This is a genomic window from Mucilaginibacter puniceus (assembly GCF_054783175.1).
In genome coordinates, this window is the sequence record NZ_BAAGRB010000001.1 from 1208246 (window position 1) to 1427550 (window position 219305).

Here is a 219305-nt window from a genome sequence, read left to right on the forward strand (position 1 = left end):
TTAACCCAACAGGCCGCCAGGGAGTTTATGGCGGTTATCAGGGTTGGGTTGATCGTGCCGGACGTTTCCGTTCATTAGGTGACGGACAGGTTGATTTTAGGTCGATATTCAGCAAAATGGCGCAGTATGACTTTAAAGGATGGGCAGTGATGGAATGGGAATGTGCCCTTAAACATCCGGAAGATGGTGCAAGAGAAGGCGCTACCTTTATTAAAGATCATATCATCCGCGTTACCGAAAAAACTTTTGATGATTTTGCCGGCACAGGTGCCGATGAACAATTGAACCGAAGTGTGCTAGGTATATAAAAATAAGATCCCCTCCACCTGAGGGGATTTTTTTGTGGGATACTTTTAAAATGTTGAAAATATTTATTAGCCAATTATATATTAAAAATTATATATTAAAAATTATATATTTAAAAACCAATTATAAACTTAAAACCTATTTTCATGCAATCAATTAATCGTTCACAATTATTTATCGCCAGCTGTTTGGCGTTATTAGTAACCGGGCTTTCGTTCGGTATCAGGGCAGGTATCCTCGATAAACTTGGAGTTGATTTCGCCCTTGACAAAACTCAACTGTCATCAATAACTGCTGCTGCTTTTTGGGGTTTCCCTTTGGCCATAGTTATTGGAGGGTTGGTAGTTGATCTTATTGGTATGAAAAGGTTACTGGTATTGGCTTTCCTTTTCCATTTGATAGGTATTGTACTTACCGTTTTTGCAAACGGTTACTGGACACTGTTTCTATCAACATTATTAGTAGGTATAGCCAACGGTACGGTAGAAGCTGCATGTAATCCGCTGGTTGCAGGTTTGTATACCGATAACAAAACAACTAAATTGAATCACTTCCACCTATGGTTCCCAAGCGGAATTTTTATAGGTACATTGGTAGTGTTTTTATTTGTAAAACTTAATTTAAGCTGGCAGGTTCAGGTTGGTACTATGTTAATACCAACTGTAATATACGGATTCCTGTTCTCTAAATTGGATTTCCCGGTTACCGAGCGTGTAGCAGCAGGAGTTAGTTATAGTGGTATGTTAAAAGCTGTACTTGCCCCACTTTTCTTGTTTATGTTCATCTGTATGTTCGGCACAGCCATTACCGAATTATTTACCGGACAATGGATAAATGTATTATTGAAAAACGTATCAGACAATGCTATATTATTATTAACGCTTGAGACTGGAGTAATGATACTGGGTCGCGCGTTTGCCAAACCTGTACTTAAAATGATCACACCACAGGCGTTGTTAGTATTATCTGCGGCGTTGGCAGCATTGGGTATATTTATGTTTACTGTAACAACAGGTCCTATGTTATATCTTGCCGCCATAATATTTGGTATGGGTGTATGTTTCTTTTGGCCAACAATGCTGGGTTTTGTAAATACGTATTTGCCAGAAACAGGCGCATTAGGTTTAAACCTGATGGGTGGTGCAGGTATGTTTGCCGTATCTATCTTTACTTTGTTTATGGGTGATTATTATGACAAGATAGTTGCAGAAGCGGGTAATGAACTTACTGCAGGTAAGCTGGTTTTACAGGCTACACTGGTTATTCCTATTGTATTGGTAGTTGCGTTTATTGGCTTAACCATTTACATGCGTGGCCGTGGCAAATCAGCTGCTGCTGTACAAGTATAATAGCTAAATATTTCATTAATAAAAAAAGCAACATAGTCTCTATGTTGCTTTTTTGCTATATTCACTTACCAATTTTATAAATCATGGCAGCAAAACAAAACCGCAGATCAGCTATAAAAAATATTATTGCAGGCAGTGCCTCGGTAATGTCGGCAGGGGTACTATCTTCATTTACACCATCAGCAACCACTAAAATGAGTTCAAAATTAAAGGGAAATATCAATCACTCTGTTTGTGCATGGTGCTATAAAATTCCACTCGAAGAGCTGTGTGTTGCTGCAAAAGCCATAGGCATTACAGCTATCGACCTGGTAGGTCCCGATGGTTGGCCAACATTAAAAAAACATGGCTTGCATTCTTCTATGTGTAACGGTGCCGAGATAAACCTTACTGATGGCTTTAATGATAAAAAAAATCACGCCAAGTTATTTGAAAATTATTCAAAAATGATACCGATGGTTGCGGCCGAAGGTTATAAAAATTTGATTTGTTTTAGCGGCAGCAGGCGCGGCATGGATGATGAAACAGGGTGGAACAACTGTGTGGAAGGCTTAAAGCCGTTGGTAGCCCTCGCCGAAAAAAATAATGTTATAATAGCCATGGAACTGTTGAACAGCAGATTTGACCATAAAGATTACCAGTGCGACCGCACTTCATGGGGAGTTGAATTGGTAAAACGTATTAATTCGCCAAACTTTAGGTTGCTGTATGATATTTACCATATGCAAATTGATGAGGGGGATGTGATACGAACTATTCAAAAAAATCACCAGTATTTTTCGCATTACCACACCGGCGGTGTGCCGGGACGTGCAGAGATTGATGAAACCCAGGAACTATATTATCCTGCTATAATGCGCGCTATTAAGGCTACTGGCTACACAGGTTACGTTGGCCAGGAGTTTGTACCTAAACGTGATGATAAAATAGCATCATTAAAGCAAGGTGTAGAAATTTGCGATATTTAATGGATGATTGAATTAGCAGACGTACATCAGGTTTACAATAAAGGAAGGGCCAACCAGGTTGATGCGGTTAATGGTGTCGACCTGCAAATTGCGGATGGCGAGTTTGTGGTTATTGTGGGTTCAAACGGGTCAGGTAAATCAACCTTATTGAACTTAATTGCGGGCAGCGTGTTGCCAACATCAGGTACGGTTAGTATTGACGGACAGGATGTAACCAAATTGGCCGATTATGAACGCAGCCAATGGATAGCACGCGTTTTTCAAAATCCGCTAAGTGGAACGGCATCTGAGTTAAGTATATTGGATAATTTCCGTTTAGCAGCTTTACGTACCCAAACCAAAGGATTAACCATTGGCGTTACCGATATATTTAAGCAAAAAGTCAGCGATAGGGTTGCTACACTGGGTATGGGGCTTGAAGATAAACTGGATCAGCCAATGGGCACGCTTTCAGGCGGCCAGAGGCAAGCTTTAACTTTGTTGATGAGTGTTATGGATAGTTGTAAAATTTTGTTGTTAGACGAGCCCACAGCGGCCTTAGATCCACGATCGGCTGAGATAGTGATGCGTACGGCAGATAAACTGACTAATGATTTTAAACTGACCACAATTTTGATCACCCATAATTTAAAAGATGCTTTTGGCTATGGCAACCGCATTATACAAATGGCGGAGGGTGTTATAACAAAGGACATTAGTTCGACAGAAAAATCTCAATTGAAGCAAAACGATCTGTTTGATTGGTTTGCATAGATGTTGCGGTGGGTTGCACCTACGGAGCAAAGCCGTCTTTTTTGTTTTTTCTACAAAGGGGTAGCTCCTAAGGAGCAATAAATGCATTAGTTTATAATGTTTGTAGAGTTAATTTTTAGTAATAAATAATTATGGAGCTTATATGCTCCGTAGGAGCTACCTATTTGTAGCATAATCCCAACCCCCAATTTTAGCTCCGTAGGTGCTACCCATTAACACACATCGTAATTATCCAAGCCGTTTCTTTTGGCACGCTGATTGTATTTAACTAAGCGCTATGAAGAACAACGATTTTCAACACATAACCGACGCGTACCAACTGGTGAGTGGTGCCCGCATAAAAGGTAAAAATCAAGAAGAAATATTTGAATTAGGTGACTATGATGCCAGCAAACGCGGTTATACCGTATATCCATATGAAGAAGGCTTAAAGTTTACCGATTTTAGCGTAGTGATATCTGAAAATGAATTAAGGAATAACTACCTGATAGAAGACCTGAAAACCGTATCCTTACGCAAGGAAACCATCAGCCCCGAAGTGATGCTGGCCACCAGGTATTTAAAAAGTGCTTAATTACTCAGTATAATTGTCATGCCGTAATTGTTTAGGCACACATAAGAAGTGAGATGCTGGAAAAAGTTCAGCATGCCATCCCAACAACATCATTTTGTAATGTTTGTGTTGCACTGTATTTATGTGGCTTTACAGGTTAAACTATTGCCTCACCACCATAGTCATACCTATAAAATTATAACAAAATGAGAAAGCTAATTTTATTATCAGCAATAGCAGCAGGTAGTTTACTAAGTACAACCGCCAATGCACAAATAGGAGTAAGTATAGGTGTCAATTTTGGTGGTCCTGCCGTAGTTCGCGTACCCATCGCTACACCACCCATCGCTTACGATGCCTATTATAACGATTACTATTACCTACCCGATGTAGGCGCATATTACAGCGTAGGCGAACGGGCTTATTACTATAATAATGGTGGCCGTTGGGTGTCAGCCGCATATTTGCCCGGCTACCGTAATTACGACTGGCGTACCGCGCGCAGATATGAAGTGCACGCTAACCGCCCGTACCTAAACCATAATTACTATAGTTCAAGATACGATGCAAGGCGTAATGACTATAATAATAACCGCAACGATTACCGGGGCAATGACCGTTTTGATGATCGTAACGATAACCGGGGCAGAGGACAACAAGGTTTTGATAGAGGTAACGGCTCTCAACGCTCACAAGGTAACTTCAGCCAACCACAACAAGGCAGGGGTGATGATCGTGGAAAAGGAAATAACAACAGTAAACGTTTTGCAGAAAACAATCAGCAAGGCAGGTCAGGCCGCTTTGGACGAGGATAAAATAATCTTTCCTGGATTATATATTGCAAAAGGGCCCCAAATTTTGGGGCTCATTTGCTTTTAATAATTGCTGGCTTTATTTAGAATATTAATTGCTTCATCATCTAAATTAATATCAAGCGCCTTTATAATCTCATCCAATTGTGTAATACTTGTTGTACTGGCAATAGGGGCAGTGATGCCCGGCCTTGCCAATAACCACGCTAAAGCAACACAGGCAGGTGTAGCGTTGTATTGTGTTGCCACCTCATCTAAGGTATTCAAAATTTTAAAACCACGATGGTTTAAATATTTTTTAACACCACTGCCGCGGGCGCTTTTTGAAAGGTCAGCTTCCGACCGGTATTTACCGGTTAAAAATCCGCTTGCTAAAGCATAATAGTTTATTACACCAATATTGTTTTCCAGGCAAACTGGTTCAAGCCCGGTTTCGTAATGCTCGCGCTCATATAAATTATATTCAGGTTGCAGGCATTCGTATCGTGCCAGTCCGTTCCCCTTGCTTATCTGCAAAGCTTCTTTCAGTCTATTGCTGCTATAATTTGATGCACCAATGGCGCGTACCTTTCCCTGTTTGATTAAATCAGTAAAGGTTTCTAACGTTTCAAGCAAAGGCGTATCTCTATCATCTTCATGCGACTGATAGAGGTCTATATAATCAGTTTGTAAACGCTTTAGCGAAGCGTCTACCGCTTTAGTAATATAAGCACGGGACAAACCTTTCTTATCCTCACCCATAGGCTTGCCTACTTTGGTAGCCAGGATAATTTTATCGCGTTTACCGCTTTTTTTGATCCAATTTCCAATTATAGTTTCAGATTCGCCACCTTTATTGCCGGGAGCCCATTTGGAGTAAACATCAGCTGTGTCAATAAAATCTAATCCACGGTCAACAAATGCATCCAGTATATTAAATGAGGTTGGCTCATCAATGGTCCAGCCAAATACATTACCGCCAAAAGCAAAAGGCACTACTTTTATACCTGATCTTCCTATTTCGCGTTTTTCCATTACATCAAATATACAATTTATGTGATCTGCTCGGCTAATTCATCCGTCCAGCCAGTAAGATAAGGCTCCGTTCCTGCTATACGATGCCATTGCCCTTTTTCATCCTGTACTATAATTAAATGCAAAGTGTCGTCGTATGAAATAAATTGATAAGCCGCAGGGAAGCCACTTACATCCAATTTGTCTACAATGCCATCAATACGGCTGTCTGTACCGCAAAGCGCGGCCCTAAATTGTTGTTCCATAAATTCCAGAAATATATAGGGGAATAGTAATAACACTAACCAGGGTACAGGGTTTTAAGAAATTTAAAATTACTATCAACCATTAACTATCCCTACATTTATGGCAGATGGAGCCGGTTAAACCAGATTCGAAAATATTGATTGATATTGTTACTACCCGGATGCCTTATGGTAAATATAAAGGTGTTTTAATAAGTGATCTCCCGTCGCATTACCTGGAATGGTATGCCGGCAAAGGTTTTCCACCCGGTAAAATGGGTATGATGCTATCAACTGTTTTTGAAATAAAAACCAACGGACTAAATAAAATATTGCAATTAGTTAAATCGGCTCATGGCAAGTAATCATAATTACTTTTTAATGACCATCCGTTAAACCGGACGCTTCGTATATTTGATTAAACAATTATAAATTATGAAAAAATTAATTTTATATATAGCCTGTGCACTTCTATTTTTTAGCTGCGCTAACGGACAATCCAAAGATGATGATGCCTTTGCAACTGTACCTGCGCCTAAAGCCGGGCAACAGCTGGCTACTTTTGGCGGTGGGTGCTTTTGGGCCTCGGCCGAAGCCATGTCCGAATTAAAAGGCGTGGATAAGGTAATTGCAGGTTATGCTGGGGGCACCACTAAAAACCCTACTTACGAGGAAGTTTGTACCGAAACCACCGGGCATGCCGAGGTAGTACAGGTTTATTACGATCCTAAAGTTATCAGTTACGAGAACCTGGCTAAAGCATTCTTTTACGCACATGACCCTACACAATTAAACAGGCAGGGTCCTGATGAAGGTACCAGTTATCGTTCAATAGCTTTTTACCGCACACCTCAAGAAAAAGCTACGCTTAATAATTTGATCAAAGAGATAAATGCATCTAAACACTACAATGGTAAAATTGTAACCCAGGTAGTACCGTTTAAAGCTTTTTATGCTGCCGAAAATTATCACCAGGGGTATTACAAACTTCATATGGATAGAGGGTATATACGGTCCGTATCTGTACCCAAAGTCGAAAAAATGCGTAAAGCGGTAAAAGAGTTATTGAAGCCCGAGTTTCAAAAGATGTAATAACTTTTGTCATTTCGAACGTAGAGAGAAATCCATACACGTGCAAATCGCAGCATATGTATGGATTTCTCGTTTCACTCGAAATGACATTTGGATGAGTTCAGACTTACAACTTACTAAACCAACCTTTCCTCCAAAAAATAATTATCTGCACTATGGCTATTAAAAACATAATAGCCAAAACGTAGTAATAACCATGTATGGAGTAAAGTTCGGGCATGTTTTCGGGCATAATTTTATTGGTCACCGGGTCAACTTTGGCAAAGTTCATTCCGTAAATACCGGCCACAAACGTAAGCGGTATAAAAACAGCCGATATAATAGTTAACACCTTCATGATCTCATTCATACGGTTACTTACCATTGATAGGTAAATATCCATAATGCTCGAGCTTATCTCCTTATAATTTTCTACCATATCCATTATCTGCACCACGTGGTCATAGGCATCGCGCAGGTAAACTTTTACGCCGGGATTGATCAATGGGTTATCGCTGCGCAACATCTCATTAAACTTGTCTCGTTCTGGCCAGCTTGCGCGGCGCAGTATGATCATGGTGCGTTTTAACTGCTGTGTTTCGTACATTACGGTTTTATCGGCCGATTGGTATAACCTGTCCTCTACCTCATCTAAACTTTCGCCAATTTGTGCCAATAGTTCAAAGTAACGGTCCAATATAGTATCGGTAAGCGCATAAAACATATAGCTTGGGCCAAGTGTGCGCATGGCTCCTTTGCCGGCTGTTAGGCGGGTTTTAACTGCTTCAAAATACTCTTCATGAGTTTCTTCAAAGGTGATCAGGAGGTTGTCTTTTATCAGCGCCGAAAATTGGTCATTAACCAATTCACTGTCTTTGCCATAATGTATCAGGCGGCTTACCCCGAATAAATAACCATCATATTCATCAAACTTGGGCCGTTGGTGTACGTTGGCAATATCTTCCAACACCAGGGGGTTTATATTTAAATGTTGGCCAATATCTTCTAACAGGCTTACATCGCCTAGACCTTTTATCTGTATCCAATGGTCATGATCGTTGCATTTTTTAAGCTGATCAAGTATAACCTTTATACTTTTACCCTTATCAGTAACCAGTTCCTGTTCATTATACGAATAAATGTTAATACGTGGCTTAACAGCGTCGGGAGCAATTTTTATCAGGCCAGGCTGATCGCCAACTTTACCTCTCCTTTTGGGATGCTTGTATTTTACTCGTTTAATGCGTTTGTCCATTACAAATAATTAATGGTTTGCGGTCCCTGGTTAAACAGCAGGTCAACAATGCTTAAATTTTTCATAAAACCTTTCCGTTCTTCAAAAACCTGGAAGTAAGGCTTTTGTTCCAAATAAGATTCTTTTTTTGCCGACATACTGTTGCGCAGATCTTCTAATTGAGGATATTCCTTTTCATAGGTTTCGGTATAGCTAATATTCAGCGGAAGTTTTATCAGCTTCAGTAGCAATTGTAAAAGCTCCTCATTATAATCAAACAGGTAAGTGTATTGGTTTTGATAAAACTTTATAAAATCATCTTCATAATACTCAAAGTAAGCCGACCGGCGGTAACAGGTTTCCAGGCTCATCCAATGCTGGCGCTGCCATCTAAAGTCGTAGCTTATCTTCACATCCTTGGTAATGGTATGCACCTTTGACCCTTTAACAACCGGTACTACCAACGCTAACATACCATCAGGCGAATAAATATTGGCCCGGTTACGATAGGTTTGCTTAGGGAAAAACTCGTGCTTTTCTATCAGTATATTGGGTTTATAAGCCTTTAGTTTGGTAAAGTACTCAACGGGAGGCAGATAAAACATAGGGAACACAGCGCCGTTTTCAATCATTTATTTATGTTTGCAATTAAAATTCATCGAAAATAATGATAAAAAAAGGGCTTTTCAGATCAGGCATATTCTTTTTATACCTCATCTCATTATTACCCTTTTGGATTTTATATTTAAAAGCTGATTTATTGTTTATTATACTGTATTATGTTGTAGGCTATCGCCGCAACGTTGTGCAGGAAAATTTACGTAATTCTTTCCCTGAGAAAACAGAGAAGGAGCGTAAAGATATTGAGCGGAAATACTATGTTTACCTGGCCGACCTGATAATGGAAACCATAAAGTCCATTAGTATATCGGAAAAGGAAATTAAACGCCGGGTAGTACCAACCAATCCTGACCTGGTTAAAAACTATTTTGCACAAGGCAAAAGTGTTATGGCTGTTGGGGGGCATCATGGTAACTGGGAGTGGGCGGCATTAAACTTTTGTTTTTATAATGAAGAGAAATTCATGATCATATACAAACCCTTGTCAAACCCTTTGTTTGATGAGTTTTTTTATAAAACACGCTCGCGCTTTGGGGGGATACCTGTACCTATGAAACAAACCATGCGTAAAATGGTACAATATAAAAATGAATTAACGGTTAGTGTTTTTTTGGGCGACCAAACACCGGTTAGGGAAGAGGCTAATTATTTTACTAATTTTTTAAACCAGCCTACGCCGATATTTTTAGGGATTGAAAAACTAGCCAAATCTCTGGATCATGTAGTGGTGTTTTATGAAATGAAACGAGTGAAGAGGGGATTTTATAACTACACGATAATACCTTTAATTGAAAATGCCAAAGACACAGCCCAGTACGAAATTACTGAGGCACACGTAAAGCAATTGGAGAAGACAATAAGGAAAGAACCTGAATATTGGCTATGGTCGCACCGCCGATGGAAATTTAAGCCGGAGGACATACATTAATGGAGCATACACCTAAAGTTGCGGTAGTTATTTTAAACTGGAACGGCCTTGATCATTTGCAGCAGTTTTTGCCTTCGGTGATGACCAGCGAGTGGGGTAACCTGGATATTGTGGTAGGCGATAATGGCTCTACGGATGATTCGGTTGAATTTATAAAGCAAAATTATCCTTCTATAACAATCATTTTAAATAATGAGAATTATGGTTTTACCGGTGGTTATAACAGGGTATTAAGCCGGGTGGATGCAGATTATTATATTCTGCTTAACTCGGATGTTGAAGTGCATCCCGGGTGGATAAAGCCGGTGATTGATTTAATGGAAAGCGACCCATTAATTGCGGTTGCCGCACCTAAAATAAAATCGTACCTGCAAAAAGATCATTTTGAACACGCCGGGGCGGCAGGTGGTTTTATTGATATGTTTGGCTACCCCTTTTGCCGTGGCCGTATTTTTTACGAGATAGAAGAGGACAGGGGCCAGTACGAACAATCAGATGAAGTGTTCTGGGCATCGGGCGCGGCCATGTTTATTAAAAAGAAATGCTGGGACGAAGCCGGTGGTTTTGACGACCGTTTTTTTGCCCACATGGAAGAAATAGATCTTTGCTGGCGATTAAAAAATAAAGGCTACAAGGTGATGTACTGTGCACAATCAGAAGTTTATCACTTAGGCGGCGGCACGCTAAATACCGAGAATCCTTTTAAAACCTATTTAAACTTTAGAAACAACCTGTTGCTGCTGCAAAAGAATTTACCTTTTTGGCGGGCATTTTTAGTAATAACAGCGCGATATTTTATGGACCTGCTGGCGCTATTCAGATTTTTAAGTGAGGGTAAGCGTAAAGATGCCTGGGCCGTAAGCCTGGCCCATCAAAACTTTTTGCGCCATATATTTAAAACCGGCCACCGCGATATTGACCCTAAACATAACCTGAATGGCATGTACAAAGGCTCGTTGGTGTTAGATTTCTTCCTCCGCAAAAAGCACAAATTTAGCCAGTTGCATAGGGTTAAATTTTATAAGTAAAGCCCCCTCTAAAAGGCATAGCCTTCATGAATACCTTAAAAAAATAAAACACCTCATGAATAATCTCCCCCGGTAGGGGAGACTTTATGTAATGGCGGCGAGTTCCCCCTGCATAATTATGGTTTACACAACTTAACACATTTTTGCTAATTTATTTTATATAATATTTATAATCAATTAGTTATATAAAAAACACTCAAAAAAGTGTAAACCATAAATTGCCTATATTTTTTACCTGGTACAACTCACTGATTTTGAGGTGCTTTGTCAATTTATCTGCTAATCCACAAGTGGGACGCTTGCGGTAGCAAGGTTTTTTATTAAACTGTCATTTCGAACGAGGTACGAGGAGAACTATTCTCTTGAGCGTAGCGAAAAAATCTATACACTCGTTCATATAGCGCGTGTATAGATTTCTCGCTATGCTCGAAATGACAGGGGATTACTTTGCCAGCAAACTCTCCACCGCTAACCGGTAAGAATCTAACCCAAAACCTGCTATAACGCCTTTGCAGTTACGGGCCAGCATGGATACATGGCGGAATTCTTCGCGTTTATAAACGTTGGATATATGTACTTCAATTACGGGGGTATTAATGCCGGCAATGGCATCGGCAATGGCTACAGAGGTATGTGTGTATGCACCTGCATTCATGATAATGCCATCAAAGCTAAAGCCCACTTCATGCAGTTTGTTGATGATCTCGCCCTCTACATTGCTTTGGTAGTAGCTAATAGTAATATCCGGGTAACGGGCTTGCAACTCGGTTAAATAAGCCTCAAAACTGCTATCGCCGTAAATTGATTTTTCGCGTACGCCTAATAAGTTTAAATTAGGGCCGTTTATAATTTGTATATTCATTAGTTCAAACTTAACTATAAATCATTAAAACTAAAACCAATTGAATTGGCAGTCGGCAATAAAAGGTTTCCAGGCCTATTTAAAACTGGAAAAATCTCTTTCGGCAAATTCAATTGAGGCTTATAGCCGCGATATAGGCCGGTTATATGAATATACCGAAACGTTGCCCAATAAACTATCCCCGCAACAAATTACTTTAGACGACCTGCGCAAATTTATTAACTGGATAAACGAGTTGGGGATGATACCATCCTCACAGGCGCGTACCCTATCAGGCATTAAAGCATTTTACAAATATATGCTGATGGAAGATATGATCGCTTCAGACCCGTCAGAACTGTTAGAATCGCCCAAAATACAGCGCAAACTGCCCGATACTTTAAGTTACCAGGATATCAATAAAATGATAGAAGCCATCGACCTATCCAAACCCGAAGGTGGGCGCAATAAAGCCATATTGGAGGTTTTATATGGTTGTGGGTTGCGGGTATCTGAATTAACACAATTGAAACTATCCAACCTGCACCTGGATATTGAGTTTATAAAAGTAACCGGTAAGGGCAGTAAGGAGCGTTTGGTACCCATAGGCGGCTCGGCGGTAAAAGCTTTAAAAATTTGGATTGAACAGCTGCGGGTACACGTCCCCATAAAAAAAGGGGAGGAGGATATGGTGTTTTTAAACCGCAGGGGTAGCCGATTAAGCCGTATGTATATTTTTATGATAATCAAAGAGTTGGCTGAAATAGTGGGGTTGAAAAAGACCATTAGTCCGCATACCTTTCGCCATTCTTTCGCTACCCATTTGGTTGAGGGTGGCGCCGACCTGCGTGCCGTGCAGGAAATGCTGGGCCACGAAAGTATTACCACTACCGAAATTTACACCCATTTAGACAGGGAGTATTTAAAGGGGACTATCATCCAGTTTCATCCGCGAAATTAATTGATATAAATAATGCCCCTGCTTAAGCAGGGGCATTAAATTGGGGTTAATATTAATAGCAACCCACCCCGGTATAATAAGTTTCGTACCACATCCTGTCGGTTGTTGAATCGTAAAGGCCAACAGTTACATAAAATGCAGTTCCGCCATTTCCGGCCCAATTGTTATATATATATCCATCAAATGATGCAGGTCCGGAATAGTACCAACTATTTGGACTGTTTAAACTGCCGGTAGCATTAGTTACTGTTCCGAAATATTGAGGGGCATACGGGTAAGATGATTCTATCCATGCATCAACAACGTATGCAGTGGCCGATTCGCCATAAAATTGTAAAGTAAAAGCGTTTGTTGGGCCTGTATTGGCAACGCTTGTACCATACTGGATGCTCACCTGTGCCGATGCTAATTTAACTGTAAATAAAAAAGCTAAAGCCGCGATAAAAATTTTTAGTTTCATAACATTTTGATTTTTTAGGTTAATAAATTGGTTAATTAGTTTGAGTACTCATTGGTTAATTAATTTTGATATGCCAGGTTAACCTATTTTTTTTGACAAATAAAATTAATTATTGATTAAAAGTACATAAAAAATTAATCAATAAAACATTTTATTATTGTTTTTTTAAACAATTGTTAATTATTTGCTTTTTTGATAACATTATCATTTCAATAAATATGTTTTTAAAGATGTAGAGATTAGTAGATAAATATTTAATTTAGGCGTTAATAAACCAAGTAAATACCATTCTTAAAATGAAATTTAAAATATTCCGTGTAGCTGCAACTGCATCGTTAGCGCTATTAATAACTTCCATAAGCTTTGCGCAAACCAAAGTTTTGGTTTATACCAAAACTGCCGCGTTTCATCATAACTCCATAGCAGCTGGTGAAGTTGCTATAAAAAAATTAGGTGCTGCCAATGGCTTTGCTGTTGATGTAACAGCAGACTCTGCCAAAATTGTAGAAAGCAACCTTAAAAAATATGCCGCGGTTATATTTTTAAGTACAACCGGCAATATGCTAACCCCATACCAACAGGTTGATTTGGAAAGATATATACAAGCCGGTGGTGGTTTTGTAGGCATACATGCAGCCGCTGATGCCGGGTACGACTGGAAATGGTATGGCCGTTTAGTAGGCGCTTATTTTGATAATCATCCACGCCCGCAGCAGGCTACTATTAATGTGGTTGATAAAAATCACCCGTCAACCACCATGCTGCCCGAAAAATGGACACGCCAGGACGAATGGTACAATTATAAAAGCATTAACCCGGACATTAAAGTATTACTAAACCTCGACGAAAAAAGCTATACCGGCGGCCGAAATGGCGACAACCACCCCATTGCCTGGTATCATGATTATGATGGCGGCAGGGCATTTTATACAGGCCTGGGCCATGCAGACGCAGCATTTGCCGAGGACCTGTTTTTACAACATTTGTTAGGAGGCATTAAATATGCCATAGGTAATAATGTGAAGTTAGATTATACCAAAGTAAAATCGCAACACGCTCCGGAAGCTAACCGCTTTACCAAAACGCAGTTGTTTACGGGATCATTATTCGAGCCTACCGAAATGACCATATTACCTAACCTGGACGTGTTGATAGCCGAGCGCCATGGCAAAATTTCGTTGTATAAAAACACCACCAAAAAAGTATCAATTGCCGCTACCTTAAAAGTATATGACAAAGCCAGTGTAAAAGGAGTAAATGCCGAAGAGGGCTTACTGGGTATACAGAAGGACCCAAATTTTGCTACCAACCATTATATCTATATCTACTATAGCCCTGTTAATATATCGGTTAACCGCTTATCGCGTTTTGTATTTGCTAATGATAAAATTGACCTGGCATCAGAAAAAGTAATTTTGGATGTAGCCACGCAGCGCGAAATTTGCTGCCATACAGGTGGTTCAATAGCTTTTGGTAAAGACCATACTTTGTTCTTGTCAACAGGTGATAATTCAACACCGTTTGATGAGCCTAATGCAAAAGGTAAACCTAATATTAATTCGTTTGCGCCATTGGATGACAGGGAAGGTTATAAGCAATGGGATGCCAGGCGTTCGGCAGGTAATACCAATGACTTGCGCGGAAAAATCCTGCGTATAAATATACAGCCCGATGGAAGTTATACTATACCGGAAGGAAACTTATTTAAACCGGGAACAGCCAATACACGCCCGGAGATATATGTAATGGGTAACCGTAACCCGTATCGCATATCGGTTGATAAGAAAAAAGACTTTTTATACTGGGGCGAAATTGGCCCTGATGCGGCTAAAGATAGTATGGCTACCCGCGGCCCAAAAGGTTATGACGAGTTGAACCAGGCCCGTAAGGCAGGTTACTTTGGCTGGCCTTTGTTTGTAGGCCCTAACTTGCCGTATCGTGCTTATGATTTTAATACCGGCAAATCAGGCGCACCTTTTGACCCTGCTAAACCAATCAATGATTCAAAAAATAATACAGGTTTAAAAGAGTTGCCACCGGCACAGCCTGCTTTTGTATGGTATCCGTATGACGCTTCTCCTAATTTCCCGCAGTTAGGTGCTTCGGGCAGATCAGCTATGGCGGGGCCGGTTTATTATGCAGACGAGTATAAAAATCCTAATATGCCTGCTTACTACAACGGCAAAATGTTTTTTTATGAGTGGATGCGTGGTTTTATAAAACCCATAACCTTACAGCCTAACGGTGATTTCGAAAGAATGGAGCCATTTATGGAAGACACCAAATTTAATGCGCCTATTGACATGGAATTTGGCCCCGATGGTAAACTATATGTATTGGAGTATGGTACAGGATGGTTTACCGCAAATAAGGATGCAGGCCTTGCCCGTATTGATTACAACCCCGGTAACCGTGGGCCCGAGATAACCAAACTAACCGCCAGCAAAGATGCAGGTACTTTACCATTTACGGTTACTATATCAACCGTTGCTAAAGACCCTGAAAAGGATGCTATTACCTCTTACACCTGGAATTTAGGTAACGGTGTTAAAAAGGTAACTACAGTGCCCAGGGTAACTTACACCTATACCAAAAAAGGCAATTATACGGTTTCGGTAGTGGCAAAGGATAAAAAAGGTGCTGCCAGCAAAAGTGATAAAACCGTTAGTGTTTATGGCGGAAATGATGCCAATAAAATTGCAGCCAACCTTGCAGCATTGCGAAGTGCGGCACAGCCGGGTAAAGTATTGGTACAGCAACTGGATTGCAAAACCTGCCATAAAGAAAACGAAAAATCAATTGGCCCATCGTTTACGGATATCGCTAAAAAATATCCTCATGACGCCACTGTTCAGGAACGCTTAATAAGAAAGGTACAGGGCGGCGGTGCAGGTAACTGGGGCGATGTAGCTATGCCTGCTCACCCTGATCTGAAAGCTGATGATTTGAAGAAAATAGTTGATTGGATATATACCTTAGCACCTGGAGCTAAGTAATTATTACACACAAAAAACCCGTAGAAATGCGGGTTTTTTGCTTTTGTAGTTTACTCAGCCAGTCTTATCATACATTTTACATCCTTTTCACTTAAATACCATTCTACACAATAACCCTGCGGATCAAGGTTGGGGTGGGTAAGTAGTTGGTTAAATGCTTGGCCAATGCTTTGTAAATCCTTCATGTAATCATTTACGATCATACTGGTATAGTTGCCTTTTTTAATAATGAGCGAATCGCAATGCAAACTTTCGGCTTCGCCGGGGCTGATCTCGTCTGCTGCAGCTTTATACTGTATTATTCCATTTTCCGGGCGCGATATCCCAAAATACCTTCTTTGTGCCGAGTAGGGAATAAGTGCATGTAACTTACGGTGGGCTTCCATTATTCCTTCGGGGAAAGAAGAAGCTTCTACATAAAGCACTTTAATGTCATTATCAATAATTTCGGTTTCCATAATATAAATATAGGCATTGCCATCAATGGTATATAGGGTTAGTCATGACAATTTGAAGGTGTATATGCGACAAATTATATAGCAGCAAAAAGCCCATCCTGTAAACAAGATGGGCTTAAATAGTATTTAAGATTTTGTTATTTATTGTACGTGCCATAAGCGGCAACCGAAGTTTTTGCTTTTGCCGGATTGGCTTTATTGGCCGCATTAGATTGTTGGTTGCATTGGCCCAATAGCATATATATGATTATAAAAATCACTATAGTTGATAGGCAGCCACCGCCCAATTTTTTAGCGCCCCAGCCTGCAATAAGGAATCTGAAAAACCTGTTCATATAATTTAAGACTTATAAGCCGGGTCCTGCATAACTTCGTCAATTTTTTGGGTGGCAAATTGTTTGGCTTTGTCCATCCACTCAGGTGCTTTTTCGGTAAGGTCATCTAAAATGCTGGTCCCGTCTTCTCTTCTTTTAGTTATTTGTGTGATGCCATAGGCAACTGCCGCGCCTAATAGGGCAAATTTTAATATGCTCATAGTGTATCTTTTTTATTAAGATAATAACAATCATTATGCCACGGGTGCTAAATAATAATATAGGTTAACATCCGTTCATTTTTGTATATATGTATGAATAGTTTTTGTAACTTTTTACCAGAAAAGTAGACATTTACTGTAAAACATACGATATTGTAATCGATTTCAATTATAACCATGAATTATAAACCAAGTACTTTGAAAAGTGCGCTTTTTACAGCATGCACATTTATCCTGTTTGTATTATCAAACCCTGTTTTTGCAAATGATCCGCCTGCTGAAAAGAAATGGGTAGGCACGTGGGGTACGGCCCGTCAATTGGTTGAGCCAAACAATATGCCCCCTGCGCCGGGTTTAACTAATAACACGCTACGCCAGGTAGTAGCTGTTTCTATCGGTGGCAAAAATCTGCGTTTTAAATTCAGCAACGAGTTTAGCAAAGAAGCGGTTAATATGAAATGGGTACAAATAGCCGTTTCAAAAGGCGGCGCTGATATTGATCCATCAACCATAAAAACCTTAAAATTTAATGGTAAAAATGAGGTTACTATGGAGCCCGGTAAAGAGATCACTTCTGATGAAGTTTCATTTAAACTGGAGCCAAGAACATTAGTGGCTATCACCATAGCCTACGGCGAAACTTCGCCAACGGTAACCGGGCATCCCGGCTCACGAACAACCTCGTATATTTTACCCGGCAACCAGGCAGCGCCAAATACCGATTATACCAACGCCGTAAAAACCGACCACTGGTATAATATTGTGGCGATAGATGTAGAGAATAACAATAAAAATGCAGGTGCTGTGGCCACTTTTGGCGATTCCATTACTGATGGACGCGGATCTGGTACCAACAAGCAAGACCGCTGGCCGGATATATTAGCCATGAGTTTATTGAAAGACAAGGCTACCCAAAATGTAGGGGTGCTGAACATGGGTATAGGCGGTAACGCGGTGTTACGTGGTGGCCTTGGCCCTTATGCCCTTAGCCGTTTTGAGCATGATGTATTGAACCAAAGCGGCATTAAATGGGTAATTATATTTGAAGGCGTGAACGACCTGGGCGGAGCTGCAAGAAGGGACAGCGCAACAGTGCATAAAATTTCGACAGACTTAATTGCCGCGTTTGAAAAAATGATAACTGATGCACATGCCAAAGGCATTAAGGTTTACGGCGCAACTATTACTCCGTTTAAAAAGAACGGGTATTATAGCGTACACACCGAAGCAGCCCGTCAACGGGTTAACCAATGGATACGCACCAGCGGTAAATACGACGCGGTTATTGACTTTGATAAAACTGTCCGCAATCCTGCTGATCCTGAAGTGATGATGGAAGAGGTTGTACCGGGACCTAACGCCAATGACTATCTTCATCTTAATGAAAAGGGATACGTAATGATGGGCGAAAGTATAGATACTAAATTGTTTAAATAAAGGTTTGCCGCAATAAATAACACTGGAGCGAATTTCTTTTTTTAAACCATAATTTGTAATATTGATATAACCAATTGATCTAGTTATGAATTCTCGCAGAAATTTTTTACAAAAGATGGGCCTGTCGGCGGTGGCATTAAGTTTAGCGCCAATCATCAGTAAGGCAAATACTAATCCCGAAGCAACAATTACACCTTATGACGGTCCCATTTTACGTGTGGCTATAATGGGTATTGGTACTTATGGTAACATTGTGGCAAGGGCGTTGCAAGCCAGTACAAAAGCCAAATTGGTGGGCGTGATAAGTGGATCGCCGGCAAAGGTTAAAGACTGGCAAACCAAATATGGTATTCCGGATAAAAACGTTTATAACTACGATAATTTTGAGGATATCAAAAACAACCCTGATATTGATGCCATATATGTAATTGTTCCTAACTTTTTACATAAACCCTACGTGCTAAGAGCAGCAAAAACAGGCAAACATGTAATAAGTGAAAAGCCACTTGGATTAAACGGTAAGGAGGCCCAGGAAATAGTTGATGGCTGTAAAAAAGCAGGTGTTAAACTATTGGTAGGTTACCGTATGCACTTTGAACCCAAAAACCTGGAAATTATTGCGATGCGAAAAGCTGGCGATTTTGGGAAAATACAATACTTTACCGGCAACGGCGGTTTTAGGATAGGCGGCCCTCAATGGCGTTTAGAAAAAGACAAAGCCGGCGGTGGCTCCATGATGGATATTGGTATTTATGCTATAAATGGCGCACGTTATATGATTGGCGAAGACCCGATATGGGTAACTGCACAGGAAGCTCCAAAATCTGACCCGGTAAAATTTAAGGAAGGGGTGGATGAAACCATAACTTTCCAGATGGGTTTCCCAAGTGGGGCTGTTGCCCAGTGTTTATCAACTTATGCCATGAATAATGTGGACAGATTTTTATTGATAGGTACAAGGGGCTATGCAGAATTAAACCCTGCAAATGGCTACGGACCTTTAAAAGGCAGAACTCACAGGGGAGATTTAAAAGCAGTATCGCCGCCCATGCAGCAAACCATACAAATGGACGAAATGGCCGGAATATTCCTGGAAGGTAAAACAGCCGTTGTACCTGTTGACGGTGAAGAAGCGGTAAAGGATGCTAAAATAATTGATGCGGTTTACGCAGCGGTTAAATCAGGGCAAAAGGTTTCTTTAAAACTATAATCACTTACTAAGCAATAGCAAAGCCGCCTGGTTACAGGCGGCTTTTGTTTTTTGTATATGCTTTAATAAAGTTTTGGAGCTGCATTTAATTGCGGAAAACCGCGCTGATGCCAGTAAGGATATATGGGGTCTATTTCGCTGGCCGTATCCAGTTTTTTAACCTGCTCGGTGGTTAAGTTCCAACCCACGGCTCCTAAGTTATGTTTTAATTGATCTTCGTTACGGGCACCTATTATCAGGTTAGCTACCGTTGGTCGCTGTAATAGCCAGTTTAATGATACCTGGGTTAATGATTTGCCGGTTTCTTCCGCCACTTCGTCCAACGCATCTACAATTTTGTACAACCTTTCATAATTTACCGGTGGGCCCTGTTCGCCGCCCTGTGCCAGGCGGGTATCTTTTGGCGCTTGTCCACGGCGGTATTTACCTGTCAATAACCCTGCTGATAGCGGGCTCCATACAATAGTACTCACATTATGCTTTACACCTAATGACATCAGTTCCCATTCAAACTCCCTGTCCAATAAAGTATAATAAGCCTGGTGTGCAATATACCGCGACCAGCCATAACGCTCAGAGATAGATAATGACTCCATCAAATGCCAGCCCGAAAAATTGGAACAGGCGATGTAACGTATTTTTCCGCTTGTTACCAAATCATCTAACGCACGTAAAGTTTCTTCCATAGGTGTATTGGCATCAAAACCATGCATATGGTAAATATCGATATGGTCTACACCTAATCGCTTTAAACTGGCATCACATTCCTTAACTAAATGTGCGCGAGATGAGCCATAATCGTTTGGCCCGTCGCCCATAGGGAAGGTAGCTTTGGTAGAAATAAGCAACTTATTTTGTAAACCTTTTATGGCTTGCCCCAAAATCTCTTCGGCCATACCGTTTGAGTAAACATTGGCGGTATCAAACAGGTTTACTCCGGCATCAAGGCATATATTAACCAGCTTTTTTGCTTCCGCAACATCAGTGCTGCCCCAGGCTTTAAAAAAATCATTACCGCCTCCAAACGTGGCTGTGCCAAAACTTAGTGCCGGCACACGCAGGCCTGATGCGCCTAATTGTCTGTATTCCATAGTTGTGGTATAGATTAATTATTATAAAGGTAAAGGCTATAAAAAAGCCTTATACACATCTGGTTATTTAATATTTGCAGGCGGTGTACTCATCATGTAACTCAAATCGCGCACGGGGCGTTCAACTTCATACGGAATAGGCATACCGCTAAATGTTTGAAAATACAATATGCTGGCATCTTTCCAAACCTGCGCGTCGCGCACATGTATGCGTAGCCTGCTTTGTACATTGGTAAAACGTTCCTTGTCAACAAACGGCTCGGCCATATCCCAAACAACCTGAAACTGCCTTACCTGTTTTACACCGGTATCGTACTTTATACATAATTCATCCCATAGCGTTCTACCGCTTTTCATTTTATATGTCCACGGTACATGGTGGAACCACAGCAGATATATTTCCGGGCAGTTTTCTAAAGAGCCGAAGGTACTGGCAAGCGGCTCGTGGTATTGGCTAACCGCATCGGTACCGGTTTTAGTTCTGTTAAAGCCGATTCCTTGTTTGTCTGCCTTATGGTAATATGGTGGCGTCCAGTCGGCACGTGTACGTGCCGGAGCATACCATGGTCCCGGGCCATAATGATCATACGAAGAGAACTGATGATGCAAACCCAACGGCATCATATAGTTTACGGCAGCTTCACGACTGTCAAGCATCATTTTCTTTACGGGTGCTAAAAACGCGCTATCCCAGTTTTTGGCTGCCATGGCTGTCTTGCCTTCATCGGTAACCGGCGCAAATGTTAGTTTAAGCCATTCGTCTGCTATTTGCTCGCTGGTTAAGGTATTATCCCAGGCTAAACGGCCAAAGGCATACCAGTTTGCGGCAGCAAATGGGTGGGCGGTCCAGTTGCTATCTAAACCTATGTTTGATACGCCTGCAATAGCGGTATATTTTTGAGGATAGATGCTTCCATCTGTAACCTTACCAACGGTGCTGCCCGTGCCGGCTTGATAAGTATCGCTTTTAAGGCATTCTTCCCACATGGTTGAAAGAAAAACCAGTTGCTTAGCTTGACCCAGGTACTCCTGCATGATCTGGAACTCAGGCATCACTGATGTTTTCTTCATAGCACCAAATAACGGACTAAATGGCTCGCGCGGTTGGAAATCAACCGGGCCGTTTTTAACCTGGATGATCACATTGTCTCTAAATTGTCCATCAAACGGCATAAACTCCTGAACGGCTTGTTTTGCCCTGTCGGGGTCATTAGCTGCATACACAAACGCACGCCACATCACAATCCCTCCAAAAGGTTTAACGGCATCTGCCAGTAGGTTTGCACCGTCAACATGGGTGCGCTTATAGTCCTGTGGACCGGGTTGGCCCTCGCTATTAGCTTTAACCAAAAAGCCGCCAAAATCAGGTATCAAAGCATATATTTCTTTGGCTTTTGCTTGCCAGTATTTAATTACTTCCGGATCAAGCGGGTCGGCAGTTTTTAAGCCGCCCTGGCGTATCGGCGAGGCGAAATTTGGAGCAATATATATCTTCATGCCATATGGGCGCATTGCGTTTGCAATAGCTGCGGCTTTTTTCAGGTACGGAGCAGAAAGCATCATCGGTGATGCATTAACATTATTTATAACGGCACCATTGATGCCCACAGATGCGTTAATACGTGCATAGTCTTTCCATCGGCTGATATCGCCATCATTAACGGTTACTGAGTCCTTCTCGTTACGCCAAAAAATTGATTTACCGGCAAAGCCATGTTCAATACTACCCGTAGGGTTATCCCAATGATTAAGTAAACGGCGTTGGTAAGATGGGTTGCTTAACACGTTGTTGGTTGATTGCCCGGTTGCGGTTCTGCGCAGTAAGTCATATACCCCATATAAAACACCTGCATCAGTACTGGCGGTAACTACAGTGCCATTAATTTTAAAGCCGTCGGGTTTTATGGTTTTATCGTTTTTTATTACCAGTTGAACTGTTGTGTTAGGAGTGCCTTGCCAAAATTGAATAAGCTCATCTTTTGCCGCATCAAGCGTAGCTGATTTTTTGCCTGTTACTACCACCTTTACTGGTTTTGCCGGGCCTTTTCTAAGCCACAAATCATAACCGTCTTCTCCTTTTACAATAAAACTGCATAATACAGCTACTGAAAACAAAACTGTAAACTTTATAATTGCTCTATTCATTTTTTGTGGTTTATAATTTTACTATCATAGCAAATGTGCTATCACTTCTCTTAATTCTGCTCAGGCCAATATCGTCAAATCATAACAATAAAAACGCTGTTATCCATACAAATTACAGAAAGTCTCAATAATAATTTAAAAAAAGTTTAGTGGGTCAGTACGATAGGATGCCCTAAAGCAGAAAAACCTGCAACGTTTGATTTGCAGGTTTTTTGTTTTAATAGCGTTGTGTGCGGAGAGCTAGGGATTCGAACCCCAGGACCTGTTACAGTCAACAGTTTTCAAGACTGCCGCAATCGACCACTCTGCCAGCTCTCCGGGGTCAAAAGTACAAAACCGTGCCGAATTGCCAAATTGGATATTCATTTTTTTTGAAATTAATATTTAGCTGTATAAGTAATTGACAGGGAGTTATTTAAAGCTACATTTCGGATATTTTTGTTTCGCGAAAAGTATTGTAACGTTTCTTAACCTCTTTAATTGACCGCTTAGAAAGGTCGATGCTGGCATTTAATTCAAAGCCAATTAGCAGGATAAGCGAGTTGATGTATAACCATAACATCACCACTATCAGCGTACCAATTGAGCCATATATTTTATTGTAAGATGAAAAGTTGTTGATATAATAAGTAAAGCCCAGTGAAGTTAAAACAGCCAGCGTAGTAGCTAAAACCGATCCCGGGCTCATAAAGTTCCATTTTAATTTATGCGAAGGGCCGTAGCGGTATAGTAAAGATATAGTAGTAAAAAATATAGCAATGATAATTATCCAGCGTGTTAGCGCGATCACATACACCCAAAAATAGCTTTTACTGGCCAAATGACTTTGTATAAGCTTGATCAGGTCTTGTCCGGCTATCATTATTCCTATGGCCAATATTAATGATATACTGATAACCACGGTAAGTGTAAGGGCTATCATTCGCCTTTTTAGCCAGGTGCGTTTTTCAAGAATTAATGATGAATTATTAAATGCTTTCATTAAAGTACTTACCCCGTTGGTAGCAAAATACAAGGCTGAAAGAAAACCGATGGATAATAATGAGCCGTTTTGATTGTTAATAATATCCACAATGGTGTTTTCTAATGCCATATAGGCATTATGAGGTAAAATAGATGCTAAGAGCCTTAACAAAGTACCCCGAAAATCATCTATAGGTATGTAGGGTATCAGTGTAAATAAAAATATAATAGCCGGAAACAGTGCCAGCATAAAGTTAAAAGCCAGGGAAGATGCCTTATTTAACAGGTAATCCTCCGTTACTTCATACATTAAGGCTTCAATAACTTCGTATATAGACAAAGTACCAAATCCAGGTAAAACAACAGATTTGGTCCATTTAACAATTTTGCTGTAAAAGTTAAAATTAAGCAGTATGCGGTGCAGCCATTTCATTTGGCAGCAAATTTACTTAAAATATGGCTTTAACTTATCCAAAAACTCCTGCGATGGGAGACAGGGGCGATTTGTCAGCATATTGACAAAAACCAATAGCGTTTCGGCAGTATGTATCAACTCTGATTTTTCGTTATGAAATTCATACCTGAAATGAATTTTAACACCAGGCATTTTATCCATAATTACCTTAACGCTAATTTCTTCATCGTATCGGGCAGGTTTTAAAAATTTGCATTTCATTTCCAGTACCGGCATCATAATGCCCGATGCTTCCATGCCGCTATAGGTAAGCCCCAAACTGCGCAGCATTTCCACACGGCCAACTTCGTAAAACTCGGCATAGTTGCCATAGTACATATAGCCCATTTGGTCGGTTTCGCCGTAGCGCACCCTTATTTTAGTGGAGTGCTCAAACATTATCTTTTAATGTTTCTTTGGTTTAAATACTGCTGAAATTTGCGCGCATTAGCTTTATGCTCGGTTTCATTGTTGGCAAAAGCATGATATCCTGAACCATCAGCTTTGGCACACATGTAAATATAATCGCTCTTTTTATAATCCAATACAGCTTTAATGGCATTTATTGATGGCATCATTATAGGTCCCGGAGGTAAACCTTTATACATGTAGGTATTATAAGGGGAATTTTTAACCAGATCCCGGTTCAGCACGCGTTTAATGGTAAAGTCGCCTATAGCAAATATTACAGTAGGGTCTGATTGTAATTTTTGGCCTTTTTTAAGACGATTTAAATACAAGCCGGCAATAGTTGGCATTTCATCATCATGCAGGGCCTCAGCATCAACAATAGAGGCTAATACGGATACTTGTACCGGAGTAAGGTTAATAGCCTCTGCTTTTTGTTTGCGTTCTGGGGTCCAAAAATTTTCATAATGATCATACATCCGTTTAAAAAACTTTTCGGGTGTGGTGTTCCAGTATATTTCGTAACTGTCCGGTAAAAATACAGCGTACACATTATCGGTTGTAAAATCGTACTGCTTAACAAATTCTGCAGAATCCAATAAGCGCATAATTGCATTAGAGTCGGGCTCCAATTTTTTACCTACAAAGGCTGCAAATTGTTCTTTTAGCCTAAAATTATGAAAGGATAATTTTACAGCCTCCTGGTTGCCGGCTATCAGCATATTTATAAACTTACGGTTGCCCATACCCGGTGTTAATCGGTATCTGCCCGGTTTTACCCTGCCAATATATTTCATGTTATGGGCGGCCCAGTTAAAAGTGGCGGTATCTTTAACTATCTTTTCATCACGTATATTTTTGTAAACCTCGTCATAACCTGCTCCTGTATGTATGTATAAGTATTCCTTATTGTCGGTAACGTTTGGTCCAAAATACCTTAGGTAATAAAAAAATATGGTACCGCCTAAACCTATAAGAATTATAACCCCCAATGCGATTATAAACTTCCTGGTTAGTCCGGTTGACTGTTTTTTTGCTGTCATGGTAATTGTATTTTTTGTAACGCAATTAATCCGCCGGTCAGATTTTTTACGTTTTCATATCCGTTTTGTAATAAAATATGTTGTGCGGTTTCGCTTCGTAAGCCAACCTTGCAAATAACAATTATCTCATCAGTTTTGTTATAACTCAACTGATGAATATTTTGTTGAAAAGCTGATAGCGGGAAATTTTTACCGCCGATGTTAAAGGTATGATACTCTATTGTTTCCCTAACATCCAGCAAATTTAAAATTTCACCTTTATTTAATCGTACAAGTAGGGTATTGGCATCAATTTGATCCATTAATTAATGTCCTTGTGTTACTTTTAAACTAAAAGGCGTACCAATACTTACTTTGGTCGAATCTGCATATGGAGGAAATTGTTCAACTACAGTAACATTATTTGAATCAGTAATTGCACCCTGGTATTCAATTGCACCAATAGTAAATCCGGCTCCTATGATAGCCATTTTAGCGGCATCCAGGTCCATATTCATTAAGTCAGGTATTGGGAATTCGGCAGCTCCCTTACCATCGCCCAGAATCAATTCAAGTTTTGATCCTTTGGGTATTTTTTCACCCGGTTTAATGATCCGTCCTTCATATCTTACCTCCAGTACCCTGTCGGGAGCAATGTCTGAACGGTAAGTGGTATCAAATTTTAATCCATAATTTTTTAGCACGCCCGAGGCTTCTATAAATAAATTCCCCTCAACATCAGGTAATGAAATAATAGGTGCCTCGGTTTTTACCATGGTTAAATAGATGATGCGATTCTCTTTTACAAAAGTACCGGGGTCAGGATCTTGCTCAATAATGGTTCCGGGTGCCACGTCAACTTTGTAAACAGAATCTACCCGATAATCAAATCCCTGGTCTTCCAGCATTTTTATAGCATTGTCGGCACTTAAACCCTTTAATTTTGGTACAGGTATGCCAGTGCCATGGTTAGTATAAAAGCTTAAGCTGAAAAAGGCTATCAAAACAACTGCAATAACCGACCCTATGGCTAATAGAATGGTTTTTCGGAAATCTTTAGTCTTTATATAGGCTATAAATTTGTTCATCAGCAGTTAGGATAGATCAATGTTTTATTGAGTATCAAACATAAGGTAAAAAAATTAATTAATGGATTTGGTTATGTTAAAAATGTAAAAACATCACTAAAATAAATTAGGATAAAAATTTTTCTGTGAAGCCAAAAAACTATATTTGAAGCTATGATAAATGTTGCCCTTTTAGCCGGTGGTTACACCGGAGAGTATGAAGTATCGCTTAACAGTGCTAAAAATATAGCCGCTAATTTAAATCCGGAAAGATTTAAGGTATATACTATCCTGATCAACCGCGACAGGTGGTTCCATGAAATTGAAAGTGATAGGTTTGATATTGATAAAAATGATTTTAGCCTTACCATAAACGGCGAAAAAATAAAGTTTGATTTTGCATTTATAACTGTGCATGGCACGCCCGGCGAGGATGGTAAGCTACAGGGATATTTGGATATGCTGGGGATACCTTATAATACCTGCGATTCAACCACATCAGCAATTACCATGAATAAAGCTTATACCAAATCGATAGTAAATGGTATTCATGGTTTACGTTGTGCCCGGTCAATGCAATTGCATAAAAGGGATTTTCATGATGTTGGCGCTATAGCTGCAAGTTTAAAGTTTCCGCTTTTTGTTAAACCCAATAATGGCGGTAGTAGCGTAGGCATGAGCAAGGTTTATAAAATTAACGGGTTAAATGATGCCTTAAACAAAGCGTTTAAAGAAGACGACCAGGTATTGGTGGAGCAATTTATACAGGGCCGCGAGTTTAGTGTTGGCGTTGTACGCCTAAACGGGCATATAAAAGTTTTACCACCTACCGAGATCATTAGTTCGAAAGATTTTTTTGATTATGAAGCCAAGTATACTCCCGGCGCATCACAAGAGATTACCCCCGCTGATTTGCCATTTGAAAAAGTTTCGGAGATAAATGATATAGTTACCCAGGTTTATTTGCGTTTAAATTGCCGTGGTATGGTTAGGATAGATTTTATTTTGCTGGAAGCAACCAATGATTTTTATTTTATTGAGGTTAATACAACACCCGGCCAGTCGTCAGCCAGTTTAATACCACAGCAGGTGCGGGCGGCAGGTATGGACCTGGGCGAATTTTATGGTTCGTTAATTACAAATAAATAAATGTTTTTCAAGTATTTAAAGTTTTGAATTTTAACTTTTTAATTTTGAATTATAACACTATCTTTGCAGCCACAAATAATTAATTTATACACGCTTTAATATTATTTACGTAATGTATTTAAGTACAGAAGAAAAACAAGCGATTTTCGCTAAACACGGTAAGGGCCCTAATGATACAGGTTCAACCGAAGGTCAGGTAGCTTTATTTACCTACCGCATTGCACACTTAACCGGTCACCTGAAAAAAAACAAACATGATTTTTCAACCCAGTTATCACTGCAAAAATTAGTAGGTAAACGCCGCGGATTGTTGGCTTACCTTTACAAAAAAGATATTGAAAGGTATCGTGCTATCATCAAAGCTTTACAGCTTAGGGATATCATTAAATAACTTAAACTTATTTTTTACAAAAAGCCGTCCCGAATTTGTGGATGGCTTTTTTACTTTACTGAAACCATTATAATCTACAAAAAATAAACAACGATTATAATAGCTTCGATGCCTTAAAGAGGCAAATAATACTATCGAAAAACAATACACACACTATAAAAAACCGGTGCACTCTAAAAGATGAAAAGTGCATCACAACGACAACACGATGAGTTTAAATGTAATTAAAAAGGTTATTGATTTAGGTGACGGCCGCACCATTGAGATCGAAACCGGAAAACTGGCCAAACAAGCCGATGGCGCTGTAGTAATAAAAATGGGTGATACCATGTTATTGGCTACCGTAGTATCATCACCCGAAGCAAAAGAAGGCGTTGACTTTTTACCGCTATCAGTTGACTATCAGGAGAAATATGCAGCTACGGGCCGCATTCCCGGTGGGTTTTTACGCCGCGAGGCACGTTTATCAGACTATGAGGTATTGATCTCTCGTTTGGTTGACCGCGCTTTACGCCCTATGTTCCCGTCAGATTATCATGCAGACACTCAAGTAATGATATCATTGATATCTGCAGATAAAGACATCATGCCTGATGCATTAGCCGGTTTAGCCGCATCAGCAGCATTAGCAGTTTCAGATATTCCGTTTAACGGCCCTATATCTGAAGTACGTGTAGCTAAAATTGATGGTAAATTAGTTATTAACCCAACTTTAAGCCAATTAGCTAATGCTACTTTAGAGTTTATTGTAGCCGGTAACGAGCATGATATCAATATGGTTGAAGGTGAAGGCGCCGAAATTCAGGAAGCTGAATTGGTAGAGGCCATCAAATTTGCCCATGCTGCTATTAAAGTTCAATGCTTAGCTCAAAAAGAACTAACTATTGAGGTTGGCAAAACCGAAAAACGTGTTTACAGCCATGAGCATAGCAATGATGAGTTAGAGAAAGCAATTTACGCTGCTACTTATGATAAAGTATACGCCATCGCTGGCGAAGCTTCTGGTAAAGACGAGCGTGGTGCTAAATTTAAAGCCGTACGTGACGAATACATAGCTACTTTAGGCGAAATTGATGATGTTACCAAGTTTTTAGCCAAAAAATATTACCATGATGTAGAGTATGATGCTATACGTAATTTGGTATTAGATGAAGGTAAACGTTTAGATGGCCGTAGCACTACCCAAATACGCCCTATATGGAGCGAAGTGGGTTACTTGCCTGCTGCTCACGGTTCTGCCGTATTTACACGTGGCGAAACACAATCATTAACCTCAGTAACTTTAGGTGCTAAAGATGATGAGCAAATGATTGATGGCGCTTTCATCAACGGTTATCAAAAATTTTTACTACACTATAATTTCCCAGGGTTTTCAACAGGCGAGGTTCGTCCTAACAGGGGAGCCGGCCGTCGTGAAATCGGCCATGGTAACTTAGCTATGCGTTCATTAAAACGTGTATTGCCTGCTGATGATGAAAATCCTTATACAATTCGTGTAGTATCTGATATTTTAGAATCAAACGGTTCATCATCAATGGCTACGGTTTGTGCCGGTACATTGGCATTGATGGATGCCGGTATTAAAATTAAAGAACCGGTATCAGGTATCGCAATGGGATTGATCACTAATGAAATGGGTACCAAATATGCTATCCTTTCTGACATATTAGGTGATGAAGATCATTTAGGTGATATGGACTTTAAAGTAACCGGTACCAAAAATGGTATTGTTGCTGTGCAGATGGATTTGAAGATCAACGGCCTTTCATGGGAAGTGTTGACCAATGCTTTAAACCAGGCTAAAGATGGCCGTTTACACATTTTAGGCGAAATGGCAAAAACTATTGCTGCCCCTCGCGAAGATTACAAACCACATGCTCCACGTATCGTTACTATCCGTATTGATAAAGAATTTATCGGTGCGGTTATCGGTCCCGGCGGAAAAATTATACAAGAAATGCAACGCGAAACCGGTGCTACTATCTCAATTGAGGAAGTTGGTAACCAGGGCGTAGTTCAAATATTTGCCGATAATAAAGATGCTATTGACAAAGCGGTATCACGTATAAAAGCTATAGCTTCAAAACCTGAAGTTGGCGAGATATATGAAGGTAAAGTAAAATCAATTATGCCTTTTGGTGCATTTGTTGAGATTATGCCGGGTAAAGACGGTTTATTACACATATCAGAAATTGACCATAAACGTATTGAAACTATGGACGGTATTTTTGAAATAGGCGACGAAGTACGCGTTAAGTTATTAGATGTGGATAAGCAAGGTAAATTGAAACTTTCTCGTAAAGTTTTATTGCCTCGCCCGGAAAGCAACCAATAATAAAAGCCTGATTTTATATGAACAAAAGCCTTTTTTAAGGCTTTTGTTGTTTAAACGCTTTTTTTCATTTTTTTAAAACAAAACCTATATTTTGCAACTTATGGTAGTTAGTAGTTACTGAAAAGCTAAAGCGAGACCCCTTTTATTATGCCATCCGTACCAGACGATCCTTTAGATTTTCTAAAAAACAATAATACATCAGGCTCACCTTCGGGACCAGAAGCCGATTTGATACAATTATTGTTATATGAGATTATAAGGGTTAAAGAATTAATAGCTTACTATGAATCCATCCCTAATGGTGGAGGCAAGCTTGGTGCGTCAATTTTAAATGAGTTGGTAGCAGAGGCATACAACTCATTGGTTAACTATGATGTAGTGTTGATGAAAAAGTATTACGATCTGTTGCAGCATTGTGATTAATGGTCATTAGTCATTATGTCATTGGTCATTAGTTTTTCTACAGTTATCCTTAGTATATAGACACATTAGTATGATGCTTATTTAATATATTTGCATAACTAATGACTACTCACCAATGACCACTCATCTTATAGCACCATCAATTTTAGCGGCTGATTTTGGCAACTTGCAGCGCGATATAGAAATGCTTAATGCAAGCCAGGCAGACTGGATACATGTAGATGTGATGGATGGAGCGTTTGTACCCAATATCTCTTTTGGCTTCCCTATACTAAACGCTGTTAATAAAATTGCCACAAAACCTTTAGATGTGCATTTGATGATAAAGGATCCTGATCGTTACATTAAAGCTTTTGCAGCAGCAGGCGCACATAATATTACGGTGCATTATGAGGCTTGCCCCAACCTGCATCGTACGGTACAATTTATAAAAGAGCTGGGTTGCACTGCTGGGGTTGCTTTAAACCCACATACCCGGGTTGATCTATTGAAGGATATTGTGACCGATCTTGACCTGGTGTTGATCATGTCTGTTAACCCCGGCTTCGGTGGGCAAAAGTTTATTCAAAACACATATAATAAATTGCATGATATACGCGCATTAAGTAACATGAGCAACCCTAATTTATTAATTGAGGTGGATGGCGGTGTGGATATCAATAATGCGAATAAATTGATAAATGCCGGAGCTAATTTACTGGTAGCAGGTAATTCGGTGTTCTCATCGGCTAATCCTATGGACGCTATAGCCCAATTAAAAGCTGTTCGTTAAATGCCTGCAAATACAAGGCTGTTAATAAAAACCCTATATTTTTTTAATATTTAAAATGGAAAGGCGTAATTGTCTTGTTTTTGTATTATTTTATAAAAAGCGTAAATAAAAGTATAATATTTTGTCAAATTGACTAACTTCGCCCCGTCTAAAGACAAAGTTGTCAATTTAGCAAAACCCAATAACAAATTATATGAAACATAATTTTGGTGCCGGACCCGGCATTTTACCACACGAAGTTTTAAAGCAGGCTGCACAAGCGGTAGTTGATTTTAACGGAACAGGACTTTCCCTGCTTGAAATTTCACACCGTTCGGCTGAATTTGAAGCTGTTTTAGACGAGGCGGTAAAACTAGTTAAAGAATTGCTTAACGTACCCGAAGGCTATTCTGTTTTATTTTTACAAGGTGGTGCCAGTACGCAATTTGCAATGGTGCCTTATAACCTGTTACCTGATGGTGGCAAAGCTGCTTATTTAGAATCAGGTGTATGGGCAAACAAAGCATTAAAAGAGGCAAAGTACTTTGGCGAAGTTCAAGTAGTGGCTACATCAAAAGAGAGTAACTTTACTTACATCCCTAAAGATTTTGAAATACCTGCTGATGCAGCTTATTTCCACATTACATCAAACAATACTATTTACGGTACACAGTTACATAAATTTTTAAAATCGCCTATACCTGTTATTTGCGATATGTCATCAGATATTTTTAGCCGCGAAATTAACGTAGCTGATTTTGGAATTATTTATGCCGGTGCTCAAAAAAATATGGGCCCTGCTGGTACTACGCTGGTAGTTATTAAAGATGATATTTTAGGTAAAGTTGATCGTAAAATACCGGCAATGTTTAATTACCAAACACAAATTGAAGGTGGTTCAATGTATAACACCCCGCCTGTGTTTGCTATATATGTATCAATGCTAACCCTTAAATGGTTAAAAGCCAAAGGTGGTGTAGCCGGTATACAAAAAGAGAACGAAGCTAAAGCGAAAGTTTTATATGAAGAGATCGATCGCAACCCGCTGTTTAAAGCAGTAGCTGCCAAGGAAGACCGCTCACATATGAATGTTTGTTTTGTTGCCGAAAATCCGGAATTGGAAAAACCATTCCTGAAACTTTGCGACGAAAAAGGTATAGTGGGTATTAAAGGTCACCGTAGTGTTGGTGGTTTCCGTGCCTCTATATACAATGCGTTACCTATCACCAGCATACACGTGCTGATTGATGCCATGCGCGAATTTGCTGAGAAAAATAAATAATTTATCACGTCATTAAAGTCATTAAGTCATTGGGTCATTCAAAATGGTCAATGACTTAATGACCCAATGACTCAATGACCCAAATAATGATCAAAATATTAGCTAATGACGGTATAGACCCAATAGGAAAAAAACTATTAGAAGATGCCGGTTTTATTATTGATACCAACAACATACCTCAGGACGAATTGCCTGAGAAATTACAAGCTTATGATGGTATAACTGTACGCAGTGCTACCAAAGTACGCAAAGCATTAATTGATGCCTGCCCTAATTTGAAGCTTATTGGCCGTGGTGGTGTAGGTGTGGATAATATTGATGTAGAGTACGCTAAAGAAAAAGGGATAGGTGTTTATAATACGCCCGCTTCTTCATCATTATCAGTTGCCGAATTGGTTTTTGGTCACCTGTTTACAGGTGTACGCTTTTTAGCAGATAGCAACCGCAAAATGCCGGTTGAGGGAACTACTAAGTTTAATGACCTTAAAAAAGCTTATGCTAAAGGTGTTGAACTACGTGGTAAAACATTAGGTATCGTAGGTTTTGGCCGTATCGGTCGTGAAGTAGCTAAAATTGCTATCGGCGTAGGTATGGATGTTATTGCTTATGATCTTTTCCCTTTTAAACCTGAGGTTGAAATTGTTTTAGGTACAGGCGGTACTAAAGTTAATGTAACTGTAAAAACAGCTACTTTGGATGAAGTTATCGCGCAAGCTGATTTTATAACTTTACATACTCCGTTTGTTGACAAAGCTTTATTTGGCGCTGCCGAGTTAGCCCGTTTGAAAAAAGGCGTAGGCTTGGTTAACTGCTCACGAGGTGGATTGATTGACGAATTAGCTTTAATTGACGCATTAAACAGCGGCCAGGTTTCATTTGCTGCGTTGGATGTTTATGATAACGAACCAACCCCACGCGAAGAAATAACTAAACACCCTAAAATTTCATTAACCCCACACATTGGTGCTGCTACTAACGAAGCACAGGAGCGTATTGGTGTTGAACTTGCCAATTTGATCATTGATCATTTTAAAAAGTAAGATTATTAGACCGTAAAAAGGAGGCTTAAGCCTCCTTTTTTTGTTTGTTCATTTTTTTGTCTTATTGAAACGGATATTCTATTGTTTTTACTTGTTGATTGACACCTACGGTATCTAAAAACCACGAATAACCAACATTCTTAATATAGTAATTAAAACCGGCTATAAGAATAGTACCATCATTGGGGATGGTTTTTGTAAAGGTCCATTTGTTTGTCGGGTTGGGAATATCTTTAACCCTCATTGCGGTTAGGGCCGAATCAAAAGCAAAGGTTTGTTCTTGATTCCTTATCGTTAATGAAAATTTGATAGTGTCCTTATCGTTTGAAAAGTCTTTGTTAGTGTAAAGAATAAATTTTATTGTGCGGTTTCCGTAATGTACAGTTTGTATACCTTGTTTTTGACACGATGAAATAATTAGCGGCAGAATAAATGCCAGTAGAATAGAAGTTCTTTTATACATATTTTATTATTTTTATAGGGAATACGGCAATGGGGTTATTAGGTTGCCCCGAGAGAAAAAATAATTGTAAATGTAGCCCTTACCGTTTTTTACAAAAGTTTCCCTCAATCAAAAACTCAATTATAAAATATAACTCACACCCTTTTCCGGTATAGTAACCGGGTAGCCATCTTTCTCCAAAGCATCAGCCAATAATTGCATACTACTGGTTTCACCGTGCACTAAGTACACTTGTTTTAGTTTAGCTTTATCCTGTTGTTTAATGTTGTTTACCAGGTCGTCATGATCGCCGTGGGCACTCAATACATCGGTTTGTTTAATAGTAGCATATACCGCCAGGTCGCGGTCTTTAATATGAACTATAGAATCGCCTCGCAATAAACGATGCCCCAATGTACCTTTGGCACAATAACCAATGAAAAGGATGGTGCAATAGTAGTTTTGTATATTATAAAAAAGATGATCCTGTATACGGCCGCCCTCCAGCATACCTGCTGATGAGATAATAATACATGGCTCAAAGTAATTAGATACCTGCCGGCTGTCCTTCATGCTCTCTACATAAGTCAGGTTATCAAACTCAAACTCATCGCCCTGCATTTTATAAAAATCCTGCGCCTCTTTATTGACCAACTCGTGGTACTTCCTGAAGATGCCTGTAGCCATTGAAGCCATAGGGCTATCTACAAAAACCTTAACAGGAGGTAGCAAGCCACTGCTGAATATCTTATTTAAAGAATAAACTAATGATTGTGTGCGCCCGATACTAAACGCCGGGATAATAATGCGCCCTTGTTCTTTAACGCAAGCCTTATCAATTACTTCCACCAGGGTTTGCTCAACGGTTTTGTCTTTAGTGTGATTTCGGCCACCGTAGGTAGACTCCGATACCAGGTAATCAACAGGGGGGATAGTTTGCGGGTCTTCCAGTACCGGGTAATTTTTACGACCTATGTCACCGGTAAAAGCAATACTTTTTTCTGTGCTCTCGTCGTTTATTTTTAAAACTACAGCCGCTGCGCCCAGTAGGTGTCCAACCGGGATAAACGTCAACTCAATATCCCCATTAATACGAAACGGGCGGTTAAAAGCAATGGTTACCATCCGCTCCATGGTATCCATTACGTGTTTTTGCAGATATAGCGGTTGAATATTATTGCCGTACTTATTTCTTCCGCGGTTATGCTTACGGCCTTTATTGGCTTTATGCATGAATATATTTACCGAGTCGAGTAATAACAGTTCTGTCAGGTCGGCAGTAGGAGGGGTACATAATATTTGCCCGTTAAAACCCATACGAACCAATGTAGGCAAATTGCCAGAGTGGTCAATATGCGCATGGGTTAATATCACCACATCAATGTCGCCGGGGTTAAAAGGGAAGTTCTCATTGTCGTTTAATGGGCGGTCTTTTTCGTAATCCAGCCCGCAATCCACTAAAATTTTATATTGCCCAACTTGCAGTAAATGCATACTGCCCGTAACTTGTTGGGCAGCCCCATGTATAGTTAATTTCATTTAGTAATCAATAGTAACAGGCCCGCAGACCATGCCCTCAATATAGAAAAATTTTAGCTGACGCCAACAGTTTTTCTATTGTATTTACGCCATAATAGCCAACCAATAGCTACTCCCATAAATATGATGATTATGATATAATTTCTTGATGAGTTTTCTTGCTGTAACAGCATTTCATTAGCCTCTTTTGTCAGTTTTTCGTTTTGGCTGCGTAATGTATTTATGGTATTCATGTAGTGCAGGTTTGTCGATTCGATCTCTTTTGATTTATCCACCACCTGGTTTTGTTGAAACGTACGGTAATCCAGTAAAATTTTTAGTTGTTTATAAATGGCGTTGTCGGTTTTTACAATATCCATCAAAATTTCGTTTGACCGGCGGATGTCTTTCTTGGTTTGCAAGCCAAATATCCCGGTATGTCGGCTCAGGCTTTGATCATACTTGCCAAACTTTTGAGAGCGCATAGCAAGCATGTTATTTATTTTTGCTCGCTGTAATTCGTAGGCTAATGAATCGGTATTGGTTTGAGCGAAGGCACTTGCAAATAAAAGACAGGCAGTGACAACTAATATTATATTTTTCATAGCTAAAAGATTATGTCATTTCGAACATAGAGAGAAATCTATACCTATTCAGGTTAACATGTGTATAGATTTCTCCTCGTGCCTTATCGAAATGACAGTGAGGGTGAAATTACGCCTGGAAGTCAATGATCACGCTATCACCCAGGTTCAATCCTAATAACCCGCTGGCGTTGCCTTTGTTTATAGCAATTTCTAAATGGTCACTAATTCCAAATAAGCAAAGCTTTTCTCCTTCGGGTACTTCGCTGTAATGCCAGCTTAAATGATTGATAGATTCGTTACGTTTAAAAGTTAATACAAACTGGCGGCCCTGTTGTATTTGATTAAACAGGTCTTTGGTGATATTGGTAATTACGTTCTGGAACGAATCGATATAAATCACCATACCTTTGATCAGGTTTTTCTCAATTACAGGCTGCAGGTTCATTTTTTTCTCTATCCCGCTAACCGGCAAACCTATCAGGTTAATATCCTTACCGCTTGCTAAGTGGCAGGCGGTTTTTACAAAAATATCAGCAAGCGGGAAGTGTAAAAACTTCAAATCCTGCATAATATTTATTTCAACCACTTCATCAGGTTCATCATTAAACATTAAGGAGAATATACCATTATCGGCCCCAACAAAATAGTGGTTTTTATACCGTATGGCCAGGTATTTGGTTTGGCCGCTGTACACGGTATCAATACCAATTAGGTGTACCGTATCATCCGGAAAATAATGAAAACTATTTTTTAAAATGAAAGCCGCTTGTTGTATATTGAAGGCGGCAACGCTATTGGTAATATCAACAATATTTACCTTTGGCAGTAGCTTATAAATACTCCCTTTAAGGGCAGCCAGATAAATGTCTTTATCGCCCAGGTCAGTAGTTAAAGTTATTATTGCCATTAATTTTTAAAATATTTATTGCTAATCTTGTAAGAAGCTTTTGCTGCTGCAAATATTCAATTTTAATTCATAAAAATCCGGAACAAATTAATCATTTACTATTGAACGAAATTAAGCTATCAATTGAAAACATTAACCCCGCCGTTTTATGGGGACCGAATAATGACCATTTCGAGATCATTAAAAAACAATACCCTAAGCTTAAAATAGTTGCGCGTGGCAGCGAGGTTAAAGTTTTAGGCGACGAGCATGAGCTAACCATCTTTGAAGAAAAGTTCAATCATCTGCTGGAGCATATTGAAAAGTTCGAAAATTTAAATATTACCGACCTGGAAAGGGTGCTGGGTTCAAAACCATTAGACCCATCAGGCACATCAACAGATCAAACTGCCGATAAGTTTGCAAGTGGCGAAGTTATTGTATTTGGCCCTAACGGTGTAATGGTTAAGGCGCGTACCGCCAACCAGCGCAAAATGGTGGATAGCATTAACAAAAGTGACATTCTGTTTGCTATTGGCCCTGCAGGTACCGGTAAAACCTATACTGCCGTAGCTTTAGCAGTAAGGGCTTTAAAAAATAAGGAGATCAAGCGTATTATATTAACACGTCCGGCAGTTGAGGCAGGGGAGAACCTGGGTTTTTTACCGGGCGATTTGAAAGAGAAGATAGACCCTTATTTGCGCCCGCTTTATGATGCTTTGGATGATATGATACCAGCTGAAAAATTAAAATTTTACCTGGAGAACCGTACCATTGAGATTGCACCGTTGGCATTTATGCGTGGCCGTACCTTAGATAATTGCTTTGTTATTTTAGATGAGGCACAAAATGCTACCGATATGCAGTTGAAAATGTTTTTAACACGTATGGGCCCATCAGCAAAATTTATTGTTACGGGTGATGTTACGCAGATAGATCTGCCTAAAAAACAGCAATCGGGTTTACATACCGCGTTGCGCATATTAACAGATATTAAAGGAATTGAAATTGTTTACTTAAGCGGCGAAGACGTGGTAAGGCACAAACTGGTACGTAAAATATTAGCAGCTTACGGGGATATACAGTAATAGTTATTAGAGATTAAAGATTAGTGATTAGTTGATAGGGCTAATCTTTAATCTTTAATCTCCAATCTTTAACAAATGAATGCAATAAAAGAAACCAACTTTAACTTTCCGGGCCAAACCGCTTTTTATAAAGGTAAGGTGAGGGATGTATATACTATAAATAATAAATACCTGGCTATGGTGGTTACCGATCGTATATCCGCATTTGATGTGGTACTGCCGGAACCCATACCCTATAAAGGACAGGTTTTGAACCTGATAGCAGCACGATTTTTGCAAGCAACTGCCGATATTGTGCCTAACTGGGTAGTAACTGTGCCAGACCCAAGCGTAACCATAGGCTTAATTTGCGAGCCTTTTAAAGTAGAAATGGTAATACGCGGATATTTAGCAGGCCATGCATGGCGCGAATACAGCGCGGGTAAAAGGCAGGTTTGCGGTGTAAGCCTTCCTGAAGGTTTAAAGGAAAACGATAAATTGCCTGAGCCTATTATTACCCCAACCACCAAAGCCGCGGTAGGGCATGATGAGGATATATCGCGCGAGGATATATTAAAACAGGGTATAGTATCGGAAGCGGACTATTTGCAGTTAGAAAATTATACGCGCCAATTATTTAAACGTGGTACCGAAATTGCCGCCAAACAAGGTTTAATTTTAGTTGATACTAAATACGAGTTTGGTAGAGCCAATGGCCAGATATATTTGATTGATGAAATTCATACGCCCGATTCGTCACGATACTTTTACAGCGATGGTTACGAGGCCCGTCAAAAGGCAAATGAGCCGCAAAAGCAGCTGTCTAAAGAGTTTGTTCGCAGGTGGTTAATCGAGAATGGTTTTCAGGGCAAAGATGGCCAGCAGGTGCCTGTAATGACCCCCGAGAAGGTTCAATCCATATCAGAAAGATATATTGAGCTTTATGAACAAATAACCGGCGAGACTTTTATTAAGCCTGCAAACCAGGAAATATTGAGCCGGGTAGAAACGGCAATTAAAAATGCCTTAGCTATATTGTAGTTTTATTTATAAAATAAAACATATATTAGCGTATAATTTATATAACAGAGAAGAATGAAGTTTGCTGTAGATAAACACGAAAAATATATTTTAATAAAGCTTAACGAATCAAAATTAAATTCATTAGTTACGCCACAATTAAAATCTGAGTTGATCCTCATTAATACCGAGGGTCAAAGAAATATTATTCTTGATCTTTCGCAGGTTAAATTTGCTGATTCATCAGGCTTAAGCAGTTTGTTGGTTGGCCATCGTTTATGTAAAAATGCAGAAGGCTCATTTATACTTACCGGTTTAAATGATGCAGTTTCTCGCCTTATAACTATTTCGCAATTAGAGAATGTACTTTCAATAGTGCCTACAACCGAAGAAGCTATTGATTTAATTTTTATGGAAGAGATAGAAAAAGAGCTGAAGAAAGAAATCAAATAATAGCAAATATTGTTTACCCGGTATGAAGTTTGAAGTTACCATACTAGGAAGCAGTTCTGCAACCCCCATTTATAATAGAAATCCGACATCGCAGGCATTAAATGTTAATGACCGCCTGTATTTGATTGATTGTGGCGAAGGCACACAACAACAAATGTTGCGTTTTGATATTAAAGCCAGCCGTATTGATCATATTTTCATTAGCCACCTGCATGGCGACCATTACCTGGGTTTAGTGGGCCTACTATCATCAATGCATTTAAATGGCCGAAAAAAGGAGCTGAAACTTTTTGGACCCGAGCATTTGTTAGAGATAATTAACCTGCAGCTTAAATACTCTGAAACTACATTACAGTACCCAATTGAATTTACTGTTACCAATGCCAATAGGGTAGAAGTGATTGTAGATAATGAAGATGTAACTGTTGAGACCATACCACTCGATCATCGTATTGCTTGTACCGGGTTTTTATTCAGGGAAAAGAAGCGCCAGCGAAAATTACTGAAAGACAAACTGGAAGAATTGCAAGTGCCGGTACAGTATTATACTTCTTTAAAAAAAGGTAATGATTATATAGCTGATGACGGTACAGTATATAAAAATGATACACTTACCATAGATTCGGAACAACCTAAAGCTTATGCTTACTGTTCAGATACTATTTTTAACCCTCAATATTTTCAACAAATAAATAACGTAAATCTGCTTTACCACGAAGCCACATTTTTGCACAATATGTTAGACAGGGCCGGCGAAACTTTTCATACTACAGCTTTGCAGGCTGCCCAGATAGCCACGCAAACTCAAGCTAAAAAGCTGCTGATAGGCCACTTTTCGGCGCGTTACAAAAATTTAGACGAGTTGTTGGATGAAGCTAAAAGTGTTTTTCCTGCTACTGAATTAGCTATTGAAGGCAGAACTTTTTCAGTAGTTTAGTTTTACTTGTTATTCTTCCTTCCAAACACCGAGAAGTGAACATATCTTTTTGGATTTGCCTTAATATCAATAAATAATGCATCCAGGTTTTCTGACGCATATTGCAGGTTGCGATATAACGAATCATCGCGCAGCAATAAACCCAGCGTACCGTTGTTGCTGTTAATTTTATTCATAACCTGTTGAAGATCGGCTACCGCTTTATTAGCGTTGTCTAACGTTTGTTTAATATTTGAGTTAGCCAAATCGCCGCTAAAGCGTTGAAAATTTGCAGTAACCCCTGTTAAACCGTTAGTAGTATTTTTTAGGTTTAATGATACAGCTTCAGCATTAGTTAAAATGCCATTAATATGCCCGGTTTGTCCTGCCACCAGTGCATCTATCTTTTTGGTTGTGCTCTCTAATGTTTGTAAGGAGTTGGCAATACTTTCAAAGCTGCGGTCAACATTACGCTCAAAATTGGGGTTCATAATGCGGTTTATAGATGCCAGTGACGAATCTAACTTGGTCATCAAATTCTCGGCTTTGGTTTGAATAGGCTGCAGGCTTTCGGCCAGGCTGCCTGCTACATCGGCGCGTAAGGTATCTTTATCCTGGGCCAGTTCTTGGCCGGTACCAAGTTCAAAAACAATAGCCTTTCCGCCTAATAGATCTGTACTAACCAATTTGGCCAATGTATTGGTCGGTACTTTATATTGGTTGTCTATTTTAAATTCAACAACGGTATGGCCATTATCGCGCAGTTCCATTTTAGATACACGGCCTATTTGAAAACCATTTACCAATACAGGTTTTGATACGGCAAGGCCATCTACACTTTGATAAATTGCATAAAATCTATTTGATCCTGAAAACACATCGTTTCCCCGCAGGTAACTATAACCCAATATAAGTATAGTTATAGCTATAGCGGTAAGTGCGCCTATTTTTGTTTCGTTAGATAATTTCATATGTTAGATATGCCAGTTTGCGTATAATACTTCTAAAATAGCCCTTTTGTTTTATTCTGTTCTTTTTTCGGCATCTCTTTTATAGTTTTCTATACCTCTTAGTATGGCGTTTGCTACTTCTTCCTGGCCCTCTTCGGAGTTTAAGTAATCTTCTTCCTCTTTATTGTTTATATAACCGGTTTCTACCAGTACTGATGGCATGGCGGTATGGTCAAGCACAAAAAGTACTTGTTCTCTTAATCCCTCGCTTCGTCGCCCGTCCATTATAAATTCTTTATTTAATAAATCAGCAAGGTGAATACTTTGTTTCCGATATTTATTTTTTAACAAATTTATTAAAATAACAGATTGCGGGTCATTAGCCTGGGCTGTTTTACTGTCATTTGGACTGCCGCCAATTTCGGCGTTTTCAAGCAAGGCTTCTATTTGTGGTGCAGTACGGTCTGTACTATATAATAACATTAACACGCCTTTGCCAGAACGATCAGGTACCGATACGTTTTTGTATACAGGCTTTCCTTTTTTGCGGCTCACTACCTGGCGCACAGTTTTGTTAGGCAAGGCATTACAATGTATAGAAATAAACAGGTCACCTTTATTTTGATTGGCTATATCAGCGCGTTGTTGAAAAGGTACATCCTCAGGCGTGGTACGTGTCATTACTACTCTTACATCAGGTATGTTTTTTTCTATTGCTTTTTGCAATTTTTGTGCTATAGCAAGCGTTACAGTTCTTTCTAAAGAATAGGTGCCCTCAGCGCCGGGCGAATAACGCCCTCCGCCAGATGGACGCTCGCCATGCCCTGCATCTACAATAATGGTTTTAATTTTAAAGCCATTATTTACCAGGGTATCGTTTTTAACAGAAGCTTGGGATGGAGAGATAAATACCGTAAAACAAAATACAAATGCTGATAAAGCGTAAATCAATGTTTTCAATGCTTTAATTTTCATTATTTTTGAACGCTGTAATATTATATTATTATATCTGCAACAACACTATTTTATAATTAATTTGAAATTCACCAGGCTTTTTTTTCTGATCGTTGTTTCTTTACTGGTAAATTGGTTGACGGCTGCAGGTCAGGGCAACGAGGGTGGTAATAAACCTGTTGCTGATACCCTTAGACGCGGAGTTATAACACCTTCAAATTCCTCTAAAGGTAAAGATTCTTTAACTATTTTACCTATTAATTCTGTTACAGGGCTTGTTGATACGACAAAAAAAAGTAAAAGCCAACTGGATGCTGAATTAAAAACAAACTCTTCAGATTCAACAAATTATTCTAACGATAAAGAGACGATATATTTTTATGGAAATGCCCGGGTAAGTTATGGCGATTTTGAATTAGATGCCGATTATATAGAGGTAAACAAAAAAACACGCATCATATTTGCCAGGGGAAGTATTGACCCTAAAACCGGGAGATATGTTGGGCGACCTATATCAAAGCAGGGTGAAGAGAGTCCCATTACAACAGATTCAATTGCTTTTAATTATGAAACTAAGAAAGCTTATGTTTGGAACCCTTTTTCTGAACAGGAAGGTAATTATTTATCGGGTGGGCGTGCAAAAAAAATAAATGACACAGAAACAGCTCTTAAAGATCAAATTTTTACCACTTGCGATAAACCTGATCATCCTCACTTTGGTATAGTAATTACCTGGGGTATAGTTGAAGAAAAGCGAATTATATCTGGCCCGGCTTATTTGCAAATTGCGGGAGTACCTTTGCCTATTGCTATCCCATTTGGTTTTTTTCCTAAATTGAATACCCGCACTTCGGGTGTCATATTGCCTACTTTTGGTGAAGACCAACGGTTAGGTTTCTATCTGCGTAATTTTGGGTATTATTTAGGGTTAAGTGATTATGCCGATCTAACCACAATGGGTACATATTATTCAAATGGTTCATTTGAAGTTAATAGTACTTTAAATTACAGGGATAGGTATAAATATTCAGGTAATTTATCATTAAGCTACGGTGCGCATAATTACGGTTTGCAAGGCGATCCGGCACAAAAGGATTTTAATATTACCTGGTCGCACAGTAAAAACTCAAACTCACACCCAGGTACCACGTTTAGCGCATCTGTAAACGCAGGTACATCAACCTTTTATCAAAACAATGCAGCTACTTCCAATTTTAATTTACAGGCGTTAACTCAAAATAACTTTCGCTCAAGTATTGCTTATGGCAAAAATTGGGCAGGTACTCCGTTTAATTTAACTGTAAGCCTTTCGCATAGCCAGGATCTTACCAAAAAAACGGTAACTATGGATTTACCTACTTTGAACTTTAGTATGGCAACCATTAGTCCGTTTGATTCAAAAACACGGGTGAACGCACAAAAATGGTATCAGCGTATCACTGTTGGTTACACCTTATCTGCTACCAATAAAATCGCCGGTGTTAAGGAATCTGAACTATTTACTGAAAAAACATTGACTAAGAGAATGCAAAATGGTATGCTCCACCAAATACCGGTAGGTATGAATTTAAACTTGTTAAAATATTTTCAGTTTAACACGAGTTTAAATTACCGGGAGATGTGGTATTTTCAAACTGTAAGAAAGCGATATGCGCGGGCCGATTCGTTAGTGACCGATACGGTGCCGGGCTTTCAGCGGGTTGGAGAGTATAGCTTAGGCGCAGGTTTTTCTACCAAAGTTTATGGTATGTTAAATTTTAAAAAGGGAAGTATCAAAGCCATAAGGCACGTAATGACACCTAATATATCATTTGCTTACAGGCCTGATTATAGTTCTCTTGATCGTAGTTATAACAGGGCCATTGTAAGTAGTGCTACTATACCTTATCCGGTAATTTCACAACGATATTCAATTTTTGAACAAGGTATTTTTGGTTACCCGGCTGGTGGAAGGCAAGCGGGGCTTAATTTAACCTTAGAGAATAACCTTGAGGCCAAGGTAAGAGCCAAAGGTACTGACACAACTGATAGAAAAATACAATTATTGCAGGGGTTAACTTTTTCAACCTTTTATAATTTTGCTGCAGATTCATTTAAGCTTAGCCCAATCAGTTTTTCAGGGCACACATCGTTATTTAAAGGTAAACTCGCCATTAATTTTGGTGGGTCGTTAAACCCTTATTCTGTTCAGGTGCGTGATACTATTGCAAATGGCCAATTGATACGCTATGCACGTAATGTAAATCGTTTTTCATGGCAGGATGGGCGGTTCCCGATGCTGGTGTCATTTAATTTATCTACCAGTATTAGTTTAAACTCATCGGCTTTTAAAGGTAAGGGGCAACCGGTACCTATAGGTAGTACATTACAAACTATGGATCCCGAACAGGCCCAGAGGCTATCCTTAATCAATGGAGATCCAGCCGCCTATATTGATTTTAATATACCCTGGAATGTCAACTTAAGTTATAGTTTTAACTATAGTAATCAGGTAGTTAGCACACAGGTTACCAATACGCTTATGATAAATGGTGATGTTAGCATAACCAAAAATTGGAAAATACAATACAATACTAACGTTGATTTTAGGGCGCTAAAAGTAAGCAGTGCTACATCTTTTGCTATTTATCGCAACTTGCATTGCTGGAGCTTATCAGTACAATGGCTGCCATTTGGGTTTTATAAGTCATATAATGTTACTTTGAGGGTAAACGCAAATATTTTACAGGATCTTAAACTAAGTAAAAGAAGCGATTATACCGCTAATCAATTCAATAACAGATAGTATGCTTGCAGAAATAATTACCATAGGCGACGAAATATTAATAGGCCAGATAGTAGATACCAACTCTGCATGGATGGCCAAACAGTTAAATGATGTTGGTATACGTGTAAAGCAAATATCTTCTGTATCAGATAATAAAGAGCATATTTTAACCGCCTTAACCGAAGCTGCAAAAAGGGCTGACATAATTTTGATAACAGGGGGATTGGGGCCGACAAAAGATGATATTACCAAAAAATCTATAGCCGAATATTTTAATGTAGGAATGGTTGAAAATGCTGAGGCACTGGATAATGTGCTACGTATATTTGCTAAATATAACCGTCCAATGCTGGATATTAACAGGTTGCAGGCACAAGTGCCATCAAATTGCGAAATTATAGTTAATAAAAATGGTACTGCACCGGGTATGTGGTTTAATGAAGGCGGCAAAATATATGTATCAATGCCGGGTGTACCTTTTGAAATGATGTATATGATGGAGGAAGAAGTGATCCCTAAGATCAAAAGTTTATTCAAACTTCCTGCAATAGTTCATAAAACCATACTAACAGTAGGCGAGGGCGAATCATTTTTGGCAAAAAGGATTGAAGATATAGAAGATTCATTGCCTGATCATATTAAACTGGCGTATTTACCCAAACTTGGCCAGGTGCGTATGCGGTTAAGTGCCTACGGTGATAACAAGGCACTGTTAACTGCTGAGGTTAATAACTACGCTGCACAACTGATACAACGTGTAGGCAGCATTGTGATAGCCGAAGAAGATGTCGCCATTGAAAAGGCAATATTGGACATAATGGAAAGGCGCGGCCTTACCTTATCCGTTGCAGAAAGTTGCACAGGAGGATATCTATCGCACCTATTTACCCAACACGCAGGTTCATCAAAAGTGTTTTTGGGTGGGGCAGTGTCATACTCAAACAATTTAAAAGAAGAAATACTTGGAGTGAGGCACGATACGCTATCGCGGTTTGGTGCTGTAAGCAAAGAAACAGCTACCGAAATGGTAGAGGGGGCTTTAGCCAATTTTAAATCTGATTACGCGATAGCAATTACAGGCATTGCCGGGCCAGATGGTGGCACTTCGGATAAACCTGTTGGTACGGTTTGGATAGCAGTTGCATCAACCCAAAAAACAGAAGTTAAAAAGTTCACATTTGGTAATAAAAGGCTGCAAAACATCGAAAGAAGTGCTACTTCGGCCCTGGGAATGTTGAATACTTTACTTAATGATGTTAAAAACTAACCCTAAAAATTTCTAATTTTACCCGTCGAACTATAATTTTTCTATGGCTAAATACCAACTGTTATTACCGAGGATGGGCGAGAGTGTTGCAGAAGCAACCATAGTTAAGTGGGTTAAAAATCCCGGCGACTATATTGACGCGGATGATACGGTAATAGAAATTGCTACAGATAAGGTTGATTCTGAAGTGCCATCGCCTGTTTCGGGGCGTTTGGTCGAACAGCTTTGTAAAGAAGACGATGTAGTACAGGTAGGTGATGTAGTAGCTATAATTGAAACTGACGAACCAGAGGCTAAACCAGAAACAAAACCCGAGCCTGTAATACAGCCTCAACAACCGGTAACACCACCCCCTGCACCTGAAGCTGCAATACCGGGTACAGAATTATTAGGCAACAGGCCGCAATCGGCCGGAACATTTAATGAGACATTTAAAAGTTCAGCAAGGTTCTACTCACCTTTGGTAAAACATATTGCAACGCAAGAAAATATTAGTGTCCAAGAATTAGATAGTATACCGGGTACCGGTGCCGAAGGGCGCTTAACCAAAGATGATTTGTTGAAGTATGTAAATGCTAAACAAAAAGGTGGTACACAGCCTGTGGCGCAAAGCCCGGCACCTACTGCACCAACGCCGGCGCCCACTCCGGTTGCAACGCAACCCGTAGTTGAACAACCTGCTCAGGTACAGCAGCCTGTTACTCAGCAACAAGCGCCGCCTGTACAGCCTAAGCCTCAACCACAACAGCCGGCTCAGGATAGTGCTCCAAAACCTGCTGCAGCTGCAACAATGGGACATGGTGATGAGATCATTGAAATGGACCGTATGCGCCGCCTGATTGCCGATCACATGGTAATGAGTAAGCAAACATCGCCGCACGTTACTTCATTTGTTGAGGCCGATGTAACCGGCTTGGTTATGTGGCGTGATAAGGTTAAAAATGAATTTGAAAAACGTGAAGGTGAGAAAATTACCTTTACACCTATATTTATTGAAGCGGTAGTAAAAGCTATTAAAGAGTTCCCGATGATCAACATCACGGTTAATGGAACACAGATCATTAAACGCTCGGCTATTAATATCAGCATGGCCACGGTATTATCTAACGGCAACCTGATTGTGCCGGTTATTAAAAAGGCAGACGAGTTGAGCCTGATAGGATTAACCAAATCTGTAAATGACCTGGCTAAAAGATCTCGCGCGGGCAAACTACAGCCTGATGATGTGCAGGACGGTACTTTTACGTTTACCAATATTGGTTCATTTGGCAATATAATGGGTGTGCCTATTATTAACCAGCCGCAGGTAGCCATATTGGCCGTGGGGGTTATTAAAAAGAAACCTGCCGTAATTGAAACCGAAGAGGGTGATGTAATAGCCGTACGCCATATGATGTATATCTCTATGTCATACGATCATAGGGTGGTTGATGGTGCTTTGGGAGGCATGTTTTTACGTCGCGTAGCCGATCACCTGGAAAATTGGGATATCAACCGCACCGTGTAATTTTTCGGTAACATTCAAAACAACAATCGGGATTTGTAGGTTAAACAGGTACAACAGTAATAAGCTGTTTGTTTATTAACCTACTACATCATGGAAAACTATGAAACTTTAGTGGATGCCACTAATGATTTAATGAAAAGAGGGTACGAAGCTAACTTAAGCCTGGAAGGCGATACCATACAAGATAAATCACGTCATATTGAAATGACTGCTGATGATTTTGAAATAGATGAATTTTATCGTTTTGAAGGACAAAGTAACCCGGCCGATATGTCGATAGTATATGCGGTACACTCCCGTAAATATAACTTAAAAGGTATATTGGTTAATGCTTATGGTGCTTATGCCAATGATAGTTCATCAGCCATTGCAGCTAAATTGCACCATCACCAGGTTAGCCATAATTTACATGGCGAGGATAGGCCTACGGCTTAATTTTTAATATCGAATAATGAACGTTGAATTTCGAACATCGAAGTACTTCATCATTCAATATTCAGAGTTCATTATTCGATATTTATTTACTTAATCCCTTCAATAACTTCTTCCCCATACTTTGAATCCCCGCCGTACCATCACGCATCATATATCGTATTTGATCAGCTAATTCTTCGGTTACCCATGGGTATCTGTCTCGCAGATTAAAAATGGATTCAGCAACAAAAACCTTAACCGCCACTTTCACTTTAGGGTCTATCATCCAGTCAAAAAAATGTTCAACCACCGGTTCCAGATCAATATCGGCTAATTTTTCCTGTATGGCTTTTGGCGCCTTTGGAAATGTGAGGTTAAGCACAATTCGCGAATAATGTCTTTGGCTGGCTGGATATTTAATAATAGGTATTTGTTGCAGTAAGTATTCTATATCATCCAGGTAATACAAAGGGTCATCAAAATATAGGGTATCCATTAACCATGCCATTCTAAAGGCAACCTGTTTGTCGGGATGAAAGGTGAGATCTATTATATCACGATAAGGGAACTTTTGTTCCTTAAGTTTTTTACTTAAATTAACAACCGTGGTTTTACCCATGCTGATAGCCAATTGTTTAACTATTTCGTCGTGCGTAAGCATAATATAAATGTAATACTCGCTTTATAATTATAGCAACTTATGTAAAAATTATACATTTGCTAACCACATAAATTTGATAATACTACATGGTTAAATTCAACCGATTTACGCTTGATAATGGATTACGTGTAATTGTTCACGAAGATAATACAACCCCAATGGCGGTGGTTAACATTCTGTATGATGTTGGCTCGCGCGATGAAAACCCTGATCAAACCGGCTTCGCTCATTTGTTTGAGCATTTAATGTTTGGTGGATCTGTTAATATACCCAGCTATGACGAGCCATTACAGCGCGTAGGAGGCGAAAATAATGCTTTTACCAGTAATGATATCACCAACTATTATATAACGCTTCCTTCGTCAAATTTAGAGACTGCTTTTTGGCTGGAAAGCGACCGTATGCTTAACCTTGCCTTTGACGAAAAAAGCCTGGAAACGCAACGTAGTGTAGTTATTGAAGAGTTTAAGCAACGCTATTTAAACCAGCCTTACGGCGATGTGTGGTTAAAACTGCGCCCAATGGTTTATAAAAAGCACCCCTATCAATGGGATACCATAGGCAAAAACATTGAGCATATTGCCGAAGCAAAAATGGAAGATGTAAAAGCTTTTTTTAATAAGCATTACAATCCGCAAAATGCTATAATGGTTGTAGGGGGCGATGTGAAAACGGAAGATGTAAAACTATTGGCCGAAAAATGGTTCGGTCCCATCCTGGCCGGTCAAAAATATAACCGCAACCTGCCACAGGAAGATGAGCAGCACGAAGAGCGCCGCCAAACAGTTACCGCAAAAGTGCCGTTAAATGATGTGTACATTGCTTTCCAGATGGGAAGCCGCAGGGATGCGTCTTTTCATGTGGCAGAATTATTGTCTGATATCTTATCTCGTGGACATTCATCCAGGTTATACCGCCAGTTGGTGCAGGAAAAGCAAATTTTTAGCGAAGTACATGCCTACATGACAGGAAGTATGGATAAAGGAATGTTTGTGTTTGAAGGCAAGCCCTTAGATGGCGTAACTGTGGAACAGGCCGAAGCTGCTATATGGGAAGTGCTGGAAAAAATTAAAGCCGAAGTTGTGCCGGATGATGAACTTACCAAGGTTAAAAACAAAACGGAATCGACGATGATATTCTCTGAAATGTCATTACTGGATAAAGCCATGAACCTGGCTTATTTTGAATTGCTTGGCGATGCCGATGGATTGAATCACGAAGCGGAAAAGTTTTTACAGGTTACTGCCGAGCAGATCAAAGCGGAAGCCAATAAATTATTCAGAAAAGATAATTCATCAACGTTAATATACTTAGCAGAATAAATTGTCATTTGGTCATTAAGTCATTAGTCATTGAACAGATGATAATGACCCAATGACCCAATGACCCAATGACTAAAACGAATGATAGATAGAAAATTAGCGCCTGAATTTAAAGGTATTGATAATATAAACCTGATTAAACCCGAGCATAAAAAACTGGCCAACGGCTGCGACGTTTTTTGCTTAAACTCCGGCGACCAGGAACTGGTGCGTATTGAGTGGATATTTAATAACCTGCGTTTTGATCCTGCAAAGCCATTATTAAATATGGCAGTAAATACGATGCTAACTGAAGGTACAAGCCAATTATCTGCCGCAGAAATTGCGGATAAGATAGACTTTTATGGTGCATTTTTTCAGGTTGACTATTCTTTTGACCACTCGCAGGTAACTTTATATAGTTTAAACAAGCATTTAAAAGATACGTTGCCTGTTGTTAAAGCTATTTTGACTGATAGTATATTCCCTGAAAAGGAACTGGAAACATTTGTTCGTAACCAGCAGCAAAAGCTACAGGTAAGCCTTAAAAAAAATGATGTGGTTGCCCGCCGCACTTTTAATAAGGCTTTGTATGGCGATACTATTTATGGTTTAAATACCGAATTGGATACTTATAAAACCCTGAAAAGGGAAGATATGCTGCCATTTTTTAAGCAGATGTATCAGCCATCCAACTGTACGATTTTAATAGCCGGAAAGGTGGGTCGGCAAACATTGGATCTGCTAACAGACACTTTTGATAAAGGATGGGCAAATGCTGATGAACCTGCTGATAACAGTCAGCCTGAATTAGAGCATGCTACTGAGCGTTTTTATTTTATTGAAAAGCCTGATGCATTGCAATCGGCCATACGAATGGGGATGCCTTTAATTAATCGTACACATCCTGATTTTCCGGCTTTACAGGTTTTAAATACGGTTTTAGGTGGTTACTTCGGTTCAAGGTTGATGAATAACATCCGCGAGGATAAAGGTTATACCTACGGCATAGGCTCGGGCATGAGTTCATTTAAACAAAGCGGCGCCTTATTTATAGCAACCGAAGTAGGAGCAGATGTTTGTAAAGCGGCGGTTATAGAAATTGAAAAGGAAGTAAACCTGCTTAAAACTGAGCTAATACCTGATGAGGAGTTGGAACTGGTACGTAATTATATGTTAGGCTCATTATTGGGAAGCCTGGAAAACGTATTCTCACATGCTGATAAGTTTAAAAACCTATACTTTTCAGGCATGGATTATGATTATTACGAACGCTATATCCAAACAGTAAAAACCATAACCGCACCCGAATTACAGGTGTTAGCCAATAAATATTTAAAGTTTGATGAGTTTTATAAGGTGATAGTGGGTAAATACGAGTAAACTATAAAATGTCATTTCGACGAGGAATGAGGAGAAATCTATACACACGTTAGCAGCATTGTATAGATTTCTCACTTTGTTCGAAATGACAAAGTAAATTATACCATCACCCTTTTGTAATTTCGAAATCCAACTTCCGAAATTCGAAATAATTCATTAGCTTTGCCCGGCAAATAATACCTCCAAATAATTATTTGCTATGCAGTTAGACTCATCAAAATTTGTTGCCGAAGGATTAACCTACGACGACGTTTTACTAATCCCCGCTTATTCAGAAGTTTTACCGCGCGATGTTGATACCGGTTCTTTTTTAACCAAAAAGATCAGGTTAAATATTCCGTTGGTATCTGCCGCAATGGATACTGTTACCGAGGCACAATTAGCCATTGCTATGGCCCAGGCCGGCGGTTTAGGTATGCTGCACAAAAACATGAGTATTGCCCGTCAGGCTGAAGAGGTACGTAAAGTAAAGCGTTCAGAAAGCGGCATGATACAGGACCCAATCACCCTCCATGTAGCATCAACCGTTGGCGATGCGGTTAAAATAATGCGCGAATATAAGATTGGTGGTATACCTGTTGTTGGCGAGGATAATCAATTGAAAGGTATTATTACTAACCGAGACCTTCGTTTCCAAAAGGACATGAGTAAGCCGGTGCAAGAGGTAATGACCAAAGCTGATTTGATCACTGCCCCCAAAGGAACTACCTTATCGCAAGCAGAAGAAATATTACAACAGCATAAAATTGAGAAACTACCCGTTGTTGATGCCAACGGAATATTGATCGGTTTGATCACTTTCAAGGATATCCAGAAATTTAAAAACTTTCCTAACGCCTGTAAAGACGATTTGGGCCGTTTACGTGTAGGTGCTGCCGTTGGAGTTACGCCCGATACCCTGGATAGAGTAGACGCCCTGGTAAAAGCCGGAGTAGATGTTATAGCTATTGATACGGCTCACGGCCACTCTAAAGGCGTAATTGATAAGTTAAAAGAAGTAAAGGCAAAATATCCCGATTTGCAGGTCATAGCAGGTAATGTGGCCACCGGCGACGCGGCTAAAGCTTTAGCGGATGCAGGTGCTGATGGTGTAAAAGTAGGTATTGGTCCCGGGTCAATTTGTACTACCCGTATTATTGCCGGTGTAGGCGTACCCCAACTATATGCGGTTTATGAGTGTGCCAAAGCATTACGCGGTACAGGCGTTCCGGTTATTGCTGATGGTGGTATTAAACACACAGGTGATATTGCTAAAGCTATAGCAGCTGGTGCAGGCACCATAATGGCAGGCTCGTTGTTTGCCGGTGTTGAAGAGTCGCCGGGCGAAAGCATTATTTATGAAGGTCGCCGCTTTAAATCATACCGTGGTATGGGGTCAATAGAAGCGATGGAACAGGGATCAAAAGACCGTTATTTCCAGGATGTGGAAGATGATATTAAAAAACTGGTTCCTGAAGGTATTGTGGGCCGTGTACCATACAAGGGCACATTATCTGAAGTGATCTATCAGTTTGTTGGCGGTTTACGTGCCAGCATGGGTTATTGTGGTGCAAGTAATATCGAAAGCCTGCAGCAAGCCAAATTTGTACGAATCACTTCATCAGGTATCCGCGAGTCGCATCCGCATGATATTACGATAACTAAAGAAGCGCCAAATTATACGAGGTAGAGATTAGTGGTTGGAGATTAGAGGTTAGTTAAATTGTTGTAAAATCTGTAATTTCCATTCCTAATAATACTAATCTCTAATCACTAATTAACTAATCTCTAATGCGAAGCATCTGTGTATTCTGCGGAGCCAATTATAACGGCGATCCGGTACTAAAGCAAACCGTTGAGCAATTAGCCGAAGTGATGGTTGCACGCGATATCAGTTTGATATTTGGCGGCGGGCACGTGGGCGTAATGGGTTTATTGGCTGATGCGGTACTGGCCAAAGGCGGTAAAGCCATTGGTGTTATTCCTCAATTTTTGATAGACAAGGAGGTTGGACATACCGGCTTAACCGAAATGCACGTGGTGGAGAGTATGCACCAGCGTAAGCAGTTAATGAATGACCTTTGCGATGGCATCATTATGCTGCCCGGTGGCTTTGGTACATTGGAAGAATTTTTTGAAGTTTTAACATGGTTGCAGCTTGGCCTGCATAACCATCCGATAGGGGTGTTAAACGTAAATGGCTTTTATGATTTTTTATTAAAGCAGATGGATGTAATGGTAGAGCAGCGCTTTTTAAAACCTGCAAATCGTCAACTGGTATTAACTTCTACAGATGCCATTGAATTAGTAGCCATGATGGAAAATATAGACATCAAACCCGATGATGTTTGGTTTAAAGACAGGAACTTAACTTAGCTTACAAGGTGTATACGTATTTGTTTTTTTAATAAAGTGAATCTTATATTTGTAAAAACTCAAACCTATTTATGAAAAAGATCAACTTAACCTTAGCAATGTGCTTAGCCACTGTGTATATGGCATCCGCACAAATAATTCCCAGCTTTCAATTTGGATTAAAGGGCGGTGTAAACTTAACCAGCTTATCTAAAACTGGCACTTTAAATGCTGATAACCAGGCGGGATATTTAGGCGGTATTTACGCACGTTTTGGCGCATTAGGGTTACATGTTCAGCCGGAAGCTTATCTAACCAGCAAGAACGTGAACTTTAATGATAATGGTGTAATGACCAAGGCAAAGTTTACCAGTATTGATGTACCGATTTTAGTTGGTACCAAGATTGGTGCTTTTGGTTTAGGTGCCCGTTTTTATACAGGACCGGTAGTGTCATTCGCAATTAATAAAGATCAAAGTTATAGCAACGCTGTTGGTAATATAACCAAACTTGACTATAAAAATCAAAATTATGCCTGGCAGATCGGTGCAGGTATCGATATTAGGAGTTTGTCTGTTGACCTGCGTTATGAAGCCGGTTTAAGCAAACAAACTTACGGTGCAAATTCAACTAAGATCAACCTGTTTAACCTGACTTTAGGATATAAACTGTTTTAATAACCGAAAACACATTTTCAACGCGCGGTATTAGGCGTGCTTTATAGCATTTTCTAATGCCGCGTTGTGTTTATATCTAAATACAAAAGGGAAAATCACTGCTATAACCAGGGCGTAAGCGGCAAAGCTTAACCATATGCCTTGCCAGTTTTTAGTTTGATCGGCAAGGGTAAAGTATTTATCGATAATAATACCACTAGCCAGGCTGCCAAACAATGCACCAAACCCGTTTACCATCATCATAAATACACCCTGTGCGCTGCCGCGTATTTCGGGCGATGCCTGTGTTTCTACAAATAGCGAACCTGATATATTGAAAAAATCAAAAGCCATACCGTAAACAATACATGATAAAATGATCATCCATAAACCATCTGTAGGGTTACCGTAAGCAAATAAAGCAAAGCGTAGTACCCATGCCAGCATGCTAAACAGCATTACATATTTAATTCCAAATTTGCGCAGGAAGAAAGGAATAGTAAGGATAAACAAGGTTTCAGATGCCTGAGATATAGACATTATTATAGCAGGATATTTCACCGCTATGCTGTCTTTATAAATTGCATGATTGCTAAAGTCGCCTAAAAATGCATCGCCATAGGCATTGGTTAACTGTAAAGCAGCGCCCAATAACATGGAGAATGCAAAAAATATTGCGAATCTTGGGGTTTTAAATAAGGTAAAAGCCCTTAATCCCAATACATCTACCAATAATTTTTTCTCGTTTGTGCGTAAGCGTGGCGGGCATTTGGGTAATGTAAAGGCATATATGCCTAACATCAGCGCAACAGCCGAAGCGATATAAAACTGGTTGGGCGAAGATTCGTTATGTGTTAAGCTAACGGTCCATAGCGCAGCAATAAAGCCAATAGTGCCAAAAGTGCGGATGGGAGGGTAAACCTTTACTACATCAAGCGGGACGTTTTTTAAGGCGCTGTATGCCACGGTAATGGAAAGGGATAGTGTAGGCATATAACACACCATATTAGCTAACATTATCCAAAAAAACAAAGTAGGATCTTTAACCATAGGTACACAAAACAGTACTATCGCGCCTAAAATGTGCAGTACCCCATATAGCTTTTCGGCATTTATAAATTTATCTACTATAATACCCGAAAGTGCAGGCATAAATATGGCCGAAATGCCCATGGTAGAAAATATGGCAGAGAATTGTGTAGCAGTGCCTAAATTATTATCAAACCAATAGCGGCCAATAGTAAGCAGCCAAGCTCCCCATATAAAAAACTGCATAAAATTCATCACTATTAAGCGCGACTTAATATTCATATGGGCGTGGTTTTGACTCAGTTAAAATAAAATGGAAAGTAGTTAATTATTTCGAATTTCGGATGTTCAATTTCGGATTTTGTTGCGAGAACCCAGCATATAATGATAGGCATTAATCTATGAAGGGGATAAATCCGAAATCCGATATTCGAAATCCGACATCAAGATGCTTTACGGCGGTTTAATTCATCGCGTAATTTGGCGGCTTTTTCATAAGCCTCTTCGGCTAATGCTTCCTGTAATTTGGTTTTAATTTCATCGTCGCTTAATGACGAGTAACCTGCGGCAGCTTGTGTAGGTGTAACCTCTTCGGGTGTTTCACCAATATTTTCAAGGTACACAAAATCATTGCCTTCAATTACAATTCCCGCACTCGAAAGGATAAACTCGTAAGTATAAATAGGGCAATCAAACCTAACCGCTATGGCAATAGCATCGGATGTACGTGCATCTATCTCGATGGTTTTTTTACCGTCAGAGCAAAGTAGTTTGGAGTAGAATATGCCATCTACTAAATTATAAATGATGATTTCCTGCACGGTAATATGGTAAGCCTGCGCAAAGCTTTTAAAAAGGTCATGGGTAAGCGGTCGGCTCGGGGTCATTTTCTCTATCTCGATAGCTATGGCCTGCGCCTCAAAACTGCCTATGATTATTGGTAGCCTGCGGCGGCCATTAACCTCGCCCAAAACCAAAGCATATGCACCGGATTGAGTTTGACTATAGGATAAACCCACAATATCCAGCTTTATTTTATTCATGTTATTACCCATCACCGATATCTATTAGGCTACTATTTTTTGTTTTACGGCCGCTATTAATTGCGGTACAATTTCAAACGCATCACCAACTATGCCATAATCTGCCACTTTAAAAAATGGGGCTTCGGCGTCGTTGTTTATCACTACTATATTTTTGGAGGCGCTAACACCTGCAAGGTGCTGTATAGCGCCTGAAATTCCTATTGCAATATACAAATTTGGACTGACAGAATTGCCCGTTTGACCAACATGTTCGCTGTGCGGGCGCCACCCGGCATCTGATACCGGTTTTGAACAGGCAACCGCTGCGCCTAATACTTCAGCCAGTTCCTCAATCATCTTCCAGTTTTCCGGCCCTTTTAACCCGCGCCCTGCCGAAACTATGATCTCCGCATCAGACAATGATACTTTATCGGTTGAGCGTACAATTTCCTTTAGCATAGCTTTAAAGTCAGCAGGGTTGGTATCTATGCTAAAATCTTCTATATGTACGGGTTTGTTGTTTTCGGCAATAAGATACGAGTTAGGCGTTAAGCTAATTACTTTGTTGGCTGATGTTAGTTCAACCATTGCAAATGCTTTGCCCGAAAAAACCGTTTTTTTAACCACAAATTTGCCGCCCGACTGATCGGGTAGGGCAACCGCACCTTCAGCAACTCCTGCCTGTAATTTAGCACCCAGGCGCGGCGCTAATCCACGGCCCGAAAATGTATTTGATATTACAACAATTTCCGTACCCTGCGTTTTAGCGGCTTCAGCAATTACTGAAGCGTAGGCCTGGTTAACAAAGGTTTTTAGGTTATCGGCAGATACATTTAATATTTTATCTGCACCATATTTAGCCAATTCGCCTAACTCATCGGCAGCAACGGCACCGATGGATAGCGCAATAAGATTAGTGTTATTTTGGTCAGCAACGGCACGGGCATAAGTAACCGCTTCAAAAATCGACTTTTTGAATTTGCCGTCGGTGTTTTCTGTATAGATTAAAACTGGCATATTATATCACTTTGGCTTCGGTGTGCAATAGGTCCACCAGTTGCCCGGCATCGGTTACCAATTTAACCTGCCCGCGTGGTTCAGGTAATTCATAACTCAATATTTCCTGTAAAGTATTTACTTCAACCGCTTCAACAACTGTTAAAGGTTTGGTACGTGCCGACATAATGCCCCGCATATTGGGTATTTTAGGTTCGGCTACGCCTTCGGCTGTTCCGGCTACTAAGGGTAAAGGGATGGTTAATATTTCCTTCCCGCCTTCAATTTCGCGTTCAACAATCGCCTGCCGGCCATCAATAGTTATTTTTTTGATGATAGATACTGATGGAATATCCAACAATTCGCCCAGCATACCGGCTACTTTTGAGCCATTGTAATCAATAGATTCCAGGCCGGTAAGTATCAAGTCGAATGGATTGGCTTTAACGTGTTGTGCAATCTGATTAGCTACAAACCAGGCATCATGCGGGTTTGCATTAATGCGTACCGCATCGTCAGCGCCAATGGCCAGGGCTTTGCGTATAGTAGGTTCTGTATGGGCTTCGCCTACATGTATTACCGTAACTGTTCCTTTGCCGCCTTCGGTTAGCTCAATGGCACGGGCAAGGGCTATCTCGTCATAAGGGTTTATGATGAATTGCACCCCATTTGTATTAAATTGGGTGTTATTAGCGGTAAAAGTTATTTTTGTGGTGGTATCCGGAACATTACTTATGCATACCAAAATTTTCATAGTGCAAATCGTTCTTTAATGATAATGAAGGTATACAGTGATAAATTGTTTTATATTGTTTCAATTGTAATTGACGGATGCAAATTTAGTTAAAAAAGAGAGAGTTTAAAATGGAGATGAACAGATTAGCCAAGCTGCTGGAGTTTATACAAAATGAACCTAATGACGAATTTTTAAAATATGCGCTGGCAACTGAGTATCTGCGTTTAAATGAAACAGATAAGGCTTTAAGCTATTATGAGGACCTGGTAGACAACCACCCAACCTATACCGGTACCTATTACCATTTAGGTAAATTGTACGAAGCATTAAATCGTAAGGATGATGCGGTAAAGATATATGAGAAGGGGATGGAAATAACTAAACAAAAGCGCGATAACCACGCTTTTGCCGAATTGCAGACGGTATACCGCGAGGCAATTGGTTATGATGAGGATGACGATTATTAAAAGGATAATCTGGGTTGTGCGATTCCCCTCTTGAGAGGGGCGTAGGGGTGTGTTTGTCGAATAACCCACCCCTGCCATTGCACAATCCAACGCACCCCCTCCAAGGAGGGGAACTATAAACATATAAGTTTGAAAAAACGCGATTTTCTTTTCATGCGGGATGCTTTGCTGTACACCTTTAGTGCAGTAGGCGGTCCGCAGGCGCATATAGCTATTTTGCTGCGCGAATTTGTAGAGAAACGCGGCTATATTACCGAAGAGGAGCTGATGGAGTTAAATGCCCTGGCGCAGATATTGCCTGGTCCCTCGTCAACCCAAACTTTAATTGGCATTGCCTGGAAGGTAGGCGGCGTGCGCCTGGCCATTATCACCTTTTTAATATGGGTTTTGCCATCGGCAACCATTATGGGTTTGGCAGCTATTAGCTATAAAATGTTTGCCAATCATGATAAGGTTACGGATGTTTTACGGTTTATACAGCCTATAGCTTTGGGTATTGTAGCCTACGCCACCTATACGTTCGCTATGCGGTTTGTAGTATCGCGTACCAGTACTATGCTGGCTATCGGCTCATTGATAGTTACGCTGATCTTACAAAATCCCTATGCTTTTCCTATTCTGATCTTATTAGGCGGCATCATATCATCAGCCTTAGAAACTCAACCGCAGGAAAACGAGCTGCGGGTTAAGCTTTTTGCCAATACCAACCCTAATAAGGTGGCTTACTTTTTGGGTATTTTGCTGGCTTTTGCGGCTTTGGGTGCGGTTGTTAACCGTACATCGCCGTTTAGTTTGCCTATACGTTTGTTTGAGAATTTTTACCGCAATGGTATACTCATATTTGGCGGGGGGCAGGTGTTAGTGCCATTGATGTACACCGAGTTTGTGGAGGTGAAACAATACCTCACCAGTTCCGAGTTCCTGTCGGGATACGCCTTGCAGCAGGCTTTACCGGGTCCTACATTCTCATTTACTTCTTTTTTAGGGGGGATGGCATTAGGTAATAACGGTTACAGTATATGGGGACAAGTATTAGGTAGTGTCATAGCTGTAATAGGTATTAACCTGCCGGGATTGATACTGATATTATTCATCGTGCCGTTTTGGAACGACCTGAAAAAAATAACCCGTATCAAAAACTCGTTAAGCGGTATCAACGCTGTGGCAGTAGGTTTTATGGCGACTGCTTTTATACTCATGGTACGCCCCTTTTATAATGATTGGCTGGCCTATGTAATTATGATAGCCGCATTCCTATTGCTTAAATTTACCAAAATAAAAACCCCGATAGTGATATTGATAGGAGTGGTATTGGGGTTAATATTTTAATTTAATGTTTGTATTAAACTCGATAAAGCAAAATGAAAGGCTACAAAAAGTTTAGAGGATTAAAAAGATATTATTTAAACCTTCCTACTGAAAATGATCTCGACAAGATAGATTTCTTTGATTTTGCCAAACCAGAATCATGGCCAAAAGATTGGCACATACATTTCGATTGGTATGGTTTTGGAAATAATAACTTTAAGAAAAGGAAACCTCACTTAGATAAATTATTTCGACATTTCGATATGATTAGTGAAAAAACTAAAGATTCAAATAGTAGAGATTTTCAATTATATGCAATACTGCTTGACAATGATAGTGCACATGATGCGCTATTTTTTCATACTCCAAACGTAAACAATGATCAATTTCAATTCAAAGTTTCAGACTTGCAATTAACATCCACATTGAAAAATAAACCATTAAACGATTATATTGATAATCTGGCCGGCTATGAAAAGCTATATGGACAAGCTGATGAAGCGTTTTGTTTAATATTTAAAAAGAATATTGGGCAGTCATTTTAAAACGGTGGTTCATCATCAATATCATCCATACGTGATGGACGAATAATAAAGTTGCTCGGCTTATCAAAATCTTGTGATGGGGCTAAACCTGCAAACGGACTTGCCGCATCCGGGAATGAGTCGCCTTGGTCCAGATCCTGGAACTTAACGTATTTGCCCACAAATTTCAGGCGTACCCTGCCGGTTTCACCGTTACGGTGCTTGGCTATGATTACCTCGCCAACGCCTTGTGTTGGGTTGTTATCTTCGTCTACATCCAAACCGTAATACTCCGGCCTGTACAGGAACAATACCATATCCGCATCCTGCTCAATAGAACCCGACTCACGTAAATCTGAAAGCATTGGCCTTTTTGAACCACCCGGGCGACTCTCCACCGCACGGCTTAACTGCGATAGGGCAATAACCGGCACATTCAATTCTTTAGCTACCGATTTTAGAGCTCTTGATATACTACCAATTTCCTGCTCACGGTTACCGCCACCTTTGCCATCGGCGCTTTTGCCCTGCATCAATTGCAGGTAATCGATGATGATCAACTGGATATCATGCTGTGATTTTAAACGGCGGCATTTAGCACGAAACTCAAATATATTTAGCGCAGGGGTATCATCAATAATTAACGGGGCCTGCTCCAAACGCCCAATTTTCGAGTGTATCTGCTGCCATTCCCATTCCTCTAAAGTTCCCTTACGTATTTTTTCTTGCTCAATTTCGGTCTCACCGGATATTAAACGATTAACCAACTGTACAGACGACATCTCCAGCGAGAAAACCACAACAGGTTTTGCAAAATCAACAGCGGCATTACGGGCGCAGGTTAGTACAAACGCTGTTTTACCCATTGCAGGGCGAGCCGCGACGATTACCAGGTCAGATTTCTGCCAGCCCGAGGTCATGCGGTCCAGATCAGTAAAGCCTGATGCTATACCTGTTAGGCCGTCTTTTTTATCTTTTAATGCTTCAATTTCCTTTAACGTCTCATGCAAAAGGTCATCCATCTTGCGCGAATCGCGACGAAGGTTGTTTTGAGCGATATCAAACAGGTTTTTCTCTGCTTTATCTAACAGGTCCAAAACATCGGTAGTGTCCTCATAGGCACTATTTATGACCTCTGTGGATATACGTATCAGCTCGCGCTGGATAAATTTTTGGATAATGATACGCGAGTGGTACTCAATATTGGCAGCAGAAGCAACACGGTTGGTCAACTCGGTAATGTAATAAGCACCACCAATCATTTCCAGTTCGCCCTGGCTGCGTAATTGCGCGGTAACAGTTAATATATCCACCGGCGATGTTTTTTCAAACAATACACGGATAGCGTTAAATATCTTTTTATGATTATCCCTGTAAAATACTTCAGGGTTAAGTATATCAATTACTGATGATAATGCATCCTTTTCCAACATCAACGCACCTAAAACTGCCTCTTCCAGATCTGTTGCCTGTGGGGGTAATTTGCCAAGTCCGCTGTAAGGTGTAGGGTTGGTTATCCGGCTTCTACGTTCGTTAGTATTCGGCTTGTTATAAGGGGTGTCATTCTCAAAAGTCATACAAACAAAAATATACAAATTCGTCGCCCATTCAGCAAAAAATGCTCAACATATTATTTAGGCAGGGCTTATTTTTATGTTAATTTGCCATTCATAATTCACATTGCAGTGTTAACAAAATGTTGGTATATAAATAACGCTGCTGATGGTCAAAAAGTTATATCCCTGTTGATAAAGATTGGTTTTGTTAATTAAATAAAAAAACCAAAAGGCACATTTAGTACAATAACCGCTAAATCAATTAATATAGCTACTTTTGTTCCCTTATAAAATAGTTTAAAAAATGGCCTATAATTCAAGAGAGCCCCGCGAAAGTAACCAGGTAGTATTTGGCATACGTGCAGTAGTGGAGGCTATCCGTTCCGGTAAAGAGATCGAATCTTTATACATACAACGTGGCATTGGCGGTGGTTTGCTCAATGAATTAAAAGACCTGCTGAATGAATACCAGATAGTAGCGCAACAAGTACCGGTAGAGAAGCTGAACCGCATCACGATGAAGAACCACCAGGGGGTTATTGCTTTTATATCGCCTATTACCTATCAAAAGGTAGAGGATATCATCCCCACCATTTACGAAAAAGGAGAGGTACCTTTGATATTGGTGCTGGATTCAATTACCGATGTACGCAACATGGGTGCCATTGCCCGTACTGCCGAATGCTGTGGTGTACATGCCATTGTTGTCCCTGCTAAAGGATCGGCACAGGTTAACCCGGATGCTATTAAAACATCCGCGGGAGCATTATATAAAATACCCGTTTGCCGCCATGACAACTTTATGCAAACGGTTAAGTTTTTGCAGGAGTCGGGCCTGCAACTGGTTTGTTGTACAGAAAAAACGCAAGAGTTTATTTACAAACCCGACTATACCGCGCCAACCGCCATCATTATGGGATCGGAAGAGGACGGCGTACGCAACGATATCATCCGCATAGCCGACCACCTGGCCAAAATACCTATGTATGGCGAGATTGAATCGCTAAATGTATCGGTAGCGACAGGAGTTATTTTGTATGAGGCTATCCGCCAAAGGCGGAGTGATTAGAGATCAGTTAATTAGAGATTAGTTACTAATCACTATTCTCTAATCACCAATCACTAACGCCACGCCCCCAAAATAGCACCCATTACCACTAACGAAACAATACTATAGCCGCCATTTATAAAGATATGGCGCCAGCTTCTTTGCTCAAAGATGCTATGTGTAGCTATGGCGCAAAATGTCCATATACCGGCTAAAAAGCCTGCGGTTGCACCCCATGAGGTGGTGGTAGTTGGCTCGGCTAAAAAAGCGGCCAGGTTGGCTGCAGCAATTAATGAAAATACTGCTGTAAAACCAAAGGTTTTTGCCATGTTTGATTTTTCAATTTGTTCCTGGCTAAGGTTGCTGTCTTTCATCCAGGCGGTGCCAAATACAGATGGGTTATACCATACGCCGCCAATAGCGAAGCTTGATAAGGCCGCTACTAAAACAGCAAGCCAGTTGATTAGTGATGGGTCCATAATTAGGTGAAGTTTAAGTTTGTTTAATTAAATTTACAAAGTATTGATTAATAAAACAATAGCTATATAATGATAACCCTATTGGATAACTTTTACCTGCAGCAAAATGAGCCTTATCGCGGTTGTATGCTGGCTTTACGGGATATTATTTTAAAGCAGGATGCCGCTATTACCCAGGAGTGGAAATACGGTATGCCGTTTTTTTGTTATAAGGGAAAGATGTTCTGTTATTTCTGGACTAAGAAAGCCACAGGCGAGTTTTATATGGGTTTTGTAGAGGGTAAACACCTTCACCACCCGGAATTAATTGCAGGGGACAGATCAAGAATTAAAATATTGCCTATTGATCCCGAAGGAGACCTGCCTGTTGGATTGATAGAGGATATTATTCACCATGCAATAGGGTTGTATAAGATGGGGGTAATAAAAACTAAAAAATAAAGCGTCATTGCGAGGAACGAAGCAATCTCTGCACTTGCAAATCAAAACCAAAATGATTTTTTTACTGTCCTATGTAGAGATTGCCACGCTACGCTTGCAATGAGGCTTGGAAATATTATAGACTTAAATATACTTCGTCCCAAATTTTTGCTTCACATCGGCAACCACTTTTTTAACGTTTTGCTCCTGGTCGCGTGGGCATATTAGCAGGGTATTGTTTGATTCCACCACAATATAATCATGCAATCCTTGTAAAATAACCAGTTTATCATCAGGCACGTTAACCATACAGTTTGATGAATCATACATGATCACCTTTTCTGAAGGGATAACCGCGTTACCTACATAGTCCTTTTCGGCAAGTTCATAAATAGATGCCCAGGTACCCAGGTCAGACCACCCAAACTCTGATGGTAATACGTAAACGTTATCCGCTTTCTCCATAATACCATAATCAATAGATATATTGGTGCACTGCTGGTAAGCCTGGTTAACGTGGTTACGCTCGTTATCGGTATTGTAATGGGCTCGTGCTTCGGCGAATATGTCAAACATATCAGGCAGGTATGACCCAAACGCCTCAACAATGGCTTTAGCCGACCATACAAATATGCCCGCGTTCCATAAAAAATCACCGCTTTGTATAAAGGTTTTAGCAATCTCCAACGTAGGTTTTTCAGTAAAGGTTTTTACTTTATGAAAATCATTATTAAGTGCTGTATCCGTATATTGAATGTAGCCGTAACCGGTATCGGGCCTGGATGGCTTAATACCCAGGGTAATCAGGCATTTATTTTCTGACGCTGTTTTAAGCGATTTCTCAATAGTACTAACAAATGCAGCTTCATCTAATATCAGGTGGTCAGATGGAGCCACTACAATAGCAGCATGCGGGTTTAAGCTTTCAATTTTAAAACATCCATAAGCCACGCAAGGCGCCGTGTTGCGCATTACAGGTTCAGTTAATATCTGGCCATCGGCCATGTCAGGTATTTGTTGTTTAACTAAATCGGTATAGTTCTCGTTAGTAACAACGTATATATTTTCTTTGGGGCATACTTTTAAAAAACGCTCATAAGTGTTTTGTATCAGTGTTTTGCCCGTGCCCAGTATATCAATAAATTGTTTTGGATATGATGATCTGCTAATGGGCCAAAAACGGCTTCCAATACCGCCGGCCATTATAATTGCGTAATAATTTTTATTCATTGTAGGTGTAAATATTTGTTTGGCTTAGCCATTGCAAATTTGTATATTAATCTTTTAAATCAACCGTTTTTTTAAATTAAATAATTGAGGGGCTGCAACAATGTTCCCAATAAATGATTAAGCAAGCAAATTGTTTTTTCGCATTAATAACATTTACGTAAAATTTTAAAGTATTTACTGCGTTTATTCATAAAAAATTGTTACTTTAACATTTAAATTAAAAATAAAAAAAGCATAATCAAATAATGGTAGAGGCCCAAAAGTCGCTGTTTGATAATCTTCAGAATTTTTTTGGATTCGATAATTTCAAAGGCGAGCAGGAAGCGATTATAACTAACATACTATCAGGTAACGACACTTTTGTAATTATGCCCACAGGTGGGGGCAAATCAATGTGTTACCAGTTGCCTGCATTGATGAGTGAGGGAACCGCGATAGTAATATCACCGTTAATTGCGTTAATGAAAAACCAGGTCGACCAGTTAAGGGCATTTGGTGGGTCAGACAGCATAGCACACTTTTTAAACTCTTCATTAACTAAATCAGATATTACCCGTGTTAAGGAGGATGTGTTGAGTGGCAAAACAAAATTATTATATGTAGCGCCCGAATCATTAACCAAACAGGAAAATATAGATTTTTTACGGCTTAACCATGTATCATTTGTAGCAGTTGATGAGGCACATTGTATATCAGAGTGGGGACATGATTTTAGGCCCGAGTACCGTAAAATACGCCAGGTTATCAGCAATATTGGCGATGGTATTCCTATTATAGCATTAACGGCTACGGCAACACCCAAAGTTCAGCAGGATATTCAGAAAAACCTGCAGATGAACAATGCCACTATTTATAAGTCATCATTTAACAGATCGAACCTGTTTTATGAAGTACGTGCTAAGCGTAACGTAATAAAAGAGATCGTAAAGTTTGTTAAGCAAAATACAGGCAAATCGGGCATTGTATACTGCCTTAGCCGTAAAAAGGTAGAAGAAGTTGCCGAAGCTTTATCATTAAACGGTATTAAGGCATTGCCTTACCATGCCGGTTTAGACCCTAAAGTACGTGCCGATACGCAGGATAAATTCCTGATGGAGGATGTGGATGTTATTGTGGCAACCATAGCTTTTGGTATGGGTATTGACAAACCCGATGTGCGTTATGTAATACACCACGATGTGCCTAAAAGTATGGAAGGCTATTACCAGGAAACCGGCCGTGCCGGGCGCGATGGTGGTGAGGGTGTGTGCGTAGCTTTCTATTCGCAAAAGGATATTGATAAACTGCAGAAGTTTATGAAGGATAAACCGGTTTCTGAAAGAGAAATCGGTACCCAGATATTAAAAGAAGTTATTGATTATGCCGAGTCGTCCGTTTGTCGTCGTAAACAACTGTTGCATTACTTTGGCGAGAACTTTAACGAGGCAGGCTGTAACAACATGTGCGATAACTGCTGCGGCCCTAAACAGTATTTTGATGGTGAGGAGCATCTGCATAAAGCATTAAGTTTAATTAAGCAGATAGGTGAGAAGTTTGACGATCACCACATCATCAGCATATTAATAGGTGAGGATAACCCGCAAGTTCATAATTACGAACATCATTTGTTAGATTGGTTTGGATCTGGCAAGGAGCAGGGTGCTATTTTATGGAACTCGTTATTAAGACAGGCACTGTTAAATAATTATCTGTCAAAAGATATTGACCAATATGGCTTATTGCGCTTAACCAAATCAGGTAATGCGTTTTTAGATAATCCGCATAGTATCCGCTTCATTATGAATCAGGTTATTGAGGCGCCCGATGATGATGATAACGATGATGGGCCTAAACAAGGTGGTGGCGCGTTAGATACGCAGTTGCTGCAATTGCTTAAGGACCTACGCAAAAAAATGGCTAAGCAAAAAGGCTTGCCGCCATTTGTGTTGTTCCAGGATCCATCATTAGAGGAAATGTGTATACATTATCCTATAACTACGGATGAATTGAAGCAGATATCAGGCGTAGGGGCGGGCAAGGCACAAAAATTTGGCGCGCCATTTATTGATCTGATAAATAAATATGTTGAGGATAATGACATTGACCGTCCGATAGATATGGTGATCAAAAGTGCAGCCAATAAATCGGCACTTAAAGTATTCATTATCCAAAATATCGACCGTCATTTAAATCTGGATGATATTGCCGCTTCAAAAGGTTTATCATACGAGGAAATACTAAAAGAGGTAGAGACCATAGTTAACTCGGGTACCAAATTAAACCTTAATTATTTTATTGATGAGGTGATTGATGAAGATAAGCAGGAAGAAGTATTTGATTATTTCCGTACTGCTGAGGTAGATTCAATAGATGATGCTCTGGTTGAACTGGGAAGTGATGACTATACCCGCGAAGAAATACAATTAATGCGCATAAAATTCATGTCAGAATTAGGAAATTAGGAATAAAAAAGTGAACTTGGTTTACTATTATACCCCTAACCTATTATGAATCAAAAAAATATATGTAAAAGCAACTATAGTTATATGGTTGCTTTTTTTTGTTGGTGTTTTTTATTCCTACATATTGCCGACAGCTATGCACAGGCTAAGCAATCAGCATTTATTGATAGCATGATCAACAAAATAGACAGGTATGGTATTAAGCATCATACCCCTGAGATGTTTGTCCATTTTGATAAAACTGTTTACTCCAATAATGAAAATGTTTGGTTAACCGCCTATCTTTTAGATTCTACAGGTATCAATAACCATACAACATTAATAGTTAGTTTAATTAAGGATGATGCCCGTGCAGTAGTGCTTGAGGATAAATTTGTTATGGATAAGGGCTTGGCTTTTGGTAACTTATTTATTCCTGATAGTGTAACAGCTGGTAACTATACTTTTGTAGCCTATACCAATTTAATGTTAAACGGCAACCCTTATATCCTATTTAAACAGCCGGTAACTATTAAAACCGCAAACCAAGCTACATTTACTGCCCAGCTTAGCCCTGTTGATACATCCATAACTTCAGCCGAAATGAAAGTCAGGTTAATAGCAAATATTTCGGCGGTAGATCTGTTACCGAATGCAGATGTTAACTATTATGTAGGCAGCCCTGCCAATCATCTCATATCAGGTAAAGTTAAAACTGATGCATCCGGCCAGTATGTATTTAGTGTTCCATCAAAAATACTTAGTCCCGGCAATAATAAAATATACGTTAGCGTAAAGCATAAGGGTGAAGAGAAAGAGATTAGTATGGCTTTGCCCGTCGCTTCGCAATTGCCTGTGTTAAACTTTTATCCCGAGGGGGGTAACCTGGTTAATAATTTATCGGGTTATGTTGCTTGGGAAGCTAAAACAGCCGACAACACTCCATTGCAGATTAGCGCAATACTTTATAAAGACGATAAAGTTGTGGATACTATAGAAACCAATGGCTATGGTATGGGTAAATTTATATTTACGCCCAATAGCGGTAGTAAGTATGTAGTGAAACTAAATGGTAATATGGGCAAAAGCTATGATTTGCCTGCAATATTAACCAGCGGCCCCGCTATATCTACGCAACGGGCCTTAGTTAACGACACCCTAACCATTACATTGCAGGACAATAAGCCGGAAAAGCTGTTTGTTTTAGTGCACAATTACAGGCAGCTGTTCTCGGCAACACCTATAGCAATGAGCGGTAATTCAAAACGTGTAAAAATACTTTTAAACGAAGTTCCTAAAGGGATCAATCAATTAACTGTTACTGATAGCCTGGGTCGGCCATTTGCACAACGTACATTTTTTGCCCATTATAACCGTAAGCAATCATTACAGATAGATGTCAATGATCAATTTGGCACTCGTCAAAAAGTAAACATTAAAGTTAAATTAAATAATATAGATACATCAGCAATGGCATTGGTATCAATAGCTGCTGTGCAGGATAACCGGATAGAAATTAAAAGGAAAAATGATATAGAAAGTTATTTTTATTTGAACAGCCAATTAGGAGATTTGCCGGTAAAGGAAAACTATTTAGGCAGCGACGAAGCTGATAAGGAATTTTTAGAAAACGTATTATTAATAAAAGGCTGGGCAAGATATAAGTGGACAGATGTCTTGAAAATTAAAAGTGCTTCTGCCGTTCATCAATTTGAAATGCCCGCTTTTAAAGGTAAGGTTACCACACTTGCTAATAAACCCCTTAAAAATCCGGTAACTGTTATGGTAATGGGCGATGGTCGTATTACGCCCGTGCAAACTGATAATACAGGAAATATTGTTTTTGAGAACGAACACCTGTTTACCATGCCGGAAAAGAAGATACGATTAATGGTGAGCGGCGACAATCCAGATATTTATAAAATACAGGTAACCGATCCATTTAGTACAATAGCCGAAAAAATACCCGCTTTATTAGCTTATAATGATTACAGCACGGCCGCACAGCAAAGTACTTCGAATATGGAATTAGCCGGTAATGAAAAAGCCATTCAATTAAATGAGGTTAAAATTAATTCTAAAAAAATTGATGTGATAGATAATAGTTTTTTTGGATTGGCAAGTAGGTTTGGCGCTAACGAGTGCGGCGATTATGTATGCGAGTATAATATACTTAATTGTCCAAATCATAGAGGTGCTCCTAATAACACGCAGCCTGTAACCGGGAAGACATATCAAACTCCTAACCGAGGAGGTGCAGTGTCTTATTCCGGCTGTATCGTACCCAAAAAGGCAGATGTGAAGAATTCCGTAACTTTTAAAGGTATTTATAATACGGTTGAATTTTATGGGTCTGATTATTCCGAGATCAGTCCCTCTCAACCCGAATACATATCAACCATCTATTGGAAACACCTGGAAAAAATAACAGCCGGTAAGGAAACCAATTTTTCATTTTATACCAGCGATATTACAGGCAGGTTTAAAATAATTATACAAGGGATAACCGATGATGATGTAGTATATGGCGAGAAGACCTTTACAGTATCTAAACCCAAATAATTACTTTCCTATTATTTTAAACTCTGTCCGGCGGTTTTTGCTGCGGTTTTCATCTGTATCATTAGGGGCAATGGGTTGGGTTTTGCCATAACCTTTAAATATAAGCCTGGCGGGATCCATTTTATTGGCTATTAAATAATCATAAACCGCCTTTGCCCGGTTTTCTGATAGGGTTTGGTTAAGCGCGTCATTACCCACGTTATCAGTATGGCCCGATATTTCAATACGCAATGTTGGATTAAACAATAAAAAGTCTATCAATTTTTGTAGTTCTGATGTAGACTCAGGTTTGATATCAAATTTATTAGTGTCAAAAAATATGTTTTTCAATATCACTTTATTACCCACTTCGATAGGCTCCAACAAAACGGATATATTAAACGCGGTACTTGATTGATAACCTGCAAGTGAGAAGTTTTCAGAATAAAATAGGTACCCGGTTTTAGAAATATTAAGTCCATAATTTTTGCCTGCGATAAGGGTTGCCAAAAAATCACCTTTATCTGCCGAACTATAATCCTGGTAAACGGGCAGGTTGTTTTGCAGGTCCAGTATCTCCACTGCCGACTCCAACGGTTGTTTGGTTTTAGCATCGCTCACGGTTCCCTTTACATAGGTTACTACGTTAGGGCGTAGTTTGACTGGCATTTCAAAGGTATAAATATCAAAACCGCCAAATCCTTTTATGTTGTTGGATGCAAAAAACGCGGTTGCGCCATCTGCTGTTAAAGTAAGGGCGGTTTCATCGCCATTTGTGTTTATAGGATAGCCCAGGTTTTCAGGCTTACCCCATTTACCGTCATCGCCTAACCGGCTTACAAAAAGGTCCTGGTTGCCCATGCCTGGCCAACCGTTTGAACAGAAGTAAAGCGTATTATTATCGGCATGTATAAATGGCGATTGCTCGTTAAAGGCCGTATTAATATTGGGCCCTAAATTTTCGGGCTCTCCCCATCCTTTTGATGTAAGGGTTGATTTCCAAATATCATAACCGCCATAACCACCTGCACGGTTACTTACAAAATACAAAGTTCGCCCATCAGGGCTTATTGATGGTTGCGACTCCCATCCTGAAGTATTAATAGGCGGGCTCAAATTAAACGGTTTGCTCCATTCATCGCCTTTTTTTTGCGAGATGTAAATATCACATCGTCCTAACCCATCCGGGCGGTTGCAACCGGTAAAAAATAAATATTTCCCATCCTGCGATATGGATTGCGAACCTTCATTATTGGTAGGGGTATTTATTTGGGCACTTAAGTAAGTAGCGGTTTGCCATTGGTCGGTTTGTTTGGTTGCCTGGTAAAAGTCTTCATTGCCGTTTATCTGGCGTGTAAAAATCAGTGTCTTTACATCCGCAGTTGCCATAGGCGAATACTCGTCAGCGGCTGTGTTGATTTCGCTGCCAATATTAACCGGTTTAAATGGTACAGGGTGCTGCAAAGCATCTATACTAAATTTAGCATCCTTCAACAACTTTTTGGCTGTTGCCAGGTTTGATGCACTAATATTAGGGTAAGTTAAATACTTTTCTAAATGTTTTTCGCCGTTTTTATATTGCCCTTCGTAAACTTCCAATTCGCCAATTTTAATATAGATAGCGCGGTTAAAGTCGGGATCAAGATCAATAACTTTTTGATAGGCCTCAATTGCCTGGATGTTATATTTTCTTAACCGGGCAACATCACCCAGTTGGGCATGGGCTTCCACAAATTTACTGTCGGCAGCTATGGCTTTTTGCAGGTGCATAATGGCCTCGTCATATAAATGATCGTCAATAGCATGGCTGGACTGCACAAAATATTGTATAGCATTTTTATTAGTGGTGCTATACCGGTTTTGTGCATCGACGTTAAATGATACAATAAACAATAAGATAAGCAGAACTATACTCCTCATTATGAACGAATACGCAGGGTTTATACCCTAAGTTACAAATATTAAGGAATATTAAGATACTTATGCGTTTGTAAGGATATCTCCCATTTAGGGTTATTCATTACATAGTCCACAATAAGCGGGGTTATTTCTTTTGATTTTGACCACTCCGGCTGTAAGTATAGTTTGCAATCCGGACCTACCAGCTTGGCATTATCCTCTGCAAATTGAAAATCGGATTTATTGAAGATGATTACCTTTAATTCATCCGCCTTTTGCGAAACCGGCAACATAGGGGCTTTAAATTTTTTAGGTGATAAACATATCCAGTCCCAATGTCCCGAAAGGGGATAAGCGCCCGAAGTTTCAATAAAGGTTTTAATGCCGTTTTGCTGTAGTTGGGCAGTTAAATAATCCAGGTTATATATTAAGGGCTCGCCGCCGGTTACCACAACAGCTTTGCCGGGATGTGGTAGTGCATTTTGTACAATCTGGTCGGTAGTAGTAAGCGGATGCAGCTCGGCATCCCAGCTTTCCTTAACATCGCACCAATGGCAGCCTACATCGCATCCGCCCAGGCGGATAAAATAAGCGGCTTTACCGGTATGGTATCCTTCTCCCTGTATCGTATAAAACTCTTCCATTAAAGGAAGCAATGTGCCATCTTCCGTAACCTGGTGTGCCATAGGCGGCAAAGGTACGTTTTTGAGGGGAAAGGTTAAAGGTAAAAGGGGAAAGGTGAGATTGGGGTGATAGTTGTATTCAACAAGATTTAAAAAATGTTAAAATTCTGATAATCTTATAAATCTTAATTAGATTTACCTTAATGAAAAACCCACGCATCCCTTTTTTGCTTTTGATGATGCTTTGCTTCTCCTCGTGCGTGGATATTGAGGAGCATTATGATTTTAAAGAGGATGGATCGGTTAAGGTAGTTTACGGATTTGATATGAGCCGGGCGGTATCGGTATTGATGAACCTGATGACTGATTCGGTGCGCGAAACCCCACAGTTTGGTATGAGGAAGGACACTACGCTTAATTTTTACAGCGCTCTGCCGGATAGTACCCAACAAAAAATGACACCGGATGAAGTTAAAATGGCCCAAGGCAGCGAACTGGCCGTAAAGATGGACCTAACCAAAAACATGATGAAGGTGAATGTGAATCACCTGGCTAAAAACAGCGACGAGTTGGAGTATTACCTGAAGCATATTTCTAAAATATCATTGAGCAATCCGGTTAATAGCATTGCAAATAATAATAAAAACATCAAATCATTTGACGCGCAACAGTTAGTAGCAGGGCAGGATTATTACGATTATGATGTAACCCCGCATAAGTTTTACCGCATTATTGATAAGGATAAGTTTAACGCTTTTTTAAAGAAAACTTCATCAACCTTTGCTATGGCTAAAGCAATGCTGATAGATATGCCTTATAAATTAGTGCTCAGTTTTTCAAAGCCTGTAAAAAAAGTGGTTAATCCCCGTGCTATTTTATCGCCCGATAAAAAAACCGTAACCATCATAGCTGATATGAATGATGTGATCAAAGATCCATCATTAATGAACATCAAAATAGATTTTTAAACCTGATGCAGTGGTATAAAGTGCCCGATACTATTGATCATAACAAGCCATTCATTAAAAAAATAAAAGTTGGCGGTAAAGGAATTTGCCTGGTAGGGTATGAGCAGCAGGTGTATGCCTTATCCGCGTCGTGTCCGCATGCAGGAGCCGAACTGGCTGGCGGCTGGTGTAAGGATGGTAAAATCATTTGCCCGTTTCATCGCTACAGCTACAACCTGCAAACCGGCAAAGGCGATCCCGGCCAAAATGATTTTGTGAATACTTATCCCGTTGAAGTGCGGGAGGATGGTGTTTATGTGGGAATTGCTTCTTTTGGAGATAAATGGAAGCAGTGGTTTAAATAATGTCGCTCCATTGAAGGATTGAAATTGCCCCAGATTTTTCATATTTGATGTGATTTAAACTAATATTGCAGGCAAATGGATAAATTAAATATTGCTTTTGATGCTTTTGACAGCTATAATAAACAGGATCCGTTTATTTTTACCTGGGATGGTGTAAGTTATCCGCAGGAATATTTTTTAGCGTTAAAACTGCACGAATGGATTTTAAAACTTGATCCAAATGCCGGCGAGGAGCTTTTATTAGCATCGCGCAGTCAACATATAGGCCGTTGGGAAAGCCCTCGCGAAACTTATCCTATGGATAGGGAAGGCTACTTAAAATGGCGAAGAGATCTGTCTCATTTTCATGCGGATAAAGCTGCCGAAGTTATGAAAAGTTTAGGGTATGGTGATGCCGTTATTGATCGTACGCGCCAAATCATTTTAAAGCAAAAAATTAAAGTTGATAAGGATGTGCAAACAATGGAGAATGCTTTATGCCTGGTATTTCTTCAATTTCAATATGAGGAATTTCTGCATAAGCACTCGCCCGAAAAGGTGGTGAATATTTTAAGAAAATCATTGTTAAAAATGGATGCACATGGGCACCAGTTTGCATTAGGTTTAAGCTATTCTGAATTGGGCTTGCAATATATTAACAAGGCTTTGCAGTTGCTTAAAAAGTAGTTATATCAATATTTGTAATATAAACCACCATATACTTACTGTAACAAAACCTAATACCAGGCCAATACCAATTACCAGGTTAGCTAAATTGGAGTTAAGTTTGTATTCGCTGGCTATTATACTTGCCGACATTAGGGGAGGCATAGCCATTTCAAATATGGTTACCTGTGTTATTATACCACGTAAATGAAAGGCTAATGCTATCAGCGTAACTATGGCAGGTGCTATCATGAGTTTATACAATAGGGTAACAGTTATCCGTTTAAGTTCGTCTTTATAACCTTTAAACTTTAGCTGCAGCCCGATAGAGAATAAGGCTAATGGTGCAACTGTAGCCGCCATTTTATCAAAAAAAGAATCCAGTGCGGAAATGTCAATATAGTGTGGTAATGTAAGCGCCAGTGTACATCCCCAAAAAGCAGGAAAAGAAAGTATTTTTTTAAGGAATATTTTGGGTGACGGTTGTTGGGCCTGCGAGGCATTTATAGCTAATCCCACACCCACGGTTGATAGTAGAATAAAGCCCATTTGGTCGCATATTACGGCTATAGCTATTTCCTTTTCAGAAAAAAAAGCGGCAACCATTGGGAAGCCCAAAAACGAGGCATTGCTTATTCCGCCAGATAAGGTTAAACCTGCCGCTGTTGATTTAGATATTTTTGCCGCGGTCGAATAAAAACGGATGTAGATAAATGCGCCTAACCAAACCACCACAGGTGCCAATATGGGAAATAATAGGGACATGCTCCATTGTATATGAGGCAGGTATTTAAAAGAAATTGCGGGCATAGCCAGGTACAATAACCAGGCATTAATACCTTTGTGCGCATCAGCAGGTAAAAGGTTTGATCGCCTGAAAAGTATGCCGGCAGCAATACAGATGCCTATTATTAAAAAGTTGGTCACAATTATTATTAATAATTGCGCAAACCTAATAAATCTCAGTAATAGATATGATTTAGTTTGATTTTAAAGTAACAATTGCAAGACAAAACCCACATTGTAAACATTCTTAATAAGTTATAATTAACTATTAAAAGCGAACTAAAATATAGCCAAATAGCTGTATTTTACGTCTTTTGATGAAAGGTGGGTTTTTATTAGGATCAAAATCAAAATACTGATAGGCAATACCTTGCCTTAATTGATGGAGGTGGCTATTGATTTTAGCATCATATTTATTAAGTTTGTTGCCTATAAGTGTCGTAAGTACACATTAACCAATTAACTAACACGATTATTTTATCATTGATTAAGCTATTTGGGATAAAAATAGTCATACTAACAATAAACTAAATAAAATACTATATAAAAAAGCCATGAAGAGAGCAGTAATTACAGCAGGGATAATGATTTTAACGCTGGCCACCACTTATTCGTTTGCACAAACAAAAAAAGTAACTACAACTAAAAAAACAACAACAGTAAAAAAAACAACTACTACAACTGCAAAAAAGCCAAGTGCTGCAGATATTGAAGCCGGTAAAGGCTTATTAGCTAAATCTGATTGTTTAGCTTGTCATAAAGTTGATACCAAACTTGTTGGTCCGGCTTACAATGATGTTGCTAAAAAATATCCTGCATCAGAAGCTAACTACGATATGTTAACTAAAAAAATAATTGCAGGCGGCAGTGGCAATTGGGGACAGGTGGCTATGTCGCCGCACCCAACATTGGCAGCGGCTGATGCTAAAAAAATGGTCCAGTATATTTTATCACTTAACTAATACCAACAGCCTACCTAACCAATCATGAATAAAAAACTAATATTGGTTTGGCTATTAACGGTAATAACTATAGCCGTTAATGCCCAAACCCTTTTAACCATAAAAGGTACAGTTAAAGACAGTAAAGGTGCAGCTATTCCGGCTGCATCTGTGCGTTTATTAAATACCAATTTTACAACATCTACCGACAACCGGGGTACATTTACTTTTGTTAATGTACCTACCGGTAATTATAAAGTAGAAGTAAGCGCCGTAGGGTACGCTACCACAAGCCAGAATATCAATATTGCTTCATCAAGTACCGAAATTAATGTCCAATTAGCTGCATCAGGTAGCCAGTTAGATGAGGTCGTAGTATCTGCCGAAAAACGTGATGAAGAAGCCCAGCGCTTACCTTTAAGTGTATCTGCTTTATCATCAAAACAAATACGAGATTACCGCGTATGGAACGCAAAGGATATAACCGGTATAGTGCCTAACTTATTTTCTGCCGGCCCCGGCGATAACCGCAATGTTACCTCTATACGTGGTATTACTACTACGTCATATGATCCGGCGGTGGCTACTTATATTGATGGTGTTAGCCAGTTTGGTTTAGATACCTATATAGCTCAGTTATTGGATGTAGACCGTATTGAAGTATTACGCGGCCCGCAAGGAACTTTATATGGCCGCAATGCTACCGGCGGTGTTATCAATATTATCACTAAACAACCTACTAACCAAACCAGCGGTTATGTTAACGTTGATTTTGGTAATTATAATCTGCAGCGTTATACTGTTGGTTTCCGCACGCCTTTAATAAAGGATAAGTTATTTTTAGGTGTATCAGGTATTTACTCATCTACCGATGGCTATTACATTAATACCTTTAACAATACAAAGTTTGATAAACAGCACTATTATTTAGGTAATTATTACCTGAAATATTTGGCCAGTTCGCGTTTATCATTTACGCTGAATGTTAAGCATAATTCAAACCGTAACAACGGGCCTTTTGCTTTGGCAGGCAACCCAACTACAGCGTTGAGCCAGCCATTTAAAGTAAATCAAAACGCTACAACTACTTTATTTGATGATATCTTCGATGCATCGTTAACTGCAAATTATGTTGGCCGTGGGTTTAACTTTACCTCACAAACCTCATATCAGCAAAACTACCGTTATTATGACAGGCCAATAGACGGCGATTTTTCACCGCTGGATATTTTAACTATAAATAATAATTATGGTAAGGCCTGGAACAATGTAAAAACCGGCATACAGGAGTTTCGCTTTAGTTCGCCAACAACATCTGCATCACCATTAAAATGGACAGCGGGTGTTTATGGTTTTATAAACAGCCAGCCAAACAAGCAAAGCACTCATTATGGTGCACAGGCTGCTTTATTTGGCGCTCCGCCAAATGCTACCACGGTCAATATCAATACTGCAAATAATTTTGGCACTGCTGTATTTGGCCAAGCCACTTATACTATATCGCCACAGGTTGATATAACCGGCGGTATACGTTATGATTATGAGCATAGAAAAGCATTTGTAAGTGGTACCTATCAACCTGATGCGTCTCCGGTGGCATTTACAACCGCACCAGATCAAACTGCCACTGCAACTTTTAGGGCTTTTTCACCGAAGGTAAGTATAGCTTACCATCCTGCAGAAAATAATACCTTATATGCTTCATACAGCCGTGGTTATCGCGCCGGTGGTTTTAGCCAGTTAACCGACGACCCATCAACACCGGCTTTAGATTTTTTTAAACCCGAGTATAGTAACAATTACGAAATAGGCACTAAAAATACTTTTTGGGATAACAAAGCCCGTTTAAATGTAACAGCCTTTTATACTTTATTAACTGATGCTCAAGTTCCGTTCCTGGATCAGGTAACCGGTTTTACTTATACCCGAAATGTAGGTAAGTTAAACAGTAAAGGCGTTGAATTAGAGTTTGCCACTACACCGGTAAAAGGTTTGGAGTTTGATTATAACTTTGGATATACCCATGCAAGGTACACTCAGGGTGTTACAAATGGTAATCGTCAAATATTTACACCTGATGTTACCTCGATGTTAGCCGTGCAGTACACTTATGATCTTGGCGGACAGCAGGACTTTAAATTGGTTGGTCGTGGTGAGTGGAAGTATTTAGGAGACCAATATTTTGATTTGAATAATACCATAAAACAGAATACTTACCATTTATTTAACGCAAGGGTAGGCGTTACCAGCAAATGTTTTGATGTTTTTTTATGGGCCAATAATATTTTTAATAAACATTATATTGATTACGCTTATAATTTTGGTGCCGCTCATTTAGGAAATCCGGCAATTTATGGCGTATCTTTAAGAGCCAAATTTTAAACCAAACTATAAACCAATTACTAATCAATAATAAAATGAAGAATCAACGAAAAACCAATTGCCCAATAAGCGTAACTGCGCTGGGTGTTATGGTAATGCTGTTTGTTTGCGGTACTACTATGGCGTGGGCGCAAAATCCTAAAGTGCTTATATTTAGTAAAACTACCGTATATCATCACAATTCAATAGAACCGGGCATTGTTGCGATACAAAAGTTAGGTGCCGAAAATAAATTTGATGTAGATACGACTACTGATGTATCTAAATTTACCAAAGATAACCTGAAGCAATATGCTACTATTATTTTTCTGTCCCCTACAAGCCCTTCAAACCCAACTGATAGACGTATAGTGTTTAAAGACTCATTAAATAAAGAAGCGTTTAAAGATTATATAAAAAATGGTGGTGGTTTCTTAGGTATTCACTCTGCAACCGATTTTGGGTATGAGTGGAGCTGGTATGGACAATTAGTTGGCGGGTATTTTTTGGGCCACCCACGTAAAAACGTACAAACTGCTACTTTACATATAGTAGACAAGAAAAATCCGGCTACTAAGGCTTTGCCTGAAACATGGACAAGAGCTGATGAATATTATAGCTTTAAACCGGGTAGTAATCCTAAAGACCTGCATGTACTAATAACACTTGATGAAAATACAGAGGATTATGGTACACAAACAAATTTAAAAATGGGTGAGGTTCATCCTATAGCATGGTATCATGATTTTGATGGAGGGCGTGCGTTTTATACTGCCCTTGGTCATACAAACGAAAGCTTTTCAGAGCCCATGGTGCTAGACCACATATTAGGTGCTTTGCAATATACAATGGGTAAAAAATTCAAAGGTAAAAAACAATGAAAAAAACCAACAAAATAATATTGGCGGTATCAGCCGTAGCCATGTTTGTATATGCTTGTAAAACAGGATATATAGCTCAATTACCTATCGAACGTGATGCTTCCGGTAAAATAAAAGTTCAGGCTGATGTAAGTGGTGATCCTTTTTCACCGGAGGAAAGTATGAAACGCATTTACCTGCCTAAAGGGTATCACTTACAGCTCGTAGCCAGCGAGCCTATGGTAAGCCAACCGGCAGCAATTGCATGGGATGGTAACGGCGTAATGTACGTTGCGGAATTAAACACCTATATGCTGGATGAGGACGGATCAAATGAGTTTGCTAAAACCAGCCGTGTTAAACGTTTAGAAGATACTAATGGTGACGGTGTAATGGATAAAATGACCGTGTTTATTGATAACATGGTTTTACCACGTATGTTGCTTTGTATTAACCATAAAGTGATAGTTAACGAAACCAATACCTATAACATTTTTAGCTATGAAGATACTAACGGTGACGGTGTAGCTGATAAAAAAGTACAGGTTTATAAAAATGACGCGGTTGATAACAAAAACCTGGAGCACCAAAAAAGTGGTTTAGACTGGAATATTGATAACCGTATTTATGTTACGGTTGACCAGGTACGTTATGAATACAAAAACGATATGTTGGTGCCTGATACATTGGTTGAACCACCGCGCGGACAGTGGGGTTTAACTCATGATAATTATGGCCGTTTGTTTTTCTCAATTGCTGGTAGCGAGTTACCTGCAAGTAACTTTCAGCAAAACCCGCACTATGGTACATTTGATATCAACGATCAGTTTGATGCTGAGTTTCAAAAAGTATGGCCTATTGTAGCTACTCCTGACGTTCAGGGTGGTTTATTTAGGTTGCGTCTTACAGATAGTACTTTAAACCACTTTACCGCTTGTAATGGCCAATCTATCTATCGTGGTGATAAATTACCGATGGATATACGCGGAGACTTATTAATATGTGAGCCTGTGGGCCGTTTAATACGTCGTGCTAAAGTTAATACAGTTGATGGTAAAACAACTTTGGTAAACGCTTATAACGAGCAGGAGTTTATTGCATCAACAGACTTAAACTTCCGCCCGGTAAATACCGCCACAGGTCCTGATGGTTCATTATATATTGTAGATATGTACCACGGTATTATACAAGAAAGTAACTGGACTCGTAAAGGAAGTTTCCTTCGCCCTAAAATTTTAAATAAAGGCTTACAAAAAGTTATTGGCCGCGGACGTATCTATCGTGTGGTATATGATGGTATAAAACCTTCAAAAGTTAAGCCTAATATGCTTAACGAAACCAGTGCACAGTTAGTTCAGCACTTAAATAATGCTAACGGATGGTGGAGAGATGCTGCACAAAAAGAATTGGTTGTACGTAACGATAAATCAGTTGTACAGGCATTAAAAACTTTAGCTGTTTCAGCTAATCCTTTATCGCGTATACACGCTTTATGGACCTTGAATGGCATGAACGAGATGACCGTACAGGTATTGGGCACTGCATTGAAAGACGCTGATGCACAGGTACGTAAACAGGCTGTTTGGATAGGTGAGGATTTGATCAAGAAAGATGCGCAGGCGTTAGAGCAGGTTATAGCATTAAAAGATGATCCAAGTGCCGATGTACGTTATCAATTATCATTAACATTAAGATTTAACTCTTCGCCAAAGGCACAAGCAACTGTAAAGGAACTTATAGAGAAATATCCTGGTAATATTTTAGCCTTATCTAATAAGGATTATAATGATAAGCTTAACCGTCGTGCTGAACAAGCTAAAGCACAGGCTTTGCTGGCACAGGCAGACCGCGAGTTGGTGCAAAAAGGACAAGCTATATTTAAAGAGCTTTGTGCAACCTGCCATGGTGGCGATGCCAAAGGTGTATCAGTTGGAGGTAGTGCAATGCCGGCCCCTGCTTTGGCAAATAACACTGATGTTAGCAGCCAGGCACCTGACAAACTGGTACGTATACTACTACATGGGTTAAGTGGCCCTGTAAATGGTAAAACTTACCCGGATGTTATGCCTGCCTTAGGTGGTAATACAGATAACTATATTGCTTCGGTATTAAGCTATATACGCAGCAACTTTGGCAATAACGCCCCGGTAGTAAGAGACGCTGATGTAGCCCGTATCAGAGAGATAACTGCTGACAGGAAAACCCCCTGGACAGTAGCCGAATTAGATACCGTAAGAATACAACGCCGTGGTTTTGGTGGTGGTCGTCCGCCGCAAGCACCTCCTGCAAGGCAATAATTTAATCAACATTATACTAAGCCGCCCCGATTAATCGGGGCGGCTTTTTTTATGGTTAATGAACAATTACCGGTAAGTGGTGTTATAACATAACACTAAAACAGATTGCTATGAGCAGAACAGTTGGAATTGTATTGGTAATTATAGGTGCCGTAATGTTAATATGGACCGGCTTCACGTATACCAAAAAGGAAAAAATTGTTGACGCGGGGCCTATTGAAATATCTGCCGACAAGGAAAAGTCAGTAAACTGGCCACCATATATTGGCGGGGTATTATTGGTAGGCGGTATTGTAATTATTATGACCGCAAAAAAGACAGCTTAAATAGGTTAGTATTTAGCAGTTTTGGATATTAAGTAAGTTAAAAAAGATAGTTTTTATCTTGATAAGCCGTGATTTATAGGTAATATTGTTACCTGCAATCACCATTTTTATTAGATGAAGAATTTTCTTGACCAGGACTTTTTATTACAGACAGAAACCGCTAAGAAGCTATATCATGATTATGCCAGTGAGATGCCTATTATTGACTATCACTGCCATCTTCCACCTGACCAAATTGCTGCTGATATAAATTTTAATAACCTTACGCATATTTGGCTATATGGCGACCACTATAAATGGCGCGCTATGCGTGCCAACGGCGTGAATGAGGAATATATAACCGGTAATAAAAGCGATTGGGAAAAATTTGAACAATGGGCAGCAACAGTGCCCTATACCCTGCGCAACCCGCTTTATCATTGGACGCATTTAGAGTTACAGCGATACTTTGGCATAAAGGAAATTTTATCGCCTGCTAATGCGCGTAAAATTTATGATGAATGTACCGAAAAGCTGCAATCGTCGGCGTATAGCGTACGGAATCTTATAACCGGTAAAAACGTACAAATGATTGGTACTACTGATGATCCGCTGGATAACCTGGAGTATCATCAGCAACTGCTTAAAGATGGTTTTGCAACTAAGGTCAAGCCGTCCTTCAGGCCGGATAAAGCAATGTTTTCTGAAGATATCCTTGCGTTGAACCATTATATTGATCAGATGCAAGAAGTAGCTGATGTGGATATAAATGATCTGGAGAGCTATTTAATTGCATTAAAAGGCCGTCATGACTATTTTGCAGCCAATGGCTGTACCATATCTGATCATGGTTTGGAACATATGTTTGCTGAAGATTATACTGAGCAGGAAGTTAAATCAATTTTCCAAAAAATAAGAAATAAGCAAACCATTACCCCGCAGGAGAGTGCTAAGTTTAAAACTTTCATGCTGTTAACTTTTGCCGAGTGGGATCATGAAAAGGGATGGGTGCAACAATATCATTTAGGTAGTTTACGTAACAATAACACGCGTGCCCTTGCCGAACTTGGCCCTGATACCGGCTGGGATTCGATAGGCGACTTTAAGCAGGGCAGGGCATTGTCAACTTTCCTGAATAAACTGGAGAAAGAGAACAAACTCACCAAAACGATATTATATAACCTGAATGCTTCAGACAATGATGTATTTGCAGCAATGACCGGAAATTTTAATGATGGATCAGTAGCGGGTAAAATTCAGTTTGGTTCCGGCTGGTGGTTTAACGACCAAAAGGATGGTATGATAGCACAGTTAACTTCCCTATCAAATATTGGCTTGGTAAGCCGTATGGTGGGAATGTTGACGGATTCGCGCAGTTTTATGTCGTTCCCGCGCCATGAGTATTTCCGCAGGATCTTATGTAACCTGTTTGGTAATGATATTGAAAACGGCGAATTACCAAATGATATAGCCTGGACAGGTAAGATCATCCAGGACATTTGCTATTATAATGCTAAGGAATATTTTGAGTTATAAGCAAAAGAGCCGCGAAATGCGGCTCTTTTGCTTATAAAAAGGGATTATATTAATCAATCCTAACCTTTACCACCATTTTTTTGATCAAACCCTCGCCTATCATTGGCGCGTGTACATCTTCGGGGTAAAAAATAACAAACTGCCCACCTTTTAAATTGAAGTACATATCCGGTGTATCAGCAAAAAATAACACATCCTTTTCGTCATTGTAGTCGCCTTTGGGTTGGGTGCAATCGGTACGCGGTTTCCATCCAATGGTTTCATTGCCGCGTATACATACCTGTATGTCGATGTTTTTATTATGGCATTCAAATTTTTCGGTAGCAACTTCGGCAGTTTTGCCTTCATTGTCTGATGCTATGATCATTACACCATCAGCAATATCAAATTTGCCCGCTTCAACTGCGTTCAAATCTGCCGAGGTTAAATAATCAAAAGCAACTTTAAAATTTTTATGCAGGCCGTAGTATTTTTCGGCACTGGCTAATGTATCTATAATCATTTGGTTCATGGTTAACGGTTCATAGTTGATGGTAAAACTGCCATGAACTACGAACCATGATCTATCAACTATCTTTGTACGCGGCCAGAGCCGTCACCTTTTACTAACTCTTGCACTTCGCTTAAAGTAGCGTGGTTCAAGTCGCCAGGAATGGTGTGTTTAATAGCCGATGCAGCCACACCAAACTCGGCAGCATCGCTCATTTTAAGGCCTGTAACCAAACCAAAAATAAAGCCGCTGGCAAATGAATCGCCGCTACCAACACGGTCAATAATACGTATGCTATACTCTTTAGTATGATAAAACTCGGTGCCATCATATACCAAAGCGCTCCATCCGTTATCTGATGCACTATGGCTCTCTCTTAAAGTAGAAGCAATATATTTAAAGCCAAATTTTTCTTTCATTTGTTTAAATACGTCTTTGTAACCATCAAGGTTCAACTCACCTTTGGTAACATCAGTGCCTGCACTTGTAAATCCTAAAGTAGTATCAGCATCTTCTTCGTTACCAATACAAACATCAACATATTTACAAAGCTCGGTCATTACTTCGCGGGCTTTTTCTTTGCTCCATAATTTTTTACGATAGTTCAAATCAATACTGGTAGTAATACCTTTAGCTTTAGCCGCTTTTAATGCAGCTAAGGTTAAAGCAGCAGCCTTATCGCTAAGGGCAGGGGTGATGCCGGTGGTGTGGAACCAATCGGCACCATCTAAAATTTTATCAAAGTCAAATTCACTGGCTTCAACTTCTGATATAGAAGCATCGGCACGGTCATATATTACTTGCGAAGCACGCATTGATGCGCCAGTTTCTAAAAAATAGATACCTAAACGCTTGCCACCACGAGCTACAAATTGTGTATCCACGCCATAACGGCGCAGGTGGTTTATAGCTGCCTGTCCAATAGCGTTTGCCGGTACTTTTGATACAAAGGTTCCGTTTAGACCATAGTTACAAAGTGCCGCCGCAACGTTAGCTTCACCGCCACCATAGGTGACTTCAAAGCTATCGCTCTGTACAAATCTTTTATAATCAGGAGTAGATAACCTCAACATTATTTCTCCAAGTGTTACTATTTTTTTTGACATCGATATCGATTTTTTAGATTGAAAATTTGGCTTTAGTATCTTTTATTGTAGCGCCAAAATTACATATTCCAAATTAATAAAGAAGATTTAGTTGAAAAATCGTAATCGATTGCAATTGTTAATTTTGTGATTATTTTAAATGTGTTATTAAATGTTTCTTTTTAGCTTTACCCCAATAATTACAATGAGATAACATGAGTAAAAAAGCTGAAATTTTAAAATTGATACCGGAACAGGGTATACTACCCTTATATTTTAATAAGGATACAGAAGTTAGTATAAACATTTTACATGCTTTATATAACGCCGGTATTCGTACTGTTGAATACACCAATCGTGGCGAAGCCGCACTAAAGAATTTTGTCAAATTGCGCGAAGTTTGTGATAAAGAGTTAGGTGGTATGTACCTGGGTGTTGGCACTATTAAAGATGGTGCAAGCGCACAAGCATTTGTTGATGCTGGTGCCGACTATATTATAAGCCCGGGATTAGTGGAAGATGTTATACCTGTAGCTAACAAATACGATATGCTTTGGGTACCAGGTTGTATGACGCCTACTGAAATTATAAAAGCCGAATCATTAGGTGCTAAAGTGATCAAATTATTTCCTGGTAACTTGTTGGGTCCGTCATTTTTAGCGGGAATTAAAGAATTGTTTCCAAATACTTTATTTATGCCAACAGGCGGCGTTGAATTAACTAAAGAGAATATTGGGGGCTGGTTTAAAGCAGGTGTTTGTGCGGTAGGTATGGGTAGTAAGCTGATAAGCAAAGATGTTATGGAAGGCAAAAAGTATGACGAATTAACGGCCGCAACCAAAGAAGCGATTGCCATAGTTAACGCAAGCAGATAGAAATTATATGGTAACAAAAAAAAGGACCACTAATTATAGCGGTCCCTTTTTTGTTTATAGGGTTTCTTTTAGTTAACTGATTTAACTTTAATAACCACTTTTTTCATTCGCTCTGCAACTGCAGGGTCAACTTTTAAGTGCGGGCGGTGAAATTCACTTGGGAAATAAACAAAAAAGTTTTCAGGAGTAGCAATTCCATATTTTGTGCTGTCAAAGGCATCATGCTTGTAGTAACCAATGTCGCTATTCTCATTAAAAGGTGTTACAACAGCGGCTTCAATTTCCTTAGAAAAAGGTACGCCTGCAATTTTTTCTTTACCTTCAATTACATAATGTACATCAATATATTTTTTGTGTACCTCCCAGTTTGATGCGGCAAAATCTTTAGGGATATCATTTACAAATATAGCGTAGGCATTCTCGCCGTTTTCGCCGTCAATGTTAACGTGGCTGCCACGCATGGTAGCCAGGTCAGGGTTTGCTAAAAATGCAAATACTTTATCCCAAACAGCTTTATTAGCGTTGTATTGTTTGGCAAATTCAACACTGTTTACTGATGGATCAACAGTAGCTTTGAAATTTGGAGCATAAGCTTTGCTTTTAACCCACTTGTCGGCATCTTTTTTTGATGGGGTTTGTGCAACTACAGCGCAACCTGCTGCAAAAAACAGGACGGTAGCAAGCGTCAAGCCTTTAAGGGCTGATAAATGTTTCATATTTTTATATTGGTTTATAATAGTACGTAAGGTAAAAAGCTTTTTATTTAAAAAAAAGTAAATCGTTATAAATATGCCTTATGTAATTAAAATAATATATTGAAGTATCAATTACATACTTTTTATATAATTTGCTAATTTTAAAAAATTAACTCATTAGCCTCAAATTTATTGTTGTTTATTTGTTTGACATGACTATTGCAGTTTGGATTAATCTATATATAACCGAAAAAAATAAATCGAACAAATTATATCTTAAATGAAAAAGTTTTTCAAAAACAAACTCAATCTATTATTCCTGTTGGTGTTGCTGTTGCCTACCCTGGCATTGGTAAAACGAGACAAGTATCAATACAAATTTCAAGATCCGGCTTTGCCTATTGATCAGCGTGTGAACGACCTGATATCGCAAATGACTTTGGACGAAAAAGTAAACCAAATGATAAACCAGGCACCTGCCATTGAGCGTTTAGGCGTACCGGCTTTTAACTGGTGGAATGAGGCTTTACACGGTGTTGCCCGCGCAAATGGTTTCAGAACAACCGTTTACCCGCAAGCCATAGCTATGGCAGCAACTTTTGATAAGGCATCATTACATACAATGGCCGATTATACTGCCGAAGAGGGCCGCGCAATCAACAACCAAAGCATTAAAGATAAAAAAACAGGTACACGTTATGTAAACCTAACTTATTGGACTCCTAACATCAACATCTTCAGAGATCCAAGATGGGGTCGTGGTCAGGAAACCTATGGTGAAGACCCGTATTTAACAGGATCAATGGGTAAAAGCTTTGTAACCGGTTTACAAGGGGATGATCCTAAATACCTTAAAGCTGCGGCTTGTGCCAAGCACTATGCAGTACACAGCGGTCCTGAATCAACTCGCCATAAATTTAATACCGATGTAAGTGATTATGATTTGTGGGATACTTATTTGCCTGCATTTAAAACATTGGTAGTTGACGCTAAGGTTGAAGGTGTAATGTGTGCTTACAACGCGTTCAAGGGTCAACCTTGCTGCGGTAGCGATTTATTGTTAAATAACATTTTACGTAATCAATGGAAATTTACCGGTTATTTAACTTCAGATTGTGGTGGTATTGATGATTTTTATAAATCAACTGCTCACCAAACTTTTAATGATGCCGCCAGCGCTGCCGCGGATGCAGTATTGCACGGTACCGATGTAGAGTGTATAGTAGGTAGTCTGCCTAATGCCGCTTATAAAGCTTTAACCAAAGCAGTTGCTGATGGTAAATTAACTGAAAAAGATCTGGATGTTTCATTAAGAAGATTATTTACTACCCGTTTCCGTTTAGGTTTATTTGATGCTGCAGACCCTGCTAATAAATACTCACAAATACCTTTGAGCGTTTTAGAAAGCCCAGAGCATCAGGCTCACGCTTTGAAAATGGCTCGTCAGTCAATTGTTTTATTGAAAAATCAAGGCAACTTATTGCCATTAAGCAAAAACCTAAAAAAGATAGCCATTATAGGCCCCAATGCTGATAATCAGAGAAGTATACGCGGTAATTATTTTGGTACAGCTTCACGCTCGGTTACGCCATTACAAGGTATCAAAGCTAAATTGGGCCCTGCTACTGTGGTTGAGTATCATTTAGGTACAGAGTATGTGGTTAACGGCAATGTTAAAGCTGATAACAGTAAATTGGTAGATAGTGTTAAAGATGCTGATGTAATTTTATTTATAGGCGGTATTACTCCTGATTTGGAAGGCGAGGAGATGCTGACCAATAAAGATGGTTTCAGAGGTGGAGATCGTACCTCAATTATGTTGCCTAAAAACCAAACAGATTTAGTAAAGGACCTTAAAGCTACCGGTAAACCGGTTGTATTTGTATTAATGTCAGGTTCGGCTGTTGCTACACCATGGGAATCAGAAAACCTGCCGGCTATAGTAAATGCATGGTACGGTGGCCAGGCGGCAGGTACCGCCCTTGCTGATGTTTTATTTGGTGATTATAACCCGGGTGGTCGTTTGCCGATAACCTTCTATAAAAGCGATAAGGATTTGCCAACTTCAATAAGCGATTACTCGATGAAGAACCGTACTTACCGTTACTTTAACGGCAAGCCTTTATATGGTTTTGGTTATGGCTTAAGCTACACTACCTTTAAATATGATGGATTAACAGTTCCTGCTACTATACAAGGCAGCAAACCGGTTACTGTAAGTGTAAAAGTTACTAATACAGGCAAAAGAGATGGTGAAGAAGTAAGTCAGCTTTATTTATCGCACGCTGTTACAGGTATGCGCGCCCCTATACGCGCATTAAAGGGCTTTGAGCGTACTTTTATTAAAGCAGGCGAGACTAAGGTTATCAAGTTCCAGTTAACCCCTCAGGACCTATCATTGATAACAGCTGATGGCAATGCAAAAATTATAAAAGGTAAAGTTTCCATCACAGTAGGCGGAAGCCAGCCTGATGCACAAACTGCAGCCAGTAAAAAAACTATCACTAAGCAGGTATCGTTGATATAAAAATTGAGACCAATTAATTATTCAATGGCCGGATCGTAAAATCCGGCCTTTTTTGCTTTTTAGATTGTTGTATGGTTAAGATGTTTATTTTTGAACCAATGCAACAAAATAACCCACTGCACGGAAAAACTTTAGAAGCTATAATTACTGAACTAGTAGCCCATTATGGCTGGCCGGAATTGGGATATCGCATACGCATCAATTGTTTTTTATCTGACCCAAGCGTGAAATCAAGTTTGAAGTTTTTGCGTAAAACGGATTGGGCACGTAAAAAGGTAGAGGATCTTTACCTGGAAACTTTTAATAGTTAATGCTATCCTGCAGCATTTTTGTAAAATCTGTACGTGCAGGTATATCTAAATAGGGGTAGGTTACTTTTGATAGATACAGCCCTTGCGGATAGGCGGGAGTGATAATCGCAGGAGTTATTTTATTTGTCAAATAATACTCAAACTCATCAACACTTAATTTGCCCTTACCAATTTCTAATAATCGCCCCATAATTATTCGTACCATTTTGCTTAAAAACCGATTGGCCGATATTTGAAAACGGATTTTATCTTCACCCGGGCTTACGTATAAGCCGGCAGATGCAATATTGCAGATGGTATGTTCATTCCTGTCGGGGCTTTTGCAAAAACCCCGGTAGTCATTATATAGTGGCAGCAAAGCTACTGCCGCTTCCATTTGAGCAATATCCAAATTTTTATAGGCGTAAAATGAGCTGAATCTGCTTAAAAAGGGATCTTTATAGTTATGTATAAAGTAATCGTACGTCCTTTCAATAGCATCAAAACGGGCATGTGGTAAGCCTTCCATGGATATAATATCAAATATGGCGATATCGTTTGGCAACAGCTTATTTAACCTGAACAGGAGGTCAAATTTCCATTCCTTATCCACATCCATATGAAAAAAGAACTGGCTGGCATGCACCTGTGCATCAGTTCTTCCGCAGCCAAATATGGCGATAGGTGTTTTTAATATTTGACTAAGCGCATTTTGTAATACCTCCTGCACATTTAATACTCCCGGATGTATTTGCCAACCACTATAATTAGTGCCGTGGTAGCCTATATGTACAAAATACCTCAAAGTGATATGAAGTGATATTTAAACCTTGCGGGGAGGCAGATCAAATGCTACTGCATTATGTTCAAAATGGCCTTTGTGCGACCCATCACAAAATGGTTTATTGGCAGACAAGCCGCAACGACAAATTGAAACTACTGTACGGCCCTGTAAGCCATAGTTATTGCCTTGCATATCTACAATTTCAAAATCGCCTTCTATTTTTACTGATCCGTTATTGTTAATGGTAAGTTTTGTTGACATAATGATAGTTTGTTATATGGCAAATATAATTCAATGACATTGGGTTTTGCCTATTTGTTGTTATTCAGAATCTATCTTAGCTTTAAGGTTTGTTTTAACACAGTCATACCACTCATCTTTTAAAATACTTAAAACTATCGAGTGTCGGCGGCTGCCATCGGGCAAAGGCAGATGGTTTCTTAAAACACCCTCAACGGTACATCCTATGCTTTTCATGGCAGCAATGCTTCTTTCGTTATTTGCATCAGCCCTAAACTCCACACGTTCCATTCCCAAAGTTTCAAATGCCAGTTGTAATAGTAAAAATTTACAGTGCTTATTTAATCCTGTACCCCTGAATTTTTCGCCATACCAAGTGTATCCCAATTGTAAAGTATGATAACCGGGCTGAATATCATAAAACCGTGTACAGCCTGCATATTGTTGAGTTAGTTTATCATATACAATAAATGGGTACTCTTTTCCTGTAGCTTTGGCTTCAAGCGCTGCATTGATATAGTTAGTCATACCTTCCCTACCAGCCGCGCTAATTAATGAATGTTTCCAGGTGTTGGGCTCATTTAGTGCAAAAGGTAAAAGTAATTCAAGATCAGTTGCTATTAATGGCCTTAATAGTACCGAATCGTCTTGTATTATATAATCTGCTCTAGGGTCAAAAATTTGTTGCATGGTGTTTTTTATAGCTAAGGTGCCATAATATAGAAGCACAAAAAAATTACATGCAAACTTACATGGGTAATTGTTAAAATGCTTTTTTTATTGTTAAAATTGTGAAAACCTACCAGTTTAATAGATTTATATTAATCCCTTATGCGTAAATATTCCGGCCAAACACGTGTTTTGTTGGCAACAGATTGTATCATATTTGGCTTTGACGGGGTTAATATTAAATTATTATTGATCAAAAGAGGATTCAATCCCGCCAAAAACAAATGGAGTTTGATGGGAGGGTTTATACAACCATATGAAAGCCCTGATGATGCAGCAATACGTGTACTTGAAGAATGTACCGGGTTAAGGGATATTTACATGGAGCAGTTCATGGTTTTTGGCAAACCAAATCGTGACCCTGTAGAGAGAACCTTGTCTGTTGCTTATTTTGCATTAATTGATATTCATCAATATGAAAATCAGCTAAATGATAAATATCATGCAGAGTGGTTTTTATTAACTGAAATGCCCGATCTGGTATTTGATCATGCCGAAATGGTAAACCAGGCTAAAAAGCAATTACGTTATAAAGCAGCCCTGCACCCGGTACTATTTGAACTATTGCCCGAAAAATTTACAATTCCGCAATTGCGCACTTTGTATGAAGGGGTGTATGAAACTCAATTTGATGATCGAAATTTTAGTCGCAAACTTTTGTCAACCAATTTATTGGTTAAACTAAATGAAAAGGACAAATTATCATCGCGTAAAGGTGCTTTTTATTTTAAAGTGGATAAATCACATTACCAGGAAAATTTTGAATCGTTTTTGCACTTAGTGCCCAATCCCGAAAAGTTTTTTTAATAATTTTGTAATTGGTTAAAATGTTTTGCCCCCTTGATCGTCTATGATGAATAGGGTAAAGTAACTGCCCTTGTTTTATCATAAAAAATATGCCCCCAAAAAATAGTTCAGCAGATATAAAAAAACCTCCGGGCATATTTAGTGTGCTTAAACCTTATCGTGGTTTAGTTATATTACTCATAGTTTTTGCTTTACTTGGCAATGGTATCAACTTGTTGCTTCCCCAAATAATTTCAAATGGCATTGATGCATATACACACCAACAATTTAATATGCAGCACACTATTATTCAGTTTAGTGCAGCGACGTTTTTGGTGTTTATATTTGGATACCTGCAAAGTATTATACAAACCTATGCATCTGAACGTGTAGCGCGCGATTTGCGTACCCAACTTGCTGATAAAATATCAAAACAAAGCCATGCTTTTATCGAAAAAGCCAATCCTGCAAAACTACTTACCAATTTAACTGCCGATACAGATTCAATAAAGCTGTTTGTTTCGCAAGCTATTGTGTCAATTGCCTCATCGTTGTTTATAATTATTGGCGCCAGTATATTATTGCTGACAATTAACTGGAAACTGGCCCTGACGGTTATTGCTATTATTCCTATAATAGGAGGGACATTTTTTTTTGTATTACGTAAAGTACGCGTACTTTTTAAACAAAGCCGCGAGGTAATTGACTGGTTAAATAAAATTATTAATGAGAGTATACTTGGGTCGGCATTAATACGTGTAATTAATTCGCAGCAATTAGAAACAATAAAGTTTTTAGAAGCAAACAGTAAAGCCCGCGATTTTGGCCTGGCTATTTTAAAAATGTTTGCAGGCCTGGTACCGGTTATAACTTTCACAGCAAATTTATCAGCTTTAACTATACTGGCTTTAGGTGGGCATTATGTAATTAACGGTACCATGAGCCTGGGCGATTTTGCTGCCTTTAATAGTTATTTGATGATGCTGATATTCCCTATAATGATAATAGGGTTTATGAGCAATATTATTGCGCAGGCATCAGCATCATTTGGCCGTATAACCATGATATTAAACGCTCCTGATTTGCAGGACAAAGGCACTATAACTGACCCTTTGCGTGGCGGTATTGAACTTAAAGGAGTAACCGTAATTTACGGGCAAAAGCCTGCTTTAAAAAATGTATCATTAGCTATAAAACCAGGTTCAAAAATTGCCATAATAGGTCCTACGGCAGCGGGTAAATCACAATTATTATACTTATTGACAGGTTTGATTCCTGCAAATGAAGGTGTGATTGAGTTTGATGGTAAAAGCATTGATAGTTATAACAGCGAGGCTTTTCATAGCCAGGTAGGCTTTGTATTTCAGGATAGCATTATATTCAATATGAGTATTCGCGAAAATATAGCTTTTAGCGATAAGGTAACAGATCAGTCTTTGCAAAAGGCTATTGATACAGCCGAATTAAATGATTTTGTGGAAAGCTTGCCCGATAAATTAAGCACTATAGTTTCTGAACGCGGTTCAAGTTTATCTGGCGGGCAAAAGCAACGTATTATGCTGGCCCGCGCTTTAGCTGTCGATCCTAAAATACTATTGTTGGATGATTTTACAGCAAGGGTGGATACTAATACAGAACAGAAGATATTAAAAAATATACAGCAAAATTATCCTGATTTAACGCTGATATCCGTAACACAAAAGATTGCTTCGATTGAACATTACGATCAAATTATAGTGTTGATGGAAGGTGAAATCATTGCTACAGGCACACATCAACAACTATTGGCCACGAGTACCGAATACGTTCAAATATTTAATTCACAACAAAGTACCAGCAATTATGAGTTATAATTTGAACAATAATACGCAGCAGGAGAAAAAAGCTTCCACCTATGCAGGTGTTAAAAAGCTATTGCAATTAATAGCACACGAGCGAAAAACATTGTTTTTAGCCTTAATAGCTATTTTGTTAAACGCCACTATAAATTTATTGGGGCCATATATAATTGGGCATACCATTGATAAGTATGTAGTTACTAAACAATACCATGGTGTGCTGGTATTTTCGGGCATATTACTTGGTATGTATATAGTTGGGTTGTTTGCCAGCTACCAGCAAATGCAATTAATGGGTGGGGTAGGACAACGTATGTTGTTTACGCTGCGTAACGCCATATTTAATAAACTGCAGCAGTTGCCGGTTGCTTTTTTTAATCAAAACAAAGCCGGCGATCTGATATCGCGTGTGAATAATGATACAGATAAAATAAACCAGTTCTTTTCGCAATCATTAATGCAATTTATTGGCAGCATTGTTACCATGACGGGTGCGGGTATATTTTTGCTGGCTATAAATCCTAAACTTGGTGCTGCTGCATTAGTGCCGGGTTTATTTATATTGATTTTTACAACAATTGTATCACCATGGGTTAAAAAAGTCAACGCAAAAAATTTAAAAAGTGTTGGTGGCATGAGCGGCGAGATACAAGAAAGCCTGAATAATTTTAGAGTAATAATTGCCTTTAACCGCCGCGATTATTTTAGGAAAAGGTTTGATGTAGCTAATAAACTTAATTATAAAAGTGCCATAGTTGCCGGGTTGGCTAATAATATATTTATGCCGGTTTATGGTTTATTTGCCAGTATAGCACAGCTAACCGTACTTGCCTATGGTATTTATTTAATTAGTATAGGTGAGTTTACCATAGGCTTATTGGTAAGCTATTTATCATACGCTACTAACTTTTATAATCCTTTACGACAGTTAGCATCACTTTGGGCCAATTTTCAAACAGCTATGGCCGGGTGGGACAGGGTGTCGCAAATTCTTTCAATGGAAACCAATTTGCCTGATTTGGTAAATGCCGCATCAGATGGATCAGGTAGTTTATTGGAATTTAAAAATGTTCACTTTGGTTATGATGATAAAGAGATATTGCACAATGTGAGTTTTAAAATGGAGCGCGGCAAAACTTATGCCCTGGTTGGCCCAACAGGTGGCGGTAAAACTACAACAGCCTCATTAATTGCGCGTTTGTATGACCCCAATAAAGGAATGGTTTTATTAAATGGCCGGGATATAAGAACTTACGATGCCAATGAGCGTAGTAAAAAAATAGGTTTTATATTACAAGAGCCATTTTTATTTACCGGGACTATAAAAGAGAATATTTTATATGGTAATGAACTTTATAAAGACTATAGCAATGAACAATTAGAACAGGTAATTAAAGATGCCAGTTTAGGTAATTTGTTAGCCATATTTGATAATGGATTAGAAACCGTAGTAACATCAGGAGCTGATAGTATTAGCCTGGGGCAAAAGCAATTAATAGCGTTTATGCGTGCTGTTTTACGTAATCCCGAGTTACTTATTTTAGATGAAGCCACTGCCAATATTGATACCATAACTGAGAAGTTATTAGGCGAAATATTAAATAATCTTCCTGCAACTACTACACGTGTAATTATAGCTCACCGTTTAAATACCATTGAAAATGCGGACGAGATATATTTTGTTAACTCGGGCGAGGTAAGCCGGGCCGGGTCTTTAAATGATGCTATGGATATGCTACTGAAAGGTAAAAGAGTTAGCTAATAGCACCCTCGCTCGATGGTTCTTCTTCAAGATTTTTAGGTAATTTAATTATTATGGTAGTACCTGTACCGTAGGTTGATTGTATATCTATAGTGCCCTTGTGTTTTTCAATAATGCCAAAAACAATAGATAGCCCAAGCCCTGTACCTTCGCCAATTTCTTTAGTTGTATAAAAAGGTTCAAATATACGTTGCCTAACTTCGGCAGTCATGCCGATGCCTGTATCGGTTATTTTGATGGATACATGGTCAGCGTGGTCTTCACTAACAATAAGTATGCTCTCATCATTATGCGCCTTCTTAGCTTTAATGGCGTGTATACTATTGTCAACCAGGTTTATTAGCATCTGATCTATCTTGCCCGGATAACAGTTTAAAGGTTCCAACTTATTTAACACCGGCTTAACTTCAATATAGTAAGGGATTGAACTCCTTAGTAATACAAGCGTATTTAGTATAGACGAATTAATATTGGCAGGTGTCAATGTCAATTTATCCATTCTACTAAAGGTTCTTAAACTCAGTATAATCTCTTTAGTACGGTTTGCGCCGTCTTCAATACCGCTAATTAAGCCCATAATTTCAGTTTTTATAAAATCCGGGTCAATTTCTTCTTTGAACTTTTCGGCAGTTTTTAACAATTCGGGGTTTTCAGGATGGGTGGCCGCTTCTTGGTAATATTTAAGCAAGTTAAACAACTCGTTAAAATCAAGCCTTAACGGCGATACATTTGCGCTTACAAAGTTTATAGGGTTATTTATTTCATGCGCCACGCCCGCAGTGAGCTGCCCTAATGAAGCCATTTTTTCGGTCTCTATCAAATGTTGCTGGGCTGATTGTAAATTTTCAATAGTAACTGATAAATTTTGATTGGTTTCAATTAGCGCTTGAGTGCGTTCCTTTACCATGTTTTCTAATAGGATATTTTGTTCGGTAATTAGTCTTTCATTCTCCTTAGCTATTTGAAGGGCCGAATTTTGTGACAGAATATTTTGCTCGCGGTAAAAGCTGATCTTATCTGCTAAAGCGGTTGAAAATAATATTAATTCAATTATGGCGCTATAGGTTAAAAAATTGGCCGTTAAATGGTTGTATGGTATTAATCCTTTATTACGCGCAAGAGTTATTAATATGGCAATTAATGATAATCCCCAACCTGATAGAAAGAATTTAGCAGGCTTAAACCCTTTATAATACATGTAAAACCCAATGTAGAGTAGTGCTATTGAAGTAATAAAGACATTGATGGTGATCAAAAGGTAGGCGCCGCTTGCCCAATGGATAATTGTGGCAACCAATGGTAATAAAAATAAAATGTATAACGCCAAATACCATTTATAATATTTTTTAAAGTTTTGTTTAAGTTGTAAAAACTCATCAGCAAACAATAGCATAGAAAACCCAAAACCTATTCTGATAAATGGAATCGCATACTCGTTTAATAACTGTTTGTTTCCAGAAACCAAAGTGTTACCATACCCCAGCATCAAAATCTGTGAAAGTCCGAAGAATATAATGTATACTACATAATATAGATAACTTTTGTCTCTCACTATGGCAAAAAGTATTAAATTATATAATGCCATCACCCAAAATATGCCTATTAATGCACCATTAATTAGCTGGTTAATGGCACTTTTTTCTAAATATTCGTCTTGGCTGTGTACCTCAATAGGAATTGTGGACGACATATTGCTTTTTAACCTTATATAAATTGTTTGAACAGTATTTGGATCAATTGACCAATTAATAATTGTGCTGTTTTGTGATAAAAAACCGGGGTTTGTTTTTAAATCACTTGGCGATATATGTGTAGTTTGGTGGTTAATGGGATTATGGTAATAAATATCAAAATCATCTATTACGCTTCGTCCGGTAGTTATCGGAATAACAGAACTGTTGGTGTTGTTTTTTATAGTGAATTTTAACCAAATTGCCGATTTTGAATACCTTAAAAAAGGTAGTTTAGATTTAACAGTATGAAACTTTGGATTGTTAAATACGTCCTCAAATTTTAAGCTTTTACCAGGATCCTCCAATTCAGCAAAGAATTGGTTAGTTAAAAACTTTGATCCAGACTTATTAATTACAAGCGTATCCGTTTTTGTTGCAAAAGCTAAAACATATTGTAATATAAGGCATAAGATTAGGGTTATTTTTTTCATTTTTATACAATAGTTTTGCCAAACCAATGGGCATTAAGAATAGCAACGTTTAAATATGCTATTTAAAATTAATAAATTATGGAAATAGGTGTGTTATATGTTGACGATGAAGTTAACAACCTGAATAGCTTTAAAGCAGCCTTTAGGCGAGATTTTGAGATATACACCGCCAGCTCTGCCAGGGAGGGGAGAAAGATACTGGAGAATAATGAAATTGGCGTTATAATAACTGACCAGCGTATGCCCGTTATGACGGGTATTGAATTTCTGGAATCCATTATACCGATATATCCTGACACTATAAGAATATTACTGACCGGTTTTTCTGACATTAATGCTGTTATGGATGCTATAAATCGGGGTCAGGTTTATAAATACCTGGTTAAGCCATGGCAGAACGATGAGCTGAAAATATATATAGAGAACGCGCTTGAGATATACAATCTGCGAAAAGAGAATAAGGAACTCTCTCGCAAACTAGAGTTAGCCAATATGGAAATTGACCGTATCAAAAAAAGTAAAAAAAAGTAGCCACATAGTTTAATTTTAATTTCATGTAAAGGTTTGTATATTAGTCACAACTATTTTACATAGCTAACCTTTTAACTAATTAGCAAACTTGAAACCCCTACTAAGTGTTGTAATAGTACTATTACTATCTGTATGTTTTTTTAATGCCTATTCGCAAGGAACAAGCAATAAAGGGACTGAATTTTGGACCACGTATGGCGATCATAATAGTGGCGTAACTGGTAATGGTGGAAGTAATATGATATTATATATTACTTCAGATATTTCAACTACAGGTAATGTTGATGTGGCAGATGGTTCATATTCAACCTCTTTTAACGTAACCGCAAATGCTGTGAGTTTCGTTACTATACCTGCCAGCGCTTTCTTAGGAAATAATAGCGGACTAACGGGCAGGAAAGGTATTCATATTACTTCTGTAAACCCTGTTGCAGTTTATGCTCATATTTATGCGTCAAGTGTATCTGGGGCAACATTGTTGTTTCCGGTAAGTGCAATGGGCAAAACATATGTATCATTAAATTATACTCAAAATTCTAATGCTAATCCAGCTCAAAATCCCGCATATTCTTTTTTTAATATTATTGGCACAGAAGACAATACTACTGTTTCCATTACTCCTTCTGCCACCTTATTAGATGGTTCCCCGGCTGGTGTAGCTTTTACCAAGGTTTTAAATAAGGGCGAAGTTTACCAGGGATTATCAAATATGGATTTAACGGGTACCAAAATCCAATCAATAAGTACAAACATTGGTGACTGTAAAAAAATAGCTGTTTTTTCAGGGAGTACTAAAATAGGCATCGGATGTGGTGGCGCAGGTACATCCGATAATTTATTCCAGCAAGTTTATCCAACTTCGGCATGGGGCAAAAACTACATAACCGCTCCATTAAAATCACGCCCGTTTGATATTTACAGGATTGTTTTAAGCGATCCAAATACCAATGTAACTTTAAATGGTACCCTACTTACCTCAGGCCAATTTTCGTCTGGGTATTACGAGTTTACCTCTTCTTCTACAAATATTATATCTGCTAATAAGCCTATACAGGTAATACAATATGCAGGTACCCAAGGTTGTTCAACCAATAACACAGATAGGGGTGACCCGGAGATGATTTACTTAAACCCTATTGAGCAGGGGCTTGATCATGTCACGTTGTATTCAACTGGTTATTATGCTATACAGCAAAGTTATATTAATGTTGTAATACCTACCAGTGGTGTTTCGTCATTTACTTTGGATGGTGCTTCATATACTTCATTTACCGCTATACCAAATTCTCTATATTCTTATGCGCAAATACCTGTAAGTTCGGGGCCAACTTCTACAGGTGGTGGGTCAACAACTTCAGGTACTCATACCATTAAAGCATCGGAAACATTTAATGCTATTGCTTATGGCTTTGGTAATGTAGAGTCGTATGGTTACGCGGCAGGTACCAATTTACAAGATCTGACGGAGTACGTACAGTTCCAAAATCCACAAACCAACAATGTACAAACGGCAGGCTGCGTTGGAGTAGATTATAAATTGCAGGTAACAATGCCTTACCAAACTAACAAAATAACGTGGAAGGTGGATGGAACTATTGTTTTTGTAGATAACTCCCCTGTAGTAAAATCAAGCAAAACACAGGGCACAGTAACATTATATACCTATGAGTTTCCAAATTTGGTAAATTATGCGGTAGGTAACCATATAGTTACCGCTACGGTTTTTAATCCTGTTGCTGATGATTGCGGGAATGACGTGGATATATCTTACAATTTCGAAATCACAGGTTTGCCAACAGTTGATTTTACCGTAGCACCCAACACGTGTTTAGGAGATGCAACGGCGTTTACGGATACATCCGTACCCCCTGTGGGCACTACTGTTAAAAGTTGGCTATGGGATTTTGGCGATGGTAATACATCAACGCGGCAAAACCCAACCCATACCTATACTGCAGCAGGTGATTATACAGTAGCTTTAACTATTACTGATGCCAATGACTGTACAACAACTACTACCAAAACCACCCATGTAGCCGAATTGCCGGTAGCCGGTTTCAGTGCGTCTACCCCTAATTGCGAAGGGCAGAATATTACGTTTACAGATAACTCAACTTCATCCGATGGAATTATTAATAAATGGGCATGGGATTATGGGGATGGATCTCCCATAGCACCTTATGATAACGGATTGCCTGTAATTAACCATACTTATGTAAAAGCAGGCAATTACAATGTGGTTTTATGGGTTACAACCGATAAAGGATGTACAACCTCTATTACCAATACTATTATTGTTAACCCCGCCCCGGTAGTTGATTTTACCTTGCCCGAGGTGTGTTTGGCAGATGCATTTGCACCATTTGCTGATAAAAGCACTATTGCAGATAACTCTGTATTAACCTATTTATGGGATTTTGGCGACCCTAATTCTACACCTGCAAATAATAGGTCGACGTTAAAAAATCCACAACATAGGTATACCCAAACAGGTTTGTATACCGCAACCTTAACTGTTACAAGTGCCGCGGGTTGTGTATCTGTAAAATCCCAGCAGTTTACAGTTAATAGTTCTGTACCGCAAGCGGCATTTGCTTATCCATTAGCTATATGCAGCAGTGATATTGTAGTTTTCAAAGATGAGTCGATTGTTGATATTGGTAATATCATTAAAGTGGTTTGGTATTTTGATTACGATAATAATCCTGGTGTTTTTGAAACTTATACAACTGCAAACATGCCCGCAGATAGGATGTATCGTCATATATACCCGTTAAGCCAATTACAAAAACAGTATAAGGTTAGGGTGGAGGTATATTCAGGCCAAACATGCTCAAGCGTGGCTGAGCATGACATAACAGTAAATGCAAATCCAATAGTTACATTAAGCCCCGCAAGTGGATTAATACTTTGCCAGTCTGATGCGCCGGTACAAATACTTGAAAATACAAATGGTTTTGCTGGTACAGGCGTTTTTACAGGTACAGGTATATCATCCACCGGATTGTTTGATCCTAAAGTATCGGGTACAGGGACATTTACCATTAATTATTTATTTACAACAAGCAACACAGGTTGTACTTATGCAACAACTATACAAATTACAGTAAACCCTACGCCGGTAGTTACCCTTGCATCCAACCTGCAATTATTAGAGGGAGGGCAGGTTAAAATAGAGCCCACCGTTAAAATTAGCAGCGGAACGGTAACCTATAAATGGTCGCCCTCAACCGGGCTTGATCAGGACGATATATTAAACCCCATAGCCAGACCAACTGATGACATCACTTATACCTTAACCGCTACTTCTGATAAATTATGCAGTGCAGTTGCCAGGGTTGCCGTGACTGTATTAAAGGCCCCTATAGTAAATAATACGTTTACACCCAACGGCGATGGTGTAAACGATACCTGGGTTATTAAATATCTGGAAAGCTACCCCAAAGCAACGGTTACTATATTTAATCGTTTAGGGGAACAGTTATTCTTTTCTAATGGATACCCCATAGCATGGGATGGAAGGTATAAAGGGGCCGAATTACCCGCAGGTGTATATTACTACATTATTAATCCTAACACCCCCGGGCGTAAAACTTATTCGGGTTATGTGTCAATTATCAGGTAATATGTGCTATGTTATCCCGAATAAAATTATATTCGTAAATTATTTACTTCATAACTTATAAACCTTATTGCTATAGTGCGGTGGCTACTCTCTTAATGAAACGATTATTTTATTTATTAATACTGTTTGCTTTATTGACAACCGCAGTATATGCACAACAAAGGCCGCAGTACACGCAATATGTATTTAATAATTACCTATTAAATCCGGCTGTAACCGGTATCGAGAACTATACAGATATAAAAGCAGGTCACCGTAGCCAGTGGACCGGATTAAATGGAGCGCCAGTAACCAGCTACATTACCATAAATACCCCCATAGGCCGAAATTTTATTGAAAGTAGTGCCAATTCATTTGCCCCCGGTGGTGGCACAAATCCTAATAGCAGGCTTTACACGCAAAACTATATGGCATCAGAACCGCACCATGGCATTGGTGCAATGGTAGTTACTGATAAGGCAGGTCCTATTACTCAAACAAACGTAGCCGCAACCTATGCTTATCATTTAGGAGTTACCGATAAACTAAATTTATCAGTAGGTGTATCAGCCGGTTTTATGCGTACCGCTTTAAACACATCCGAAATTACTTTAGAAAATCCACTTGATCCGGCCATTTCAAATGGCAATAACAGCCAGTTTAAGCCCGATTTGGGAGCAGGGGTATGGTTATATTCATCTAATTATTATTTCGGCATTTCAGCTCAACAATTATTGCCTACGCAATTATATTTTACGACGCAGGCTGCTGCCATAGGTTCAAATAAAACGGTACCTCATTATTTTGTAACAGCCGGGGCTAAGTTTTTTATAGCAGATGACCTGACATTAATGCCATCGTTTTTGATCAAACAAATAAAGCCGGTGCCAATAACTTATGATGTTAATTTAAAACTGGCTTTCCAGGATAAGTTTTGGATAGGCGGGGCCTATCGACATAAAGACTCATTTGGAGCATTAGCAGGGTTTTATTTAAACTCTTTTTTAAATGTCGGTTACTCGTATGATATCACCACATCGGCGTTAAATACTGTAAGCAGGGGTACTCATGAGTTGATAATTGGTATTTTATTGAATAACCGATACGGTGTTAGCTCGCCGCGGTTTACTTATTAATAGTTTATAACTCCTTACGTAGCCTGGCCACGGGTATGTTCATTTGTTCCCGATACTTAGCAACCGTACGGCGGGCAATGTTATAACCGGCTTCTTTCAAAATTTCGGTCAATTTTTCATCAGCCAGAGGATGGCGTTTGTCTTCTTTGCCAATATTTTCTTCCAGTATTTTTTTTACCTCCTTGTTTGATACTTCTTCGCCGCTCTCGGTTTGTATAGCTTCTGAGAAGAAAGATTTTAATAAGAATGTACCAAATTCAGTCTGTACATATTTGGAGTTGGCTACCCTTGATACTGTCGAGATATCCATGCCTATTTTATCGGCAATATCTTTTAATATCATGGGCTTAAGGTTCTTGTCATCGCCCGTTAAAAAAAACTCATATTGATACTGCATAATGGCATTCATGGTTTTTAACAGGGTTTGCTGACGTTGTTTAATGGCATCAATAAACCATTTGGCCGAGTCAAGCTTTTGCTTTACAAACTGTACCGCTTCTTTTAGTTTTTTATCCTTTTGCGATGCCTTATCATAATGCTGGAACATTTCCTGGTATGAGCGGCTTACCCTTAGCTCTGGGGCGTTTTTTGAATTAAGAGTAAGTATTAATACACCATCGCTGTTTTTGATGTGAAAATCAGGAATAACCTGCATTTGCTTGGTGTTCACCTCGTTTGAATCGCCGGGTTTGGGGTTAAGCTTTAATATCTCATTTACCACCGCGCGTAGTTGTGCCGAAGTCATGTTTAATGATTTTTCCAGCTTATCATAATGTTTACGGGTAAACTCATCCAGGTAATGCTCAACCACATTAATGGCTTTAACTATTATTGGATCGTTACTATCTTTTTTTCGTAATTGAATAAGTAGACATTCCTGCAAACTGCGTGCGCCAACACCTGCCGGGTCAAAACCTTGTATAATCCTAAGCATATCCTCCACTTCTTCATCTTCGGCCATAACATTTTGAGAAAATGCCAGGTCATCAGTAAGCGAAGTTATAGGGCGGCGTAAATAACCATCATCATCCAAGCTGCCTATTATTTGCTTTCCTATCCTAAAGTCTTTATCTGATAGGGGCAACATATCTAACTGCGCCTGCAGGCTCTCAAAAAACGAGCTTTGTACAGCAATTGGCATTTCCTTGCGTTCTTCCTCATCATCGCCATTTTGGTCATAGCGTGTTCCATAATCATTTACATTATCATCCTGCAAATAATCATCTATATTAAACTCTTCGGCTTCACCTTTTTCTTCTTCGCCATTATAAGTGTCCTCATCTGGGTCGCGGTCTGGGTATTGTTCTTCGGGTTCGTTTAAATTGGTTAAACTCAGATCTTCCAGCGCGGGGTTTTCTTCCAACTCTTCCTTTATACGAGTATCTAAAGAAACAGTAGGTACCTGCAACAATTTTATAAATTGTATTTGCTGTGGCGAAAGCTTTTGTAAAAGCTTTTGTTGAAGATTTTGTTTTAGCATAGTAAGATAGGTCAAAAATACATCAATTAAGCTAAATTGGAAAACTTAGTTGTGAAGTATGTTTTTATTGATTGTAAATGCAAAAAAATAATTTTTGTTTGGGCAGACATATAGTTTTATTAACTTTATTTAAACCAAAGTTATAATCAATGGCTATTGTAAAAGAATTTAAAGAGTTTGCCATGCGTGGCAATGTAGTTGACCTGGCGATTGCCGTTGTAATTGGCGGGGCATTCAGCAAAATAGTAAGCTCATTGGTAGATGATATTATAACCCCAGCCATACTTACCCCGGCACTTGATGCAGCTAATTTGACTGATTTGGCCCAGTTAGTAATACCAGGTACTGCTATTAAATATGGTAATTTTTTATCGCAGGTAATATCATTTGTTATAGTTGCTATAGCTTTATTTGTTATTGTAAAAGCTATTAATGCTACAAAAAAGAAAGAAGAAATTGCTCCACCGGCTCCACCTGTGCCAACAAAAGAGGAGGTTTTATTGACTGAAATACGTGATATTTTGTCGAAACAAAAAGGCGGATAATCCATTTGCTAAAAAATTTGAAAAAGTTTAAAAATTACGCTACATTTGCGCTCTTGTTTTTTTAAACAACGATAGAAAAAATAGTTATGAAAAGAACGTTCCAGCCTTCTCAAAGAAAAAGAAGAAATAAACACGGTTTCCGTGAGCGCATGTCAACTGCTAACGGTAGAAGAATATTAGCAGCCAGAAGAGCCAAAGGCAGAAAAAGATTATCAGTATCAGACGAACGTCGTCATAAAGCATAAAGCTGGTTACAGCTCCTGTTTATAGGGGTATGAACCGTATGTTTACCTATTATGACCTCAGCTTGTAAGTAGGGGATAACGGTTCAGGAATTAGCAAAATGTATACTTTTAAAAAAGAAGAACGGTTATGTAATAAAAAGCTTATTGATGAGCTTTATCATAACGGTTCTTCTTTTTTATGTTACCCTTTTAAAGTTTCCTGGCTTTTTCCTGCTCACCCTCAGCCTGTTTGTGCACAAATATTATTTTCAGTTTCAAAAAAGCGCTTTAAAAAAGCTGTCGACCGTAATTTAATTAAACGCCGTATTCGCGAAGCATACCGCCTAAATAAGCAACAACAATTGCATGATGTGCTTAAGGATATTGATAAAACCATTGTATTTTCTGTAGGGTATATAGGTAAAGAAATTTTAGGCTATGATACTATTGAAAAAAAAATGCAAAAGCTGTTAACCCAACTTTGCGAGCAGGTAACTAAATGAATGCCATTACTACATTTTTTAAGCAGGTAATAGGCGTTATTTTTATAGTGCTGATAAAACTGTACCAATATTTGATTTCGCCGCTTACAGGGGCATCATGCCGGTATACGCCAACATGCTCGCAATATGGCATTGAGGCTATTAAAAAGCATGGAGCATTTAAAGGCGGATGGTTAACTTTAAAGCGCATTGCAAGTTGTAACCCCTGGGGAGGGCATGGGCACGACCCGGTACCATAAAACACATGAGCCGAATATTACAAATTGAAACCGCTACCACTGTATGTTCTGTTGCATTAGCAACAGATGGGGTTGTTACCGCCTTTAAGCAGGTTGACCAACGTAATGTACATGCCGAGGTAATAACACTATATATTGAAGAACTAATTAATGCAGCGCGTTTAAAATACACTGATCTTGATGCCATAGCCATAAGCTGTGGCCCCGGCTCGTATACAGGTTTGCGTATAGGTGTATCAACAGCTAAGGGATTATGCTATGCTTTAGATAAACCTTTAATAGCTATTGAAACCTTAGTAGCAATGGCTAACGGAGTGATAACAGATAAAGGTTTAAGTGTAGATGACGATACGCTTTTATGTCCCATGATTGATGCCCGCCGTATGGAGGTATATACCGCATTGTTTGATGCTTCAGGCAATAAGATAAAAGATACCGCTGCTGAAATTATTGACGAACAAAGCTTTAATGAATACCTTGCCTGTAGTAAAATATTGTTTTTTGGTGATGGTGCCGAAAAATGCCAGGCAGTTTTGAGCAATAATCCCAATGCTGAATTTTTAAATGGATTTGCCAATTCGGCAATGCATCTTACCCAAAAAGCTGCAGAGAAGTTTGCTGTTAAAGATTTTGAAGATGTGGCTTATTTTGAACCGTATTATCTAAAAGAGTTCCTGGTAACCTCAAAAAAAACTTAGTAATTTTTATCTTTTTTAAAGATCCGCTCATACAGGCGACCAAAAAATCCTTTTTCGCCCATTGGTATATAGCTGGCATTCATTGGGTGCTCAATTACATTCCCAAATTTAAAAGTTAACCCTATGAAAAAATTTGCTCCCGTAAACCTACCAGTTTTACCGGGTGTATAGTTGCCACTTTGAATAGCCTCTTTAGTAAAACTGATGGTTTGATAAAGGGCATCGCTACCAATATAAAAATCAGTATCGGGTGTTTTTATCATAAACTGGCCACCTACACTCAATAGTCGTAAATCATTATATGATGGTGTTAGAGTGACCACATACTTATCGTATTGTACAGGTGCAACCAAGGCCCCGGTAAAACCCGGATAAAATATTTCCTTTGCTAATATAACAGTTGGCGAAAATTTTAAAGTTTGGTTATAATTTAACCAATAATCCTTATTTACACTTGCTTCAATAATGCCATTAATAGGATAGTAAAAGCCTCTTGTAGTTTGTGTTGCCGAATAATTGACTATATAACCTACAGCATCGCTTACAGATTTTTCGGCTGCTGAATTTGATGTTATAGTTATTGGCGCTTTATCGCTTTCGAAATAGGATACCTTAGATCTGCTATTGCTCCAATGAATAACCCCAAGGTCTTTTATGTTAAACTGAAACTTATAAGCATCATCTGTTTTATAAGCTGCGCCAATGCTGATAGCAACTCCAGGGTTCCTGAAATCAAAACCCATATTTTCAATTATAGTACTCCTTCCAGCCCAGCTGGCGCTATAATGTACACCTGATAAAGTTAGTAAAGCCTGGTTATTGGTCCTGTTAAAATCAATTTGCGATTGATAGAAACTGAATTTTTGATAATCAATACCCGATAACAGGCCCATTTTTACACCTATAGCCAATTTGGGCGTAACTTGCTCCCTGAAACTCATGCCTATTTGATGATAAGTCTGATAGGAGAATCTATTATTAAAAATATCGTTGTAGGTATCGTTGGTAAACTTATCAAAACCATTAAATATGGCTAACGACTCGTTACTTATTATTCCCCTTGACTCTGCGCTGGTTTTTATAAAAAAGCCCACTTCGCGGCTACCTTCAAGATTGGTAAACATTTTAAACATGAACAAATATGCACTGGCATTTGCCTGCAAATAATTATACCTGCCGGTACCTACCGGTATAGCAGACGCATCATAGGCATCGGCAAATATCCTTGTTTTAAAAGCAGTTTGTGCGTCACCCGTAAAGCGGAAATTGGCATTAAAATTTGGTAGAAAAAAATTGGATGCGTATTGCCTGCTTGAATCCGGTATAAAAGATCTTTGTGATGGATTTTCAAAAGAATCATATAATGTGCCGGTATTATACTGGGAAAATTGCTGACTAAAAACTTTTACTGAAAGAAAAAACAGAAAATTAAAAAATAATACTTTCTTCATTTATAAAAAAAACCTGCAAACGCCATTAAACAGTTAAAGCCATAAAGATATAAAAAACATCTTATTACGCTGCAGGAAGCCATTTTGTTACTTAATTGAAACACTATCGGCAGGGTTAAGTCGCATGCAAAAATTAGTATAGAATTTTTTATTTACAGCTGTAAGTTGATACGAAGCTGCGTAGAAATTTTTCCATCCGGTAGTGTTAGTGTTGTAAAAATTATAAAAATTTTGGTTCAAATCTCTTTCCAATATTGATTGTGATTGGTTGAAGTTGATATACCACGATACATTACTTTGCTCGGCCACCAGGTTATCAAATTGTTTATACTGTTCAGATTTACTTTGAAATTTGCGATTAACATAGGTATCGTAATAACTATTTAACTCATTTTGGGTATTAGCCAAAATCAAATAATTATCAACTATCATAAACCACGGATGGTTAAATTGTGCAAATGCCTCTCCCAATATAAAAAAAGGGATTTTGTTATAATTTATTTGGCCAATATTATCAGTACTCATAGTAGCAATGTTATACATGGTAGGCTTTAATTGCGAACCATCTTTTAATGATATTATAGCCAACTTTTCCTGATAGCGTGTAGTTACAACAGCAAATTCGGCACCCAATAACTGATTAAATTGATTAAATAGGTTGATGCCTGTTTCGGTTTTAATTTTATTAAAAAGTGAATCCTTTTCAGATTGCAAACCCGCCCCAGTATAGTATTCAGCGAGGTCAGATTTAAATTTTTGAGGATCAGAAACGCCAAAGCTTATGCTGTAGGCAGTAGTTGATGGAAAAATATCCTTCAACTCATTGGTAACCGGCTGTTGCCAGACAAACAGGTTTAAATAAGCAGGCGGTTGATTAGCTTGAATCTCTGAATATCCATTAAACATCAAAGCATCGCTTTTAAAGTTTAAACTCAATACTGCTAATGCAGGGAACGCCTTGAAACACTTGAAAATATCAGTATTCTTATTTTTAAATAGCTGTTCAAATAATGGGGTAAGCTGGCTGTAATTTACATATAAATTGGCTAAAGAATTGGAGTTTTGCTGATCGGGCAGCAATATAAAACTGGATTTATCTTTTTTTGGCAGATACTGCGCGCTTTCAATAACCAGATCTTTTGAAAAACTTCCGGCAAATATTCCTTCCTCTTTATTAACCAGGTAAAAGCGTTTTTTAAGTATTTGGGAATAAATGGTGTATGCTTTTTTAGTGCCAATATTAAAAGGTGTGATCAGAAGGCCGGTATTTTTTTGCTTAGCTAATTCATCAATTGTAGTAGCATCAAACTTTTGTTTTGCTGTTGATGTAAGTAATAATTCGACCGTATTGTTTTTTAGTGGATGTAATGATATAAAAATATTTTGCCCGGTAAAAAATGGCTCAAGCTGTTCATTTAATAAAAGTTGATTACGTAGCGTATCCAGATCGGCTATGACATTTTCACCAATAACATTTGTAAATAGCCGGCTTTCGTTAAAAATATCATAAAAACTGTTGTCGTTATTAAACTCCAATATTAGCGCTGCATCATCAGGAATGTTTTGCAGTACCTGGCGTGTGCGTGGGCCATTCCTTTGCAGGTTTTTAAAATAAACAACTGTTACCAATATGGTAATTACAAGCAATACTATCGATATAATTAATGGCCGTTTCATAATGTTTACATTGCAAGTTAGATTTTTACTTGGATGCATTCAAGTAATACTTTCAATTGGTTAACTTAGCTGTTCATAGCATCTATCAATATGAATAAAAAAATCATCATAACAGCTTCGTTATTTGGTATGTTGGCTGTAGTAACAGGCGCATTTGGGGCTCATGGTTTAAAGGAAAAATTAACTGCTGCACATTTAGAAGTATGGCATACTGCCGTTCAATATCATTTTTACCATGTTTTTGCTTTGTTGTTCCTTTCAACATTCGCACGGTTTAAAAATAATATGATAGTAACCAGTTTTTATTTTTTCGTGTTTGGGATAGTGCTTTTTTCTGGTTCGCTATATCTTATATCATGCCGCGATATTTTAGGATTAAGCTCCGGCCTGGTAAAAACTTTAGGGCCCATAACACCAATTGGCGGATTGTTATTTATAATGGGCTGGCTAACACTGGCATTTGCCGCTTTTAGACATAAGTAACCTGCATGTTAGAATTTACTGATGCACTGTATACCGATAGGAAAACACTTTTTGTTGAAGTGATTTTACCATTGGCCATTTCAAAAAACTACACCTACCGTGTGCCTTTTGAAATGAATGATGTGGTGCAAATTGGCAAGCGTGCAGTGGTGCAGTTTGGTAAAAGTAAATTATATACAGCCATAATTTTTGCCATATCAGAGCAGCCGCCAGAAAAATACGAAGCTAAATATTTAATAGAAATATTAGACGATAAACCTGTAGTAACTACCAAACAACTACAGTTTTGGCAATGGCTGGCCGAGTATTATATGTGCAACCCTGGCGAAGTGATGCACGCTGCACTGCCTTCGGCCTTAAAGCTGGCCAGCGAAACCCGCATAGCTTTAAATAAGGATTTTGAAGTAGATAAGTCAGCCTTAAATGATAAGGAGTTTTTGATAGTTGAAGCATTAGATATTCAGCCTGAACTTACTGTAAGTGATATTGCTAAGTTACTGGGACAAAAGACAGTAATGCCCATTTTAAAGCTGCTTTTTGAGAAGAATGTAATTCATATATCCGAAGAAGTAAGCGAACGGTACAAGCCCAGAAAAAAAACTTTCATCATGTTAAATCCTGTTTATCATGACCAGGAAAATCTGAAAGAGTTATTTGGGATTTTAGAAAAGCGCGCTCCAAAGCAAGCTGATGCAGTATTGGCATATATTAAACTTGCACGTCATCAAAAAAGCATAACCAAAAACGAATTAATTGAAGAAAGCGGAGCAGGAGCGGCAAGCATAGCCTCATTAATTGAAAAGGAGATATTTGTCGCCGAAGAAAAAATAGTAAGCCGTTTGCACAATGAAGATGAGGATGAATACAGCAATTTTAAACTAAGTGATGAACAACAACGGGCTTTAGTTTCGGTAAAAGATCAGTTTGAGGAGAAGGATGTGGTGTTATTGCATGGGGTAACTTCATCCGGCAAAACCCAGATATATATCCGGCTGATTGAAGAAATGATAGCTACAGGCAAGCAAGTGCTTTATTTACTACCCGAGATTGCTTTAACTACCCATATTATAGAGCGTTTACGACAGTATTTTGGTGCCAGCATAGGTGTTTATCATTCTCGGTTTAATGATGCCGAACGGGTAGAGGTTTGGCAAAAAGTGCTGGATAAAGAGTATAAGGTAGTATTAGGCGCAAGGTCATCTGTATTTCTGCCATTTGCCGACCTTGGGTTAATTATTGTAGATGAAGAGCATGAAATATCTTACAAACAATTTGACCCGGCACCACGCTATAATGCGCGCGATGCGGCTATATTTTTAGCTAATATGCATAGCGGTAAAGTATTGTTGGGGTCGGCTACGCCATCGTTTGAAAGCTATTATAATGCACGCACCCATAAGTATGGCTTGGTAGAGTTAACCGAACGTTATGGCGGTGTAGAAATGCCCACTATTGAGGTGGTAAGCATTGCCGAAGAAACCAAGCGTAAAACCATGCAATCGCATTTTACGGGTGTATTAATGGCGGATATGAAAGCCGCTTTAGACAACAAAGAGCAAGTGATTTTATTTCAAAATCGTCGTGGTTATGCGCCGGTTTTATTGTGTAAAATATGTGCTTACACGCCCAAATGTATCAATTGCGATGTTAGCTTAACTTACCATAAGCATACCAATAAGTTGCACTGCCATTACTGTGGATATAAAGAAGATATACCCCACATATGCCCCGCCTGCGGCTCAACACATATAGAGTATAAAGGCTTTGGTACAGAAAAGGTTGAAGATGAATTAACGCTTTTACTTCCGGATGCTCGTATTGCCCGTATGGATCTGGATACTACCCGTTCGCGAAGTTCTTTGCAAACCATTTTAAACAATCTTGAAGAAAAAAAAATAGATATACTGGTAGGGACGCAAATGGTTGCCAAGGGGCTTGATTTTGCTGATGTAACGGTTATTGGGATTATTAATGCAGATAGCCTGCTTAAATTCCCTGATTACCGTGCCAATGAACGTAGCTATCAAATGCTGGCACAAGTAAGCGGTAGGGCAGGACGCAGGGGTAAGCAAGGTAAAGTAGTGATACAAACTTATGATCCTGCGCATCGGGTAATAAAGCAGGTGATTGAAAACAACTACCATGAACTGTATTTTACCGAAATGGAGGAACGTAAGAGCTTTAAATACCCGCCATTCTACCGTATCATAAACTTAGATATTAAGCATAAGGACCCCGAGATACTATATAATCAATCAGTTTACTTAGGTAACGAATTGCGTAAACAGTTTGGAGATAGAGTAATAGGTCCGGAAACACCATTAATAAGCCGTATCCGCAATTACTATATCAAATCAATAATGCTCAAGTTTGAGAAAGATGGCTTATCAATAAATAAAGTAAAAGCAGTCATACGTGATATAATCACGCAGTTTCAAACCACAAAACTAAGTAAGGGTAGTATTATACAGCCCGATGTTGACCCCTACTAAGGTATCCTGGTAATATTATCGATAGTAATTTCAGTAAGCTTTGCACCCCACCCACAGCTAAATTTTGTTTTCAAGGGATGAAATCTAACTTTAACTTTCAAATTGTTTACCTTATAATCGGCCGTCAAATTGATTGGGGAGTAAGTGCTGTCATTGGCGGCCGCTTTTAACGTCCATCCACAACCGTCAGCTGCTACAGGTCCGGAGTTATATATCACAGCATCAGTTATTATAGTTGCGTTATCATTATTACCTTTTGTACAAGCAATAATGGCAATAGTTGTAAGCATAAATGCACTTATAGTTTTAAGTACTGCAAGTTTTTTCATAGATGTTTATTGTTAATACGCGCTGTTTAAAGTGAACGCTACAGCTATCAATTAGTATTTTTCAACAAGCTATATAAAACTGCCTTTTTATATAACTTTGCTTTACTAATGGCTTACAAATATATTGATAATTACCGCGAGCAAGGAGCAAGGAAAAAACTGGTAAACTTGTTAAAAGAGAAAGGTATTGAAGACGAACGTGTATTGCAGGCCATTGGCAAAGTACCGCGACATTTTTTCTTTGATGAAACCTTCTGGAATCAGGCTTACAAGGATATTGCTTTCCCGATAGGGGCAGGCCAAACCATATCTCAACCCTACACGGTTGCTTATCAAACCGAGTTACTGCATATTAAAAAAGGTGATAAGGTATTGGAGATTGGCACTGGTTGCGGTTATCAAACCTGTATATTATTAGAATTAGGCGCTAAAGTTTTTACTATCGAACGGCAGGAAACGCTTTATGAGCGTACTACACAGGTTTTACCTAAAATGGGCTACAAACCTAAATTTTTTTTGGGCGATGGCTCAAAAGGGATTGCCAACCGTGCCCCCTATGATAAAATAATAGTTACTGCCGGTGCACCCACCGTACCCGAAATTCTATTAGATCAATTAAATATCGGCGGAATATTAGTTATACCCGTAGGCGATGAAAATTCGCAAAAAATGGTTACCATACTAAAAACCGGCGAGCATGACTACGAAAGGCATGTGCTGGATACTTTTAGATTTGTGCCATTGGTAGGGGATAAAGCCTGGTAGCCCCCTAACCCCCTGAAGGGGGAACAGTGGCGGTTAAAACTCCCCCTTAAGGGGACTGGGGGGTTAGCGTTTCATAGCTCTTTCCATTTCAACCTTGGTATCGCGTTCTTTTAAGGTTTCGCGTTTGTCGAATGTCTTTTTACCCTGGGCAAGGCCTATTTCCAGTTTGGCAAAACCACGTTCGCTTATAAATAATGCCAGTGGAACAATAGTTAATCCCTTTTCTTCGCCACGGGTTTGAAGTTTTTTTAGCTCTTTTTTGTTTAGAAGGAGAACCCGGTCCCGCTTAGCTTCATGGTTATAAAACGAGCCCATAGCGTATTCAGCAATATGCAAATTACGCACATATAGGTCGCCATTAATAAAAGTGCAAAAGGCATCATTTATATTAGCTTTACCTTCGCGGATAGATTTAATTTCGGTACCCAATAACTTTATACCCGCAACGTATTTATCCAGGATGCTGTATTCAAAGTAAGCTTTTTTGTTCTTTATGTATATTTTATCCTGGATCATGTATAATAATATCGGGGTGCAAACTTACAAAAATTACCGCTAAGACAATTAGGGATGGGTTATTGTTTGACTAATGGTTTTACCACTAATACAGGAATATTTACCTTATGCCTCACCTTATTAACCGTAGTGCCAAAAATAAGGTCCTTTAAAGCCTTATGCCCGTGCGATCCCATTACAATAAAGTCTATCTTCTCCTTTTTAACAATGTCAGCTATGGCAGTTGCGGCGGTACCAAAACCAATTTGCGCATCAACTTTATAACCTAATTTTTTTAAGTCGATAACATAGTGGTCCAGGTTATCTACATCGCTTTGTGTTTCATGGTCCATAACATCGCCTCCATTGTAGTGGGCGCCTGCGGTTTCTACAACATGAATTAAAGTGTAGTTGGCTTGCTTGCCACCCTGCATAATAGCATGTCTTATAGAGTCTGTATCATTTTTCGAGAAATCAATACTTACGGCTATGTGTTTATAATGAATGGCATCCAAATTATTAATAGCCGAAGCAATTCCATGCGGGACATACACATCGGTATCTTTATGCTTAAATAGCAACGGACGTAGGAAAACATAAAGCAGTAAAAAAGCAATACCCGCTACACATGGTATAACTAAAATATACATCCAAAAAGCAGTGTTTGGTGAGGTATTTATCCAGCCTGTTATTTCTTCATAAACCAGTTTTGTATTTAAGCCCACAATAAGCAATGCACATATCCACGCTAAGGTTTTAACTTTTGTGCCAATTACAAACTTGCCCATCTTTTTACGGTCGGATGTAAAGTGTATTAGTGGAATAACTGCAAAGCCCAACTGCAAGCTTAATACTACCTGGCTTAATATAATCAAGTCGCCCAGTCCTTTCTCTCCAAAATAAATTATGGTAAACACTGCCGGAACAATAGCCAGTATCCTGGTTAATAAACGGCGCAGCCAGGGTTCTACACGCAGGTTAATATGCCCTTCCATAATTATTTGTCCTGCAAGCGTACCGGTTATGGTCGAGCTTTGTCCCGCGGCTATTAATGCGATGGCAAAGAGTGTTGGAGCAATCTTTCCAAAAATATTTTCCAGTAATTTATAAGCATCCTGTATCTCGGCAATCTCAAAATATCCGTTTTTATAGAAAGCGCTGGCAGCTAATATCAATATAGCCGCATTTACAAAAAAGGCCAGGTTAAGTGCTATAACCGTATCAAAGAAGTTGAATTTTATAGCGGTTTTTATGCCTTCGTCCGTACGGGTTATTTGGCGGGTTTGTACTAATGATGAGTGTAAATACAGATTATGCGGCATTACCGTTGCGCCAATAATACCTATGGCAATATATAAAGCGCTGCCCGATAAATTGCCCGGTATAAACCCTTTGGCAACTTCTTTAATATCAGGCGTAACAATAAACATTTCTATCAAAAATGACAGCCCTACAATAAATATCATAGATACAATAAAGACCTCCAGTTTACGCATGCCCTTGTTCATCAAAAATAGCATGAGTAAAGTATCAGTTATGGTTAATGATACGCCCCAGATAAGCGGCAGGTCAAACAATAATTGTAAACCAATAGCCATACCAATTATCTCGGCCAGATCGCAGGCTATAATAGCCAGTTGTGCTAAAATATACAGGCAAAAGTTAACAAAGGGAGGATAAGTTATTTTTGAAACCTGAGCCAGATCGAGCCCGCGCACAATTCCTAAGCGGGCACTTAATGATTGTAATAACAGAGCTATAAGGTTTGATGCTAACAGCACCCATATTAATCGATACCCAAATGCACTGCCACCCGCAATATCTGTTGCCCAGTTTCCGGGGTCCATATACCCAACACTAACTAAATAAGCAGGGCCAATAAAAGCCAGTATTTTTTTCCACCCGGTTTTGTTGGCAGTAGGTACCGAACTGTGTACATTACTTAACGATTCGTTGTGGCTACTCATACGGCTATTAATAGGTTATTTGCCACTTCGCGGCTGATGTGTATGGTTTTATCATGAGATTGGATAATCATAGATTGATCGTAATCAATAACTTCTGTTACAGTTATTTTTTTTCCGATGGTTAGTTGTTGTTTTTCCAGGTATTGCAAAAACGCTGCCGAGTGGTCTCGCACACCTGATATCACACCTTTTGTATTAGCTTTAACATCTACTACAGCTATTAAGTCATTAGGCTTGAAATTGCCGTTACTGTCAGGTATGGGGTCACCATGCGGATCATGGCGGGGGTAATCCATAAATTTATCTAAACGGTCTATCAATTCTCTTGAGGATATATGTTCCATTTCCTCGGCCATTTCATGAACCTCATCCCATTTAAAGTTTAATTTTTCCACCAAAAAATATTCCCATAAACGATGTTTGCGTATGATGTTAACGGCTATTTTTTCTCCGGTAGGTGTAAGGGTAACTCCCTGGTATTTAGCATAGTTTACCAGTGCTTTATCTGCCAGTTTTTTAAGCATATCAGATACAGATGCCGCTTTTGTATTTAATGAAGCTGCAATTTGATTAGTACTTACATTGCCTGCGTTTAACGACAAGTGGTAGATAGATTTTAAGTAATTTTCTTCTGCTAAAGTATTCATTTAAACAAATCTAATAAAAAATTTAGATATGTCTAAATTTTGATAAAAATTAAATTTCTATATTTTCAATTTTGGCAAATTATATTTTGTATATTAGAACAACATTACAGTTATGGCATCAGAATTAGATAAAACAGATTTACAAATACTTAAAATATTACAGGATAACGGAAGGATAACCAACCTTCAGCTTTCAAATGAAGTGGGGCTTTCACCGGCGCCTACTTTAGAGCGCGTGCGTAAATTGGAACACCTGGAATACATTAAAAGCTATCATGCCCTGGTTGACGAGGAAAAGCTGGGTTTGGGTATAAAAACCTTTATCCAAATATCGCTTGATTTTCACGAAAAAGATACCATACAAACTTTTATTAAAGAGATACAGGCTATTAAAGAGGTTACCGAGTGTCATCACGTAACCGGCCATTGCGAGTTTTTGCTAAAGGTTTATGTGAGGGATATTAAATCATACGAGCAATTGATCATGGAAAAAATAAGCCGCATCAGCGTGGTTAAAAGTTTCCACACCATGATGATATTATCTACCAATAAAAAAGAGCCTATTGTGCCGTTGGAGTATTAGGGCTTTTGGCAGTGATTAGAGATCAGTTAATTAGAGATTAGTTACATAACTTAGCTAACCTCTATTCTCCAATCACTAATCACTGATGCTCCAGTCAATCGGTTTTTCACCCCGTTGCTTCAAATAATCGTTAGTTCTTGAAAACGGTTTCGAGCCAAAAAAGCCACCGCGGCTTACAGCCAGGGGTGAGGGGTGGGTAGATTTAATAATTAAATGTTTATTGCCGTCGATTAGCTCAGCTTTTGATTGCGCATAGTTACCCCAAAGTATAAACACCACGCCACTTTTTTTATCGGATATAGTTTTGATTACCGTATCGGTAAATTTTTCCCAGCCCTTTTTTTGGTGCGAGCCTGCGGTTGCTGCCTTAACGGTTAATGTGGCATTTAGTAAAAGTACGCCCTGTTTTGCCCATTCGGTCAAGTCACCGCTGCGAGGAATGGTAAAGCCGGGTATATCTGTAGCCAGCTCTTTATATATATTTTGTAGCGACGGTGGGGTAGGAATGCCTTTTTGCACCGAAAAAGATAAGCCATGTGCCTGGTTTGGGCCATGATAGGGGTCCTGTCCTAAAATTACCACCTTAACTTCATTAAATGGTGTTGTATTAAATGCGTTGAAAATATGGCTTCCTTTGGGATATATAATTTGGCCTGCTTCCTTCTCTTCTTTTAAAAACTGTTTGAGTTTAAGCATATAATCTTTCTCAAATTCGTTGCCTAAAACTTCAAGCCAGGATGGTTCTAATTCAATTGCCATAAATATTCACGCAGATGTTGATTTACACTACAAATAAACGGATATTTGCAACTGTTTTAAATAGGATAACGAATTATGTCGAATATAGTTAGGCTGGTAATAGCCTGTATTTTGTTTGGTGCCGGTGTTGCACTTTGTGTGTTTGGTTTTTGGGGATGGGGTATATTAGCCATATTTTTAGGTGGTATGTTTTTGCTTACCTTTTTCTTTAATGAGAATATGCTGATATCGCAATATTTTCTGCGAAAAGAAAACAGCGATAAAGCCGAAGAGTGGTTGTTAAAAGTTAACGACTACGAAAAGCAATTACACAAGGGCCAGCACGGTTATTATAACTTACTGATAGGCTTAATTGAGTCAAGGAAGGCCCCAATGAAATCAGAAAAGTACTTTAAAAAGTCGCTTACTTTGGGTATGCGTATGTCGCATAATACAGCATTGGCTAAGTTGAGCCTGGCGGGTATTGCCATGGCTAAACGCAACAAGCGCGAAGCGGAAATGTATTTAAAAGAAGCGGCTAAGGATGATAAGAATAAACTGTTGGCCGACCAGATTAAGATGATGAAGGGTCAAATGGCGCAAATGGATAAACAAGTAGTAAAAGGCGGATATCGCCAGTTTTAGTAAAAAATAAAAGGCTTTAAACTAATCGTTTAAAGCCTTTTATTTTTCGTCAAGTGAACTGAAATAATCAGGCTCCGAAGAAATAACTTGATTTCTTGATGTTAACCTGTTTTCAGTATAATCAGCTTCAGCAGGGTTAGCTACTTCAACCATTTTTAATAAACTCCTGATAAATGACAAATTAAAATTTTGTCTGTTTAGCTTGATCAGGTACTCGCTTTCTGTGATCTCTAACATTGAATTAACCATAACGTTTTTATATATAGTATTACAACTATAAAATTAAACATCGGTTTTAACACCAAAGTTTGCTTTGCTTTATCATTCTGTTAATAAATTGTAAAGAGAGTTCAATAAAAAGAAGTGTCATTCTGAGCATAGCGAAGAATCTTGTACGCTTGATCATAGCTTTAATAAGATTCTTCGCTACGCTCAGAATAACAGGAGGGGAGTTGTATTATTCAAACCAGGCCATCACCACTTCTTTAGCAGGCATAGTAATATCCAGCTTTAGTTTTTTGCGCATTCCACCTAAATCGTTAAATACTTTGTTGGGATTGCCTGCTTTTAATTCTTCAACCGTATTAAAGCCCATTTTATTTAATACCGGTACCCATTCTGCAGGTACACCTATGTTTATAAAATCATCTGCGGTAGCCACCTTGGCTTTTTTCTCAGGGCGCATTTGCGGGAAGAACAATACTTCCTGTATGGTGCTTTGGTTGGTTAACAGCATCACTAAACGGTCAATACCAATACCCAGGCCTGACGTTGGCGGCATGCCATATTCTAATGCGCGTAAAAAGTCATCATCCATCGCCATAGCTTCATCATCACCGCGGCCGGCTAATATCAATTGTTCCTCTAAACGCTCACGCTGATCAATAGGGTCGTTTAATTCCGAATAAGCATTGGCTATCTCTTTACCGTTCACAAACAACTCAAAACGCTCTACCAAGCCGTCTTTGGTACGGTGCTTTTTAGCCAATGGGGTCATTTCAATAGGGTAGTCAGTTATAAAGGTCGGCTGTATCAGGTTAGCCTCCACTTTAGCGCTAAATATCTCATCTATCAGTTTGCCCTTGCCCATGGTAGGGTCAACCTCAATATTCAGGTCGGCACAAACTTCACGTAAGCCGGCTTCATCCATTGCAGATACATCAATACCTGTATATTTTAGGATGGAATCATACATGGATAAGCGCGTATACGGCCCTGCAAAGTTGATCTCGTTACCACCAACCTGTACAGCAGGTATGCCATGTACGGCGCGGGTAACTTCTTCTAAGCATTCCTCCACCATATTCATCATCCAGATATAATCTTTGTAGGCTACATATATCTCCATAGCGGTAAACTCGGGGTTGTGGGTGCGGTCCATGCCCTCATTGCGGAACATTTTACCAAACTCATATACACCATCAAAACCGGCTACAATCAATCTTTTTAAGTATAACTCGTTGGCTATGCGCAAAAATAAAGGCATATCCAGCGTATTATGATGCGTACCAAACGGACGTGCAGCAGCGCCACCATGTACCGGCTGCAGGATAGGGGTTTCTACCTCCATCCAACCCTGGTTGTTAAAGTAATTACGCATGGCGCTTATTACTTTTGAACGTTTAATGAATATTTGTTTGTACTCGGGGTTTACGGTCAAATCCACATATCGCTGGCGGTAGCGCATTTCGGGATCGGTAAAGCCATCGTGAATGTTTCCTTCTTCGTCGCGTTTTACAACAGGTAGCGGTTTTAATGATTTAGCCAGGATGGTCAACTCTTCCACATGTACAGATATTTCGCCTGTTTGTGTTAAAAATACATAGCCTTTAACGCCTAGGTAATCGCCAATATCCAATAGCTTTTTAAATACGGTATTGTAAAGTGTTTTGTCTTCTCCCGGGCAGATATCATCACGTTTCAGGTATATCTGCATTCGGCCGGTTGAATCCTGGATCTCGGCAAAAGACGCACTACCCATAATACGGCGGGTCATTATACGGCCGGCAATAGTTACAGATTTATAGGTATCCGGAAATTTGCTGAAGTTGTCGGTAATATCCTGTGCAAAGGCGGTTACCTTATATTCCTCAGCAGGATAAGGGTCAATGCCCAGGGCACGTAATTGCTGTAATGATTCGCGGCGTATAATTTCCTGTTCGGATAATGCAATAGTCATAATGGTGATACCGTATTTATTAAGGTTGCAAAAATAGGATTTTTTTCCTGTTCTCTGTATCCTTGCAAACAACATTAGGGGTTTTTAGTCAGCTTCCACGTCCCCTTTATACAACTCCTCAATCGCGTCAGCGTATTTCTTTTCAATGATCCTGCGTTTGGGTTTCATAGTAGGGGTAATCTCACCATCTTCCATACTGAATGGAGTGCGTTTGATCTTAAAGTTTTTGATGCGCTCAAATTTTGCCAGTTCGTTTGATAGGTTTCGGATATCCTGGTTCAGCCAGTCTTTGATTTCTGTATTATCAATAAATGCTTCTTTTTGTTCAAAGTAAGCTTCATCTAAATTAAAGGTTTCCTGTAAAGTTTCTTTGGCGGGGATGATGATAGCGGTAATGTATTCACGCTTATCGCCAATTAAAAATACGCCTTCAATTTTATGGCTCTTTAAATACGTGTTCTCTACCGGGGTAGGATAAATGTTTTTGCCGTACGCATTAACCAGCATATTTTTTAGCCTGTCGGTTATTTGCAGGTTGCCTTTATAAAAGCGACCAATATCCCCGGTATGTAGCCAGCCTTGTTTGTCAATAGTGGCAGCTGTTTCTTCGGGCTTATTTAAATACCCTTTCATCACACAATGCCCGCGCACGATGATCTCACCTTCTTCCGACTCGTAATCTTCTTTAAATGTATCATGCGTTTGTACGGTGTATATTTTTTGGGTGTCCACATTTTGTATACCCACCTCAATACCCGGAATAATGCGCCCTACGGTGCCGTAAACCTGTCGGTGATATTCGGTAACCGCCATTACCGGCGATGTCTCTGTGAGCCCGAAACCCTCTAATATTTTAATGCCCAGATCGCCAAAAAACTCGCCGATGTTTTTAGGCAGCGCTCCACCACCAGATATCATAAATTTTAACCTTCCGCCGGTGCGCTCTTTGATCTTGCTGAATACCAGTTTTTCGGCAATTTTATATTCATTGTTTAATATAAAGCCGGGATTTTTACCCGCTTCTTTAGCCAATCGGTACTCGCGTCCAATTTTAAGCGACCAGGTAAATATTTTTGCTTTTACACTACCTGCCGCTGTGCCGTTTTTCATGGCTCGGTCATGTATGCGTTCCAATAAACGGGGTACGCAGTTCATGATAGTAGGACGTACTTCGCTCATGTTTTTAGCTAATAGGTCTAAGCTCTGCGCAAACGCTATTTTACAGCCCGCATACAAACTGATGTGGTAAGTTGCTGTACGTTCAAATACGTGCGAAAGCGGTAAAAAAGACAAAAATACATCGGTCTTTTCCACCACCGGAATTTGGATCAAACTATTACGTACATTCTCCACCAAGTTAAAATGCGTAAGCATTACGCCTTTAGGCGTTCCGGTAGTGCCGGATGTATATATCAAACAAGAAAGGTCAGATGGTAAGATGGCCTCCCTCGCGCTGTTTATTGTCGAGCGATATTGATCGACTATGGTTCGCCCCTGGTCAATAACCTGGTTAAAGCCAATTACACCCGCGTTAAGCTTTGCTATTAATTTGTCGGTATATTTTTCCCACTCTTCACAAGCTGGTATAACGCGGATCAATTCCGGGCAGTTATTGGCTATTCTTAAAACTTTTTTAAACAGGAAAGGATTGCCAACTATGATGGTACGTGCTTGCGAATCATTTAAAATGTACTCTATCTCATTTTCGGTAAGGGTAGGATATATGGAGGTATTAATCGCTCCAATTTGCTGCAGCGCCTGGTCATAGTAAATGTAATCGGGTCCGTTTTCAATAATGAGCGCCAGCTTATCACCTTTTTTTATTCCGATACTTAAGAACCACGCAGATATGGCATCAATTTTTTCCAGCGCTTCGCGATACGTGATATCTACCCATTCTTCGCCTACTTTATGTGCCAAAAAGGGTTGCGTATCCTCATGTATATACTCTACTAAATAGCGAATAAGACTGGGTACGGTAGGGCGCTCAGTTTGCTGGCTCATATTGGTTTTAACGTGGTTTATAACAACAAATCTAAAATTATTTACAAAATAATTACCTTTACTGCATAATTACTATTACTACATATCAAATACGGATCACCAAAAATCCGATCTCCTAAACAGGAGATGCCAACGCAAGTGCTAAAGCCAAAAGCGTTAGTGTTTTCTATTGTCCTATAATTTCAAATAACTAATAATAATTATCTATGCTGCGCATGGATTCATCGGGCATTTGATGCCTATCAATAATTAAAATAATGGAACAACAATCCAATAAAAATATAATAGCCGGGTTTTACAGGGATGTAGTAAAACTTAGGAAAAGTGAATTAATAAACGATTACGTGCGCGCGGACTATATTCAGCATAGCCCCATGGGTAAAGATGGCCGCGAGGGGCTTTTTGAAATGGTGGAGTTTTTAAAGGCTTTACCAAAGCCGGATGACGACGCAAAATCACCAATAGTAAACATGTTAAGCGAAGGTGATGATGTAGTGGTACATCTTGACCTGGTGTTTATGGGTAAACGTACGGTACTCATAGAATTATTTAGATTACAAGGCGGCGTCGCTGCTGAGCATTGGGACGTAACCGATGAGCAAACGGGTAACAGCGAGCCGATTATAAACATTGATGGCGCTGTTAACACCACCGGATCAAGTAATAAAGCATTTATTACGCATTTGTACAGTCAGTTTAAAAATGTGGTGATACATCATATGATAACCGATGGCGACTATGTTGCTGTTCATGCTGAACTCAAAGCTGATAAGTCAATAGCGCTGTTTGATATCTTCAGAATAGAGGCTAATCAAATAACAGCGCATGATTTTGTTAAACAAACAATGCCTGAAAAAATGTTGCATACCAACGGAATGTTTTGAGTATAATAAACAAAAAAAAGCCTCCCAAATTTGGGAGGCTTTTTAATATCTGATAAGAAGATAAATTATACCGAGAAACTTTCACCGCAACCGCAGGTACGGCTGGCGTTAGGATTATGGAAGTTAAAGCCTTTACCGTTTAATCCGTCGCTAAAATCTAACTCGGTACCGGCCAGGTATAAAAATGATTTCATATCCAGGCACATGCGTACGCCTTTATCTTCAAAAAACTGGTCGCCTTTTTTCTCTTCGTTATCGAAGTCAAGGTTATATGATAACCCTGAGCAGCCACCTCCCTGAACAGACACACGCAGGAAATAAGAGGCGTCAAGCCCCGAATCCTGCATCAGGTGTTCTATCTTACTTTTTGCTTTATCGGTTACAGTTACCATAGTCAATTGTTAATAGTCAGTGGTGAGTATTTAACATTCAATAGTGAATAAAAACTCACCATTGACAACTCCCCACTCCCCAAATTAGTGATGCGATTTTTCGCTTTCAATAGGTTCCAGGCCGTTTTTAACGCGGAAATCATTGATAGCTGCTTTAATAGCATCCTCGGCTAAAACCGAACAGTGAATTTTTACCGGTGGTAATGCTAATTCTTCAACAATATCCATGTTGTCAATTTGCATGGCATCGTCAATGCTTTTACCTTTTAACCATTCGGTTGCTAATGATGATGAAGCAATAGCCGAACCACATCCAAAGGTTTTGAATTTAGCATCGGTTATCACGTTGTTATCATCAACCTCTATCTGCAGGCGCATAACGTCGCCGCACTCAGGGGCACCAACTAAACCTGTACCTACTTTGTGGCTGCTTTTATCAAGCGTACCCACGTTGCGGGGGTTAGTGTAGTGATCAATTACTTTATCTGAATAAGCCATAGTTTTTTTTATTTCGGATTTCGAATTTTCGATTTTGGATTTTTTTAAAATTTTATTTCGAAATTCTCTATCCCAGTTTATATTATTATCTTTTATCTATTTCTTTATTTGGTATTCAATTCGAAATTGAACATCCGAAATTCGAAATAATTTTAATGTTCTGCCCACTCAATCGAGTCAAGGTCAATGCCCTCTTTAAACATTTCCCAAAGCGGCGACATGTTACGCAAGTTGGTAACCGCTGTTTTGGTTACTTCAATAGCGTAATCAACTTCCTCTTCGGTAGTAAAGCGGCCCAATCCAAAACGTATCGAAGAGTGTGCCAGATCGTCTGACAAACCTAAACTTTTCAATACGTACGATGGCTCTAATGATGCTGATGTACAGGCCGATCCTGAAGATACTGCCAGGTCTTTCATCGCCATCATTAAACCTTCGCCTTCAACATATTTGAAAGAGATATTAGCCACGTGTGGTAAGCGGTGATTAACGTTTCCGTTTACATAGCTTTCTTCCAATACAGTTAAGCCGGCTTCCAGTTTATCGCGTAAAGCAGATAAACGTTTAGCTTCGCTTTCCATTTCGTTAAAACATAGTTCGCAGGCTTTACCTAAGCCAACTATACCCGGTACGTTTAAAGTACCCGAACGCATACCGCGCTCGTGGCCGCCACCGTCCATTTGGGCGGTAACTTTAACCCTTGGTCCCTTACGGCGAACGTATAATGCGCCAACGCCTTTTGGTCCGTAAAATTTATGTGCCGATAAAGCCAATAAATCAATACCATCAGCATTAACATCAACAGGTATTTTACCAACTGCCTGTACAGCGTCTGTCATAAACAGCGCGCCATGTTTGTGTGCAATGGCTGATATTTCTTTTATAGGCTGTATAACGCCAATTTCGTTGTTACCATACATAACTGATACCAAAATGGTTTCAGGAGTCATAGCAGCTTCTAAAACGGCAAGGTCCAGTAAACCATCTTCTTTAACCGGAAGATAAGTAACACGGCCGCCCATTTTTTCAACGTGTTTACACGCGTCTAATACAGCTTTATGTTCGGTAACGGTAGTTATAATGTGGTTACCTTTTTCTTTATACATTTCAAACACACCTTTAATAGCCAGGTTGTCCGACTCGGTTGCGCCTGATGTGAAAATGATCTCTTTTTCGCTGGCGCCAATTAATTTGGCAACCTGCTCGCGTGCATAATCAACACCTTCTTCGGCTACCCAACCAAATGGATGGTTACGGCTGGCGGCATTACCAAACTTATCAGTAAAGTAAGGCAACATGGCTTCCAGTACCCGTGGATCCATGGGTGTGGTGGCGTTGTTATCAAGGTAAATAGGGATATTCATACTTAAATATATTAATAGTACAAAGATAGACAAACTTTTTATTTAAAATCATTCAATATAAGCTAAATTGGTCATATTAACCTAATAATTTACAATATTTGGACATGAACAAAGTGGAGCTTTAAATAGGCGCAGATAATAAGTCGGTCTACTTTGTTCACCCTAAAGGTGCTGGTGGGGTGTTGGTGGATTTGGTGCAGGAGGTTTAACTCTGTCGAATTTTAATAAAATTATACCCCATATTAACAACTAATCTCTAACCTCCAATCACTAATCTCAAAAAAAGTATTTTTGACTTTTAACTTTTGAATTAAATTATTACATTTGCACCTCTTTTATAAGAAGTAAAGTATAGCAATGAAAAAAGATCTGCACCCATCAAACTATAGATTAGTAGTATTTAAAGATATGTCAAACGACTATTCTTTTATCACTAAATCATGCATCGAAACCCGTGAATCAGTAAAATGGGAAGATGGCAACGAATATCCATTAGTAAAATTAGAGATTTCTCATACATCACACCCTTTCTATACCGGTAAAATGAAACTGGTTGATACTGCTGGTCGTATCGATAAATTCCGCACCCGTTACAACAAAAACTAAACTGGTGTTAATAAAATATTTACAAGTCCCGGCTTTGCAGTCGGGACTTTTTTTATTTTTGTGCTATGGCAATTATCCTGTTTGACGATAACGCGCACAAAACCTTACTGCCCTTAACCTACACCAGGCCCGTTGCCGACTTGCGCATTGGTATTTTAACCATTGCCGAAAAGTGGGCCAGGCATTTAAATACCGACTATTCCTTTTATACCCAGCCGTATTTGCAGGTAAAATTTCCGGTTAATTATACTGCCGATAATATATTTATTAACGGTTCGGTTTGCCCGGATGAGGATTTGGTTGTTGCTATTAACCAGTTGGAAGATGGCGAGGCATTGAAATTTGGTTATTTGCTGGTAGCAGTTAAGGGCTGTCAATCGCATGAGTTTGATACCCATACCAAGCCGGATAGGATAATTGAATATGAGCATCCCATTGTAGTTATTAAACATCCCGAAGATATTTTTAAGAATAATGACATTGAGCTGCGTAAAGATTTTAAGTTGCTAACACAAGGGCGCACCAGTGCAGCCATTAGTAACACCAATACCATTATAGGCACTGATTTTTTTGCCGAAGAGGGTGTTGTTGCCGAATGCTCCACTTTTAACACCACTAACGGCCCTATTTATTTGGGCAAGAATAGCGAGGTTTGGGAAGGTACCAACATACGTGGGGCATTTGCTTTATGCGAGCATTCGCAGGTGAAGATGGGAGCGAAGATATACGGTGCTACTACCGTCGGCCCGTACTCAAGGGTTGGTGGCGAGATCAGTAATACGGTAATATGGGGTTATTCATCTAAAGGCCATGACGGCTTTTTAGGTAATTCAGTATTGGGCGAGTGGTGCAATATTGGTGCGGATAGTAATAACTCTAACCTGAAAAATAACTACGCCGAGGTTAAACTATGGGATTACGCCAGTGGGCATTTCCGTAAAACAGGTCTGCAGTTCTGTGGCTTAATAATGGGCGATCATGCCAAATGTGGTATAAATACCATGTTTAACACAGGTACAGTAGTCGGGGTAAGTGCCAACGTATTTGGCGGCGGCTACCCCAATAATTTTGTAGCCGATTTTGCCTGGGGCGGCGCGCAGGGTTTTGAGACCTACTCGCTACAGAAAATGTTTGAAACTGCTGATAAAGTTTACCCTCGTCGTGACCGTGTTTTCGATCAGGATGAACGGGATATACTGAAAAAGGTATTTGAATTAACAGAAGAATATAGGAGTTTATTCGGTTGATTAAGTGAGTGGTTGATTAAGTTCAGCCATTGACAAACTCAATCAACCTAATAAACCCAATCAACAAATCAACTTAAAAGATGAGAAAAAAAATAGTAGCCGGAAACTGGAAAATGAACCTGGATTATAACGAGGGATTAAGTGTTTTTTCTGAAGTGATCAACATGATAAACGACGAAGTAACCGGCACACAGGAAGCTGTAATTTGCAGTCCGTTTATACACATACATAGCTTAGTGCAATTGGCCAAAGGGCAAAATCGCATCAGCTTAGGCGCGCAAAATGCCCACCAGGCCGAGTCTGGTGCTTATACCGGTGAAATATCGGCTAAGATGATCAAATCGGTAGGTGCTGCCTACGTTATATTGGGCCACTCGGAACGTCGCCAATATTTTGGCGAAACCAATGAGCTTTTAGCCAAAAAAACTGATACTGTTTTAGCTAACGACTTAAAACCGATCTTCTGCATAGGTGAAACCTTGCAGGAGCGCGAAGCTAATACCCATTTTGATGTGATTAAAAGCCAGTTGGTTGAAGGTATTTTCCATTTGGATGCAACGCAGTTTAGCAAACTGGTTATAGCTTACGAGCCGGTTTGGGCCATCGGTACAGGGGTAACTGCAACATCTGATCAGGCACAAGAAATTCACGCTTTCATCCGTAAGGAAATTGCTGCTAAATACAACCAGCAAGTAGCTGATAATACTACCATTTTATACGGCGGTAGCTGTAACCCTAAAAACGCGGCAGAGCTTTTTGCACAGGCAGATATTGATGGTGGATTAATTGGTGGTGCATCTTTAAAATCGCGCGATTTTACGGATATCGTTAAGGCGTTCAATTAGTCTAATGAACTACTACGAATTACTATTCACTACCATAACTACCGAAGATTACCAGCAGGACCTGCTGATCAATGCTTTGGGCGAGATAGGTTTTGATACTTTTGAGGAGGTTGACCTGGGTTTTAAGGCCTATATTCCTTACGCTGATTTTGACCAGGATTTGCTGGATGAAACATTGTCTGTTTATCGGGATATGTTCACCTTTAGTTATGATGTTACCCTTATCCCGCATAAAAACTGGAACAAGCTATGGGAAAGTAATTTTGAGCCGATAACTATCGGTAATCAGTTATTGGTGCGCGCTACCTTTCATGAGCAACAGCCCGAGTTTAAGTACGAGATAGTTATTGACCCTAAAATGGCCTTTGGAACCGGCCATCACCAAACTACAGCCATGATGCTGCAGTTGATACTGGAGAATGACTTTGCCGGGAAAAAGGTATTGGATATGGGGGCAGGTACCGGTATATTAGCTATCATGGCTGCACAACTTGGCGCCATTGATATCACCGCTATTGATTACGACCCGATATGTTATGAAAGCATTATTGAAAATGCAGCGCTTAACAATATCACCAATATCAAATCTATCTGCGGTTCAAAAGAGGTTATTCCTGATGAGCAATACGATATTATATTAGCCAATATAAATCGCAATATTTTATTAGATCAGATGCAGCGTTATAGCGAAGTTTTAAAACCCGGCGGCGAGATATACTTTAGCGGTTTTTATGAAACCCCTGACCTGGATATTATTACCGACGAAGCCCGTAAACACGGTTTAAAATACATCACCCATAAAAAGGACAAAGAATGGGTGGCTGCAAAATTTGTAAAGTAAAGACGCAATATATCGCGCCTTTTTTATTTAAAATTGCATATCATAAATTAATTAAATGAGGGTACATTTTATAGCTATTGGTGGTGCGGCAATGCACAATTTAGCTATCGCTTTACAAAAAAAAGGGTTTAACGTAACAGGTTCTGATGACGTTATATTTGAACCATCTGCTTCGCGGTTAAATAAATATGGCTTACTGCCACAGGAGCAAGGCTGGTACCCGGAAAAAATCACCACTGATATTGACGCGATAATTTTAGGAATGCACGCCCGAATTGACAACCCGGAGCTGTTAAAGGCGCAGGAACTGGGTATTAAAGTATATTCATATCCTGAATATATTTATGAGCAATCAAAGGACAAACTTAGGGTAGTAATAGGGGGTAGCCATGGTAAAACTACTATTACTTCTATGATTTTGCATGTGCTGCAATCGGCAGGCAAAGCTTTTGATTATTTGGTTGGCGCACAGTTAGAAGGTTTTGAAACCATGGTGGGCCTAACTCATGACGCCCCGGTTATTATTATTGAGGGTGATGAGTATCTGGCTTCGCCGATAGACAGGCGGCCCAAATTTCATTTATACAAAGCTGATATTGGCGTAATTAGCGGTATTGCCTGGGATCATATTAACGTGTTCCCTACGTTTGATAATTATATTGAGCAGTTTGAACTTTTTGTAAATACCATTCAACCTAACGGCCGTTTAATATACAGCCAAACGGATGATGTTTTGAATACAATGGTAACTAAAAATAAGACCGCTATTCCTAAAATACCTTATATCTTACCGCAATACATTATTGAAGATGGCGTAACCACTATATTAAGTGGCGACAAAAAATATCCATTACAGGTTTTTGGCGAACACAACCTGCTAAATATGGAAGCCGCCCGCCTGGTTTGTGAAGCTTTGGGTATTATAACAGCAGATTTTTATAAACATATTACCAGCTTTAAAGGAGCAGCAAGGCGGTTGGAACTGCTGGGCAAAACTGCAACTACGCATATCTTTAAGGATTTTGCGCATTCGCCGTCTAAATTAAAAGCCACTATTAACGCGGTAAAAACACAATTTCCTAACAGGAAATTGATTGCCTGTATTGAGTTACATACTTTTAGTAGTTTAAACAAGGATTTCCTTGCGGAGTATGCCGGTACAATGGATGAGGCAGATAGCGCCATCGTATTAATTGATAAAAAAACATTTGTGCAGAAGAAGATGGAACCTTATCCTGCCGAAACAGTTAAGGCCGCTTTTTTGAAGGATGATCTTTTATTTTTTGATGATCCGCAGGAGCTTTTAAAACATATTGAAAGCATTAACATGAGTGATAGTAACCTGTTAATGATGAGTTCAGGAAATTTTGGCGGTATAAATTTGATAGATATGACAAATAAATTATTAAATAATTAGCTTTGATTTAAAAATAATAGTAACTTTATTAACTATAGAGAAACCCCTATATCACAAACTATTTATACGAATGAAAACCTTAGGAAAAAAAATCAGATTGTTACGTCATCAAAAAGGATGGAGCCAGGAGGATGTTGCGAAAAGATTAGATATTTCTATACCGGCCTTCTCTAAAATTGAAACAGGCATAACTGATATCAATTTATCAAGACTGGAGCAGATATCTAATTTATTTGAAATGTCAGTCGTTCAACTACTTACATTTAACGATTTGGAGCAAGATAAAAAGTTTGTTAACGAACTGGAAGTAGTTAATAAAAAATTGACCGACAGAGAAACTGAGATCATTGATCTGCAAAAGAAAGTAATTGAACTTTTTGAAGAGTTAAGGCATAACAGAGCAACTGCATAATAAAAAATGCTCCTTATTAAAGGGGCGTTTTTTATTTAAAGATGTAGCGCATGGTTAAATGCTTATTGGCAAATACTGCACCCATACTCTCATGTAGTCCCATCATCTTGTCGTTAAAATCTCCTACCCATGATAGTTCCAGGGTGTCGTATTGATTAAGCGGTAATACATATTCGCCCAACTTTATAAATAAGCCCGACTCTAAACCATGTTTTTGAAACTTCTTTTTGGTACCCATTACAATACCCCGCATACGTGTAACTCCTTTCCACCGATAGTATAAAAATTTGAGTTTACCTATCAAATCCAACTTTCCATTTAACGGCTTTATCATTTGATTGGCATCCGGCAAAATGATATTGAACGATGCCGGCTCGCCATTTACATAGGCAAAGCCAATCATATTCTCGTCCATTATGGTTTTCATTTTATTGAAGCTCTCTAAAATGGTATCATAAGTAATGGGCACAAAGTTTTCAAAATCGGCCCAGGCATCATTATATATTTCAATAAAATCGGCGGCAAACTTGTCTATCTCTTTTACGCTTAGATGCTTAAACTCATATCCCGGTTTTTGTGTAACCCATTTAGCTATCTTATAAAATCTCTCAGGAAATGGCTTGGTAATATCCAGGTGATTAGTTATTTGCTCATATTGGGTTGTAAAACCATAGTTATCAAAAAAAGCTTTATAATAAGGCGGGTTGTAGTTCATACCGTAGGAGGGAGGGGTGAACCCTTCGGCTAATAAGCCCCAAAAGGTGTCGTTCTCGCCAAAGTTTATTGGGCCATCCATGGCTTGCATGCCATTTTCTTTCAACCAGTTTTTAGCCGTATCAAATAATAAAAAAGCGGCCTTTTCATCTTCTATACATTCAAAAAAGCCCATGCCACCGGTAGGTTGCTCATAATTAAAGGCCTTTTTATTGTTTATAAATGCCGCAACACGGCCTATAAGCCGGCCTTTGTCATCTTTTAATATCCAGCGTGTGCATTTACCAAATTGATGAAAGTTATTCTTGAGCGGATCAAAAACAGCTTCAATATCATTATCAAGCGGACAAACCCAATTATCATCGTTCTTATAAATTATACGGGCTGTATCTAAAAATGCTTTTCGTTCGGTTTTATCTTTAACTTCGGTTATTACCATATACTATCAAATATAAAAAAAGCATCCAGCGTTATGCTGAATGCTTATATATGAATCATGATTATTAATAAAAATTAATAATCATCGTCGTCGTCATCGTCAAAGTCATTGAAGCCCAAGTCGTCATCTAACGGCCCGTCAAAATCATCTTCATCTTCTTCAACTTCTTTTTCGGTCGTTAAATCCAAATCGTCATCGTCATCATCTTCTGTACTTTTAGAAGGTAGCTTCTTGTTGTCAGGTTTTTTTGGCGTTCCCATTCCGGTAATTTTTATTTAAATCTTTTAGTATTTGATATAGGGTACTAATATATCCTATATCTGTTTCATTAGTAAAAATAATTAAAATCATTTTTATTTAAAAAAATCATTTTCAAAATTATTCTTGTTGTTCTCCAATAGAAACAGAGTTATCTGTAAGTTCTTTAATATGAGGCAATTCTTGTATGCTATTTATGCCAAAATAATCCATAAAAAGTGAGCTTGTTCCATATAAAATAGGTTTTCCAACACTTTCAGACTTTCCAGTTATGGTAATTAATTCCTTTTCAAGCAGCTTTTGTATCGAATAATCGCAATTTACGCCGCGTATTTGTTCCACATCGGTTTTAGTCACAGGTTGCTTATAGGCTATAATAGCCAAAGTTTCTAAAGCGGCCTGGCTCAATTTCTTTTTTGAGCGTTGTAGTTGCAATAAACTAATAACAGGATGGTAGTTTTTTTTGGTTAAAAATTGATAGCCATTGCTGATATTAACCAATTCAATGGCAAAATTGTCGTGGCTGTATTTTTGCTGTATTTGTTTTAAATAGCTTTTTATTTCATCCGCTGTAAAATCACGTTCGGCAGTAGCTTGCAAACAATAAATTATTTCTTCTATTCGAATGCCTTGTTCCGAAGCAAAAATTAATGCCTCAATGTATAATTCGGGAGTTTCAATCATTGCGATATTCTGACTGGTTGTAAGTAGTTATAAAAAAAGCAAAACTATATGGAAAGTATTTATGTAACTATTATAATAAATTTTTTAATGTATAATATAATTAATTAACCAAAGCGTTTAATATATCAAATAATTAACATAGTAATTTTGCAAAACATTTTATATAAAAGGATTTTTAAAGGCTTTAAATTAATAAATCCAAGCCTACTATTCCTAAAAGAAGTTACAAAAATCTAATAATTAAAATCCATACTTGATATATTACGTAGATAACATCAAACCTATTGATAATTATTCTATCATCTATTTACTAATTTACTTATGAAAACAGAAACACAAATTGAACAACAAAGCCCAAACATGGCCAGAAGGTCGTTTTTGCGCTACGCAGGTGCCGGAGTCGCCGGTCTGGGTGTATTAGGAGTGGCATCGTGCCGGAAAGACAAAGGGCCTGAACCCATGACCGGAATTGATATCGGTGCAAATGGCGACCTGGCAATTTTAAATTATGCTTATGCCTTAGAGCAACTTGAAGCAGCATTTTACATCCAGGTAGCAGCTACTCCATTTAGCGGAATAACATCTGCCGAAACCTCGTTATTAACCGACATCCGGGATCATGAAATAGCACACCGCGAATTTTTTAAAGCAGCTTTAGCAACAAATGCTATACAAGCATTAACGCCCGACTTTAGTTCAATAGACTTTTCAAGCAGGACCAAAGTTTTAGCTACTGCGCAAGCCTTTGAAGATTTAGGAGTAGCTGCTTATAATGGTGCAGGTTATTTAATTAAAGATGCAGGCTATTTAACTTTAGCAGGTAAAATTGTATCAGTTGAAGCGAGGCACGCGGCGTATATACGTAATTTAGTTAACCCGGGCAGTTTTGCCGACACCACTATTTTGGATGCTAATGGTTTAGATAAACAAAAAACCATTGCCGAAGTATTGGCTACAGCAAACACTTTCCTTAAAACTAAGGTAAACGCGTCTAACTATGGCTATGTATCATTTTAATTTATAACGACATGAACTTATTAAATATAATTGAAGAAATAAATACGGTTGATCCGGAATTTCAAGACAGGATCAGCCCGCGCCGTGCTGCTATTAAAAACATCACGAGCTTTGGTTCAAAAGTAGCGTTGGCTGCTTTGCCTATGGCATTTAGTACTTTATTTAAAAAGGCTTACGGCCAAACAGCCACAGTAGCTGTTAATGATGTATTAAACTATGCTTTAAAATTAGAGTATTTGGAAGCCGCCTTTTATAATGCAGGCGTAGCATCAAATACTTTAACTTTTTCTCCTGCAGAGAAAGCATATTTGGTTACTATACAGGGCCATGAAAATGCACATGTAAACTTTTTAAAAGGTATTTTAGGTGCTAATGCTGTTGCACAAACATCACAAGGCCAAAATGGCGCCTATGATTTTACAGGTGGTTTTAATACTACTACTAATACTGTTACTAATACAGGTCCGTTTACAACTGTTTTAACTGATTCAAATACTTATTTAGCAGTAGCTCAAGCATTTGAAGATACAGGTGTGCGTGCATACAAAGGGCAAGCTGCCAACTTATTAGGCAACCAGGTTGTTTTAACTGCAGCTTTAAATATTCACTCGGTAGAGGCGCGCCATGCGTCAGCTGTACGTCAGATACGTCGTGCTCGTGGAGCATCTATTAAACCTTGGATAACCGGAGCAAATGATACAGGTATTCCACAAGTAGCCGGCAATTATGCAGGCGAAGACAATGTATCACAAGGTGGGGTAACTATTACCAATTTAGCAGGTGTAGGCGGAAATATTTCTATAAATGCAGCAACTGAATCATTTGATGAAGGATTGTCAATGACACAGGTTGTTGATCTGGTTAAAATATTTGGAGTAAGATAATCTCCAATATTCTTATAAAAAAGTCTCCCGAATTTTCGGGAGACTTTTTTTATGGGGTAAGTTTTTATTAATTGTAAACAAACTCGCCATACGGTGAGGTAATGGTCACTTGTTTTTTATCGGCAGCCTCAACATAGCCTATTATCTGCGCGTCAACACCAAAATTTTGGGATATTTTAATAATATCATCAGCAATTTGCCGGGGTACATAAAGTTCCATGCGGTGCCCCATGTTAAACACCTTATACATTTCATGCCAGCTGGTACTTGACTCTTCCTGTATCAGCTTAAATAATGGCGGAATAGGGAACAGGTTGTTTTTGATGATGTGAAGACTATCTACAAAATGTAACACCTTGGTTTGCGCGCCACCGCTGCAGTGTACCATGCCATGTATCTGGCTACGATAGCTGTCTAAAATAGTTTTAATGATAGGGGCGTAGGTGCGTGTGGCCGATAATACCAATTTACCAGCGGTAACAGTTTTTCCTTCGCCAATATCCATTTGGTCGGTTAATTTTTTTGAACCCGAAAATACCAGGTCATAGGGAATACCGGCATCATAACTTTCGGGATATTTATCGGCAATGGTTTTATTAAATACATCATGGCGGGCAGATGTTAACCCGTTTGAACCCATGCCGCCGTTGTATTCTTTTTCATAGGTAGCCTGTCCATAAGAAGACAATCCCACAATAACATCGCCCGGTACTATTCTGTCGTTTGATATAACGTCACTTCGTTTCATTCGGCAGGTAACGGTAGAGTCTACTATAATAGTGCGTACAAGGTCACCTACGTCGGCAGTTTCGCCACCTGTTGAATAAATACCTACTCCTGCATCGCGTAATTCGCTTAAAATTTCTTCAGTGCCATTTATAATGGCTGCAATAACCTCACCCGGTATCAGGTTTTTGTTGCGGCCAATAGTTGATGATAATAAGATATTATCAGTAGCGCCCACACAAAGCAGGTCATCCAAATTCATAATTATAGCATCCTGGGCAATTCCGCGCCATACAGACAGATCACCAGTTTCTTTCCAATACGTATAAGCTAATGATGATTTTGTACCCGCACCATCGGCATGCATAATATTACAATACGCTGAATCGTTGGTTAATATATCAGGCACTATTTTACAAAAAGCTTTTGGGAATATACCTTTGTCGATATTTTTTATAGCATTATGTACATCATCTTTTGAGGCTGATACACCTCTTTGATCATAACGTTGCGAAGAAATCATGGCCCAAATATAATGCTTAATACTGTTTTTAAACATTAAAGTAGTTACTTTTGCAAAACACCTCCGTATAACATTTCATGATAAAAGCCACTATTTCATCAACCCGGACTTATTTAAAAAAATCTTTTGATAGGGTAAGAAACGAAGAATGGAAAAAGAATATGCTGCAGGCTATCCCTTTTTGGATCGCATCAGTAATAACAGGATTGGTGGCGGTAATTTATACCCGCCTTTTTTTATTAGCCGAAAACCTAACCACGTTTGTTTTTAATCAGCACAAATGGTGGCTGTTTGTTTTAACTCCTGTTTGCTTTGTAGGATCCTGGTTGTTGGTAAAACATTTTTCGCCGTATGCACGGGGTAGTGGTATACCACAAGTTATGGCTGCCATTGAAATATCAAATCCAAATTCTGATAAAAAAGTGAGTAAACTTTTAAGTATCAGGGTAATTGTTGTAAAAATGCTGTCGAGCTTAATTATGGCCATTGGCGGCGGTGCAATAGGAAGAGAGGGGCCAACAATACAAATTGCCGCATCTATATACAAAAGAATAAACAGTTTGTTGCCTGAGTGGTGGCCCAAACTGGCTAAAAGCAGTATGATAATAACCGGGGCTGCCGCGGGACTTGCAGCTGCCTTTAATACACCATTAGGTGGGATTGTTTTTGCCATTGAAGAATTAACAAAAACGCATTTTAGTTATTTTAAGACAGCTATATTTTCATCAGTGATTATTGCTGGTTTAACCGCACAGGGAATGCTTGGGCCCTATCTTTATTTAGGATACCCATTGGTAAATAATTTACACAGCCTTATATTTTTAGGGGTGATATTGGTTGCTGTACTATCAGGTTTGGCGGGCAGTGTTATGTCAAAACTAATATTAAGGTTAATGACCTGGAAAGCAAAGTTTAAGTTAAATTATCACCACGTGTTATATATAGTGGTATGTGCCCTCATAATGGTAGTGCTAGCCTGTTTTTTAAATTATGGTATAATGGGTTCGGGTAAGGAACAAATGCAGCAAATATTATTTACTCAAAATAAACATTTAGATTGGTATATGCCTTTACTACGCATACTGGGACCTATGCTTTCGTTTACCACCGGCGCAGCAGGGGGGATATTTGCACCGGCATTGGGCGCAGGTGCCAGTATTGGTTCACTGGTGTCGGGTTGGTTTCAACTATCCGAAACTAATACCAATTTATTGGTATTGGCAGGCATGGTTGGCTTTCTTACAGGCGTAACACGTTCTCCTTTTACGTCAACCATATTGGTGTTAGAAATGACCGATAGGCATAACGTTATCTTCCATCTGATATTAGCAGGAACGGTAGCGAGCCTGGTTGCTATGTTGGTTGACAAGCATTCATTTTACGATAATTTAAAAATGAATTATATACGAGACCTGGAAGAGGAAGAAAAGAAAGAGCAGGAGAAGAAAGAACTGATTTAAAAATAACAAAGGTCCCCATGTTTAGGGGACCTTTGTAGTTATATAAATAACAATTCGCGGAACTTAGGTAGCGGCCAAAGCGAATCGTCAACCAGTTGCTCCAGTTTATCTGCATGATAGCGAATAGGCTGAAAAAATGGCTTAACGTTTTCATCATAACTTATAGCTTTTTCACGCAGGTCCTCAATGACATTTGATTTTTTACGTTCCTGTATCATTGCCTCCACGTTTTCTTTAACAGCATTAATGTGCTCAGATATTTTGGTGATAATTGCCATTTGGGCTTTATAAGCTGTTTCAGGGAAACCAATTTCCTTTAAACCTTTAACGCTGTTTACCAGTTGGGTTTGATACTGTATGGACGCCGGCAAAATTAAGTTTGTGGCCATTTCGCCTAATACGCGCGACTCTATTTGCAGTTTTTTATAAAAGGCATCTAATAATATCTCATGGCGGGCTCGTATTTCACGCTTAGTAAAAACCGAAGTATCAGCAAACAGGATGTCGCTTTTTTCTGAAGTAAAAGCATCAAGTGCTTTAGGGGTGGTTTTAATATTTGCCAATCCCCTGGCCTCGGCCTCTTTTTCCCACTCCGCGCTATAACCATTACCTTCAAAACGGATGGCTTTTGTTTCTTTGATATATTTTTTGATAACTATTAGTAAAGCAACATCTTTCTTTTCGCCTTTCCTGATCAGTTTGTCAACATCAGTTTTAAATTTCTTTAATTGATCAGCAACTATCAGGTTCAAAATAGTCATAGGGCTGGCCGAGTTGGCTGACGAGCCTACCGCACGCAATTCAAACTTGTTACCAGTAAAGGCAAATGGCGATGTACGGTTACGGTCGGTATTATCCTTTAATATTTGCGGTATTTTAGGAATACCCTGCCATAACAACGCGTCGTCTTTTATTTTTTTGCTTATGCGTGAAGTTTCGATCTCATCTAATACTTCGCTTAACTGACTGCCTAAAAATATGGATATGATAGCCGGCGGTGCCTCATTAGCGCCTAAACGGTGGTCGTTATTAACTGACGCTATTGAAGCCCTTAACAGATCAGCATGTTCATAAACTGCTTTGATAGTATTTACAAAGAAGGTTAAAAACATCAGGTTGTTTTTCGGCGTTTTGCCCGGCGATAATAAGTTTTTACCGGTATTGGTAATCATTGACCAGTTATTATGCTTGCCTGACCCATTGATGCCCGCATAAGGTTTTTCATGCAATAACACTTTGAAGTTATGGCGTTTGGCAACCCTGTCCATCAAATCCATTAATAGTTGGTTGTGGTCAATAGCCAGGTTTATTTCTTCATAAATAGGAGCACACTCAAATTGCGAAGGCGCAACCTCGTTGTGGCGTGTTTTTAATGGTATGCCTAATTGTAAAGCTTCGGTTTCCATATCCTGCATAAAGGCATAGGCGCGTGCAGGTATCGAACCAAAATAATGATCCTCTAACTGTTGGTTCTTGGCAGACATGTGTCCAAAAAGCGTGCGCCCGGTTAAATGCATATCGGGGCGCGCGTTAAATAAGGCAATGTCAACTAAAAAATATTCCTGTTCAATACCTAATGAGGCATTTACTTTTTCAATGCTTTTATCAAAATAATGACATACATCAACAGCAGCTTTATCCAGTGCAGATACGGCCTTTAATAACGGCACTTTATAATCCAAAGCTTCGCCGGTGTATGATACAAACACAGTAGGGATACATAAAGTACGGGCCATTATAAATGCAGGTGATGATGGATCCCATGCAGTGTAACCGCGGGCTTCGAAGGTATTACGTATACCACCGCTGGGGAAACTTGATGCATCAGGCTCTTGTTGCGCTAACGCGTCGCCAGAGAATACTTCAATAGCGCCACCATCAATGGTAGGCTCAAAAAACGAATCGTGCTTTTCGGCAGTAGTGCCGGTTAGCGGTTGAAACCAGTGTGTATAATGTGTAGCGCCTTTGCCCATTGCCCAGGCTTTCATAGCCGATGCTACCTGCTCGGCCATATCGCGTGGGATAGGTTCGCCTTTTTCAATAGAGTTGATAATTCCCTGATGTGCCTCTTTTGAAAGGTACTCCTTCATTTTCTTATTATCGAAAACATTAGCGTTAAAATAATCAGAAATTTTTGCAGAAGGGGTCTTTATTTCAGGAATTGTTCGGTTTTGTACCGCCTGAAGGGCTTGAAATCTAATATTAGGCATGATTTATATAATATATAATAGGATTTACCTCAAAAATAAGATTATACTTTAAAATATGAGCAATATTTTAAAGTAAATAGCTTAATACATTACCAAGCTCAAAAAGCAACATTTTTATATTGCTGATATCCGCTGTTTAAATAATAACTCCATTTATCCTGTAAAAACTCTCGTTATTTATTTTTTTTAATTGTTATTTCAAATAAAAGCTCCTAATTCTTTTAGTTATATGATTTATACGATGGTTTAGTTCATTTTTTATAAGCAAATTAGAAATAAATTAACTTTTATTAACTTTTATTGAATTTAAAAACTAATATTTATAGCTTTTGTTGATGTTTTTTGAAAAAAATTAGAATATTGTTGAAAAAAATCAAATAAATATTTTGTTTTGTTAAAAATCATGTCTAATTTTACGAAAGTTATAACAAATACATCGTTTGTATGATAACAATGATAAATATTTATCAAAATGTTGCAAAAGTTTAACTGATTAATTAAAAAGCGCGCTAATTAACCTTTAAAAACATTTAATTGAATAATTAAAAACGTAAACAATAAATAATTAACCATATCAATCAAATCCAAACTCATGAAAAAAATCTTACTATTATCACTAATCGCCGTAAGTGCACTAACTTTTAAAGCTACTGCACAAGACGCTGCTAAATCTGATCCGCCGTTAACTATTACTGGGTCGGTTGATGCTTATTATAAGTATGACTTTTCTGGACACAGCAACATTCCAACCAGTTTTGCAAGTGACCATAACTCATTTTCAATAGGTATGGTTGACCTTGCTTTGAAGAAAAAAGTAGGAAAAGCATCATTTGTAGGTGAAGTATCTTTTGGTCCTCGTAGTGATCAGTCTTTACCAATTCCTACCAACCACATCCAAAACTTATATGTATCTTATGATGTAACCGAAAGCTTTAACTTAACAGGTGGTTATATGGGTACTTTTGTTGGATACGAAGTAATTAATGCCGCGGGCAACTTTAACTATTCAACTTCTTACATGTTCACTAACGGTCCGTTCCAAAACGCGGGTGTTAAAGCAACTTTCTTATTCTCAGATAAAGCCAGCTTAATGGTAGGTGCATTTAACGATCAGTGGAACGTGTACAAAGCTGTTAACAACATAGGTTTATTTGGCGCACAATTAATGGTTGCACCGGTTGAAGGCTGGACAGCTTATATTAACGTGTTGTCAGGTAGCAACAAAACTGCTACTTCAGGTACAATTGTTGATTTAACAACAGCTTACCAAATTAGTGACGCGTTTAAATTAGGCTTAAATGCTGCTGATTATACTGCGTCAAACGGTGCCGGTACAGGTGGTTACACAGGTATCGCGTTATATCCTCAATTAGCAGTATCAGATGCGGTTACTTTTGGTTTAAGAGGCGAGTACTTTAAAACTAAAACTGGTACTTTGGCAACATTTGGCCCGGCTCCTGGTAAATCAGTAACTTCATTAACAGCAACTGCAAATATCAAATCAGGCCCTTTAACTTTAATACCTGAGGTTAGATTTGATACAAACAGCGACCTGCCTACTTCAGCCTTTACAAAAGGTAGTGGTGTAGCAACTAAATCTGCTTCACAATTTGTGTTAGCTGCTGTATATGCTTTCTAATAAAGGAATGCTAATAAAACAATAAATAAATTGACTGAACTTGTTTAAAAAAGCCGCCTGTTAGGGTGGCTTTTTTATATGATAAATTTGTTACCTAAATATTTAGGTATGGGCGCAACATTTGATACATAGCCAACGTTTATATAGTATATAAACTTAAAACTTCACGCTATGCTTATCTCAAAATTTGATTTGCACAGGTCCGAGTGGCTCGAGCTTGTGTTTGCTAACCGCAACAAAGAATATGGCGCTTATGAGTTAAGGCAACACTCTGCCGATAATACCGTTAAGGCCATGGTGATTACCTTTTTAAGCATTGCCGCCGCGTTTATTGCAGGCAGCATTCTTTTTAAGCCGCATGTTAATGTATTACCGGTTATTGCTCCCGATGCTTTAAAACTGACGGAAGTACACATTATTACTCCACCAAAAAAAGAAGAGATCAAGCAGCCTGAAGCTGCTAAACCGGTAAAAACCACCAAGTTTTTAGTACCAGTAGTTACCGCAGGGCCGGTTATTGAAACTCCGCCCGATGTTACCAAAATTATTGGTGCAGTTGGCCCCGAAACTATTGATGATCCGGGGATTGATATTGCATTAAACTTACCTCCCGAAACTGTAAGTACAGGCACAGGTGGGGGTGAAGCAGCTCCGAAACCCGAAATTATATATACTAAAACAGGGGTAGATGTTATGCCCGAACCTGATGGCGGTGAAGCAGGTTGGAGGAAATTTTTAGAAAAGAACCTGCGTTATCCCAGCCAGGCAACCGATGCCAATAAAAGCGGTAAAGTTTGGGTAAGCTTTATAGTAGAGAAGGATGGGCAGATATCAAACGTTAAAGTTGACCAGGGTGCAGGCTACGGCATGGATGAGGAAGCATTGCGCGTTTTAAAACTATCTAAAAAATGGAAACCAGGTATGCAAAATGGACAGCCGGTGCGGGTTAAATATACCCTGCCGCTTAATTTTGTGCTGACAGAATAATTTTTAGCCGATATGTATAGGAATGGCTGGGAGCATTGCTTTCGGCCTTTTTTATTGTAATAGTTTAAAAAAGGTTAAATTTGTTTTTTATCCCAAAATGTAAGCAGAGGCGATATCATTACATAATGTATAAAAGTTTAAAGAATATCTATAAACAGAATTCTCATAATGCGGTAACAAAAGCGCTTGCAGGTTTTGGGCGTTCAATGAACCGGTTATATGAAAACCGAAACCACAACCCATTGAGTAATGGCGAGGTGACCCTATTAAAAAAAATAGCCCGCTTTAACCCAGAACTGATCATTGACGGGGGCGCAAATATTGGTAATTACGCAAACCTGGTGAATACTTATTGTCCGATGGCAAAAGTATATAGCTTTGAACCTGTTGCCGAAACTTATCATAAACTGGAGGCCCATTTAACAGGCAACCCAAAAAATATACTGATCAATAAAGGGCTTTATAATGAAAATTGTACAAAGGTGATCAATATTTTCCCTTGTGATGAACATGCCTCATTGTATGATATCAACAGCACCTTGCAAACGGCTACAGGTACAATTGAAATTGACCTGGTAAAGGGTGACGACTTCCTGGCTCAAAATGATATTAAAAATGTTTTCCTATTAAAACTCGACCTGGAAGGAGCGGAGTATGACGCTTTGTTAGGCTTTGAGAACGCGCTTAAAAATGGCGTTATTAAGTTGATACAGTTTGAGTATGGCTATATTAATATTACTACCAAACGCCTGTTAATTGACTACTACCAGTTGTTAGAATCATACGGTTATGTGGTGGGTAAGCTGTTTCCTAAAACGGTTGAGTTTAGAAAGTACCAATATAAACACGAGGATTTTATCGGCCCTAATTTTATAGCAGTGCATAAAAACGAAGCCGAATTGATCAAAGCGCTAAGCAGTAAATAAAGGCCCAAATCATGGTTTACACAACTTAACACATTTTGGGTTAACATTGATGTTAAAGTATTGAAAATCAATAATTTAATAAAAATTAACGCAAAAATATGTAAACCATGTTTTTATTACTAAAATATCCACCACGTCATTGCGAGGAACGAAGATAACCGAGCGGAGCGAGTTCATTGATTCCATTGAAAACAATTAACCCATCAATAATCTCTATATAAGCTAAGTTCCCAGATTATAACATCGTCCGCTCATAGCCGCGGAGGCCTATTACTTTTTCCTTGATGAAAAAGTAACAAAAAATCAAGCCGGAAAAATCCTTCCACCCGCAAGGCAAAACACACTGGCCCGGTTTTCCGGCAGGCCTTTGCCCGCTTTTGATCTCGTTTTTGTTTGATGTAAATGCCCTTATTAAGCAATCGCCGTCAGCAGATAAGCTTCGGGCGAAATCAGGGAAAACCGAGGTTGGGCGGTGCGGCTGCGGGCATACAACATTTGCAGAAGCGTGGCTGCGCGCGCCTTGGGGCAATTTTTGCGGCCCCCGGTTTTGCCTGATTTGCAGGGAAAGGCCTGTGCGGCAAAGAAGCCTCTCTGCTGACTTGATCTTTTCGTTCTTTTGTATCAAGACAAAAGAACTAGCCTCCGCGGCAATGAGCGGGCGGATGCAATAATCCAGGCATACATATCTCCGCAAATCAATAACTCAAAGCATTTACACCCACACCCTCACCGGCTCTATCATCAAATTACCCGCCACACGTTTAATAAACATATAATTGGCCGTACCGCCAATTACAGCGCCAACAACAGGCACCAGCCGCCCGGCAGCTTTTTCGCCGAAAACAAGCATGAGTCTGCCGGCTACTTTTTCCATAATGGTTTTGGTGATGGTAACGCCCGCGTCCACTTTTAGGGATGAGGCTACCAGCCGGAAACACTCTACAAAGTTAATTTTGTACACGCCGGTGTTATGGTACCTAATGGCCATGGTAACCCTAAACTGCTGCATCACCAGGTTAAGCATATCCAGCGGGGTGCCAACCACTAAGGTAGCCAGGCCGCCTACGCCCGATGCCGCGCCGCTGCCCGCCGCCAACAGCGCGCAGTGGTTAATGAATTTATTTATCCCCATTTCGTCCACACCTTTTTTGATGGTGGTTTGGTCAATATGGTTAAACAGTTTTTTAAAGCCGCCTTTGGCTAAGGCGTTAAGCCCATTTTGCAGGGCCCGGGTCATTTTGTCTGTATTCAGTTTGCCGAAGTTTGGTGCGCGCATGTTTTTAGTATATATCGTACTACATGCTATTTACGTGCCAGTAATTTACTCACCCCGACGTCTCCCGATTGCCATCGGGATCGTCGACCCTCTCTTCGCCTTTGGCGGAAAGAGGGTTGTTGGAACCTAATAACTCGCTGCCCCGCTTGCGGAAGAGAGGGTGGTCGAGCTGCTTAGTCCCGATAGCTATCGGGAGGTGAGTCCCGCCTATGACAACGATCATTTTATTTAATGAGCCCTGTAATAAAATCATCCCTAAGCAGACGCGATTTTTGTAATAAAAAAAGCATTGAAAATTTTGATCCTCAATGGCAACAATAAACAGGAAAGTTTATGTTCGGCCATATGTACTGCTTATCAGGAAGGTGCGCAGCAGGGTGGCAACCAAGTGCAACTGGTTAATATTGCTCAGTTAAAGTTTGACCCTATACTGCATGAAGGGTATGAGGTGATCCAGGAACTGGAGCCCAATCTTGTGGACTTTCAGCAAAAGCTATTATGGGCCCAACATTTTGTGGTAGTGTACCCTACCTGGTGGGGCAGTTTACCCGCATTGCTTAAGGGCCTGTTCGACCGCAGCTTTTACTCGGGATTTGCCTATAAATACCATGATAAGGGCCCCTTTTGGGATAAATTGCTCAAAGGCCGAAGCGCGCATATCATAACTACCATGGACGCCCCGTTTTTGTGGTATTTTCTTGCTTACCGTTCTGCAGGCACACATACCCTCAAGAATGCCATTCTTCAATTCTGCGGGTTTAGCCCGGTAAAAACAAGCTGTATCACCAGGGTACGGTTTAAAACCAAACAACAGCTATCGGCAGCAATTGATAAAATAAGGGCCGGGGCAAAAAAGGTAGGCAATTGATAGTTGTTTTTTGCTGATATCAGTCACCCCCGCAATTGATGCCCATCATTTTTATGGGCGCGCCAATGCCCTTTCTTTGTTTAAAAACAATCATCATGGCAACAGCAAATGTAGTATTAATGAGATCAGCCAGGGAGTCGCTGAAAGATCAATGGGGATTAGCCATTGGCACCTTTCTGGTATACACTTTGATCATGTGCTCCTTTGGGGCCATGCAAAAAGTAGGGGTAGTGGCTTTATTAATAGCCGGGCCTATGTCGCTCGGGGCCGCTATATTTTCGCTATCACTTTCGCGGGGAAAGGAAGCCAGGTTGGAACAAATATTTGATGGTTTCAGGTTTTTTACCAACGCGCTGATCACCTACCTGCTTATGGTTTTATATGTATTCCTCTGGCTGTTGCTGCTTATCGTACCGGGCATTATAGCCGCTTTGTCCTATTCTATGGTGTTTTATATTCTTGCAGATAACCCGACGCTTGAACCGCAAGCCGTACTTGATCAAAGCAAAAGGATGATGGACGGTTATAAATGGAAACTCTTTTACTTGTTTTTAAGGTTTTTCCTGCTTGCGTTATTATGCGTGCTTACATTGGGCATCGGGTTTCTTTGGTTTGTCCCTTTTGTTCATGTAACGATGGCTAAATTTTATGACGACATAAAAACTAACCCCCAATTTAACTCATAAAATATGGCACTGGTAATATATGATTCTGCCTATGGCAATACCAAACGTATTGCAGCAGCAATTGCCGAAACGTTGGGCGCCGATACGCCATGTATGGCTGTTGACGACGTGAACGTAAAAAATTTACAAACCAACCTGGTTGTAGTGGGGTGCCCCATAAATGCCTGGCGCCCTACACCCAAAGTAGCTAAATTTTTAACCGGCCTTGCACCCCAAAGTTTAGCCGGTATAAAAGTGGCCGCGTTTGATACCCGTATCGATTCTTTTTTTAGTGGAAACGCTGCAAAAAAAATTGCCAAAGCATTGGTAAAAGCAGGTGCAAGCCTGGTAGCACCCCCGCAGGGTTTTTATGTAAAAGGCACCAAAGGACCCCTGGTTGAAGGCGAGATAGAAAAGGCAAAAAGCTGGGCAAGCTCGTTAATGCAATTGGCTGCAAAATAGAGGTTGGGAATTAAAACCGGCTGCCCCGCTTGCGGAAGAGAGGGCGGTCGAGCGGCTTAGTCCCGATAGCTATCGGGAGGTGAGTATAATAAAAAGGGTGTCACCCTGAGCTTGTCGAAGGGTGCGTGCGGTATGGCCTTTGCCCGCTATCCTTCGACGGGCTCAGGATGACAACGCGCGTATCAACGCCGTTGGCGGAAAGAGCGGAAGGGACAGCGCGATTCCTTCCTTGGGGAAGGAGGAGGAAGGGGTTCGATAGTTTGCTAAACCCCTCCCTGCACCCTCCCGGTGGGAGGGAATCGCACAAGCCAAAAACCGCTGCCCCGCTTGCGGAAAAGAGGGTGGTCGAGCGGCTTAGTGAAGACCGCTCCATAGGACTCCTTCGGAGGTGAGTTTGCCCGCTTTGTTACTGACAAACCACTGTCACCATATTTATAGGTACAAACCCCGTCCCGATAGCTATCGGGATGATGTATTCGTCCCGATAGCTATCGGGAGCGTGATGCAGTTCTTTGAAATATTAATTACAATTTATTCCACAAGCGGTACGCTTGCGGTAGCGGGGGGCATACGTAAGTCAACTTGGTTTTTCATTTAATAAACTATGTGTTAAATTTATCCTAAATCTCAGAAGGAAAGATTAATATACCTATCGCAATGTTTGATACTAACTATTTACAGCAACTAATTGCCAATGGCATAGAAGAAAATGCAGAGTTAGAATATAAAGCCGCAGCAGCATTGCAGCGGGACGACAAGAAAATGACCGAAGTCACCAAAGACGTTTCGGCATTTGCCAATGCTAATGGCGGCATACTGATATATGGCATTCGTGAAAATCAGGTCAATAAACATTTGCCTGGTAACATCGATCCAATAGACCGGAAAGCCATAACTAAAGAATGGTTGGAACAAATTTTAAATTCCAGAATAAGACCCCGTATACTTGAAATAAAAATTCATGTGGTAACGATTGAGGATGATCATGTAGTATATGTTTTAGAAATACCCAAAGGAGAAACCGCACATCAGGCGAATGACCTCAAATATTACCGGCGACACAATTTTACTGTAGAAGCGATGTATGATTCTGAGATACGCGATGTCATGAACAGACAAAAAGCGCCTCAAATCAAAATTCATTTTGACGTTGGTAGAAAGCCCAATATACTGATTGCGCCTAATGGTCGACAGGTGCTTCACCAACAAAGCCCATTGCTTTGTTATTTAAATGTGCACATTCAAAATGTAGGGAAGATATACGCCACATATATCAACATCGTGTTAACCCTGCCAGAGCGTATAGTTAATTTCATGTGCGATGAAGGAGAAAATACATTAAAAAAAATTACACTTGACAATAAAGTTAGAGATGAGATTGAAGTACCCGATGATAATAGTCCTAGATTTTTTACACTAAATATGGAAAAACCTAAACAATACGGGCCACCAAGAAATGAGCCGCTACTGCCCGGTATGCAGATGACATTGGAATCTTTCCCTATTTATATCGAAAATATTGAGAAAGACGACGTAATTAGCTGGACACTGAATGCAGATAACGCGGAAGTTCAAACAGGCACATTGAGGTTTGGTCAGATAAAAGTATTTGATCTAAAATAACGATAAACTATCAAATCAACTTGTGGGATATTGTTTGTTAAAAGATATTTCTCATTCCATCCTTAACTATTTTATAAATTGTTTACAATTGTATCTTTACTCAATAATTGTGTGATAACCTTATAAATAGTCTAATGAAATCTAATACCGAATCGAAGGATCTGAATTTAACAATAGTATTGGAATCTATTTATAACGGAGATTATCAATTACCGGAGTTTCAAAGAGATTATGTTTGGAAAGATGTTAATATAAAATCTCTATTTGAATCAGTCTTGTCTGGCCATCCCATAGGAACAATCTTAATTTTGGAGATGAATAAAGAAGAGCCTCTTTTGGCTTGGACAAATTTTTCAGAAATTATACCTGCCTCAAATCGAATAATGAACTATGAAGAGGAAGATAAAAACCCACCTGATTTCCTAATTCTTGATGGACAACAACGATTAACATCGTTAGCGCACATTACACATGGTACAATTAGATCAACCTGGTATTTAGATTTACAACCCATAAAAGATTCCTGGGAAGAAGCCGGAAAGCCGTCTGAGAAGACAGCAATTAACGATTGGATTGAACAACATTTAGAAATATCTGAGTATATAAAAAAGGGAAAAAAAGCAGATGATCCAATGAGATATTTTAAAGGCAAGCATAAAAAAATGCCCCTTACTATCTTAAAAGATAAAAATATTTTTATGCGATCTTTAAATGAAGTTCGTGACGCAATCAATCAAATAATAAATGAGAAAAATTACGAAAAGAAGAATTATAGAAAATTAAACTTATCAGAAACGATAGAGAATATTGAAAAGGTCATATCGGACAATGCATCTTGGTCAGAGTTTTTAGGAGGTCCTCTACCTGCGTTAGTTGACAATTATTTCGATTATAAATTACCTACAGTTGTAGTCTCGAAATACATGGGAATAACAGGTGTTTGTAAAGTCTTCACGAAAATAAATACTACTGGAATTGAGTTAGGGGCGTTTGATTTGACCGTAGCCGTGATGTACCCAAAAGCAGTACGTCTAAAACAGATGTTCGACGAGGCAATTGATAGTTTTCCATTAGTTAAAGTTGTCGACGAGAGTGCCAAAAGATATATTTTACATACTATAGCGTTATTAAGTAATAAATCGCCCAAAACAGCTTCTTTACCTGAAGTCCTTAAGCCAATTGATATTACGAGTCTTTGGGATACCGCCGTGTTAAAAATAGAAGAAGCGTGTTCTAATGTGGATGAATATTGTGGCTCATTTTTAAATACTGGGACAACCGAATATTTAGTCTATTCTCCATTAATTTCTATTCTAGCTTTCGTTGTAAATACATATCCTGTAAAAGTTTTGAAAGATGCTCGACTTTCAATCTTAAGGTCTCAGAAATTGAAAGCATGGTATTTTGGTTCTGGTCTTTCAAATAGATACAGTGAGGGAACAGATGCAAAACAGCAAAAAGACAAAAAGGAAATTAGCCAATGGATGTCTTCACCAACATTTGAAGAAGATATGCCAACCTGGTTGTCAGAAACCATATCATGTAACTTTAATTATTCAAAATCAAGTGCGGTAGGTAAGGCTGTAATATCTTTATTTAATTTGTTGCCCCCGAAGGATTTCCATGAAGATAAAATTGTGGGGCCTGGTCAAAATGTCGAGTGTGACATACACCATATTTTTCCGAAAGCCGCACTTCGAAATAAAATCATGAAAGAGCGAAATATTAGAGACAAGTCAGCAGCAGATAAAATATTGAAAAATGAATTTAGTTCTGACAATGTGCTTAATTTAACTTGGTTAACATCTAAGACTAATAGAGAAATAATTAGAGATAGAATGCCGTCAGATTATTTAAATGAAATTATCACCCATTATGGTGGTGGTCAAGATGGCAAAAAGCACTTGATAAATAATTTAAATTCCCATTACATTAGCGAAGAAGGATTAAATTTTCTGCTAAAAGATGACTTTAATGGATTTATTGACGAACGTCGAAAATCGATAGCTTTTCATATGCGGACAACTTGCTTCGTTAGAAGTTTGACCATTAGTGAAAATCTCAATGAAGCTATGGTCAACGAAGAAAGTATCGATTTCGATGCATAAATGTTCACTGCTCGCGCACGCGTGGGGTGTGTAACATAATTTTTCAAAACACGCGGGTGCGCCAACTCAAATGAAATGTCGCGTTAAGGATTGCAGCGGATACCGGCCCAGCGCCTAATGCCTGCAGCCGTATGAGCGGAAAGCCTGGGCCGCAGGCAACGCCCTTACAGTGGCAGTTTAGAGTTGCAGTAGCAGTGATCCTTCGACAAGTTCAGGATGACCATGTGGGTAACTCAAACTAATTACTCACACTACCCACCAATCTTTAATCTTTAATCTTCAAACTTCCCAACTTTTGCTAATTTTGGGCATCTTTAATAAAATCACACAAAAAATTGGAGCACCAGGAATTAACCACCGTACAAACCGCTAAAGACTTAGGTTTAACTGCAGATGAATTTGAACGTATAAAAGAGATATTGGGCCGCATACCCAACTTTACCGAGCTGTCTATCTTCTCGGTAATGTGGAGCGAGCATTGCTCGTACAAAAACTCTATCACCTGGTTAAAAACCCTGCCTAAGGATGGCCCGCGCATGCTGGCCAAAGCCGGCGAAGAAAACGCAGGTTTAGTTGATTTAGGCGACGGTATTGGCTGCGCCTTTAAAATAGAATCGCACAACCACCCGTCGGCACTGGAGCCTTACCAGGGCGCGGCTACAGGTGTGGGCGGTATTAACCGCGATATATTTACTATGGGTGCACGCCCTATAGCCCAGCTAAACTCGTTACGCTTTGGCGACCCTAATTTGGACCGTACCAAATGGTTAATTAAAGGGGTGGTAAAAGGCATAAGCCATTATGGTAATGCTTTTGGTATTGCTACCGTAGGCGGCGAGTTGTTTTTTGATGAGTGCTATAATGTTAACCCGCTGGTTAACGCCATGTCGGCAGGTATTGTAAAAGCCGGCGAAACGGTATCGGCAACCTCCTACGGTGTGGGTAACCCGGTTTATATTGTGGGCAGCGCAACGGGTAAGGATGGTATACATGGCGCGGCATTCGCGTCAAAAGATATTACCAAAGATTCGGTTAACGATTTGCCTGCGGTACAGGTAGGTGATCCGTTCCAGGAGAAATTATTATTAGAGGCTACTTTAGAGGTTATAAAAACCGGTGCCGTTGTTGGTATGCAGGATATGGGCGCGGCAGGTATTATCTGCTCCAACTCCGAGATGTCGGCCAAGGGCGAGCATGGTATGAAAATATGGCTGGACAGGGTACCTACCCGCCAGGCTAATATGAAGCCTTACGAGATATTATTGTCTGAATCGCAAGAGCGTATGCTGATCGTAGTACACAAGGGCCGCGAAAAAGAGGTTGAAGCCGTTTTTGATAAATGGGACCTGAACTGCGCTATCATAGGCGAGGTGACCGATACCAAACGCTTAGAATACTATGTAAACGGCGAATTAGTGGCCGATGTGCCTGCTGATGACCTGGTACTGGGTGGCGGCGCGCCGGTTTACGAGCGCGAATACCGCGAGCCTGCTTATTTTGCCGAGAACCAGAAATTTAAAATAGAAGACGTAAAAGAGCCTGCCAACTTAATTGAGGTGGCAGAGCATTTAATAGGCCATGTAAACATCGCCAGCAAACGTTGGGTAACTGACCAGTACGACTCGATGGTGGGTGTGGCTACCATGACCACCAATCGCCCAAGCGACGCGGCGGTAGTAAACGTTATTGGTACCGATAAAGCTATTGTATTAACGGTTGACTGTAATTCGCGCTACGTATACGCCGATCCGCAAAAGGGTACGGCTATAGCGGTGGCTGAAGCTGCACGTAATATTACCTGCGCAGGCGGCGAGCCGGTGGCTATAACCAATTGCTTAAACTTTGGTAACCCTTACAAACCCGAAGTGTACTGGCAGTTTGTGGGCGCCATTAAAGGTATGGGCGAAGCCTGCCGCAAGTTTGAAACCCCGGTTACGGGTGGTAACGTAAGTTTTTATAATCAAAGTACCGATGATGGCCCGGTTTTCCCTACGCCGACTATTGGTATGCTGGGTGTAATGGATGATGTAAGTAACATCATGACATCAGACTTTAAACAGCCGGATGATCTGGTTTATTTGATAGGCGAATCGGTTAATGATATCGCGTCGTCACAATACTTAGCATCATACCATAAAATATTGGCTGCCCCGGCACCATATTTTGATCTGGACAAGGAATATGCCATGCACCAGGTGGTAAAAGAGTTAATCAAACACAAAGTGGTACAATCCGCCCATGATGTAGCTGATGGTGGTTTGTTTATTACATTGGTGGAATCGGCCATGCCAAATGGTTTGGGTTTTGATATCGCGTCGGATAACAGCATACGTAAGGATGCCTTTTTATTCGGCGAGGCACAGGGCAGGGTAGTGGTAAGTGTTACCCCTGCCGACCAGGAACGCTTTATTGAAATGATGGCCACCAGCGAGGTTGAGTTTAGCCTGTTAGGTACCGTTAGCAATGGTTATATGCATGTAGATGAAGAATCATTCGGGCATATTACTGATGTGAAGTTGGTGTATGATAATGTGCTGCATGCGATATTAGGGGAGTAGACCCCTACACTAACTGTCATTTCGACCAGCGGGAGAAATCTATACACGCGTTCGTAGCATATGTATAGATTTCTCGCTATGCTCGAAATGACAATAGGTAATGAAAGTTTATATGCTTAAAATAAACCGTGTACATCACATCGCTATTATCTGTTCGGACTATCAACGGTCAAAACATTTTTATACGGAGGTGCTGGGTTTTAAAGCGGTTCGTGAGGTTTATCGCGAAGCGAGACAATCCTACAAGCTTGACCTGGAAGTGGGCAACCAATACCAGATCGAGCTTTTTTCGTTTCCGGGGCCACCAGCAAGGCCGTCCCGCCCTGAGGCAGTGGGTTTGCGCCATTTAGCTTTTGAGGTGGATGATGTGGAAGCCACTAAACAAGAAATTGAGCGTCATGATGTTGTTGTGGAGGATATCCGCGTGGATGAATTTACCGGCAAACGCTTCACCTTCTTCGCTGATCCGGATGGGTTGCCGATTGAGTTGTATGAGAAATAGTCTTTAAAAAATGTCATTTCGAGCATAGCGAGAAATCTATACACACGCTACGTAGCATATGTATAGATTTCTCCTCGTACCTCGTCGAAATGACACGTTGTTTATTGTTAATTTAGCCCCCATGTTCCATTTCAAACAATTCCGTATTGACCAAACCGGCTGCGCCATGAAGATCAATACGGATGGGGTATTGGTGGGTGCTTTGGCTGATGCGGATGAACCCCAACATATACTGGATATTGGTACCGGAACAGGCGTAATAGCCCTCATGCTGGCACAACGTTTTGCTAACGCGACGATTGACGCGGTGGAGATAGATAAAACTGCCGCCCATACCGCACGCGCTAATTTTCAAAATTCAAAGTTTGCTAACCAATTAGCTTTATATGCCCATAGCTTTGAAAGCTATTTTTCAAATCATCAGCCAAAAAAGTATGACCTGGTGGTTTCCAATCCGCCGTTTTATATCAATTCGCTGGAATCGCCGGAGGCAAAAAAGAATACAGCCAAACACGCGGATGGTGGTTTTTTTGACAACCTAATAAAAGCGGTAAGTGACCACTTGACAGCTACAGGCACCTTTTGGCTAATATTGCCTTTAGATACGGCTGAATTGGTGAAAAGTATCGCGCAGCAAAATAACCTTTACCTGCAAAAAGCTATTGCTATTAAATCTTATCCGGATTCAAACCCGCATAGGGAAATGTTGGTTTTTGGTTTAGATAACACTAAAAAAGCTGATGAAGAGTTTGTTATTTATCAGGAAGAGAAACAATATTCGAAGGCTTATGAAAATAAATTAAGCCCCTTTTTTACCATCTTTAAATAAAACTAAATCCGAAATCGAACATCCGACATCCGAAATGAAAAGAATAGGCTTACTCTCCGATACCCACAGTTTCCTTGACGATGCCGTTTTTAAACATTTTGAAAACTGCGACGAGATCTGGCACGCGGGAGATTTCGGGAATATGGCTTTGGTAGACAAACTCACCGCTTTTAAGCCTTTGCGTGGTGTATACGGCAATATCGATGGGAAAGAGATACGCCAAGCCTATCCCGAAAACCTGCGCTTTAAATGCGAGGAATTAGATGTATGGATGACGCATATCGGCGGTTACCCGGACAGGTACGACCTGCGCATACGTGAGGAGATATACGCCAATCCCCCTAAATTATTCATAACCGGGCATTCGCATATCTTAAAGGTGATCTATGATAAAAAGATCAGTTGCCTGCATTTAAATCCCGGTGCAGCGGGCAAGCAGGGCTGGCAAAAGGTACGCACGCTGATGCGGTTTAATGTAGAGGGTGATAAAATACAGGATCTTCAGGTGATTGAGTTGGCGAAGTAAGATGTAGATCAGTGTTCCTACGGAGCATTTTTGATATGGTGATTGAGAATTGTAATGCTTAAAAAAGATTAGCCTTACTGGATTCTACCTCAAATACTGAATCTATAAGCAACTCTTTACTCTTACATGCAGCAACCGCCAGTTCATCGCAGCGCTCATTTTCGGGGTGACCGTTATGGCCGCGAACCCAGCTGAATTTCACATTATGGAGTTTAGCGATATCTAAATAGCGCAGCCAAAGGTCCTTGTTTTTTTTGCCGGCAAAGCCTTTTTTAAGCCAGCCGTCAACCCAACGTTTTTCGATGGCATCGATGACGTATTTAGAATCGGAGAATACAGTAACGTTTTGATTAGGTTTATTCAGCGCTTCCAGGCCTTTAATAACAGCCAATAGTTCCATACGGTTATTGGTGGTTTTACGGAAGCCCTCAGACAACTCTTTATAATGACTGCCCGAACGCAGTATAACGCCATATCCGCCCGGCCCCGGGTTACCGCTTGATGCACCATCTGTGTAAATTTCGATCATTTGTTTGGTCCATGGTCGATAGTCCATGGTCGATGGTCAAAAATAGCAAACAAAATTAAACTATGGTCTATGGTCCATCGACTATTGACCCTAATTCAACTTCTTCCGTTTTAACCTTAATGAATTACCGATCACCACCACATCCGAGAATGCCATGGTAAATGCGCCCCACATCGGGTTTAAAAAGCCTAATGCCGCTACCGGGATGGCCACCACGTTATAGGCAAACGCCCAAAACAGGTTTTGTTTAATAGTGATCAGCGTATGCTTGCTGATCTGCAGGAACTGGATAACCGATTGCAGGTCGGTATTTAACAAAATCACTTTGGCCGATTGTATAGCGATCTGGCTGGCATCGTTCATGGAAACACCTACATCCGCCTTGGTTAGGGCAGGGGCATCGTTTATGCCGTCGCCAATCATTACGGTTTTGCCTTTTTGTTTGTAGATGTCAATAACAGTCAATTTTTCATCAGGCAGTTTTTCAGCGTGTACCTCTTTAATACCTAATATATCCGCTACTTTTTTACAACGATTTGCTTTATCGCCGCTTAATAACACAGGGATTATATCCATAGCTTTAAGCTTGGCTATTAATCCTGCGGCTTCAGGTTTAATGGTGTCTTCAATAGCTATCTGTGCCAGTAATACCTGGTTTTTATACAAGGCGATGTTAAAATCGCTTTCAATAGTAGCCTTACCCGTACCTAAAAAGTAATTATTACCATTTACGTCTTCGGCACGCATGCCCAAGCCTTTTTCTTCCTGCGCCGTGCGTAGTATTAACTTGGTTTGGGGTAATGTTTTTAACTCGTTTACCAACGAGCGGGCAATAGGGTGGTTTGAGCGTTCCTCAATGGCCGTGATGATGCCTCTCACGGTTTCCAGATCCATACCTTCTTCCAATTTTAGGTTATGGATATGGAATTTTCCGGTGGTTAACGTTCCCGTTTTATCAAATACTACGTATTTTGTATCGGCTACAGCTTCAATGGTATCGCCGCCTTTAATTAATATGCCGTTCTTGGCTGCACGACCCAGGCCCACCATAACCGCCGTTGGCGTAGCCAGACCCATGGCACAGGGGCACGATATTACCAAAACAGCAATAGCATTCATCAGCGATGTTTGCAGGCCCTGAAAGCCGCCGAAATACGTAATAAGGAAAGTTATTAGCGATATCAATAATACCACCGGCACAAATATACCCGCAACCTTATCGCCCAGTTTTTGCACGGGTGGTTTGGCGGCTTGCGCCTTTTTCATAAGGTCGATGATTTGCGACAGGATGGTGTTTGAGCCCACTTTGGTAGCCAACATATGGAAAGTGCCGTTTTGCACGATGGTACCGCCAATTACTTTATCGTATTTTTCTTTGTCGATAGGGACACTTTCGCCGGTCAGCATGGCTTCATCGACGGACGCGCTGCCGGATATGATCTCGCCATCCACAGGTATTTTATCGCCTTGATTCACAATTAATGTATCGCCGGGTTTTACCTCACGCGCGCTGATCACTTCCACTGTGCCGTCGATAATTCGATTAGCGCTTACCTGTTGAAATTTGATCAGGTCCTTTACTGCCGAGGTGGTTTGCGTAACCGAGCGTTTTTCAAAAACGTTACCCAGCAAAACCAAAGTAATAATGGTAGCGCAGGTTTCATAAAACAAATAGTTCTCGCCTAAATTTTGGATAGTGCCTACCAAGCTATAACCAAAAGCCGAGGTTGAACCAATAAAAATAAGCACATCCATATTAGGCATACCGCCTCTTATGGAGTTGATGGCGCTTTTACCAAAATGCAGGCAGCCTACTATAAAAACAGGCAGGCATAACAATAATTGCACTATAGGGTTATGCAAAAAATGCCATGAAAAAACCATGTGCAACAGCAGGGGAGCGGTGAATATGGCACAGAAAATAAACTTATTCTCTACCTGCTCATAAAACTTGGGCTGGTGCGTGGCGGCATCTTCAATTACCTTAAAGCCCAGTCCCTCAATGTCTTTAATAATGGTGGGTAGTTCGGCCTCATTATCGGTAGAGAATTTTACCTCTTCCCCGGCAAAATCAACCAAAATATTACTCAGGCCTTTTTTTTCTAAAAGCTTATGGATGGATAGGGCGCAGTTATTGCAATGCATCCCGGTCACGTTTAACTCAATCAATTGCTCTGCCATAATACAAATTTAACCATACTGGCAGGGCAAAAGGGTAAGCTTAATGTAATATTAAAAAAGGCTTTGCAATTAGGCGGGAGATTTTTACATTTGCACACTCCAAAACGGTAGATGTAGCTCAGTTGGTTAGAGCATCGGTTTGTGGTACCGAGGGTCGTGGGTTCGAGCCCCATCATTTACCCCATTTCATTAGACTTACAAAGTTTTTAAAACTTAGTAAGTCTTTTTTGCTTTAATAGCCTATCCAATAATTCTTATCTTGCACCTTATCTTAATTTATGAACACCGCGCTTATAATTACTACCTGCTTACTGCTAATTTTTACTATACTGCCGCTAATCAGGAATGAATACTGGATATTCAGGGTGTTTGATTACCCCAGGCTACAAAAACTTATACTGAACGTGGCCGTGCTGGTGTTAACGGTTTTATTTTATGATGATGACACAGCTCTGCGTTATATTTTACCGGTTGTGTTAATCTGCAATATAGGCTATTTACTTTGGCTGATATGGCCGTTTACCATTTTTGGCCCTAAACAGGTGATGAAAGCCACCACCCATAATGAAGGCAGCAGCTTAAGTATCATGATAGCCAACGTTTACCAGGATAATAAAGATTACAAGGGCCGCCTGGCGCAAGTAGCAAAGGCAGATCCGGATCTGGTGATCCTGCTGGAGACCGATAGCTTTTGGGACAAACAAACCCGCCAACTGGAGAATAAATACACATACCATTGCCGTGTACCGCTGGAGAATACTTATGGCTTGTTACTTTACTCCAAATTGGAATTGTTGCAAACTGACATTAAATATTTGGTAGAAAAAGATGTTCCGTCCATACATACCCAAATTAAGCTGCGTAACGGGCAACCTGTGCAGTTATACGCCGTGCACCCTACGCCGCCGGTGCCCGGCGAGAATGAAAGCTCGGCCGAGCGGGATAAGGAGTTGTTGCTGGTTGCGGATATGGCCAAACAAAGCCCATTACCCGTAATTGTAGCGGGCGACCTGAACGATGTAGCCTGGAGCCATACTACCGAACTGTTTTTAAAAATGAGCGAATTGCTTGACCCGCGCCGCGGGCGGGGATTTTTTAATTCCTTCAACGCTAAATATTTATTTATCCGTTTCCCGTTGGATCATGCCTTTATATCGCCCGAGTTTAAACTCAATGCCATTAAACGGTTGGATAACTGCGGCTCAGACCACTTCCCCATATATTTGAATATACAGTTAGAGCCTGACGCGGCCCAAAAACAGCAGCCTATGGAAGTAGAAGCGGAGGATATTGAAGAGGCGGAAGAGAAGAAGGCACAGGTGTAATCAGGGCCGTTAAGTGGTGCGGTGATAACACCGACCACAGGCTAAGTCTTACAACTGTATTAATTTTTCATTAGTCATAACTTCTATTGCCTTTTTAGTTTCGCTTTGCCCGTTTGACAATGATCCGGGAAGAAATATCAAACGTTTCTTAACTTTCTTATAATCATCTTCAAATAAAATTTCAAATCTTGAACGCGTTAAGCCCGGAATACCTTTTCTGAATTTTACTGATTTTATTTTTTGTCTGTCAATAATTGGAGTAGCGGAATTATTTATGCTAGTAACTACTCCGTAAACTAGATAAACAGCTACAAGTCCAAGTAAAAAAGGTTCAACTGTTTCTCCGTTTACATAAGCATCATAAGCTAAATATAAGATTCCTACTGTGAATAAGGAATAGATAATAAGAATTCTTGAAACGTTATCTCCAACCGTCACTTTAGAAACATTACCTATTATTCCATCCCTTGTCAGTACAATTTTATCCGGCAGGATATGGCAATATCCCGTTTTTGTTTTAAAAGTTGTTTTATCTTCCATATTCACCATTAGCTAACGGTAAATATATATAATAATTCAGTGGCTGTAAATGGACAATTCTAATGTCCCCACAGGGTCTCTCAAAGAGGACCCTGCGATGGGAAACATCAGGGTCCCTTTCAGGAGATCCTAATGGTACTTAAATCGGGTATGTGGTTAAGCCCTCACACCACCTCTCTTAGAAAATTTTCAACCCTATTTGGCATCCAGGATTCGGTAGTAGAGATTGGAAATGCCGAATGCCCCCCTCGTTTAGGCATATCAAGAAATATATAGTCAGATGAATTTGCAATATCTTTTGGATAAGAGGTTTTTGACAAAAAGGGGTCATTTTGGGCGTTCACCACTAAAGTAGGCACAGCGATCTTCCTCAGTGAATCCAAACAACTGCCTGAAGCATAGTAATCATCTGATGATTGAAAGCCAAAAAATGGGGCGGTAAAATTTGCGTTGAAATCTCGTAATGATGTTATTCGATCCAATACTGTTATATCAACTATACCGGGGTGGTGGATATCTAATTTCCTTACTTTATTTTTTAATTTGAACAAGAATTTTCGAGCGAAGGGACGGTTAATCAATCGGTCAATTTTTTGCTCAGATTTTTGTAAATCACAAGGTACAGAAAAGGTAGCGATGGCACGTAGGTTGGTGGGTATAGTATGTCTGGCTGCAAAATTTAATAGCATATTGGCACCAAATGAAAAACCAACTAACACAACTGAATTATAATTTTTAGCATATTTATTCACTACCACATCTAAGTCATTAGTGAAGCCGGCGTGATAAAGTACCGGTAAACGATTCATTTCTCGCCCACAACTCCGTGAATGCATCGCCAGGATATCCCATCCCGACACGCTAAAATGTTGGGCCATTTGCTGCACGTAATGACTTCTGGAGTTGCCTTCCAGTCCATGACAGATAATCATTAGTTTATCATGGCCACCCCGTATCCAATCAAGTTCTAAGAAATCCCCATCTTCCAGTTCCAGTTTTTCAGTTTGATAAAGGGTTCTGTCCACCTTTACTCCAAAAAAAGGGGCTATAGTTTGCAGGTGCCCATTAATAAGGTATGACGGAGGACGATAGTAGGATTGCATTAATGGCATGACTGTAGGTGCTATTTATGTAGTTTTAGGTGAAGCAATTTTTAGATATAAAAGTTACTAATTGTATCTATACATTACGAAATTAAGCGTTTGAAATTTATAAAAAAATATTTCTACCTCCAATTGATTATGATTTTCTGTTACATAGAAAAAACTATCTTTACGCTCGTTTTTACTCCCACAATTGAATACTGATGATTAAAGACAAACCTTATAAATTCATGAAATTGTTCGGCACAGTAGGTGAACTATGGGTATTACGTCATTTTGCTTCTGTAAAGTTTATTGGTGAACTAACGGTTAAGCCAGATCGCTCTTGTTTGATGCTGATGAATCATTATAGCTTTAATGATGGGGCGATCCTACATCGTATTTGCCGGGTCGTTTTAAAAAAGCAATTAAAAGCGATGGTGATCGAATCGCAAATAAAAGCATTCCCAATTTTGAGATATGTCGGTTGTTTTTCATTGAACAAAAAGTCAAGAAAGATGATCGAATCGTTGAATTATGCCGCTGAGTTGCTTCACGATCCAACTGTAATGTTAGGTATTTATCCGCAGGGAGGATTATATTCTATGCATTTAAACCGAATACATTTTGTAAGTGGATTAGAATATATTTTTAAACGCTCTAATTCTGTACCTTTTCAAGTTTTTTTCGGAGTAACATTGTTAGACTATCTGGAGAGCTTTAAACCCATAGCGCGAACATACTTAACTGAATATCATGGCGAACGCCGGACCGATCAAATGGAAGAAGCGTATAATCTATTTTACATCGAGTGTAAACAAAAGCACCAACGATTATATAATCCTCCGGAAAGGGTAATTGATAGGAAAAGATAAATAGAGTTTAACTTTCTGTCCCGGCAGAATCTTTTGCAGACCCTGCGCTGTGTATCCATCATGGTCCCTTTCAGGAAACCCTAATGGACATTAGATTTTACTTTAAGCATACTGGCATTAATAGCTACAACAACTGTGCTTACTGTCATTAATATGGCACCAACCGCAGGGCTTAATACAATGCCCTGGTTATACAGTACCCCAGCCGCCAACGGCAACGCAATCACATTATAGCCGGTTGCCCACATCAGGTTCTGTATCATTTTGCGGTAAGTAGCTTTACCGAACAAAATCAAACTAACAATATCTTTAGGGTTGCTGTTCACCAAAACAATTCCCGCAGTTTCCGCTGCGATATCGCTGCCTGAACCTACAGCTATACCAATGTCTGCCTGGGCAAGTGCCGGAGCATCATTTACACCATCCCCAGTCATAGCTACAAACTCGCCTTTTTCTTGCAATCCTTTTATTTTCTTTAGCTTTTGATGTGGCAAAACTTCAGCAATGAAACTATCCATGCCTAAAGTTTTACTTACGCTGGCTGCCACTTTAGCGTTATCGCCTGTAAGTAGGATAGATTTGATACTTTCATTTTTTAAAATTTTGATTGCTTCTGCTGATTCGGGGCGTATTTCATCAGACAAGGCAATATAACCGGCCAGTTCTTTATTAATCAATACAAAAACTACCGTTTCCGTGTCATTGGCGGTAAAACCATCCGGTAGCGTTAATTTATTTTCCTTTAAATAACCGGGGCTAACAACCAATACTTTTTTGCCTTCTACGGTTGCTTCAACGCCTTGACCTGTTATGGCCTTAAAGTTTGAGGCTTGTGGAATAACCAATTTCAAGTCTTTTACTTTTTGCAGGATGCCAGTTGCGATGGGATGCTCTGATTTTTGCTCTAAAGCGGAGGCCAGGCGAATGAGTTCATTTTCCTTAATGTCTTTATTCAAAGACATAACTTTAGATACTTCAAACTTACCTATAGTAAGTGTACCGGTTTTATCAAATACAATAGTGGTTATTTTTCGTGCGTTCTCAAATGCTGTTCTGTTTTTTATCAGCAAGCCATGTTTAGCTGATAAGGCGGTTGATTTTGCAACCACCAATGGTACAGCCAGCCCTAAAGCATGAGGGCAGCAAATAACAATTACCGTCACCATTCTCTCCATTGCAAAGGCCAGGGTTTGCCCTGTTAAATACCAATAAAGAAATGTACCTATACCTGTTACTAAAGCAACAATTGTTAACCATTTAGCCGCCGTATCTGCCAAAAGCTGGGTTTGGGACTTTGCCTTTTGTGCATCATCAACCAACTTAACCACTTGCGACAGATAAGAATCTTTAGCTGAATGGGATACAGTTACTTTAAAAGAACCATTGCCATTTATAGAACCAGCAATCACTTTGTCGCCTTTAATTTTCAATACCGGCTTTGATTCACCCGTCAGCATCGATTCATTCAGATAACTTTCACCCTCCAATACAACCCCGTCAGCCGCCACCTTTTCACCGGGCTTTATAAGTATAATATCGTTTTCTTTCAATGTGTCCGTTTTTACATCATGCACCATGTCCGGCATTACCATGTGCGCATCATCAGGCATCAGCTGCACCAGTAGTTCCAGTTCATTGGATGCACCCATTACCGACTTCATTTCAATCCAATGCCCCAAAAGCATTATCAGGATAAGCGTAGCCAGTTCCCAAAAAAAATCCATCCCTTTTAGGCCGAATACTATTGCAACGCTGTAGCTGTAAGCAACCGTGATGGCAAAACCGATAAGGAACATCATTCCTGGATTTTTTGCCTTCACTTCGTTAACTAAACCAGTTAAAAAGGGCCAGCCACCGTACGCAAATACTACTGATGATAAGGTAAATAGAATATAAGAAGAGCCGTTAAACTGCCAGTTTACCCCAATAAAATGTTGTATCATGGGTGACAACAACATGATAGGAATAGTAAGTGCCAGCACCACGTAAAAACGCTTTTTAAAATCAGCAATCATCATGGAGTGGTGGTCATGCTCAGACATTTCCATATGTGAATTATGACCTTTATGCATTTTGTTGTGATCCATTCCTTCCGGCATTTTTTTCATATTCATAGCTATCATGGTTGACGATTACAAAAATCCATTAAGTGTCTTGATAATTTACTGATATACAACCAATTTATTAATGATTTTCATCACTTGTAAAACTATTAGTTGTTTTTTTTAGAAATATTGACCTCATTTATAAGCAAATTAAATCATATTTAAACTCGAAGCCTCTTATGCTAAAGCAAATGCGGTGCCGATTGTTTTTGTTTATGGTATTTGCGCTATAACCGTTATGCATAGTCAGGTCCCTTTCAGGAAACTTAATGGTACGCGTCGTTGACAATCTGTGAATTAGCAAACTAAAAGCACGTTATGGTGTTCATACATCGCGGTGTATAATTTAGCATCCCTTAACCCTTTATTAGCCATGGACCTGAAAGCATTTAACAATTTCCCTTTTTATATTAAACTGGCCGCCGTATTATTCAGCCTGATAGCTATTGGTTTCATCGTAATTATTTCCAAAGAAATATTGGCGCCGCTTATTTTTTCGTGCTTATTCTCCATATTACTACTGCCGGTAGCCGCTTTTTTTGAGTATAAAATACGTATACCACGCAGTGCCGCATCCATGGTGGCAGTAGTACTGCTGCTTACTTTCCTGGGTGCAATGATCTACTTTATCGGTTCGCAAATAGCAGACCTGTACAAGGAGTGGCCGCAGTTTCAGGCACAGATGCACGATACGCTATGGGAGTTTAGGGGCTGGGTTCAGGATAATTTTCATATCACCCGTGGCAAACAGCTAAGGGTAGCTAATGAGGCCACCAGCAAAGTGCTTTCGCCCGACACCGCCGCAGTAGGGGCAACGGTATTATCGGTATCTGCAATCCTGCTGTTCGCGGTATTCACCTTTATTTATACCTTTTTATTCTTATTCTACCGCACGCTTATTTTGAAGTTCCTGGAGTCTGTTTTCCTGAAAGAAAACAAGTCTACCGTTTATGAGATCATCGAAGAAGTGCAATTTATGATACGCAAATACATTGTTGGCTTGCTAATAGAGATGGGTATTGTAGCGATAGCAGTTAGCGCGGCATTTACATTTATGGGGGTAAGGTATGCCATATTGCTGGGCCTGCTTACCGCTTTACTTAATGTTATCCCTTATGTGGGTATATTTACGGCATTGGTTATCAGTGCTATAGTTACATTGGGGACCTCGCCTGACAGTACGCAGGCCGTTTGGGTGATAGTTACCTTAGTGGTAACGCACCTGATAGACAGTAATATTTTACTGCCTCTGGTAGTAGGATCAAAAGTCAGGATCAACGCTTTAATTACCATATTGGGTGTAGTAGTTGGCGAGATGGTATGGGGTATTCCGGGAATGTTCTTATCTATCCCCTGTATAGCGGTTTTAAAGATCATTTTTGACCGGGTAGAAAGTTTGCAGCCCTGGGGTATTATATTGGGTGATGAAGAAAGAAAGCAAAACAAACTAGCCACCCGGCTGATGGCGAGACGGAAAAAAATTGCCGCGGAAAGCGATTAGTCTGTTGGTGAATTTAGTTGAAAATATCCCCTAACCCCAATAAAACACTTTGCTGCAAACTATTGTTGAAGACTAACATCTTTAACTGATTAATTTGAAAGACAAAAAACGTATTGCCATTTTGGGCGGCGGCCCAAGTGCCCTGTTCCTGTTTAAACGACTGGTTGAAAGTAAAAATACCGACATCAGCATTACCATATTTGAGCGTAAAAAACGCCTGGGCGAGGGCATGCCGTACAGCGCCGAGGGAGCCAACGACGAGCATATTACCAACGTATCCAGTAATGAGATACCCTTGTTAGTCACTACACTTGCCGACTGGATACAAACGGTATCAAAAGATACGCTGGATAAATTCCACATCGACCCTAAAAGGTTTAATGAGTATAAAGTATTGCCCCGATTATTGTTTGGGCAGTATTTAACCGCGCAGTTTGGTTTGCTGCAAAAGCAGGCCAAAGAAAATCATATTGATTTTGAAGTGCGCTATAATACGCAGGTTACCGATGTGATTGACCAACCCGAAGATGAGGTGGTTTTGGCAGAAGTGGATAATCAGGACAAATTTGAATTTGACCACGTAATTATTTGCACCGGGCATAACTGGCCGCATAGGTATGAGGGTAAAGTTCCTAACTATTTTGATTCACCGTACCCGCCGCAAAAGCTGGCTTTACAATTAAATCATGCGGTGGCTCTAAAAGGCTCGTCATTAACAGCAGTTGATGCCATACGCACGCTATCGCGGCATAACGGCACTTTTGATAAGGACAAGAACGGTAAGCTGTTTTATCAATTAGCCGACCATAGCCCCAACTTTAAAATGGTGATGCATACCCGCAATGGCATGCTGCCGGCCGTAAGGTTCCATTTAGAGGACTCGCATTTGCAGAATGATAACTTACTCACCAAAGATGAGATCGCTGCGCATATCAAGGCAAATGGTGGTTTCCTGTCGTTAGATTATATTTTTCAAAAAGATTTTAAGGACCCCATCCGCGAAAAGAACCCGGAGTTTTATGAGCGCATAAAAGACCTTAACCTGGAAGGGTTTGTAGCCGAGGTAATAGAAATACGTGAGGAGCTTGATCCATTTCAGCTATTAGCCGCCGAATATACTGAAGCGGAAAAGTCTATTAAACGCCGCGAATCTGTTTACTGGAAGGAAATGTTGGGCGTGTTAAGCTTCGCGCTGAACTACCCGGCCAAGTATTTATCTGCCGAGGATATGCAACGGTTGCAAAAAGTGTTAATGCCCATTATCTCTATTGTCATCGCCTATATACCGCAAAGTTCAAGCGAAGAAATGATGGCCCTGCACCAGGCGGGTGTATTGGAACTAGTGCCAGTAGGTGAAGATAGCCGGGTAGAAGCAATGCCCGAAGGTGGTGCCACCTATCATTATACCGATGATCAAGGCGAAGAACAGGCCGTTTACTATAACACCTATGTAGATTGTGTGGGTCAGCCGCATTTAAATTACGAGGATATTCCATTTAAGAGTTTGTTGGAGAACAGGACTGTTAGCCCCGCGCGAATTAAATTTAAATCGGTAGAAGAAGGAAAAAAAGCTTTAAATGAAGGCCGGCCTGTGGTAAAAGAACAGGATGGTTTTTACTTAAGAGTATCCGGCATTAAAATAAACGACCATTTCCAGGTAATGGACGCGTATAATGCCTTAAACGAGCGCATATATATGATGGCTGTGCCTTATATTGGTGGCTATAATCCCGATTATTCGGGGCTGGATTTTTGCGAGGAAGCTTCGGGTATTATTGTTAAACAGTTATTGCAATGACAGACGAACTGAAATTATACATGATATTGCTTGGTTCGCGTGCACCGGGCCGACACGTAGAGCAACACGATTATTTTTTTGCCATTGGCACTAACTTAAAAGACTTAGTACCGCACATGAAAACCTTTTGGCGCGGCACATCAGGTAACCTGCATATTGACGGTTGGCGCGAAGTAAATACCGTTGAAGGTTACAGCGTAAAAGTTGTTTTAAAGGCAGATGGTTTTACAGACACTGCAGAGAAGCTGTTCTTTATTAATTTAGGCGGTTACCAGGCAGGTAAACTGGAAGAGCAGCATTATACCGTATTAACTGTGCAAACCGATAGGGCCCTGGCTATACAGGAAGCAAAACGGACCGTGTTTTTTAAAACCAACACCATTGCCGGGATGAAAAGCGCTAACTCACATATTGACGATAAATACGGCATTGATGTAGATGATATCTATCAAATTAGCGATATACTGATACCCGAACATAAGGAGAAATACCATTTACAATTAGCCCCTGCGGCCAATCTGCCCGAAGATGAAATTCATTTAGGATACTTCAGATTAGATAAATTGTAAACAATATGGATTTTAACGAGTTATATTAATATGAAAAATCCATTTGCAAAAGAAGATAACAGGGGCGCGATAGCCGCTGTATTACTGGGAGGCGTAGCACTTGGTGCGGTAGCTTACTTATATTTAACTGATAGCGGTGCCAGTCAGCGCGGAAAATTTAAGAAAACGCTGAAAGAAAAGGGAAAAAAAATGGCCGCGAACGCGGTAAGCAAGAAGTTGGGAATTTCAAAGAAAACCCTTAAAAAGTTGGCTGATAAGGTGGTATAAATAAGGAAAAGGCATCTAACAGGATGCCTTTTCTTATTTAATGATTTTTCTTTTTATTCATCTTAGCTTTTTTGCTTGAGCTAAAATTATAGGTTTTGGCGTTGGAAGCTTTCTTTTCATGGAAGGCTGCCCCACCCGTAGGAGCAGGTTCAGTATCAGCTTTAGCTTTAGCCTTTTCCTTTTTTACAGCCGCATCTTTAGCAATTATTAAACCTTCGGGTAAATCAGCAGTAGGTATTTTGTTACCGATGGCTTGCTCAATTTTTTTAATGGTGCTTAGTTCCAGGTCGGTAGCAAAAGTTAAAGCCAGGGTTTCTTCATCGCTTTGCGGATTATGGTTAGTAATACGCTCAATAAACGTTTCCTTTTCGGCAGGCAAATCAAAATGTATAATAAACGGTATGCCGCTTAAATTGGCCTCGTCGTTATTTTCATTAATGATAATCAACGCGCGTTTAGCAGTATCATTTTTAAAGTCCTCAACAGTAACATCGCTTAAGTAAGCGGTTACCTGTTGCAAACTGCGGGGCATGTTTTTATACACCTTTTCGGCTGTACTGCTCGAGTTTACAATTACGGCGGTTTGGGTAAACAACTCTTCATCCTGCAAAAACAGGTTAAGCAGGTTCAGTTTAGTGCCAAAATTGGGTACATGGTATAATACCTGCGGATGGGTAACAACCGGCGTTTCTTCCAATTCATCCACCTCAATCATGGCAGGCAGTTTCATGAAAGGGTCTATCATCTTTTCAATACGGCTGTGCCATACGTCGCTAAATACCAGGTGCTGGCATTTAACAATACTGTTGGCCAGTTCGGCTATAGGTAATTGTAGCCCTTTTTTTATTTGCTGATCGGCATCATCCACAATAAGCAACTCCATTTTATTAAGGTTAAGCCCCAATTTGAGGTATATGGAGCGCGCCCTGTCGGCAGTAGCTACCACAATGTCGGCACCATCAGCCAGGGCATCCATTTGTGCCTCTGTGCCCGGGGTAACATAAAGGCCAACTATGCTTATGGACTTATTTTTGTTCAACAACTCAAACTGCGCTATCACCGCAAGCACCTGCTCTTTATCAGGTACTAATATGAGTACCTTGGGTACACCATCGGGGGCGTAATTAAAGCGGTTTAGTGTGGCTAAAACATAGGTTGTGGTTTTACCGCAGCCTTCGGGGCCAATGGCAATCAAATCCTGGCCACCAATTATACGGGTAAGGGTTTTTAATTGTATCTCTTTGGGTTGGGCATAACCTGCTTCGTTTGCCGACCGCACCAACTGCTTATTTAACTTTAATTTATCAAAACCCATTTGTAACCCTTTTTTTATTAAGAAGGCAAAATTACCTTTATATTTTGTAATAGGGAATTTAATGTGTTACGGTATGGTTATTGCAGTTATAGGGGTAGGGCGAGAAACGTCTGTATTATAAACTTAATTACCAGACCATGAAAGCAGAGGATTTTAGAAACAACAACAAAATGCAAGGCGATACCATATCAGACCGTGCATTTAAAAACCAAAATGAAAAGCAAAAACAAAGGGGTATAAGCAATGCGGGTGGACAACGATCAGACCAAACGTCAAGCAGCAAAAGCGTACATCTTCCCCAAAAGAAACAAAGCTAAATGTTTTTAAAACGCCCTGTAAATAGCAGGGCGTTTATATTTTATTGCCATATTTGCGCGTTATTGATGCTGATTGGAAGTAAAAATGAAAAAAATAGCTCTTATACTATTAGTAGCGCTTGCCGCCTGTAATAGCAATAAACCCACTGCTCCGTATAAAATTATAAAAGTCGAAACCAAGGATGGCTTAACCTGGATGGATGTTTCTGTTCAAAATCGTTTAGATAAACAACAATTGCTGGATATAGCTGCTAAAATAAAAAGCGATAGCTCGCAGTATGATAACTTGCGGTTAGATTATATACTACCAGGATATAACTATGATAACCTGGGCGGTGTAAGTGTTTATGCAAGTACGCATTACCGCCCGGCGGCAAAATATACCGATGCAGATACGATCAGAGATAACAGCAACAACCTTTTAAGCTTTGAATTTGTAGGTATTGCGCCAGATAAAGCCCAAAAACTGTTGGCTATTGAATTGCCAGAAATGAAGGATAAAACCTTATTGGGCCGTTTTATTGACGATAATTTATTGACGGTAACCCTTATTTACAGCGATAAAGATAACCAGCGATATGTATTAGAATTGGATACTGCGGGTACAGTAGTATCACCTGTTGTACCAAAAGTTATTAATCATAATGGTATTGATAAAATGATAGTTACCCAGCAGGGCGATTACATGACGCTAAAGGATAGCGTCCTTACCATGTACAGCAGCGAAGCACCCGAAACGCCGTATAGAACGTTGCGGGAGGGGATGTAATATCATTTACCAATTGTCATCTCGACCAACGGGAGAGATCTATACACAAGCATCCTAAAACGTGCATGGATCTCTCACTACGTTTCGAAATGACAATTTTAATAGCTATTTCACCACAAACTGCGCTGTATTCCTGCTCAACTGTTCCAAAAGCACTGTTTTATTCAGCGTTAATTCTTTCAGCGTATCTTCTTTATAGTGGCGGGTAGTTATTAATGTGATGCCTGTATTATACTTGGTATTGTAATCTGCCAGGTCCTGTAATAGTTTCTCAAACCGCTGCTCATCCATATCAAAGCAAACAGAAAAACTTAGTGCTGATGTTTGCATTACATTGATCTTGATATGATTATTAGCGAACCGGCTAAAAATATCGCTTAGGTGATTTTCTGATATAAAAGAATAATCTTTAGCAGATAGCGACAGCAATACCTGGTTTTGTTTTACAATAATAATGGGTTTTATAAAGGCAGTATCGGCATTTTCTTTAATAATTGTTCCAGGTGCTTGCGGGTCATTAAATGGTTTAACCAGTAACGGTATATGGCTGTTTTGTAGCGGTTTAATGGTTTTTGGATGGATGACCGTAGCGCCATAATAAGTCATTTCAATGGCTTCGGTATAAGTCAGTTCTTCAAACTTTACTGTATCCGTAAAATGTTTGGGATCGGCATTTAAAACTCCGGGTACATCCTTCCATATCGTAACTGATTCGGCACCCAAGCAAGCCGCGAAAATGGACGCCGTATAATCTGATCCTTCGCGCCCCAAAGTAGTGGTAAAGTTCTCCGATGTTCCGCCCAAAAAACCCTGTGTTACCACCATATTGTTTTGTAAAAGAGGGGGGATTCCTTGCTGAATACTTTCGGTGGTCTTATCCCATTGTACAACGCCTTCGCGGTAAGTATTATCGGTATGGATATAGCCGCGCACATCCACCCATTTGGCCTTTAATCCTTCTTTGCCTAAATAAGCGGCAACTATACGTGTTGATACCAGTTCGCCAACAGAAACCAGTTGGTCATATATAAAATCAAACTCATCCTGCGGGTCATCTTCTAACATCCAGTCTATCTCTACAAACGTATTGGCAACTTCATCATGCACCGGATGCGATGGTTCAAACAACTCGTTAATGATGCCGAAATGGTATTGTTTAACGTCCTCATATAATTCGTGCACTTCATCAGTTTGGTCGGCATAGGCACGGGCCAGTTTTTCGAGCGCGTTGGTAGTTTTACCCATAGCGGATACTACTATAAGCAACTGTTTGTCCGAATGTAATTTAACCACTCTTGCCAAATTGACAATACCTTCCGCATCCTTTACTGATGCACCTCCGAATTTAAAAACAAGCATTATTTGATATATTGGGTTATAACCGTATTAGGTTTTAACAGGGATCTAATTTTATCGTAGGGAATAAGCAGATCGGTACGACCTGCCGCGTACGGTTTTATCTCGTAAATATTGTACACAAACCGTAGCCCCAACGGTGTTATTAAAAAATTACGGTTTAGTGCAAACTTATCGTCTTTAAAAAAGTAATCCCTGGCTAATGACGAGGTATCAGTTAGTTTTTCCTGCTGCCGGAATAGCGTATCGGCAACCCGGCTTAGTTTTGTTTTATAACCATCAAGCAAAATATCATCTAATGTTAGGTTTTTATTAGTTTTAGTATCCCAGTTAATAAAAAAAGTATAACTGCCGCCATGCGCGCCACCCTGAAATGTATAGCTATTGGTTTCTATAGTTGTTAGGTTTGCATCCTGCCTCAATACCTGGGCGCTACTGTTTAAGGTAAATAATATCCCGGACCTTTTATTTCTATGTTTAAAGTTGTAATAGGTTGTTAAAAAATGCTCGCCCATATCTTTCAAACTTACACTATCCTGAAAAAAGCCGAATAACCCGGTTAATTTCTTCGTTACGGTATCATTTAAAGCTTCCTGATCGGTAAACAGGGGATATTTAATATTTACTACGGTGCAGCTGCTATCGGGTTTGTCGCCACAATCATCTGCACGTAGTTTTATGATTTGATAAGTGTAGCTTAAGGTATCTTTTTCAATATCAGGTTGCTGTTTTTCCTGCGTTTCAAAATGGCAGGATGTCAATCCGGCTAAGGCAAAAAGCACTAAAATATATACAATTCTCATGAGTTAATATTTTGATAATTGTTCTTTTGAAAGTGAGGCATTCAGCCACCCTGGTTCAATACCGGCTTCATATTTTTTGTAAAAGTTCAATGCCGGTTCGTTCCAATCCAATACCTGCCAAACCATGCCGCTGAAACCTTGCTCTTTTGCTTCAACAATTATGCGGTCAAAAAGTGATTTACCAATTCCCTGCCCGCGATATTCTTCGGTAACTATCAAATCCTCCAAAAACAAACGGCACCCTTTCCAGGTAGAATACCGCACATAGTATAATGCCATTGCAACTATTATACCATCCACTTCAGCTACAAAAGCCTTCCAAACGGGTTTAGCACCAAATCCTGCATCCTCAAATTCTTGCAGCGTAACTGTAACCTCTCCGGGCGCACGTTCAAACAGGGCTAATTCATTAACCAATTCTAAAAGGCGTGGGCAATCTTGTTTGGTAGCTACTCTTAAATTAATCATTAGTTTATTGGTTCATTGGTGGGGGATGCAAATTCCAAATTGAAAATCCGACATCCGAAATCAAAAAATTAGTTATTCTTCCAATGTTTTATAACCCTGCCGCCAAATATGGTACTGCCTACACGTACCATATTGCTTCCTTGCTCAATGGCCAGCTTATAGTCTCCGGACATGCCCATCGATAAAATACTAAATGATGGCTCCTTGCGGAAAAAACTAGCCTTAATACCATCAAAAAACATTTTCAATTCGTAGTATTCCTCCTTTATCTGCTTTTCGTTATCAGTATTGGTAGCAATACCCATTAAACCACAAATGCGGATGTTTTTTAAAGCCGTGTATTCCTCAGACCGCAGCAACTCTATCGCTTCGTCAAAACCCAAGCCAAATTTAGTATCCTCATCAGCAATATAAATTTGTAACAGGCAATCAATAACGCGGTTATTTTTTTCGGCCTGTTTGTTTATTTCCTGCAATAATTTCAGACTATCAACAGATTGTATCAGGCTAATGAAAGGCGCAATATATTTAACCTTATTACTTTGCAGGTGGCCAATCAGGTGCCATTGAATGTCTTTGGGTAAATGTTCCTGTTTGTCAACCAGTTCCTGCACGGTGTTTTCACCAAAAAGACGCTGGCCGGCATCATAGGCTTGCTGTATATCTTCGGCGGTTTTAGTTTTTGATACGGCTATCAAAGTAACGTTAATCGGGTCGGTTTCTTTTTTTAAGGATGTTATATTATTTGCAATGCTCATTTATGCGTAATTTTGCGAATTAATCTGCTAAATTACAGAATGCGCAAACATAATATCTTGTTTTTTTTGGCTTTACTTTTTTTAGGTGCCTGTATGGGCAGTAATGTGCCTGATGGTATTATTGAACCGGACGAAATGACCAACCTTATGGTTGATGTGCATTTAGTTGATGGCAGCATTCAGTATATTGATTTTCAGGAACCGGATAGCTTATATAAGTATGGAATAAAACGGTATGATAATGTATTTAAGCAACACCATACCGATTCACTACAGTTTAAAAAAAGCCTGGAATATTACAGTTTGCATACCAAGCAGTTAGAAGAAATGTATGCAGAAGTTACGCAAATACTTCAAGCTAAAAATGATTCACTAAATAAAATTGATTCATTAAATAGAATTAAAAAAATTCCAACCAGGCCCGGACGAAATGTTGTACCCAAAAAATAGTATTGACAAATTAGGATTTACCGAGGTTAAGGAATTAATAAAAGCACATTGCCTTAGCGAGATGGGTCAGCAAATGGTTGACAAGATACAGGTAATGAGCGATTATGGCCAGATACATAAATTTTTGAGCCAGGCCAATGAGTTTAAAAATATTTTGGAGAATGATGCCGCCCTGCCCATCCATCATTTTTTTGATATTAAATCGTTAGCTAATAAAGCGCGTGTTGAAGGTGCTTTTTTAAGCGAAGAGGAATTTTACCAGGTACAGGCATCTTTATCTACTGTATTTGCGGTTATTGGTTATTTTAATGAACGCGAGGGGCAATACCCTAACCTGGAAGCCTTGTTTGAGCATTTGCCGATTGAGAAAGCTATCATCCGTAAAATTGAACAAGTAATAGATGCTAAAGGGAAGATAAAACCTAATGCCTCGCGCGAGCTGGCTGATATTACATCGGGCATTGCCAAAGCAGAGCAGGAAGCACGAAAAAAAATAGATCAAATATTTAAAAATGCTTCATCAAGCGGGTGGACTGCAGACGGGTCATTAACCGTACGCGATGGACGCTTGTGCATACCTTTGTTAGCCGAAAATAAACGGAAATTAAAAGGTTTTATACATGATGAATCGGCATCGGGCCAAACGGTTTATATGGAGCCCGAGGAGGTGTTTACTTTAAACAATACTATTCGTGATCTTGAATTTGAACGCCGAAGGGAGATTGTTAAGATACTAACCCAGTTAACAGACGAATTAAGGCCCTATGTGCCTTTATTACTATCATACCATAGTCTGTTAACCAAACTGGATTTTGTGCGGGCTAAAGCACTGTTTGCTATTGATATTGAGGCTCAAATGCCCGAGGTGGTAAATGAAGCCCGATTCAAATTGATAAATGCCCGCCATCCCTTGTTGTTTTTAAATTTTAAAAAGGAACAAAAAACGGTTGTGCCGCTAAATGTGCAGGTTGATGAAGGTACACGCATTATCGTAGTATCGGGCCCTAATGCCGGTGGTAAATCTGTCTGCATGAAAACGGTGGGCCTGTTGCAAATGATGGTGCAGGCCGGGTTGTTGATCCCTGTAGCCGATGCAAGCGTAGTGGGGGTTTTTAAACAGTTTTTTGTCGATATTGGCGATGATCAGTCCATTGAAAGTGATTTGAGTACTTACAGTGCCCACCTATCAAAAATGAAAACTTTTGTGGAGCAGGCTAACGGCAAATCATTAATACTGATAGATGAGTTTGGTACAGGTACTGATCCGCAATTTGGTGGCCCAATAGCCGAGGCTGTATTAGAATCGCTGAACCATAAAAAAGTGAAAGGAATGGTTACCACACACTATTCTAACCTTAAAATTTTTGCAGGAAATACCGAGGGTATTGAAAATGCTTCCATGTTGTTTAATAACGTGGAGATGCAACCGCTTTATATGTTGGAGGTTGGCAAGCCCGGCAGCTCATACGCCTTTGAAATTGCTCAAAAAATAGGCTTGCCGCAAAATGTGCTTAACCTGGCCAAAAACAAGGTAAGCGCCGGGCAAAAAAACGTAGATACTTTATTGGTAGGGCTGGAGCGCGAAAAGAAAGAGATATTGGATACCCGGCTAAAATTGGATAAACAACAAAAACAAGTAGATGCCTTATTAGCTGAAAATGAAAAGCTAAAAATTTACCTGGAAGAAAATAAGAAAGTGCTTATCCGCGAAGCGAAAGACCAGGCTAAAAGCATCATCTTAAATGCCAATAAACTGGTTGAAAATACCATAGCCGAAATTAAGAGCAACAACGCAGATAAAGAAGTAACCCGCAATCTGCGAGAAAATTTAAATCGCGAATTAGAAAAAAATACAGTTAAGCCCGAGCCGGGTAAGCCAATTACAGCTGATGATGAACTAAAACCGGGCGATTGGGTAAAACTAATAGACAGTGACACTACCGGGCAGGTTATGGAAATTGCCCGCGATAATGTGATTATAGCTATTGGCGACCTGCGTACGGTGGCGAAGAAAAAAAGAGTTCAAAAAGTTTCTAAAAGTTCGGTACCCAAAGAGGTTAAGAGAAACGCTAACAGACATGTTGGCGATATGTCCACCTTTAACCCTGAGATTGACGTGCGTGGTATGCGTACCGAAGATGCATTGGCCGCTATTGAACGCTTGTTTGACCGGGCGTTAATGATGGGGTTTGGTAATTTGAAAATATTGCATGGCAAAGGCGATGGCATATTACGCAAAATGATACGCCAATACCTTAAGAAATATGACCAGGTTGACCGCATGGAGGACGAGCACGCAGACAGGGGCGGCGATGGTATCACCTATGTATATTTTAAATAAGGCGCTATAGAGCGCTTTATATCATATAATATTATCATAATCTATTTCGCTGCCGTCAACGTTATCAATGCCTTTTTGAAAAGTTGATTGCGATATCGGATTATCAGTATTTTTTTGATCCTGATCAGCCGGTGTCATTCGGGCTTGTGCCTTATCATAATCAGGCGACCCTTCCTGGTCTTTTACTTTAAAATTAATGTCTTCGGTGTTTTCGTCTGATGGTTCCGTACGCCTGAAATACTCATTAGTATAACCTGCATTTTGCGACGGGTTGTTTTTATCATCCCCGGCATAGGTATTGCCGCTTTCACCAAATTTTTGTCCGCCCATAGGTTCACCTTCGCGAACAGGTTTGGTTTGAGATTTATTACTGCCTGTTGATTGTGAATTATCTTCCAGATGACTCGCAAATTTGTTTTCCTTTAGCGTCATAGGTATATGTGTTAGTACCTGTTTATAATGCTTGGAAGGGGGTAATTGTTTGAAAAGATTGAATTACCGCAAAACCTTTTCTCTGAGTTTTTTTGAGATATCTTCAGTAACCTTTAATATATTTTCAGCAGTGTGGGTGTTATTCAAAATTACCTGGTGGCACTCATTTTTATAGGGGAGTAAAAAATCTTTATAAGCCGGTACAACGTGGTTTACCCATTTGTAAAGCACATCATCATTTGAATAACCCCGCTCAATCAGATCGCGTTTTAAGCGGCGTTGCAGGGCAATATCTTCATCCGCGTCAACAAATATTTTCATATCCAGCAGATCCGCTATCCCTTTAAAATGCAGTATAAATAAACCTTCAACAATTAATATGGGGGCGGGTTTTATTTCAAGTAGCTGAGGGGTCGCATTGGGATTGTTAAATGTATACTCTTTTTTATAGATAGTTTGCTGGTTTAACAGGCAGTTTATATCATTTTCAAAATGTTCATGGTCTATAGTGTGAGGCAAATCAAAATTATATAACTTATTTTCCTCAGCCGTCATGTTATGGGCAACGGGTATATAATAATCATCCTGCGATACCAGGCAAACCTCATCGGCAGTAAAGTGATCAAGAAATCGTTTTAAAAAAAATGTTTTGCCAGATCCGCTTCCGCCGGCAATGCCAACTATATAGGGTTTATTCATTAGGGCTGCCGTAGCTAATGTTTACGCGTGTTCGTTTATCTAATGCGCCAATAGATTCAGCAACGTTTTTAGTCATAACAATTATAGCATCTTTTGTTGTTTCGTTATCATTAATACGGCCCACAACCTTTGCATAAGTTGTACGATTGGTCATTGGGTTAGTGATTTTAATAACGGTGCCTATAGGTGCTGTATGGTGCAAAGCTAATTTTTTGTCCGAATCAAGGCTGGGGTCATCTATCCAGGTGGCAATACCCTTCTCGCTTTTTTCATAAAGGCCAAATTTATTAGCGCCTAAGCGTTTATCAACAATGCCACTATCAGTTGAAAGTGATACAGTAGTAGCATCTTGTGCTGCAACCGGGCGTACCACAACAGGCTCGGGCACACCCGTGCGTACTTTTAGTATTTGTCCGGGAGTAAGATTGGTTGATGTTAACCCGTTTATGGTAGTTATATCTTCCACCGTCGAATTAAAGCGTTTGGCAATAGAAAAAAGTGTTTCGCCCGCCGATACTCTATATTGCTGCGTAACAATACCCGAATTATCTACAGGTGCTGAAGCTGGTTTTTGTGCTACGGTAGAAGATGCGGACACTTGCGTAGCTGCTCTTTGTTGTATTTGGGTAGGGTTGGGGGCCGATTGAACAAACGATTGCTCAGTAGGTACTTTAATTATATTACCTATTACTAATTGTACATTGTTATTATAATCTATAATAGCTTTAGGTGCAACATTATAGCGTCTTGCAATTGAATAGTAATTATCTTTTGCATCCAATTTATGCAAGATCAATTTTTTACCATTTAAATTTTCAATTCCTATCGAGTCTCTAAATGATCCTGCAAACACAGTGGCAGAAATTAGCAGCAATGTAGCGGATAATAAAATTTTAAATTTCATAATGGTTTATTATACAGGTTACTATAAGTTTAAAACCTTCAGTTGCGACCTGTTTTTAATATATATTAAACAATTTTTATATACTATAAACGCCTCGGGTTGCAATTTTTGTATATCATCATTTAATATATCTTCATAAATGATGTTTGCATCATCCAAAACATACAAATGCTGTTTTAATAACCCATCTTTATAGGAGTGCAAAGATACAATTCTGAATTTATTGTACTCCAGGTAATGTATACTATTTCCGTATGGCTCAATTGTTATAAGGGTGGATAATACTGATAAAGGTAATACATCTGGCGTCGTAATATTGTTTGGCAATAAGGTATCTAATGTTGGTTCATACGGTCGTAGTGTAGTTCCTTTTTTTATATCTACCAAAAAAAGCTTCTTAGGCTGAATTTGTATGTTAGACGCAATTGGCCCGTTAACTGATAAACTATCAAACCCATAAGTGTAGTTACTCCACAATGTTGTTGCGTTAAGCCCATTAATAGCTACAATGGCTTTATGCACAGGGCTTGTTGCCGATTGAAAGTGATGTAATAGTAATACACCATCATAAGCTCCTTCAATGCCTGTCAGCCACTTTTCGGTAAGGATGAGTTGTTTGAAATTGATACTGCCTGTTCTGAGATCAAAAGATGCGAACGAAACTTCCCTGTTTTCCGTATTTCTGATCTCTAAAAATAGGGTATCGCTCAGCCCATCAATTTCTATGCGCCAGATTATTCCGTTTAGCTGTTCGTTTATAATGGGTAATAACTCTGCCATAAAGAGTGCAAATATGCTATTAAAATTAAAACAGTTTTAACTTTAGTAAACAATAGCCGTAAAGACATGTTATTAACCAAAATCTTACAACTATGGATGCGAAAAAAATAAGCTTAAACGAAAAAGAAATAAAGCCGGTAGTTGATCATTTAAATGATCTGCTGGCTAATTATCACATACACTATCAAAAATTAAGGGGATGCCACTGGAATGTTAAAGGGCAAAACTTTTTTACCCTGCATATTAAGTTTGAAGAATTATATAACAATGCAGTGTTAACTATTGATGAATTAGCCGAGCGTGTACTTACATTAGGTAAACCACCAATTAGTACTTTTGCCGATTATATTAAGGTATCAAAGATTAAAGAGATCAATACTATTGGTTTAAAGGATACGGCAATGGTTAAGGCCTTAATTGATGATATGGCCACCTTAATATCATTAGAGCGGGACATAATGGAAATTAGCGAAGAGGCCGGAGATGACGGTACTAATGATATGATCAATAAATTTATGCAGTTTAAAGAAAAAAACACCTGGATGCTGCGCTCATTTATTAATGAAGATTAATGATACCATTAGATAAAAAAAATGCCCCGATTGTTCGGGGCATTTTTTTATCTAATATTTGGATTAATATCTAAATCCTACAGTAAGGAATATATTATCTACAGTTCTGTTTAAGTTGGCTGACGGTGATACCCCGGTAAGCGTGTAAGGAGTAAGTGTTTGCTTACCATCAACGCGTGTATACGTAGCATCAACATAAAAATTGCTGAAACGATAGCCTAAACCACCACTGATGGTATTGGTAGAAGTTCCATTTTGTTTTAATGGACTACCCATCATACCGTAACCACCACGCAATAAAAACGATGGGGTTATGCGTGCCTCGGCACCAACACGGGCATTTATAGCGCCGCGATAAGTGCTTTTGATCATATTATTATCAAAAGTGTTTGAGTAATCGCTATTGTTATTAATGCGTGTGCTGCTATAGTCAACATATTCTATATCACCCGTAATAAACCCAAACTGTTTTAAAAACACAGATAAACCACCAGCTACCTTAAAAGGTGTACGCATGGTGTAGTTTAAAGGATAATTTTGCGGGTTATCAGTACCGTTTGTAGTACCCGTCAATGTAGTTGATAAGCCTTCGGTATATGAATCACTAATGCTTAAAAAAGTTGGTGAGGTAAATAAAGCACCAAACCTTACGCTTTCAACAAATTTGTACATTAAGCCCAATTTAGCATTAACGCCAGAGCCAGATGTATATTGATCTTGTATGTAAGAAGAGTTATAATTCCTGTCAACCGCTGTAGCGCCATTTAACACCGATGCAGTGCCGGTTTCATTGAAGGTATTTACGGAACTGTAGTTAAGATCGGTTAAAGCCAGACCAAAACCCAGGTATAACTTATTGCTATAATTAGCTCCTAAAGCAAAATTGAACTCTGATTGGCCACCCGTACGGAAAATGGAATTAGATTGATTTACGCCGGGGTATGCATTACTTTGATACGTTGGGTTTACAGCACCGTAAAGGTCTATCAAATTTTGGTTGTAGGCCCAATCGGGTAAAGTTGTACCATCAGTAACTACACCGTTGCTATTAGCTAAACTTGCGTAATAATCATTGATGGAACTATTATTGTTTTTGCCCGCAAAGTAAATGTTTTCATTAAAGTTATTGGTGCGTGCATAGCCCAACCCAAAGTTTACACTTAACCAGCCTTTTGTTTTATCAACACCGCGTGGAGAGTTAATTCTGTTATAAAATACAACCGAGGCGTTATTTAAGTTAAACGTGTTTTTGTTAGCTGCCGTACCTGACTGCCCCAAATAGGTTGAACTGCCTTTTGAATTATTAAATTCAGGCGTTAAGCTATACTCGGTACGGGTAAAAAAACCTAAACCTGCCGGGTTACCGCCAACAGATGTTATATCACCACCTACGGCAACGTTGGCATTTCCTAATGCTTTTATACGCGATGACGAACCGGTTTGAAAGGTTGAAAAGCGTACCGCATCCTGTGCATATTGTGCAAAACTGCTTTTGCTAATTGCTACTATAGCAATTGCGCTTAGTATATATTTAATTTTCATATATAGGTTTATAGATAGATAAAGTAAAATTATGGGCGCGCAGGTCTGCCACCACCGCCGCCGCCGCCACCGGAGTTGCCACCGCCACCGCCGCCAAAGTTACCACCCCCTACAGACTGTGTTTGAGGCGCACTTTGAATAACCGGCTGCTGTTGCGGCCTTGGTGCAACTTCGCGAACCTGGCGTGTTGCCCTTGCGCCATTTTGTTGTGTGCCATTACCATTAACAGTATTAACAGAGCGGCCCTGGCTATTGCTTCCTCTTAATGATGGGGTTGTGTTAGGCATGTTTGAACGTATAGTACGGGTAACAGCCGGATTGTTGCCGTTTGCATAATTAGGACGACTACGAGAATTAATATTATAGCCGCCACCATAACCAACAAATCCACCATATCCTAAACCACCATATCCAATTCCATAGCCATATCCGCCACCGAAACCATATCCTAAACCAAATCCATATATCCCGTTGTAACCATATCCTAAACCACCGTAGCCATATCCCATGTCAAAATAAGGCGAATAACCATATCCTCCCCAGCCATAACCAATACCCATGCCTAAACCATATCCATACATGCTGCCATAGTAAGGGCTGTAGCCATAATAAGGCATATCATAATAGCCAAAAGGCGAATAATAATTAAATCGGTTTATACGTGATGCGTAATCACCATAGTAATAGTAATCATCATCATACTCTTGCTGACTCGCAAGGTATTCGGGATCGTTGATGTATTCTACTCTATCACCCGCTTTTGCTGTGGTGTAATAAACATCATCTTCAATAGCCGCATTACCAGCCATTTTGGTTGTAGTGGAGCAGGAACTCAGCACAGCGGCGCTGATGAGAACAATTCCTAAAATAAGGTTCCTTTTCATATATATGTCAGACTATAGTTAGATAGTAAGGTTTAATAACTTATAAATTTATATTTTTGACCACAATAATAAGTAAATAAACAGTCAAATTCTATTCCACAATTTTATGAGTAAAGGTGTTGTAAGTAAAGATGAAGATTATTCACAATGGTATAATGACCTGGTGATAAAAGCCGACATGGCCGAGTATTCACCTGTTAAAGGTTGTATGATCATTAAGCCCTATGGATACTCCATTTGGGAAAAAATGCAGGCCATTTTAGACAAGATGTTTAAAGAAACAGGTCATCAAAATGCTTATTTTCCCTTGTTTATACCAAAATCCTTTTTCTCAAAAGAAGCCAGCCATGTTGATGGCTTTGCTAAAGAGTGCGCGGTTGTAACACACTATCGCCTCAAAAACGATGGAAACGGTAATATTATTGTTGATGAGGATGCCAAATTAGAGGAGGAACTGATTGTTCGACCAACATCCGAAACTATTATATGGAATACCTATAAAGGATGGATACAATCTTACCGCGATCTGCCTATCCTGGTTAATCAATGGGCCAATGTTGTACGCTGGGAAATGCGTACCCGTTTGTTTTTGCGTACTACCGAATTTTTATGGCAGGAGGGGCACACCGCCCACGCTACCGCTGAGGAAGCTATTGAAGAGACTGAAAAAATGCTGGAGGTATATGCCGACTTTGTAGAAAATTATCTGGCACTACCGGTGGTGAAGGGAAAGAAAACACCCAACGAACGTTTTGCAGGCGCTTTAGATACTTATTGTATTGAAGCTTTAATGCAGGATGGCAAGGCCTTGCAAGCAGGTACCTCGCACTTTTTAGGACAAAATTTTGCCAAGGCATTTGATGTAAAATTTACAAATCGCGAAAATAAACTGGATTATGTTTGGGCCACCTCGTGGGGTGTATCAACCCGACTAATTGGTGCACTAATTATGGCACACTCTGATGATGCAGGTTTGGTATTACCTCCAAAATTAGCCCCTATACAGGTTGTTGTTGTGCCGATATATAAGCATGATGAAGAACTGGATAACATAATCGCTTATGTAAATGAATTGACTAAATCGTTAAAAGCTAAGGATATATCAGTAAAGTTTGATAAGCGCGATACTCACCGCCCGGGAGCTAAGTTTGCTGAATATGAGTTGAAAGGCGTGCCGTTACGTGTAGCTATTGGCAGCCGCGATATGCAAAACGGAACGGTTGAGTTGGCGCGTCGTGATACCAAAACCAAAGAAACAGTTAATCAGGCAGGTTTGGCTGAGCATATTGAGCAATTACTGGAAGAAATTCAAAATAACATCTATCAAAAAGCATCAACTTTCAGAGCAGAGAATACTACTGAAGTGGATAGCTATGATGAATTTAAACGTATGTTGGATGAGCAGCCGGGCTTTATATCGGCACACTGGGATGGTACACCTGAAACAGAGCAACAAATAAAAGACGAAACCAAAGCTACCATACGTTGTATACCTTTAAATAATAAGCAGGAAGAGGGCAAGTGTATTTTAACAGGGAAGCCAAGTAGCCAGAGGGTTCTCTTCGCCAGAGCATATTAAGTTTTGTGAGTGGTTGATTGGGTTGATTAAGTGAGTGGTTGTTTCTAAATTTGAATAGTTATTATAATTGATATCAAACTATTCACCCAATCAACTACCCATGGCCTCATTTACAGAATTAGAAGTTTGGAAACAATCAAGAAAGATTCGTAATTGGATTACAGAATTAACTAAGAAATTTCCGGACAATGAAAAATATAGGTTAGTAGACCAAGTTGTCCGTTCATCAAGATCAATAGGTAATAACTTAGCAGAAGGCCATGGTAGGTTTCACTATCAGGACAATATTCGATTTTGTATTATGGCACGGGGGTCACTTTCTGAAACTCTTGACCATTTAATTGTTGCATTAGACAATAAGTTTATTACTGACGACGATTTGCAATTGTTTCAATTAGAATATGATAGTTGTCTCAGATTATTGAATGGTTATATACAATATCTAAAAAAGAAAAAGGTTGATGAATTGAGCTAGCTACTCACTTAATCAACCTAATAAACCCAATCAACCAACAAATGAAATTCGCAACTAAAGCCATACATGCAGGGCAGGAGCCCGACCCAACTACAGGGGCGGTGATGACACCGATATATCAAACATCAACCTATGCGCAGGCATCGCCGGGCGACCATAAGGGGTATGAGTATTCGCGCGGTACTAACCCTACACGTGTTGCATTAGAAAAATGTTTGGCTTCTTTGGAGAACGCTAAGTATGGTTTAGCCTTTTCAAGCGGAATGGGAGCTACTGACGCGGTAATGAAATTATTATTACCGGGTGATGAAGTAATTACCGGTAATGACCTGTATGGTGGCTCGTACCGTATGTTTACCAAGATATTTGCTAACTACGGTATCAAGTTTCATTTTATTGACCTGTCAAACCCGGAGAAGATCCGCGGTTACATCAACGATAAAACTAAAATGGTTTGGCTGGAAACCCCAACCAACCCTACGATGCAAATTGTAGATATTGCCGGCATAGCTAAGATCACCAAAGAAAAAAATCTGACGTTGGTGGTTGATAATACCTTCGCCTCGCCATACCTGCAAAATCCAATGGATTTGGGTGCTGATGTGGTAATGCACTCGGTAACCAAATATATTGGTGGCCACTCGGATGTGGTAATGGGTGCTTTGATGCTGAATGATGAGGATCTGTATAAACGCCTTTGGTTCATCTATAATTCATGCGGTGCTACACCGGGCCCGATGGATAGTTTTTTGGTGCTGAGGGGTATTAAAACCTTGCACCTGCGTATGAAAGCGCATTGCGAGAATGGCCGTAAAATAGCCGAGTTTTTAAAAACGCACCCACGGGTTGATAAAATATACTGGCCGGGCTTTACCGACCATCCTAACCATGAAATAGCCAAAAAGCAAATGCTTGATTTTGGCGGTATGATATCTATCACCCTAAAAGGAGCCGACCTACAAGAAACTTTTAAAGTAGCATCCTCATTTAAAGTGTTTACGCTTGCAGAATCATTGGGTGGAGTAGAATCATTAATAAATCATCCGGTTACCATGACCCACGCCTCTATACCTAAAACTGAACGTGAGAAAGTAGGGGTAGTTGATAACCTGTTGCGTTTAAGCGTAGGGGTTGAGGATATAGATGATCTGCTGGAGGATATTTCTCAAGCACTAAGCTAAATGGAAGCATGGGTTCAAAATGTCCTTTCAAAATGGAAAGATGAAGGAGTCAAAGTAAACGACGGAGTTTCTTTATCTGAAATTGAGAAAGCAGAACGCATTTTAAATTTCATGTTACCCGAGGATTTCAAAGCCTTTTATAAGGCTGTAAATGGTTTTGAAGACTTTGAGTTTATAGAATCTTGGATTTCATTATGGTCTATAAATAGAATAATTGCTGAGTATAATAAAGAAAATAGATTTATTATGTTCAGCGATTTTTCTCTTTCAGTTTGTCAATACGGGTTTGATAAAGAAAATGGCGATATCTATAAAGCTTATTCTCATCATCAGCAGGAACCATTTGAGTTTCTTACTAAATCATTTAAAGAATTTATTGAATTTATTGATAATGACTCGGAGTTGTTATTTTAAGTATCCATATAATTGATATAAAATCATTCCTAGACTCCAATGTAGCCTAAAACAACCGCCCCGTAGTGTATGGATCTACCAATCCAGCTTCAGCAAAGCAACCCCCTGCCGCGCCAATGATGTATTCACTATTAGTTTACCATTGGTTACTTTAAGTTTTTGCGGTTTACCTACAGTTTCCAGCATACCTGCTTTTTCTAAAGTAGCTATCTGTTCTTTGGTTGGGTTTTGCGGCGATCCCATCTTTTTCCAAACCTCATAGGAGTTGCTGTGCGAGTTATCTACCAGGTATTGTGTTAAGGTAACGTTGGTGGCTTTTAAGCCCGTAAAAGTAACCGCAACGAGCTCTGCAGGCGCTTGTATATCCATATCATGATAATTCCATATCATTAATGATGCTTCCTTAGCGCTTTTAGCCGCCAAACCACCAATATCGGTTTGTGGCCCACGCGCGCTTGAATCAACAAATGTGCGTAGGGGATACATCCTGCTGCCTTCAACTTCCACCCGCTTCCCCGACATTTTACCAAACATTCGGAATACGTTTAGCACCGGTTTATCAACGCCGTTGGTAGCCAGGTCGCGAAAACCGTAAAACCATGGCTGGTCCTCAAACTCAAAGGCCCAGGTAACTGCTCCTTTAAAATTGATGCCGATTTCATCTGCCAAGGCATATTTACGTGCAAAAGATGCCGCAGTATAACTTGGGTACATCGTGCCATTACGGTAAGCATTTTGCGGACTGGTTACCATACCGCACGCCGCACAACCTTCCGGGTCCGACTCGCCAATGATTATAGGTAAGTTTTTAAGCGTAGGGAAGGATGCTACGATGTTGAAGCCTTTTTGGATATCGCGCATTTGCGTGCCTACATTCATACGCACTACGCCGTTAACCAGCGTGGGTGCACCTTTAGCATGAAAGGAGATCAGATCAATAGGTGTACCTATTTTCCCGGTAACATAATTTGTTCCAGATACGCAATGGGTTAAAAAGTCGGTTAAAAATTTAGTACCGCCCCGGCCGCCTGTTCCGGCAACATCGGCGCCGCCTATTTTTGCTGTTGGTAAAGCCCGTTTAACCGCGTCAACTGTATAATCGTATAATTTAAAATACTCTTCGGGTGTGCCTTTCCAGTATTCAATGTTAGGTTCATTCCAAAGCTCCCAGTACCAGCTTTCAACTTCTTTTTTGCCGTATCTGTCAACAGAATGTTTTACCCATTGAAAAACCAGCTCGGCCCATTTGTTATAATCTTTAGGCGGATAGGCCCAGCCGGTAGCGATTGATGATCTGCCACCAGGTGTCCAGCTATGCATGTAAGGTTGTGGGTTTGTTGACAACGCTTCGGGCATAAAACCTATTTGTGCAAAGGGTTTCATGCCGCGTTTAACATAAGTATCAAATATGCTGTCAATAATTGTCCAACTGTAAATGGGATTACCGTTCGCATCCTCGGTATAAGCATTGGTTGATCCCCATTTCAATTTTGGTTTACCATCGCCGGTTACTAATAAACTATGTGCACGCACATATACAGGCACAGGGCTTAGATCTGCTATATGTGAAAGTAATTTTTTACCATCCTTCATATAGGTGTAGTTAGGCTCATCATACCCAAACCAAGCCCACATAGGGTACATATCGCCAACTTCTTTATTTAAATTGACAGTAATAGTAGCCGGCGTAGTGGGGCTTTGTGCAAAGCCGCTAAAGCTTATTATAGTAAAAACTGCTACGGCAAAGCCCAGCTTAATTTTTTTTCGGTAAGATATCATGTTCGTGTAGTTTATAAAGGCTATTTCAAATATAAAAAATAGCGATAATTGTAAGTTGCTAATAAATGACTGTTTTTTTGCATTAAGCAGCAGGCAATACAAAACCATAATGATAGATATAAAATCCTTCCTTGACAGTAAAGTAGCCCAATACAACCGCCCGGAGTTTATAAAAAACGATCCGATTTGTATACCACGCATGTTCACCAAAAAGCAGGATATCGAGATCATGGGGTTTTGGGCGGCAACGCTGGCCTGGGGGCAAAGGATAACTATCATTAATAAATGCCGCGAGCTAATTGCCCTGATGGACGGCGCGCCTTATGATTTTATTATGAATCATGAGGATATCGACCTGAAAAAGCTATTGCAATTTAAGCACCGCACATTCAATGATATTGATACGCTGTATTTTATAGCTTTTTTTAGGCACCATTACAGTAATCATGATTCGTTAGAAGAAGCTTTTTTGCCCCCCGGCCCTCCAATGCGAGTAGAAGAATCTCTTAACCACTTTCGATCCTACTTTTTCTCTTTACCTGATTTCCCTCATCGTACAAAAAAGCATGTATCATCGCCCTCACAAAAATCAACCTGTAAGCGACTGAATATGTTTTTGCGTTGGATGGTACGGAAAGATAATTGCGGCGTTGATTTCGGCATCTGGAATCAAATTAAACCCGCCGACCTGATATGCCCATGCGACCTGCATGTTGACCGTGTGGCACGTAAACTAAAACTCATCACCCGCAAACAAACCGACTGGCAAACGGCTGTAGAACTAACCGAAAAATTACGTGAATTGGACCCAGCTGACCCGGTTAAGTATGATTTTGCCTTATTTGGTTTAGGAATTGAAGAACGATGGGGAAGTAACGCGATAATTTCTGATATTGTAGGGTAATAAACAACCTGTCATCTCGAACATAGTGAGAGATCTATACATAAACAATTCTGCCGAACGTGTGTATAGATTTCTCCTCGTACCTCGTTCGAAATGAAAGGGTTTGGTAGTTTTATATTATATGAGCGAAGATCAAAATATATCCCACTTCTTAACAGGTAAATCAGCGCATACTTTAATGCTTTATCATCACTTTATTAATGAATTTAAAAAGATAGGCGATATAACTGTTGAGTCCACAAAAACCATGATAGGCATATCCAATCAACACAAACGTATTGCCTGGGTAACACAGTTAGGAAAAAACTTTATTCATGTAGTATTCCCGTTTAAGCAGCCTTACGAGGATAATTTATGCTTCCAAAAAGTAGCACAAGTGCCGGGCAGTAACCAGTTCAATCATCATTTTAGGATGTTAAATGTGGATGATTTGAATGAGGAGGTATTGGAGTTTATGCGGTTAGCTTACACAGAAGAAAAGTAATTATTAATGCCCTCCTAAAAACCCTTTTCCACTTTCATGATAACTATTTGATGGTTTATCTCGTGGCCCATATTCATCGAAACGTGCTTCCTTTTTTAGCATAATATATATTAATACAGACCAGATATATGGGAGGCAGATGATAAGAACAGTATTGTACTTTTTTTGCCTTTTAGTGAACAGATTGGATTTTTGTAAATTAATAATAACATATATAGCCATTGCAAAATGCCCAACGAATGGAATGGTTAATATATAGTCTTTTAAGTCCATTTAATATTTTACGCCTCCTCCTTAAAATAAACTTTATAATAATTTAGGTGCTTATCGTCATCAAAGCCTTTTTCAATCAGTTCTTTATTGCCATGAATGTAAATATGGAAATTCTTATCCAGCTTTAATACGCTTTTATAAACCCGGGCCTGTTTTTTTACCGCGTTGTTTGATATTTCAAAGCTATCGGCAATAGGTGTTTCATATTCGTCTTCGTATTGTTGCTTATAGGTTTTAAAGGAGGCTATGGCTTGCGGATTGCCAATAACTTCACCGGTAAATTCATCCAGGTCAAAGGTCTCGTTATCCTTAAAGTACTTCATTGAGCGGTTAAGCAAGTCTATCTTATCCGCTTTGGTAACCTCAAAATCTTCATCAATTTTATTGGTGACAAAGTTTTTGTAAATGCTTAGTGTATTATTGGTTTGGTTAAAATTATCGTTACGAATTTTTAGCTGTAAAAACTCATCCTTCCAGTAAACAGCGGCATCTTGTCCACTGGTAGCTTTATCAGCCACCACTACTTTGTAACCGTTCTCTTTTTCGGTATTGAATATTAATACGCCTTTATCCAGTTTGTTAATATTGATGGCATTTTCCTCATAATCAACCTGGAAACCACCCTGATCAGGATAAACCTTTAAATAGGTTTCTTTATTTTCTGATTTAAATATGCCTATAGCATCCAGTAGTTCGCCTTCAATTTGTACACTGCGGAAATAAGCCACATATAATTCGCCCGATTTTATTTTAGGGTGATTAGCTACCTGGTATAAATATTTGGCTATTTGTTCAGATACCTCATGAAACTTGCTTTTATCATCAAATACCTGTGTAACAAAGTTGTATATCTCGTTAAGGTTTAAGTCGCTGCTGTGCATCAGGTGATAAACCTCGTTTGCTTTTTCAAACGAAGACAAAAAGTATTGTTTTAACAAGCTGTTGATCAACTCGTCTTTTAAAACAAGTGGTTGATCTGATAGCGAGTACATTTCGCTTTGCGACTGGTTACCCACATGATGTACCGAAACAGTATCTAAAGATGCTTCAAAAAAAGTTACCATAATTGGTACGCAAGTTAAGTTTTTTAGTGAATGGATAATGACTAATAGTTGATTGTAATTTGCGACTTTTGTATTTTTATATGGAAGTTTCTTAGTAAATTTGAATATGACAACGCTTACGGTAAGTATTCCCAACGAAAAAGATATACCTGTTTTGCAGGAAATATTAAATCGGTTCGGTTTAGATTACACGATTGATAATGATAAAGATTATTCTTTTTCTAAAGAGGATATAGATGGGCTATTAAAAACAAAGCAAGATTTCATCGACGGGAAAACTACAGCCCGTGATTGGAAAGACATTGAAGATGATTTGAATCGTGCCTACAATTAAACTTCTTAAACGAGCAGAAATAGAACTAACCGATGCTTGTGATTGGTACGAAAAACAACAAAAAGGTCTTTCATCCATATTTCGAAAAGAAGTTTCATATTCATTAAATTCCATTTCTAAAAATCCTAAACTTTATTCAAAGCGATACGATACCGATTTGCATTTTATGGTAATGGGGAAATTTCCATTCATCATAATTTATTGGTATGACGAAAACTTAACTACTGTATTTGTAACTTCTATTTTTCACACAAAAAGAAATCCTGAAAGTTTGCCTGAATAATTATGATCCATCAAGAAGATACCATTGTTGCCCTTGCCACACCTACAGGAACCGGTGCTATAGGTGTTATACGATTATCCGGTCCGGATGCTATTAAAATTGCCAACAGCGTTTTTAGCGGAAAGGACTTGACCAAACAGGCATCGCATACTATACACTTTGGTAATATAGTAGATGGCGATATTATATTGGATGAGGTATTAGCGTCGCTTTTCGTAGCACCAAGATCATATACCCGCGAGAACGTGGTGGAGATATCCTGCCATGGCTCGGCATTTATTATTGAATCCATAATTAAGTTGCTGATAAAAAATGGCGCCCGTTCGGCAAAGGCAGGAGAGTTTACACTGCGTGCCTTTTTGAACGGACAGATGGACCTGTCACAAGCAGAAGCGGTGGCTGATCTGATCGCGTCTAACTCTAAAGCATCGCAGCAAGTGGCTTTGCAGCAGCTAAGGGGAGGGTTTAGTAATCAATTACAGCAATTGCGCGAGCAATTAGTACAGTTTGCATCCTTAATTGAATTGGAATTGGATTTTGCTGAGGAGGACGTAGAATTTGCCAATCGCGACCAGCTAAAAAAACTGATATACGAAATTACACGGGTTATTAATGCGCTGATACAATCGTTTGAATTAGGCAACGCTATTAAGCAAGGTATAAACACCGTTATAGCAGGTCGACCAAATGCAGGTAAATCAACACTACTAAATGCCTTATTAAATGAGGATAGGGCTATTGTCAGTCATATACCGGGGACTACGCGTGACACCATTGAGGAAGTACTGAATATACAGGGTATCAACTTCCGGCTGACAGATACCGCAGGCATCCGCGAAGCTACAGATACCATTGAGCAAATAGGGGTACAGCGTACTATGGAGAAGATAAGCCAATCCGCATTGTTGCTTTATGTTTTTGATGCGGAGCAAATTACACCCGAAGAGCTTAATAGTGATATTGAAAGCTTGCAAAAGCCCGGAATTACATTACTATTGGTAGCTAATAAGATCGATCTTTTATCTCCACAACAAATAGCGACTTTGCCCGTAAACGTCATCCAAGTATCGGCTAAAGAAAAACAGCATATTGACGAATTGAAGAAAAAAATATATTCGGCAGCTGTTAAAGACCAACTATCAGGTAATGAAGTTTTAGTTACCAATATACGCCACCTGGAAGCTTTGCAAAAAACAGAAGAATCATTATCGAGGGTACTTAATGGTATTGATGATGTCACTTCTGATTTCCTGTCGATGGATATCAAGCAGGCCCTGTATTACCTCGGCGAAATAACCGGCGCTGTTACTACTGATGATTTGCTGGAGAATATTTTCAGCAAGTTTTGTATCGGAAAGTAATCCAATTTGTTATTGGTAATACACAATTCTGATTTGTTGTATTCAATATGAAATTTTAACGTTAACCAAGATAGGCGAATTATAAGTGTTACAAACTTCACGCATGCTTTAGTGCGACGATTTGTATTCCTTAACTTTAGTATAAGTACCATATCTCAAGCCAATTATTATAAATTATCTATAATTAAAAATTAATTTGCAAATTAACAATTAGTTAATTACCTTGGTTTGCCAATTGTAATAGTAACAGTTATTTATCTTTTGATCAGCACTTTAGATGGTCATTTGCAGGTATATTATTATGTTACACCCTAACGCTTTATTACCTATGAATAAAATTATAGAAGAAGAGCTGCTCAAAAATGCCATAGAAATTGGCGAAGAAATTATCGACAAAGCTATAATCGATTCACATGGTATTCATTGGAAAACGGTTAATTCAGTAAACAGTTTAGGTGATTTGGAAATGGATGTAGACGAAACAATATCTACTGGTGTTTCCGGCATTATACTTTTTTATATCGAGTTATACAAAGCGACCAACTCTGAAACTTATTTAGAATATATTAATAGCAGTGCTAATTGGTTAATAAATCATTGTCAAAAAAAGCCTGCAACACATGGGTTTTATTCTGGAAGAATGGGCACCATTTTTACATTATTTAAGATAGCTGAAACAACACAACAAGAATATCACCATGCTAAGGCCGCTGAAATTGCTTTGCAATTCAAAGATATATCTTCGGTTCCAATTCAAAATGTTAATCTATATAACGGTATAGCTGGCAGCGTTTTGGGCTTGTTATATTTACATATTCAGATAAAGGAAAACTGGATTTTAGATGCTATTGATGAGGGGATTGAACATATATTAAAGAATGTTAAGTCTAATAGTGTCGGGTTTTATTGGGATAATGGTTTTGCCGAAAGCAGAAGTATAAGTACAAAGCCACTATGCAGTATGCCCCTGGGATCAAGTGGGATAGCTTTACTGTTTTTGCACTTAAGTAATTATTTTGATAATAAAGATTACGAATACATAGCAATGCAAGCTCTCAAATACGAAGATCAGTATTATGATACGGACCAGCACAACTGGTCGGATTTAAGAATTGATTTAGATCATAAAAGTGCAGTGAAACTAAGAAAGTCTTATTTGAAAGGGAAGGATACTTATTTCAAATCAAATAATTATAGTGCTAATTGGATGTATGGTATAGTTGGGCACAGTTTTACACGTTTACTAGCTAATGATATGCTTAAAGATAAATATTCCGAAATTGTTATCAATGGCATTGAAAGAGAATTAAAAGCAAATGATATTGCCCTTAAGTTGTCAAATTATACCCTTGCTACAGGAAAGGGTGGATTGGGCTTATTATTTTTAATCCTATCTCATTCAAAAAGGAATCAGAACTTTTTTGATAACGCTTTGGCTCTTGCAAAAAGAGGGATAGATGAAAGAGCGGCAAAGAAGATATATCAATTTGGGTTTAATATTGAAACAGAATATGAAGATGATAGCCTTTTAATGGGTAATGCAGGTATTGGATATTTTTACTTAAAAATATTAAATAGAGACATGGATTGTATACTGTTCCCTACTTTAAATACTCCACATACAAAAGGAAGCCATAAGGTATACAACTTCAATAAAAATTATGCAGTTGACAAAATTGCCCTTACCTGGTATCCAAATACGTTTTCTGCGATTGAAGATAAATTCAAACTTGACATGTTGGATTTAAATTTAGAGTCATTACAAAACTCCTTAACATCTCACATTTTGCAGACTATTGAGCGTTTGCAAAATCCACAAGCTGATGATGCTTTTAAGTATGATAAAACTAAACTAAAAATTCAAAATGTTAATGATATCAATTGGGGGCATTTTAAAGCATGCCGTACAACAGAGGTTTCGAAAAACGAAAATTTATTGGAAAGTAATTGTAAAGCGGAGTTAATGAAAATTTTTTTAAAGCTTAACCCATATTCATATTTCCTGATCAGTAAATGGAATTGGAAGAATACTCCACTAAGTAATATTTCTGATACTCCCAAAGAAATATATACCCTCTTCTCATTAGGAGAAGAATTTACATTGTCATCTATTCAATATAAAGTTCTTAGTGGCTTCAAAACCCCGCAAAGGGTAAATAGTATATATAAAATTTTTACAGATAATAATGAGTTAACTGAGGAAGATCCTGACTATTTATTGCATTTGTATTTTGATACAATAAGATTTTTTATGAGTAATGGGGTTCTGACATCAGTAAAGCTGCCGTTGTTTAACCAATCATATTTAAATCATAGATATGTTTTTAATGAAGAAATTAAAACGAGTAGAGTTAGTTGAAATAATAAATATTTTCTATTTGGAGCCTACTTTTTTTAAGCGGATTATTCACACCTTACCTAGCGTTTCATATGCACGTAGTATTTAAAATTCTTCAACAGCATAGTCATTTAAATGCAACTTTCAAGCTAGCTTCAATGCTCTTAGCAAAAAACTATCGCGTTACTTATTCAGGACTAAAAGAATTTGAACAAGAAGTACTATCAAAAGGGTTTGAATACTATATAGAGTCCGATGCATCAATACCACCATCTTCAAATAAAAAGCTAAGCTTTTATTTTAAGTTAGTGAACAGAAATCTTCTAATTAGGCGTCGTCGGCAATATGAAAAGGGTAATGCGTTTACCCAGATTATTGATGATATAAATCCTGATCTTATTGTGGTTGACAGCCCTATGGTAAGAAACGCAATACCAATTTTTGAAACAGGTGTTCCATTTGTAATTTTTGAATCGATGGTATCATTAGATCAGTCACCGTTACATCCACCGCTTTGTTCTGAAATTTTACCAAAAAATACCTTCATTAATAAATTATTAATTGGACTAGATTGGAAAAAATATTATCTGAAATTGTATGTTTTTAATCACTTATTTGGCGCAGGATTTCCACCTAAAAAGTCAATTATAAGAGTTGCTAAAAAGACAAATTTCCCTATTAAAGAAATTGATTTTAACCGATACTTTCATATTGGATTGCGCAATGTACCAGAAATTATAGCATCGCCTTTGGAATTCGATTTTCCGAGAATAAAAAAAAACAATCAATATTATTTAGGGGTGTCTGTAATGGAAAATAGAAAGGAAGCTTCACACGACTTAAAGTATAATATTATAAGATATTCCATCGAAAAAGTAGTTTCTTACAATAGATCGTGTAAACCTGAAGACAAGGTGGCGCTCATCTACTGTTCATTCGGCAGTAATGCTGGAAGGTATAAAGGCGTTACTGAATTTTACCAAAAACTTATCAATTTATATAGAAACGATGCAAACGTTCAAATTTTTATTTCTATTGGATATGAGGTTCCTTATCATTTTTTTAAAGATATACCAAAGCACATACATGTTTTTAGGAAAGTGCCACAAGTAGAATTGTTGAAACACATCGATTTAATGATTACCCATGGTGGAATGAACACAATAACCGAGTGTATCATTGCTGAAGTACCAATGTTAGTTTATCCTGGTTTTAAAGATATTGATCAGGTAGGCAATGCATGTAGAGTGCAGTTTCATAAAATTGGCTTAAAAGGTGATGTGAAAAAAGATTCGGCTAAAATGTTAAAGCACAAAATAAATACTGTACTGACGGACGTAAGCTTCAAAGAAAATATACGTAAAATGAAAAATGAGATACTATCGAACGATAACTCGGACGAAATTCTGACCTTGTTTGACCAGCTATTGTTTAGCAATAAAATGAAACAGCCGGCATGTATTGAATTAGTTGAGGAGGAACAGGCATAACTATAAAAATAACCCAAATATGAACAAGCCATACATAGCAACCATCGTTATACCAACCTATAATAATGGTGAATTACTCAACTATACTTTAAAATCTATTAGTCAACAGCGTTTAGATACTAATACTATAGAGGTCATAGTAGTAGATGACGGATCGTCAGATAGGACACTTGATGTGGTTAAAACATACGATTCTCTGTTGAATTTAAAATATTTATATCAGGAAGACAAGGGTAACCGGGTTTCATTGGCCAGAAATATTGGTATTCAAAATGCAATAGCGGATATAATTATATTAATTGATTCCGGTATTTTACTGGATAATGATTTTGTTACTGAACATGTACAACAGCATAACCTAAATGGCCCAGATTGCGCTGTTATAGGATACGTGGTCGGTTTTGACCAGTATGGAGTTGATCTTGCACAAATTGCATGGCTAACCAATAAAGATAATCCAGGTAAGTCTATAAAAGAATACCGAAAAAACAACATGTTTGATGACATGCGTGACCCTTATTATAAAAAGTACAATTTTGATATTAACAACCTGCCAGCTCCCTGGGCTTTCTTTTTAACATGTAATGTATCTATAAACAAATGTTATTTGGATAGGGTAGGGCTGTTTGATGAAATTTTTGACCAGCGTTGGGGCGTAGAGGACTTAGATATGGGCTATAGATTATATATGAATAATATCAAGTTTATAGTAGCACAAGAAGCAATCGCTTTACATTATCCGCATGATTCAACCATGGAGGAAAAGTTTGAAGAAGAGATATATAACAAATATCTTTTCCACAAAAAGCATAATTCGCTTGCCACGCAAACATTTTTAGACACCACATTTATTGAACTAAACGATAAATTAATCGCGAAACAAAAAATTTCCGCTTAAGATTTTTATAGTAACGACCAGATATGATAAATCCAAAAGTAGAACTGAAAAGAACGCAAATATATACCCTACAGTCGCGGGTAAATAACCAAAAATATGATTTGTATGTAAGGCTACCTAACGGATATGAAGAATTTGATGGAGATAGGACTTACGATGTTCTTTATATTTTAAATGGACAGTGGGATTTTGGTTTGATGCTTAGTATTTACGGAAGCTGTCAATATGATGGTTTGTTACCTGAAATGATTTTGATAGGCATTGGATGGACCGGACAAGAAACCGATGAAGAGGCCCAAAAATTGAGTATGAGAGATTATTCTGCATTTGTAGCAGATGGACAACTACGTGGCGGAGCACCTGAATTTTTAAATGTTCTGGAGAATGAAATAATTCCGTTTGTGGAGAACAAGTTTGCAACTAATGATAATAAGTACTTAAGTGGAAGCTCTATTGCAGCTTGGTTTGCGCTGTTTACTGCTTTTTACAACCCCCAATTATTTAGTAAATATATTTTATCAAGTCCAGTAACAAGTTTTGCAAATGGACTTATTTTTTATTTTGAGGAATTATTTTCCAAAGATGCTACTGACTTGGATGCCTATATATACATATCCTATGGTGAATTAGAGCCAAATCAACCCATTAAAGATTTTATAAAGACACTGAACAACCGTAGGTACAAAAGCCTTAAAATAATTGAGGAGGAAATTAGTGCTGTTGGCCATGCAGGTAACAAGCCTATAGGTTACACAAAAGGTTTAGTACAGGCGTTTAAACAATTAAAAGAACCAGCATGATTTTTTAAATAATGCTGAAAGATAATACGATTCGGGATAGATTAGGAATAGCTATAGTTGGATTAACCAGCTATGCAGTAGAACAAATTATTCCTGCTATGGCAAAAGCCCATAATGTTTATTTAGCGGGCTTAGTTAGCGATAGATTATCTGAAGCTATACAGTTGGCAAAAAAATATAAAATTCAAAAAAAAAATATATATAACTATAAAAATTTTGATGAGATAGTACACAATTCAGATATAGATATTGTATACGTTATTCTACCGGTAGCTTTTCATAAAGAGTTTGTAATTCGCGCTGCATACGCAGGTAAGCATGTTATTTGCGAAAAGCCAATGGCCACCAACAGTGATGATTGTTTGGAAATGATAGCTGCCTGCGAAAAATCAAACAGAATGTTAGCCATTGGATACAGAATGCATTATGAGCCTCGCCATCAATACATAATGAACCTGGAAGAAAAAGGATTTGGTAAACTAATTTCTTTTGAATCAGCATTTGGCTGTGTTTATGGTGGTGATGCTAAATCCTGGCGCTTAAACAAGTCCATTGCGGGCGGTGGGGCATTAATGGACCTGGGGATATATACTATCCAGGCAGCCAGGTATACAACAGGGTTGGAACCGGTTGCTGTTACCGCAAAAGAGGAAAAATTAAAGCCTGAATTATTCTCTGAAGTTGACGAAACAGTTTTTTTTGACCTCGAATTTCCAAATGGATTTATAGCGCATTGTAAAACAAGTTTTAATACATTATACAGCTACATCTATATTAAGACTGAAAAGGGAGATATCAAAATTGAACCGGCCTTTTTGTACTCTGGTATAAATGGCGTAACACCCAATGGAGCAATGAATTTTCGGCAAGTAACGCAACAAGCGTTGCAAATGGATGATTTTGCCAATTGTATCTATAATAACAAAAAAAGCCGTGTGTCTGGAGAGGAAGGACTAAAGGATATAAAGATTATTGAAGGTATTTACCGATCACTTGAATCTGGGAATCAAGAATTTTTACAATAAAATCTAAGTTAAGCTATAAATTAAATACCTAACCTTATATGAGAAAAGACAATTTTACCCAGGTACTAAGGCGTTTTGTGCAAGAACTTAGCATACCGGTCACCTTAAAAAGCATTAAGGATGAACTGCAAATACACCCCGAGTACAATAGTCTTATAGCCATAAGTGATCTGTTAAACACATGGCTGGTGCCAAATGCTGCCTATCAACTTACATTTGACGAACTTTTAGGAGCCGAAATTGAAGATCCATTTATAGCATTTATATCGGATAAAGAGTTTGCAGTTGTTAGCCATCTTGACAAAAACTATGCTATTTTATCAAACGAAAAGTGGAACAACCATCAATTAACTATAGCAGAATTTGAGGAAATATATTCAGGCTCAATATTAGTTGCAGAAAGAGAAGCAACATCGGGCGAAGCAGATTATAAGGCAAATTGTAGAAAAGAAACTTATGATCGATTAATTACACCATCAATTTTATTATGCGCAGCTGTAATTTTATTAACATTTTTAATAATTCATTTTGGGTATTTTACGGCAAACATATTGCTACTAATATTGCTTAAAACCGCAGGTGTTGCTGCTGTAGTAATTTTAATTATACAATCCCTTGAGCCAAGTAATCCTGTTTTTAAAAAACTTTGCGGGAGCACATATCATAATGATTGTAGTGCCGTTCTTTCGTCAAAAGGGGCTAAAATTTATGATTTGATATCATGGAGCGAAATAGGCCTATTTTACTTTGTCAGTAGCTGGATGGTGCTATTATTTAATAGCGACAATGTAGTGTTGCTGAACGCCCTAGGGATATTAAATTTATTAAGTCTTCCCTTCACATTTTATTTTATTTATTATCAATGGAAAGTAGTAAAAGAATGGTGCATATTATGCTGCATGGTGCAAGCCTTATTATGGTTGGAGTTTGTTATTTTTTTGCCATTCATATCTAGAGGGATAGTAATTCCGGATTTGGCAGGCTGGGTTAATATGGCTATTGCATTAGTAATACCAATAGTTTTATGGACGTCAATTAAGTCCTATTTAACCTTGCCTAAAACGCTACAAATATTAGAAAAAGAGTTGCAGGAGTTTAAATACAACAAAAACGTATTTCAGGCATCGTTAAATGAAAGTGTAAAATATGGCCTGATAGCGGATAAAGACTCTATTATTTTTGGAAACCGCCAAGCCGAAATTACCTTAACGGTAGTACTTAAACCGTATGGAAAATTGAGTGCAGAAGCTTACCAGGGCCTAGGTTGGGTAGCCGGTAGAGATGATGTTAAGCTGCAGATTGTTTTTGCTACACCTCGAAACTTAAACGATCCAGACTCGCGAGTTGCGATGCACATGCTTTCATTAACAGAAAAGTCATTAAGTAAGGCTATTGATAATTGGTTTAATCAAAACCGAAAGGACTATGATACTTGGTCAGATATGTATCCATCAAATAAAATTGATACGGTTGGTGGAGTTTTAATTGCGAATAATGAATGGTGTCAAATGACGGATGTTTCATCAGTGCCTGCCATATTTATTAATGGACGAAAACTAAAATTAAATTATAAAACAGCCGATCTGAAGTATTTTTTTTAGTAATACGCTTTTTTAATTTATAAATAATAGTTATTAAAATAATCAGTTAAATTATAGTTAACTTTTATCTTATACTTTAGTCATGAAATAGAAATGGTTGAAATTTAGATAGTTGTACTTTTTTTATTTACAATAAAAATTTAAAAATATTTTCTTAAAAATTTAATTTTAATTACATTAGATGACCAATTGAAATTTAAGCCTGCCTTATGAAAGATAATTCTGTTATAGTATTGAGCCAGTTAGTGGCTGCATTAGACATTCAAATAACTCGTCAATCATTAAAGGATGAATTGCAAAAACATCCCGATTCTACTAGCCTTTTAGCTTTAAGCAACGTCCTTACTAATTGGAATATTCCTAACGCTGCTTATGAAATTGATTTTGATAATTTACGCGATAAAATAAATGGCGAGTTTATAGCCGTTACCTCAGGAAGGAAATTTTTATTGGTAAACCGTATTGATGATAAGGAGGTTATTGTATCAAACGAGCATTGGAGGAACCATAAATTAACTATTGATGAATTTAAAGCAATGTATTTAGGGCTAGTGCTTGTTGCCGAAAAAGATGAAACTTCAGGGGAAACGCATTATCCGGTTAAACGGCGTAGGGAAGTAGTTAATAGCCTACGTGTGCCGGTTGTTATAATAGGTGGCGTTGTATTATTTATAGCTTGGCTTTTGTTTAAATCTTCATTTTTTGATGAGCTGAATTTGCAAATTGTATTAATAACATTGTTTAAGACAGTAGGACTATTTACTGCAGTTTTACTGATTATCCAAAGCATTGATTCTAACAATCCCTTAGTTAAAAAACTATGTGGAAGCGACAAAAGAAAAAGTTGTAATGCGATATTATCCTCAAAAGCGGCAAAAGTATCAGATGAATTAAGTTGGAGCGAGGTAGGCTTATTTTACTTTGCCGGTACATGGTTAGTATTATTATTTAACAGTAACAGTTTTTCTGTATTGTGTTTTCTTGCCTTACTTAATTTGTTTAGTTTACCCTATACCTTTTACTCTATTTACCATCAATGGAGAGTAGCAAAACAATGGTGTAAATTATGTTGTGTGATACAAGCATTATTATGGCTGGAGTTTTTTACGTTTATGCCTTTTTTAATGAAAGGTATTAGTTTACCTAATTTAAGTGAGAGTATAAGTTTAATTAGTGGGATGGCTGTGCCGGTATTAGCTTGGATACTAATAAAACCCTACCTACTTCTGTCAAAATTAATAAATCCTTTAAAAGGCCAGTTGAGGACATTTAAATATGATAACGATCTGTTTAAGACCCGGCTTGAAAAAGAGCAAAAACATTCCTTGTTAAACGATGACGATACCTTTATAATAGGAAATAGGGAGGCTCAAACTACAATTACGGTAGTTTCTAACCCATTTTGTTCTGCATGTGCAGGAATGCATGCAGAATTAATTGAAAGGATAGAGAAATTTGAAGATATCAAGGTGCAGATTATTTTTTTAATAAAGGACGATGCCTCCAGAGAATTTGTTTCACATCTTTTGTCAATAAAGCTTAATGGTAATGATTCATCGCTGAATGAAGCATTGCATAATTGGTATGATGGGACTTATAATTATAATAAATGGGCAAGTAACCATCCGGTATCAATAGAGAATACTAATGTGGAAACATTTTTAAATATTCATGAGCAATGGTGTGAAGTTACCAATACTCAAGAAACTCCCATGGTTTATATTAACGGGTATCGGCTTCCCGAGATTTACCAGTTTAGCGACCTTAAATATTTACTTTAAATATCAGCAAAATACTGTCCCGGCCGGACATGAAGATGCCTGAACTTCACTAAAACAGGATAGGGATTAAGCCGACCCCGATAATAGAGGCAAAGTTAAAATTTAAATCTAAATGAAAAAACTTAGTTTAAAGTTAGATGGTAAACAAATGCTATCTAAAGAACAAATGAAGCAAATCAGTGGTGCAAGTGGAACCAGATGCACCTTTTACTGTTGTCCTTCTCATTGCGATGATTATCCATTTTACACTTATTACGGCTCATGCGAGAGCAACGAGCAGTGCCAGTACGCTGGCGAGCAGGTTTTTGAGTGTACTACTCCTGGCGATTATGTAGCTGCCCTGTGTAAAGGATAATCAAGAAGAGCATACGACAAAAATCGTATGCTCTGATTTTAATCTCGCTTAATATATTAATATTTATAAAGTTACTGATCGACTAGATACTTGATAATGGAGGTAATTAAAATTTAAATCTAAATGAAAAAACTTAGTTTAAAATTAGATGGCAAACAAATGCTATCTAAAGAGCAAATGAAGCAAATCAGTGGTGCAAATGGAACCAGATGCACCTATTACTGTTGTCCTACTCATTGCACTGAAATGCCATTTTACACCTGGTATACATCTTGTCCATCCCACGAGGCGTGTCAGGACGTTGGTGAGTTGGTTTTTGAGTGTGCTAATAGCAGTGATTGGGTAGCTGCATTATGTAAAGGGTAACTAACAAGAGCATGTGACGAAAGCCGTATGCTCTAATTTTTACCAGAGTTGCAAATATGAGACAGGCAATTGGTGAGCAGGCTTTTGAGTGCGTTACTAGTGGTGATTATGTGGCTGCATTGTGTAAGGGATAATTAACAAGAGCATACGACGAAAATCGTATACTTAATTTAAATTACATTGAAATTAATCAAATTATTTAATATTATGAAGAGATACACTTTTAACATTTTTGCACTTGTTTTTTTTACCATTGTAACTCAAGCACAAAATTTACCCAAAGTACAGCAAGGCAGCGTAAAAGCTCCAACTAATGTTAAAATTAACGGTAAAGCAACAGAGTGGGGAAACAAATTTCAAGCGTACAATTCTGTTAGCAGGATTCTTTATACGCTATCTAATGACCAAAATAACTTATACTTAGTTGCTTGTATGAATGATTTTTATGGTAGTGATAAAGCCCTGAAAGCCGGAATCACCTTTACGATCAACCATAAATCTAATAGTAAAAGTAAAACAGAATTAACATTTCCCTTGCGCGCCCAAAATCAAAACGGAGATAAAATATCAGATATCTTATATTTTGCTGAAAAATCTAAAGATAATAAAAGTAAAAAAGACTCCTTACAAATCGTTTTAAATAATTTGATCGATGCATCCTTTAAACAAATTAAAATTGATGGGTTTTCAGGAATAGATGAATCATTAATGCCTATCTACAACTTATATGACATACAGGTTGGTATAAAAGTAAATGATCAGCTAAAATATATTTATGAATTTGCGATACCGTTAAAATATCTACAAAACGCAATAGATAGCAACGGAAAATTTAAGTATAATATCAAAGTAAATGGGACGGTAGAAAGGAGCGGTGTATCAATTAACCTTGCCAAACTATCAGAACTAATGCCCTCTAATACAATGTCAGATTCGCTATACGGCGCATATCCAACAGATTTTTCCGGAGAGTACACCTTATTAAAATAGCAATAATTTGAACTTTACTCATTATAAACAGCAAGACTTAATGGACTGCGGCCCCACCTGTCTTCGGATGGTGACAAAATACTATGGCCGCAATGTTTCTATTCAAAAGCTCAGGTTATTATGTCATATTAATAAGGGTGGGGTTAATTTGTTAGCCATAAGTGAAGCTGCCGAAAAGTTAGGAATGCGTACTACCGGAGTGAAACTTATCCTCTCGCAATTAAAACAGGCTGAGTTGCCCTGTATATTACACTGGCGGCAAAACCATTTTGTAGTATTGTATAAAATAAAAAGCGGAAAATACTTTATAGCCGATCCGGCTGAGGGATTAGTAAAATTGGATGAAAAAACTTTCACAAAAAACTGGTATAGCCATAAGGAGTTGCATGATGGGGTATCCTTGCTGCTAAGCCCATCGCCTTTGTTTTATGAACAGGAGGATGAGAAAAAGAGTAAAGTATCGTGGCTTTCTATTATAAGGTATTTTTATGCCTATAAAAAATTATTTGCTCAGTTAGTGATCGGTATGGGGGTGGCTACCTTATTATCATTAATAACACCTTTTTTGACACAAGCAATAGTTGATATTGGTGTAAATACACGTAACCTAAGCTTTGTTTATCTTATTTTGATAGCACAAGTGATGCTTTTTATAGGTAGTACAAGTGTTAGCTTTATACGCTCGTGGATAATGCTGCATATAAGCACGCGTGTTAACCTTTCCATTCTTACTGATTTTTTAATGAAGCTAATGAAGCTGCCGGTAAGTTATTTTGAAACCAAAACCACTGGCGATATTATGCAGCGCATGAGCGATCAGCAACGTATTGAAAGCTTTTTAACCGGCACTACGCTTAATACCTTATTCTCTATTATTAATCTAGTGATATTTACCTTTGTATTGGTTTATTACAATGCTACTATTTTTTTGGTATCGTTAGTCAGTACCATCATATACGCAGGGTGGATAGCCTTGTTTCTAAAACGTCGCAGAGAGCTTAACTACAAACAATTCAGTAATTCGTCCAGCAATCAAAGTAATGTGGTTGAATTGGTTAACGGTATGCAGGAAATAAAATTGAACAACTGTGAGCAACAAAAACGCTGGAGTTGGGAACGGATACAAGCCACCTTGTTTAAATTTAAAATAGAAAATCTGGCATTAACACAATACCAACAAGGCGGATCTACTTTTATTAACCAGGCAAAAAACATCCTAATCACTTTTTTAAGTGTTAAAGCCGTTATTGACGGAGAAATAACACTGGGAGGCATGATGGCTATTCAATACATTGTAGGGCAGGTAAGCAGCCCTATAGAACAAATGTTGACGTTTGTACAGAGTTATCAGGATGCAAAGATCAGTCTTGAGCGTTTAAACGAGGTGCACGAACTAGAAGATGAGGAACCTGTTGACAAGGATTGGATACATGAGTTACCAACAAGCAAGACTATTGCTATTAACGATCTTACCTTTACTTATCCCGGAGCAGGTAATGAACCGGTGTTAGAGAAAATAAATCTTACAATACCACAAGGTAAAACTACAGCGATTGTGGGCATGAGTGGCAGCGGAAAAACTACCATATTAAAATTATTGCTCCGCTTTTATAAACCGGAAAAAGGTGAGATAAAAATAGGCGAAACCAGCTTATCCAACATAAGTTTCAAAGCCTGGCGGAGTGCATGCGGCACAGTTATGCAGGATGGGTTTATTTTTTCGGACACCATAGAAAACAACATTGCGGTAGGCGAAGAGGTTCCTGACCCGGAAAAATTGAAGCGGGCTATCAAGGTAGCTAATATTAATGATTTTATAGATGAATTGCCTTTTGGATTGAAAACAAAAATTGGGTCGGCAGGTAGTGGCATTAGCCAAGGTCAAAAGCAAAGGCTCTTTATTGCAAGAGCAGTTTATAAAAATCCTGATTATTTGTTTTTTGATGAAGCAACTAATTCGCTTGACGCAAATAATGAGCGAATTATAATGGATAATTTGAATGAATTTTTTACCGGTCGTACAGTTGTTGTAGTAGCCCACCGCTTAAGTACTGTAAGTAACGCTGATAATATAATTATGTTAGATAAGGGCAAAATTATTGAACAAGGTACCCATCAAGAGCTTACAATATTAAAAGGCGAATATTATAAGTTAGTGAAAAACCAGTTAGAGTTAGGCTTATAATAAAACTATAAAAAGAAAACATGCACGAACCTAATGAGATAAATGATTTAAGAAAATTGCTGGTAGATAGTTTGGCCATATCTCCTAATGGCATTGCAGTAATTAATAAACACATTGAACCAGAGAAGCACACAGAGGATATTCAGGAAATTATTACTAAAGTACCATCATGGATAGTAAGATGGGGAATTACACTGTTGTTTAGCATTATTTTGATCATAGTGGCTATTTCGGTCTTAGTTCCTTATCCGGAAATATACAAATCTCCATTGAAATTGCAGTCTTTGGGTAATACAATTTCAATTGTAGCCGATGCGCCTGGTCATATCACAAATGTTTTTATAAAAAGAAACATGGTTGTAAAGCAAGGACAGCCCCTGATCGAGGTACAAAAAGACATTGACCAAAAATCATATATTATACAGGCTACAGGTGATGGACGGGTCGGGTTTTCGGCAATTGTAAAAGAGCGCAGTATTGTCGCGAAAAACCAAGAGATGTTTAAAATACATCCACTTAATGAGCAGTTTTATGGAGTATTATACATACCTAAAAATACTATTAGCAAAATAAAAGTGGGGCAAGAGGTGCTAGTTAAATTAACCAGCGCCTCTACTGCGGGTAATGCAATGAAAGGGAAAGTTGATTTCGTATCGGATGAACCCGTTAACAATCTTTTTTTAGTTAAAGTTGAATTTATTAATCCCAAGATCGCCGGAGGTTTTGAGATCAAAAGCTGGAATGAATTTGAAGCTGAAATAATTACTAAAAAATCAAATGTGTTTTTTAAAATATTCGGTAGTATTACGGAAGATTTACTATCAAGCAAGTTTAATCAATAGTAATTATTTTTTCCTCGCTAAACTCAATAAATGTACTTTTTCGCATATCTTTTAAACCATATATTAATTTTTCATTGGTTTAAATTATATGAATAGTTAAAATATGTTAAATATTTTCTCGTCTCCAAAGCTTAATGATAAATTAGTTTAACAATACCACAAACGCTAAACCTATTACATAAAGCTCAAATGAAAGCGATTTATCTAAGCCTTTTTGTTTCGATTATGTCATTTCAGCTTCTTGCTCAAGCCCCTGCACCTCAAGCGAAACCGGCCAACCAGCCACCCCCAGCATTGGAGTTTAGGGATGTAAACGGGATAGTAAAAGATGAAAATGATGATCCCGTACCTAATGCTACGGTACACCTTAAATCGCCGCTCNTCGTCACCGTCACGGATCAGATTTATTATGTTATCACTTTAGATTTGTGATGACTTTTTAATGTTGTTAAATCGAAAATCGCTTTCGATTTTTTGCCCCGTTTGATTTGGGATTGCAAAGGTATGAACCTTTTTTACTTATGCAAAATATATTTCAAAATAATTTTTGCTGGTATTTCAATGTGTTTTTCAGAACAAATCCCGCTACCTTATTTGCGGGCTGCAAAGGTATGCACAGTTTTGGTTAATACAAATCATTCTTATGTTTTATATCATATATAAATATAACCTACTGCAAATCAGCTTAAAAAAATCAAATAATTTTTAAGACCAATAAGCGTTAGTAGTCCGTCGGGTTAATAGCATATATAGGCTATATTGCACAGTATAGCTGCAAAAGTTAAAAGATGTTAAATACTCTTACTATATATAATAACCCGCCTTTGTGGTTATATATTAGCTGATAAATAAATAATTGACCTATTTTTATATTATTCTTATCTTTGCAAAATGTTTAAAAAACACCTGTCGTTATTTTTGGGGTTATTTGTTGTTTTGGTAATGGCCGTAAGCAGCTGTAAAAGCAGCTTCGAAAAGCTAAAAGAAAGCAATGACAATAATAAAAAGTACACCGAAGCTATTAAACTATATAACAAAAAGGAATATAGCAAGGCTTTGGAATTGTTTAATGACATTGCCCCTAAATACCATGGCCAATCAAGCGCTACCGAGCTTTTTTATTACCAAGCCATGGCCAATTATAAATTGAAGGATTATATATCTGCGGGATATTTATTTAAACAGTTTGCCGATACATTCCCTTCAGATCCTAAAGCTGAAGAGTGTCGTTTTTTAACTGCTTACTGTTATTACCTGGACGCGCCGGAATATTCGCTTGACCAGGAAAATACTGAAAGAGCTATTGAGCGTATGCAGTTATTTATCAACTTTCACCCAAAAAGCGAACGGGTGGCTGAGGCTAATAGGCTGATACAGGACATGCATGAAAGGCTGGAAGAAAAATCATTTGCCAATTCAAAACTATATTTAAATACGGGTAATTACCAGGCTGCAGTTATTTCATTTAATAATACACTGCGCGATTATCCGGACACAAAATATGCCGAAGAAATTGAGTATTTAATTATAAAATCGCAGTATGAATACGCTAAGCGTAGTTTAGAAACTAAACAAGTGGAGCGTTACGAACAGGCTATAACCTATGCGAACCAGTTTACTGAAAAATATCCCCAAAGCAAATATTTAAGTCAGGTTGCTGACCTTAAAAAAGATAGTGAGCAAGGTATTGAAAAAACAAAGCTTATATTGGCTGAGGCTGAGGCCCAAATGAACGCTATAAAAAACGAAACAAAAAAAGATTCTATACAGGTAAAACCATCCTCAAAGTGAGACAAAAAAATAATAAATAAAAAAATTGATATGAGTAACAACGTTAACAATAACACAAAACCCGCTGTAGCTAACAGTACAGTAACCCGCGATTTGCGTGAGTTGGATGTAGAAACAGGCAATATTTACGAATCGCTGGTAATTATGTCAAAAAGGGCAAACCAGATATCTAATAATATTAAGGAAGAATTACATCAAAAACTTTCAGAATTTGCTTCGGTTAATGATAACCTTGAAGAGGTTTTTGAAAACCGCGAGCAAATTGAAATATCAAAATATTACGAAAAACTACCAAAACCATCATTGGTAGCTGTTCAGGAATTTTTAGATGGTAAAGTTTACTATCGCAATCCTACTAAAGAAGCGTAGTAGCCCCCCAGTCCCCTAAAGGGGGTGTAATGGTCTATTAAAATATAACTCCCTTCGGGGAGTTTTTTTATCTGCTGTTTTTTATAATTTTATCTAATATTATTCCCCCTAAAGGGGGTTAGGGGGCTTTATGCTTGAGAGTAAAAACATTGTTTTGGGGATATGCGGAAGCATTGCAGCTTATAAATCGGCTTCACTGGTACGGCTATTGGTTAAAGCCGGGGCCAATGTGCAAGTAGTGATGACACCCGACGCAATCAACTTTATTACTCCCTTAACCCTATCTACCCTTTCAAAAAACCCGGTATATCATCAATACTTTGAACCCGAAACCGGCGAGTGGAATAATCATGTGGAGTTAGCCCTATGGGCCGATATTTTATTGATAGCCCCAACAAGTGCCAACACGTTAGCCAAAATGGCTACGGGTTTGGTTGATAATTTACTAACCGCTGTTTACCTATCGGCCAAATGCCCGGTTTATTTTGCCCCGGCTATGGATCTGGATATGTGGAAACATACCACCACTATACAAAATGTTAAGCAGTTACAATCGTTCGGAAATATATTGATACCACCGGGTAATGGCGACCTGGCCAGCGGTTTACAAGGCGAGGGCCGCATGGCCGAGCCGGAAGATATTATCGCCTTCCTGGCAGCAGATATTAAAAAGAAGTTGCCCTTAGTTAACCTAAAGGCATTAGTAACTGCAGGCCCTACTTATGAGGCCATTGACCCGGTGAGGTTTATAGGCAATCATTCGTCAGGTAAAATGGGGTTTGCCATTGCGGATGAGTTGGCAGCTATGGGTGCCGATGTTACCTTGATTGCAGGGCCATCGGCACAAAAAAGCAAACAGCGCAGCGTTAAACGCATTGATGTAACATCGGCTGCAGAGATGCTGGACCAATGCCAACAGCATTTTACAACGGCAAACATTTGTGTAATGAGTGCCGCCGTAGCTGATTATACCCCGGTTAACATCGCGCAGCAAAAAATAAAAAAACAGGATGCCGGTTTTAATATCGACCTTAAAAAAACAACCGATATTTTAAAAACACTGGGCGAGTTGAAACGTGCCGACCAGTTATTGATAGGCTTTGCGCTGGAAACCAACGACGAAGAGCAGAACGCTATTGATAAACTAAAAAAGAAGAACCTTGATTTTATTGTACTCAACTCGTTAAACGATGAGGGTGCCGGTTTTAAAGGCGATACCAATAAAATAACCATAATTGACCGCTACCTGCAAAAAACCGGTTTTGATTTAAAAACTAAAAATGAGGTTGCTAAAGATATTTGCCTGAAAATTGCCGAACTTGTAAAACAATAATGAGAGCCGTTTATATTTATATCCTATTGTTTTGCCTGGCATTTACCGCGCAGGCGCAGGATCTGAATGCACGGGTGACGATATTATCGCCGCGTATACAAAGCACCAATAAGCGCATTTTTAAAACCCTGGAAACGGCCATGCGCGATTTTTTGAACGGGCGCAAATGGATATCGGACCCCATATTGCCACAGGAGCGGATTGATTGCAACTTTGTATTAAACGTTACCGCCTGGGATGGCGGCAGCAGCTTTAGCGGCGAGTTGCAGGTACAATCATCGCGCCCGGTGTTTAATGCCAGTTATACAACCACCTTATTAAGTATTAACGATAAAGATTTTGACTTTACGTATAACGAAGGGCAAACCATTGATTTTAGCGACCAAAACTTTCAATCTAACTTAGCATCGGTAATGGCATTTTATGCTTATATCATAATTGGTGCCGATTATGATAGCTTTTCCAGGTACGGTGGTACGCCCTATTATTTAGCCGCACAAAGTGTGGTTACCAACGCACAATCTTCATCATACAGGGGGTGGAAAGCATTTGACAGCAACACTAACCGCTACTGGATATCGGAAAATTTGAACAACCGCATATATGCCCCACTGCGCGTATTTAGTTATGAATATCACCGTAACGGTTTGGATGTGATGGCTGATAATGCCGCCAAAGGCCGCAAAGCTATAGCTACCGCCTTACCCCAACTTACCCAAATTGACCGCCAACGGCTGGGTGCTGCGTTCCCGCTAATATTTTTTGCAGCTAAGGATGATGAACTGGTTTCTATTTTCAGCGGGGCTGATATACAAACCCGCCTGGAAGCCATGAACACCCTGTTAAGAGCCGACCCGGCTAATGGCATGAAATACCAAACCTTACAAAAAGCAAACTAAAACTACACCTAAGGCTTGAAATATAATTTGGATTTTAAAAACTAATTTATTAGTTTTGATTGTGCGGCCACCCTTGCAATGTGCAATAAACCAGGTTATGAAAAAATCCATCTTGCTTTTATTAGCTGCATTGGCTTTTATACAAGTTAATGCCCAAAAACTACCTAAAATTCAAGAGGTAAGTTTGCGTGCACCCACTAATGCCAAGGCAGATGGCAAGCCTACCGAGTGGAAACAAATGCAGGCCTACAATTCCACAGGCGAAATATATTACACCATAGCCAATGATGATAAAAAACTTTACCTAATATTTCAAAGTAAAAATGAAAACATGCTGGCCAAACTGGTTAATGGTGGTATTACTTTTTTAGTACAGCGGTCGGGCAAAAAAAGTGATATTGGTGCTGTAGGCGCTAAGTTTCCGTACATGACGGAGAAAAGCCAAATGGTTGGGTTTGGATGGAACCCGGACGAGGGAGGAAACGACAAGAACGTATTTGCTAAGGCTATAAGTAAAAGAATGGCCGAAAAAATTAAATGGATATATACCAAGGGTTTGTTAGGAAAAGATGGGCCAATACCTATATATAATGATGAGGGCATAATGGCTGGTGCCGCGTTAGATAGTAAAGCTGTTTACACCTGCGAGTTGACTTTTGATCTGAATATTTTAGGCTTATCAACCACCAGCCCGGCTAAATTTGCCTATCACGTTATTATTAATGGCCCGCCTAATAAATACGGCAGCCCATTTGAGCCGGAAAAATGGCACGCTGCAGGACAAGTAAGCGATGCCGTATTTCAAAGGGTGTTGCAAGACATGCAAAGAAGTAACGATGCCGGTGCAGGTACAACTGATTTTTGGGGAGAGTATACTTTAGCTAAATAACCATGAACAGATTATTCTTGACTTATTTGTGCTGTATTATAAGCCCTGGCTTATTTGCCCAAAAGTTGCCTAATGTACAAACGGAAAGCCAATTACTGCCAACCACATTTAATATTGATGGAAAACTAAATGAATGGCAAAACAGGTTAAAAGCAAACAATAACGCTACGTCAATTGAATATGTTTTGGCAGATGACGCTGATAATTTATATCTGGCAACAAGGGCTACTGACCTTGCTACCATTAATAAAATTTTGGTTGGAGGTATAAAGTTTGGTATAAATACTGCCGGAAAGAAAGCAGTAATTGGTCCGTCTATAACATTCCCATTCACAACTTCAGCCTGGGATGGTACAAAAGCAAATTTTAAAATTTTAACTGATACCCCGCTCATAATTGCAGCTATTAAGCAACTTAAATTCATTAAAACAAATAATGTGATAGGTTTGCAAGATAGTGTGCTTGCCATCTACAATGATGTGGGAATACTTACCAGCATGCGTTATCACAATAACGCGCTTATTTATGAAATGTTGGTTCCGAAAAAACTTCTCGGGCTTGTGGGCGCCTCAAAAGCATTTGCTTATCAAGTTACATTAAATGGCTATAAACAATCTGATAAGTCAGGATCTTCTTCTCTTCCTACAATTCCGCCAGCCGGTAGATCAGCGTCTCATCCTATATATATTCTTACACAACTTGGTGTAACAACCGATTTTTGGGGCGAATACACTTTAGCTAAACAACCATGAGAAAGACATTATTAATTTTATTAGCCTCATTAGCTTTTCTTCAAACCAGTGCTCAAAAACTACCCAAAGTACAAACGGCATCTGTACGCGCGCCTGCCAATATTAAAATTGATGGTAAGGCTACCGAGTGGAATGACAAATTTCAGGCATATAATCCGGCAACAGAAATATTCTATACTATCTCTAACGATGATAAAAATTTGTATTTAATTACTTATGTCTATTCATCAGAAGTGCTTTTTTACAAGGTTATGACCGGCGGTATTAATTTTCAGATAGAAGGAAATGATCATGAACTTAGTTTTTGTTACCCGGCATTTAATGATCCTCCTCCTGAACTTTCACGTCACCGAGCTGCACTTTCAGGTAAGGAAGATCATCCGCTTATAGTAAAGGACAACAAATTGTTTGCAGATAACGCTAAAGTAATAGAAGTGATTGGGATAGATGGTATAACAGATTCTGTTCCTATATATAATGAATATGGTATTAGTGTTGCCGGCCGATTTGATGCCAGCCTTGGCTATATATATGAGTTAGCTATCCCATTAAAGTACTTAAGCACTTCAAATGTTATTCCACAGACCTTTAAATATAAAATTTCAGTCAAGGGAAAATATATGAAACCCTTGCCAAAAATTATCGGTATAACGCGTGCAGATGGATCAACAACCACTGCACAAGCAGACCTTGATGCTTTTACGAAAACAGTACAGGGATTAGAAACGAAAAGATATGCGGAAACCAACTTTACCGGTGAATACACTTTAGCTAAATAACGCCAACCCACCCTGTGTAAAAAGTTAAATTATGTCAAACGCTACGTCAACTACAAAAATAGTTGTATGTTAGTGTAACTAAACTAATTATCTTATCATGGCCCTTAAAAAAATCACTCTCTCAATAACTATAGTGTCGCTGTTTTTTATTGGCGCTTATGCGCAAAAACTACCGCAAGTACAGCAAACAAGTTTACGTGCACCTGCCGATATCAAGATAGACGGCAAGCCTAAAGAGTGGGGTGGCAGGTTCCAGGCATATAATAAAACAACGGGGGTTTACTACACCATAGCTAACGATGCCGAGAATCTGTACTTAGCTATATACTCCAACGAAAAAGATTATACCGACAAAATAATCAGGAACGGAATAACCATCAGCTTTAACGCGAACAAAAAATCGAAAGACGGGAGTGTGGTTATTAAATACCCTTTAAGCCAGGCGCAAACTATGGATGAAAGCAATAAGTATAGTGAAATGATTCATAAAAGCCGCACCGAAGATCCGTTACTGCTTAAAATGAATAAGGCTATTGTTACAAAAAATAAGCATCTTAAGGTATTTGGCTCCAAAATACTTACCGATACCTTATACTCTATATATGATGCCAAAGATATTTTGGTTGGATTAGATTGTCCGGCAGAGAATGAACTATATTACGAGATAGCCATACCACTAAAATATCTTGAATTTACTTCGGGAGCATTGCCCAAGACCAATTATAACGTACAGGTAAATGAAAGCTGGCTTGCCCATTTAAGGCCTGCAAGTTTTTGGGCAGAAGAAGCCCATAAAGTATATGGAGCAGATTTTTGGGGAGAATATACTTTAGCAAAATAGCTATAAGGATTATTTTTTTTACGAAAATTTCGTAGATTTACCAGTAAACAAGATATTCTTGTAATAAATGTGTTAAATGCTTTTTTAACTACAAAAATAGTTGCATGTTAGAGTAACCATAAAACCTAAACCTTATCACAACTCAAGCCATGAAAGGCATATATCTTACATTATCTGTTTTGCTTCTATCACTGCGGTTGGCAGCACAAGCACCGGCAAGTACAGTTCAGCCACCACCCGCTCTTGAGTTTAGGGATGTAAACGGGATAGTAAAAGATGAAAATGATGATCCCGTACCTAATGCTACGGTACACCTTAAATCGCCGCTCGACTCGATGTACACCAAAACCAATAACAACGGTGTATTTATATTTAAGCAGGTAAGGCGCGCAGGCTTTTATATAACAGTGAGCGCGAGGGGGCTAACTAATACCGTGCTGTTGCGTAATAATGACTTGTCAAAACAGTTGGTGCTTGACCCAATAGAACTTGAACCCAAAGCCACCGAGTTAAAAGAGGTGACCATAAACGGCAAACCTACTATAATTTATAAACAGGATACTACAGAATTTAAAGCCAGCGACTATAAAGTGCGCGAAGGCGATAGGCTGGATGAACTACTGAAAAAAATGGAAGGCTTTGATGTGGGCCGGGACGGAACTTTGTTGTACCAGGGGCAAAAGGTAGAGAAAGCGCGTTTAAACGGAAAAGACTTTTTAGGCGGCAGTGTAGCTACTGTTATACAAACCCTGCCTGCCGATATTATTGAAAAAGCCCAGGTAATTGATGATTATGGCGAACAGGCCGCAAGAACGGGTATAAAAGATACCGACCCTAAAAAATTACTAAATGTTACTACCAAGCCCGATAGGTCAATTGGCACCTTGTTTACACCAAGTGTACAGGCTGGTAATGATGAGCGGTATAATGCAAACGTAACTTTAACGCGTTTAAATGCCAACCGGCAGATTGCCTTAACCGGGCGGATTAACAATACCCAAACCGGTGTAGCCAGCGGCATTAATGGCGGTGGTGGTGCGGGTACTACATTTACGGCTACACCGGGTATTAGTTACAGCGACCAATGGACCAAATTAAAGCTTACCACAAGTTACAACTACTCGGTAAATGATAACAAATCGAGCAATAAAAGCTTTGGCGAAACCTACCTGGCCGGCCGGATACCCGGCGTGATAAATACCAGTTATTTTAATACCGAAACTACCGCTAAAAATTATACCGATAGCCATCGCGGAACAGCGCGTGTAAGTTATGAATTTGATAAAGCTAATTTTTTGCAGGTAGAGCCAACTTATAGTTACGGAACTACCAATACCAACAATACATCATATAGCGACCGTATAAACAATTTTGATACAGGTTTTGAGCACCTGGTATCAAATAATGTTAACGAAAGCAAATCCAACAATAAAAATGTTGGTGTTACCGCGCTTTATCAGCATTCTTTTTTAAAAAAACCACGGCGCAATTTTTCAGTACAGTTAACATATAACAATTCAAACAACGCCTCTAAGGGCCGCACACTAACTACTTATGGCTTTTTTGCAGACGAAACACAAAATAACCGCTTACGCCCCGACTCAGTAGCTGATCTGCAAAGACGGCGCACCAATATTACCAATACGCTAAATACCAGCGTAACTTATTTGGAGCCGCTTACTGCAAAATCACAATTAGAGTTTGTGGGCTCTATTAACCACTCGGCGTTTGACAATGTGGCGAAACAAGACACGGTAGATAACGGGCAACTCAAAGAACTTACCCGGCTGAGCAATATTTTTAACTACACCTATACCGAGTCGCGCCTGCGGTTTAATTATGCTTACAATGGCGATAAGATAAACCTATCTATAGGTGGTACAGCCATGCCTACCACAATTGCAGGTACACGGGTTAACAATAATAATAACCAAACTGTATCGTCATCCAGTAATAATTTTAGGGTGATGCCGGTATTGCGCTTTACCTATATATGGTCAACCACCGAAAGGTTGAGCCTAAGTTACAGCGGCAATAATACCATACCTAATTTTGACCAGATACAACCGTTTACAGATAGGTCCGACCCGCGACGTATTGTTACGGGCAACCCTAATTTAAAACCCGCGTTTACCAATAGCTTAAGCGCCAGCTATAATAATTATATAGCCAACTCCAAAATAACCATAAGTGTAACAGTTAACGCATCGCAAATTTTAAACCAGGTTGCTACCAACACTTTACAATACCCGGTATTAATTGCAACCGGCCCTGACAGGTACAGCACGGTTTTTGAAACCACCTATGTAAATCTTAACGGGACGCACACCGCCGGGGTAAACTATAATTTCGCCAAACAATTGGCCGACAGGCGTTACACACTTTCATTTAGCGGTAATGTAAATTATGGTTACAATGTGGCTATGGGCAACAATAACCAATACCATACTACTATATGGAACATTAACCAGCGTTTTAGCCCAAAGATAAACCCTAATGAAAGTATCGAGATCAATCCTTACATAGCTTACGATATACAACGTAGCTTTACATCAACTGTGGGGTCTAATTCTACTTTACGTCAAACGTTATCGTTAGCTGTTGATGGCCGGTTTTATTTGGGTGCGTGGCGGCTAAATTACAGCGGATCAAAAAATTATGTTACAGGCTTAGGTTCACTTAACAGCAACCCATTGGTTATAAACGCAGGGGTTGAAAGGCAATTACACAAGAATAATAATTTTTGGCTCACCTTTAATGTTTATGACATTTTGAAGCAAAACAACTTTGTATCACAAACCATAACACCGCAGGGGGTAACCAATACGCTATCAAACGTGCTTAGCCGTTATTTTATGGTGGGCCTTAGGGCCACCTTCCAAAAATGGGGCGGAAGGCCGCAACGCAACGG

At 39.1% G+C, this 219305-nt stretch carries 211 protein-coding genes and 2 tRNA genes (1 of these 213 cut by a window edge); 132 read left to right on the forward strand and 81 right to left on the reverse strand.

Annotation, left to right across the window (positions count from 1 at the left end; all coding sequences use genetic code 11):
- The 6 genes from ACYVJ6_RS05795 to ACYVJ6_RS05820 all read left to right on the forward strand — a co-directional run.
- Positions 1-308: the final stretch of a sugar phosphate isomerase/epimerase family protein gene (locus ACYVJ6_RS05795; RefSeq protein WP_460693081.1), read on the forward strand. The gene continues 745 nt to the left of window position 1, outside the view; 308 of the gene's 1053 nt are visible here — the last part of the coding sequence; its start codon lies beyond the left edge, outside the window; it ends in the stop codon at positions 306-308.
- 144 nt (positions 309-452) lie between these two features.
- Positions 453-1655 (forward strand): MFS transporter, encoded by a 1203-nt coding sequence (locus tag ACYVJ6_RS05800; RefSeq protein WP_460693082.1) that lies wholly within the window; start codon positions 453-455, stop codon positions 1653-1655.
- An 83-nt stretch (positions 1656-1738) separates the two neighbouring features.
- Positions 1739-2623 carry a hydroxypyruvate isomerase family protein gene (locus ACYVJ6_RS05805; protein WP_460693083.1) on the forward strand — a complete coding sequence of 295 codons (885 nt, stop codon included), beginning with the start codon at positions 1739-1741 and terminating at the stop codon, positions 2621-2623.
- Positions 2624-2626: 3 nt separating this feature from the next.
- Positions 2627-3376, forward strand: coding sequence for an ABC transporter ATP-binding protein (locus ACYVJ6_RS05810; RefSeq protein ID WP_460693084.1), 750 nt, complete (start codon positions 2627-2629; stop codon positions 3374-3376).
- A gap of 277 nt (positions 3377-3653) precedes the next feature.
- Positions 3654-3950, forward strand: coding sequence for a hypothetical protein (locus ACYVJ6_RS05815; RefSeq protein WP_460693085.1), 297 nt, complete (start codon positions 3654-3656; stop codon positions 3948-3950).
- A gap of 185 nt (positions 3951-4135) precedes the next feature.
- On the forward strand, positions 4136-4744 hold the full coding sequence (locus ACYVJ6_RS05820; protein WP_460693086.1) for a hypothetical protein: 609 nt from the start codon (positions 4136-4138) through the stop codon (positions 4742-4744).
- A 60-nt stretch (positions 4745-4804) separates the two neighbouring features.
- Here the strand turns inward: ACYVJ6_RS05820 and ACYVJ6_RS05825 are convergent, their stop codons facing one another.
- Complete coding sequence (locus ACYVJ6_RS05825) at positions 4805-5755, reverse strand: aldo/keto reductase (RefSeq protein ID WP_460693087.1); 951 nt, start codon at positions 5753-5755, stop codon at positions 4805-4807.
- 17 nt (positions 5756-5772) lie between these two features.
- On the reverse strand, positions 5773-6000 hold the full coding sequence (locus tag ACYVJ6_RS05830) for a hypothetical protein (RefSeq protein WP_460693088.1): 228 nt from the start codon (positions 5998-6000) through the stop codon (positions 5773-5775).
- A gap of 107 nt (positions 6001-6107) precedes the next feature.
- Between ACYVJ6_RS05830 and ACYVJ6_RS05835 the strand changes: the two genes are divergently transcribed.
- Both ACYVJ6_RS05835 and msrA read left to right on the forward strand, forming a co-directional pair.
- Positions 6108-6344 carry a DUF3820 family protein gene (locus tag ACYVJ6_RS05835; protein ID WP_460693089.1) on the forward strand — a complete coding sequence of 79 codons (237 nt, stop codon included), beginning with the start codon at positions 6108-6110 and terminating at the stop codon, positions 6342-6344.
- 70 nt (positions 6345-6414) lie between these two features.
- Positions 6415-7071, forward strand: a complete 657-nt coding sequence (gene msrA / locus ACYVJ6_RS05840) for a peptide-methionine (S)-S-oxide reductase MsrA (RefSeq protein WP_460693090.1) — start codon at positions 6415-6417, stop codon at positions 7069-7071.
- 106 nt (positions 7072-7177) lie between these two features.
- Here msrA and corA read toward each other — a convergent pair whose 3' ends face one another.
- Both corA and ACYVJ6_RS05850 read right to left on the reverse strand, forming a co-directional pair.
- The gene (gene corA / locus ACYVJ6_RS05845; protein ID WP_460693091.1) at positions 7178-8305 is read right to left on the reverse strand and encodes a magnesium/cobalt transporter CorA; all 1128 of its coding nucleotides are present in this window, start codon (positions 8303-8305) and stop codon (positions 7178-7180) included.
- Positions 8305-8916, reverse strand: coding sequence for a WbqC family protein (locus ACYVJ6_RS05850; RefSeq protein WP_460693092.1), 612 nt, complete (start codon positions 8914-8916; stop codon positions 8305-8307). Before ACYVJ6_RS05850 ends, corA begins: the two co-directional genes overlap by 1 nt.
- Positions 8917-8951: 35 nt before the next feature.
- Between ACYVJ6_RS05850 and ACYVJ6_RS05855 the strand changes: the two genes are divergently transcribed.
- Positions 8952-9833 (forward strand): lysophospholipid acyltransferase family protein, encoded by an 882-nt coding sequence (locus ACYVJ6_RS05855; RefSeq protein WP_460693093.1) that lies wholly within the window; start codon positions 8952-8954, stop codon positions 9831-9833.
- The gene (locus ACYVJ6_RS05860; RefSeq protein ID WP_460693094.1) at positions 9833-10861 is read left to right on the forward strand and encodes a glycosyltransferase family 2 protein; all 1029 of its coding nucleotides are present in this window, start codon (positions 9833-9835) and stop codon (positions 10859-10861) included. The genes ACYVJ6_RS05855 and ACYVJ6_RS05860 overlap by 1 nt, the downstream gene beginning before the upstream one ends.
- Before the next feature lie 442 nt (positions 10862-11303).
- Here the strand turns inward: ACYVJ6_RS05860 and aroQ are convergent, their stop codons facing one another.
- Positions 11304-11723, reverse strand: coding sequence for a type II 3-dehydroquinate dehydratase (gene aroQ / locus ACYVJ6_RS05865; protein WP_460693095.1), 420 nt, complete (start codon positions 11721-11723; stop codon positions 11304-11306).
- A 40-nt stretch (positions 11724-11763) separates the two neighbouring features.
- Between aroQ and xerD the strand changes: the two genes are divergently transcribed.
- Complete coding sequence (gene xerD, locus ACYVJ6_RS05870; RefSeq protein WP_460693096.1) at positions 11764-12663, forward strand: site-specific tyrosine recombinase XerD; 900 nt, start codon at positions 11764-11766, stop codon at positions 12661-12663.
- Between the two features lie 52 nt (positions 12664-12715).
- Here the strand turns inward: xerD and ACYVJ6_RS05875 are convergent, their stop codons facing one another.
- Positions 12716-13123: a hypothetical protein gene (locus ACYVJ6_RS05875; RefSeq protein ID WP_460693097.1), complete on the reverse strand. Its 408-nt coding sequence runs from the start codon at positions 13121-13123 to the stop codon at positions 12716-12718.
- A 296-nt stretch (positions 13124-13419) separates the two neighbouring features.
- Between ACYVJ6_RS05875 and ACYVJ6_RS05880 the strand changes: the two genes are divergently transcribed.
- A complete protein-coding gene (locus tag ACYVJ6_RS05880; protein ID WP_460693098.1) occupies positions 13420-16119 on the forward strand; it encodes a ThuA domain-containing protein in 2700 nt (899 codons plus the stop codon).
- A gap of 50 nt (positions 16120-16169) precedes the next feature.
- On the opposite strand, the gene ACYVJ6_RS05885 is transcribed toward ACYVJ6_RS05880, so the two are convergent.
- The 3 genes from ACYVJ6_RS05885 to ACYVJ6_RS05895 all read right to left on the reverse strand — a co-directional run bounded on the left by ACYVJ6_RS05885 (position 16170) and on the right by ACYVJ6_RS05895 (position 17112).
- Positions 16170-16577, reverse strand: coding sequence for a transcriptional regulator (locus ACYVJ6_RS05885; protein WP_460693099.1), 408 nt, complete (start codon positions 16575-16577; stop codon positions 16170-16172).
- Between the two features lie 137 nt (positions 16578-16714).
- Entirely contained in the window at positions 16715-16912 is a 198-nt protein-coding gene (locus ACYVJ6_RS05890; protein ID WP_460693100.1) for a hypothetical protein, read from the reverse strand.
- Between the two features lie 5 nt (positions 16913-16917).
- Positions 16918-17112 carry a YtxH domain-containing protein gene (locus ACYVJ6_RS05895; protein WP_460693101.1) on the reverse strand — a complete coding sequence of 65 codons (195 nt, stop codon included), beginning with the start codon at positions 17110-17112 and terminating at the stop codon, positions 16918-16920.
- Between the two features lie 177 nt (positions 17113-17289).
- Between ACYVJ6_RS05895 and ACYVJ6_RS05900 the strand changes: the two genes are divergently transcribed.
- Positions 17290-18549: an SGNH/GDSL hydrolase family protein gene (locus ACYVJ6_RS05900; RefSeq protein WP_460693102.1), complete on the forward strand. Its 1260-nt coding sequence runs from the start codon at positions 17290-17292 to the stop codon at positions 18547-18549.
- An 85-nt stretch (positions 18550-18634) separates the two neighbouring features.
- The gene (locus ACYVJ6_RS05905; RefSeq protein ID WP_460693103.1) at positions 18635-19759 is read left to right on the forward strand and encodes a Gfo/Idh/MocA family protein; all 1125 of its coding nucleotides are present in this window, start codon (positions 18635-18637) and stop codon (positions 19757-19759) included.
- A gap of 62 nt (positions 19760-19821) precedes the next feature.
- Here the strand turns inward: ACYVJ6_RS05905 and ACYVJ6_RS05910 are convergent, their stop codons facing one another.
- The 8 genes from ACYVJ6_RS05910 to ACYVJ6_RS05945 all read right to left on the reverse strand — a co-directional run bounded on the left by ACYVJ6_RS05910 (position 19822) and on the right by ACYVJ6_RS05945 (position 26930).
- Entirely contained in the window at positions 19822-20850 is a 1029-nt protein-coding gene (locus tag ACYVJ6_RS05910) for an aldo/keto reductase (protein WP_460693104.1), read from the reverse strand.
- 63 nt (positions 20851-20913) lie between these two features.
- Positions 20914-22995, reverse strand: a complete 2082-nt coding sequence (locus tag ACYVJ6_RS05915) for an alpha-glucuronidase (RefSeq protein WP_460693105.1) — start codon at positions 22993-22995, stop codon at positions 20914-20916.
- Between the two features lie 233 nt (positions 22996-23228).
- A tRNA-Ser gene (locus tag ACYVJ6_RS05920) sits at positions 23229-23313 on the reverse strand.
- A 103-nt stretch (positions 23314-23416) separates the two neighbouring features.
- On the reverse strand, positions 23417-24391 hold the full coding sequence (locus tag ACYVJ6_RS05925; protein WP_460693106.1) for a YihY/virulence factor BrkB family protein: 975 nt from the start codon (positions 24389-24391) through the stop codon (positions 23417-23419).
- A gap of 12 nt (positions 24392-24403) precedes the next feature.
- The gene (locus ACYVJ6_RS05930) at positions 24404-24811 is read right to left on the reverse strand and encodes an acyl-CoA thioesterase (RefSeq protein WP_460693107.1); all 408 of its coding nucleotides are present in this window, start codon (positions 24809-24811) and stop codon (positions 24404-24406) included.
- Complete coding sequence (mltG, locus tag ACYVJ6_RS05935) at positions 24811-25863, reverse strand: endolytic transglycosylase MltG (RefSeq protein WP_460693108.1); 1053 nt, start codon at positions 25861-25863, stop codon at positions 24811-24813. The genes ACYVJ6_RS05930 and mltG overlap by 1 nt, the downstream gene beginning before the upstream one ends.
- Positions 25860-26165, reverse strand: a complete 306-nt coding sequence (locus ACYVJ6_RS05940) for a rhodanese-like domain-containing protein (RefSeq protein ID WP_460693109.1) — start codon at positions 26163-26165, stop codon at positions 25860-25862. The genes mltG and ACYVJ6_RS05940 overlap by 4 nt, the downstream gene beginning before the upstream one ends.
- Positions 26166-26168: 3 nt before the next feature.
- Positions 26169-26930, reverse strand: a complete 762-nt coding sequence (locus tag ACYVJ6_RS05945; protein ID WP_460693110.1) for a PASTA domain-containing protein — start codon at positions 26928-26930, stop codon at positions 26169-26171.
- Positions 26931-27083: 153 nt separating this feature from the next.
- On the opposite strand from ACYVJ6_RS05945, the gene ACYVJ6_RS05950 reads away from it, so the two are divergent.
- The 7 genes from ACYVJ6_RS05950 (at position 27084) to ACYVJ6_RS05980 (ending at position 34280) form a co-directional block, all read left to right on the forward strand.
- Positions 27084-28058: a D-alanine--D-alanine ligase gene (locus tag ACYVJ6_RS05950; protein WP_460693111.1), complete on the forward strand. Its 975-nt coding sequence runs from the start codon at positions 27084-27086 to the stop codon at positions 28056-28058.
- A 112-nt stretch (positions 28059-28170) separates the two neighbouring features.
- Entirely contained in the window at positions 28171-28449 is a 279-nt protein-coding gene (rpsO, locus tag ACYVJ6_RS05955; protein ID WP_460693112.1) for a 30S ribosomal protein S15, read from the forward strand.
- 208 nt (positions 28450-28657) lie between these two features.
- Positions 28658-30784 (forward strand): polyribonucleotide nucleotidyltransferase, encoded by a 2127-nt coding sequence (pnp, locus tag ACYVJ6_RS05960; protein WP_460693113.1) that lies wholly within the window; start codon positions 28658-28660, stop codon positions 30782-30784.
- Positions 30785-30931: 147 nt separating this feature from the next.
- Positions 30932-31207: a hypothetical protein gene (locus tag ACYVJ6_RS05965; RefSeq protein WP_460693114.1), complete on the forward strand. Its 276-nt coding sequence runs from the start codon at positions 30932-30934 to the stop codon at positions 31205-31207.
- Positions 31208-31322: 115 nt separating this feature from the next.
- Complete coding sequence (rpe, locus tag ACYVJ6_RS05970) at positions 31323-31979, forward strand: ribulose-phosphate 3-epimerase (RefSeq protein ID WP_460693115.1); 657 nt, start codon at positions 31323-31325, stop codon at positions 31977-31979.
- A 193-nt stretch (positions 31980-32172) separates the two neighbouring features.
- Positions 32173-33240, forward strand: coding sequence for a 3-phosphoserine/phosphohydroxythreonine transaminase (gene serC / locus ACYVJ6_RS05975; RefSeq protein ID WP_460693116.1), 1068 nt, complete (start codon positions 32173-32175; stop codon positions 33238-33240).
- An 86-nt stretch (positions 33241-33326) separates the two neighbouring features.
- Entirely contained in the window at positions 33327-34280 is a 954-nt protein-coding gene (locus ACYVJ6_RS05980; RefSeq protein WP_460693117.1) for a D-2-hydroxyacid dehydrogenase, read from the forward strand.
- Between the two features lie 61 nt (positions 34281-34341).
- On the opposite strand, the gene ACYVJ6_RS05985 is transcribed toward ACYVJ6_RS05980, so the two are convergent.
- The 4 genes from ACYVJ6_RS05985 to ACYVJ6_RS06000 form a co-directional block, all read right to left on the reverse strand.
- The gene (locus tag ACYVJ6_RS05985; protein ID WP_460693118.1) at positions 34342-34743 is read right to left on the reverse strand and encodes a hypothetical protein; all 402 of its coding nucleotides are present in this window, start codon (positions 34741-34743) and stop codon (positions 34342-34344) included.
- 120 nt (positions 34744-34863) lie between these two features.
- Entirely contained in the window at positions 34864-36261 is a 1398-nt protein-coding gene (locus tag ACYVJ6_RS05990; RefSeq protein ID WP_460693119.1) for an MBL fold metallo-hydrolase, read from the reverse strand.
- 53 nt (positions 36262-36314) lie between these two features.
- Entirely contained in the window at positions 36315-36845 is a 531-nt protein-coding gene (locus ACYVJ6_RS05995) for a hypothetical protein (protein ID WP_460693120.1), read from the reverse strand.
- Positions 36846-36954: 109 nt separating this feature from the next.
- Positions 36955-37734, reverse strand: coding sequence for an SAM hydrolase/SAM-dependent halogenase family protein (locus ACYVJ6_RS06000; RefSeq protein ID WP_460693121.1), 780 nt, complete (start codon positions 37732-37734; stop codon positions 36955-36957).
- Positions 37735-37835: 101 nt separating this feature from the next.
- Between ACYVJ6_RS06000 and ACYVJ6_RS06005 the strand changes: the two genes are divergently transcribed.
- The 4 genes from ACYVJ6_RS06005 (at position 37836) to ACYVJ6_RS06020 (ending at position 41190) form a co-directional block, all read left to right on the forward strand.
- A complete protein-coding gene (locus ACYVJ6_RS06005) occupies positions 37836-38801 on the forward strand; it encodes a PhoH family protein (RefSeq protein ID WP_460693122.1) in 966 nt (321 codons plus the stop codon).
- Positions 38802-38876: 75 nt separating this feature from the next.
- Positions 38877-39821, forward strand: coding sequence for a phosphoribosylaminoimidazolesuccinocarboxamide synthase (locus tag ACYVJ6_RS06010; protein ID WP_460693123.1), 945 nt, complete (start codon positions 38877-38879; stop codon positions 39819-39821).
- Between the two features lie 54 nt (positions 39822-39875).
- Positions 39876-40253, forward strand: coding sequence for an STAS domain-containing protein (locus tag ACYVJ6_RS06015; protein ID WP_460693124.1), 378 nt, complete (start codon positions 39876-39878; stop codon positions 40251-40253).
- 22 nt (positions 40254-40275) lie between these two features.
- Positions 40276-41190 carry a ribonuclease Z gene (locus ACYVJ6_RS06020; protein WP_460693125.1) on the forward strand — a complete coding sequence of 305 codons (915 nt, stop codon included), beginning with the start codon at positions 40276-40278 and terminating at the stop codon, positions 41188-41190.
- Positions 41191-41192: 2 nt separating this feature from the next.
- Here ACYVJ6_RS06020 and ACYVJ6_RS06025 read toward each other — a convergent pair whose 3' ends face one another.
- Entirely contained in the window at positions 41193-42140 is a 948-nt protein-coding gene (locus ACYVJ6_RS06025; protein WP_460693126.1) for an MlaD family protein, read from the reverse strand.
- Positions 42141-42191: 51 nt separating this feature from the next.
- A complete protein-coding gene (locus ACYVJ6_RS06030) occupies positions 42192-43094 on the reverse strand; it encodes an N-acetylmuramoyl-L-alanine amidase family protein (RefSeq protein ID WP_460693127.1) in 903 nt (300 codons plus the stop codon).
- Between the two features lie 61 nt (positions 43095-43155).
- Here ACYVJ6_RS06030 and ACYVJ6_RS06035 point away from each other — a divergent pair, with 61 nt between their 5' ends.
- The 4 genes from ACYVJ6_RS06035 (at position 43156) to ACYVJ6_RS06050 (ending at position 49049) form a co-directional block, all read left to right on the forward strand.
- A complete protein-coding gene (locus ACYVJ6_RS06035; RefSeq protein ID WP_460693128.1) occupies positions 43156-45858 on the forward strand; it encodes a putative LPS assembly protein LptD in 2703 nt (900 codons plus the stop codon).
- A 1-nt stretch (position 45859) separates the two neighbouring features.
- Entirely contained in the window at positions 45860-47107 is a 1248-nt protein-coding gene (locus ACYVJ6_RS06040; protein WP_460693129.1) for a competence/damage-inducible protein A, read from the forward strand.
- A 43-nt stretch (positions 47108-47150) separates the two neighbouring features.
- Positions 47151-48614, forward strand: a complete 1464-nt coding sequence (locus ACYVJ6_RS06045) for a dihydrolipoamide acetyltransferase family protein (RefSeq protein ID WP_460693130.1) — start codon at positions 47151-47153, stop codon at positions 48612-48614.
- Between the two features lie 90 nt (positions 48615-48704).
- A complete protein-coding gene (locus ACYVJ6_RS06050) occupies positions 48705-49049 on the forward strand; it encodes a phosphoribosylpyrophosphate synthetase (RefSeq protein WP_460693131.1) in 345 nt (114 codons plus the stop codon).
- Between the two features lie 82 nt (positions 49050-49131).
- On the opposite strand, the gene ACYVJ6_RS06055 is transcribed toward ACYVJ6_RS06050, so the two are convergent.
- The gene (locus ACYVJ6_RS06055) at positions 49132-49689 is read right to left on the reverse strand and encodes a hypothetical protein (RefSeq protein WP_460693132.1); all 558 of its coding nucleotides are present in this window, start codon (positions 49687-49689) and stop codon (positions 49132-49134) included.
- Positions 49690-49775: 86 nt separating this feature from the next.
- Between ACYVJ6_RS06055 and ACYVJ6_RS06060 the strand changes: the two genes are divergently transcribed.
- From ACYVJ6_RS06060 to ACYVJ6_RS06080, 5 genes are all read left to right on the forward strand, one after another.
- Positions 49776-51011 carry a M16 family metallopeptidase gene (locus ACYVJ6_RS06060; protein WP_460693133.1) on the forward strand — a complete coding sequence of 412 codons (1236 nt, stop codon included), beginning with the start codon at positions 49776-49778 and terminating at the stop codon, positions 51009-51011.
- A gap of 81 nt (positions 51012-51092) precedes the next feature.
- Complete coding sequence (locus ACYVJ6_RS06065) at positions 51093-52373, forward strand: M16 family metallopeptidase (RefSeq protein ID WP_460693134.1); 1281 nt, start codon at positions 51093-51095, stop codon at positions 52371-52373.
- Positions 52374-52572: 199 nt separating this feature from the next.
- Positions 52573-54042 (forward strand): IMP dehydrogenase, encoded by a 1470-nt coding sequence (guaB, locus tag ACYVJ6_RS06070; protein WP_460693135.1) that lies wholly within the window; start codon positions 52573-52575, stop codon positions 54040-54042.
- Positions 54043-54143: 101 nt separating this feature from the next.
- Positions 54144-54728 (forward strand): LOG family protein, encoded by a 585-nt coding sequence (locus tag ACYVJ6_RS06075; protein WP_460693136.1) that lies wholly within the window; start codon positions 54144-54146, stop codon positions 54726-54728.
- 71 nt (positions 54729-54799) lie between these two features.
- Positions 54800-55384, forward strand: coding sequence for a porin family protein (locus ACYVJ6_RS06080; protein WP_460693137.1), 585 nt, complete (start codon positions 54800-54802; stop codon positions 55382-55384).
- A 30-nt stretch (positions 55385-55414) separates the two neighbouring features.
- On the opposite strand, the gene ACYVJ6_RS06085 is transcribed toward ACYVJ6_RS06080, so the two are convergent.
- The 4 genes from ACYVJ6_RS06085 to ACYVJ6_RS06100 all read right to left on the reverse strand — a co-directional run bounded on the left by ACYVJ6_RS06085 (position 55415) and on the right by ACYVJ6_RS06100 (position 59167).
- The gene (locus tag ACYVJ6_RS06085) at positions 55415-56674 is read right to left on the reverse strand and encodes a nucleoside permease (RefSeq protein WP_460693138.1); all 1260 of its coding nucleotides are present in this window, start codon (positions 56672-56674) and stop codon (positions 55415-55417) included.
- Positions 56675-56835: 161 nt separating this feature from the next.
- Entirely contained in the window at positions 56836-57435 is a 600-nt protein-coding gene (locus ACYVJ6_RS06090) for a bifunctional nuclease family protein (protein WP_460693139.1), read from the reverse strand.
- 24 nt (positions 57436-57459) lie between these two features.
- Positions 57460-58434, reverse strand: coding sequence for an electron transfer flavoprotein subunit alpha/FixB family protein (locus ACYVJ6_RS06095; RefSeq protein ID WP_460693140.1), 975 nt, complete (start codon positions 58432-58434; stop codon positions 57460-57462).
- 1 nt (position 58435) lies between these two features.
- A complete protein-coding gene (locus ACYVJ6_RS06100) occupies positions 58436-59167 on the reverse strand; it encodes an electron transfer flavoprotein subunit beta/FixA family protein (protein ID WP_460693141.1) in 732 nt (243 codons plus the stop codon).
- Between the two features lie 116 nt (positions 59168-59283).
- On the opposite strand from ACYVJ6_RS06100, the gene ACYVJ6_RS06105 reads away from it, so the two are divergent.
- The 3 genes from ACYVJ6_RS06105 to ACYVJ6_RS06115 all read left to right on the forward strand — a co-directional run bounded on the left by ACYVJ6_RS06105 (position 59284) and on the right by ACYVJ6_RS06115 (position 61469).
- On the forward strand, positions 59284-59616 hold the full coding sequence (locus ACYVJ6_RS06105; protein WP_460693142.1) for a tetratricopeptide repeat protein: 333 nt from the start codon (positions 59284-59286) through the stop codon (positions 59614-59616).
- Positions 59617-59745: 129 nt separating this feature from the next.
- Positions 59746-60945 (forward strand): chromate efflux transporter, encoded by a 1200-nt coding sequence (gene chrA, locus ACYVJ6_RS06110; protein ID WP_460693143.1) that lies wholly within the window; start codon positions 59746-59748, stop codon positions 60943-60945.
- A 32-nt stretch (positions 60946-60977) separates the two neighbouring features.
- Entirely contained in the window at positions 60978-61469 is a 492-nt protein-coding gene (locus tag ACYVJ6_RS06115; protein ID WP_460693144.1) for a hypothetical protein, read from the forward strand.
- Here ACYVJ6_RS06115 and dnaB read toward each other — a convergent pair.
- Positions 61466-63025 (reverse strand): replicative DNA helicase, encoded by a 1560-nt coding sequence (gene dnaB / locus ACYVJ6_RS06120; RefSeq protein ID WP_460693145.1) that lies wholly within the window; start codon positions 63023-63025, stop codon positions 61466-61468. The two genes, ACYVJ6_RS06115 and dnaB, sit on opposite strands and share 4 nt — an antisense overlap.
- A 283-nt stretch (positions 63026-63308) precedes the next feature.
- Between dnaB and rlmB the strand changes: the two genes are divergently transcribed.
- On the forward strand, positions 63309-64073 hold the full coding sequence (gene rlmB, locus ACYVJ6_RS06125) for a 23S rRNA (guanosine(2251)-2'-O)-methyltransferase RlmB (RefSeq protein ID WP_460693146.1): 765 nt from the start codon (positions 63309-63311) through the stop codon (positions 64071-64073).
- A gap of 53 nt (positions 64074-64126) precedes the next feature.
- Here the strand turns inward: rlmB and ACYVJ6_RS06130 are convergent, their stop codons facing one another.
- Positions 64127-64531, reverse strand: coding sequence for a DUF1761 domain-containing protein (locus ACYVJ6_RS06130; protein ID WP_460693147.1), 405 nt, complete (start codon positions 64529-64531; stop codon positions 64127-64129).
- A 69-nt stretch (positions 64532-64600) separates the two neighbouring features.
- On the opposite strand from ACYVJ6_RS06130, the gene ACYVJ6_RS06135 reads away from it, so the two are divergent.
- Positions 64601-64972: a DUF1801 domain-containing protein gene (locus ACYVJ6_RS06135; protein WP_460693148.1), complete on the forward strand. Its 372-nt coding sequence runs from the start codon at positions 64601-64603 to the stop codon at positions 64970-64972.
- Positions 64973-65095: 123 nt separating this feature from the next.
- Here the strand turns inward: ACYVJ6_RS06135 and ACYVJ6_RS06140 are convergent, their stop codons facing one another.
- Positions 65096-66181 carry a mannose-1-phosphate guanylyltransferase gene (locus ACYVJ6_RS06140; protein ID WP_460693149.1) on the reverse strand — a complete coding sequence of 362 codons (1086 nt, stop codon included), beginning with the start codon at positions 66179-66181 and terminating at the stop codon, positions 65096-65098.
- Positions 66182-66426: 245 nt separating this feature from the next.
- Here ACYVJ6_RS06140 and recQ point away from each other — a divergent pair, with 245 nt between their 5' ends.
- Positions 66427-68622, forward strand: a complete 2196-nt coding sequence (recQ, locus tag ACYVJ6_RS06145; protein ID WP_460693150.1) for a DNA helicase RecQ — start codon at positions 66427-66429, stop codon at positions 68620-68622.
- Positions 68623-68667: 45 nt separating this feature from the next.
- Positions 68668-71163, forward strand: a complete 2496-nt coding sequence (locus ACYVJ6_RS06150; RefSeq protein ID WP_460693151.1) for a hypothetical protein — start codon at positions 68668-68670, stop codon at positions 71161-71163.
- Here the strand turns inward: ACYVJ6_RS06150 and ACYVJ6_RS06155 are convergent, their stop codons facing one another.
- The gene (locus ACYVJ6_RS06155) at positions 71164-73062 is read right to left on the reverse strand and encodes an OmpA family protein (RefSeq protein WP_460693152.1); all 1899 of its coding nucleotides are present in this window, start codon (positions 73060-73062) and stop codon (positions 71164-71166) included.
- A gap of 41 nt (positions 73063-73103) precedes the next feature.
- Positions 73104-73727 carry a 7-carboxy-7-deazaguanine synthase QueE gene (locus tag ACYVJ6_RS06160; RefSeq protein ID WP_460693153.1) on the reverse strand — a complete coding sequence of 208 codons (624 nt, stop codon included), beginning with the start codon at positions 73725-73727 and terminating at the stop codon, positions 73104-73106.
- Positions 73728-73867: 140 nt separating this feature from the next.
- Between ACYVJ6_RS06160 and ACYVJ6_RS06165 the strand changes: the two genes are divergently transcribed.
- The 3 genes from ACYVJ6_RS06165 to ACYVJ6_RS06175 all read left to right on the forward strand — a co-directional run bounded on the left by ACYVJ6_RS06165 (position 73868) and on the right by ACYVJ6_RS06175 (position 75642).
- Positions 73868-74632, forward strand: coding sequence for a hypothetical protein (locus ACYVJ6_RS06165; protein ID WP_460693154.1), 765 nt, complete (start codon positions 73868-73870; stop codon positions 74630-74632).
- Positions 74633-74637: 5 nt separating this feature from the next.
- Positions 74638-74976 carry a Rieske (2Fe-2S) protein gene (locus ACYVJ6_RS06170; RefSeq protein WP_460693155.1) on the forward strand — a complete coding sequence of 113 codons (339 nt, stop codon included), beginning with the start codon at positions 74638-74640 and terminating at the stop codon, positions 74974-74976.
- 75 nt (positions 74977-75051) lie between these two features.
- Positions 75052-75642, forward strand: coding sequence for a DUF4202 domain-containing protein (locus ACYVJ6_RS06175; protein WP_460693156.1), 591 nt, complete (start codon positions 75052-75054; stop codon positions 75640-75642).
- Here the strand turns inward: ACYVJ6_RS06175 and ACYVJ6_RS06180 are convergent, their stop codons facing one another.
- Positions 75643-76548, reverse strand: coding sequence for an AEC family transporter (locus ACYVJ6_RS06180; RefSeq protein ID WP_460693157.1), 906 nt, complete (start codon positions 76546-76548; stop codon positions 75643-75645).
- Between the two features lie 413 nt (positions 76549-76961).
- Here ACYVJ6_RS06180 and ACYVJ6_RS06185 point away from each other — a divergent pair, with 413 nt between their 5' ends.
- From ACYVJ6_RS06185 to uxaC, 6 genes are all read left to right on the forward strand, one after another.
- Positions 76962-77369, forward strand: coding sequence for a c-type cytochrome (locus ACYVJ6_RS06185; RefSeq protein ID WP_460693158.1), 408 nt, complete (start codon positions 76962-76964; stop codon positions 77367-77369).
- A gap of 24 nt (positions 77370-77393) precedes the next feature.
- Positions 77394-79730: a TonB-dependent receptor gene (locus tag ACYVJ6_RS06190; RefSeq protein ID WP_460693159.1), complete on the forward strand. Its 2337-nt coding sequence runs from the start codon at positions 77394-77396 to the stop codon at positions 79728-79730.
- Between the two features lie 35 nt (positions 79731-79765).
- Positions 79766-80590, forward strand: coding sequence for a ThuA domain-containing protein (locus ACYVJ6_RS06195; RefSeq protein WP_460693160.1), 825 nt, complete (start codon positions 79766-79768; stop codon positions 80588-80590).
- Entirely contained in the window at positions 80587-82866 is a 2280-nt protein-coding gene (locus tag ACYVJ6_RS06200) for a DUF7133 domain-containing protein (protein WP_460693161.1), read from the forward strand. The genes ACYVJ6_RS06195 and ACYVJ6_RS06200 overlap by 4 nt, the downstream gene beginning before the upstream one ends.
- Before the next feature lie 110 nt (positions 82867-82976).
- On the forward strand, positions 82977-83192 hold the full coding sequence (locus ACYVJ6_RS06205; RefSeq protein WP_460693162.1) for a hypothetical protein: 216 nt from the start codon (positions 82977-82979) through the stop codon (positions 83190-83192).
- A gap of 114 nt (positions 83193-83306) precedes the next feature.
- On the forward strand, positions 83307-84707 hold the full coding sequence (uxaC, locus tag ACYVJ6_RS06210; RefSeq protein ID WP_460693163.1) for a glucuronate isomerase: 1401 nt from the start codon (positions 83307-83309) through the stop codon (positions 84705-84707).
- Positions 84708-84756: 49 nt separating this feature from the next.
- On the opposite strand, the gene ACYVJ6_RS06215 is transcribed toward uxaC, so the two are convergent.
- Positions 84757-85209, reverse strand: coding sequence for a NanQ anomerase/TabA/YiaL family protein (locus ACYVJ6_RS06215; protein ID WP_460693164.1), 453 nt, complete (start codon positions 85207-85209; stop codon positions 84757-84759).
- A 68-nt stretch (positions 85210-85277) separates the two neighbouring features.
- Positions 85278-86303, reverse strand: coding sequence for a PfkB family carbohydrate kinase (locus tag ACYVJ6_RS06220; RefSeq protein ID WP_460693165.1), 1026 nt, complete (start codon positions 86301-86303; stop codon positions 85278-85280).
- 194 nt (positions 86304-86497) lie between these two features.
- Here ACYVJ6_RS06220 and ACYVJ6_RS06225 point away from each other — a divergent pair, with 194 nt between their 5' ends.
- Positions 86498-87157, forward strand: a complete 660-nt coding sequence (locus tag ACYVJ6_RS06225) for a beta/alpha barrel domain-containing protein (RefSeq protein ID WP_460693166.1) — start codon at positions 86498-86500, stop codon at positions 87155-87157.
- 68 nt (positions 87158-87225) lie between these two features.
- Here the strand turns inward: ACYVJ6_RS06225 and ACYVJ6_RS06230 are convergent, their stop codons facing one another.
- Entirely contained in the window at positions 87226-87873 is a 648-nt protein-coding gene (locus tag ACYVJ6_RS06230; protein ID WP_460693167.1) for a YhcH/YjgK/YiaL family protein, read from the reverse strand.
- 259 nt (positions 87874-88132) lie between these two features.
- Here ACYVJ6_RS06230 and ACYVJ6_RS06235 point away from each other — a divergent pair, with 259 nt between their 5' ends.
- Complete coding sequence (locus ACYVJ6_RS06235) at positions 88133-90379, forward strand: glycoside hydrolase family 3 C-terminal domain-containing protein (protein WP_460693168.1); 2247 nt, start codon at positions 88133-88135, stop codon at positions 90377-90379.
- 98 nt (positions 90380-90477) lie between these two features.
- Complete coding sequence (locus tag ACYVJ6_RS06240) at positions 90478-90690, forward strand: VF530 family protein (protein WP_460693169.1); 213 nt, start codon at positions 90478-90480, stop codon at positions 90688-90690.
- On the opposite strand, the gene truA is transcribed toward ACYVJ6_RS06240, so the two are convergent.
- The 3 genes from truA to ACYVJ6_RS06255 are packed head-to-tail and all read right to left on the reverse strand — an operon-like array spanning position 90680 to position 92383.
- The gene (truA, locus tag ACYVJ6_RS06245; RefSeq protein WP_460693170.1) at positions 90680-91474 is read right to left on the reverse strand and encodes a tRNA pseudouridine(38-40) synthase TruA; all 795 of its coding nucleotides are present in this window, start codon (positions 91472-91474) and stop codon (positions 90680-90682) included. The genes ACYVJ6_RS06240 and truA overlap by 11 nt on opposite strands.
- Positions 91475-91492: 18 nt before the next feature.
- Entirely contained in the window at positions 91493-91717 is a 225-nt protein-coding gene (locus ACYVJ6_RS06250) for a CDGSH iron-sulfur domain-containing protein (RefSeq protein WP_460693302.1), read from the reverse strand.
- Positions 91718-91774: 57 nt separating this feature from the next.
- Positions 91775-92383 (reverse strand): GNAT family N-acetyltransferase, encoded by a 609-nt coding sequence (locus ACYVJ6_RS06255; RefSeq protein WP_460693171.1) that lies wholly within the window; start codon positions 92381-92383, stop codon positions 91775-91777.
- 141 nt (positions 92384-92524) lie between these two features.
- Here ACYVJ6_RS06255 and ACYVJ6_RS06260 point away from each other — a divergent pair, with 141 nt between their 5' ends.
- The 3 genes from ACYVJ6_RS06260 to ACYVJ6_RS06270 all read left to right on the forward strand — a co-directional run bounded on the left by ACYVJ6_RS06260 (position 92525) and on the right by ACYVJ6_RS06270 (position 96808).
- Complete coding sequence (locus tag ACYVJ6_RS06260; protein ID WP_460693172.1) at positions 92525-93229, forward strand: NUDIX hydrolase; 705 nt, start codon at positions 92525-92527, stop codon at positions 93227-93229.
- An 89-nt stretch (positions 93230-93318) separates the two neighbouring features.
- Positions 93319-95061, forward strand: coding sequence for an ABC transporter ATP-binding protein (locus ACYVJ6_RS06265; protein WP_460693173.1), 1743 nt, complete (start codon positions 93319-93321; stop codon positions 95059-95061).
- Positions 95051-96808 (forward strand): ABC transporter ATP-binding protein, encoded by a 1758-nt coding sequence (locus tag ACYVJ6_RS06270; protein ID WP_460693174.1) that lies wholly within the window; start codon positions 95051-95053, stop codon positions 96806-96808. Before ACYVJ6_RS06265 ends, ACYVJ6_RS06270 begins: the two co-directional genes overlap by 11 nt.
- Here the strand turns inward: ACYVJ6_RS06270 and ACYVJ6_RS06275 are convergent.
- A complete protein-coding gene (locus tag ACYVJ6_RS06275) occupies positions 96801-98972 on the reverse strand; it encodes a sensor histidine kinase (RefSeq protein ID WP_460693175.1) in 2172 nt (723 codons plus the stop codon). The two genes, ACYVJ6_RS06270 and ACYVJ6_RS06275, sit on opposite strands and share 8 nt — an antisense overlap.
- Positions 98973-99050: 78 nt before the next feature.
- On the opposite strand from ACYVJ6_RS06275, the gene ACYVJ6_RS06280 reads away from it, so the two are divergent.
- From ACYVJ6_RS06280 to ACYVJ6_RS06290, 3 genes are all read left to right on the forward strand, one after another.
- Positions 99051-99503: a response regulator gene (locus ACYVJ6_RS06280; protein WP_460693176.1), complete on the forward strand. Its 453-nt coding sequence runs from the start codon at positions 99051-99053 to the stop codon at positions 99501-99503.
- Positions 99504-99591: 88 nt separating this feature from the next.
- Positions 99592-103128, forward strand: a complete 3537-nt coding sequence (locus tag ACYVJ6_RS06285) for a PKD domain-containing protein (protein ID WP_460693177.1) — start codon at positions 99592-99594, stop codon at positions 103126-103128.
- Positions 103129-103223: 95 nt separating this feature from the next.
- Positions 103224-104243 (forward strand): PorP/SprF family type IX secretion system membrane protein, encoded by a 1020-nt coding sequence (locus ACYVJ6_RS06290; RefSeq protein WP_460693178.1) that lies wholly within the window; start codon positions 103224-103226, stop codon positions 104241-104243.
- A 4-nt stretch (positions 104244-104247) separates the two neighbouring features.
- Here the strand turns inward: ACYVJ6_RS06290 and rpoN are convergent, their stop codons facing one another.
- Complete coding sequence (rpoN, locus tag ACYVJ6_RS06295) at positions 104248-105723, reverse strand: RNA polymerase factor sigma-54 (RefSeq protein WP_460693179.1); 1476 nt, start codon at positions 105721-105723, stop codon at positions 104248-104250.
- Between the two features lie 149 nt (positions 105724-105872).
- Here rpoN and mscL point away from each other — a divergent pair, with 149 nt between their 5' ends.
- The 5 genes from mscL (at position 105873) to tsaB (ending at position 107932) form a co-directional block, all read left to right on the forward strand.
- Positions 105873-106268 carry a large-conductance mechanosensitive channel protein MscL gene (gene mscL, locus ACYVJ6_RS06300; RefSeq protein ID WP_460693180.1) on the forward strand — a complete coding sequence of 132 codons (396 nt, stop codon included), beginning with the start codon at positions 105873-105875 and terminating at the stop codon, positions 106266-106268.
- A gap of 86 nt (positions 106269-106354) precedes the next feature.
- The gene (gene rpmH, locus ACYVJ6_RS06305) at positions 106355-106513 is read left to right on the forward strand and encodes a 50S ribosomal protein L34 (RefSeq protein WP_157526498.1); all 159 of its coding nucleotides are present in this window, start codon (positions 106355-106357) and stop codon (positions 106511-106513) included.
- Positions 106514-106611: 98 nt separating this feature from the next.
- Positions 106612-106995 carry a ribonuclease P protein component gene (rnpA, locus tag ACYVJ6_RS06310; protein ID WP_460693181.1) on the forward strand — a complete coding sequence of 128 codons (384 nt, stop codon included), beginning with the start codon at positions 106612-106614 and terminating at the stop codon, positions 106993-106995.
- Positions 106992-107234 (forward strand): membrane protein insertion efficiency factor YidD, encoded by a 243-nt coding sequence (gene yidD, locus ACYVJ6_RS06315; RefSeq protein ID WP_460693182.1) that lies wholly within the window; start codon positions 106992-106994, stop codon positions 107232-107234. The genes rnpA and yidD overlap by 4 nt, the downstream gene beginning before the upstream one ends.
- A 5-nt stretch (positions 107235-107239) precedes the next feature.
- Positions 107240-107932 (forward strand): tRNA (adenosine(37)-N6)-threonylcarbamoyltransferase complex dimerization subunit type 1 TsaB, encoded by a 693-nt coding sequence (gene tsaB, locus ACYVJ6_RS06320; protein WP_460693183.1) that lies wholly within the window; start codon positions 107240-107242, stop codon positions 107930-107932.
- Here the strand turns inward: tsaB and ACYVJ6_RS06325 are convergent.
- The gene (locus tag ACYVJ6_RS06325; RefSeq protein WP_460693184.1) at positions 107929-109383 is read right to left on the reverse strand and encodes a DUF5723 family protein; all 1455 of its coding nucleotides are present in this window, start codon (positions 109381-109383) and stop codon (positions 107929-107931) included. The two genes, tsaB and ACYVJ6_RS06325, sit on opposite strands and share 4 nt — an antisense overlap.
- 87 nt (positions 109384-109470) lie before the next feature.
- Positions 109471-111060, reverse strand: a complete 1590-nt coding sequence (locus tag ACYVJ6_RS06330; RefSeq protein WP_460693185.1) for a hypothetical protein — start codon at positions 111058-111060, stop codon at positions 109471-109473.
- Between the two features lie 90 nt (positions 111061-111150).
- Between ACYVJ6_RS06330 and ACYVJ6_RS06335 the strand changes: the two genes are divergently transcribed.
- Together ACYVJ6_RS06335 and priA are read left to right on the forward strand one after the other, a co-directional pair.
- The gene (locus ACYVJ6_RS06335; RefSeq protein ID WP_460693186.1) at positions 111151-111543 is read left to right on the forward strand and encodes a DUF423 domain-containing protein; all 393 of its coding nucleotides are present in this window, start codon (positions 111151-111153) and stop codon (positions 111541-111543) included.
- A 5-nt stretch (positions 111544-111548) separates the two neighbouring features.
- Positions 111549-114035: a replication restart helicase PriA gene (gene priA / locus ACYVJ6_RS06340; RefSeq protein WP_460693187.1), complete on the forward strand. Its 2487-nt coding sequence runs from the start codon at positions 111549-111551 to the stop codon at positions 114033-114035.
- Here the strand turns inward: priA and ACYVJ6_RS06345 are convergent.
- Positions 114032-114364 carry a hypothetical protein gene (locus tag ACYVJ6_RS06345; protein ID WP_460693188.1) on the reverse strand — a complete coding sequence of 111 codons (333 nt, stop codon included), beginning with the start codon at positions 114362-114364 and terminating at the stop codon, positions 114032-114034. The genes priA and ACYVJ6_RS06345 overlap by 4 nt on opposite strands.
- A gap of 108 nt (positions 114365-114472) precedes the next feature.
- Between ACYVJ6_RS06345 and ACYVJ6_RS06350 the strand changes: the two genes are divergently transcribed.
- On the forward strand, positions 114473-115129 hold the full coding sequence (locus tag ACYVJ6_RS06350; protein WP_460693189.1) for a protein-L-isoaspartate(D-aspartate) O-methyltransferase: 657 nt from the start codon (positions 114473-114475) through the stop codon (positions 115127-115129).
- Positions 115130-115192: 63 nt separating this feature from the next.
- Here ACYVJ6_RS06350 and smpB read toward each other — a convergent pair whose 3' ends face one another.
- Genes smpB through ACYVJ6_RS06365 form a run of 3 tightly spaced genes read right to left on the reverse strand, consistent with a single transcriptional unit; the run spans position 115193 to position 118238 of the window.
- Positions 115193-115645 carry an SsrA-binding protein SmpB gene (smpB, locus tag ACYVJ6_RS06355; protein ID WP_460693190.1) on the reverse strand — a complete coding sequence of 151 codons (453 nt, stop codon included), beginning with the start codon at positions 115643-115645 and terminating at the stop codon, positions 115193-115195.
- A gap of 59 nt (positions 115646-115704) precedes the next feature.
- Positions 115705-117591, reverse strand: coding sequence for an Nramp family divalent metal transporter (locus tag ACYVJ6_RS06360; protein WP_460693191.1), 1887 nt, complete (start codon positions 117589-117591; stop codon positions 115705-115707).
- Positions 117588-118238: a metal-dependent transcriptional regulator gene (locus ACYVJ6_RS06365; RefSeq protein ID WP_460693192.1), complete on the reverse strand. Its 651-nt coding sequence runs from the start codon at positions 118236-118238 to the stop codon at positions 117588-117590. The genes ACYVJ6_RS06360 and ACYVJ6_RS06365 overlap by 4 nt, the downstream gene beginning before the upstream one ends.
- Before the next feature lie 112 nt (positions 118239-118350).
- On the opposite strand from ACYVJ6_RS06365, the gene ACYVJ6_RS06370 reads away from it, so the two are divergent.
- Positions 118351-118821, forward strand: a complete 471-nt coding sequence (locus ACYVJ6_RS06370; RefSeq protein WP_460693193.1) for an Lrp/AsnC family transcriptional regulator — start codon at positions 118351-118353, stop codon at positions 118819-118821.
- A gap of 75 nt (positions 118822-118896) precedes the next feature.
- Here ACYVJ6_RS06370 and ung read toward each other — a convergent pair whose 3' ends face one another.
- On the reverse strand, positions 118897-119580 hold the full coding sequence (gene ung, locus ACYVJ6_RS06375; protein WP_460693194.1) for a uracil-DNA glycosylase: 684 nt from the start codon (positions 119578-119580) through the stop codon (positions 118897-118899).
- Positions 119581-119655: 75 nt separating this feature from the next.
- Here ung and ACYVJ6_RS06380 point away from each other — a divergent pair, with 75 nt between their 5' ends.
- Positions 119656-120204 carry a DUF2892 domain-containing protein gene (locus ACYVJ6_RS06380; RefSeq protein WP_460693195.1) on the forward strand — a complete coding sequence of 183 codons (549 nt, stop codon included), beginning with the start codon at positions 119656-119658 and terminating at the stop codon, positions 120202-120204.
- Between the two features lie 39 nt (positions 120205-120243).
- Here ACYVJ6_RS06380 and ACYVJ6_RS06385 read toward each other — a convergent pair whose 3' ends face one another.
- The 3 genes from ACYVJ6_RS06385 to ACYVJ6_RS06395 all read right to left on the reverse strand — a co-directional run bounded on the left by ACYVJ6_RS06385 (position 120244) and on the right by ACYVJ6_RS06395 (position 124387).
- Entirely contained in the window at positions 120244-120453 is a 210-nt protein-coding gene (locus ACYVJ6_RS06385) for a hypothetical protein (RefSeq protein ID WP_460693196.1), read from the reverse strand.
- Positions 120454-120661: 208 nt separating this feature from the next.
- Entirely contained in the window at positions 120662-122383 is a 1722-nt protein-coding gene (lysS, locus tag ACYVJ6_RS06390) for a lysine--tRNA ligase (protein ID WP_460693197.1), read from the reverse strand.
- Positions 122384-122467: 84 nt separating this feature from the next.
- Positions 122468-124387 (reverse strand): AMP-dependent synthetase/ligase, encoded by a 1920-nt coding sequence (locus ACYVJ6_RS06395; protein ID WP_460693198.1) that lies wholly within the window; start codon positions 124385-124387, stop codon positions 122468-122470.
- Between the two features lie 257 nt (positions 124388-124644).
- On the opposite strand from ACYVJ6_RS06395, the gene ACYVJ6_RS06400 reads away from it, so the two are divergent.
- Positions 124645-125271, forward strand: a complete 627-nt coding sequence (locus ACYVJ6_RS06400; RefSeq protein WP_460693199.1) for a nuclear transport factor 2 family protein — start codon at positions 124645-124647, stop codon at positions 125269-125271.
- A 65-nt stretch (positions 125272-125336) separates the two neighbouring features.
- Here ACYVJ6_RS06400 and ACYVJ6_RS06405 read toward each other — a convergent pair whose 3' ends face one another.
- From ACYVJ6_RS06405 to ACYVJ6_RS06415, 3 genes are all read right to left on the reverse strand, one after another.
- Entirely contained in the window at positions 125337-125663 is a 327-nt protein-coding gene (locus tag ACYVJ6_RS06405; RefSeq protein WP_460693200.1) for a HesB/IscA family protein, read from the reverse strand.
- A gap of 84 nt (positions 125664-125747) precedes the next feature.
- Positions 125748-126161 carry a Fe-S cluster assembly scaffold IscU gene (gene iscU / locus ACYVJ6_RS06410; RefSeq protein ID WP_460693201.1) on the reverse strand — a complete coding sequence of 138 codons (414 nt, stop codon included), beginning with the start codon at positions 126159-126161 and terminating at the stop codon, positions 125748-125750.
- Between the two features lie 152 nt (positions 126162-126313).
- Entirely contained in the window at positions 126314-127525 is a 1212-nt protein-coding gene (locus ACYVJ6_RS06415) for an IscS subfamily cysteine desulfurase (protein WP_460693202.1), read from the reverse strand.
- 357 nt (positions 127526-127882) lie between these two features.
- Here ACYVJ6_RS06415 and ACYVJ6_RS06420 point away from each other — a divergent pair, with 357 nt between their 5' ends.
- The 6 genes from ACYVJ6_RS06420 (at position 127883) to ACYVJ6_RS06445 (ending at position 132893) form a co-directional block, all read left to right on the forward strand.
- Positions 127883-128131, forward strand: coding sequence for a type B 50S ribosomal protein L31 (locus ACYVJ6_RS06420; RefSeq protein ID WP_460693203.1), 249 nt, complete (start codon positions 127883-127885; stop codon positions 128129-128131).
- Positions 128132-128196: 65 nt separating this feature from the next.
- Entirely contained in the window at positions 128197-129378 is a 1182-nt protein-coding gene (locus tag ACYVJ6_RS06425) for a GlmU family protein (protein WP_460693204.1), read from the forward strand.
- 80 nt (positions 129379-129458) lie between these two features.
- Positions 129459-130223 carry a triose-phosphate isomerase gene (gene tpiA, locus ACYVJ6_RS06430; RefSeq protein WP_460693205.1) on the forward strand — a complete coding sequence of 255 codons (765 nt, stop codon included), beginning with the start codon at positions 129459-129461 and terminating at the stop codon, positions 130221-130223.
- A 4-nt stretch (positions 130224-130227) separates the two neighbouring features.
- A complete protein-coding gene (prmA, locus tag ACYVJ6_RS06435) occupies positions 130228-131064 on the forward strand; it encodes a 50S ribosomal protein L11 methyltransferase (protein WP_460693206.1) in 837 nt (278 codons plus the stop codon).
- Positions 131065-131119: 55 nt separating this feature from the next.
- On the forward strand, positions 131120-132481 hold the full coding sequence (locus tag ACYVJ6_RS06440) for a UDP-N-acetylmuramate--L-alanine ligase (protein WP_460693207.1): 1362 nt from the start codon (positions 131120-131122) through the stop codon (positions 132479-132481).
- Positions 132482-132551: 70 nt separating this feature from the next.
- Complete coding sequence (locus ACYVJ6_RS06445) at positions 132552-132893, forward strand: helix-turn-helix domain-containing protein (protein WP_460693208.1); 342 nt, start codon at positions 132552-132554, stop codon at positions 132891-132893.
- A gap of 31 nt (positions 132894-132924) precedes the next feature.
- Here the strand turns inward: ACYVJ6_RS06445 and ACYVJ6_RS06450 are convergent, their stop codons facing one another.
- The 3 genes from ACYVJ6_RS06450 to scpB all read right to left on the reverse strand — a co-directional run bounded on the left by ACYVJ6_RS06450 (position 132925) and on the right by scpB (position 134988).
- Complete coding sequence (locus ACYVJ6_RS06450; protein ID WP_460693209.1) at positions 132925-134046, reverse strand: GNAT family N-acetyltransferase; 1122 nt, start codon at positions 134044-134046, stop codon at positions 132925-132927.
- 74 nt (positions 134047-134120) lie between these two features.
- The gene (locus ACYVJ6_RS06455) at positions 134121-134306 is read right to left on the reverse strand and encodes a hypothetical protein (protein ID WP_460693210.1); all 186 of its coding nucleotides are present in this window, start codon (positions 134304-134306) and stop codon (positions 134121-134123) included.
- 118 nt (positions 134307-134424) lie between these two features.
- Entirely contained in the window at positions 134425-134988 is a 564-nt protein-coding gene (scpB, locus tag ACYVJ6_RS06460; protein ID WP_460693211.1) for an SMC-Scp complex subunit ScpB, read from the reverse strand.
- Positions 134989-135309: 321 nt separating this feature from the next.
- Between scpB and ACYVJ6_RS06465 the strand changes: the two genes are divergently transcribed.
- Complete coding sequence (locus tag ACYVJ6_RS06465) at positions 135310-136005, forward strand: ferritin-like domain-containing protein (RefSeq protein ID WP_460693212.1); 696 nt, start codon at positions 135310-135312, stop codon at positions 136003-136005.
- An 11-nt stretch (positions 136006-136016) separates the two neighbouring features.
- Positions 136017-136889 carry a ferritin-like domain-containing protein gene (locus ACYVJ6_RS06470; RefSeq protein WP_460693213.1) on the forward strand — a complete coding sequence of 291 codons (873 nt, stop codon included), beginning with the start codon at positions 136017-136019 and terminating at the stop codon, positions 136887-136889.
- Between the two features lie 67 nt (positions 136890-136956).
- Here ACYVJ6_RS06470 and ACYVJ6_RS06475 read toward each other — a convergent pair whose 3' ends face one another.
- The gene (locus ACYVJ6_RS06475; protein ID WP_460693303.1) at positions 136957-138138 is read right to left on the reverse strand and encodes an AIR synthase related protein; all 1182 of its coding nucleotides are present in this window, start codon (positions 138136-138138) and stop codon (positions 136957-136959) included.
- A 77-nt stretch (positions 138139-138215) separates the two neighbouring features.
- Between ACYVJ6_RS06475 and ACYVJ6_RS06480 the strand changes: the two genes are divergently transcribed.
- Positions 138216-139598, forward strand: a complete 1383-nt coding sequence (locus tag ACYVJ6_RS06480) for a chloride channel protein (RefSeq protein WP_460693214.1) — start codon at positions 138216-138218, stop codon at positions 139596-139598.
- Between the two features lie 38 nt (positions 139599-139636).
- Here ACYVJ6_RS06480 and ACYVJ6_RS06485 read toward each other — a convergent pair whose 3' ends face one another.
- Entirely contained in the window at positions 139637-141808 is a 2172-nt protein-coding gene (locus tag ACYVJ6_RS06485) for a glutamine synthetase III family protein (RefSeq protein ID WP_460693215.1), read from the reverse strand.
- A 592-nt stretch (positions 141809-142400) separates the two neighbouring features.
- Between ACYVJ6_RS06485 and ACYVJ6_RS06490 the strand changes: the two genes are divergently transcribed.
- The 3 genes from ACYVJ6_RS06490 to ACYVJ6_RS06500 all read left to right on the forward strand — a co-directional run bounded on the left by ACYVJ6_RS06490 (position 142401) and on the right by ACYVJ6_RS06500 (position 145360).
- Positions 142401-143447 (forward strand): outer membrane beta-barrel protein, encoded by a 1047-nt coding sequence (locus tag ACYVJ6_RS06490; protein ID WP_460693216.1) that lies wholly within the window; start codon positions 142401-142403, stop codon positions 143445-143447.
- A 171-nt stretch (positions 143448-143618) separates the two neighbouring features.
- Positions 143619-144434, forward strand: a complete 816-nt coding sequence (locus ACYVJ6_RS06495) for an energy transducer TonB (RefSeq protein WP_460693217.1) — start codon at positions 143619-143621, stop codon at positions 144432-144434.
- Positions 144435-144559: 125 nt separating this feature from the next.
- The gene (locus ACYVJ6_RS06500) at positions 144560-145360 is read left to right on the forward strand and encodes an FkbM family methyltransferase (protein WP_460693218.1); all 801 of its coding nucleotides are present in this window, start codon (positions 144560-144562) and stop codon (positions 145358-145360) included.
- Positions 145361-145595: 235 nt separating this feature from the next.
- Here the strand turns inward: ACYVJ6_RS06500 and ACYVJ6_RS06505 are convergent, their stop codons facing one another.
- Both ACYVJ6_RS06505 and ACYVJ6_RS06510 read right to left on the reverse strand, forming a co-directional pair.
- Positions 145596-145985 (reverse strand): hypothetical protein, encoded by a 390-nt coding sequence (locus ACYVJ6_RS06505; RefSeq protein WP_460693219.1) that lies wholly within the window; start codon positions 145983-145985, stop codon positions 145596-145598.
- A gap of 87 nt (positions 145986-146072) precedes the next feature.
- A complete protein-coding gene (locus tag ACYVJ6_RS06510; RefSeq protein WP_460693220.1) occupies positions 146073-146636 on the reverse strand; it encodes a hypothetical protein in 564 nt (187 codons plus the stop codon).
- A gap of 289 nt (positions 146637-146925) precedes the next feature.
- Here ACYVJ6_RS06510 and ACYVJ6_RS06515 point away from each other — a divergent pair, with 289 nt between their 5' ends.
- The 9 genes from ACYVJ6_RS06515 (at position 146926) to ACYVJ6_RS06555 (ending at position 156777) form a co-directional block, all read left to right on the forward strand.
- The gene (locus tag ACYVJ6_RS06515) at positions 146926-147504 is read left to right on the forward strand and encodes an NAD(P)H-dependent oxidoreductase (protein ID WP_460693221.1); all 579 of its coding nucleotides are present in this window, start codon (positions 146926-146928) and stop codon (positions 147502-147504) included.
- 95 nt (positions 147505-147599) lie between these two features.
- A complete protein-coding gene (locus tag ACYVJ6_RS06520) occupies positions 147600-148190 on the forward strand; it encodes a DUF975 family protein (RefSeq protein ID WP_460693222.1) in 591 nt (196 codons plus the stop codon).
- Positions 148191-148193: 3 nt separating this feature from the next.
- Positions 148194-148631 carry a flavodoxin family protein gene (locus tag ACYVJ6_RS06525; protein ID WP_460693223.1) on the forward strand — a complete coding sequence of 146 codons (438 nt, stop codon included), beginning with the start codon at positions 148194-148196 and terminating at the stop codon, positions 148629-148631.
- Positions 148632-149288: 657 nt separating this feature from the next.
- Positions 149289-150254 carry an AlbA family DNA-binding domain-containing protein gene (locus ACYVJ6_RS06530; RefSeq protein ID WP_460693224.1) on the forward strand — a complete coding sequence of 322 codons (966 nt, stop codon included), beginning with the start codon at positions 149289-149291 and terminating at the stop codon, positions 150252-150254.
- A gap of 134 nt (positions 150255-150388) precedes the next feature.
- The gene (locus tag ACYVJ6_RS06535; RefSeq protein WP_460693225.1) at positions 150389-152362 is read left to right on the forward strand and encodes a GmrSD restriction endonuclease domain-containing protein; all 1974 of its coding nucleotides are present in this window, start codon (positions 150389-150391) and stop codon (positions 152360-152362) included.
- A 335-nt stretch (positions 152363-152697) separates the two neighbouring features.
- Entirely contained in the window at positions 152698-154920 is a 2223-nt protein-coding gene (gene purL, locus ACYVJ6_RS06540; protein ID WP_460693226.1) for a phosphoribosylformylglycinamidine synthase subunit PurL, read from the forward strand.
- 112 nt (positions 154921-155032) lie between these two features.
- Positions 155033-155422 (forward strand): SMU1112c/YaeR family gloxylase I-like metalloprotein, encoded by a 390-nt coding sequence (gene gloA2 / locus ACYVJ6_RS06545; protein WP_460693227.1) that lies wholly within the window; start codon positions 155033-155035, stop codon positions 155420-155422.
- A gap of 121 nt (positions 155423-155543) precedes the next feature.
- Entirely contained in the window at positions 155544-156251 is a 708-nt protein-coding gene (locus ACYVJ6_RS06550) for a tRNA1(Val) (adenine(37)-N6)-methyltransferase (protein WP_460693228.1), read from the forward strand.
- Positions 156252-156285: 34 nt separating this feature from the next.
- Positions 156286-156777: a metallophosphoesterase family protein gene (locus ACYVJ6_RS06555; RefSeq protein ID WP_460693229.1), complete on the forward strand. Its 492-nt coding sequence runs from the start codon at positions 156286-156288 to the stop codon at positions 156775-156777.
- A gap of 58 nt (positions 156778-156835) precedes the next feature.
- On the opposite strand, the gene rnhA is transcribed toward ACYVJ6_RS06555, so the two are convergent.
- A complete protein-coding gene (rnhA, locus tag ACYVJ6_RS06560) occupies positions 156836-157306 on the reverse strand; it encodes a ribonuclease HI (RefSeq protein WP_460693304.1) in 471 nt (156 codons plus the stop codon).
- A gap of 90 nt (positions 157307-157396) precedes the next feature.
- Entirely contained in the window at positions 157397-159487 is a 2091-nt protein-coding gene (locus ACYVJ6_RS06565) for a heavy metal translocating P-type ATPase (protein ID WP_460693230.1), read from the reverse strand.
- A 107-nt stretch (positions 159488-159594) separates the two neighbouring features.
- Here ACYVJ6_RS06565 and ACYVJ6_RS06570 point away from each other — a divergent pair.
- Positions 159595-159671: transfer RNA gene (locus ACYVJ6_RS06570), tRNA-His, on the forward strand.
- Positions 159672-159765: 94 nt separating this feature from the next.
- Complete coding sequence (locus ACYVJ6_RS06575; RefSeq protein ID WP_460693231.1) at positions 159766-160812, forward strand: endonuclease/exonuclease/phosphatase family protein; 1047 nt, start codon at positions 159766-159768, stop codon at positions 160810-160812.
- A 48-nt stretch (positions 160813-160860) separates the two neighbouring features.
- Here the strand turns inward: ACYVJ6_RS06575 and ACYVJ6_RS06580 are convergent, their stop codons facing one another.
- Positions 160861-161352 carry a hypothetical protein gene (locus ACYVJ6_RS06580; protein ID WP_460693232.1) on the reverse strand — a complete coding sequence of 164 codons (492 nt, stop codon included), beginning with the start codon at positions 161350-161352 and terminating at the stop codon, positions 160861-160863.
- 164 nt (positions 161353-161516) lie between these two features.
- On the reverse strand, positions 161517-162464 hold the full coding sequence (locus tag ACYVJ6_RS06585) for a YheT family hydrolase (RefSeq protein WP_460693233.1): 948 nt from the start codon (positions 162462-162464) through the stop codon (positions 161517-161519).
- A gap of 194 nt (positions 162465-162658) precedes the next feature.
- Between ACYVJ6_RS06585 and ACYVJ6_RS06590 the strand changes: the two genes are divergently transcribed.
- Positions 162659-163309 carry a 1-acyl-sn-glycerol-3-phosphate acyltransferase gene (locus ACYVJ6_RS06590; protein WP_460693234.1) on the forward strand — a complete coding sequence of 217 codons (651 nt, stop codon included), beginning with the start codon at positions 162659-162661 and terminating at the stop codon, positions 163307-163309.
- Between the two features lie 80 nt (positions 163310-163389).
- On the opposite strand, the gene ACYVJ6_RS06595 is transcribed toward ACYVJ6_RS06590, so the two are convergent.
- Positions 163390-165423 carry a copper-translocating P-type ATPase gene (locus tag ACYVJ6_RS06595; RefSeq protein ID WP_460693235.1) on the reverse strand — a complete coding sequence of 678 codons (2034 nt, stop codon included), beginning with the start codon at positions 165421-165423 and terminating at the stop codon, positions 163390-163392.
- Positions 165424-165787: 364 nt separating this feature from the next.
- Here ACYVJ6_RS06595 and ACYVJ6_RS06600 point away from each other — a divergent pair, with 364 nt between their 5' ends.
- The 4 genes from ACYVJ6_RS06600 to ACYVJ6_RS06615 all read left to right on the forward strand — a co-directional run bounded on the left by ACYVJ6_RS06600 (position 165788) and on the right by ACYVJ6_RS06615 (position 169549).
- On the forward strand, positions 165788-166915 hold the full coding sequence (locus ACYVJ6_RS06600) for an AI-2E family transporter (RefSeq protein ID WP_460693236.1): 1128 nt from the start codon (positions 165788-165790) through the stop codon (positions 166913-166915).
- A gap of 94 nt (positions 166916-167009) precedes the next feature.
- On the forward strand, positions 167010-168713 hold the full coding sequence (locus ACYVJ6_RS06605) for an FAD/NAD(P)-binding protein (RefSeq protein WP_460693237.1): 1704 nt from the start codon (positions 167010-167012) through the stop codon (positions 168711-168713).
- On the forward strand, positions 168710-169282 hold the full coding sequence (locus tag ACYVJ6_RS06610) for a DUF1543 domain-containing protein (RefSeq protein WP_460693238.1): 573 nt from the start codon (positions 168710-168712) through the stop codon (positions 169280-169282). Before ACYVJ6_RS06605 ends, ACYVJ6_RS06610 begins: the two co-directional genes overlap by 4 nt.
- 30 nt (positions 169283-169312) lie before the next feature.
- Positions 169313-169549 (forward strand): hypothetical protein, encoded by a 237-nt coding sequence (locus ACYVJ6_RS06615; RefSeq protein ID WP_460693239.1) that lies wholly within the window; start codon positions 169313-169315, stop codon positions 169547-169549.
- Positions 169550-169586: 37 nt separating this feature from the next.
- Here the strand turns inward: ACYVJ6_RS06615 and ACYVJ6_RS06620 are convergent, their stop codons facing one another.
- Positions 169587-170864: a DEAD/DEAH box helicase gene (locus ACYVJ6_RS06620; RefSeq protein WP_460693240.1), complete on the reverse strand. Its 1278-nt coding sequence runs from the start codon at positions 170862-170864 to the stop codon at positions 169587-169589.
- Positions 170865-171001: 137 nt separating this feature from the next.
- On the opposite strand from ACYVJ6_RS06620, the gene ACYVJ6_RS06625 reads away from it, so the two are divergent.
- A complete protein-coding gene (locus tag ACYVJ6_RS06625; protein WP_460693241.1) occupies positions 171002-171181 on the forward strand; it encodes a hypothetical protein in 180 nt (59 codons plus the stop codon).
- An 85-nt stretch (positions 171182-171266) separates the two neighbouring features.
- Positions 171267-171950 carry a hypothetical protein gene (locus tag ACYVJ6_RS06630; protein ID WP_460693242.1) on the forward strand — a complete coding sequence of 228 codons (684 nt, stop codon included), beginning with the start codon at positions 171267-171269 and terminating at the stop codon, positions 171948-171950.
- A gap of 105 nt (positions 171951-172055) precedes the next feature.
- Here the strand turns inward: ACYVJ6_RS06630 and ACYVJ6_RS06635 are convergent, their stop codons facing one another.
- The 4 genes from ACYVJ6_RS06635 to ACYVJ6_RS06650 form a co-directional block, all read right to left on the reverse strand.
- Positions 172056-173309: an aspartate kinase gene (locus tag ACYVJ6_RS06635; RefSeq protein WP_460693243.1), complete on the reverse strand. Its 1254-nt coding sequence runs from the start codon at positions 173307-173309 to the stop codon at positions 172056-172058.
- Positions 173309-174109 (reverse strand): DUF3298 and DUF4163 domain-containing protein, encoded by an 801-nt coding sequence (locus tag ACYVJ6_RS06640; protein ID WP_460693244.1) that lies wholly within the window; start codon positions 174107-174109, stop codon positions 173309-173311. The genes ACYVJ6_RS06635 and ACYVJ6_RS06640 overlap by 1 nt, the downstream gene beginning before the upstream one ends.
- Positions 174110-174112: 3 nt before the next feature.
- Positions 174113-174577 carry a GNAT family N-acetyltransferase gene (locus ACYVJ6_RS06645; protein WP_460693245.1) on the reverse strand — a complete coding sequence of 155 codons (465 nt, stop codon included), beginning with the start codon at positions 174575-174577 and terminating at the stop codon, positions 174113-174115.
- A 68-nt stretch (positions 174578-174645) separates the two neighbouring features.
- Entirely contained in the window at positions 174646-175335 is a 690-nt protein-coding gene (locus ACYVJ6_RS06650; protein ID WP_460693246.1) for a YggS family pyridoxal phosphate-dependent enzyme, read from the reverse strand.
- Between the two features lie 39 nt (positions 175336-175374).
- Here ACYVJ6_RS06650 and ACYVJ6_RS06655 point away from each other — a divergent pair, with 39 nt between their 5' ends.
- Both ACYVJ6_RS06655 and ACYVJ6_RS06660 read left to right on the forward strand, forming a co-directional pair.
- Positions 175375-175785: a DUF4296 domain-containing protein gene (locus ACYVJ6_RS06655; protein ID WP_460693247.1), complete on the forward strand. Its 411-nt coding sequence runs from the start codon at positions 175375-175377 to the stop codon at positions 175783-175785.
- Positions 175766-178126 (forward strand): endonuclease MutS2, encoded by a 2361-nt coding sequence (locus tag ACYVJ6_RS06660; protein ID WP_460693248.1) that lies wholly within the window; start codon positions 175766-175768, stop codon positions 178124-178126. Before ACYVJ6_RS06655 ends, ACYVJ6_RS06660 begins: the two co-directional genes overlap by 20 nt.
- Before the next feature lie 21 nt (positions 178127-178147).
- Here ACYVJ6_RS06660 and ACYVJ6_RS06665 read toward each other — a convergent pair whose 3' ends face one another.
- The 4 genes from ACYVJ6_RS06665 to ACYVJ6_RS06680 all read right to left on the reverse strand — a co-directional run bounded on the left by ACYVJ6_RS06665 (position 178148) and on the right by ACYVJ6_RS06680 (position 180941).
- A complete protein-coding gene (locus tag ACYVJ6_RS06665; protein ID WP_460693249.1) occupies positions 178148-178558 on the reverse strand; it encodes a hypothetical protein in 411 nt (136 codons plus the stop codon).
- A 63-nt stretch (positions 178559-178621) separates the two neighbouring features.
- Positions 178622-179257: a uridine kinase family protein gene (locus tag ACYVJ6_RS06670; protein ID WP_460693250.1), complete on the reverse strand. Its 636-nt coding sequence runs from the start codon at positions 179255-179257 to the stop codon at positions 178622-178624.
- Positions 179250-180161: a septal ring lytic transglycosylase RlpA family protein gene (locus ACYVJ6_RS06675; protein WP_460693251.1), complete on the reverse strand. Its 912-nt coding sequence runs from the start codon at positions 180159-180161 to the stop codon at positions 179250-179252. Before ACYVJ6_RS06675 ends, ACYVJ6_RS06670 begins: the two co-directional genes overlap by 8 nt.
- A 21-nt stretch (positions 180162-180182) precedes the next feature.
- Positions 180183-180941 carry a DUF4905 domain-containing protein gene (locus tag ACYVJ6_RS06680; protein WP_460693252.1) on the reverse strand — a complete coding sequence of 253 codons (759 nt, stop codon included), beginning with the start codon at positions 180939-180941 and terminating at the stop codon, positions 180183-180185.
- A gap of 92 nt (positions 180942-181033) precedes the next feature.
- Here ACYVJ6_RS06680 and ACYVJ6_RS06685 point away from each other — a divergent pair, with 92 nt between their 5' ends.
- Entirely contained in the window at positions 181034-181513 is a 480-nt protein-coding gene (locus tag ACYVJ6_RS06685) for a Dps family protein (RefSeq protein ID WP_460693253.1), read from the forward strand.
- Positions 181514-181576: 63 nt separating this feature from the next.
- Here the strand turns inward: ACYVJ6_RS06685 and ACYVJ6_RS06690 are convergent, their stop codons facing one another.
- Positions 181577-183055 carry an OmpP1/FadL family transporter gene (locus tag ACYVJ6_RS06690; protein WP_460693254.1) on the reverse strand — a complete coding sequence of 493 codons (1479 nt, stop codon included), beginning with the start codon at positions 183053-183055 and terminating at the stop codon, positions 181577-181579.
- A 29-nt stretch (positions 183056-183084) separates the two neighbouring features.
- Positions 183085-183939, reverse strand: a complete 855-nt coding sequence (locus tag ACYVJ6_RS06695) for a hypothetical protein (protein WP_460693255.1) — start codon at positions 183937-183939, stop codon at positions 183085-183087.
- A 106-nt stretch (positions 183940-184045) separates the two neighbouring features.
- On the opposite strand from ACYVJ6_RS06695, the gene proS reads away from it, so the two are divergent.
- From proS to ACYVJ6_RS06715, 4 genes are all read left to right on the forward strand, one after another.
- On the forward strand, positions 184046-185518 hold the full coding sequence (gene proS, locus ACYVJ6_RS06700) for a proline--tRNA ligase (RefSeq protein ID WP_460693256.1): 1473 nt from the start codon (positions 184046-184048) through the stop codon (positions 185516-185518).
- A 100-nt stretch (positions 185519-185618) separates the two neighbouring features.
- On the forward strand, positions 185619-185993 hold the full coding sequence (locus ACYVJ6_RS06705) for a four helix bundle protein (protein WP_460693257.1): 375 nt from the start codon (positions 185619-185621) through the stop codon (positions 185991-185993).
- A 41-nt stretch (positions 185994-186034) separates the two neighbouring features.
- Positions 186035-187174: a cystathionine gamma-synthase gene (locus ACYVJ6_RS06710; protein ID WP_460693258.1), complete on the forward strand. Its 1140-nt coding sequence runs from the start codon at positions 186035-186037 to the stop codon at positions 187172-187174.
- Positions 187175-187588 carry an SMI1/KNR4 family protein gene (locus ACYVJ6_RS06715; RefSeq protein WP_460693259.1) on the forward strand — a complete coding sequence of 138 codons (414 nt, stop codon included), beginning with the start codon at positions 187175-187177 and terminating at the stop codon, positions 187586-187588.
- A gap of 75 nt (positions 187589-187663) precedes the next feature.
- On the opposite strand, the gene ACYVJ6_RS06720 is transcribed toward ACYVJ6_RS06715, so the two are convergent.
- Positions 187664-189367, reverse strand: a complete 1704-nt coding sequence (locus ACYVJ6_RS06720) for a GH39 family glycosyl hydrolase (protein ID WP_460693260.1) — start codon at positions 189365-189367, stop codon at positions 187664-187666.
- A gap of 109 nt (positions 189368-189476) precedes the next feature.
- Here ACYVJ6_RS06720 and ACYVJ6_RS06725 point away from each other — a divergent pair, with 109 nt between their 5' ends.
- Together ACYVJ6_RS06725 and ACYVJ6_RS06730 are read left to right on the forward strand one after the other, a co-directional pair.
- Positions 189477-190271: a TIGR02757 family protein gene (locus ACYVJ6_RS06725; RefSeq protein WP_460693261.1), complete on the forward strand. Its 795-nt coding sequence runs from the start codon at positions 189477-189479 to the stop codon at positions 190269-190271.
- Positions 190272-190392: 121 nt separating this feature from the next.
- Positions 190393-190755 (forward strand): DUF5655 domain-containing protein, encoded by a 363-nt coding sequence (locus tag ACYVJ6_RS06730; protein ID WP_460693262.1) that lies wholly within the window; start codon positions 190393-190395, stop codon positions 190753-190755.
- Positions 190756-190758: 3 nt separating this feature from the next.
- Here the strand turns inward: ACYVJ6_RS06730 and ACYVJ6_RS06735 are convergent, their stop codons facing one another.
- Together ACYVJ6_RS06735 and ACYVJ6_RS06740 are read right to left on the reverse strand one after the other, a co-directional pair.
- Entirely contained in the window at positions 190759-191028 is a 270-nt protein-coding gene (locus ACYVJ6_RS06735; RefSeq protein ID WP_460693263.1) for a hypothetical protein, read from the reverse strand.
- A gap of 8 nt (positions 191029-191036) precedes the next feature.
- Positions 191037-192092 (reverse strand): nucleoid-associated protein, encoded by a 1056-nt coding sequence (locus tag ACYVJ6_RS06740; protein WP_460693264.1) that lies wholly within the window; start codon positions 192090-192092, stop codon positions 191037-191039.
- Between the two features lie 106 nt (positions 192093-192198).
- Between ACYVJ6_RS06740 and ACYVJ6_RS06745 the strand changes: the two genes are divergently transcribed.
- From ACYVJ6_RS06745 to ACYVJ6_RS06855, 23 genes are all read left to right on the forward strand, one after another.
- Positions 192199-192426, forward strand: coding sequence for a hypothetical protein (locus ACYVJ6_RS06745; RefSeq protein WP_460693265.1), 228 nt, complete (start codon positions 192199-192201; stop codon positions 192424-192426).
- The gene (locus tag ACYVJ6_RS06750; protein WP_460693266.1) at positions 192413-192709 is read left to right on the forward strand and encodes a type II toxin-antitoxin system RelE/ParE family toxin; all 297 of its coding nucleotides are present in this window, start codon (positions 192413-192415) and stop codon (positions 192707-192709) included. Before ACYVJ6_RS06745 ends, ACYVJ6_RS06750 begins: the two co-directional genes overlap by 14 nt.
- A gap of 2 nt (positions 192710-192711) precedes the next feature.
- The gene (mnmE, locus tag ACYVJ6_RS06755; protein ID WP_460693267.1) at positions 192712-194070 is read left to right on the forward strand and encodes a tRNA uridine-5-carboxymethylaminomethyl(34) synthesis GTPase MnmE; all 1359 of its coding nucleotides are present in this window, start codon (positions 192712-192714) and stop codon (positions 194068-194070) included.
- A 328-nt stretch (positions 194071-194398) separates the two neighbouring features.
- Positions 194399-196429: a lanthionine synthetase LanC family protein gene (locus ACYVJ6_RS06760; RefSeq protein WP_460693268.1), complete on the forward strand. Its 2031-nt coding sequence runs from the start codon at positions 194399-194401 to the stop codon at positions 196427-196429.
- Between the two features lie 71 nt (positions 196430-196500).
- Positions 196501-197898, forward strand: a complete 1398-nt coding sequence (locus ACYVJ6_RS06765; RefSeq protein ID WP_460693269.1) for a glycosyltransferase — start codon at positions 196501-196503, stop codon at positions 197896-197898.
- A gap of 19 nt (positions 197899-197917) precedes the next feature.
- On the forward strand, positions 197918-198796 hold the full coding sequence (locus tag ACYVJ6_RS06770) for a glycosyltransferase family 2 protein (RefSeq protein WP_460693270.1): 879 nt from the start codon (positions 197918-197920) through the stop codon (positions 198794-198796).
- A gap of 23 nt (positions 198797-198819) precedes the next feature.
- The gene (locus ACYVJ6_RS06775) at positions 198820-199596 is read left to right on the forward strand and encodes an alpha/beta hydrolase (protein ID WP_460693271.1); all 777 of its coding nucleotides are present in this window, start codon (positions 198820-198822) and stop codon (positions 199594-199596) included.
- An 11-nt stretch (positions 199597-199607) separates the two neighbouring features.
- The gene (locus ACYVJ6_RS06780) at positions 199608-200621 is read left to right on the forward strand and encodes a Gfo/Idh/MocA family protein (RefSeq protein WP_460693272.1); all 1014 of its coding nucleotides are present in this window, start codon (positions 199608-199610) and stop codon (positions 200619-200621) included.
- A gap of 38 nt (positions 200622-200659) precedes the next feature.
- Positions 200660-202222, forward strand: a complete 1563-nt coding sequence (locus ACYVJ6_RS06785; RefSeq protein WP_460693273.1) for a vitamin K epoxide reductase family protein — start codon at positions 200660-200662, stop codon at positions 202220-202222.
- A 209-nt stretch (positions 202223-202431) separates the two neighbouring features.
- Positions 202432-204003: a vitamin K epoxide reductase family protein gene (locus tag ACYVJ6_RS06790; RefSeq protein ID WP_460693274.1), complete on the forward strand. Its 1572-nt coding sequence runs from the start codon at positions 202432-202434 to the stop codon at positions 204001-204003.
- 166 nt (positions 204004-204169) lie between these two features.
- Entirely contained in the window at positions 204170-204358 is a 189-nt protein-coding gene (locus ACYVJ6_RS06795; RefSeq protein ID WP_460693275.1) for a hypothetical protein, read from the forward strand.
- Positions 204359-204931: 573 nt separating this feature from the next.
- Positions 204932-205714 (forward strand): hypothetical protein, encoded by a 783-nt coding sequence (locus ACYVJ6_RS06800; RefSeq protein WP_460693276.1) that lies wholly within the window; start codon positions 204932-204934, stop codon positions 205712-205714.
- 7 nt (positions 205715-205721) lie between these two features.
- A complete protein-coding gene (locus ACYVJ6_RS06805; RefSeq protein ID WP_460693277.1) occupies positions 205722-207899 on the forward strand; it encodes a peptidase domain-containing ABC transporter in 2178 nt (725 codons plus the stop codon).
- Positions 207900-207919: 20 nt separating this feature from the next.
- The gene (locus ACYVJ6_RS06810) at positions 207920-208741 is read left to right on the forward strand and encodes an HlyD family efflux transporter periplasmic adaptor subunit (RefSeq protein WP_460693278.1); all 822 of its coding nucleotides are present in this window, start codon (positions 207920-207922) and stop codon (positions 208739-208741) included.
- An 891-nt stretch (positions 208742-209632) separates the two neighbouring features.
- On the forward strand, positions 209633-210532 hold the full coding sequence (locus tag ACYVJ6_RS06815; RefSeq protein ID WP_460693279.1) for an outer membrane protein assembly factor BamD: 900 nt from the start codon (positions 209633-209635) through the stop codon (positions 210530-210532).
- A 30-nt stretch (positions 210533-210562) separates the two neighbouring features.
- Positions 210563-210901 (forward strand): DNA-directed RNA polymerase subunit omega, encoded by a 339-nt coding sequence (locus ACYVJ6_RS06820; RefSeq protein ID WP_460693280.1) that lies wholly within the window; start codon positions 210563-210565, stop codon positions 210899-210901.
- A gap of 130 nt (positions 210902-211031) precedes the next feature.
- Positions 211032-212234 carry a bifunctional phosphopantothenoylcysteine decarboxylase/phosphopantothenate--cysteine ligase CoaBC gene (coaBC, locus tag ACYVJ6_RS06825; protein WP_460693281.1) on the forward strand — a complete coding sequence of 401 codons (1203 nt, stop codon included), beginning with the start codon at positions 211032-211034 and terminating at the stop codon, positions 212232-212234.
- On the forward strand, positions 212234-213133 hold the full coding sequence (gene porD / locus ACYVJ6_RS06830) for a type IX secretion system protein PorD (RefSeq protein WP_460693282.1): 900 nt from the start codon (positions 212234-212236) through the stop codon (positions 213131-213133). Before coaBC ends, porD begins: the two co-directional genes overlap by 1 nt.
- A gap of 97 nt (positions 213134-213230) precedes the next feature.
- Positions 213231-214022, forward strand: a complete 792-nt coding sequence (locus ACYVJ6_RS06835; RefSeq protein WP_460693283.1) for a hypothetical protein — start codon at positions 213231-213233, stop codon at positions 214020-214022.
- A gap of 2 nt (positions 214023-214024) precedes the next feature.
- Positions 214025-214774, forward strand: coding sequence for a hypothetical protein (locus ACYVJ6_RS06840; RefSeq protein ID WP_460693284.1), 750 nt, complete (start codon positions 214025-214027; stop codon positions 214772-214774).
- On the forward strand, positions 214771-215553 hold the full coding sequence (locus tag ACYVJ6_RS06845; RefSeq protein ID WP_460693285.1) for a hypothetical protein: 783 nt from the start codon (positions 214771-214773) through the stop codon (positions 215551-215553). Before ACYVJ6_RS06840 ends, ACYVJ6_RS06845 begins: the two co-directional genes overlap by 4 nt.
- Positions 215554-215650: 97 nt before the next feature.
- A complete protein-coding gene (locus ACYVJ6_RS06850; protein ID WP_460693286.1) occupies positions 215651-216394 on the forward strand; it encodes a hypothetical protein in 744 nt (247 codons plus the stop codon).
- A gap of 149 nt (positions 216395-216543) precedes the next feature.
- Positions 216544-219305, forward strand: a 2762-nt coding sequence (locus ACYVJ6_RS06855; protein ID WP_460693287.1) for a TonB-dependent receptor, incomplete at its 3' end; no start/stop codon positions are given.

What these genes read in the sequence shown, in the direction of transcription:
- ACYVJ6_RS06105 (WP_460693142.1), top strand. Translation starts at nt 59,284, where the DNA reads ATGAACAGATTAGCCAAGCTGCTGGAGTTTATACAAAATGAACCTAAT.
- rnpA (WP_460693181.1), top strand. Translation starts at nt 106,612, where the DNA reads ATGTATACTTTTAAAAAAGAAGAACGGTTATGTAATAAAAAGCTTATT.
- ACYVJ6_RS06195 (WP_460693160.1), top strand. Translation starts at nt 79,766, where the DNA reads ATGAAGAATCAACGAAAAACCAATTGCCCAATAAGCGTAACTGCGCTG.
- ACYVJ6_RS05835 (WP_460693089.1), top strand. Translation starts at nt 6,108, where the DNA reads ATGGAGCCGGTTAAACCAGATTCGAAAATATTGATTGATATTGTTACT.
- ACYVJ6_RS05950 (WP_460693111.1), top strand. Translation starts at nt 27,084, where the DNA reads ATGATAAATGTTGCCCTTTTAGCCGGTGGTTACACCGGAGAGTATGAA.
- ACYVJ6_RS06555 (WP_460693229.1), top strand. Translation starts at nt 156,286, where the DNA reads ATGAAAAGAATAGGCTTACTCTCCGATACCCACAGTTTCCTTGACGAT.
- ACYVJ6_RS06725 (WP_460693261.1), top strand. Translation starts at nt 189,477, where the DNA reads ATGATAGATATAAAATCCTTCCTTGACAGTAAAGTAGCCCAATACAAC.
- ACYVJ6_RS05940 (WP_460693109.1), bottom strand. Translation starts at nt 26,165, where the DNA reads ATGGATCAAATTGATGCCAATACCCTACTTGTACGATTAAATAAAGGT.
- ACYVJ6_RS06370 (WP_460693193.1), top strand. Translation starts at nt 118,351, where the DNA reads ATGGCATCAGAATTAGATAAAACAGATTTACAAATACTTAAAATATTA.
- ACYVJ6_RS05905 (WP_460693103.1), top strand. Translation starts at nt 18,635, where the DNA reads ATGAATTCTCGCAGAAATTTTTTACAAAAGATGGGCCTGTCGGCGGTG.
- serC (WP_460693116.1), top strand. Translation starts at nt 32,173, where the DNA reads ATGAAACATAATTTTGGTGCCGGACCCGGCATTTTACCACACGAAGTT.
- ACYVJ6_RS05900 (WP_460693102.1), top strand. Translation starts at nt 17,290, where the DNA reads ATGAATTATAAACCAAGTACTTTGAAAAGTGCGCTTTTTACAGCATGC.
- ACYVJ6_RS06205 (WP_460693162.1), top strand. Translation starts at nt 82,977, where the DNA reads ATGAGCAGAACAGTTGGAATTGTATTGGTAATTATAGGTGCCGTAATG.
- ACYVJ6_RS06040 (WP_460693129.1), top strand. Translation starts at nt 45,860, where the DNA reads ATGCTTGCAGAAATAATTACCATAGGCGACGAAATATTAATAGGCCAG.
- ACYVJ6_RS06185 (WP_460693158.1), top strand. Translation starts at nt 76,962, where the DNA reads ATGAAGAGAGCAGTAATTACAGCAGGGATAATGATTTTAACGCTGGCC.
- ACYVJ6_RS06265 (WP_460693173.1), top strand. Translation starts at nt 93,319, where the DNA reads ATGCCCCCAAAAAATAGTTCAGCAGATATAAAAAAACCTCCGGGCATA.
- smpB (WP_460693190.1), bottom strand. Translation starts at nt 115,645, where the DNA reads ATGATCCAGGATAAAATATACATAAAGAACAAAAAAGCTTACTTTGAA.
- mnmE (WP_460693267.1), top strand. Translation starts at nt 192,712, where the DNA reads ATGATCCATCAAGAAGATACCATTGTTGCCCTTGCCACACCTACAGGA.
- ACYVJ6_RS06530 (WP_460693224.1), top strand. Translation starts at nt 149,289, where the DNA reads ATGTTTGATACTAACTATTTACAGCAACTAATTGCCAATGGCATAGAA.
- prmA (WP_460693206.1), top strand. Translation starts at nt 130,228, where the DNA reads ATGAACTACTACGAATTACTATTCACTACCATAACTACCGAAGATTAC.
- ACYVJ6_RS06200 (WP_460693161.1), top strand. Translation starts at nt 80,587, where the DNA reads ATGAAAAAAACCAACAAAATAATATTGGCGGTATCAGCCGTAGCCATG.
- ACYVJ6_RS06090 (WP_460693139.1), bottom strand. Translation starts at nt 57,435, where the DNA reads ATGAATAAAATAAAGCTGGATATTGTGGGTTTATCCTATAGTCAAACT.
- ACYVJ6_RS06360 (WP_460693191.1), bottom strand. Translation starts at nt 117,591, where the DNA reads ATGAGTAGCCACAACGAATCGTTAAGTAATGTACACAGTTCGGTACCT.
- ACYVJ6_RS06115 (WP_460693144.1), top strand. Translation starts at nt 60,978, where the DNA reads ATGAAAGGCTACAAAAAGTTTAGAGGATTAAAAAGATATTATTTAAAC.
- ACYVJ6_RS06290 (WP_460693178.1), top strand. Translation starts at nt 103,224, where the DNA reads ATGAAACGATTATTTTATTTATTAATACTGTTTGCTTTATTGACAACC.
- ACYVJ6_RS06520 (WP_460693222.1), top strand. Translation starts at nt 147,600, where the DNA reads ATGGCAACAGCAAATGTAGTATTAATGAGATCAGCCAGGGAGTCGCTG.
- ACYVJ6_RS06415 (WP_460693202.1), bottom strand. Translation starts at nt 127,525, where the DNA reads ATGAATATCCCTATTTACCTTGATAACAACGCCACCACACCCATGGAT.
- ACYVJ6_RS06175 (WP_460693156.1), top strand. Translation starts at nt 75,052, where the DNA reads ATGGATAAATTAAATATTGCTTTTGATGCTTTTGACAGCTATAATAAA.
- ACYVJ6_RS06615 (WP_460693239.1), top strand. Translation starts at nt 169,313, where the DNA reads ATGAAAAATCCATTTGCAAAAGAAGATAACAGGGGCGCGATAGCCGCT.
- ung (WP_460693194.1), bottom strand. Translation starts at nt 119,580, where the DNA reads ATGGCAATTGAATTAGAACCATCCTGGCTTGAAGTTTTAGGCAACGAA.
- ACYVJ6_RS06635 (WP_460693243.1), bottom strand. Translation starts at nt 173,309, where the DNA reads ATGCTTGTTTTTAAATTCGGAGGTGCATCAGTAAAGGATGCGGAAGGT.
- porD (WP_460693282.1), top strand. Translation starts at nt 212,234, where the DNA reads ATGAGAGCCGTTTATATTTATATCCTATTGTTTTGCCTGGCATTTACC.
- rpoN (WP_460693179.1), bottom strand. Translation starts at nt 105,723, where the DNA reads ATGCTAAAACAAAATCTTCAACAAAAGCTTTTACAAAAGCTTTCGCCA.
- ACYVJ6_RS06775 (WP_460693271.1), top strand. Translation starts at nt 198,820, where the DNA reads ATGATAAATCCAAAAGTAGAACTGAAAAGAACGCAAATATATACCCTA.
- ACYVJ6_RS06525 (WP_460693223.1), top strand. Translation starts at nt 148,194, where the DNA reads ATGGCACTGGTAATATATGATTCTGCCTATGGCAATACCAAACGTATT.
- ACYVJ6_RS06455 (WP_460693210.1), bottom strand. Translation starts at nt 134,306, where the DNA reads ATGGGAACGCCAAAAAAACCTGACAACAAGAAGCTACCTTCTAAAAGT.
- mltG (WP_460693108.1), bottom strand. Translation starts at nt 25,863, where the DNA reads ATGACAGCAAAAAAACAGTCAACCGGACTAACCAGGAAGTTTATAATC.
- aroQ (WP_460693095.1), bottom strand. Translation starts at nt 11,723, where the DNA reads ATGAATATACAAATTATAAACGGCCCTAATTTAAACTTATTAGGCGTA.
- ACYVJ6_RS05985 (WP_460693118.1), bottom strand. Translation starts at nt 34,743, where the DNA reads ATGTATAAAAGAACTTCTATTCTACTGGCATTTATTCTGCCGCTAATT.
- ACYVJ6_RS06385 (WP_460693196.1), bottom strand. Translation starts at nt 120,453, where the DNA reads ATGGTTAATTCAATGTTAGAGATCACAGAAAGCGAGTACCTGATCAAG.
- ACYVJ6_RS06705 (WP_460693257.1), top strand. Translation starts at nt 185,619, where the DNA reads ATGGCCTCATTTACAGAATTAGAAGTTTGGAAACAATCAAGAAAGATT.
- ACYVJ6_RS06675 (WP_460693251.1), bottom strand. Translation starts at nt 180,161, where the DNA reads ATGAAATTTAAAATTTTATTATCCGCTACATTGCTGCTAATTTCTGCC.
- ACYVJ6_RS06440 (WP_460693207.1), top strand. Translation starts at nt 131,120, where the DNA reads ATGAGGGTACATTTTATAGCTATTGGTGGTGCGGCAATGCACAATTTA.
- ACYVJ6_RS06845 (WP_460693285.1), top strand. Translation starts at nt 214,771, where the DNA reads ATGAGAAAGACATTATTAATTTTATTAGCCTCATTAGCTTTTCTTCAA.
- ACYVJ6_RS06420 (WP_460693203.1), top strand. Translation starts at nt 127,883, where the DNA reads ATGAAAAAAGATCTGCACCCATCAAACTATAGATTAGTAGTATTTAAA.
- ACYVJ6_RS06690 (WP_460693254.1), bottom strand. Translation starts at nt 183,055, where the DNA reads ATGAAAATTAAATATATACTAAGCGCAATTGCTATAGTAGCAATTAGC.
- ACYVJ6_RS05910 (WP_460693104.1), bottom strand. Translation starts at nt 20,850, where the DNA reads ATGGAATACAGACAATTAGGCGCATCAGGCCTGCGTGTGCCGGCACTA.
- ACYVJ6_RS06800 (WP_460693276.1), top strand. Translation starts at nt 204,932, where the DNA reads ATGAAGAGATACACTTTTAACATTTTTGCACTTGTTTTTTTTACCATT.
- ACYVJ6_RS06760 (WP_460693268.1), top strand. Translation starts at nt 194,399, where the DNA reads ATGAATAAAATTATAGAAGAAGAGCTGCTCAAAAATGCCATAGAAATT.
- ACYVJ6_RS06630 (WP_460693242.1), top strand. Translation starts at nt 171,267, where the DNA reads ATGAAAAAAATAGCTCTTATACTATTAGTAGCGCTTGCCGCCTGTAAT.
- lysS (WP_460693197.1), bottom strand. Translation starts at nt 122,383, where the DNA reads ATGACTATTGCATTATCCGAACAGGAAATTATACGCCGCGAATCATTA.
- ACYVJ6_RS05855 (WP_460693093.1), top strand. Translation starts at nt 8,952, where the DNA reads ATGATAAAAAAAGGGCTTTTCAGATCAGGCATATTCTTTTTATACCTC.
- ACYVJ6_RS06550 (WP_460693228.1), top strand. Translation starts at nt 155,544, where the DNA reads ATGTTCCATTTCAAACAATTCCGTATTGACCAAACCGGCTGCGCCATG.
- ACYVJ6_RS06215 (WP_460693164.1), bottom strand. Translation starts at nt 85,209, where the DNA reads ATGATTATAGATACATTAGCCAGTGCCGAAAAATACTACGGCCTGCAT.
- ACYVJ6_RS06050 (WP_460693131.1), top strand. Translation starts at nt 48,705, where the DNA reads ATGGAAAACTATGAAACTTTAGTGGATGCCACTAATGATTTAATGAAA.
- ACYVJ6_RS06565 (WP_460693230.1), bottom strand. Translation starts at nt 159,487, where the DNA reads ATGGCAGAGCAATTGATTGAGTTAAACGTGACCGGGATGCATTGCAAT.
- priA (WP_460693187.1), top strand. Translation starts at nt 111,549, where the DNA reads ATGTTAGAATTTACTGATGCACTGTATACCGATAGGAAAACACTTTTT.
- ACYVJ6_RS06765 (WP_460693269.1), top strand. Translation starts at nt 196,501, where the DNA reads ATGCACGTAGTATTTAAAATTCTTCAACAGCATAGTCATTTAAATGCA.
- ACYVJ6_RS06400 (WP_460693199.1), top strand. Translation starts at nt 124,645, where the DNA reads ATGGAACAACAATCCAATAAAAATATAATAGCCGGGTTTTACAGGGAT.
- ACYVJ6_RS05890 (WP_460693100.1), bottom strand. Translation starts at nt 16,912, where the DNA reads ATGAACAGGTTTTTCAGATTCCTTATTGCAGGCTGGGGCGCTAAAAAA.
- ACYVJ6_RS06495 (WP_460693217.1), top strand. Translation starts at nt 143,619, where the DNA reads ATGCTTATCTCAAAATTTGATTTGCACAGGTCCGAGTGGCTCGAGCTT.
- ACYVJ6_RS05820 (WP_460693086.1), top strand. Translation starts at nt 4,136, where the DNA reads ATGAGAAAGCTAATTTTATTATCAGCAATAGCAGCAGGTAGTTTACTA.
- ACYVJ6_RS06230 (WP_460693167.1), bottom strand. Translation starts at nt 87,873, where the DNA reads ATGAAACATTTATCAGCCCTTAAAGGCTTGACGCTTGCTACCGTCCTG.
- ACYVJ6_RS06780 (WP_460693272.1), top strand. Translation starts at nt 199,608, where the DNA reads ATGCTGAAAGATAATACGATTCGGGATAGATTAGGAATAGCTATAGTT.
- proS (WP_460693256.1), top strand. Translation starts at nt 184,046, where the DNA reads ATGAGTAAAGGTGTTGTAAGTAAAGATGAAGATTATTCACAATGGTAT.
- ACYVJ6_RS06660 (WP_460693248.1), top strand. Translation starts at nt 175,766, where the DNA reads ATGTTGTACCCAAAAAATAGTATTGACAAATTAGGATTTACCGAGGTT.
- ACYVJ6_RS06270 (WP_460693174.1), top strand. Translation starts at nt 95,051, where the DNA reads ATGAGTTATAATTTGAACAATAATACGCAGCAGGAGAAAAAAGCTTCC.
- ACYVJ6_RS06580 (WP_460693232.1), bottom strand. Translation starts at nt 161,352, where the DNA reads ATGGAAGATAAAACAACTTTTAAAACAAAAACGGGATATTGCCATATC.
- ACYVJ6_RS05875 (WP_460693097.1), bottom strand. Translation starts at nt 13,123, where the DNA reads ATGAAACTAAAAATTTTTATCGCGGCTTTAGCTTTTTTATTTACAGTT.
- ACYVJ6_RS06425 (WP_460693204.1), top strand. Translation starts at nt 128,197, where the DNA reads ATGGCAATTATCCTGTTTGACGATAACGCGCACAAAACCTTACTGCCC.
- ACYVJ6_RS06610 (WP_460693238.1), top strand. Translation starts at nt 168,710, where the DNA reads ATGACAGACGAACTGAAATTATACATGATATTGCTTGGTTCGCGTGCA.
- ACYVJ6_RS05800 (WP_460693082.1), top strand. Translation starts at nt 453, where the DNA reads ATGCAATCAATTAATCGTTCACAATTATTTATCGCCAGCTGTTTGGCG.
- ACYVJ6_RS06255 (WP_460693171.1), bottom strand. Translation starts at nt 92,383, where the DNA reads ATGCAACAAATTTTTGACCCTAGAGCAGATTATATAATACAAGACGAT.
- ACYVJ6_RS06330 (WP_460693185.1), bottom strand. Translation starts at nt 111,060, where the DNA reads ATGAAACGGCCATTAATTATATCGATAGTATTGCTTGTAATTACCATA.
- ACYVJ6_RS06220 (WP_460693165.1), bottom strand. Translation starts at nt 86,303, where the DNA reads ATGTCAAAAAAAATAGTAACACTTGGAGAAATAATGTTGAGGTTATCT.
- ACYVJ6_RS05925 (WP_460693106.1), bottom strand. Translation starts at nt 24,391, where the DNA reads ATGAAATGGCTGCACCGCATACTGCTTAATTTTAACTTTTACAGCAAA.
- ACYVJ6_RS06015 (WP_460693124.1), top strand. Translation starts at nt 39,876, where the DNA reads ATGAAGTTTGCTGTAGATAAACACGAAAAATATATTTTAATAAAGCTT.
- ACYVJ6_RS06680 (WP_460693252.1), bottom strand. Translation starts at nt 180,941, where the DNA reads ATGGCAGAGTTATTACCCATTATAAACGAACAGCTAAACGGAATAATC.
- ACYVJ6_RS06850 (WP_460693286.1), top strand. Translation starts at nt 215,651, where the DNA reads ATGGCCCTTAAAAAAATCACTCTCTCAATAACTATAGTGTCGCTGTTT.
- ACYVJ6_RS06730 (WP_460693262.1), top strand. Translation starts at nt 190,393, where the DNA reads ATGAGCGAAGATCAAAATATATCCCACTTCTTAACAGGTAAATCAGCG.
- corA (WP_460693091.1), bottom strand. Translation starts at nt 8,305, where the DNA reads ATGGACAAACGCATTAAACGAGTAAAATACAAGCATCCCAAAAGGAGA.
- ACYVJ6_RS06240 (WP_460693169.1), top strand. Translation starts at nt 90,478, where the DNA reads ATGCAACAAAATAACCCACTGCACGGAAAAACTTTAGAAGCTATAATT.
- ACYVJ6_RS06465 (WP_460693212.1), top strand. Translation starts at nt 135,310, where the DNA reads ATGAAAACAGAAACACAAATTGAACAACAAAGCCCAAACATGGCCAGA.
- ACYVJ6_RS06350 (WP_460693189.1), top strand. Translation starts at nt 114,473, where the DNA reads ATGGCTTACAAATATATTGATAATTACCGCGAGCAAGGAGCAAGGAAA.
- ACYVJ6_RS06510 (WP_460693220.1), bottom strand. Translation starts at nt 146,636, where the DNA reads ATGCGCGCACCAAACTTCGGCAAACTGAATACAGACAAAATGACCCGG.
- ACYVJ6_RS06740 (WP_460693264.1), bottom strand. Translation starts at nt 192,092, where the DNA reads ATGGTAACTTTTTTTGAAGCATCTTTAGATACTGTTTCGGTACATCAT.
- ACYVJ6_RS06790 (WP_460693274.1), top strand. Translation starts at nt 202,432, where the DNA reads ATGAAAGATAATTCTGTTATAGTATTGAGCCAGTTAGTGGCTGCATTA.
- coaBC (WP_460693281.1), top strand. Translation starts at nt 211,032, where the DNA reads ATGCTTGAGAGTAAAAACATTGTTTTGGGGATATGCGGAAGCATTGCA.
- ACYVJ6_RS06260 (WP_460693172.1), top strand. Translation starts at nt 92,525, where the DNA reads ATGCGTAAATATTCCGGCCAAACACGTGTTTTGTTGGCAACAGATTGT.
- ACYVJ6_RS05810 (WP_460693084.1), top strand. Translation starts at nt 2,627, where the DNA reads ATGATTGAATTAGCAGACGTACATCAGGTTTACAATAAAGGAAGGGCC.
- ACYVJ6_RS06795 (WP_460693275.1), top strand. Translation starts at nt 204,170, where the DNA reads ATGAAGCAAATCAGTGGTGCAAGTGGAACCAGATGCACCTTTTACTGT.
- ACYVJ6_RS06025 (WP_460693126.1), bottom strand. Translation starts at nt 42,140, where the DNA reads ATGAAATTATCTAACGAAACAAAAATAGGCGCACTTACCGCTATAGCT.
- rlmB (WP_460693146.1), top strand. Translation starts at nt 63,309, where the DNA reads ATGGCCTATAATTCAAGAGAGCCCCGCGAAAGTAACCAGGTAGTATTT.
- rpsO (WP_460693112.1), top strand. Translation starts at nt 28,171, where the DNA reads ATGTATTTAAGTACAGAAGAAAAACAAGCGATTTTCGCTAAACACGGT.
- ACYVJ6_RS05930 (WP_460693107.1), bottom strand. Translation starts at nt 24,811, where the DNA reads ATGTTTGAGCACTCCACTAAAATAAGGGTGCGCTACGGCGAAACCGAC.
- ACYVJ6_RS06445 (WP_460693208.1), top strand. Translation starts at nt 132,552, where the DNA reads ATGAAAACCTTAGGAAAAAAAATCAGATTGTTACGTCATCAAAAAGGA.
- ACYVJ6_RS06500 (WP_460693218.1), top strand. Translation starts at nt 144,560, where the DNA reads ATGTATAAAAGTTTAAAGAATATCTATAAACAGAATTCTCATAATGCG.
- ACYVJ6_RS05880 (WP_460693098.1), top strand. Translation starts at nt 13,420, where the DNA reads ATGAAATTTAAAATATTCCGTGTAGCTGCAACTGCATCGTTAGCGCTA.
- dnaB (WP_460693145.1), bottom strand. Translation starts at nt 63,025, where the DNA reads ATGACTTTTGAGAATGACACCCCTTATAACAAGCCGAATACTAACGAA.
- ACYVJ6_RS06715 (WP_460693259.1), top strand. Translation starts at nt 187,175, where the DNA reads ATGGAAGCATGGGTTCAAAATGTCCTTTCAAAATGGAAAGATGAAGGA.
- ACYVJ6_RS06060 (WP_460693133.1), top strand. Translation starts at nt 49,776, where the DNA reads ATGGTTAAATTCAACCGATTTACGCTTGATAATGGATTACGTGTAATT.
- ACYVJ6_RS06170 (WP_460693155.1), top strand. Translation starts at nt 74,638, where the DNA reads ATGCAGTGGTATAAAGTGCCCGATACTATTGATCATAACAAGCCATTC.
- ACYVJ6_RS05915 (WP_460693105.1), bottom strand. Translation starts at nt 22,995, where the DNA reads ATGAATAGAGCAATTATAAAGTTTACAGTTTTGTTTTCAGTAGCTGTA.
- ACYVJ6_RS05995 (WP_460693120.1), bottom strand. Translation starts at nt 36,845, where the DNA reads ATGAAAAATATAATATTAGTTGTCACTGCCTGTCTTTTATTTGCAAGT.
- ACYVJ6_RS06820 (WP_460693280.1), top strand. Translation starts at nt 210,563, where the DNA reads ATGAGTAACAACGTTAACAATAACACAAAACCCGCTGTAGCTAACAGT.
- yidD (WP_460693182.1), top strand. Translation starts at nt 106,992, where the DNA reads ATGAATGCCATTACTACATTTTTTAAGCAGGTAATAGGCGTTATTTTT.
- ACYVJ6_RS06030 (WP_460693127.1), bottom strand. Translation starts at nt 43,094, where the DNA reads ATGAAAATTAAAGCATTGAAAACATTGATTTACGCTTTATCAGCATTT.
- ACYVJ6_RS06480 (WP_460693214.1), top strand. Translation starts at nt 138,216, where the DNA reads ATGATAAAAGCCACTATTTCATCAACCCGGACTTATTTAAAAAAATCT.
- ACYVJ6_RS06590 (WP_460693234.1), top strand. Translation starts at nt 162,659, where the DNA reads ATGATTAAAGACAAACCTTATAAATTCATGAAATTGTTCGGCACAGTA.
- ACYVJ6_RS06275 (WP_460693175.1), bottom strand. Translation starts at nt 98,972, where the DNA reads ATGAAAAAAATAACCCTAATCTTATGCCTTATATTACAATATGTTTTA.
- rpmH (WP_157526498.1), top strand. Translation starts at nt 106,355, where the DNA reads ATGAAAAGAACGTTCCAGCCTTCTCAAAGAAAAAGAAGAAATAAACAC.
- ACYVJ6_RS06535 (WP_460693225.1), top strand. Translation starts at nt 150,389, where the DNA reads ATGAAATCTAATACCGAATCGAAGGATCTGAATTTAACAATAGTATTG.
- ACYVJ6_RS06380 (WP_460693195.1), top strand. Translation starts at nt 119,656, where the DNA reads ATGTCGAATATAGTTAGGCTGGTAATAGCCTGTATTTTGTTTGGTGCC.
- rnhA (WP_460693304.1), bottom strand. Translation starts at nt 157,306, where the DNA reads ATGATCGAAATTTACACAGATGGTGCATCAAGCGGTAACCCGGGGCCG.
- mscL (WP_460693180.1), top strand. Translation starts at nt 105,873, where the DNA reads ATGGCTATTGTAAAAGAATTTAAAGAGTTTGCCATGCGTGGCAATGTA.
- ACYVJ6_RS06810 (WP_460693278.1), top strand. Translation starts at nt 207,920, where the DNA reads ATGCACGAACCTAATGAGATAAATGATTTAAGAAAATTGCTGGTAGAT.
- ACYVJ6_RS05805 (WP_460693083.1), top strand. Translation starts at nt 1,739, where the DNA reads ATGGCAGCAAAACAAAACCGCAGATCAGCTATAAAAAATATTATTGCA.
- ACYVJ6_RS06470 (WP_460693213.1), top strand. Translation starts at nt 136,017, where the DNA reads ATGAACTTATTAAATATAATTGAAGAAATAAATACGGTTGATCCGGAA.
- ACYVJ6_RS06645 (WP_460693245.1), bottom strand. Translation starts at nt 174,577, where the DNA reads ATGATTAATTTAAGAGTAGCTACCAAACAAGATTGCCCACGCCTTTTA.
- scpB (WP_460693211.1), bottom strand. Translation starts at nt 134,988, where the DNA reads ATGATTGAAACTCCCGAATTATACATTGAGGCATTAATTTTTGCTTCG.
- ACYVJ6_RS06065 (WP_460693134.1), top strand. Translation starts at nt 51,093, where the DNA reads ATGATAGATAGAAAATTAGCGCCTGAATTTAAAGGTATTGATAATATA.
- ACYVJ6_RS06620 (WP_460693240.1), bottom strand. Translation starts at nt 170,864, where the DNA reads ATGGGTTTTGATAAATTAAAGTTAAATAAGCAGTTGGTGCGGTCGGCA.
- ACYVJ6_RS06785 (WP_460693273.1), top strand. Translation starts at nt 200,660, where the DNA reads ATGAGAAAAGACAATTTTACCCAGGTACTAAGGCGTTTTGTGCAAGAA.
- ACYVJ6_RS05990 (WP_460693119.1), bottom strand. Translation starts at nt 36,261, where the DNA reads ATGAAATTAACTATACATGGGGCTGCCCAACAAGTTACGGGCAGTATG.
- ACYVJ6_RS06155 (WP_460693152.1), bottom strand. Translation starts at nt 73,062, where the DNA reads ATGAGGAGTATAGTTCTGCTTATCTTATTGTTTATTGTATCATTTAAC.
- guaB (WP_460693135.1), top strand. Translation starts at nt 52,573, where the DNA reads ATGCAGTTAGACTCATCAAAATTTGTTGCCGAAGGATTAACCTACGAC.
- ACYVJ6_RS06325 (WP_460693184.1), bottom strand. Translation starts at nt 109,383, where the DNA reads ATGAAGAAAGTATTATTTTTTAATTTTCTGTTTTTTCTTTCAGTAAAA.
- ACYVJ6_RS06490 (WP_460693216.1), top strand. Translation starts at nt 142,401, where the DNA reads ATGAAAAAAATCTTACTATTATCACTAATCGCCGTAAGTGCACTAACT.
- ACYVJ6_RS05825 (WP_460693087.1), bottom strand. Translation starts at nt 5,755, where the DNA reads ATGGAAAAACGCGAAATAGGAAGATCAGGTATAAAAGTAGTGCCTTTT.
- recQ (WP_460693150.1), top strand. Translation starts at nt 66,427, where the DNA reads ATGGTAGAGGCCCAAAAGTCGCTGTTTGATAATCTTCAGAATTTTTTT.
- ACYVJ6_RS06655 (WP_460693247.1), top strand. Translation starts at nt 175,375, where the DNA reads ATGCGCAAACATAATATCTTGTTTTTTTTGGCTTTACTTTTTTTAGGT.
- tpiA (WP_460693205.1), top strand. Translation starts at nt 129,459, where the DNA reads ATGAGAAAAAAAATAGTAGCCGGAAACTGGAAAATGAACCTGGATTAT.
- ACYVJ6_RS05885 (WP_460693099.1), bottom strand. Translation starts at nt 16,577, where the DNA reads ATGGAAACCGAAATTATTGATAATGACATTAAAGTGCTTTATGTAGAA.
- ACYVJ6_RS06585 (WP_460693233.1), bottom strand. Translation starts at nt 162,464, where the DNA reads ATGCCATTAATGCAATCCTACTATCGTCCTCCGTCATACCTTATTAAT.
- ACYVJ6_RS06100 (WP_460693141.1), bottom strand. Translation starts at nt 59,167, where the DNA reads ATGAAAATTTTGGTATGCATAAGTAATGTTCCGGATACCACCACAAAA.
- ACYVJ6_RS05850 (WP_460693092.1), bottom strand. Translation starts at nt 8,916, where the DNA reads ATGATTGAAAACGGCGCTGTGTTCCCTATGTTTTATCTGCCTCCCGTT.
- ACYVJ6_RS06770 (WP_460693270.1), top strand. Translation starts at nt 197,918, where the DNA reads ATGAACAAGCCATACATAGCAACCATCGTTATACCAACCTATAATAAT.
- ACYVJ6_RS06405 (WP_460693200.1), bottom strand. Translation starts at nt 125,663, where the DNA reads ATGGTAACTGTAACCGATAAAGCAAAAAGTAAGATAGAACACCTGATG.
- ACYVJ6_RS05895 (WP_460693101.1), bottom strand. Translation starts at nt 17,112, where the DNA reads ATGAGCATATTAAAATTTGCCCTATTAGGCGCGGCAGTTGCCTATGGC.
- ACYVJ6_RS06720 (WP_460693260.1), bottom strand. Translation starts at nt 189,367, where the DNA reads ATGATATCTTACCGAAAAAAAATTAAGCTGGGCTTTGCCGTAGCAGTT.
- ACYVJ6_RS06685 (WP_460693253.1), top strand. Translation starts at nt 181,034, where the DNA reads ATGGATGCGAAAAAAATAAGCTTAAACGAAAAAGAAATAAAGCCGGTA.
- ACYVJ6_RS06235 (WP_460693168.1), top strand. Translation starts at nt 88,133, where the DNA reads ATGAAAAAGTTTTTCAAAAACAAACTCAATCTATTATTCCTGTTGGTG.
- ACYVJ6_RS06335 (WP_460693186.1), top strand. Translation starts at nt 111,151, where the DNA reads ATGAATAAAAAAATCATCATAACAGCTTCGTTATTTGGTATGTTGGCT.
- ACYVJ6_RS06140 (WP_460693149.1), bottom strand. Translation starts at nt 66,181, where the DNA reads ATGAATAAAAATTATTACGCAATTATAATGGCCGGCGGTATTGGAAGC.
- rpe (WP_460693115.1), top strand. Translation starts at nt 31,323, where the DNA reads ATGACCACTCATCTTATAGCACCATCAATTTTAGCGGCTGATTTTGGC.
- ACYVJ6_RS06150 (WP_460693151.1), top strand. Translation starts at nt 68,668, where the DNA reads ATGAATCAAAAAAATATATGTAAAAGCAACTATAGTTATATGGTTGCT.
- ACYVJ6_RS06695 (WP_460693255.1), bottom strand. Translation starts at nt 183,939, where the DNA reads ATGAAAAGGAACCTTATTTTAGGAATTGTTCTCATCAGCGCCGCTGTG.
- ACYVJ6_RS06625 (WP_460693241.1), top strand. Translation starts at nt 171,002, where the DNA reads ATGAAAGCAGAGGATTTTAGAAACAACAACAAAATGCAAGGCGATACC.
- msrA (WP_460693090.1), top strand. Translation starts at nt 6,415, where the DNA reads ATGAAAAAATTAATTTTATATATAGCCTGTGCACTTCTATTTTTTAGC.
- ACYVJ6_RS05815 (WP_460693085.1), top strand. Translation starts at nt 3,654, where the DNA reads ATGAAGAACAACGATTTTCAACACATAACCGACGCGTACCAACTGGTG.
- ACYVJ6_RS06135 (WP_460693148.1), top strand. Translation starts at nt 64,601, where the DNA reads ATGATAACCCTATTGGATAACTTTTACCTGCAGCAAAATGAGCCTTAT.
- ACYVJ6_RS06735 (WP_460693263.1), bottom strand. Translation starts at nt 191,028, where the DNA reads ATGGACTTAAAAGACTATATATTAACCATTCCATTCGTTGGGCATTTT.
- ACYVJ6_RS06670 (WP_460693250.1), bottom strand. Translation starts at nt 179,257, where the DNA reads ATGAATAAACCCTATATAGTTGGCATTGCCGGCGGAAGCGGATCTGGC.
- ACYVJ6_RS06575 (WP_460693231.1), top strand. Translation starts at nt 159,766, where the DNA reads ATGAACACCGCGCTTATAATTACTACCTGCTTACTGCTAATTTTTACT.
- ACYVJ6_RS06080 (WP_460693137.1), top strand. Translation starts at nt 54,800, where the DNA reads ATGAAAAAGATCAACTTAACCTTAGCAATGTGCTTAGCCACTGTGTAT.
- iscU (WP_460693201.1), bottom strand. Translation starts at nt 126,161, where the DNA reads ATGGCTTATTCAGATAAAGTAATTGATCACTACACTAACCCCCGCAAC.
- ACYVJ6_RS06095 (WP_460693140.1), bottom strand. Translation starts at nt 58,434, where the DNA reads ATGCCAGTTTTAATCTATACAGAAAACACCGACGGCAAATTCAAAAAG.
- gloA2 (WP_460693227.1), top strand. Translation starts at nt 155,033, where the DNA reads ATGCTTAAAATAAACCGTGTACATCACATCGCTATTATCTGTTCGGAC.
- ACYVJ6_RS05860 (WP_460693094.1), top strand. Translation starts at nt 9,833, where the DNA reads ATGGAGCATACACCTAAAGTTGCGGTAGTTATTTTAAACTGGAACGGC.
- ACYVJ6_RS05945 (WP_460693110.1), bottom strand. Translation starts at nt 26,930, where the DNA reads ATGAACAAATTTATAGCCTATATAAAGACTAAAGATTTCCGAAAAACC.
- ACYVJ6_RS06085 (WP_460693138.1), bottom strand. Translation starts at nt 56,674, where the DNA reads ATGAATATTAAGTCGCGCTTAATAGTGATGAATTTTATGCAGTTTTTT.
- ACYVJ6_RS06190 (WP_460693159.1), top strand. Translation starts at nt 77,394, where the DNA reads ATGAATAAAAAACTAATATTGGTTTGGCTATTAACGGTAATAACTATA.
- ACYVJ6_RS06020 (WP_460693125.1), top strand. Translation starts at nt 40,276, where the DNA reads ATGAAGTTTGAAGTTACCATACTAGGAAGCAGTTCTGCAACCCCCATT.
- ACYVJ6_RS06595 (WP_460693235.1), bottom strand. Translation starts at nt 165,423, where the DNA reads ATGAATATGAAAAAAATGCCGGAAGGAATGGATCACAACAAAATGCAT.
- ACYVJ6_RS06815 (WP_460693279.1), top strand. Translation starts at nt 209,633, where the DNA reads ATGTTTAAAAAACACCTGTCGTTATTTTTGGGGTTATTTGTTGTTTTG.
- ACYVJ6_RS06835 (WP_460693283.1), top strand. Translation starts at nt 213,231, where the DNA reads ATGAAAAAATCCATCTTGCTTTTATTAGCTGCATTGGCTTTTATACAA.
- ACYVJ6_RS06280 (WP_460693176.1), top strand. Translation starts at nt 99,051, where the DNA reads ATGGAAATAGGTGTGTTATATGTTGACGATGAAGTTAACAACCTGAAT.
- ACYVJ6_RS06165 (WP_460693154.1), top strand. Translation starts at nt 73,868, where the DNA reads ATGAAAAACCCACGCATCCCTTTTTTGCTTTTGATGATGCTTTGCTTC.
- tsaB (WP_460693183.1), top strand. Translation starts at nt 107,240, where the DNA reads ATGAGCCGAATATTACAAATTGAAACCGCTACCACTGTATGTTCTGTT.
- ACYVJ6_RS06395 (WP_460693198.1), bottom strand. Translation starts at nt 124,387, where the DNA reads ATGAGCCAGCAAACTGAGCGCCCTACCGTACCCAGTCTTATTCGCTAT.
- ACYVJ6_RS06075 (WP_460693136.1), top strand. Translation starts at nt 54,144, where the DNA reads ATGCGAAGCATCTGTGTATTCTGCGGAGCCAATTATAACGGCGATCCG.
- ACYVJ6_RS06365 (WP_460693192.1), bottom strand. Translation starts at nt 118,238, where the DNA reads ATGAATACTTTAGCAGAAGAAAATTACTTAAAATCTATCTACCACTTG.
- ACYVJ6_RS06130 (WP_460693147.1), bottom strand. Translation starts at nt 64,531, where the DNA reads ATGGACCCATCACTAATCAACTGGCTTGCTGTTTTAGTAGCGGCCTTA.
- ACYVJ6_RS06745 (WP_460693265.1), top strand. Translation starts at nt 192,199, where the DNA reads ATGACAACGCTTACGGTAAGTATTCCCAACGAAAAAGATATACCTGTT.
- ACYVJ6_RS06345 (WP_460693188.1), bottom strand. Translation starts at nt 114,364, where the DNA reads ATGAAAAAACTTGCAGTACTTAAAACTATAAGTGCATTTATGCTTACA.
- ACYVJ6_RS06640 (WP_460693244.1), bottom strand. Translation starts at nt 174,109, where the DNA reads ATGAGAATTGTATATATTTTAGTGCTTTTTGCCTTAGCCGGATTGACA.
- pnp (WP_460693113.1), top strand. Translation starts at nt 28,658, where the DNA reads ATGAGTTTAAATGTAATTAAAAAGGTTATTGATTTAGGTGACGGCCGC.
- ACYVJ6_RS05965 (WP_460693114.1), top strand. Translation starts at nt 30,932, where the DNA reads ATGCCATCCGTACCAGACGATCCTTTAGATTTTCTAAAAAACAATAAT.
- ACYVJ6_RS06055 (WP_460693132.1), bottom strand. Translation starts at nt 49,689, where the DNA reads ATGCTTACGCACGACGAAATAGTTAAACAATTGGCTATCAGCATGGGT.
- ACYVJ6_RS06450 (WP_460693209.1), bottom strand. Translation starts at nt 134,046, where the DNA reads ATGGTAATAACCGAAGTTAAAGATAAAACCGAACGAAAAGCATTTTTA.
- ACYVJ6_RS06665 (WP_460693249.1), bottom strand. Translation starts at nt 178,558, where the DNA reads ATGACGCTAAAGGAAAACAAATTTGCGAGTCATCTGGAAGATAATTCA.
- ACYVJ6_RS05980 (WP_460693117.1), top strand. Translation starts at nt 33,327, where the DNA reads ATGATCAAAATATTAGCTAATGACGGTATAGACCCAATAGGAAAAAAA.
- ACYVJ6_RS06485 (WP_460693215.1), bottom strand. Translation starts at nt 141,808, where the DNA reads ATGCCTAATATTAGATTTCAAGCCCTTCAGGCGGTACAAAACCGAACA.
- ACYVJ6_RS06225 (WP_460693166.1), top strand. Translation starts at nt 86,498, where the DNA reads ATGAGTAAAAAAGCTGAAATTTTAAAATTGATACCGGAACAGGGTATA.
- uxaC (WP_460693163.1), top strand. Translation starts at nt 83,307, where the DNA reads ATGAAGAATTTTCTTGACCAGGACTTTTTATTACAGACAGAAACCGCT.
- ACYVJ6_RS06600 (WP_460693236.1), top strand. Translation starts at nt 165,788, where the DNA reads ATGGACCTGAAAGCATTTAACAATTTCCCTTTTTATATTAAACTGGCC.
- ACYVJ6_RS06710 (WP_460693258.1), top strand. Translation starts at nt 186,035, where the DNA reads ATGAAATTCGCAACTAAAGCCATACATGCAGGGCAGGAGCCCGACCCA.
- ACYVJ6_RS06010 (WP_460693123.1), top strand. Translation starts at nt 38,877, where the DNA reads ATGAATGCAATAAAAGAAACCAACTTTAACTTTCCGGGCCAAACCGCT.
- ACYVJ6_RS06475 (WP_460693303.1), bottom strand. Translation starts at nt 138,138, where the DNA reads ATGATTTCTTCGCAACGTTATGATCAAAGAGGTGTATCAGCCTCAAAA.
- ACYVJ6_RS06045 (WP_460693130.1), top strand. Translation starts at nt 47,151, where the DNA reads ATGGCTAAATACCAACTGTTATTACCGAGGATGGGCGAGAGTGTTGCA.
- ACYVJ6_RS06000 (WP_460693121.1), bottom strand. Translation starts at nt 37,734, where the DNA reads ATGGCAATAATAACTTTAACTACTGACCTGGGCGATAAAGACATTTAT.
- ACYVJ6_RS05830 (WP_460693088.1), bottom strand. Translation starts at nt 6,000, where the DNA reads ATGGAACAACAATTTAGGGCCGCGCTTTGCGGTACAGACAGCCGTATT.
- ACYVJ6_RS06840 (WP_460693284.1), top strand. Translation starts at nt 214,025, where the DNA reads ATGAACAGATTATTCTTGACTTATTTGTGCTGTATTATAAGCCCTGGC.
- ACYVJ6_RS06650 (WP_460693246.1), bottom strand. Translation starts at nt 175,335, where the DNA reads ATGAGCATTGCAAATAATATAACATCCTTAAAAAAAGAAACCGACCCG.
- ACYVJ6_RS06160 (WP_460693153.1), bottom strand. Translation starts at nt 73,727, where the DNA reads ATGGCACACCAGGTTACGGAAGATGGCACATTGCTTCCTTTAATGGAA.